General features: G+C 62.7%; 210 protein-coding genes, 4 tRNA genes and 2 riboswitches (1 of these 216 only partly in view). Of the genes, 104 read left to right on the top strand and 110 right to left on the bottom strand.

The features are described 5' to 3' along the window. Window positions 1-486, bottom strand: partial view of a MarR family winged helix-turn-helix transcriptional regulator gene (locus C6W91_RS02570; protein WP_065271965.1) — the 5' portion only. Its footprint begins 27 nt before the window's first position; the window shows 486 of its 513 coding nt (coding positions 1-486); the start codon lies at window positions 484-486; its stop codon lies beyond the left edge, outside the window. A 161-nt stretch (window positions 487-647) separates the two neighbouring features. Between C6W91_RS02570 and C6W91_RS02565 the strand changes: the two genes are divergently transcribed. Next, window positions 648-1514: a branched-chain amino acid aminotransferase gene (locus C6W91_RS02565; protein WP_274829965.1), complete on the top strand. Its 867-nt coding sequence runs from the start codon at window positions 648-650 to the stop codon at window positions 1512-1514. A gap of 101 nt (window positions 1515-1615) precedes the next feature. On the opposite strand, the gene C6W91_RS02560 is transcribed toward C6W91_RS02565, so the two are convergent. After that, window positions 1616-2044, bottom strand: a complete 429-nt coding sequence (locus C6W91_RS02560) for an organic hydroperoxide resistance protein (RefSeq protein ID WP_274839792.1) — start codon at window positions 2042-2044, stop codon at window positions 1616-1618. Window positions 2045-2157: 113 nt separating this feature from the next. Here C6W91_RS02560 and C6W91_RS02555 point away from each other — a divergent pair, with 113 nt between their 5' ends. Further along, the gene (locus tag C6W91_RS02555; protein WP_274833160.1) at window positions 2158-2589 is read left to right on the top strand and encodes a MarR family winged helix-turn-helix transcriptional regulator; all 432 of its coding nucleotides are present in this window, start codon (window positions 2158-2160) and stop codon (window positions 2587-2589) included. A gap of 139 nt (window positions 2590-2728) precedes the next feature. Next, the gene (locus C6W91_RS02550) at window positions 2729-4294 is read left to right on the top strand and encodes an alkaline phosphatase (RefSeq protein ID WP_274839793.1); all 1566 of its coding nucleotides are present in this window, start codon (window positions 2729-2731) and stop codon (window positions 4292-4294) included. A gap of 113 nt (window positions 4295-4407) precedes the next feature. On the opposite strand, the gene C6W91_RS02545 is transcribed toward C6W91_RS02550, so the two are convergent. Further along, window positions 4408-4911, bottom strand: coding sequence for a GNAT family N-acetyltransferase (locus C6W91_RS02545; protein WP_274839794.1), 504 nt, complete (start codon window positions 4909-4911; stop codon window positions 4408-4410). 91 nt (window positions 4912-5002) lie between these two features. Then, a complete protein-coding gene (locus tag C6W91_RS02540) occupies window positions 5003-5944 on the bottom strand; it encodes a DMT family transporter (RefSeq protein WP_065271959.1) in 942 nt (313 codons plus the stop codon). Between the two features lie 95 nt (window positions 5945-6039). Between C6W91_RS02540 and C6W91_RS02535 the strand changes: the two genes are divergently transcribed. Continuing rightward, window positions 6040-7542 carry a malonyl-CoA synthase gene (locus tag C6W91_RS02535; RefSeq protein ID WP_274839795.1) on the top strand — a complete coding sequence of 501 codons (1503 nt, stop codon included), beginning with the start codon at window positions 6040-6042 and terminating at the stop codon, window positions 7540-7542. A gap of 87 nt (window positions 7543-7629) precedes the next feature. Here C6W91_RS02535 and C6W91_RS02530 read toward each other — a convergent pair whose 3' ends face one another. Next, window positions 7630-8256, bottom strand: a complete 627-nt coding sequence (locus C6W91_RS02530) for a cation transporter (RefSeq protein WP_274839796.1) — start codon at window positions 8254-8256, stop codon at window positions 7630-7632. 73 nt (window positions 8257-8329) lie between these two features. On the opposite strand from C6W91_RS02530, the gene C6W91_RS02525 reads away from it, so the two are divergent. Further along, on the top strand, window positions 8330-8764 hold the full coding sequence (locus C6W91_RS02525; RefSeq protein ID WP_065271956.1) for a helix-turn-helix domain-containing protein: 435 nt from the start codon (window positions 8330-8332) through the stop codon (window positions 8762-8764). 3 nt (window positions 8765-8767) lie between these two features. Here the strand turns inward: C6W91_RS02525 and C6W91_RS02520 are convergent, their stop codons facing one another. Together C6W91_RS02520 and C6W91_RS02515 are read right to left on the bottom strand one after the other, a co-directional pair. Continuing rightward, entirely contained in the window at window positions 8768-9802 is a 1035-nt protein-coding gene (locus C6W91_RS02520) for an ACP S-malonyltransferase (RefSeq protein WP_065271955.1), read from the bottom strand. Then, the gene (locus tag C6W91_RS02515; protein ID WP_274839797.1) at window positions 9799-11988 is read right to left on the bottom strand and encodes a dehydrogenase E1 component subunit alpha/beta; all 2190 of its coding nucleotides are present in this window, start codon (window positions 11986-11988) and stop codon (window positions 9799-9801) included. Before C6W91_RS02515 ends, C6W91_RS02520 begins: the two co-directional genes overlap by 4 nt. Window positions 11989-12339: 351 nt before the next feature. Between C6W91_RS02515 and C6W91_RS02510 the strand changes: the two genes are divergently transcribed. From C6W91_RS02510 to C6W91_RS02485, 6 genes are all read left to right on the top strand, one after another. Further along, complete coding sequence (locus tag C6W91_RS02510) at window positions 12340-13356, top strand: efflux RND transporter periplasmic adaptor subunit (protein WP_082996059.1); 1017 nt, start codon at window positions 12340-12342, stop codon at window positions 13354-13356. Beyond that, window positions 13353-16625, top strand: a complete 3273-nt coding sequence (locus C6W91_RS02505) for an efflux RND transporter permease subunit (RefSeq protein WP_274839798.1) — start codon at window positions 13353-13355, stop codon at window positions 16623-16625. The genes C6W91_RS02510 and C6W91_RS02505 overlap by 4 nt, the downstream gene beginning before the upstream one ends. 169 nt (window positions 16626-16794) lie before the next feature. Then, entirely contained in the window at window positions 16795-18546 is a 1752-nt protein-coding gene (gene acsA, locus C6W91_RS02500; RefSeq protein ID WP_065271952.1) for an acetate--CoA ligase, read from the top strand. Beyond that, entirely contained in the window at window positions 18543-20546 is a 2004-nt protein-coding gene (pdhA, locus tag C6W91_RS02495; protein WP_274839799.1) for a pyruvate dehydrogenase (acetyl-transferring) E1 component subunit alpha, read from the top strand. The genes acsA and pdhA overlap by 4 nt, the downstream gene beginning before the upstream one ends. Next, a complete protein-coding gene (locus C6W91_RS02490) occupies window positions 20543-21706 on the top strand; it encodes a dihydrolipoamide acetyltransferase family protein (RefSeq protein WP_370570411.1) in 1164 nt (387 codons plus the stop codon). Before pdhA ends, C6W91_RS02490 begins: the two co-directional genes overlap by 4 nt. After that, complete coding sequence (locus C6W91_RS02485; RefSeq protein ID WP_274839801.1) at window positions 21703-21948, top strand: acyl carrier protein; 246 nt, start codon at window positions 21703-21705, stop codon at window positions 21946-21948. The genes C6W91_RS02490 and C6W91_RS02485 overlap by 4 nt, the downstream gene beginning before the upstream one ends. Here the strand turns inward: C6W91_RS02485 and C6W91_RS02480 are convergent, their stop codons facing one another. The 3 genes from C6W91_RS02480 to C6W91_RS02470 all read right to left on the bottom strand — a co-directional run bounded on the left by C6W91_RS02480 (window position 21949) and on the right by C6W91_RS02470 (window position 25925). After that, on the bottom strand, window positions 21949-22686 hold the full coding sequence (locus tag C6W91_RS02480; RefSeq protein ID WP_274839802.1) for a sulfite exporter TauE/SafE family protein: 738 nt from the start codon (window positions 22684-22686) through the stop codon (window positions 21949-21951). Continuing rightward, a complete protein-coding gene (locus tag C6W91_RS02475; protein ID WP_274839803.1) occupies window positions 22673-25417 on the bottom strand; it encodes a cation-transporting P-type ATPase in 2745 nt (914 codons plus the stop codon). Before C6W91_RS02475 ends, C6W91_RS02480 begins: the two co-directional genes overlap by 14 nt. A 70-nt stretch (window positions 25418-25487) precedes the next feature. Next, window positions 25488-25925, bottom strand: a complete 438-nt coding sequence (locus tag C6W91_RS02470; RefSeq protein ID WP_065271946.1) for a hypothetical protein — start codon at window positions 25923-25925, stop codon at window positions 25488-25490. 207 nt (window positions 25926-26132) lie between these two features. On the opposite strand from C6W91_RS02470, the gene atpD reads away from it, so the two are divergent. From atpD to C6W91_RS02430, 8 genes are read left to right on the top strand one after another with little or no spacing between them, the layout of a single operon-like run. Next, window positions 26133-27533: a F0F1 ATP synthase subunit beta gene (atpD, locus tag C6W91_RS02465; protein ID WP_065271945.1), complete on the top strand. Its 1401-nt coding sequence runs from the start codon at window positions 26133-26135 to the stop codon at window positions 27531-27533. Further along, window positions 27523-27912 carry a hypothetical protein gene (locus C6W91_RS02460; RefSeq protein ID WP_065271944.1) on the top strand — a complete coding sequence of 130 codons (390 nt, stop codon included), beginning with the start codon at window positions 27523-27525 and terminating at the stop codon, window positions 27910-27912. The genes atpD and C6W91_RS02460 overlap by 11 nt, the downstream gene beginning before the upstream one ends. Continuing rightward, window positions 27909-28202 (top strand): AtpZ/AtpI family protein, encoded by a 294-nt coding sequence (locus C6W91_RS02455; RefSeq protein ID WP_065271943.1) that lies wholly within the window; start codon window positions 27909-27911, stop codon window positions 28200-28202. Before C6W91_RS02460 ends, C6W91_RS02455 begins: the two co-directional genes overlap by 4 nt. Window positions 28203-28221: 19 nt before the next feature. Beyond that, window positions 28222-28959 carry a F0F1 ATP synthase subunit A gene (locus tag C6W91_RS02450; RefSeq protein WP_065271942.1) on the top strand — a complete coding sequence of 246 codons (738 nt, stop codon included), beginning with the start codon at window positions 28222-28224 and terminating at the stop codon, window positions 28957-28959. Between the two features lie 2 nt (window positions 28960-28961). Next, window positions 28962-29252 carry a F0F1 ATP synthase subunit C gene (locus C6W91_RS02445; protein WP_065271941.1) on the top strand — a complete coding sequence of 97 codons (291 nt, stop codon included), beginning with the start codon at window positions 28962-28964 and terminating at the stop codon, window positions 29250-29252. A gap of 4 nt (window positions 29253-29256) precedes the next feature. After that, window positions 29257-30039 carry a hypothetical protein gene (locus C6W91_RS02440; RefSeq protein ID WP_065271940.1) on the top strand — a complete coding sequence of 261 codons (783 nt, stop codon included), beginning with the start codon at window positions 29257-29259 and terminating at the stop codon, window positions 30037-30039. Next, on the top strand, window positions 30005-31645 hold the full coding sequence (locus tag C6W91_RS02435; RefSeq protein WP_370570410.1) for a F0F1 ATP synthase subunit alpha: 1641 nt from the start codon (window positions 30005-30007) through the stop codon (window positions 31643-31645). Before C6W91_RS02440 ends, C6W91_RS02435 begins: the two co-directional genes overlap by 35 nt. Further along, entirely contained in the window at window positions 31632-32513 is an 882-nt protein-coding gene (locus tag C6W91_RS02430) for a F0F1 ATP synthase subunit gamma (RefSeq protein ID WP_274839804.1), read from the top strand. The genes C6W91_RS02435 and C6W91_RS02430 overlap by 14 nt, the downstream gene beginning before the upstream one ends. 39 nt (window positions 32514-32552) lie before the next feature. Here C6W91_RS02430 and C6W91_RS02425 read toward each other — a convergent pair whose 3' ends face one another. The 11 genes from C6W91_RS02425 to C6W91_RS02375 all read right to left on the bottom strand — a co-directional run bounded on the left by C6W91_RS02425 (window position 32553) and on the right by C6W91_RS02375 (window position 44433). After that, on the bottom strand, window positions 32553-33491 hold the full coding sequence (locus C6W91_RS02425) for an acetamidase/formamidase family protein (protein ID WP_274839805.1): 939 nt from the start codon (window positions 33489-33491) through the stop codon (window positions 32553-32555). Between the two features lie 42 nt (window positions 33492-33533). Further along, window positions 33534-34274 carry a FadR/GntR family transcriptional regulator gene (locus C6W91_RS02420; protein ID WP_065273639.1) on the bottom strand — a complete coding sequence of 247 codons (741 nt, stop codon included), beginning with the start codon at window positions 34272-34274 and terminating at the stop codon, window positions 33534-33536. A 96-nt stretch (window positions 34275-34370) separates the two neighbouring features. Beyond that, entirely contained in the window at window positions 34371-35117 is a 747-nt protein-coding gene (locus C6W91_RS02415) for a DUF1028 domain-containing protein (protein WP_274835204.1), read from the bottom strand. After that, complete coding sequence (locus C6W91_RS02410; RefSeq protein WP_274839806.1) at window positions 35114-36904, bottom strand: gamma-glutamyltransferase family protein; 1791 nt, start codon at window positions 36902-36904, stop codon at window positions 35114-35116. Before C6W91_RS02410 ends, C6W91_RS02415 begins: the two co-directional genes overlap by 4 nt. Window positions 36905-36921: 17 nt before the next feature. Then, complete coding sequence (locus tag C6W91_RS02405) at window positions 36922-37803, bottom strand: ABC transporter permease (protein WP_065271934.1); 882 nt, start codon at window positions 37801-37803, stop codon at window positions 36922-36924. A gap of 1 nt (window position 37804) precedes the next feature. Next, window positions 37805-38749 (bottom strand): ABC transporter permease, encoded by a 945-nt coding sequence (locus tag C6W91_RS02400; protein ID WP_065271933.1) that lies wholly within the window; start codon window positions 38747-38749, stop codon window positions 37805-37807. Window positions 38750-38837: 88 nt separating this feature from the next. Further along, window positions 38838-40364 (bottom strand): ABC transporter substrate-binding protein, encoded by a 1527-nt coding sequence (locus tag C6W91_RS02395; protein ID WP_274829940.1) that lies wholly within the window; start codon window positions 40362-40364, stop codon window positions 38838-38840. A 66-nt stretch (window positions 40365-40430) separates the two neighbouring features. Then, a complete protein-coding gene (locus C6W91_RS02390; protein WP_274841204.1) occupies window positions 40431-41525 on the bottom strand; it encodes an ABC transporter ATP-binding protein in 1095 nt (364 codons plus the stop codon). Next, window positions 41522-42538 (bottom strand): ABC transporter ATP-binding protein, encoded by a 1017-nt coding sequence (locus C6W91_RS02385; RefSeq protein ID WP_274833134.1) that lies wholly within the window; start codon window positions 42536-42538, stop codon window positions 41522-41524. The genes C6W91_RS02390 and C6W91_RS02385 overlap by 4 nt, the downstream gene beginning before the upstream one ends. 342 nt (window positions 42539-42880) lie before the next feature. Next, a complete protein-coding gene (locus tag C6W91_RS02380) occupies window positions 42881-44077 on the bottom strand; it encodes a class I SAM-dependent methyltransferase (protein WP_274829939.1) in 1197 nt (398 codons plus the stop codon). A 280-nt stretch (window positions 44078-44357) separates the two neighbouring features. Beyond that, window positions 44358-44433: transfer RNA gene (locus C6W91_RS02375), tRNA-Lys, on the bottom strand. Between the two features lie 188 nt (window positions 44434-44621). Here C6W91_RS02375 and dapF point away from each other — a divergent pair. Both dapF and mtaB read left to right on the top strand, forming a co-directional pair. Next, complete coding sequence (gene dapF / locus C6W91_RS02370; protein ID WP_065271918.1) at window positions 44622-45464, top strand: diaminopimelate epimerase; 843 nt, start codon at window positions 44622-44624, stop codon at window positions 45462-45464. Then, on the top strand, window positions 45461-46723 hold the full coding sequence (mtaB, locus tag C6W91_RS02365; RefSeq protein WP_065271917.1) for a tRNA (N(6)-L-threonylcarbamoyladenosine(37)-C(2))-methylthiotransferase MtaB: 1263 nt from the start codon (window positions 45461-45463) through the stop codon (window positions 46721-46723). Before dapF ends, mtaB begins: the two co-directional genes overlap by 4 nt. Before the next feature lie 35 nt (window positions 46724-46758). Here mtaB and C6W91_RS02360 read toward each other — a convergent pair whose 3' ends face one another. The 5 genes from C6W91_RS02360 to C6W91_RS02340 all read right to left on the bottom strand — a co-directional run bounded on the left by C6W91_RS02360 (window position 46759) and on the right by C6W91_RS02340 (window position 50811). Next, window positions 46759-47181: a GFA family protein gene (locus C6W91_RS02360; RefSeq protein WP_082996052.1), complete on the bottom strand. Its 423-nt coding sequence runs from the start codon at window positions 47179-47181 to the stop codon at window positions 46759-46761. Between the two features lie 98 nt (window positions 47182-47279). Beyond that, window positions 47280-48071: a cytochrome c1 gene (locus C6W91_RS02355; protein WP_065271915.1), complete on the bottom strand. Its 792-nt coding sequence runs from the start codon at window positions 48069-48071 to the stop codon at window positions 47280-47282. 19 nt (window positions 48072-48090) lie between these two features. Beyond that, entirely contained in the window at window positions 48091-49422 is a 1332-nt protein-coding gene (gene petB, locus C6W91_RS02350; RefSeq protein WP_065271914.1) for a cytochrome b, read from the bottom strand. An 11-nt stretch (window positions 49423-49433) separates the two neighbouring features. Further along, window positions 49434-49994, bottom strand: a complete 561-nt coding sequence (gene petA / locus C6W91_RS02345; protein WP_065271913.1) for a ubiquinol-cytochrome c reductase iron-sulfur subunit — start codon at window positions 49992-49994, stop codon at window positions 49434-49436. A gap of 214 nt (window positions 49995-50208) precedes the next feature. Next, window positions 50209-50811: a glutathione S-transferase gene (locus tag C6W91_RS02340; RefSeq protein WP_065271912.1), complete on the bottom strand. Its 603-nt coding sequence runs from the start codon at window positions 50809-50811 to the stop codon at window positions 50209-50211. Window positions 50812-50984: 173 nt separating this feature from the next. On the opposite strand from C6W91_RS02340, the gene C6W91_RS02335 reads away from it, so the two are divergent. The 3 genes from C6W91_RS02335 (at window position 50985) to C6W91_RS02325 (ending at window position 52815) form a co-directional block, all read left to right on the top strand. Further along, window positions 50985-51404 (top strand): hypothetical protein, encoded by a 420-nt coding sequence (locus C6W91_RS02335; protein WP_065271911.1) that lies wholly within the window; start codon window positions 50985-50987, stop codon window positions 51402-51404. Window positions 51405-51550: 146 nt separating this feature from the next. Next, window positions 51551-52105 (top strand): sigma-70 family RNA polymerase sigma factor, encoded by a 555-nt coding sequence (locus C6W91_RS02330; RefSeq protein WP_065273636.1) that lies wholly within the window; start codon window positions 51551-51553, stop codon window positions 52103-52105. After that, window positions 52090-52815 (top strand): anti-sigma factor domain-containing protein, encoded by a 726-nt coding sequence (locus tag C6W91_RS02325; RefSeq protein WP_082996051.1) that lies wholly within the window; start codon window positions 52090-52092, stop codon window positions 52813-52815. The genes C6W91_RS02330 and C6W91_RS02325 overlap by 16 nt, the downstream gene beginning before the upstream one ends. A 34-nt stretch (window positions 52816-52849) precedes the next feature. Here the strand turns inward: C6W91_RS02325 and C6W91_RS02320 are convergent, their stop codons facing one another. Continuing rightward, window positions 52850-53458 (bottom strand): FMN-binding negative transcriptional regulator, encoded by a 609-nt coding sequence (locus C6W91_RS02320; protein WP_065271909.1) that lies wholly within the window; start codon window positions 53456-53458, stop codon window positions 52850-52852. Window positions 53459-53516: 58 nt separating this feature from the next. Then, window positions 53517-53775: riboswitch (FMN riboswitch) on the top strand. Between the two features lie 82 nt (window positions 53776-53857). Between C6W91_RS02320 and C6W91_RS02315 the strand changes: the two genes are divergently transcribed. Then, window positions 53858-54307 (top strand): 6,7-dimethyl-8-ribityllumazine synthase, encoded by a 450-nt coding sequence (locus C6W91_RS02315; RefSeq protein WP_065271908.1) that lies wholly within the window; start codon window positions 53858-53860, stop codon window positions 54305-54307. A 122-nt stretch (window positions 54308-54429) separates the two neighbouring features. On the opposite strand, the gene C6W91_RS02310 is transcribed toward C6W91_RS02315, so the two are convergent. The 3 genes from C6W91_RS02310 to thiB are packed head-to-tail and all read right to left on the bottom strand — an operon-like array spanning window position 54430 to window position 57618. Continuing rightward, complete coding sequence (locus C6W91_RS02310; protein WP_274840517.1) at window positions 54430-55122, bottom strand: ATP-binding cassette domain-containing protein; 693 nt, start codon at window positions 55120-55122, stop codon at window positions 54430-54432. Continuing rightward, window positions 55109-56665, bottom strand: a complete 1557-nt coding sequence (locus C6W91_RS02305) for a thiamine/thiamine pyrophosphate ABC transporter permease ThiP (protein WP_065271907.1) — start codon at window positions 56663-56665, stop codon at window positions 55109-55111. Before C6W91_RS02305 ends, C6W91_RS02310 begins: the two co-directional genes overlap by 14 nt. Then, a complete protein-coding gene (thiB, locus tag C6W91_RS02300; protein ID WP_065271906.1) occupies window positions 56641-57618 on the bottom strand; it encodes a thiamine ABC transporter substrate binding subunit in 978 nt (325 codons plus the stop codon). Before thiB ends, C6W91_RS02305 begins: the two co-directional genes overlap by 25 nt. Before the next feature lie 44 nt (window positions 57619-57662). Beyond that, a riboswitch (TPP riboswitch) is annotated at window positions 57663-57759 on the bottom strand. Window positions 57760-57939: 180 nt separating this feature from the next. Here thiB and aroC point away from each other — a divergent pair. Together aroC and C6W91_RS02290 are read left to right on the top strand one after the other, a co-directional pair. Then, window positions 57940-59043, top strand: a complete 1104-nt coding sequence (aroC, locus tag C6W91_RS02295; RefSeq protein WP_065271905.1) for a chorismate synthase — start codon at window positions 57940-57942, stop codon at window positions 59041-59043. Between the two features lie 13 nt (window positions 59044-59056). Next, window positions 59057-60001 (top strand): AEC family transporter, encoded by a 945-nt coding sequence (locus C6W91_RS02290; protein ID WP_065271904.1) that lies wholly within the window; start codon window positions 59057-59059, stop codon window positions 59999-60001. A gap of 266 nt (window positions 60002-60267) precedes the next feature. On the opposite strand, the gene C6W91_RS02285 is transcribed toward C6W91_RS02290, so the two are convergent. The 3 genes from C6W91_RS02285 to C6W91_RS02275 all read right to left on the bottom strand — a co-directional run bounded on the left by C6W91_RS02285 (window position 60268) and on the right by C6W91_RS02275 (window position 62927). Beyond that, on the bottom strand, window positions 60268-61821 hold the full coding sequence (locus C6W91_RS02285) for a DUF427 domain-containing protein (protein WP_065271903.1): 1554 nt from the start codon (window positions 61819-61821) through the stop codon (window positions 60268-60270). 139 nt (window positions 61822-61960) lie between these two features. Further along, window positions 61961-62662, bottom strand: coding sequence for a helix-turn-helix domain-containing protein (locus C6W91_RS02280; RefSeq protein WP_065271902.1), 702 nt, complete (start codon window positions 62660-62662; stop codon window positions 61961-61963). Beyond that, on the bottom strand, window positions 62634-62927 hold the full coding sequence (locus C6W91_RS02275) for a hypothetical protein (protein ID WP_274833117.1): 294 nt from the start codon (window positions 62925-62927) through the stop codon (window positions 62634-62636). Before C6W91_RS02275 ends, C6W91_RS02280 begins: the two co-directional genes overlap by 29 nt. A gap of 188 nt (window positions 62928-63115) precedes the next feature. On the opposite strand from C6W91_RS02275, the gene C6W91_RS02270 reads away from it, so the two are divergent. The 5 genes from C6W91_RS02270 to C6W91_RS02250 all read left to right on the top strand — a co-directional run bounded on the left by C6W91_RS02270 (window position 63116) and on the right by C6W91_RS02250 (window position 68929). Further along, window positions 63116-63649: a hypothetical protein gene (locus C6W91_RS02270; RefSeq protein ID WP_274839811.1), complete on the top strand. Its 534-nt coding sequence runs from the start codon at window positions 63116-63118 to the stop codon at window positions 63647-63649. A 123-nt stretch (window positions 63650-63772) separates the two neighbouring features. Beyond that, entirely contained in the window at window positions 63773-64390 is a 618-nt protein-coding gene (locus C6W91_RS02265) for a ribonuclease HII (protein WP_274839812.1), read from the top strand. A gap of 110 nt (window positions 64391-64500) precedes the next feature. Next, window positions 64501-65604 carry a site-specific DNA-methyltransferase gene (locus tag C6W91_RS02260; RefSeq protein ID WP_065271899.1) on the top strand — a complete coding sequence of 368 codons (1104 nt, stop codon included), beginning with the start codon at window positions 64501-64503 and terminating at the stop codon, window positions 65602-65604. 179 nt (window positions 65605-65783) lie between these two features. Continuing rightward, on the top strand, window positions 65784-67181 hold the full coding sequence (locus C6W91_RS02255; protein WP_370570409.1) for an adenylate/guanylate cyclase domain-containing protein: 1398 nt from the start codon (window positions 65784-65786) through the stop codon (window positions 67179-67181). 260 nt (window positions 67182-67441) lie between these two features. Further along, a complete protein-coding gene (locus C6W91_RS02250; RefSeq protein ID WP_065271897.1) occupies window positions 67442-68929 on the top strand; it encodes a globin-coupled sensor protein in 1488 nt (495 codons plus the stop codon). Window positions 68930-69095: 166 nt separating this feature from the next. On the opposite strand, the gene C6W91_RS02245 is transcribed toward C6W91_RS02250, so the two are convergent. Continuing rightward, window positions 69096-69172 (bottom strand) — tRNA-Arg (locus C6W91_RS02245). 158 nt (window positions 69173-69330) lie between these two features. Here C6W91_RS02245 and C6W91_RS02240 point away from each other — a divergent pair. Together C6W91_RS02240 and C6W91_RS02235 are read left to right on the top strand one after the other, a co-directional pair. Beyond that, the gene (locus tag C6W91_RS02240) at window positions 69331-70356 is read left to right on the top strand and encodes a LacI family DNA-binding transcriptional regulator (protein ID WP_065271896.1); all 1026 of its coding nucleotides are present in this window, start codon (window positions 69331-69333) and stop codon (window positions 70354-70356) included. Then, on the top strand, window positions 70356-71570 hold the full coding sequence (locus C6W91_RS02235; RefSeq protein ID WP_274839813.1) for a winged helix-turn-helix domain-containing protein: 1215 nt from the start codon (window positions 70356-70358) through the stop codon (window positions 71568-71570). The genes C6W91_RS02240 and C6W91_RS02235 overlap by 1 nt, the downstream gene beginning before the upstream one ends. 25 nt (window positions 71571-71595) lie before the next feature. On the opposite strand, the gene C6W91_RS02230 is transcribed toward C6W91_RS02235, so the two are convergent. The 14 genes from C6W91_RS02230 to C6W91_RS02165 all read right to left on the bottom strand — a co-directional run bounded on the left by C6W91_RS02230 (window position 71596) and on the right by C6W91_RS02165 (window position 85650). Then, a complete protein-coding gene (locus C6W91_RS02230; RefSeq protein WP_065271894.1) occupies window positions 71596-72513 on the bottom strand; it encodes a helix-turn-helix transcriptional regulator in 918 nt (305 codons plus the stop codon). A 144-nt stretch (window positions 72514-72657) separates the two neighbouring features. Further along, entirely contained in the window at window positions 72658-73116 is a 459-nt protein-coding gene (locus C6W91_RS02225; RefSeq protein ID WP_065271893.1) for a thioesterase family protein, read from the bottom strand. A gap of 19 nt (window positions 73117-73135) precedes the next feature. After that, entirely contained in the window at window positions 73136-74341 is a 1206-nt protein-coding gene (gene boxA, locus C6W91_RS02220) for a benzoyl-CoA 2,3-epoxidase subunit BoxA (RefSeq protein ID WP_065271892.1), read from the bottom strand. Beyond that, entirely contained in the window at window positions 74342-74515 is a 174-nt protein-coding gene (locus C6W91_RS02215) for a hypothetical protein (RefSeq protein WP_165832684.1), read from the bottom strand. Between the two features lie 85 nt (window positions 74516-74600). Next, window positions 74601-76052, bottom strand: coding sequence for a benzoyl-CoA 2,3-epoxidase subunit BoxB (boxB, locus tag C6W91_RS02210; protein WP_065271891.1), 1452 nt, complete (start codon window positions 76050-76052; stop codon window positions 74601-74603). A gap of 51 nt (window positions 76053-76103) precedes the next feature. Next, on the bottom strand, window positions 76104-77762 hold the full coding sequence (gene boxC / locus C6W91_RS02205; protein WP_065271890.1) for a 2,3-epoxybenzoyl-CoA dihydrolase: 1659 nt from the start codon (window positions 77760-77762) through the stop codon (window positions 76104-76106). Between the two features lie 142 nt (window positions 77763-77904). Then, entirely contained in the window at window positions 77905-78360 is a 456-nt protein-coding gene (locus tag C6W91_RS02200) for a DUF309 domain-containing protein (RefSeq protein ID WP_065271889.1), read from the bottom strand. A gap of 1 nt (window position 78361) precedes the next feature. Further along, window positions 78362-79180 (bottom strand): alpha/beta fold hydrolase, encoded by an 819-nt coding sequence (locus C6W91_RS02195; RefSeq protein WP_065273633.1) that lies wholly within the window; start codon window positions 79178-79180, stop codon window positions 78362-78364. Next, complete coding sequence (locus tag C6W91_RS02190; protein WP_065271888.1) at window positions 79180-80718, bottom strand: benzoate-CoA ligase family protein; 1539 nt, start codon at window positions 80716-80718, stop codon at window positions 79180-79182. The genes C6W91_RS02195 and C6W91_RS02190 overlap by 1 nt, the downstream gene beginning before the upstream one ends. Window positions 80719-80986: 268 nt before the next feature. Further along, the gene (locus tag C6W91_RS02185) at window positions 80987-82492 is read right to left on the bottom strand and encodes a TRAP transporter large permease (protein WP_065271887.1); all 1506 of its coding nucleotides are present in this window, start codon (window positions 82490-82492) and stop codon (window positions 80987-80989) included. Continuing rightward, window positions 82489-83070 carry a TRAP transporter small permease gene (locus tag C6W91_RS02180; protein WP_065271886.1) on the bottom strand — a complete coding sequence of 194 codons (582 nt, stop codon included), beginning with the start codon at window positions 83068-83070 and terminating at the stop codon, window positions 82489-82491. Before C6W91_RS02180 ends, C6W91_RS02185 begins: the two co-directional genes overlap by 4 nt. A 73-nt stretch (window positions 83071-83143) precedes the next feature. Then, a complete protein-coding gene (locus C6W91_RS02175; protein ID WP_065271885.1) occupies window positions 83144-84190 on the bottom strand; it encodes a TRAP transporter substrate-binding protein in 1047 nt (348 codons plus the stop codon). A gap of 516 nt (window positions 84191-84706) precedes the next feature. Then, window positions 84707-85405, bottom strand: a complete 699-nt coding sequence (locus C6W91_RS02170) for a fumarylacetoacetate hydrolase family protein (RefSeq protein WP_274839814.1) — start codon at window positions 85403-85405, stop codon at window positions 84707-84709. Window positions 85406-85563: 158 nt separating this feature from the next. Then, a tRNA-Leu gene (locus tag C6W91_RS02165) sits at window positions 85564-85650 on the bottom strand. Between the two features lie 233 nt (window positions 85651-85883). On the opposite strand from C6W91_RS02165, the gene hemN reads away from it, so the two are divergent. Further along, window positions 85884-87239 (top strand): oxygen-independent coproporphyrinogen III oxidase, encoded by a 1356-nt coding sequence (gene hemN / locus C6W91_RS02160; RefSeq protein ID WP_065273632.1) that lies wholly within the window; start codon window positions 85884-85886, stop codon window positions 87237-87239. A 45-nt stretch (window positions 87240-87284) separates the two neighbouring features. Here hemN and C6W91_RS02155 read toward each other — a convergent pair whose 3' ends face one another. Beyond that, complete coding sequence (locus C6W91_RS02155) at window positions 87285-88430, bottom strand: alkane 1-monooxygenase (protein ID WP_065271883.1); 1146 nt, start codon at window positions 88428-88430, stop codon at window positions 87285-87287. A gap of 77 nt (window positions 88431-88507) precedes the next feature. Beyond that, window positions 88508-89587: an A/G-specific adenine glycosylase gene (gene mutY / locus C6W91_RS02150; RefSeq protein WP_065271882.1), complete on the bottom strand. Its 1080-nt coding sequence runs from the start codon at window positions 89585-89587 to the stop codon at window positions 88508-88510. A gap of 84 nt (window positions 89588-89671) precedes the next feature. Here mutY and C6W91_RS02145 point away from each other — a divergent pair, with 84 nt between their 5' ends. From C6W91_RS02145 to C6W91_RS02135, 3 genes are all read left to right on the top strand, one after another. Beyond that, window positions 89672-90199 (top strand): DUF721 domain-containing protein, encoded by a 528-nt coding sequence (locus tag C6W91_RS02145; protein WP_065271881.1) that lies wholly within the window; start codon window positions 89672-89674, stop codon window positions 90197-90199. Further along, window positions 90196-90867 carry a DsbA family protein gene (locus C6W91_RS02140; protein WP_274839815.1) on the top strand — a complete coding sequence of 224 codons (672 nt, stop codon included), beginning with the start codon at window positions 90196-90198 and terminating at the stop codon, window positions 90865-90867. The genes C6W91_RS02145 and C6W91_RS02140 overlap by 4 nt, the downstream gene beginning before the upstream one ends. Before the next feature lie 169 nt (window positions 90868-91036). Further along, window positions 91037-91423, top strand: coding sequence for a hypothetical protein (locus C6W91_RS02135; RefSeq protein WP_274839816.1), 387 nt, complete (start codon window positions 91037-91039; stop codon window positions 91421-91423). A 137-nt stretch (window positions 91424-91560) separates the two neighbouring features. Here the strand turns inward: C6W91_RS02135 and lpxK are convergent, their stop codons facing one another. From lpxK to C6W91_RS02110, 5 genes are all read right to left on the bottom strand, one after another. Next, window positions 91561-92565: a tetraacyldisaccharide 4'-kinase gene (gene lpxK, locus C6W91_RS02130; protein WP_274839817.1), complete on the bottom strand. Its 1005-nt coding sequence runs from the start codon at window positions 92563-92565 to the stop codon at window positions 91561-91563. Then, the gene (locus C6W91_RS02125; RefSeq protein ID WP_274839818.1) at window positions 92552-93760 is read right to left on the bottom strand and encodes a 3-deoxy-D-manno-octulosonic acid transferase; all 1209 of its coding nucleotides are present in this window, start codon (window positions 93758-93760) and stop codon (window positions 92552-92554) included. Before C6W91_RS02125 ends, lpxK begins: the two co-directional genes overlap by 14 nt. A gap of 66 nt (window positions 93761-93826) precedes the next feature. Beyond that, a complete protein-coding gene (locus C6W91_RS02120; RefSeq protein WP_274839819.1) occupies window positions 93827-94666 on the bottom strand; it encodes a 3'(2'),5'-bisphosphate nucleotidase CysQ in 840 nt (279 codons plus the stop codon). Next, entirely contained in the window at window positions 94653-96005 is a 1353-nt protein-coding gene (locus C6W91_RS02115) for a TldD/PmbA family protein (protein WP_274839820.1), read from the bottom strand. Before C6W91_RS02115 ends, C6W91_RS02120 begins: the two co-directional genes overlap by 14 nt. A 144-nt stretch (window positions 96006-96149) precedes the next feature. Then, window positions 96150-97679 (bottom strand): DUF2125 domain-containing protein, encoded by a 1530-nt coding sequence (locus tag C6W91_RS02110; RefSeq protein WP_274829895.1) that lies wholly within the window; start codon window positions 97677-97679, stop codon window positions 96150-96152. A gap of 147 nt (window positions 97680-97826) precedes the next feature. On the opposite strand from C6W91_RS02110, the gene C6W91_RS02105 reads away from it, so the two are divergent. Beyond that, entirely contained in the window at window positions 97827-98576 is a 750-nt protein-coding gene (locus tag C6W91_RS02105) for an SDR family oxidoreductase (RefSeq protein WP_274839821.1), read from the top strand. Next, window positions 98573-99184 carry an enoyl-CoA hydratase/isomerase family protein gene (locus C6W91_RS02100; RefSeq protein WP_274838108.1) on the top strand — a complete coding sequence of 204 codons (612 nt, stop codon included), beginning with the start codon at window positions 98573-98575 and terminating at the stop codon, window positions 99182-99184. The genes C6W91_RS02105 and C6W91_RS02100 overlap by 4 nt, the downstream gene beginning before the upstream one ends. A gap of 252 nt (window positions 99185-99436) precedes the next feature. Here the strand turns inward: C6W91_RS02100 and C6W91_RS02095 are convergent, their stop codons facing one another. Further along, a complete protein-coding gene (locus tag C6W91_RS02095; RefSeq protein WP_274835240.1) occupies window positions 99437-99742 on the bottom strand; it encodes an HNH endonuclease in 306 nt (101 codons plus the stop codon). An 80-nt stretch (window positions 99743-99822) separates the two neighbouring features. Between C6W91_RS02095 and C6W91_RS02090 the strand changes: the two genes are divergently transcribed. Then, entirely contained in the window at window positions 99823-101031 is a 1209-nt protein-coding gene (locus C6W91_RS02090; RefSeq protein WP_274839822.1) for a TIGR03862 family flavoprotein, read from the top strand. On the opposite strand, the gene C6W91_RS02085 is transcribed toward C6W91_RS02090, so the two are convergent. From C6W91_RS02085 to C6W91_RS02065, 5 genes are all read right to left on the bottom strand, one after another. After that, window positions 101004-101594, bottom strand: coding sequence for a glutathione S-transferase family protein (locus tag C6W91_RS02085; RefSeq protein WP_065271870.1), 591 nt, complete (start codon window positions 101592-101594; stop codon window positions 101004-101006). The two genes, C6W91_RS02090 and C6W91_RS02085, sit on opposite strands and share 28 nt — an antisense overlap. Window positions 101595-101710: 116 nt before the next feature. Beyond that, window positions 101711-102742, bottom strand: a complete 1032-nt coding sequence (gene holA / locus C6W91_RS02080) for a DNA polymerase III subunit delta (protein WP_274839823.1) — start codon at window positions 102740-102742, stop codon at window positions 101711-101713. Continuing rightward, window positions 102739-103263: an LPS assembly lipoprotein LptE gene (gene lptE / locus C6W91_RS02075; RefSeq protein ID WP_274839824.1), complete on the bottom strand. Its 525-nt coding sequence runs from the start codon at window positions 103261-103263 to the stop codon at window positions 102739-102741. The genes holA and lptE overlap by 4 nt, the downstream gene beginning before the upstream one ends. Before the next feature lie 11 nt (window positions 103264-103274). Further along, window positions 103275-105854, bottom strand: coding sequence for a leucine--tRNA ligase (gene leuS, locus C6W91_RS02070; RefSeq protein ID WP_274839825.1), 2580 nt, complete (start codon window positions 105852-105854; stop codon window positions 103275-103277). Window positions 105855-105945: 91 nt separating this feature from the next. Beyond that, complete coding sequence (locus C6W91_RS02065; RefSeq protein WP_274833094.1) at window positions 105946-106431, bottom strand: DUF3576 domain-containing protein; 486 nt, start codon at window positions 106429-106431, stop codon at window positions 105946-105948. A 446-nt stretch (window positions 106432-106877) separates the two neighbouring features. Between C6W91_RS02065 and C6W91_RS02060 the strand changes: the two genes are divergently transcribed. Beyond that, the gene (locus tag C6W91_RS02060) at window positions 106878-107861 is read left to right on the top strand and encodes a porin (protein ID WP_065271865.1); all 984 of its coding nucleotides are present in this window, start codon (window positions 106878-106880) and stop codon (window positions 107859-107861) included. Between the two features lie 139 nt (window positions 107862-108000). Continuing rightward, complete coding sequence (locus C6W91_RS02055; protein WP_274835245.1) at window positions 108001-108660, top strand: YggS family pyridoxal phosphate-dependent enzyme; 660 nt, start codon at window positions 108001-108003, stop codon at window positions 108658-108660. On the opposite strand, the gene C6W91_RS02050 is transcribed toward C6W91_RS02055, so the two are convergent. Both C6W91_RS02050 and ribA read right to left on the bottom strand, forming a co-directional pair. Further along, a complete protein-coding gene (locus C6W91_RS02050) occupies window positions 108644-109144 on the bottom strand; it encodes a L,D-transpeptidase (protein ID WP_274835318.1) in 501 nt (166 codons plus the stop codon). The two genes, C6W91_RS02055 and C6W91_RS02050, sit on opposite strands and share 17 nt — an antisense overlap. Before the next feature lie 11 nt (window positions 109145-109155). Then, complete coding sequence (ribA, locus tag C6W91_RS02045) at window positions 109156-110244, bottom strand: GTP cyclohydrolase II (RefSeq protein WP_274839826.1); 1089 nt, start codon at window positions 110242-110244, stop codon at window positions 109156-109158. Window positions 110245-110415: 171 nt separating this feature from the next. Between ribA and C6W91_RS02040 the strand changes: the two genes are divergently transcribed. Further along, a complete protein-coding gene (locus C6W91_RS02040) occupies window positions 110416-111102 on the top strand; it encodes a response regulator transcription factor (RefSeq protein WP_065271862.1) in 687 nt (228 codons plus the stop codon). 290 nt (window positions 111103-111392) lie between these two features. Then, on the top strand, window positions 111393-112181 hold the full coding sequence (locus tag C6W91_RS02035) for an exodeoxyribonuclease III (RefSeq protein WP_274839827.1): 789 nt from the start codon (window positions 111393-111395) through the stop codon (window positions 112179-112181). A gap of 206 nt (window positions 112182-112387) precedes the next feature. Here the strand turns inward: C6W91_RS02035 and C6W91_RS02030 are convergent, their stop codons facing one another. Next, complete coding sequence (locus C6W91_RS02030; protein ID WP_274833089.1) at window positions 112388-112909, bottom strand: DUF6653 family protein; 522 nt, start codon at window positions 112907-112909, stop codon at window positions 112388-112390. 74 nt (window positions 112910-112983) lie between these two features. On the opposite strand from C6W91_RS02030, the gene C6W91_RS02025 reads away from it, so the two are divergent. From C6W91_RS02025 to C6W91_RS02015, 3 genes are read left to right on the top strand one after another with little or no spacing between them, the layout of a single operon-like run. Continuing rightward, window positions 112984-113919, top strand: coding sequence for a tetratricopeptide repeat protein (locus C6W91_RS02025; RefSeq protein ID WP_065271860.1), 936 nt, complete (start codon window positions 112984-112986; stop codon window positions 113917-113919). Between the two features lie 27 nt (window positions 113920-113946). Continuing rightward, window positions 113947-114591, top strand: a complete 645-nt coding sequence (locus tag C6W91_RS02020; RefSeq protein WP_065271859.1) for an LON peptidase substrate-binding domain-containing protein — start codon at window positions 113947-113949, stop codon at window positions 114589-114591. Continuing rightward, window positions 114588-114782: a Trm112 family protein gene (locus C6W91_RS02015; RefSeq protein WP_065271858.1), complete on the top strand. Its 195-nt coding sequence runs from the start codon at window positions 114588-114590 to the stop codon at window positions 114780-114782. The genes C6W91_RS02020 and C6W91_RS02015 overlap by 4 nt, the downstream gene beginning before the upstream one ends. Before the next feature lie 108 nt (window positions 114783-114890). Here the strand turns inward: C6W91_RS02015 and C6W91_RS02010 are convergent, their stop codons facing one another. Beyond that, window positions 114891-116117: a UbiH/UbiF/VisC/COQ6 family ubiquinone biosynthesis hydroxylase gene (locus C6W91_RS02010; RefSeq protein ID WP_065271857.1), complete on the bottom strand. Its 1227-nt coding sequence runs from the start codon at window positions 116115-116117 to the stop codon at window positions 114891-114893. Between the two features lie 137 nt (window positions 116118-116254). Between C6W91_RS02010 and C6W91_RS02005 the strand changes: the two genes are divergently transcribed. The 4 genes from C6W91_RS02005 to C6W91_RS01990 all read left to right on the top strand — a co-directional run bounded on the left by C6W91_RS02005 (window position 116255) and on the right by C6W91_RS01990 (window position 122702). Beyond that, a complete protein-coding gene (locus C6W91_RS02005) occupies window positions 116255-117586 on the top strand; it encodes an amidase (protein WP_065271856.1) in 1332 nt (443 codons plus the stop codon). 134 nt (window positions 117587-117720) lie between these two features. Further along, window positions 117721-118902, top strand: a complete 1182-nt coding sequence (locus tag C6W91_RS02000) for an aminotransferase class I/II-fold pyridoxal phosphate-dependent enzyme (protein WP_065273628.1) — start codon at window positions 117721-117723, stop codon at window positions 118900-118902. Between the two features lie 115 nt (window positions 118903-119017). Beyond that, window positions 119018-122032: a DNA translocase FtsK 4TM domain-containing protein gene (locus C6W91_RS01995; protein WP_065271855.1), complete on the top strand. Its 3015-nt coding sequence runs from the start codon at window positions 119018-119020 to the stop codon at window positions 122030-122032. Between the two features lie 79 nt (window positions 122033-122111). Continuing rightward, on the top strand, window positions 122112-122702 hold the full coding sequence (locus C6W91_RS01990; RefSeq protein WP_065271854.1) for an outer membrane lipoprotein carrier protein LolA: 591 nt from the start codon (window positions 122112-122114) through the stop codon (window positions 122700-122702). A 324-nt stretch (window positions 122703-123026) separates the two neighbouring features. Here C6W91_RS01990 and C6W91_RS01985 read toward each other — a convergent pair whose 3' ends face one another. Both C6W91_RS01985 and C6W91_RS01980 read right to left on the bottom strand, forming a co-directional pair. Further along, a complete protein-coding gene (locus C6W91_RS01985) occupies window positions 123027-123614 on the bottom strand; it encodes a lytic transglycosylase (RefSeq protein WP_065271853.1) in 588 nt (195 codons plus the stop codon). A gap of 56 nt (window positions 123615-123670) precedes the next feature. After that, window positions 123671-124558 carry an AEC family transporter gene (locus tag C6W91_RS01980; RefSeq protein WP_065271852.1) on the bottom strand — a complete coding sequence of 296 codons (888 nt, stop codon included), beginning with the start codon at window positions 124556-124558 and terminating at the stop codon, window positions 123671-123673. A gap of 85 nt (window positions 124559-124643) precedes the next feature. Here C6W91_RS01980 and hspQ point away from each other — a divergent pair, with 85 nt between their 5' ends. Then, window positions 124644-124970, top strand: coding sequence for a heat shock protein HspQ (hspQ, locus tag C6W91_RS01975; protein WP_065271851.1), 327 nt, complete (start codon window positions 124644-124646; stop codon window positions 124968-124970). Between the two features lie 63 nt (window positions 124971-125033). On the opposite strand, the gene C6W91_RS01970 is transcribed toward hspQ, so the two are convergent. The 3 genes from C6W91_RS01970 to C6W91_RS01960 form a co-directional block, all read right to left on the bottom strand. Then, on the bottom strand, window positions 125034-126611 hold the full coding sequence (locus tag C6W91_RS01970) for a gamma-glutamyltransferase family protein (RefSeq protein ID WP_065273627.1): 1578 nt from the start codon (window positions 126609-126611) through the stop codon (window positions 125034-125036). 443 nt (window positions 126612-127054) lie between these two features. Continuing rightward, window positions 127055-127492 (bottom strand): ATP-binding protein, encoded by a 438-nt coding sequence (locus tag C6W91_RS01965; RefSeq protein ID WP_065271850.1) that lies wholly within the window; start codon window positions 127490-127492, stop codon window positions 127055-127057. A gap of 36 nt (window positions 127493-127528) precedes the next feature. Beyond that, window positions 127529-127873 carry an STAS domain-containing protein gene (locus C6W91_RS01960; RefSeq protein WP_065271849.1) on the bottom strand — a complete coding sequence of 115 codons (345 nt, stop codon included), beginning with the start codon at window positions 127871-127873 and terminating at the stop codon, window positions 127529-127531. A 97-nt stretch (window positions 127874-127970) separates the two neighbouring features. Here C6W91_RS01960 and C6W91_RS01955 point away from each other — a divergent pair, with 97 nt between their 5' ends. From C6W91_RS01955 to rarD, 10 genes are all read left to right on the top strand, one after another. Further along, the gene (locus C6W91_RS01955) at window positions 127971-129143 is read left to right on the top strand and encodes an acetyl-CoA C-acyltransferase (RefSeq protein ID WP_065273626.1); all 1173 of its coding nucleotides are present in this window, start codon (window positions 127971-127973) and stop codon (window positions 129141-129143) included. A gap of 162 nt (window positions 129144-129305) precedes the next feature. Further along, the gene (locus C6W91_RS01950) at window positions 129306-130352 is read left to right on the top strand and encodes an alpha/beta hydrolase (protein ID WP_274839828.1); all 1047 of its coding nucleotides are present in this window, start codon (window positions 129306-129308) and stop codon (window positions 130350-130352) included. Between the two features lie 73 nt (window positions 130353-130425). After that, complete coding sequence (locus C6W91_RS01945) at window positions 130426-130878, top strand: GAF domain-containing protein (protein WP_274839829.1); 453 nt, start codon at window positions 130426-130428, stop codon at window positions 130876-130878. Window positions 130879-130977: 99 nt separating this feature from the next. Beyond that, a complete protein-coding gene (locus C6W91_RS01940) occupies window positions 130978-131547 on the top strand; it encodes a helix-turn-helix domain-containing protein (RefSeq protein ID WP_065271846.1) in 570 nt (189 codons plus the stop codon). A gap of 17 nt (window positions 131548-131564) precedes the next feature. After that, on the top strand, window positions 131565-132194 hold the full coding sequence (locus C6W91_RS01935) for a LysE family translocator (protein ID WP_065271844.1): 630 nt from the start codon (window positions 131565-131567) through the stop codon (window positions 132192-132194). Further along, window positions 132191-132562 (top strand): GFA family protein, encoded by a 372-nt coding sequence (locus C6W91_RS01930; RefSeq protein ID WP_274839830.1) that lies wholly within the window; start codon window positions 132191-132193, stop codon window positions 132560-132562. Before C6W91_RS01935 ends, C6W91_RS01930 begins: the two co-directional genes overlap by 4 nt. A gap of 24 nt (window positions 132563-132586) precedes the next feature. Beyond that, entirely contained in the window at window positions 132587-135034 is a 2448-nt protein-coding gene (locus tag C6W91_RS01925; RefSeq protein WP_274839831.1) for an FAD-dependent oxidoreductase, read from the top strand. 114 nt (window positions 135035-135148) lie between these two features. Next, window positions 135149-136087 carry a GlxA family transcriptional regulator gene (locus C6W91_RS01920; RefSeq protein WP_237028458.1) on the top strand — a complete coding sequence of 313 codons (939 nt, stop codon included), beginning with the start codon at window positions 135149-135151 and terminating at the stop codon, window positions 136085-136087. Window positions 136088-136192: 105 nt separating this feature from the next. Continuing rightward, on the top strand, window positions 136193-138643 hold the full coding sequence (locus tag C6W91_RS01915; protein WP_274839832.1) for an FAD-dependent oxidoreductase: 2451 nt from the start codon (window positions 136193-136195) through the stop codon (window positions 138641-138643). 154 nt (window positions 138644-138797) lie between these two features. Beyond that, window positions 138798-139715 carry an EamA family transporter RarD gene (gene rarD / locus C6W91_RS01910; RefSeq protein WP_065271839.1) on the top strand — a complete coding sequence of 306 codons (918 nt, stop codon included), beginning with the start codon at window positions 138798-138800 and terminating at the stop codon, window positions 139713-139715. Between the two features lie 12 nt (window positions 139716-139727). Here the strand turns inward: rarD and C6W91_RS01905 are convergent, their stop codons facing one another. After that, on the bottom strand, window positions 139728-140432 hold the full coding sequence (locus C6W91_RS01905; RefSeq protein WP_065271838.1) for an SGNH/GDSL hydrolase family protein: 705 nt from the start codon (window positions 140430-140432) through the stop codon (window positions 139728-139730). Between the two features lie 37 nt (window positions 140433-140469). Further along, entirely contained in the window at window positions 140470-140880 is a 411-nt protein-coding gene (locus tag C6W91_RS01900; RefSeq protein ID WP_065273625.1) for a nuclear transport factor 2 family protein, read from the bottom strand. 108 nt (window positions 140881-140988) lie between these two features. On the opposite strand from C6W91_RS01900, the gene C6W91_RS01895 reads away from it, so the two are divergent. Then, window positions 140989-141642, top strand: coding sequence for an RluA family pseudouridine synthase (locus C6W91_RS01895; protein ID WP_065271837.1), 654 nt, complete (start codon window positions 140989-140991; stop codon window positions 141640-141642). Here C6W91_RS01895 and C6W91_RS01890 read toward each other — a convergent pair whose 3' ends face one another. The 6 genes from C6W91_RS01890 to C6W91_RS01865 all read right to left on the bottom strand — a co-directional run bounded on the left by C6W91_RS01890 (window position 141643) and on the right by C6W91_RS01865 (window position 149298). Next, window positions 141643-142488 carry an alpha-1,2-fucosyltransferase gene (locus tag C6W91_RS01890; protein WP_274839833.1) on the bottom strand — a complete coding sequence of 282 codons (846 nt, stop codon included), beginning with the start codon at window positions 142486-142488 and terminating at the stop codon, window positions 141643-141645. It lies immediately after the preceding gene. A gap of 191 nt (window positions 142489-142679) precedes the next feature. After that, complete coding sequence (locus C6W91_RS01885; RefSeq protein ID WP_274839834.1) at window positions 142680-144224, bottom strand: indolepyruvate oxidoreductase subunit beta family protein; 1545 nt, start codon at window positions 144222-144224, stop codon at window positions 142680-142682. Further along, a complete protein-coding gene (locus C6W91_RS01880; RefSeq protein ID WP_274839835.1) occupies window positions 144224-146386 on the bottom strand; it encodes an indolepyruvate ferredoxin oxidoreductase subunit alpha in 2163 nt (720 codons plus the stop codon). Before C6W91_RS01880 ends, C6W91_RS01885 begins: the two co-directional genes overlap by 1 nt. A 51-nt stretch (window positions 146387-146437) precedes the next feature. Further along, window positions 146438-146944, bottom strand: a complete 507-nt coding sequence (locus tag C6W91_RS01875; RefSeq protein ID WP_065271833.1) for a MarR family winged helix-turn-helix transcriptional regulator — start codon at window positions 146942-146944, stop codon at window positions 146438-146440. Then, window positions 146941-148500, bottom strand: coding sequence for an NAD(P)/FAD-dependent oxidoreductase (locus C6W91_RS01870; RefSeq protein WP_065271832.1), 1560 nt, complete (start codon window positions 148498-148500; stop codon window positions 146941-146943). The genes C6W91_RS01875 and C6W91_RS01870 overlap by 4 nt, the downstream gene beginning before the upstream one ends. A 6-nt stretch (window positions 148501-148506) precedes the next feature. Then, window positions 148507-149298: a cyclase family protein gene (locus tag C6W91_RS01865; protein WP_065271831.1), complete on the bottom strand. Its 792-nt coding sequence runs from the start codon at window positions 149296-149298 to the stop codon at window positions 148507-148509. A gap of 119 nt (window positions 149299-149417) precedes the next feature. Between C6W91_RS01865 and C6W91_RS01860 the strand changes: the two genes are divergently transcribed. From C6W91_RS01860 to C6W91_RS01835, 6 genes are all read left to right on the top strand, one after another. After that, entirely contained in the window at window positions 149418-150989 is a 1572-nt protein-coding gene (locus C6W91_RS01860) for an NAD(P)/FAD-dependent oxidoreductase (protein ID WP_065271830.1), read from the top strand. Window positions 150990-151032: 43 nt separating this feature from the next. After that, window positions 151033-152559 (top strand): ABC transporter substrate-binding protein, encoded by a 1527-nt coding sequence (locus C6W91_RS01855; RefSeq protein ID WP_065271829.1) that lies wholly within the window; start codon window positions 151033-151035, stop codon window positions 152557-152559. Between the two features lie 89 nt (window positions 152560-152648). Next, entirely contained in the window at window positions 152649-153659 is a 1011-nt protein-coding gene (locus C6W91_RS01850; RefSeq protein WP_065271828.1) for an ABC transporter permease, read from the top strand. Continuing rightward, entirely contained in the window at window positions 153652-154500 is an 849-nt protein-coding gene (locus C6W91_RS01845; RefSeq protein WP_065271827.1) for an ABC transporter permease, read from the top strand. Before C6W91_RS01850 ends, C6W91_RS01845 begins: the two co-directional genes overlap by 8 nt. Further along, complete coding sequence (locus C6W91_RS01840; RefSeq protein ID WP_065271826.1) at window positions 154497-155369, top strand: ABC transporter ATP-binding protein; 873 nt, start codon at window positions 154497-154499, stop codon at window positions 155367-155369. The genes C6W91_RS01845 and C6W91_RS01840 overlap by 4 nt, the downstream gene beginning before the upstream one ends. Continuing rightward, window positions 155366-156169, top strand: coding sequence for an ATP-binding cassette domain-containing protein (locus C6W91_RS01835; protein WP_065271825.1), 804 nt, complete (start codon window positions 155366-155368; stop codon window positions 156167-156169). The genes C6W91_RS01840 and C6W91_RS01835 overlap by 4 nt, the downstream gene beginning before the upstream one ends. A gap of 90 nt (window positions 156170-156259) precedes the next feature. On the opposite strand, the gene C6W91_RS01830 is transcribed toward C6W91_RS01835, so the two are convergent. Continuing rightward, complete coding sequence (locus C6W91_RS01830) at window positions 156260-157699, bottom strand: aldehyde dehydrogenase family protein (protein ID WP_274829856.1); 1440 nt, start codon at window positions 157697-157699, stop codon at window positions 156260-156262. A gap of 284 nt (window positions 157700-157983) precedes the next feature. Between C6W91_RS01830 and C6W91_RS01825 the strand changes: the two genes are divergently transcribed. Further along, entirely contained in the window at window positions 157984-158637 is a 654-nt protein-coding gene (locus C6W91_RS01825; protein WP_065271823.1) for a peroxiredoxin, read from the top strand. Window positions 158638-158687: 50 nt separating this feature from the next. On the opposite strand, the gene C6W91_RS01820 is transcribed toward C6W91_RS01825, so the two are convergent. The 4 genes from C6W91_RS01820 to C6W91_RS01805 all read right to left on the bottom strand — a co-directional run bounded on the left by C6W91_RS01820 (window position 158688) and on the right by C6W91_RS01805 (window position 162823). Then, a complete protein-coding gene (locus C6W91_RS01820; protein WP_274839836.1) occupies window positions 158688-159203 on the bottom strand; it encodes an ATP-binding protein in 516 nt (171 codons plus the stop codon). Window positions 159204-159391: 188 nt separating this feature from the next. Continuing rightward, window positions 159392-160108: a glycosyltransferase family 25 protein gene (locus tag C6W91_RS01815; RefSeq protein WP_274839837.1), complete on the bottom strand. Its 717-nt coding sequence runs from the start codon at window positions 160106-160108 to the stop codon at window positions 159392-159394. A gap of 119 nt (window positions 160109-160227) precedes the next feature. Continuing rightward, a complete protein-coding gene (gene pnp / locus C6W91_RS01810; RefSeq protein WP_065271821.1) occupies window positions 160228-162369 on the bottom strand; it encodes a polyribonucleotide nucleotidyltransferase in 2142 nt (713 codons plus the stop codon). A gap of 196 nt (window positions 162370-162565) precedes the next feature. Continuing rightward, on the bottom strand, window positions 162566-162823 hold the full coding sequence (locus tag C6W91_RS01805; RefSeq protein WP_065271820.1) for a DUF6525 family protein: 258 nt from the start codon (window positions 162821-162823) through the stop codon (window positions 162566-162568). 130 nt (window positions 162824-162953) lie between these two features. On the opposite strand from C6W91_RS01805, the gene C6W91_RS01800 reads away from it, so the two are divergent. Next, window positions 162954-163838, top strand: coding sequence for an aminoglycoside phosphotransferase family protein (locus C6W91_RS01800; RefSeq protein ID WP_274839838.1), 885 nt, complete (start codon window positions 162954-162956; stop codon window positions 163836-163838). Between the two features lie 18 nt (window positions 163839-163856). On the opposite strand, the gene C6W91_RS01795 is transcribed toward C6W91_RS01800, so the two are convergent. From C6W91_RS01795 to rbfA, 8 genes are all read right to left on the bottom strand, one after another. Next, window positions 163857-164276, bottom strand: coding sequence for a GFA family protein (locus C6W91_RS01795; RefSeq protein ID WP_274839839.1), 420 nt, complete (start codon window positions 164274-164276; stop codon window positions 163857-163859). 186 nt (window positions 164277-164462) lie between these two features. Further along, a complete protein-coding gene (gene rpsO, locus C6W91_RS01790; protein ID WP_019295116.1) occupies window positions 164463-164732 on the bottom strand; it encodes a 30S ribosomal protein S15 in 270 nt (89 codons plus the stop codon). 168 nt (window positions 164733-164900) lie between these two features. Continuing rightward, the gene (locus C6W91_RS01785; RefSeq protein WP_274839840.1) at window positions 164901-166103 is read right to left on the bottom strand and encodes a GTP-binding protein; all 1203 of its coding nucleotides are present in this window, start codon (window positions 166101-166103) and stop codon (window positions 164901-164903) included. Window positions 166104-166207: 104 nt separating this feature from the next. Then, complete coding sequence (locus C6W91_RS01780) at window positions 166208-167332, bottom strand: calcium-binding protein (protein ID WP_065271815.1); 1125 nt, start codon at window positions 167330-167332, stop codon at window positions 166208-166210. A gap of 124 nt (window positions 167333-167456) precedes the next feature. Next, window positions 167457-167963: a DUF1643 domain-containing protein gene (locus C6W91_RS01775; protein WP_065271814.1), complete on the bottom strand. Its 507-nt coding sequence runs from the start codon at window positions 167961-167963 to the stop codon at window positions 167457-167459. Window positions 167964-168007: 44 nt separating this feature from the next. Beyond that, entirely contained in the window at window positions 168008-168916 is a 909-nt protein-coding gene (gene truB, locus C6W91_RS01770) for a tRNA pseudouridine(55) synthase TruB (protein ID WP_065271813.1), read from the bottom strand. A 127-nt stretch (window positions 168917-169043) separates the two neighbouring features. Further along, window positions 169044-169784, bottom strand: a complete 741-nt coding sequence (locus tag C6W91_RS01765; RefSeq protein WP_370570407.1) for a phosphodiester glycosidase family protein — start codon at window positions 169782-169784, stop codon at window positions 169044-169046. Continuing rightward, window positions 169781-170176 (bottom strand): 30S ribosome-binding factor RbfA, encoded by a 396-nt coding sequence (gene rbfA / locus C6W91_RS01760; RefSeq protein ID WP_065271812.1) that lies wholly within the window; start codon window positions 170174-170176, stop codon window positions 169781-169783. The genes C6W91_RS01765 and rbfA overlap by 4 nt, the downstream gene beginning before the upstream one ends. Window positions 170177-170281: 105 nt before the next feature. On the opposite strand from rbfA, the gene dapB reads away from it, so the two are divergent. Further along, the gene (dapB, locus tag C6W91_RS01755; RefSeq protein WP_065271811.1) at window positions 170282-171091 is read left to right on the top strand and encodes a 4-hydroxy-tetrahydrodipicolinate reductase; all 810 of its coding nucleotides are present in this window, start codon (window positions 170282-170284) and stop codon (window positions 171089-171091) included. A gap of 69 nt (window positions 171092-171160) precedes the next feature. On the opposite strand, the gene C6W91_RS01750 is transcribed toward dapB, so the two are convergent. After that, window positions 171161-171361 (bottom strand): DUF1674 domain-containing protein, encoded by a 201-nt coding sequence (locus tag C6W91_RS01750; RefSeq protein ID WP_065271810.1) that lies wholly within the window; start codon window positions 171359-171361, stop codon window positions 171161-171163. A gap of 121 nt (window positions 171362-171482) precedes the next feature. On the opposite strand from C6W91_RS01750, the gene C6W91_RS01745 reads away from it, so the two are divergent. From C6W91_RS01745 to C6W91_RS01715, 7 genes are all read left to right on the top strand, one after another. After that, a complete protein-coding gene (locus C6W91_RS01745; RefSeq protein ID WP_065271809.1) occupies window positions 171483-172757 on the top strand; it encodes an RsmB/NOP family class I SAM-dependent RNA methyltransferase in 1275 nt (424 codons plus the stop codon). A gap of 145 nt (window positions 172758-172902) precedes the next feature. Continuing rightward, entirely contained in the window at window positions 172903-174645 is a 1743-nt protein-coding gene (locus C6W91_RS01740; RefSeq protein WP_065271808.1) for a heparinase II/III family protein, read from the top strand. A 22-nt stretch (window positions 174646-174667) separates the two neighbouring features. Beyond that, window positions 174668-176257, top strand: coding sequence for a bifunctional phosphoribosylaminoimidazolecarboxamide formyltransferase/IMP cyclohydrolase (gene purH, locus C6W91_RS01735; RefSeq protein ID WP_065271807.1), 1590 nt, complete (start codon window positions 174668-174670; stop codon window positions 176255-176257). Window positions 176258-176278: 21 nt separating this feature from the next. Next, entirely contained in the window at window positions 176279-176761 is a 483-nt protein-coding gene (gene lspA, locus C6W91_RS01730; protein WP_065271806.1) for a signal peptidase II, read from the top strand. A 54-nt stretch (window positions 176762-176815) separates the two neighbouring features. Then, the gene (locus tag C6W91_RS01725; RefSeq protein ID WP_065271805.1) at window positions 176816-177337 is read left to right on the top strand and encodes a DUF3035 domain-containing protein; all 522 of its coding nucleotides are present in this window, start codon (window positions 176816-176818) and stop codon (window positions 177335-177337) included. Between the two features lie 260 nt (window positions 177338-177597). Further along, window positions 177598-178953, top strand: coding sequence for a pitrilysin family protein (locus tag C6W91_RS01720; RefSeq protein WP_065271804.1), 1356 nt, complete (start codon window positions 177598-177600; stop codon window positions 178951-178953). Between the two features lie 11 nt (window positions 178954-178964). Next, complete coding sequence (locus C6W91_RS01715; protein WP_065271803.1) at window positions 178965-180281, top strand: pitrilysin family protein; 1317 nt, start codon at window positions 178965-178967, stop codon at window positions 180279-180281. A gap of 77 nt (window positions 180282-180358) precedes the next feature. On the opposite strand, the gene C6W91_RS01710 is transcribed toward C6W91_RS01715, so the two are convergent. Together C6W91_RS01710 and deoC are read right to left on the bottom strand one after the other, a co-directional pair. After that, on the bottom strand, window positions 180359-182695 hold the full coding sequence (locus C6W91_RS01710) for an aldehyde dehydrogenase family protein (protein WP_065271802.1): 2337 nt from the start codon (window positions 182693-182695) through the stop codon (window positions 180359-180361). An 11-nt stretch (window positions 182696-182706) separates the two neighbouring features. Then, window positions 182707-183720 (bottom strand): deoxyribose-phosphate aldolase, encoded by a 1014-nt coding sequence (gene deoC / locus C6W91_RS01705; RefSeq protein ID WP_065271801.1) that lies wholly within the window; start codon window positions 183718-183720, stop codon window positions 182707-182709. 210 nt (window positions 183721-183930) lie between these two features. Between deoC and C6W91_RS01700 the strand changes: the two genes are divergently transcribed. The 8 genes from C6W91_RS01700 to C6W91_RS01665 all read left to right on the top strand — a co-directional run bounded on the left by C6W91_RS01700 (window position 183931) and on the right by C6W91_RS01665 (window position 192747). After that, window positions 183931-184908: a metal ABC transporter solute-binding protein, Zn/Mn family gene (locus C6W91_RS01700; RefSeq protein WP_370570406.1), complete on the top strand. Its 978-nt coding sequence runs from the start codon at window positions 183931-183933 to the stop codon at window positions 184906-184908. A 2-nt stretch (window positions 184909-184910) separates the two neighbouring features. Further along, on the top strand, window positions 184911-185723 hold the full coding sequence (locus C6W91_RS01695) for a metal ABC transporter ATP-binding protein (protein WP_082996046.1): 813 nt from the start codon (window positions 184911-184913) through the stop codon (window positions 185721-185723). 4 nt (window positions 185724-185727) lie between these two features. Then, window positions 185728-186936 carry a metal ABC transporter permease gene (locus C6W91_RS01690; protein WP_065271799.1) on the top strand — a complete coding sequence of 403 codons (1209 nt, stop codon included), beginning with the start codon at window positions 185728-185730 and terminating at the stop codon, window positions 186934-186936. Further along, window positions 186933-187862 (top strand): metal ABC transporter permease, encoded by a 930-nt coding sequence (locus tag C6W91_RS01685; RefSeq protein WP_065271798.1) that lies wholly within the window; start codon window positions 186933-186935, stop codon window positions 187860-187862. Before C6W91_RS01690 ends, C6W91_RS01685 begins: the two co-directional genes overlap by 4 nt. A gap of 65 nt (window positions 187863-187927) precedes the next feature. Further along, the gene (gene mutL / locus C6W91_RS01680; protein ID WP_274839841.1) at window positions 187928-189847 is read left to right on the top strand and encodes a DNA mismatch repair endonuclease MutL; all 1920 of its coding nucleotides are present in this window, start codon (window positions 187928-187930) and stop codon (window positions 189845-189847) included. Then, window positions 189847-191067 (top strand): DNA recombination protein RmuC, encoded by a 1221-nt coding sequence (locus C6W91_RS01675; protein ID WP_082996045.1) that lies wholly within the window; start codon window positions 189847-189849, stop codon window positions 191065-191067. The genes mutL and C6W91_RS01675 overlap by 1 nt, the downstream gene beginning before the upstream one ends. Then, window positions 191064-192389 carry an adenylate/guanylate cyclase domain-containing protein gene (locus C6W91_RS01670; RefSeq protein ID WP_065271796.1) on the top strand — a complete coding sequence of 442 codons (1326 nt, stop codon included), beginning with the start codon at window positions 191064-191066 and terminating at the stop codon, window positions 192387-192389. Before C6W91_RS01675 ends, C6W91_RS01670 begins: the two co-directional genes overlap by 4 nt. Before the next feature lie 34 nt (window positions 192390-192423). Then, complete coding sequence (locus C6W91_RS01665) at window positions 192424-192747, top strand: DUF3775 domain-containing protein (protein WP_065271795.1); 324 nt, start codon at window positions 192424-192426, stop codon at window positions 192745-192747. Between the two features lie 64 nt (window positions 192748-192811). Here C6W91_RS01665 and C6W91_RS01660 read toward each other — a convergent pair whose 3' ends face one another. The 5 genes from C6W91_RS01660 to C6W91_RS01640 form a co-directional block, all read right to left on the bottom strand. After that, window positions 192812-193954: a saccharopine dehydrogenase family protein gene (locus tag C6W91_RS01660; protein ID WP_065271794.1), complete on the bottom strand. Its 1143-nt coding sequence runs from the start codon at window positions 193952-193954 to the stop codon at window positions 192812-192814. A gap of 13 nt (window positions 193955-193967) precedes the next feature. After that, on the bottom strand, window positions 193968-194216 hold the full coding sequence (locus C6W91_RS01655; RefSeq protein ID WP_065271793.1) for a SemiSWEET family sugar transporter: 249 nt from the start codon (window positions 194214-194216) through the stop codon (window positions 193968-193970). Continuing rightward, window positions 194216-195268 (bottom strand): saccharopine dehydrogenase, encoded by a 1053-nt coding sequence (locus tag C6W91_RS01650; protein WP_065271792.1) that lies wholly within the window; start codon window positions 195266-195268, stop codon window positions 194216-194218. The genes C6W91_RS01655 and C6W91_RS01650 overlap by 1 nt, the downstream gene beginning before the upstream one ends. 25 nt (window positions 195269-195293) lie before the next feature. Further along, a complete protein-coding gene (locus tag C6W91_RS01645; RefSeq protein WP_065271791.1) occupies window positions 195294-195908 on the bottom strand; it encodes a glutathione S-transferase family protein in 615 nt (204 codons plus the stop codon). A 66-nt stretch (window positions 195909-195974) separates the two neighbouring features. Further along, entirely contained in the window at window positions 195975-196628 is a 654-nt protein-coding gene (locus C6W91_RS01640; RefSeq protein WP_065271790.1) for a histidine phosphatase family protein, read from the bottom strand. 244 nt (window positions 196629-196872) lie between these two features. Here C6W91_RS01640 and C6W91_RS01635 point away from each other — a divergent pair, with 244 nt between their 5' ends. Next, on the top strand, window positions 196873-198066 hold the full coding sequence (locus C6W91_RS01635; RefSeq protein WP_065273620.1) for a hydantoinase/carbamoylase family amidase: 1194 nt from the start codon (window positions 196873-196875) through the stop codon (window positions 198064-198066). Window positions 198067-198122: 56 nt separating this feature from the next. Here the strand turns inward: C6W91_RS01635 and C6W91_RS01630 are convergent, their stop codons facing one another. The 3 genes from C6W91_RS01630 to C6W91_RS01620 all read right to left on the bottom strand — a co-directional run bounded on the left by C6W91_RS01630 (window position 198123) and on the right by C6W91_RS01620 (window position 201113). Beyond that, window positions 198123-198377, bottom strand: coding sequence for a WGR domain-containing protein (locus C6W91_RS01630; protein ID WP_065271789.1), 255 nt, complete (start codon window positions 198375-198377; stop codon window positions 198123-198125). 133 nt (window positions 198378-198510) lie between these two features. Continuing rightward, window positions 198511-199215, bottom strand: a complete 705-nt coding sequence (locus C6W91_RS01625) for a response regulator transcription factor (protein WP_065271788.1) — start codon at window positions 199213-199215, stop codon at window positions 198511-198513. Then, window positions 199212-201113 carry a PAS-domain containing protein gene (locus tag C6W91_RS01620; RefSeq protein WP_065271787.1) on the bottom strand — a complete coding sequence of 634 codons (1902 nt, stop codon included), beginning with the start codon at window positions 201111-201113 and terminating at the stop codon, window positions 199212-199214. Before C6W91_RS01620 ends, C6W91_RS01625 begins: the two co-directional genes overlap by 4 nt. 294 nt (window positions 201114-201407) lie before the next feature. Between C6W91_RS01620 and C6W91_RS01615 the strand changes: the two genes are divergently transcribed. From C6W91_RS01615 to C6W91_RS01575, 9 genes are all read left to right on the top strand, one after another. Next, entirely contained in the window at window positions 201408-203381 is a 1974-nt protein-coding gene (locus tag C6W91_RS01615) for an AMP-binding protein (protein ID WP_065271786.1), read from the top strand. A gap of 52 nt (window positions 203382-203433) precedes the next feature. Further along, entirely contained in the window at window positions 203434-204243 is an 810-nt protein-coding gene (locus tag C6W91_RS01610; RefSeq protein WP_116560346.1) for an ABC transporter ATP-binding protein, read from the top strand. A 29-nt stretch (window positions 204244-204272) separates the two neighbouring features. After that, window positions 204273-205259, top strand: coding sequence for a branched-chain amino acid ABC transporter permease (locus tag C6W91_RS01605; protein ID WP_065271784.1), 987 nt, complete (start codon window positions 204273-204275; stop codon window positions 205257-205259). A 93-nt stretch (window positions 205260-205352) separates the two neighbouring features. Continuing rightward, window positions 205353-205610 (top strand): hypothetical protein, encoded by a 258-nt coding sequence (locus C6W91_RS01600; RefSeq protein ID WP_065271783.1) that lies wholly within the window; start codon window positions 205353-205355, stop codon window positions 205608-205610. Window positions 205611-205613: 3 nt separating this feature from the next. Next, complete coding sequence (locus C6W91_RS01595) at window positions 205614-206690, top strand: branched-chain amino acid ABC transporter permease (protein WP_065271782.1); 1077 nt, start codon at window positions 205614-205616, stop codon at window positions 206688-206690. A gap of 98 nt (window positions 206691-206788) precedes the next feature. Further along, entirely contained in the window at window positions 206789-208072 is a 1284-nt protein-coding gene (locus C6W91_RS01590) for an ABC transporter substrate-binding protein (protein WP_065273619.1), read from the top strand. Between the two features lie 166 nt (window positions 208073-208238). After that, entirely contained in the window at window positions 208239-209075 is an 837-nt protein-coding gene (locus C6W91_RS01585; protein WP_065271781.1) for an ABC transporter ATP-binding protein, read from the top strand. Between the two features lie 17 nt (window positions 209076-209092). Continuing rightward, window positions 209093-210310: a phenylacetate--CoA ligase family protein gene (locus tag C6W91_RS01580; RefSeq protein ID WP_065273618.1), complete on the top strand. Its 1218-nt coding sequence runs from the start codon at window positions 209093-209095 to the stop codon at window positions 210308-210310. Between the two features lie 195 nt (window positions 210311-210505). Further along, window positions 210506-212185 carry an iron ABC transporter permease gene (locus tag C6W91_RS01575; RefSeq protein ID WP_065271780.1) on the top strand — a complete coding sequence of 560 codons (1680 nt, stop codon included), beginning with the start codon at window positions 210506-210508 and terminating at the stop codon, window positions 212183-212185. Here the strand turns inward: C6W91_RS01575 and C6W91_RS01570 are convergent. The 4 genes from C6W91_RS01570 to C6W91_RS01555 form a co-directional block, all read right to left on the bottom strand. After that, window positions 212182-213078 carry a GTP-binding protein gene (locus C6W91_RS01570; RefSeq protein WP_065271779.1) on the bottom strand — a complete coding sequence of 299 codons (897 nt, stop codon included), beginning with the start codon at window positions 213076-213078 and terminating at the stop codon, window positions 212182-212184. The two genes, C6W91_RS01575 and C6W91_RS01570, sit on opposite strands and share 4 nt — an antisense overlap. A 297-nt stretch (window positions 213079-213375) precedes the next feature. Beyond that, on the bottom strand, window positions 213376-214392 hold the full coding sequence (locus C6W91_RS01565) for a Fe(3+) ABC transporter substrate-binding protein (RefSeq protein ID WP_065271778.1): 1017 nt from the start codon (window positions 214390-214392) through the stop codon (window positions 213376-213378). A 253-nt stretch (window positions 214393-214645) separates the two neighbouring features. Continuing rightward, window positions 214646-214771, bottom strand: a complete 126-nt coding sequence (ykgO, locus tag C6W91_RS01560) for a type B 50S ribosomal protein L36 (protein ID WP_008562923.1) — start codon at window positions 214769-214771, stop codon at window positions 214646-214648. A gap of 80 nt (window positions 214772-214851) precedes the next feature. Then, window positions 214852-214926, bottom strand: a tRNA-Val gene (locus tag C6W91_RS01555). Window positions 214927-215084: 158 nt separating this feature from the next. Between C6W91_RS01555 and C6W91_RS01550 the strand changes: the two genes are divergently transcribed. Continuing rightward, window positions 215085-215945 carry an N-formylglutamate amidohydrolase gene (locus C6W91_RS01550; protein ID WP_065271777.1) on the top strand — a complete coding sequence of 287 codons (861 nt, stop codon included), beginning with the start codon at window positions 215085-215087 and terminating at the stop codon, window positions 215943-215945. A gap of 31 nt (window positions 215946-215976) precedes the next feature. Here the strand turns inward: C6W91_RS01550 and C6W91_RS01545 are convergent, their stop codons facing one another. After that, window positions 215977-217269 carry a DNA polymerase IV gene (locus C6W91_RS01545; RefSeq protein ID WP_082996044.1) on the bottom strand — a complete coding sequence of 431 codons (1293 nt, stop codon included), beginning with the start codon at window positions 217267-217269 and terminating at the stop codon, window positions 215977-215979. Between the two features lie 97 nt (window positions 217270-217366). Between C6W91_RS01545 and C6W91_RS01540 the strand changes: the two genes are divergently transcribed. Beyond that, a complete protein-coding gene (locus C6W91_RS01540; protein ID WP_065271776.1) occupies window positions 217367-217774 on the top strand; it encodes an NUDIX hydrolase in 408 nt (135 codons plus the stop codon). 446 nt (window positions 217775-218220) lie between these two features. Here C6W91_RS01540 and pyrF read toward each other — a convergent pair whose 3' ends face one another. Next, window positions 218221-218934, bottom strand: a complete 714-nt coding sequence (pyrF, locus tag C6W91_RS01535; RefSeq protein ID WP_065271775.1) for an orotidine-5'-phosphate decarboxylase — start codon at window positions 218932-218934, stop codon at window positions 218221-218223. Window positions 218935-219210: 276 nt separating this feature from the next. Here pyrF and clpB point away from each other — a divergent pair, with 276 nt between their 5' ends. Continuing rightward, a complete protein-coding gene (gene clpB, locus C6W91_RS01530) occupies window positions 219211-221829 on the top strand; it encodes an ATP-dependent chaperone ClpB (protein WP_065271774.1) in 2619 nt (872 codons plus the stop codon). Window positions 221830-221911: 82 nt separating this feature from the next. Here clpB and C6W91_RS01525 read toward each other — a convergent pair whose 3' ends face one another. Beyond that, complete coding sequence (locus C6W91_RS01525) at window positions 221912-223360, bottom strand: PAS domain-containing methyl-accepting chemotaxis protein (RefSeq protein ID WP_274835308.1); 1449 nt, start codon at window positions 223358-223360, stop codon at window positions 221912-221914. A gap of 201 nt (window positions 223361-223561) precedes the next feature. Further along, the gene (locus C6W91_RS01520; RefSeq protein WP_065271772.1) at window positions 223562-224011 is read right to left on the bottom strand and encodes a DUF302 domain-containing protein; all 450 of its coding nucleotides are present in this window, start codon (window positions 224009-224011) and stop codon (window positions 223562-223564) included. A 126-nt stretch (window positions 224012-224137) separates the two neighbouring features. Between C6W91_RS01520 and C6W91_RS01515 the strand changes: the two genes are divergently transcribed. The 3 genes from C6W91_RS01515 to msrQ all read left to right on the top strand — a co-directional run bounded on the left by C6W91_RS01515 (window position 224138) and on the right by msrQ (window position 227194). Continuing rightward, window positions 224138-225628 (top strand): FMN-binding glutamate synthase family protein, encoded by a 1491-nt coding sequence (locus C6W91_RS01515; RefSeq protein ID WP_065271771.1) that lies wholly within the window; start codon window positions 224138-224140, stop codon window positions 225626-225628. Window positions 225629-225698: 70 nt separating this feature from the next. Next, entirely contained in the window at window positions 225699-226598 is a 900-nt protein-coding gene (msrP, locus tag C6W91_RS01510) for a protein-methionine-sulfoxide reductase catalytic subunit MsrP (RefSeq protein WP_065271770.1), read from the top strand. Further along, the gene (gene msrQ / locus C6W91_RS01505; protein WP_065271769.1) at window positions 226598-227194 is read left to right on the top strand and encodes a protein-methionine-sulfoxide reductase heme-binding subunit MsrQ; all 597 of its coding nucleotides are present in this window, start codon (window positions 226598-226600) and stop codon (window positions 227192-227194) included. Before msrP ends, msrQ begins: the two co-directional genes overlap by 1 nt. Window positions 227195-227364: the final 170 nt, after the last annotated feature.

The raw sequence follows: 227364 nt of genomic DNA, 5'->3' as shown, positions 1-227364 counted from the left end.
ATAGACCCGGCGCATATCCGCATCCATCATCGCTTCCAGCACCTTCTTGAAGCCCTGTACCGCCTCGGGGCCGGCTTCTTTATAGGCGCTGCGCATGCGGGCGCGCTGGGCATCGGACAGTGCCGTTTCCAGGGCCACGCCCTTTTCGGTGAGGTAAAGATGCCGTTCCCGCTTGTCGGCGGTGCCGACCCTGCTTTCGACCAGCCCGTCTTCGATCAGGGTGCGCAGTACCCGGTTCAGCGATTGCTTGGTGACGCCCAGAATGGTCAACAGGTTGTTGACCGTTGTGCCCGGCGCCCGGTTGATAAAGTGGATCGCCCGGTGATGCGCCCGGCCATAGGCCATTTCGGCGAGGATCCGGTCGGGATCTGCGGTAAAACCCCGGTAGGCAAAGAACACCGCCTCGATCCCCTGGCGGAGCTGTTCGTCCGTCAGAAACAACAGGCTTTCGCCGCCAAAACCCTGTCCTGAACGCCCTTCCGGCATGGCTGTCCCCTCCACTGCTCTCACAGGCAGTTTAAGTCAGCGTTATTGACATTCCAAGGGTGAAGATGTATCGAATCGCAGCTTTGGCGCAACAATATGTCCGCTCCGGTCATTTCGAGCGCAACTTATGAAAACATCGATGGATTTAGTGGAGGTGCGGCATGGCCGGATATGATGACCGTGACGGATTGATCTGGATGGACGGGGAGATGGTCGAATGGCGGGATGCCAAGGTGCATATCCTGACCCATGCGATGCATTATGCGTCTTCCGTTTTTGAGGGCGAGCGCGCCTATAACGGCAAGATCTTCAAGAGCCGCGAACACTCCGAGCGCCTGATCGCCTCGGCCGAGGCGCTGGACATGCCGATGCCCTATACCGTGGATCAGATCGAAGCCGCCAAGGAGGAGACCCTGAAGGCCTCGGGTCTGACCGACGCCTATGTGCGGGCGCTGGTCTGGCGCGGCGCGGGCGAAGACATGGGCGTGGCTTCGGCCAAGAACCCGGTGCGGATGGCGGTCGCCGTCTGGGGCTGGGGTGCCTATTACGGCGACGCCAAGATGCAGGGCGCCAAGCTGGACATCGCAGAGTGGAAACGCCCGAGCCCGGAAACCATCCCGGTGCACGCCAAGGCGGCCGGCCTTTACATGATCTGCACCATCTCCAAGCACAAGGCCGAGGCCAAGGGCTGCTCGGATGCGCTGTTCATGGATTACCGCGGCTACGTGGCCGAGGCGACCGGCGCCAATATCTTCTTCGTGAAGGATGGCGAAGTGCATACGCCGCTGCCCGATTGCTTCCTCAACGGTCTCACCCGTCAGACCGTGATCGGCATGCTGAAGGACCGTGGCATCACCGTGCACGAGCGCCACATCATGCCCGAGGAAATGGAAGGCTTTGAACAGTGCTGGCTAACCGGCACCGCTGCCGAGGTCACCCCGGTGGGCGAGATCGGCCCCTACACGTTCGAAGTCGGCGCGCTGACCCGCGAGATCGCCGAGGCCTATGAGGCGCTGGTGCGCAGCTGATCCGTCAGATCTGTTGGTAAGATGCAAAAGCGCGGACCGATTGGCCCGCGCTTTTTCTGTTTCAGCACCTGCGGTGCAGTGGGCGCCCGGTGGCGGGGCTGTCAGACCACCTCGGTGGTGACTTCAATATTGCCGCGGGTGGCGTTGGAATAGGGGCAGATGGCGTGGCCCGCATCGGCGATGCGTTGGGCTTCGGCCTTGTCCACACCGGGCATGGAGACCTTGAGGGTGACCGACAGGCCAAAGCCGCCTTCGGCGCGCGGGCCGATGCCAACCGCAGCATCGACAGAAACATCGTCGGGCACCCTGGCCAGGGATGTGTCCTGGGTCGTGGCGAATTTCATCGCACCGATATAGCAGGCCGCATATCCGGCGGCAAAAAGCTGTTCCGGGTTGCTGCCTTTACCGCCGCCGCCCATTTCGCGGGGCGGATCCAGATCGAAATGAACCTCGCTGCCGTGGATGCTGGCCTTGCCGTCGCGGCCGCCCGTTGCAGTGGCGCCTGCGGTGTAGATCGGGGTGATGGACATGTTGCCTCCTTTTTGAATCGTGTACGATTATATCGTGTACGATATAAATAGAGGCTACGAGCCAAAAATCAACCGCTTGCGATTAAAGCGTGCGCGACATAAATCATGAAGACATGGACCGGACCCTGAAAATTGACGATCTTCTGTGCTTCTCGCTCTATTCGGCGAACCACGCGCTGACGCGGCTGTACCGTCCCCTGCTGGCGCCCTTGGGCCTGACCTATCCGCAGTATCTGGTGCTGGTGGCCCTGTGGGAGCAGGACGAACAGAAAGTCAGCGATCTGGGCAAGCGGCTGGATCTGGAAACCAATACGCTGACGCCGCTGTTGAAGCGGATGGAAAGCACAGGCTACCTGACCCGCCGCCGCAATCCCGAGGATGAGCGCAGCCTGATCGTGTCCCTGACCGACAAGGGGCAGGCTCTGCAGGCCGAGGCGCAGGAAATTTCCACCTGCGTCATCGAGGCGATGGGCGGCGATCTGAATGAGCTGATCGAATTGCGCGACCGGGTAAACGCCCTGCGCGCGCGGCTGGACTCCGCCTGACCTGGCCAGCCCGTCCTTTCACCGCGCGGGCAGGGGGTCACAAAACGTTCGTCAAAGTTTCATTTTGAGCGCGGAAAGATTTTACATTGGCGCGGTCTGTCTGGCGCCACCTATCCAATGTAACAGACAGGGGAATCTCATGTCTTCTCATCGCTTTATGCGCCCCAGCCGCCGGGCTTTCCTGGCGGGTGGTACCGCTTTTGCTGCCTCGCTGGCGGCGCCCTCGATTTCGCGTGCTTCGGCGCGCCCGGTCTTTACGCACGGCGTTCAGTCCGGCGACGTGGACACCATGTCCGGGATGATCTGGACCCGCACCGACCGCCCCGCGCGGGTGATGATGGAAGTCTCCACCACCGAAAGCTTTGCCAATGCGCGCCAGCTGGCGCCGCTGACCGCAGGCCCCAGCAACGATTTCGCCGTCAAGCGCATGGTTGATGGCCTGCCGTCGGATCAGGATATCTTCTACCGTTTTGTGGCTGCGGATCTGAACGATCTGCAGGCGACATCGGACCCCATCGTCGGTCAGTTCCGCACCGCGCCGACCGCGCGCCGCGATGTGCGTTTTGCCTGGTCGGGCGACACCGCCGGTCAGGGCTGGGGCATCGATGACGAAGGCATGCGCACCTATGCGACCATGGCCCAGCACCGCCCCGATTTCTTCATCCACTCGGGCGATACCATCTATGCCGATGGCCCGATGCAGGACGAGGTCGAAAAGGACGGTCAGCTGATCTGGAAGAACGCCACCCTGATCGACGAAAAGCGCAAAGTCGCCGAGACCCTGGACGAATTCCGCGGCCAGTGGAAATACAACATGATGGACGAGCATGTGCGCGAAATGAACGCCCTGTGCCCGACCTTCTTCCAGTGGGACGACCACGAGGTTGTCAACAACTGGTCCGATTCCAAGGATCTGAGCGGCGACGACCGCTACACCGAGAAGAACGTGCATGTGCTGGCGGCCCGCTCGGCCAAGGCGTTCCACGAGATGACCCCGATCAGCTATACGCCTGCCGAACCCGGCCGGGTGTACCGCAAGATCGGCTACGGCCCGATGCTGGACGTCTTCTTCCTCGATCTGCGCAGCTATCGCGCGGGCAACAGCCTGGGTCTGCAGGAAAACCCCGCGGATGAGGCAACCACTCTTCTGGGCGCCGAGCAGATCGCATGGCTCAAGCGTGAGCTGGTGAAATCCACCGCCACCTGGAAAGTCATCGCCTGCGACATGCCCATCGGTCTGGTCGTGCGCGACGGTGAGCGAGTCGAGGCGATCTCGAACGGTGAAGATGGCAGCGCCAAGGGCCGCGAATTCGAAATCGCTGACCTGCTGCGCTTCATCAAGACCGCCAAGATCGACAACACCGTCTGGTTCACTGCCGATGTGCACTACACTGCGGCGCATTACTACAACCCGGACAAGGCGGCCTTCCAGGACTTCGAACCTTTCTGGGAGTTCGTCTCCGGCCCGCTCCATGCCGGCACCTTTGGTCCGAACGCGCTGGACGGCACCTTTGGCCCCGAAGTGAAGTTCGTGAAGGCCCCGACCGAGGAGCAGGGTGCCAACCTGCCGCCCTCGATGGGTCTGCAGTTCTTCGGTCTGGTGGACATCGACGGCGCCACCCAGCAGATGACCGTGCGCCTGATGGACCGCGCCGATCAGGAGTTGTGGAAGATCACCCTGGATCCCAAGGGCGCCAGCATCTGATCCATCTGCCCGTAAGGACAGAGGCAATCAAAGAACCGATGGCCCGGGGCGACGTCCCGGGCCAATTTACCAATTTCATTGTCTTGCCGTTTGACCCGCCAATGAAATGCGCCTTAGCTCTGCGGGGTGTCGAGGCGGAATTTCAGGAAACGGGTGCCATCGTAGTCGATCTCTTCCAGAAACCGCGCGCCCAGCCGGGACAGCGCGCCCAGTGATTTGCGCGAAGGCGGCAACAGGAAGGTGACATAGGGAATGCGCGCATCATGCCGCGCAAACTCCAGCAATTGCCGCGATATGCGCGGCCCAAGGCCAAAGCAGTCTGGCCGCAGAACCAGCCCGAGATCCCATTCCTCCCCTTCCTTTTCAAATCCGCCCCATCCGACATAGGCGCCATCAGCCAGAAACGCCCAATGGCCCAACTCGTCTTGCTGCCAGCGCGCCTCTTTCATCTCAACGAATTGGCGCACCATCGCGGCATCCCAGCCTTCGGTCATCAAGGGCAGATGCGTCGCCACGCGGGGATCGGACATATGCGCCAGGATCTGCGCGGGCGATACGTCGGTCAGACGCGCCAGCGTGATTGCGGGCGGGAGGAAACTGGGGGAAGTCTCGGTCAAGGCGGCGGTCCGTAGAGGGTATCGTCAATCCCCGCATAGTGGCGCCATGCAGGGCGTCCGGGCCAATCACATTGCCGTGGCTGCCTTGCCCTTATCCCCCCTTGGGATCGGTGACCGCGCGCGCCTTGCCGCGTTCCAGCCCCAAGCGGCTTTCGCGCCAGATCACCAGCCCATTGCCCGCGATTACCAGCGTCGCACCGGCCAGCATGACAAAGGTCGGCAGCTCGTCGAACCAGAAATAGCCAAGCAGGATCGCAAAGATCATCGAGACATAATCATAGGGCGCCAGCATCGAGGCAGGCGCAAACCGGTAGGAAGAAGTCACGAGGATCTGCGCAATCCCGCCAACAAGGCCAGCCCCGATCAGCATCGCCAGAACCTCTCCGCTGGGCATGACCCAGCCAAAGGGCAGCGTCAGCAGCGACAGCGCGGATGCGGTCAGCGAGAAATAGAACACGATGGCGGCGGTCGGCTCGGTCATCACCATGCGGCGCACGTGGATCTGCACGAACCCCCGCGCGATGGTTGCGCCCAGCACCAGAAGCGCGCCCAGCGTCGCCCCGTCCGACAGATCCGCGCCAGAACCAAGCCGCGGCCAAATCATGATCATCACCCCGACAAGGCCGATGGCAACGGCCGAGATCCGCACCATGCGAATGGTCTCGCCCAGAAACACGGCCGCCAGGATCAGCGTGAAGATCGGTGTCGCATAGCCGATGGCTGTCACCTCGGGCAGCGGCAAGAGGCCAAGGCCAAGGAACGTCATCCCCATCGCAGAGGTTCCCACCAACCCGCGCCAGACGTGTACCATCGGGTTCTTCGTCTTCAGCCCGTCGCGCAGATCGCCGCGCAGGGCCAGCCAGACCACGATCACCGGGATGGCAAAGAAGGAACGGAAGAACACCGCCTCACCTGTCGGAACCTCTTCTGATACCGCCTTGATCAGAGCCGAGAGCATGGTGAATAGACCGATGGCGGCGACTTTCAGCAGAATCGCCAGAATCGGTCGATGCGATGTTAAGGGTTTTGTCATGGCGGGGAACCTGCGCCCCTGCGCGGCAAAGATCAATGGCTTGATTTTCCGCCCCGCTCTGGCGCAGATACCTGCGTTGATGAAGGAGCCAGCCGATGTATGATGCCAACCACCTGATTTCCCGGCTGCGGGCCGCCTCAATTGGCCATGAGACGCGCAATTTCGCCACTTTCCCGGCACGGGCCAGCATGACATTCGGCGAATTGTTTGCCGGTGCCGAGCGCAACGCGGCAGCGCTGGTGGCGATGGGAGTTCAGCCCGGTGACCGGGTTGCGGTGCAGGTTGAAAAGACCATCGAGGCGATCCAGCTTTACCTTGGCACGGTGATGGCGGGGGGTGTCTTCCTGCCCTTGAACACCGCCTATACCACGCCTGAGGTGGCTTATTTCCTTGGCGATGCCAGCCCCCGCGTAGTGGTCTGCGATCCCGCTCGCGAGGACGACATCGCCGAAATTGCAGGTGACGCCCGCGTGGTGACGCTGGATGGCAAGGGTCTGGGCAGCCTGACCGATGCCGTCGTGGGGCGTGGCGGCTTTGATCCGGTGCCGCGCGGGCCGGATGATCTGGCGGCGATCCTCTATACCTCGGGCACCACCGGGCGCTCCAAAGGTGCGATGCTGAGCCATGAGAACCTCGCGTCGAACTCGCTGATGCTGCGCGACTACTGGCAGTTCACCGATCAGGACGTGCTGATCCACGCGCTGCCGATCTTTCACACTCACGGGCTGTTCGTGGCGACCAATGTGGCGCTGCTGGCCGGGGCGCGGCTGGTGTTCCTCAAGGGCTTCAACGCAGACGAGATATTGGAGGCGATGCCACGCGCCACGGCATTGATGGGGGTTCCGACCTTCTACACGCGCCTGCTGGCGGATCCGCGCCTGACGCGCGAACGCGCCGAGAACATGCGCCTTTTCATCTCCGGCTCGGCGCCTTTGTTGGTGGACACGCATGAGGAATGGGAGGCCCGGACCGGGCACCGTATTCTGGAACGCTATGGCATGACCGAAACCAACATGAGCACCTCGAACCCCTATGAGGGCGAACGCCGCGCAGGCACCGTGGGCTTTCCCCTGCCGGGGGTCGAGGCGCGGATCATGGCGGGGGACAAGGAAGTCCCGACGGGCGAGACCGGCGTCCTTCATGTGCGCGGGGCCAATGTGTTTCAGGGCTACTGGCAGATGCCGGAAAAGACCGCCGAGGAACTGCTTCCCGATGGCTGGTTCATCACCGGGGACATGGCCCGCATGGACGAAGACGGCTATGTCACCATCGTCGGCCGGGAAAAGGATCTGGTGATCACCGGCGGCTTCAACGTCTACCCCAAAGAGGTGGAAAGCCTGATCGATGATCTCCCCGGCGTCTTGGAAAGCGCGGTGATCGGCGTGCCGCATCCTGATTTCGGCGAGGCAGTGGTGGCCGTGGTTGTCCCCACGGGCGAAGGCACCAGTTCGGAGGCGGTGAAGGCGGCGTTGTCGGGGCAATTGGCGAAGTTCAAGCAGCCCAAAGAGGTGATCCTGCTCGACGCCCTGCCACGCAACACCATGGGCAAGGTGCAGAAAAAGGCCCTGCGCGAAGACTATGCCGAGCTGTTTGCCTGAGTTTCGCCCGGCCGATAGGTCGGGCTGCGCCTGCCTGTCCCCCGGCAGGCGCATATGCGCCTCCCCAGGCAGGCACCGCCCTAGTCCTTAGTGCTGATGCGCCAGATCTTCGCGGCGTTCCTGAATGGCCTGCACAAGGATCTGCCAGGCGGAATTCAGGAACAGCCCTGCCATGATCCCGGCCACGATCAGGTCCGGCCAGCCGGTAGCGGTGCCCCAGACCCCCAGCGCCGCGATCATCACCGCCACATTGCCGATGGCGTCGTTGCGCGAGCACAGCCAGACCGAGCGCACATTGGCATCCCCGTCCTTATAGGCCGCCAGCAGGAGGACCGAGGTCACATTGGCCGCCAAGGCCATGAACCCGATGACGCCCATCACCTCGGCCTGCGGCACACCCAGCACAAACACGTGGTAGACGGTCGACCCAAACACCCACATCCCCATCATCAGAAGGCTGATCCCCTTGGCCAGCGCCGCCAGCGCCCGGGTGCTGAGCGATGCACCGATGACGGCGAGTGAAATCCCATAGGTCAGCGCATCGCCGAGGAAATCCAGCGCGTCCGCCTTCAGCGCCTGACTGCCTGCCATCTGGCCTGCGCCCATCTCGACCGCAAACATGCCCGCGTTGATCGCGATCACGACCCAGAGACGTCGTTTATAGGCGGCCGAAACCCCGTCGAACCGCGCCTCATGCCCGCAACATCCTGCCATTGCCCTTGTCCTTTGTTCCGATTCGAGGTCAACCTAGTGGCTCTAGTCACTAGAGGTTCAAGAGGGGGCTAAAATGTTTTCCATCGGCGCGCTGTCCAAGGCAACGGGGGTCAAGGTGCCCACCATCCGATACTACGAGGAGATTGGCCTGTTGCCGCCTGCCGGGCGCAATGCGGGCAACCAGCGCCGCTATGGTCAGGACGGCCTTGAGGCGCTGGGCTTTATCAAACACGCCCGCGACCTTGGTTTTGCGCTGGAGGATATCAAGGTGCTGATGGCGCTGGACGGGGAGCTGGGCGAAGATTGCGCCGAGGCCAACCGCATCGCCCGCGCGCAGCTTGATCAGGTGCGCGCCCGCATTGCACGGTTGCAGCAACTGGCGAGCGAGTTGGAACGTATTTCCCATCTGTGTGACGGGGGCAATGGCGGTCATTGCAAGGTGCTGACGGCGCTTGGCGATCATAGCCAATGCGCCGCCGATCACGGGCCTGTTCGCAGGGCTGATTAGACCCTAACCCGTGACAATCGCGCGCTGCGCGTCATCGCCCATCGAGATCAGGGAGGGCGCCTTGGCCTGCTGTGCCTTGAAATCAGCCTTGCCACTCATACCCTGCCAGCCCGCGTGCACCAGCGATTGCGCCACCGCGCCGCCCAGCGTGGTGCCGGGGCCGGTGACGATGAAGAGATCCGGCGCAAACTCCAGCGCCCCGTTCTGCACCGCGCGGGTGAAATCATAAGGCTCCACCACCTGATGGCCGAGCGTGTAATCCCACAGCGCCTGCGTATCGGTGGCGCCGGGCCACCAGACATGACCGCGCCCGTCAATGAGCGGCACCTTGGGCTGGCTGAACATGCCTGCGGCCAGACGTTTGCGCCCCTCGGCAGCGACGGGGGCTTGAAGGGAGGTATGGAAGGCCGCGTGATTGGCCAGGCGCATGGGGAACCGCTCCTCGACCACCGGCACGGCAGCCTCAAAGGCAGACAGGCCCGCCTCGTTCCCGGCCAAGACCAGCATACCGCCCAGATCAATGGACAGTACCAGATCGTGGCCCGCGCGAGTGTTGATATCGGCCACGATCGCAAGCAGTTCCGCCTTGCGGGCGGGATCGTTCTGCCAGTCAGCGCCTGCGAAAGGATAGACCAGCTGCCCGCCGATCAATTGCTCCTGCATCAGCGTGCCCATGGTGTTGACCACGGTAAAGCCGTCCTCGGCGCTGAGCGCCCCGGCGGCGGCCAGGGCAATGTACCAGCCCATGGAATTGCCAGTGACCGCGACAACCTCGATATCCTTCGCCAGAGACTGCGCATCTGCCAGCGAAGCAGCATAGATCAGCGGCGATGCGATATCTCCGCGGGAATATTTCGAGACCGAGAACCGGGTGGCCCCGTCCAGCGTGGTGACCTCTTCCTGTCCTGCGGCGCTGCGCTGGGCGTCAAAGCCCGCAAATAGCGCCGCCTTGTCCCCGTGGTGGCGGTGCAGGTAGCCGAGTTCGGGTTTGTTGTAGGTGCCCCGCCCGGGGCAGATCAGTACGGCCTTGCGGGTCATTTTGCACCTCCGGTCAGGTCCAGCGCGGCGGCCAGAATGCTATCCTTGGACGGCAGAGTGGCCGCATAGGCGGGCCCGGTCGCGATAAAGCAATCCCCCGCCGCATGGCGGGCGAGCGCCGTGACGCCGTTTTCGGTGAACAGCGCCATCAACCCCTCGGACTGGCTGCCGGTGGTGCGGCATTCATCCACGATCAGTACGTGTTTGCAGCCCTTGGTCGCCTCCAGCAGCGCCTCCGCCGGGAGCGGCGCCAGCCAGCGCAGATCGATGATGCGGGTCTTGATGCCTTTGGCTTCCAGTTCGGCCTTGGCCTGTGTCGACAGATACCGCCCGTTGCCATAGGTCACGATGGCCAGATCGGTGCCATCGCCGTCGATGCCGACCTCTCCTAGTGCGATCCGTTGATCCGGGGCAGGGTAGCTCCGCATCCAGCCGCCGTCCTTGGTCTCATGCAGGTCGCGCATGGGATATAGTGCGATAGGCTCGACAAAGACCACGACCCGCTGCTCCTCGCGGGCAAGGCGAACTGCTTCGCGCATCATCATCGCGGCCTCGGCCCCGTCCGAGGGGCAGGCGATGACGATCCCCGGAATGTCGCGCAGCACGGCCAAGGAGTTGTCGTTGTGGAAATGCCCGCCAAAACCCTTTTGATAGCCAAGCCCGGCAATGCGCAGCACCATCGGGTTCGAGAACTGCCCGTTCGAAAAGAACGGCAGCGTCGCAGCCTCGCCGCGGATCTGATCCTCGGCGTTATGCAGATAGGCAAGGAACTGGATCTCTGGCATCGGCAGGAAGCCGTTGTGGCCCATGCCGATGGCCAGCCCAAGGATGGATTGTTCATCCAAGAGCGTGTCGATCATCCGGTCGGGGCCGAACCGCTGGTGCAGCTTCTGCGTTACGCCATAGACGCCGCCCTTGCGGCCCACGTCCTCGCCCATCATGACGATTTCGCCATGCTCCAGCATCAGATCGGTTAATGCCCAGTTGATCAGGCGGGACATCGGCTGTGGCTCGTCCATGGCGCGCATGTCGCTGCCAAAGGTCTCGGCGCGTTTTTCCGGGGGCACCCCGTTGGTGGGCGTGCAGGCCCGCGCGGGCGGGATCAGGCTGGCGGCCACATCGGCGCCGGTTTTCAGATGCGGGCGGGTGACGACCTCGGTCCGGATGCGTTCCACGCGGTCGCAGGTGTCGTTATAGATCTTCAACGCCTCCTGCGGCTCCAGCGCGCCTGCCTCGGCCAGAAGGCGCACGGAGTGCAGCAGCGGATCGTTCGCCTCATCGGCTTCAACCTCGGACTTTGCCAGATAGGTGGTGGGCACATCGGCGCCCGCATGGCCATAAAGACGCACGGTGCGCAGGTGCAGGAAGGCGGGCTTGCGCCGCGCCCGCACGTATTCGGCGGCCTCCAGCGCAGTGGCGTAGGCCTCGTAGAGATCCAGCCCGTCGGTCTTGAAATACTTGATACCGGGCCGCCCCGCCATCGAGGATTCGATCCAGCCGGTTGGCGTCTTGGTGGAAATGCCGATCCCGTTATCCTCGCAGACGAACAGAAGCGGCAGCGGGATCGACTGCACCGAGGTCCAGCCCGCCGTGTTGATCGCGCCCTGCGCGGTGGAATGGTTGGCCGAGGCATCGCCAAAGGAACACATGACGATACTGTCATCGGCCAGCAGCTGGTGTTCCGGGCGATGGCGGCGGGCCGCACCCACCGAATAGGCGGCGCCGACCGCCTTGGGCAGGTGGCTGGCGATGGTGGAGGTCTGCGGCGGGATCATCAGTGCCTTGGAGCCCAGAACCTTGTGCCGTCCGCCCGAGGTGGGATCCTCGGAAGAACAGGCAAAGGACAGCAGCATGTCCCAGGCGATGCGCTGCCCCGGCACCTGATCGGCGCGGGCAATCTGGAAGGCGGCGTCGCGGTAATGGAGGAAGGCCATGTCATCGGCGCGGAGGGCACGGGCGACGGCGGCCATGCCTTCGTGGCCGGAGGAGCCGATGGTATAGAACCCCTCACCGGCCTTCTGCATGGTGCGGCTGGTCAGATCCAGCGCCCGGCTCAGCACCTGGGCGCGGTAGACCGCGACGGCCGTTTCCGGGGCAAGCCCGCTGCGCGGTGAAGCTCCGGCTGGCAACTGTCCGGCTGCAACCCGGTCCAGAAAATTCTGATGCACGATCTGGGCGCGATCCATCTGATGTCCTCATGTCAGTGTCCGGTTGGGGTTATCCTCCAGATGGGGGCGGATTTCCAATGAGTATGCAAGCTCAATTCATGACGCAATGGAATGAGTGAGCGTGTGTCAAAGGCGATTTGGAAAGGATCAAGGTTGGGTTTCAACGGAGGAACGCCCCCGGACCGGCCCCACCAGGGCGCAATTGTCGAGGTTTCCACGATCAAAAGCTTTGTTTTTCATGCAACCTTTGGGATGGTTGGTTGAGCTAGGTCAAAGCCCGATACATTTCGCCCTGCGAATGTGTCGGCCAAAGCTTTCGGTGCGGAACCAGTCATGTTGCGCGACCCCAAGCCCTGAAGAGGAACGAATATGCGCTTTTCGCCCCGAGCCTTGCCGCTCCGAATTTCATCACTGCGTGCCTTGCTGCCGGTGATCTGCCTGCTGGCCTCAAACGGGGTCCATGCGCAGGCTTTTGATGTTGAGATGACCGAGGTCTCTGACTGGCGGCCTGTGTTCGGCAAGGTCGAAAGCGTGAAACGCGCCCTGGCCCGCGCCCGCCTGTCCGGCAACCTGTACGAGCTGAGCGCGGAGGAAGGCGACAGCGTCGCAAGCGGCGAGACCCTGGCGCGGATCGTCGATGAAAAGCTGGCGCTTGAGATCGCCGGGGTCGAGGCCGGCATCCGGGCGCTGGAGGCGCAGATCGCCCTTGCGCGGATTGATCTGACCCGCGCCTTGGAGCTGCGCGAGCGGGGGGCTTCGCCCAAGACGGCGGTGGATCAGGCGCAGACGGCGCTGAACGTGGCCGAGGAAAATCTGGCCGCCCAGCAGGCCCAGCGGGATCTGTTGCAGGCGCGTCAGGCCGAGGGGATCGTGCTGGCGCCCGAAGCGGGTCGGATCCTCAGCGTGCCGGTGGTGGATGGCATGTTCGTCAATCCCGGCGAAACCATCGCCACCATCGCCACCGAGAATTTCGTGCTGCGCACCGAATTGCCGGAACGCCACGCCCGCTATCTGGAAACCGGTGAAACCGTGCGCATTCTGGCGCGCGGCGCGCTGACCAACACCGAGGTGCAAAGCGACGGACGCGTCGCCAAGATCTACCCCGAGCTGGTGGCCGGTCAGGTCGTGGTCGATGTGGAGGCCGAGGGGCTGGGCGATTTCTTTGTCGGGGAACGGGTGCGGCTGCTGATCGCCACCGGGCAACGTCCGGCCATCGTGGTGCCCGAAGGGTATCTGCAGCAGCGCCATGGCGTCACCTTTGCCCGGCTCGACAGCGATGCCGAAGTGGTGGTGCAGCCTGGCGTGCGTGTCGATGGCGGGATCGAGGTTCTGGCGGGGCTGAAGCCCGGCGACCGGCTGACCCCCTATGAGGCGGCGCAGCAATGAGCACAACACCCAACACCGACGCGCGCACCGATGACGGGGCCGGGGAATCGCTGGGCATTGCGGGTTCCATTTCACGCGCCTTTATCAACTCACCGCTGACGCCGCTGCTGCTGATTGCGGCTCTGATTCTGGGGTTCGTGGCCCTGTTGATGCTGCCGCGCGAGGAAGAGCCGCAGATCTCGGTGCCCATGGTGGATGTCTTCATCCAGGCCAACGGGTTGGCCGCCGATGACGCGGTGGAGCTTGTCGCCAAGCCGATCGAGGCACTGCTGCAGCGCCTGCCCGGCGTCGAGCACGTCTACAGCCAGAGCTTTGACGACCGTATCATGGCCACCGCCCGGTTCGAGGTGGGCGTTCCCGAGGATGACGCAATCCTCCGCGTTCATTCCGAAATCCGAGCCAATTTCGACCAACTGCCCATCGGCATTCCGGAGCCTCTGATCATCGGGCGCGGGGTCAACGACGTCGCTATTCTGGTTCTGTCACTCGCCCCGCGCGCGGATCTGCCGCGCGATGAGGCAGAGCGGTGGGACAGGGCCAACCTGGGCGAAGTCGCCTCGCAGCTGATGTCGGAACTGTCCAAGGCCGAAGACGTGGGCCGCACCTATATCGTAGGCGACAGCCGCACGGAAATCCGGGTGGAGCCGGACACGGCGGCGCTTGCCCTTTATGGTGTCACGCTGGAGCAACTGGCCGAGAAGGTGCGCAATGCCAACCGGTCTGAGTTGTTGGGCCGGGTGCGCCAGACCGGTGCCTCCCGCGATTTGCTGAGCGGGCAGAGCCTGGTTGGCCAACCCGATCTGGGCCTTTTGCTGGTCACCACCCGTGACGGGCGCCCGGTCTACGTCAAGGACGTTGCCCGCGTCAGCATTGCGCCCGCCGATGCGGACAACCGCGCTTGGACCCTGCACCCTGGAGAGGCCACACCACGACCGGCGGTCTCGCTTGCCTTTGCCAAACGCGAAGGCGCCAATGCTGTCAACGTGGCCAAGGAACTGCTGCAGCGGCTGGAGATTGCCGAACGCGATTTCCTGCCCGATGCGCTGGAGGTTGAGGTCACCCGCAACTACGGTGAGACGGCGCAGAAGAAATCGGACGAGCTGTTCTCGCACCTTGCGGGGGCCAGCGTGTCGATCTTCCTGATGATCGTGGTCTTCATCGGCTGGCGTGAGGGGGTGGTGACGCTGATCATCATTCCCGCCACCATCCTGATGACCTTTGCCGCCTCCTACCTGATGGGGTTCACCATCAACCGGGTGTCGCTCTTCGCGCTGATCTTCTCGATCGGGATCCTGGTCGATGACGCCATCGTGGTGGTGGAAAACATTGCCCGCCATTGGCGGCTGGATCCCAATGGCGACAAGACCAAGGTCGCCCTGCGCGGGGTAGCCGAGGTGGGCAATCCGACCATCATCGCCACGCTCACCATCGTTTTTGCCTTGCTGCCGATGCTGTTTGTCTCCGGCATGATGGGCCCCTACATGAGTCCCATTCCCACCAATGCCTCGGCGGCGATGATCCTCAGCTTTTTCGTGGCGGTGATCTTTGCACCCTGGATCATGCTGCGGCTTCAGCGGCGGAAACCGGGCGCTGTTGCGGTTCATGGGGCAGAGGATGGTCACGGCGAGGATTCCCGCATGGCCCGCATCTATCGCGCCATTGCCCGGCCCTTGCTGGCCAGCCGCAGCGGCGCGGCCATTTTCCTGATCCTCGTCTTTGTGGCCACCGGGGCCTCGGTCACCCTGTTCGGCACCCAGTCGGTGGTCGTGAAACTTCTGCCCTTTGATGACAAGTCCGAAGTGCAGGTGATCGTTGATCTGCAGGAAGGCGCGACACTGGAAGACACCGAGCGCGCCCTGTTCGCTCTGTCGCAGGCGGCCGCCGAAATCCCCGAGATCGAAAGCATCCAAGCCTATGCAGGCACGGCGGCGCCGTTCAACTTCAACGGCCTCGTGCGGCATTACTTCGTGCGGCAGAACCCGGAACTGGGCGATCTGCAGATCAACTTGGCCGACTCCGAAGAGCGTGATCGCCAAAGCCATGCCATCGCGCTGGACCTGCGCGCGCGGCTGGCCGAGGTGGATCTGCCCGCAGGCACATCGGTCAAGGTGGTCGAGGTGCCGCCCGGACCGCCGGTTCTGGCGACGCTGCTGGCCGAGGTCTATGGCCCCGATCCTGAAACCCGCCGCGAGGTGGCCACCGGCCTGCGCGAGATCTTTACGGACGTGGATTTCATCGTCGATGTGGACGACAGTTTCGGTCACCCGCCCGAACGGCTGCGGATCGAGATCGATCAGGCCAGCCTTGATTTTCACGGGGTGGAGCAAAGCGCGGTCTATGACACGCTGTCGCTGCTGTTCCATGGCACCACTGTTGGTTATTCCCAGCGCGGCGGCGGGGTGCGGCCCATTCCGATCAGTCTGAAGCTGAGCGAGGAACGCCGTCAGGTCACCGAAGCGCTGCTGGCGACACCCTTGCCCGCCCGTGGTCCCGCCGGCATCGGTGAGGGCAACGTGGAACTGGGCGAGGTGGTGCGCGTTTCGGTCGAGCAGGGCTCATGGCCGGTGTTCCGCAAGAACGGGCTGGATCTGGAGATGGTCACCGCCGATCTGGCGGGCCGGTTCGAAGCGCCGATTTACGGCATGATCGCGGTGCAGGAAGAGATCGACGCCCGCGATTGGCCCGAGGGGATGAAGCCCGAGGTCACCCTTTACGGTCAGCCGATGGATGAGAGCAATCCGATCCTTTTGTGGGATGGCGAGTGGGAGGTCACCTATGTCACTTTCCGCGATATGGGCGCAGCCTTTGGTGCGGCGTTGATCGGGATCTATTTCCTGATCGTCGGCCAGTTCCGCAGCTTCAAGCTACCGCTGGTGATCATGACGCCGATCCCGCTGACGCTGATCGGGATCACCCTGGGCCACTGGGCGATGGATGCGCCCTTCACGGCGACATCGATGATCGGTTTCATCAGCCTTGCCGGGATTATCGTGCGGAACTCGATCCTGTTGGTGGATTTCATCCGCCGCGAACAGGACAACGGACGTTCGCTGCATGATGCGCTGCTGGCGGCAGGGGGCGTGCGGTTCCTGCCGATCTTCCTGACGGCGATCACGGCGATGTCGGGCGCGGCCTTTATTCTGGTCGATCCGATTTTCCAGGGGCTGGGGATTTCACTGCTGTTCGGGCTGGCGACCTCTACCGCGCTGACGCTGCTGGTCATCCCGGCGATCTACTGGGCGTTCCGCGGCGGTCGCGACACGGCATAATGCATCGGTTTGGCGGGGCTTGCCCCGCCGTGCCCCTATCGCCGGTCGTTTCCAGAAGGAGGGAAAAGCGCCGCGCTTTGATCCTGGTCATCTGCGCGGGCCATCCCGCCACCTATGATTGTCAAAGACGCGCCCCGGCGTGGCGCGGCAAGCGGAGGGGAGGATCATCATGGCGACAGCGCCGATCACAAAACCGGCCAGCGTCAGGGCCGCTGCCAATATGACCGATTACGATACCCTCTGCGCCGGGTTTTCCTGGGACGACGCGCAGGCGCTGATCGATGGGCTGTCCGATGGCAGGATGAACATCGCGCATGAAGCCGTGGACCGCCACGTGGCATCCGGCCATGGGGAGCAGCTGGCGCTGCGCTGGATTTCAAAATCAGGCTCGCAGCAGGATTTTACCTACGCCGCGCTACAGACGGAAACCAACCGCTTCGCCAATATGCTGCGTAGCCAGGGTCTGCAAAAGGGTGATCGGGTCTATGCCTTGCTGGGGCGGGTGCCGGAGCTATACATCGCCGCCCTTGGCACGCTGAAGGCAGGTTGCACCTTCTGTCCGCTGTTTTCGGCATTCGGTCCCGAGCCGATCCGCTCGCGGATGGAGATCGGCGGTGCCAATGCGCTGATCACCACCGCGCGGCTTTATAAGCGCAAGGTGAAAGCCCTGCGCCCGGATCTGCCGGATCTGCGGAAGGTCTTTGTCATTGATGAGGCGGCAGAGGATACCCTGCCGCTGACCGACCTGATGGCGGATGCCTCGGAGGAGTTCACCACCGAAGCCATGAATCCCGAGGACACAGCCCTTTTGCATTTTACCTCGGGCACCACTGGCAAGCCGAAGGGCGTCGTGCATGTGCATCAGGCGGTGGTCGCCCACAACTGGACCGGGCGCATCGCGCTGGATCTGCGGGCGGGCGATACCTATTGGTGCACCGCCGATCCGGGTTGGGTGACCGGCACGTCCTACGGGATCGTCGCGCCCCTCACCAACCGCGTTTCGATGATCGTTGACGAGGCCGAGTTTGACGTCGCTCGCTGGTATGACATTCTGGAAGGCGAGGGCGTCAACGTCTGGTACACAGCGCCAACAGCCATCCGCATGCTGATGAAGGCTGGCACCGAGGCGCTTCAGGGGCGTGATTTCCCCGCCTTGCGGTTCATGGCCAGCGTCGGCGAGCCGCTGAACCCCGAGGCGGTGATCTGGGGAAACACGGCCTTTGGTCAGCCGTTCCACGACAATTGGTGGCAGACCGAAACCGGCGGCATCATGATCGCCAATTATGCCGCGATGGATGTGAAACCCGGCTCCATGGGAAGGCCGCTGCCGGGGATCGAGGCGGGAATCGTCGAAATGGACCCGGAAGGAGACTCTCTGCGCGCCCTGACCGAGCCGCAGGCGATGGGAGAATTGGCCCTGCGTCCCGGCTGGCCGTCGATGATGCGTGGCTACCTGCATGAACAGGCGCGCTATGACAAATGCTTCCGCGATGGCTGGTACCTGACCGGTGACCTCGCGATGCGCGATGCGGACGGGTATTTCTGGTTTGTGGGCCGCGCCGATGACCTGATCAAAAGCGCAGGCCATCTGATTGGCCCGTTTGAGGTCGAAAGCGCCCTGATGGAGCACGAGGCCGTCGCCGAGGTCGGCGTTATCGGCATTCCCGATGAAACCGCGGGTGAGCTGGTGAAGGCCTATGTGGCGCTGAAACCGGGGTATGAGCCGGATGAGGATCTGCGGCTTGATCTGCTGGGGCACGCCCGCAAACGGCTGGGGCCTGCGGTCGCCCCGAAAGAGATCGCCTTTCGCAAGAACCTGCCCAAGACCCGCAGCGGCAAGATCATGCGCCGCCTTCTGAAGGCGCGCGAGCTGGGCCTGCCCGAGGGCGATATCTCAACCCTGGAAAGCGACGAGACATGAGCATCGACCATGTGAAACCCCGCCTAGACCACGCCCATGTCCGCGAGCTGCTGAAGGCGATGATCCGCATCCGCCATTTCGAGGACAAATGCGCCGAACTCTACTCCCGCGAAAAGATCCGTGGGTTCCTGCATCTCTATGATGGGGAGGAAGCGGTTGCGGCGGGCATCATCCCGTTGCTCAGCCCGCAGGACCGGGTGGTCGCCACCTACCGCGAACACGGTCATGCGCTGATGCGCGGGGTGCCCATGGGCCGCGTCCTGGCGGAAATGTACGGCAAGGCCGAAGGCTGCGCCGGGGGGCGGGGCGGCTCGATGCATATGTTCAGCCGCGATCATAATTTCTACGGCGGCAATGCCATCGTCGGCGGTGGGTTGCCGCTGGCCGCTGGCCTTGCGCTGGCCGACCGGATGCAAAGGGCCGAGGCCGTCACCGCCTGTTTCTTTGGCGAGGGCGCGGTGGCCGAAGGGGAGTTCCACGAAAGCCTGAACCTTGCCGCGCTCTGGGATCTGCCGGTTTTGTTCGTTTGTGAAAACAATGGCTATGCCATGGGCACGGCGCTGGACCGATCGGAATCCCAAACCGATATCCATGCCAAGGCCGCCAGCTATGGCATCGACAGCCACGTTGTGGATGGCATGGATATCGTCGCCGTTGAAGGCGCTGCGCGGAACGCTCTGAAGGCCATCGCCGACAACGGCAAGCCGCAATTTCTGGAATGCCGCACTTACCGTTTCCGCGCTCATTCCATGTTCGATGCCCAGCTTTACCGCCCCAAGGAGGAGGTCGCCGACTGGCGCGCCAAGGGGCCAATCGTCCGGTTCCAGACCTGGGCCGAGGAAAATCATCTGCTGCGCGCGGGCGAAGTGGATGACATCACCGCGGAGGTTGACGCCGAGATTGCCGAGGCCGTCGCCTTTGCCGAGAGTGGCACAGAGGAGCCGGTGGCGGACCTCGCCAAATATGTAATGTCGCCTGATCGGCCCGCGCCGCCCGAGGTCGCGCCGCCCGGAAAACCTGTCACCACCACCTACCGCGCCGCAGTGCGCGCGAGCATCATCGATGCCATGACCCGCGATCCCCGTGTCTTCCTGATGGGAGAGGACGTTGGCCGTTACGGTGGCTGCTATGCGGTCTCCAAGGGGCTGCTCGATCAGTTCGGTGAGGACCGCATCCGCGATACACCGCTGTCGGAATCCGGTTTTACCGGCGCCGGGATTGGCGCTGCCATTTCCGGGATGCGGCCTATTGTCGAGGTGATGACGGTCAACTTCTCGCTGCTGGCGCTGGACCAGATCCTCAACACCGCCGCCACCTTCCGCCATATGTCGAACAACCAGTTCGGGGTGCCGGTGGTGATCCGCATGGCCACCGGCGCGGGGCGGCAGCTGGCGGCGCAGCATTCGCATTCACTCGAAGGCTGGTACGCCCATATCCCCGGCCTGCGGGTGCTGGCGCCTGCCACGGTCGAGGACGCGCGTGGCATGCTTTGGACCGCGCTCAACGATCCTGACCCGGTGCTGATCTTTGAAAACGTCATGCTCTATAACCGCGAGGGGGAGCTGGCCGAAAACGCTGGTCCCGTGGATATCGACCGCGCCGTGGTCCGGCGGGCGGGCACGGATATCTCGCTGATCACCTATGGCGGATCCCTGTTCAAGACGCTGGAGGCGGCCGAGGCGCTGGCGCAGGAAGGCATCGACGCCGAGGTGATCGACCTGCGCTCGCTGCGGCCCCTGGACCGGGAGACGCTCCTGTCCTCGGTGCGCAAGACCCGCCGCGCGGTAATGGTGGATGAGGGTTGGAAGAGCGGCAGCTTGGCCGCTGAGATTGGCATGATCCTGGCCGAAGAGGCCTTTTGGGATCTGGACGCCCCCTTGGCCCGGGTGTGTAGCGCCGAGGTGCCGATCCCCTATGCGGCGCATCTGGAACAGGCGGCGATCCCGCAGGTGGCGGAGATCCTCGCCACCGCCCGCCGGGTGATGGGGGCGACCCCATGAGCGATTTCCTCATGCCCTCGCTTGGGGCGGATATGGAGGCGGGCACCCTGATGGAACAGGTGGTGGCCGTGGGCCAACCCATCACGCACGGCGATATCATCGCCGTGGTGGAAACCCAGAAAGGCGCCATCGAGATAGAGTGCTACGAGACCGGAACGGTGACGGAATGGCTGGTCGGCATCGGGGAGAGCGTGCCCGTAGGAACGCCGCTGGCACGGATCGATACCGGGGAGACAGCAGATGGGCGGACTGCTGAACCTACGCCTGTGCCAGAGTCCGAAAAGCCCAAACCCCGGGCGGTCGCAGAGCCTTCGCAACCGGCACCATCTGTTCCCACCGGTAAACGCATTGTCGCTTCTCCGGCGGCACGACGCTTGGCGGCCGAAAAGGGTGTGGACCTCAGTGCAATCTCGGTGCCATCCGGCCAGCCGATTCGCCACGCAGATGTCGCCGCCCATATCACGGCAGGCGGCAAGACTGCGCCGCAGGACACCGGCCTCAGCGCCATGCGGCAGGCGATTGCCGCCGCGATGTCGCGCTCCAAACGGGAAATTCCGCATTTCTACCTCACCCATCAGGTGGATCTGACCACGCTTGATGACTTCATCACTGAGATGAACGAAACCCGCGCGCCCGAGGACCGTGTGCTACCGCCGGTGTTCTACCTGCGCGCCATGGCGCGGGCGCTGAAGAAATACCCCGAGTTCAATGGCCATTTCGAAGGTGGCACCTTCACCCCAGCCAAGGAGGCCCATATCGGTCTTGCCATCGCGCTGCGCGGTGGCGGGCTGGTGGCGCCCGCGCTGTTCGATGTGGCCGCGCAGGAGCGCGACGGGTTGATGGCGCAGATGCGCGATCTGATCGGACGGGTGCGCGCGGGCCGCTTCAAGGCGCGCGAATTGTCGGATGCCACCATCACCCTCACCAGTCTGGGGGACCGCGGCACCGACGGGCTGTTTGGGGTGATCTACCCACCACAGGTGGCCATCGTCGGCATCGGTACGCCCGCGCTGCGCCCCTGGGTGGTGGATGGCAAGGTGGTGCCGCGCCAGATCGCAACCCTGACACTGGCCGCAGACCACCGCGTCAGCGACGGCCATCGCGGCGCGCTGTTCCTGCGCGCCATCGACCGATTTCTACAGGAGCCCGAAACCCTATGACCCGCACCGAGATAGAACAGGCCCTTGGCGAAGAGCTGACCCGGATCGCGCCGGATATCCCGCTGGACGACATCGACAGCAGCGCCGATCTGCGGGATGAGTTCGACATCGATTCAATCGATTTCCTGAACCTCGTCACCGCGCTGGGCAAACGGTTCTCTCTGGAGATGCCCGAAGCGGATTATCCCCAGATGGACAGCTTCGATCATCTGGTGGAGTATCTCTCCGCCAGGGTGTCCTGACTAAAGCAGCGCCCGGCCCAAGCCGATAACACACAGCGCCAGAAGCAGCCACAGCACGATGCGGCGAAAACGCCTGTCGTGGCTTCCATAGCGGGCAAAACAGATTGAGCCCAGCCATAGGCCGATGAACAGCAGGGGCAGGGCGGCTGCGATATGCCACAGGATCTGCCCGCCGTAGTGGCCGGAGACCGTCAGAAGCGCGCCAGCCCAGAGATCGGTGAAGAAGAAATAGGCGATCATCGTCGCCCGCATGGCCCGTGAACTGATCGCGGTTGTGGTGAAGAACAGGCCCAGCACCAGCCCGCTCATTGCAGTGGCGCCATTGACCACACCGGCAACGAAGCCGGCGAGGGACAGAACCATGGCGGTTGGAACTGTGGGCCGGATGGGCCGCAGCAGCAGCGTCAGAACCGCGCCGATGATCAAGACGTGCACGCCGATCCGCATCGCCTGATCCGGTACATGATCCAGCAGTGCCACCCCGATTGGATTGCCGATCAACCCGGCCAGCAGCAGATAGGCAAGGGCGCGGCGTTCCACATCCCTGAGCACGCTGCGCGATTGTCCCAGAGATGCGATGATCTCAAGCGCGATGGACATCGGCGCGATCTGGCTGGCAGGCAGCCAGAAGATCAGCCCTGCCATCAGGACGGTCGAAAAACCGAACCCCGAATAACCACGCAGAAAGGCCGCTGTGAAAACCACGGATCCAGCCAGAAGCAGATCAACCGCGTTCAACGTCGCGCCCCCGAAGGCTGGCCCGGCCTGACGGCTGCGTTCCCAGCTCGCGGTCATGTCCCGGTGTGAGGTTGAACAACAGTAGGATCTGCCCGGCAATCAACGGCACCAGGCTGAGCGCTGCAGCCAGACCCAATCCCGGCAGGCCGGGGTCGGGAAGATCCAGCAGCGCCGACAGCGACGGCAGCCACAACGCCAGTGCCAACAGACCAGCACACAGGGCCAGCGCTGCCCAAATGTATGGGTTCCCCGTCACGTCGTTGACCAGTTGCCGACCGCTGTCTCCCCGCACATTGAAGACATTCCACAGCTGCGCCAGGGCCAGTGTCACGAAGGCCACCGTGATCGCCTGCCCGGTCTCCAGTCGCAGCCAGTAGAGCGCCAGAGCAAACCCCAATAGCGTCGCGCCGGTAATCAGCAGGCTGAGAACACCGATCAACGCCCATTCCGGCCGTCCGGCAATGGGCTCCAAGGGGTCACGGGGCGGCCGGGACATGATCGCTCTGTCTCCTTTGCCCAGCCCCAGTGCAAAGGCCGGGAATACATCGGTTACAAGGTTCAGGAACAGGATCTGCAAGGGCAGAAGCGGTGCGGGCAGACCGGCGCCGACGGCGATGCCGACGACCAGCACCTCGCTGACGTTGCAGGACATCAGGTAGACGACGAATTTGCGGATATTGTCAAAAATCACCCGCCCCTGCCACATGGCCTCAATCAGGGTGCCGAAGGCATCGTCTTTCAGCACCACATCGGCCGCCTCGCGCGCGACCTGTGTACCGCGTTTGCCCATGGCGATGCCGATGTCTGATTTCTTCAGCGCCGGGGCATCGTTGACGCCATCGCCGGTCATGGCAACCACATGCCCGGCCTGCTGGAACAGGCGCACAAGCGTCAGTTTCGTTTCCGGCGCCACACGGGCAAAGACATCTGCCGCCAGCACCCTGTCACGTAAGGCGAAATCCGCCGTATCAGGGTCGAAATCCCGCAGGTCATCGCCTTCGATCACCGTGAGGTCGCCCAGAGTTAAACCGGCGTCCCGGGCAATTGTTGCCGCAGTATCTGCATGATCGCCGGTGATCATCGCGACCCGCACCCCGGCCGCCAGGCTGGCGCGGATCGCATCGGGCACATCAGCGCGCAGCGGATCCAGGAAACACACCAACCCCACCAGCGTCAGGCCCTGATAAGGGTCTTCGTCAGGTGTTTCGGCGTGCTTGATTGCCAGCGCCAGCAGCCGCAGCCCCTCGCGCGCGGCGGCGCTTTGCCGGGCTGCCCATTCCTGCCGCGCTGGGCCATCCAGCGGCGCCGGACCATTCGGCAGCAAGTGAGTGTCGCAGGCTTCGATCACCGCTTCGGGCGCGCCTTTGATGGCGTAGATGAACCCGCCCCGGTCCCCGTCCGCGGCGCGGTTGACGCTGGCCATCATCTTATGCTCGGGGTCAAAGGCGTGTTCGGCCACCTGGGGAAAATCTTGCTCAAGCTCCGCGCGGGTCATCGCGGCTGCTTGGGCAGCGTGCAGCAGTGCGACCTCCATTGGCTCACCGCTGGCGCTGTCTCCGGTGGCCGGATTGCCGGTTTCGGCATTGTTGCACAGAACCCCGATCCGCAGCGCCAGATCGAAGCGGTCGTCAGCCGGTGCGGCGGCATTTTTCGCGGGCCGGACCTCGGCGCCTTCGAACAGGTAGCGCACCGCCGCCATTTTGTTCTCTGTCAGTGTGCCGGTCTTATCAGTGAGGATCAGCGTCGTTGCCCCCAGAGTTTCTACCGAGGACAACCGGGTGATCAACGCATTGTGCGCCGCCATGCGCCACATGCCGCGCGCCAGACAGAGGGTGGCGACGATCGGCAGGCCTTCGGGCACCGCCGCTACCGCCAGCGCCGTACCGGTGCGGATCATGTCGATCAGCGCGTGACCGCGCAGAACGCCCGCTGCAATCATCAACGCGGCCAGAGCCAGCGTCAGCCAGACCAGCCGGTGGCCGAGCCTGTCCAGCCGCCGCTCCAGTGGCGATATCTCGGCCTCGGCGGTTTCTGTCAGGGCACTGATCTGGCCGATTTCGGTTGTCATCCCGGTGGCCACGACGATGGCCTCTCCGGCGCCGCGGGTGATTGCGGTGCCCTTGAACACCATGTTGTGACGGTCCGGGATCCCGGCCTCCGGGGCGACCGGGTCGATACTCTTGGAAACGGGCAGGGATTCCCCGGTCAGGATCGATTCATCGCTTTGCAGGTTCGAGGCCTGCAGCAGACGGAGATCGGCGGTGACGATGTCTCCGGCATCGAGGATCACGATATCTCCCGGCACCAGCGCGCGGGCATCGATCCGGCGCACTCTGCCGTCGCGGCGCACCAGCGTCCTGACCTCGGCAATGCGCAGCAATGCCTCCATCGAGCGGACCGCGCGCAATTCGGTGAAAAAACCGATGGCGCCGTTGAACAGGATCACCACCAGGATCGCCAGACCTTCTGGAATGTCACCGAAAGCAAAGGACAACCCGGCTGCCATGGCCAGCAGCCAGATGATGATGCTGCGGAACTGATGCGCCAGAAGCAGCAGCGCGCTTTGCGGCTTTTGGGCCCGCAGCTGGTTCCTGCCGTGGCGGGCGCGGCGGGCGGCAACTTCGGCGGCGTTCAGGCCGCGGGCCGGATCGCAGGCCAGCGCCGCAGCGACATCCGCTGCAGGCAGGGCGAAAGGCAAGGCGTCTGGTGCTGTGCCCGTCACCGGTGCCATATCACTCTCCGTCACGCGGTGCGGGACAACCTGGAAACTGCCCATCCGGAAATGTCAGGTGGCGGCCGGGTCACACCGGAATTGCGTGGCCGTGCTCTGCATCCTCGACCGCAGCGGAGACCGAATCCAGCGTTTCCTTGTTGGCGCTGACTTCACCGGCGGTGACATATTCTGCACTGCGGGTGCAGAAATCGACCCATTCCTGGACGTCTTCGGCCACCCGCTCGGCGGATTGCATCTGCCAGTCGTGCAGCACCTTGGCCGCCGCACCGGGATCGACCGGAGCAGTGCCGAACAGCTCTGCCGTGGCCTGCAATGCGGTGCGGGCCGCCGTGTGGCGGCGGTCGAACCAGTGTTTTGAAAATTGTTCGGCCTCTTGCAGGATCTTTTCCTGGACTTCCCAGAATTGATGCGCCTGCGGGCCCAGCAGAGGATTGGCGGAAAACAGAGCCTGCGCCGCCTGATCAAAGCCGCCGGAGGTTTTCGATTCAGATTGAGTTTTGGCCATGGGACACCTTTGGTTGTGCGTCATAAGACAAACACCGGGTGCAGCGGATCCGCTCCGCCCGGGTGCGGAAATCATAGGCAGAATAGTCTGATTCCCATGTCATTGAATTGACTCCAATCAAGGTGAATGCGCCGATGGGTCATAATATCAGCACCAAACGCCTGTTTCTGATAGGCTTGCAGCACAGGTGCAACAAAAGGATCCGACGTGTCCGACAGCGCATCCATTGGCCATATCACTGCCATCGAGGGCAGCATCGCCGATGTCCGGTTCGCGGCAGAGCTGCCCGCAATCGGCACTCGTCTGGTCACCCTGTCCGATCCCGCGATCACCATCGAGGTCGCCAGCCTGCCGGGGCGGGAGACCGCGCGCGGGCTGATCCTCAATCCCAACACGGAGCTGCGCCTTGGCATGCCGGTGCGCAACACCGGTCTGCCGCTCTCGGTGCCGGTGGGGCCTGCCCTGCTTGGACGCATGGTCAACCTGTTCGGCGATCCCATTGACGGACGCCCGCTGCCCGGTGACATGCCGCGCCGATCGATCCATGGCACGCCGGTGCCGCTGTCCCGGCGCCGGGCCGAGGGTGAGTTGTTTGAGACGGGGATCAAGGCGATTGACCTGCTCAGCCCGCTGGAACGCGGCGGCAAGGCGGGGCTGTTCGGCGGTGCAGGCGTTGGCAAAACCGTTCTGATCACCGAGATGATCCACAATATGGTCGCCGAATACGAGGGTATCAGCCTGTTCTGTGGCATCGGGGAACGCTGCCGCGAAGCCGAGGAATTGCATCGCGACATGGAGGAGGCCGGGGTGCTGGACCGCACCGTGATGGTCTTTGGCCAGATGAATGAAACCCCCGGCGTGCGGTTCCGCGTCGGCCATGCGGCCCTGACCATTGCCGAGTATTTCCGCGACGATCTGAACCGCGATGTTCTGGTGCTGATCGACAATATTTACCGTTTCGTGCAGGCCGGCTCTGAGGTTTCGGGCCTTCTGGGGCGGATCCCGTCGCGGGTGGGTTATCAGCCGACGCTGGGCACCGAGCTGGCCGATCTGGAAGAGCGGATCTGCTCCACCAGCCGGGGCAGCATGACCTCGATTCAGGCGGTCTACGTGCCGGCCGATGATTTCACCGACCCGGCGGCGACGCATACGTTTTCGCACCTGTCAGCCTCGATCACCCTGTCGCGCAAGAAGGCCTCCGAAGGGCTGTATCCCGCCATCGACCCGCTGAAATCCTTTTCCCGGATGCTGACGCCGGGGGTTGTCAGCACCCGCCACTACATGATCGCCAGCGCGGTGCGCAACACTCTGGCCGAGTACGAGGATCTCAAGGATATCATCGCCATGCTGGGGCTGGAGGAGCTTTCGGAAATGGACCGCGCCACCGTGCGCCGCGCCCGGCAGATCGAACGGTTTCTGACACAGCCGTTTTACTCCACCGAAAAGATGACCGGCATACCGGGGCGTTTCGTGCCGCTGAGTGAGACGCTGACCTCCTGTGAGCGCATCCTGAATGATGAGTTCCGCGACCATCCCGAAAGCGCTTTTTACATGATCGGAACGGTGGCGGATCTGGAGCAGAAAGAGGGGGCGGGATATGCGGCTTAAGATCCTGCTGCCCGACCGGCTGTGCCTTGATCTGGAGGTCGTGCGTATTGTGGCCGAAGGGCCGGATGGCGCATTCGGGATGTTGCCGCACCATATCGATTATGTCTCTCAGCTGGCCCCGGGCATCCTGACTTACGAGGAGACGGGCGGCCAGGTGCGCTATGCCGGGATCCATTCCGGAACCCTGGTCAAGGTCGGGGATGAGGTGCTGGTCTCCACCTCCGGCGCGGTGCTGGGCGATGATCTGCAGACGGTGCAACAGCGGGCGCAGGCCGATTTCCGCGCCGCCGAGCAAAGCGAACGGGCCGCCCGCGCAGCCTTGGCTCGGCTGGAGGCACAGATCGTGCGCCGGTTCCTGGAACTGGAGCAGGCGCTATGAACGGCGAACGGCCCGACGCAGAGGAGGCGGAAGAGATCGTCCGCAAGGCCCGTCGCAAACAGGCGGCACAAAAGCACCCGCAGCGCAGCGCGCTTTATGGGCTGGGGATGTTCGGTCTTGTCGGCTGGTCAGTTGCGGTGCCGGTGGTTCTGGGCGTCGCGCTGGGCGTCTGGATCGATGGACACGTCCAGTCGCACCGGTCCTGGACGCTGATCCTGCTTTTGGCTGGTGCGGCGCTGGGTTGTCTCAACGCCTGGTACTGGGTGCAGCGCGAAGGGGGTGATGAATGACACAGGCGGAGACACTGTGATGCAGATCAGTCCCGATCAATGGGTATTGGCCGAATGGCACGGGTTGCAGCTGACCGCCACCGTGGCGTTCACTTGGCTGGTGATGGCGCTGCTGGCCGCCGGGTCCTGGCTGGTCACCTCGCGCCTGTCGACGGGCGAAAAGGTCTCCCGCTGGCAGGTCATGCTGGAGGTCATCGTCACCGCCATCCGCGACCAGATTTCCGAGATTAGCGGCGGTGACGGCGCGCGCTATCTGCCCTTTATCGGAACCCTGTTCCTGTTCATCGCCGCCGCCAACCTGCTGTCGGTGGTGCCTGGCTATGTGCCGCCTACCGGCTCCCTCTCCACCACTGCGGCGCTGGCCATCGCGGTGCTGGTGGCAGTGCCCGCCTTTTCCATCGCTCGGCAGGGGATCGGCGGTTACCTGAAGACCTATGTGCGGCCCAGCCCCATCATGCTGCCCTTCAATCTGGTGTCAGAGGCATCGCGGACCGTTGCCCTGGCCGTGCGCCTATACGGCAATGTCATGAGCGGCACGATCATCGTCGGCATCCTGATCAGCGTGGCGCCGTTCTTCTTCCCGGTGGTCATGCAGGTTCTGGGCCTGCTGACCGGCCTGATTCAGGCGTATATCTTTGCCGTTCTGGCGATGGTCTACATCGCCTCGGGCGCCCGCAGCAGCCGATCGCCGTCGTCTGGTGTCGGCGCCTCCCCTGCCAACCAAACCGGTCACAGCCAAACACGAAAGGAACCCTGATCATGGACGCTTCCGTCTGGATCGCCATCGCCTCGATTGTCACGGCGGGGCTGACCATCACCATCGGTGCCATCGCCCCCGCGCTGGCCGAAGGCCGGGCCGCGGCGCAGGCGCTGCAGTCCCTTGCACAGCAGCCGGACGCCGCCCCGACGATCACCCGCACCCTTTTCGTCAGTCTTGCGATGATCGAATCCACCGCGATCTACTGTTTCGTGGTGGCGATGATTCTGCTGTTTGCCAACCCATTCGTGGACATCGCCGCTCTGACTGCGGCGCTCCCGGGCGGAGGATGATCCGGTGCAGATCGACTGGCTGACCGTCGCGGCGCAACTGGTGAACTTCCTCGTTCTGATCTGGTTGCTGAAACGCTTTCTTTACGGGCCTGTGACCAAGGCAATGGCCGAGCGGGAACAACGGATTGCCGAGCGGCTTGGCGATGCGCGCCGCGTGCGTGAAGAGGCTGTCACCGAAGCCGAAGCGCTGCGGGCCGAGCGGCAGGCGCTGGACAGCCATAGGGAGGCCGAGATGGCAAAGGCCCGCGCCGCAGCCGAGGCGTTGCGCCAAGAGCTGGAGGCCGATCTGCGCGAAGACATGGAGCAGAAACGTGCGGCCTGGCTGGACCATTTGCAGGAGGACCGCACTGAAATCGTGCTGGAGATGCAAAAGCGCACAGCCGCCCACGTGGGGCAGGCGCTGCGCCGTGTTCTGGCGGATTTCGCCGGGGCCGATCTGGCGGAGCAGATGGCGGCAGAGTTCGCCCGGCAATTGTCCTCGCTCGACCTTGAGGAGCGCAGGCGGCTGGAACGGGCAGCGGAAGGCATGCCGGGGGCGGCGCTGGTGGAATGCAGCATGGAGCTGCCAAGCGCGGCGCGGCGTCACCTGACCCGCGCCATCCACGACGAAATCGCAGAGGGTATCAAGGTGGATTATGCCACCGCCGGGGATGTCACCTTTGGCATCCGTCTGACGCTGGGTCATCAGGTGCTGGACTGGTCGGCGGGGCGTTATCTGGACCGGCTGGGCCTGCTGATCGAAGAAAGCCTGGATGCCGTGGCAAGCGAGGCTGCCGATGCCGCATGACGGGCAGAACGGCGGGCGCAATGACAAGCGCACAGACGGGCAGGGCATGGCGGGCCGGATTGCCGCAGGGCTGGTCGACCGGATGGACCGGATCCTTGCCGAAACCGCCCCGGTGGCCGAAATCACCGATGTTGCCCGGGTGCTTTCTGTTGGCAATGGCATTGCGCGGATCGCCGGGTTTCCCGACCTCAGGGCGGATGAGCTGGTGGTCTTTGCCGGTGGGCAGACTGGTATCGCCTCCAGCCTGGCCACCGACCGCATCGGGGTAATTGTACTGGGTGACAGCGTCGGCATCCGCCCCGGTGACAAGGTGCACCGCACACGCCGCGTCGTTGACACACCGGTTGGTGCCGCGCTGCTGGGGCGGGTTGTCGATGCGATGGGGCAGCCCATCGATGGTGCTGGATCGTTGCAGTGCCGCGACCGCGCCCCCATCGAACGTGCGGCCCCGCCCATCATGCACCGCGCCCCGGTCAGCGTGCCGCTGCAGACCGGGATCAAGGCGATCGATGCCGCCGTGCCCATCGGGCGTGGTCAGCGCGAGTTGATCGTCGGTGATCGGCAATCCGGCAAGACGGCCATCGCCGTCGATACCATTCTGAACCAGCGCGACACCGGGGTGATCTCGATCTATTGCGCCATCGGGCAGCGGGCCTCGGCGGTGGCGCGGGTGATCGATAGCCTGCGCAAGGGCGGCGCACTGGAGCGGACCATCGTCGTGGTGGCCGGCGGAGAGGACGCGCCGGGGTTGCAGTTCATCGCGCCTTATGCGGCCACTGCCATGGCTGAACATTTCATGGACGAAGGGCGTGATGTGCTGATCGTCTATGACGATCTGACCCGCCATGCCCGCGCCTATCGCGAGCTGTCGCTTCTGTTACGCCGCCCGCCCGGCCGCGAGGCCTATCCCGGTGACATTTTCTATATTCATTCGCGGCTGCTGGAACGCGCCACTCCGCTGCGCGAAGAACACGGTGGCGGTTCGCTGACTGCTCTGCCGGTGATCGAAACACAGGCGCAGAATATTTCCGCGTTTATTCCCACCAACCTCATTTCCATCACGGACGGGCAGATCTACCTGTCGCCCTCGCTGTTCGAAAAGGGCAGGCTGCCGGCCATCGACATCGGCACCTCGGTCAGCCGCGTTGGCGGCAAGGCGCAATTGCCTGCCTTTCGCGCTGTGGCGGGGGATTTAAGGCTCTATTACGCGCAATTCGAAGAGCTGGAGACCTTTGCCCGCTTTGGCACCCAGATCGATGCCGAGACACGGCAGCGGCTGGACCGGGGGCTGCGGGTACGGGAAATCCTCAAGCAGCGTGAACATCACCTGCTTGAGGTGGCGGACCAGATCGCGGCGCTGCTGGCCGCGACCGAAGGGTTGTTCGATGCCATTCCTGCTGACAGGGTCAGCGATGCGGGGCTGCATGCGGCTCGGGCCGCCCGCCGGACCTGTTCCGAGATCTGCGATGCCATCGAGGGCGGCGCGCCGCTGGACCCGGCGCAGCGGGCGGCCCTGATCACGGCGATGCAGGCGGCGCTGACCGGGTTCTATCCCGACGATCCGCATTCGCCGCGGCGCGAAGGAGTGGGTGATGCAGACGCTTGAGGCGCTTTCGGCGCGGATGCACACCACCGCCGAGATCCATTCCATCGTACGCACCATGAAAAGCCTCTCTTCGGTCAGTATCCGACAGTACGAACGCGCAGCTGCGGCTATGCTGCAGTATGAACGCACGGTGGATCTGGGGTTGCAGGCTGTGCTGCGTGATCAGTCTCTGCAGCCGCAGGTGGGGTCACCCGCAGAGGTGGCGCCGGGATCGGCGCTGATCGTCATCGGCTCTGACCGGGGGCTGTGCGGGCGGTTCAACGACAGGATCGGCGGTCGCGCGGTCGTGCGGCTCTTGGAGGAGAGCGATTGCCGCCTCTGCGTGCTGGGCCAGCGGGTGGCCGCGCATCTGGAGGCAGAGGGTCACAAGCCCGATGCGCTGTTTGCGCTGCCCGGATCGGCCGCCGGTCTGACCGCCACGGTACATGCGGTTGCGGTGGAAATCGACCGTTGGACCGAAGCGGGCGTCGGGACAGTCTCGCTTTTGTTCAACCGCCGCGCCGGGGCTTCATTGGCGGTGCCGACCGAGTGGCCGCTGCTGCCGGTGCCGCGCGGGGATCTCGATGCGCTGGCCCGCAAACCCTGGCCATCGCGCAGCCTGCCGACCTACCGCATGGCGCCGACCAAGCTGTTCTCCTGGCTGATCGGGCAGCGGATCTTTGTGCAGATCTATCGCGCACTTGCCGAATCCCTGGCCAGCGAACACGCCGCGCGTCTGGCTGCCATGCGCCGGGCAGAGGGCAATATCAGCGACCACCGCGAAGAGCTGATGGATGCCTATCGTCAGAAACGGCAGGAGGAAATCACCCGCGAGCTGCTGGATATCATTTCAGGCTTCGAGGCGGTGGATCAGGGTGATCCAGCCTGACAGTCCTGTGTCGGCGCGGCGGACTGGATACAGGCGCCGTTACGGGCGTTGCAGCTGGCTTTTCGGCATCATCATATGCACGCCTTTTTCGCGGTTCACCGTCTGGGTGATGCGCAGATCGGCGGCGAGGCTGCAGAGCATATAGGCGTCTTCCCGGCTGATCCCCAATCGCGCCTCGGTCACGGCAATCATGTCCCGCAGGGCCATTTCGGCGCAGACATCCAGATCGGCATGCATGCCCATGGTGATGTGATGCGATGGCGTTTCTGCTTGTGGGTAGTCCAGCGACAGGTCCCTGCGCAGGGTCAGGCGGAAATGCCCGCGCAGCGCCGTTTCGATGGCGGTGACGCAGACCTCGCCATCGCCCTGCGCGGCATGACCGTCGCCACAGGAAAACAGCGCGCCCGGTGCCAGAACCGGCAGGTACAGGGTGGTGCCCGCGATCAGTTCCTTGTTGTCGATATTGCCGCCATGCCGACGCGGCTCGATGGTGGAGATCCGCCCCCATTCCGTCGGCGGCGCCACCCCCATGACCCCAAAGAACGGCGCCAGCGGCAGATCGGTGCCCCAGGGCAGGCGGGCCAGTTGCCGCTCGGCGTCCAGCGGCAGGATGGTGCGCTGGCGTTTGGGAAATTCCAGCGGCAGCGTCCCGGCCAAGGGCCGGATCATGTTGTAGCCCCAGTCCTGCCGCAGCGAGATATCGAGGATATCGACTTGCAGTACATCGCCCGGCTGGGCGCCGCGCACCTCGACCGGGCCGGTCAGGATATGGCCCGGCATGCCCGGCAGACCGGCGGCGTGAATTTCCAGCAATTCTGGCGGCACGTGAAAACCATCCCCGGGCAACATGTCAGGGCCGCCCGAGACGGTGTCGATGATGACCTCTTCGCCGCTGTCGATGGACAGGGCAGGCGGATGGGCCGCGTCGAAAAAGCCCCAGTGGCAGCTCTGCACCGATGCGGGAAGGGTGGATGTCATGATGCGTCTCCTGCCGGTTCCGTTGTGATCTGTGCGCCGCTGTTACTTGCCGGTGTCAATGTCGAACAGCTCGGTCTCCCAGCTGTCGTCGCCGGGGTCCATTTCGCTCCGCAGCGCGTCAAAGCGGGTGGTCAGATGTTCGCGCATGGCTGTGCGGGCCACATCGCTGTCGCCGGTGGCAATCGCCTCGATGATGGTCACGTGCTCGCAATGCGACACTTCCAGCGACGGGCCGCTGCGGGCGCGGGCGCGGATGCGGATCCATTCCGGGTTCTCGCGGATCCGGTCAAGCAGGGCAAAGGAGGTCAGCAAGGGCCGGTTGCGGGCGCATTGGGCGATCAGCCGGTGAAAGGCGCCATCCCAAAGTTCGATCGCTTCCGGACCGTTGGATTCAAACTGCCGCTGGGCCAGACGGCGCAGGCGCATCAGCTCGTCCGGCTGCATCCGTTTGGCACACAGCGCGGCAAGCTCCGGCTCGATACACAGGCGCGCTTCCATCACCTGCAGCGCGTTGGTCTCCCCGGCGATCTTGGCGGCGAGGTCGCCGGTCGGATCGGCGGGTTGTCCGGCAAAGGTGCCCTTGCCCTGTTTGCGCCAGACCAACCCCTGTTCTTCCAGACTGTCGAGTGCCAGACGCACCGCCCTGCGGCTGACGTCGAACTGTTCGGACAGCACCCGTTCGGTGGGCAATTTGCCGTCCGCGGCGAGGCTGCCCGATTTGATCAGGGCCAGAACCTTTTGTTTGATCGGCTCGATAGACGAGCTGCGGGAGTGTGATGACATGACAGACTTTTTCTCAGACAGGGTCTGCATATTGAAGCAAAAAATGGCGCAAAGGGTAAAAACAACAGCGCCCGGGGCATACCGGGCGCTGTTTGATCAATAATCGACGGCCTGCGATTTGCTGGGGCGTCCTTCTGCGATGCGGCGGGCCTCTGCCGCGGCGATATCGGCGTCGATGCCTTCGCGGGTGGGCAGGCCAGAGAACCGCTCGGCCGTGGGCATGCCCTTGGAGAAATGCACATAGCGTTCCTGCGCGACCTCCCAGAGGCGGGCCAATTCACCCAGGGGGTCCGCGTGGTCATCGGCCCGGATGTCGAGCCAGGCATGCTCTTGTCCGCGATGGATCACCAGTCCGGCGGCCTGACGGCCCCGTTTGTCGCCACCTGCGGCCTCTCCGGCTTGCATGGCCACGATCAGACGCTCGGCAAAGGGCAGATCCGCGTTGTCCTTGTAGGCCGCCGAGGTTGCCTCGATCACCTCGGGGCCGGTCAGCATATTGCCCGCCACCGAATGATCCTCGGCCAAGAGGTGCCCGGCCCAGTCGACGCAATCGGCGCCGGTATGGGCGACAAAGCGACCTTCGGCATCCATCATATGGGCCTGGCGGATCGCCTGCCCCTGATCGCGAAGGGCGAAATCGGCGAGCACCGCCTGGGCGCTTTCACCGGCGGCCATGCGCCTGCGTCCCTCGGTGCCCCAGACCGGATTGCAGAAGGCCTGCGACGCCACGGCGACAGTCGGCCCGACAAAGGGCACCACCGCGCCGCAGGCGAAGAACCGGGAGGCGACGATCACAGCGATCGCGCCATCCTCGGGGTTCTTGGCAATCAGCGACCAGGTCATCGGCCGACCGCATAGGCCTGCATCAGGCGCGGGGTCGCCGCCGCGCGCAGCATGCCGTCCGGCTCGCGCAGGGCAGCGGTCAGGCGACCGACGGTCCAGGGATCCGCCACCACGACGTTGTGACCCCGGGCGCGCAGATCGGCGATCACCGCCTCGCCAAAGTTCGGCTCGACCATCATTTCGGCGGTGCGCACTTCGCGCGGGAAGAAGGATCCCTGGAAGTGCATGGAATGGAACAGCGGCGCATCCATGCATTGCTGCAGCTCCATGCCGAAATGCACGAAACGCAGGAACCAGATCAGCTGCCACTGGTCCTGCTGGTCACCGCCGGGGGTGCCAAAGACCATCTGCACACCGTCTTTTTCCGCATAGCTGGGGGTCAGGGTGGTGCGGGGGCGGCGGCCCGGCGCCAGCGAGGTCGGCAGACCGTCCTCCAGCCAGAACATCTGGGCGCGGGAGTTGAGCGGGAAGCCGAGGCCCGGAATGACCGGGGAGCTTTGCAGCCAGCCGCCTGAAGGGGTTGCGGCGACCATGTTGCCCCAGCGGTCGATCACGTCGAGATGCACGGTATCGCCGCGCTTTTCGGTGAGGTGCGACATGGTCGGTTCCTGCGCCGCCACCTGGCCGACGTTGAAGTCCCGCGCCGCGCGCTCGATATAGGCGTCGGCGAGATGTTCGAAGCCCGGCACCCGGCCCGGGCGCTGCTCGGTCGAGGCCTTGTCGGTGATCAGCTTGCGGCGCTCGGCGTTGTATTCCTCGCTGAGGAGGTACTCCATCGGGATCTCGGACTGGGCGGGATCGCCGTAATAGGCCTCGCGGTCGGCATAGGCGAGCTTCATCGCTTCGGTCACGGTGTGCACGAACTCGGCGCCGAAGGGATCCATCGCGCCAAGGTCAAAGCCCTTGAGGATGGCAAGGCCCTGCAGCAGCACCGGTCCCTGGCTCCAGGCGTGGGTCTTGTGCACCGTCCAGCCTTCGTATTCGTAAGACAGGGTGTCCTCATAGGTGGCACGCCAGTCCTTCAGGTCGTCGGGCGCCAGCACCGCGCTGTGTTTCTCGTCCGAGACATCCATCACATGGGCGTCTTTCAGATAGTCAAAGATCGCCTCGGCCACGAAACCTTCGCGCCATTCGGCGCGGGCGGCGTCGATCTGGGCGACACGGTCCTCACCTGCGGCTTCGCCCGCTTCGGCCAGACGTTCATAGGTGCGCGCCAGATCTGGATTCTTGAACAGGGCGTTGGGTTTCGGCGCTTCGCCACCCGGGGCCCAGACAGCAGCCGAGGTTGGCCATTCCGTTTCAAAGAATTCCTGCAGACCGGCAATGGTATTGGCGACTCGCGGCAGCACCGGATGGCCATCGCGAGCATAGCCGATCACCGGCTCCAGCACCTCGCGCAGGGACATGGTGCCGTGGTCGCGCAGCATCATCATCCAGCCGTCAAAGGCGCCGGGAACAACGGTTGCGAGCAGACCCGAGCCGGGGATCAGGGTCAGCCCCTGTTCGGTGTAGGCTTCGATGGTCGCCGCCTTGGGCGCCACGCCCTGTGCACAGACCACCTTGGTTTCGCCGGTTTCCGCCTTGTGGAAGATCGCGGGCATATCGCCGGCCGGACCGTTCAGATGTGGTTCGACCACCTGCAGGACCAGCGCGGTTGCGACGGCGGCGTCAAATGCGTTGCCGCCCTTTTCCAGAATGCTCATGCCGACGGTCGAGGCAATCCAATGGGTCGAGGTTGCGACCCCGAAGGTGCCCCGGATTTCGGGCCGTGTTGTAAAATCGGACATCTATGTCTCCGTTTGGTCTAGTGCTCGCGGGGGTCCAGCGCATCGCGCAGACCATCGCCAAGAAGGTTGAAGCCCAGCACCACGAGAAAAATCGAGATGCCCGGCCACATGGCCATCCAGGGGGCTTGATTGAGGAAATTCTTCGCTGTGTTCAGCATCGATCCCCAGCTGGGCGCGGGCGCCTGCTGGCCAAGGCCGAGGAAGGACAGAGAGGCCTCGGCGATGATCGCCGTGGCAATGGTCAGGGTTGCCTGCACCAGGATCGGCGGCAGCACGTTGGGCAGGATATAGCGGCGCAGGATCTTGGGCGTCGGCAGGCCGATGGCCAGGGCGCTGTCCACGTAGTCTTCGGAGCGCACGGTCAGCACCTGCCCGCGGGTCAGGCGGATGAAGATCGGCGTGGCCGAGATCCCGATGGCGATCATCGCATTTGTCAGCGACGGACCAAGAAAGGCCGCCAGCGCAATCGCCAGGATCAGGAAGGGTGCCGCCAGCAGGGCTTCGGTGCAGCGCGAGATCACCGCATCGGTCCAGCCGCCGAAATAGCCGGCCAGAATGCCGAGTGGCACGCCAAGGGCGAGGGCAATCCCGACCGAGACCACACCGGCCAGAAGCGAGGCCTGCGCCCCCCAGATCAGGCGGGACAGCACATCGCGGCCAATCTCATCCGTGCCCATCCAATGGGCGGCCGAGGGCGCCTTGCGCACGGCGCCCCAGTCGGTGGCGGCGGGATCAGGGATCGGCAGCACGGGGGCCAAGAGGGCAATCGCCACGAAGAAGGCCACCAGAATGCCGCCGAACAAGGCGCTGCGGTGAGAGCGGAACTTCTTCCAGACGCGGTTCTTGCCGTCGCTGATTGCATCCTGCTCGGGGGTGAAGGGGGCTGTTGCTTCGGTCATCTTATTGCCCTCTCAGCCGTGGATTGAGGATGAAATACAGCGCATCGGCCAGAAGGTTCATAAAGATAAAGCCGACCGCGGTCACCAGAACGATACCCTGCACCACCGCATAGTCGCGGTTGAACACCGCATCGACGACCATCTTCCCAAAGCCGGGAATGGTGAAGATCTGCTCGGTCAGGACGGCGCCAGCCACCAATTCGCCGAACAGCAGCGCGGTCAGGGTGACAATCGGGGTCAGCGCGTTGCGGAAGGCGTGTTTCAGGACCACTCGGCGTTCGGTCAGCCCCTTGGCACGGGCGGTGCGGACGTAATCGGCGCTGAGCACGCCCAGCATGGCCGAGCGGGTGTGCCGCATCATCGTGGCGGCAAGGGCGGTGCCCAGCACGAAGGCAGGCATCAACATGGTGCGGATCGACTGCGCGAAATCCTCGGACAGGGGCACATAGCCGGATGCGGGCAGCAGCTGCCATTTCACCGACACCAGCAGGATCAGCATGATGCCAAGCCAGAAGTTGGGGATCGACAGACCCGAAAGGGCAACCACATTGGCCAGGTAATCGGTCAGCGTACCCTTGCGGTAGGCCGACAGGATGCCCGCAGGCACGCCGATAGTCAGGGCAAAGATCATCGACATCGCCGCCAGTTGCAGCGTCACCGGCAGTTTCTGCATCATCAGCTCGGTGACCGGCTGGTTGGTACGCAGCGAAATCCCGAGGTCTCCCTGCAGGGCATTGGTGATCCATGTGAAATACTGCACGATGATGGGATCGTTCAGGCGGTATTTCTCGCGCAGCAGTTCCAGCACCTCGGGGTCGCGCTCTTCTCCGGCGAGCACCAGAAGCGGATCCCCCGGCAGCAGCTTTTGCAGGGCGAAGACAAAGATCGAGATCAGTATGATCGTGGGCACCGCAATCAGGATGCGGCGCATGAGGAACAGGAACATCGGGCAGACCTGACGGATTGGCTGCGACCCCGAGGGGCCAGAAGATCTGCGCCGCCCGCGCGCAGGGCGGGGCGGCGCAGGGTGGGTATCACTCGTTCCAGGTGACGCCTTCGAGGCGGATCATCCCGTCCGGATAGGCGGTGAAGCCTTCCAGATTGGTGTTATGCGCCCAGATCCAGGTCTGATGGTAGAGGTAGACAATCGGCGATTCCTCGACCAGCACGTCGCGTGCGGCATCATAGGACGCCTTGCGGGCCTCGGTGCTGGCGGCAACGCGGGCCGCGTTCAGCGCCTCATCCACGGCAGGGTTCGAGTATTTGCTGTCGTTGAGGCCACCGTTCGTGGTCATGAACTGGTGGATGTTGCCATCGGGATCGACCCGGCCGGACCAGCCGATCTGGCTGGCGGTGTAGTCACCGGCGGATTGATCGGCCAGCAGGGTGGCGAACTCTTTCGAGACGATCTTCACGTCGATGCCTGCTTCGGCGGCCATGGCCTGAACCACCTGCATCAGCTGCAGCGGAACGGTGGTGTTGGGGACCTGTACTTCCAGCTCCAGACCATCGGGATACCCGGCTTCGGCCAGCAGTTCCTTGGCCTTGGCCACATCGCGGCCCGGAACCGGGTAATCGGCGTCATACCAGGGCGAGGTCGGCGGATAGGGCTGGTTGCCAGCGGCAAAGGCGCCTTCAAAGACCACCTGGTTGATCGCGTTGCGGTCGATGGCATAGCTGAACGCCTGACGCAGGCGCGCGTCGTTGCCCCAGGGGTTGTCGCCCTTTTCACCGTTGTTCAGGTTGAAGGTGATGCCCTGATAGCCCAGCGAAACCGCGTCGGCGACGGCGATATTCGCATCTGCATTGGCCTGTGCCAGGTCGGTGGCGGCCAGACGCTCCAGCATGTCGATATCACCCGACTGCAGGTTGGCCAGACGCACGGTGGTGTCCGGGATCGGCAGGAAGGTCACGCTGTCAAAGGCAATCTTGTCGGCGTTCCAGTAGTCCGGGAAGCGCTTCAGGACGATTTTGTCCTGGGCGACACGCTCTTCAAAGCTGAACGGGCCGGAGCAGACCGGGTTGAGGCCGAAATCCACGCCCGCTGCGGCGGCGGCGGTGGGCGACATCATCATGCCAGCACGGTCGGCCAGCTGCGCCAGAAGCGTCGCGTCGGGGCCTTTGAGGTTCAGCTTGATCTCATACTCGCCGGTCACTTCGGTCGAGGTGATGGAGGACAGCTCGGACTTGCGGCGCGATTCATCGAGGGTTTTGGAGCGTTCGATATTCGCGGCCACGGCCTCGGCGTTGAAGGGGGTGCCATCGTGGAATACCACGCCTTCGCGCAGCTGCATGGTGACGGTCATGCCATCCTCGGACACCTGCCATGCGGTGGCCAGCTGCGGGATGATTTCCAGATCCGGGGTGATGTCGACCAGCTTGTCGCAGAGCGAGGCATAGACGATGCGGCCCACGAAGGTGCGCGACTGATCCGGGTCGAGCACGTCGGCGTCCGATTGCAGGCCGATGCGCAGATCCTTGGCGCTGGCGCCGGTGGTCATCATCCCCAATGCGGTGGCGCCGAGAAGGGCAGCCATCAGGGTGGGTTTCAAGTGTTTCATCGTCTTGGTCCTCTCTGTCGGGTCTTGCTTTTGGTTACGGTTGGTTCTGGGGGTGTTCTGATGGGATTATTCCGGCGTCAGCGGGGTGACCTTGGCGCCTTCGATGGCGGCGCGGTACAGGGCAAACCGTTCTTCGGCAGCAGCGGAATGGGGGGCCTGCTGCGGCGCACCGGCCGGAGCGTCGATCTCCTGCCAGTGGTGGCAGGCCACCTGATGTGATGCGCCCTCAACAGTCGAAAGATCCGGCACCGTGGTTTTGCAATCCGGCCGCGCAAAGGGGCAGCGGGTGTGAAACCGGCAGCCGGGCGGCGGTGCAGCGGGGCTGGGCATCTCGCCAGTCAGCGTCGTGATGCGGTCCTCGCCCTCCGCGCGGGGCGCCGGGATCGAGGCCAGCAAAGCCTGGGTGTAAGGATGGCGCGGGGCGCTGAAGACCTCTTCGGCGGTGCCCATTTCCACGATACGGCCCAGATACATGACGGCGACACGGTCGCTCATGTGGCGGATCACGCCCAGATCATGGGCAATGACGACCAGCGTTACCCCCAGTTCGCGGCTGAGATCACCCAGAAGGTTGATCACCTGCGCCTGTACCGAGACATCCAGCGCCGAGACCGGCTCGTCTCCGATGACCAGTTTCGGCCCGGTGATCAGGGCGCGGGCAATACCGATCCGCTGCCGCTGCCCGCCGGAGAATTCATGCGGATAGCGGCCCGCGTGTTCTGCGGGCAGGCCGACCTTCTGCATGATGTCGGCCACCTTGGCGTGGCGTTCGGCGGCGCTCAGCTCGGGGGCGTGGACCTCCAGCGGTTCCGCGATCAGCTTGCCCACGGTCATGCGCGGGTTGAGCGAGGAAAACGGATCCTGAAAGATGAACTGCATATCGCGGCGCAGCCGGGTCAGATCCGGTCCGGCGGCATGGCTGATATCCTTGCCGTCAAAGACGACCTCCCCCGACGTGGGCTCCAGCAGCCGCATCAGCAGCCGCGCGAGGGTGGATTTGCCGCAACCGGATTCGCCGACGATGGCAAAGGTCTCGCCGCGTTTCACCTCAAGCGAGATCCCGTCGACTGCCTGCACCACGGGGGATTTTTTCAGAAAACCGCCGCCGCCGAAATGTTTGGTCAGCGCGTCGGTGCGGAGAATCATGTCCTTGCTGCTCATGCCTGCACCGCCACATGGGTTTCCAGAGGGGCGAAATGGCAGGCGACGCTGTGATCGTCTGCAAGCGTTCGGAGATCGGGCCGCGTGCTGCAGGCGGCAGCGGCAAAGGCGCAGCGCGAGCGGAACCGGCAGCCTTCGGGCATGTTGCGGATCGCCGGAACCGAACCGGGTACCGTGGCCAGACGTTCGCCGGGGCGATCAAGGCGCGGCATCGCGCTCATCAGGCCGATGGTATAGGGATGCTGGGGATTGGCGAAAATTTCCTTGGTGGAGCCCTGTTCGACCACTTCCCCGCCGTACATGACGGCAACGCTATCGGCCACTTCGCCAACGACCCCCAGATCATGGGTGATCATGATGGTGCCCATGCCGGTGTCGCGGCGCAGATCGCAGATCAGATCAAGGATCTGCGCCTGAATGGTCACATCCAGCGCGGTGGTGGGTTCATCGGCGATCAGCAGCTGCGGATCATTGGCCAGCGCCATGGCGATCATCACCCGCTGACGCATACCACCGGACAATTGGTACGGATATTCGCCAAGCCGTTGACGTGGCGCGGGAATGCCGACCTTCTCCAGCATCTGATGGGCGCGTTCCATTGCCTCGGCCCGGGTACCACCCTGATGCTGCAGCACGGTTTCTGCGATCTGGTCACCAACCGTGAAGGACGGGTTGAGCGAGGTCATCGGTTCCTGAAAGATCATCGCGATCTGATTGCCACGTTGATCGGCGGGCAGGTTTTCCTGACGCAGATCGTAGGATTTCCCAAGGAAATCGAGATTTCCGGACAGAACTTCTGAGGATCCTTTGGGCAATAACCCCATGATCGACATTGCGGTTACGCTTTTGCCGCAACCCGATTCGCCGACGATACACAGGATTTCACCGGGGGAGACTTTCAGGCTCATACCGTTGACGGTGGCCTTCTCCTGGCCACGAAACCGCAGTGTAAAGTCTTCGAGGCGCAGAATATCCGCCGGTTCTGCATCTGTCTGAATCTGCCCTGTTGGCATATGCGGCCTCCCCGGCCTTTGGATTGGTCTGGATCATTTGTACCAATTCACTATTGGTTCAAATTGGGCAGCTGTCAACGCCCTCGATATCATCCAGGCGGACCACCGGGAAAATCTGACGAAAATTTAGGCAGGCGGGAAGGAAGGGGTGTGCCGAAGGTTCAGGCGCAGCGGGCGCGCTCAGCTTTGGCGGGTGGCAGAAAGGGTTGTTTTTCAGCGGGCAACGCACGGACGCCTCGTTGAAAAAGGGAGAGCTGAAAACGCCGGACGCAGCGGCAGGCCCGCGGCGTGATCGCGCTCACGCCGCGCCCGATGCTGGGAATACGCCTTTGGGATCTGCCGCTAGTGATTGAGAACTGTGATTTCCACGTCGCCATAGCCCAGGTCGCTGATGTGCTGGCGAATCTCGGCCTCGTAATTGGGGTTCATGATAATGATGGTCCGCACTCCCTGATCGCGCGCCGCTTCGGGCGGGAGGATCGGAGTGGCGGTTATCGGCATGAAACAGCCTTGCTTTGCAGTGTTGAGATCAATGGCGAAGTCAATCGGCGCGTCCTCTGCGCTGTTGAAAAGCAGGGAAAAGGTCACGCCCTTGGAAGCCGCACCCCAAAGCGCGATGGGCCCCACCTTGTGCCGGGTCTCAAGATAGCCTTGCCACTGAGACCTGATTTGATTGGTCTCGGATACATATCGTTTGGCTGCGGCATCGTCGATTGCCGGCAGGGTGGGGTCGGATGCCTCCTGTGACGGCATCATCCTGGCCGAGATCCACATGTACTGTTCATCATAGACGGGCACGACCTCACAGGCCAGGCCATGGCGGGCCAGAAGCGTTGCAACGGATCTTGGCGTGTAGATTGAGCAATGCTCGTAGAAGAAGTCCTGAAAGGCCAGGTTGCGCAGAATCCAATCGGCGTCCGGCGTTTCCAGGAAAAGGCTCCGCTCCGGCGTCATTGACGCTGCCAGCGCCTCGGCAAAGGCCTGAACATCGTTGATATGCTCGATCGTGTGGCGTGAGCAGATGACATTGGCCTCTGCGGGAATTTTATTGATCTGATCGGGGGTGAACATGACCCGGTGGACCACGGCGCCGTCAGGCAGGTTGTCATCGCCTGTGAACGAAGGGTCAAATCCGGTCAGCGAGGCAACACGGCCTTTTCCACGCGCGTGAAGCAGGGCCATGAAATCGCCCTCGCCACAGCCGATTTCAACATAGTGAATGGGCTGATCTTCGGGCACCGACGCGAGAATTCGGTCGGCCATGGCATCAAGGTGGGCCAGGTAATAGGGTGATGCGGTGACGTCGTTGTTGTATCCGGCATCATAGGAAATATGGGACGGGTCAAACTCATCGTTCCAGACGAAACCACAGGCAGCGCACCGCAGGATATGCAGCGCCCCGGTCGGAAATGTTCGCGCGGCATCCGGGGTTTCCAGAGCGACATTCTGAAGTGAGGGGACCTGCGGGCGGCGCTCAAGCGTCAGATTCCCAAGTGCATTCTCGCAAACCGGGCAGGAGGAAATTGAAGCCTTCGTCATTCAGATTGACCCTTCTAGTCACTTTTTGTGCCCGAATCCTGCCACAAGAGGATTAAGGAAAGCTTTGAGGTCCGCATGGCTTGTGCCTTGGGCGAAGGTTGGGGGGGGGCGGTTGTGAAGAGGGAATCACGCCGAACTTCTGCGTCTGGATTGGGCAGTTGCGGCAAGCGTGCGCAGGCGTGGTTGTCGTTCAGGGATGGTTTGCGTCCGAGAAAACCGGAGCATTCGCACCGATGTATCTATCGGTGTGTGATCAGTGATTTGAGTGTCTTGAAGAAAGTGGTGAGCCGTGCAGGATTCGAACCTGCGACCCACTGATTAAAAGTCAGTTGCTCTACCAACTGAGCTAACGGCCCACTATCTTTATGCTGTCTAAGCGAAATACTCCCGAAGGATCAAGCGCTTAATTCGCGTCGGTGTCGCTTGGCTTGGTCATCCATGCTGTCCCGATAGGCGGCGTATCTAGGGGGAGTACGGCGGGGGGTCAACCCCTTTTTTCAAGTTTATTGGCACAAGGCTGGATTCATCTTTGCGCGGGGTCTATATGCCCGCCATGAGCATGACAGAAAACATCGGTTTCCCCTTCATGAAGATGCACGGGCTGGGCAACGACTTTGTCGTTGTGGATGCGCGTGTGCAGGATATCGCGATCACGCCCGCGCTGGCGCAGGGAATCGCACACCGACAGTTCGGTGTGGGGTTCGATCAACTCGCTGTGATCTCAAACGGTGCAGGCGATGCGCATCTGACCTTCTACAATGCGGATGGCTCGACCTCGGCGGCCTGTGGCAATGCCACCCGGTGCATTGCCCGCCACCTGATGCTTGAGACCGGCAAGGATGCGCTGCACCTGACCACCGACCGCGGTGATCTGTATGCGCGCGATGCGGGCGAGGGCCTGACTTCGGTCAATATGGGCCAGCCGCAGCTGGACTGGCAGGAAATTCCGCTGGCCGAGGAGATGGACACGCTGGAGCTGCCGATCGAGGGCGGGCCGACGGCCACTGGTATGGGCAATCCCCATTGTACCTTCTTTGTCGAGGACGCCGATCTCATCCCGCTGGCGGAGTTCGGCCCGCGTTATGAGCATCATCCGCTCTATCCTGAACGTACCAACGTGCAGGTGGCCCATATTGTCGGCCCCGATCATATCCGTATGCGGGTGTGGGAGCGCGGTGTGGGCGTGACTCTGGCCTCTGGCTCCTCCTCCTGCGCCACAGCGGTTGCAGCGGCTCGCAGGGGGCTCACAGGGCGCCGGGTGCGCATTGACCTGGATGGGGGCACCCTGTGGATCGACTGGCGCGAGGATGGTGTCTGGATGACCGGCCCGACAATGCATGTCTTCAGCGGCACCCTCACCGCTGAATTTCTGGATTCGCTGCGATGACAGCGCCCAAGTTCACCACGCTTGGCTGCCGCCTCAACGCCTATGAAACCGAGGCGATGAAGGAACTGTCCCGCGCGGCGGGGCTGGAGGATGCCGTGGTGGTGAACACCTGCGCGGTGACGGCCGAGGCGGTGCGCAAGGCGCGCCAGGAAATCCGTCGCCTGCGCCGGGAAAACCCGGAGGCGCCGATCATCGTCACCGGCTGCGCCGCCCAGACCGAGCCCGAGACCTTTGCCGCGATGGAAGAGGTTACCCGCGTCATCGGCAATACCGAGAAAATGCAACCGGATACCTGGGCTGAGATCGCAAAGGGGCCTGATTTCATTGGCGAGACCGAGAAGGTTCAGGTCGATGACATCATGTCGGTTACCGAAACCGCAGGCCACCTGATCGATGGATTCGGCACCCGCTCCCGCGCCTATGTTCAGGTTCAGAACGGCTGCGATCACCGCTGCACCTTCTGCATCATCCCCTATGGCCGCGGCAATTCCCGCTCGGTCCCTGCCGGTGTGGTGGTGGATCAGATCAAGCGGCTGGTGGACAAGGGCTATAACGAGGTGGTGCTGACCGGGGTGGATCTGACCTCTTGGGGGGCGGATCTGCCTGCTGAGCCGAAACTGGGCGATCTGGTGATGCGGATCCTGAAACTGGTGCCGGATCTGCCGCGTCTGCGCATTTCATCCATCGATTCGATCGAGGTGGACGAGAACCTGATGCAGGCCATCGCCACCGAGCCGCGCCTGATGCCGCATCTGCACCTGAGCCTGCAGCATGGCGACGACATGATTCTGAAACGCATGGCCCGGCGCCATCTGCGCGACGATGCCATCCGGTTTGCTGAGGAGGCGCGCAAACTGCGCCCCGACATGACCTTTGGTGCCGATATCATTGCCGGTTTTCCGACCGAGAGTGAGGCGCATTTCGAAAACTCGCTGAAGCTGGTGACGGATTGCGATCTGACCTGGCTGCACGTCTTTCCCTACTCGAAACGGGAAGGCACGCCTGCGGCGAAAATCCCGAAGCAGGTGGATGGCAAGGTGATCAAGGAACGCGCTGCCCGTCTGCGCGCCGCAGGCGATGCGCAGGTTCAGAAACACCTTGCTGCGCAGGTAGGGCGCACGCATCGGATCCTGATGGAAAACCCCCATATGGGCCGCACAGAGCAGTTCACTGAGGTGACCTTCGAAGCGGCGCAGGATGAGGGGCAGATCGTGACTGCGGTGATCACAGGCGCCTCCAAGGGCCAGCTGACTGCCTGAATAATCGGCCCTCCCTGCGCCCCTTTGCGCGGGGATCAGTCCTTTGGCGTCCAGTCGGGTTGGCCTGCAAAGGAGAGCACGTCAGGGCCGAGTTGGTCCCAATGCGGCCGGTCGCGTGCAAATACGACGACTTCGATCTCCAGACCCTCCGCATCGTCCATCGTGCCAAGCGACAGGGTCAGGTGATCGGGGGTGCGGGTGTTCTGTCCGTAGATCGGGCATCCACAAGTGCCGCAGAACGCCTTGGTAACCTCTGAGGCCTTTGCGGACGGGTATCTGAAGGTGCTGACCTCACCGCTGATGGTGACCGCCTCTATCGGGAACATGGCGCCGACTGTGTGACCTGTCCCGCTGATCCTTCGGCATTCCTCGCAATGGCATTGCGCGACAACGCGCGGTTGCCCTGTTGCTACATAGGTGACGGCGCCGCAGAGGCATTTTCCGGTGTATCTGGTCATGGACAGACCCTAGAGGGCATGGCCGATGCTGCAACCACAAAGAAAAACCCCCGCCACTGGCGGGGGTTTTCTGTTTCTGCATCAGGGGAAGACCCGGTTTAGGAGGTCTTCTTGCCCTTGTGCGGCGCCCAGAGGCGTTTGTTGGTCAGGTACAGAAGCACCGACAGCACGGTCAGGATCAGCACGCCGACGAAACCGGCGGTCTGACGGGCCATCATTTTGGGCTCTGCGGTCCACATCAGGAAGGCCGCGACGTCCTGCGCCATGTGGTGCACGTCGTTGGCGTGACCGTCAGCGAATTCCACCTGCTCATCCGACAGCGGCGGCGCCATCGAGATCCAGCCGCCGGGGAAGGCGGTGTTGCCGTAGAAGGTGGTGCCTGCTTCTTCCTTGGTCTCACCGGTGTAACCGTCCAGCAGCGATGCGATGTATTCGGCACCGCCCATGCCTTTGAACAGCTGGTTCAGACCCGATCCGTAGGGACCGTGGAAACCGGCGCGCGCCTTGGCCATCAGGCTGAGGTCGGGGGCGCCGAGCGAGGTGTTCGCCGGGAAGTGATCAACCGGTTTTGCGGGGCGGAAATCGTCCAGCTCGGCATCGAACACTTCGAAGTTTTCAGCGGCGTAGGCGCGGACCTGATCCTCGGGCAGGCCGGGGCCGCCTTCGTCGGACAGGGTGCGCAGCGGCACGAACTTCAGACCGTGACAGGCCGAGCAGACCTCGGTGTAGATCTGCAGACCGCGTTGCAGCTGGTTCTGGTCATAGGTGCCAAAGGGGCCCTCGAAAGAGAACTGGAAGTCCTCCACGTGGCCGCTTCCGCCTGCCGCAAAACCTGCGGCAGGAATGAGCGCCAGAGCGAAGGCGGCACCGGTTGCGAGTTTCTTCAACATGGGTAGCTGTCCTTCTAGATTACTCGGCAGGAGTGGCTTCGCCGGATTTCTTGCCATAGTGGGCGTCGAAATCCTCTTCGATGGTGGCCGGCATTGCGGTTGGCTTCTCGATGACACCCAGCAGCGGCAGGATCACCAGGAAGTAGCCGAACCAGTAGGCCGATGCGATCAGCGAGAACGATGCATAGGGCTCTTCTGCGGGCATCGCACCCAGCCACATCAGGGCAAAGAAGTCGATGATCAGCAGGTAGAACCACCACTTGAACATCGGACGGTAGCGACCCGAACGCACGCGGCTGGTGTCCAGCCAGGGCGCCAGAGCCATCACCGCGATGGCACCGAACATGGCCAGCACGCCGAAGAACTTCGCATCGACGATACCGCCGGTGATGAAGGAGGCGATCTGAACCACCCAGACTTCGGAGGTGAAGGCACGCAGGATCGCGTAGAACGGCAGGAAGTACCATTCGGGAACGATGTGTGCAGGCGTCGCCAGCGGGTTGGCTTCGATGTAGTTATCGGGGTGACCCAGGTAGTTCGGCATGAAACCGACGACGGCCCAGAAGATCACCAGAACGATGGCCAGACCCAGGAAATCCTTGATCACGAAGTAGGGCCAGAACGGCAGGGTGTCTTTTTCGGCTTCTTCCTTGGAACCTTTACGGACATCAACACCGGTCGGGTTGTTGTTGCCGGTGGTGTGGAAGGCCCAGATGTGGACGATCACGAGGCCAGCAATCACGAAGGGCAGCAGGTAGTGCAGCGAGAAGAAGCGGTTCAGCGTCGCGTTGCCAACAGCGGGTCCGCCCAGCAGCCAGGTCTGGATCGGCTCACCGATGAACGGAATGGCGCCGAATAGGCCGGTGATCACGGTCGCGCCCCAGAAGGACATCTGACCCCAGGGCAGAACGTAGCCCATGAAACCGGTGCCCATCATCATCAGGAAGATCAGCATGCCGATGATCCAGGTGATTTCGCGGGGCGCCTTGTAGGAGCCGTAGAACAGGCCGCGGAAGATGTGGATGTAGACCGCGATGAAGAACAGCGAGGCGCCGTTTGCGTGCAGGTAGCGCAGCATAAAGCCGCCGTTCACGTCACGCATGATGTGCTCAACGCTGGCAAAGGCCAGATCAGCATGCGGAGTGTAATGCATCACCAGCACGATGCCGGTGGCGATTTGCAGCGCCAGGCAGAAGGCCAGAACGATGCCCCAGATCCACCACCAGTTCAGGTTCTTGGGGGTGGGGATCATGATTGTGTCGTAGATCAGACCGACGATGGGCAGGCGGCTGTGCAGCCACTTCTCTGCGCCAGTCTTCGGTTCGTAATGGTCGTGCGGAATACCGGACATGTGGCGTCTCCTTATCCCAGCTTGATGGTTGTGTCGTCGTGGAACTCGGCGACCGGTACGTGCAGGTTCTGCGGGGCGGGGCCTTTGCGGATCCGGCCTGCGGTGTCGTAGTGCGAACCGTGGCAGGGGCAGAACCAGCCGTTGAAGTCACCAGCGCCATCGCCCAGCGGCACACAGCCGAGGTGGGTACAGACACCCATCATGACCAGCCATTCGCCGGCTTCGTCCATGGTGCGGTTCTCGTCCGATGCGTCGGTGCCCGGCTTGTTCGGGTTTTCCGAGGCCGGATCGATCAGCGCGGACAGTTCAACCGCCCGGGCTTCGTCGATTTCGGCCTGGGTCCGGCGGCGGATGAACACCGGCTTACCAAGGAACATTACGGAAATCTGTGTTCCCACTTCCACGCCGCTGATGTCCACCATGATCGAGGACAGCGCCTTGACGTCAGCAGAGGGGTTCATCTGATTGACCAGGGGCCAGACTGCGGCACCTGCGGTGACTGCCCCGGCGCCGGCAGTGGCGTAGTAGAGGAAATCTCTCCGGGTTCCTTCGTTGTCTTCTGCGTGGGACACGAGGTTTTCTCCAATTCCAGCGCCCGTTTAGGGCAAACATGCGCATACACTGCAAGAAACCCGCAGTGCCTTATCGCGCGTATCTAGCGGGGAGAAGCCCTTTCGTCCAGCCGTGATATACGCGCCGTTGTGTCGCGTGGGCAGTTTCTTTTTACAGACTGTCACAAAAGCCACTGTTGTTTTGACAGGCCCATCCCCGGTCGCAGGCTGCGGTTCAGGCGGCTGGCGGCTGGGTGGCCTGCATCGAGGGACGCGATTCGAATTCCGCGAACCAGTCCGCCAGCGCCTCGTTGCCGTGGCGCCAGTTCGAGGTCGGGTGGCGGAAATCGAGATAGGCGAGGGCGCAGGCGACGGCGATCTGCCCCATGTCCAGCGGTCCTTTCAGATGCGCCATCCAGCGACTGTTGAGCGCCGAGCAGGCACCCAGCACTTTGCCTAGCTGAGCTTCGATCCAGTCTTCCCAGACCATGCCTTCGGGACGCAGACGCCGTTCATAGGTCATCAGGACCGCTGCATCCATCATGCCATCCGCGGTCGCCTCCAGCACCTTGGTATCCCAGGAACGCGCATAAAGATTGCTGCCCGCGCGATGGTCCAGATAGGCGCAGATCACCCGGCTGTCATAAAGGGTTGGCCCGCTGGCCCGGGTCAGCGCCGGGATCTTGGCCAGCGGGTTGCTGGCCTTCAGATCGTCGCTGGGGGCGATGGCCGTGGTGTGCACATCGACAATGTCCACATCCTCCAGCTGCTCGGTTTCATGCAGCAGCACCATGACTTTGCGCACAAAGGGCGAGGCGGGCGAGTGAAAGAGTTTCATGATGGACCTCCCAAGGTTTGCCGCCACCCTAGATCGCCAGCGGGACAATACAATGTGAAAAAAATCTGGGGCGCGCTGAAACTTTTTCGCGGCTGCTGCGTGATTTCGGGGTGAACCGACATTGGTTCGCCAATTCGAACGCTTGAAACACATCTCTTGGAAGGAGTTTCACAATGAAATCCGTTATTCTGTCTGCCGCTCTGGTAACCACTGCCGCCCTGTCCGCCCCGGTGCTCGCCGGTGGCCATATGAAGCCCATGGTCATGGCCGAGGATCAGTCGGTTGCAAACGGCATGGTCAGTGCCAGCCAGGTTGTGGCGCCCGCGAACGGCTGGCTGGTGGTGCACCGCACCAATGCCGACATGAAGCCGGGCCCGGTTGTGGGGCACGCGCCGCTGCGCAAAGGTGAAACCGCCGATGTCGCCGCCATCCTGACCGAAGAGGTCGCGGCAGGCGACATGCTGATGCTGATGGTCCACGGCGAGGACGGCGGCATGAAGACCGGCATGTTCGAATACACGCTTGGCGCCAAGGAAGACGGCCCGGTCAAGATGGACGGCAACCTGGTGATGACCGTCATCACCGCCAAGTAAAACAGACTTTGGCTGACCGCTGGCCAGATGCCTCCTTCTTGGTTGCAAGACTAAGAGCAGAGGCAGGGCACCCGGCGTTCTGCGCCGGGTGTTTTGACTTTCTGCACGACCTGTCTACCTAGATGGGAAATCAGGGCCGGGCAGATATGACAACACCAGCAGAGATCGAGACGATGATCGCACGAATCGCCCTGCGCGACCGGCGTGCTTTCGCAGCGCTCTATGATGCGACCAGTGCCAAGCTGTTCGGCGTCTGCCTGCGGGTGCTGAAAAACCGCGGCGAGGCCGAAGATACCCTGCAAGAGGTCTTTTTGCGGATCTGGGCCAAGGCGGATAGTTATGCGGTGACTGGGCACAGTCCGATGACCTGGCTGATCACCATCGCCCGAAACCTGTCGATTGACCGGCTGCGGTCCCGTCAGGCGCGGATGTCCGGTCAGGGCGACGGCGGCGATCTGCTGGAGCAGGTGCCGGACAGTAACCCCGGCCCCGAAGCCACTACCATTGCCCGGTCCGAGCAGGCCCGCATGAACGCCTGCATGGAGGAATTGCCGCAGGACCGTGCAGAGGCCGTGCGCGGCGCCTATCTGGAAGGAGACAATTACCAGACCCTGGCGGAACGTCACGGCGTTCCGCTGAATACGATGCGTACCTGGCTGCGTCGCAGCCTCCAGAAACTGAAAGAATGTCTGACCCGATGAGCGGCACCGATACCCCTCAGGCAGAGCCTCCCTTCGACGACGAGTTCCTCGCCGCCGAATACGTGCTGCATCTTCTGGATGCCGAGGCACGGCGCAGCTTTGAGGCGCGCCTGGCGGCGGAGCCTGCCCTGCGGGAAGAGGTTCATCGCTGGGAGGCGCATTTTGCCAGCCTTGCCGAAGAGGTACCCGAGACCGCGCCACCCGCCCGGGTGAAGGCGGCGCTGATGGCGCAGATCGACGCCGCGCCGGAAGGTCCAGAAGGCGTGCGGCGCATCTTCTCGGCCTGGCGCATGGGGCTTGGCGCGCTGGCGGCGGCGCTGGTTCTGGTGGCGGCGCTGGTGCTGGTGCCGATCCTGACGCGCCCGGATTTCTCACCGGCCTATCATGTTGATCTGGCCTCGGCCGATGGCGACCTCTTCGTGGCCGCCGGGCTCGATGCGGAGCAGAACCTGCTGCTGATCCGGCGTGATCAGGGCGCGCCGCGTCCCGGCCGGGCGCTGGAACTGTGGCTGATTGCCGATGGGGCCGAGGCGCCGGTCTCCCTTGGGGTGCTGCCGGATGAGAATGAGATTTTCGTGACCCTGCCTGCGGAGTTGGTGCAGCAGTTTGCCGGGGCGACTCTGGCGATCTCGGACGAACCAGAAGGCGGCTCGCCCACCGGTGCCCCCACCGGCGAGGTTCTGGCTGCGGCCGCCGTCGAGACCCTGTGATTGCTGCCCCGACCCGCGCGGGGCAGTCCGGGGATCAGGGGCGCATCATCCGGGCCAGATCATCCAGCTCGGCGCCAAAACCGGTGGTGATCTGATCCGCGACCGCCGTGCGGGCGGGCTCAGGCTTGTTCTGACTCAGCTTCCAGGTGCCCTCCACCGTTTCGATGCTGAGCCGCACCGGCACGATCATCCGCATCATCCGTTCCAGCGCCTCCGGTTCCATTTTGTCGCTGTGCCAGGGTGGTTTTGGCAGCAACCGCGCCTCGTAATACGCCGATTGCCGGTCCAGAAGATCCAGCAGTTCATCTTGCGGGCGCTGCTCCAGCCTGCCGGTCAGATGCACAGCCACGTAATTCCAGGTCGGCACCTGATCGGCCAGCCCGTACCAATCGGGCGAGACATAGCCATCCGGCCCGCTGACCGCCAGCCGCGCAGTCTGCGGGGATTTCAGCACCCGGGTGATCGGGTTCGACCGCACCAGATGCAGATCGGTAGAGGTGCCGTCTTCGCTTAGTAAGAACGGAACATGGCTGATCAGCGGCGCCTCTGCCGTGGAAACCGCCAGAACGCCAAAGGCGCGCGTCCGGGCAAAATCGAGATTCTGCGCGCGGTCTGCATCATGATAAATGGGATTGGGGTGCATATTGATCTCCTGACGTCGCGAACAGACTTGAAACACCGGCCCGCTGTTGGCAAGTTTCGCCTGTTCTCAGGGCGGGGCGAAATTCCCCACCGGCGGTATGCGGGGCGTGTCCCCGTCAGCCCGCGAGCGGCTTTTCGGGGCGTGAACCCACAGCCAATGAGGCGAACATCGGTTCCGGTGGCTTGGACAAGCGCGTCCACAGCCCGAAAAGTGGGAACCGGTTTTCGGATCAAGCTGTGGAGCAGTCAGGAAAGTGACAAGCAGATCTGGTGAGAGGCCAGAGCCGACGGTTATAGTCCGGATGGAAGAGAACGTGCGACAGGGACTGCCTTTTTCGGGGCGGGGCTCCTGCCGTTCGTTATCGCCTTGGGTGACGTGTCGAACCTATAGGAGATAACCATGACACACACCCGATATGCATTCATCAAGGCCAATTGGCACGCCGATATCGTCGATCGCGCGCTCGAAGGATTTCAGGAATTGATCCCGGCCGAGCAGATCGATGTTTTTGACGTGCCTGGCGCATTCGAGATGCCGCTGATGGCGCAGGAGCTGGCCAAGACCGGCCAATACGCCGCCGTGGCTTGCGCCGCGCTGGTGGTGGATGGCGGCATCTACCGGCATGATTTCGTTGCGCAGGCGGTCGTGGACGGGCTGATGCGTGCAGGAATGGACACCGGCGTGCCGGTGCTGTCCGTCTCGCTGACCCCGCATCATTTCCAGGAAACCGATCACCACATGGCGATCTACCGCGACCATTTCGTTCAGAAGGGCCGCGAGGCGGCGCAGGCTGCGCTGATGATCACCAAGACGCGGGAGCAGGCAAAGGGATTGGCGCAGGCTGCGTAAACCTTCGTATTTGTGACCAACAGCCTGCCGCTTCAGCGGCAGGCACGCGTCCGCCCGCCCCCATGGCGGGCGCGTTCCGCTCCCACCTCGGTCGGACGCTGAACTGTCCTTCTGAAAACAAACTACCCCAGATAAGCCTTCAAGGCAGGCGGCGGGTCGTCCAAAAGATCCGCCGTTGGCCGGGGCGGATGAGCCTGCCCCTCGGCCACCAGCACCACCTGATCGGCAATGCGCCGGGCGTCGCCGGGGTCATGGCTCACCATCAACAGCGTTGCGCCGCTCTCCGTTGCCAGTTCCGCCACCAGATCCAGCATCTCGGCCTTCAAGGCAGGACCCAGTGCCGCGAAGGGTTCATCCAACAGCAGGATATCCCGCCCCTGCACCAGCACCCGCGCCAGCGCGACACGGCTTTGCTGTCCGCCGGACAGGGCGGCAGGTTTGCGCGCCTCCATGCCTGAAAGGCCGACTCGCTCCAGCGCCTGCGCGACGCGGGCGTGTTCGGAATCGCTCAGTCGCAGGTTCGGCTGCAGGCCCAGCCCGACGTTCTGCGCCGCAGTCAGATGCGGAAACAGATTGCCATCCTGAAACAGCATGGCGACCGGACGCTTGCCGGGCAATTGATCGCTGATATCGCTCTCTCCCCAGAGGATCCGCCCGCCGGAGAGGGGCAGAAACCCGGCGACGGCCTCGATGAGGGTGGTCTTGCCCGCGCCGGAAGGGCCGATGACCGCAACCCGCGCGCCGGGGGGAATCGCGAAATCAGCAGTCAGGATAAAGCCGCCATTGTCGATGCGGATATGTTCAAGCTTCAGCATGCCAGCGTCCTCCCCGGTCCAGGATCCAGAAGGCCCCCATCGACAGGCACAGCAGCACCAGCGCCGCGCCCGCTGCCGCCTGCATCTGGTAGGCGCCCATCAGCCGGTAGACCTGCAAGGGCAGGGTGGCGACCTCGGGATCGGCAAAAAGGGCGATGACTCCAAGATCCCCCATCGACAGCGCCGCCGCCAGCCCGGCGGCAAATCCGATCTGCGCCCGCATACGCGGCAGGACCACCCACAGGATAAAGGGTCGCCCGGTCATATCAAGAGAGAGCGCAAGCCGCCGGTGCCGGGTGATGACATCGCGGGCCGCCGGGATCAGGATCCGCATGGCAAAGGGCAGCGCCATCACCGCATTGACCAGCGCCGTCACTGGCAGCGCCAGCGCAAAGGGGCTGGCCACAGGATAGATCAGGATGAACAGCCCGGTGCCGATCACCAGCGGAGAGGCGGCAAGTCCCAGAAGTCCGGCGATCTCCATTGGCAGCGGGCGCCCCAGCGCCGCCGCCAGCGCCATCGGCAGTGCCAGCGCCAGCAGGATCAGGGTGCTGGCGCCTGCCACCAGGATTGAGGCCCCCGCGGCCTGCCAGACCGAGGCGGGCAGCGACAGCACTCCCGGCAGCCCCGACAGTACCACCGCCAGCAGCGGCAGGAGCAGGAACAGGGCGGCAAAGAGGATCCAGAAGCCATCAAAGCCGCGCGCCATGGCGCCGCGCCCGTCCCAGCGGCGCAGCATTCGGTCAAGCCCGCTGCCGAACCCTTCGCCCACCGGGGCGCGCAGGGCGATCATGGCCGCCAGCGCGGTCAGCAGCAATTGCACCGCCGACAACAGCGCCGCGCGGCCCAGATCGAAATCGAAACTGAAGGCCTGATAGATCGCCAGTTCAATGGTGGTGGCGCGCGGGCCACCGCCCAGCGTCAGGGCCACGGCAAAGCTGGAGAGGCAAATGGCAAAGACCACCGCCAAGGCGCCGGGTACGACGCGGGCCAGCATCGGTGCCTCCAAAAGCTGCCACATGGCGCGCGCGTCTGCGTCCAGTTGCGCGGCCAGACGAAAACGTTCGGCGGGGATCTCCTGCCAGCCTTGCAGGATCAGCCGCGTCGCCAGCGGCAGGTTGAAAAAGACATGGGCCAGCACAACACCGTGCAGACCATAGATGCTGAGGGGTTCAAGTCCGAACAGTCCCAGCGCATCGCTGACCCAGCCCGCGCGGCCAAAGACTGCGAGCAGGCCAAGGATAGCGACGATCACGGGCAGGATGAAGGGTGCGCCCAAAAGGGCGATCAGCAGGTTGCGCCCGGCAAAGCGTCGCCGTGCCAGCGCGCGGGCCACAGGCACCGCAAGGGCGACGCTGAACAGGGCAGAAAGGCTCGCCTGCACCAGCGTGAACCGCACCGCCGCCCAATCGGCGGTGACCAGCCCGCGCCCGGGTTCGGCGCGCAAGGCGACCGCTGCCAGCGTGCCAAGGATCAGCGCCGCCACCAGCAGGGCGGCGCCATATCCCGCAGCCGGGCTTAGCGGCTGAGCGCGCCGCGCCATTCGTCCAGCGCCGCATCACGCACAGCCGCAGCCTGATCGGCGGGCAGCAGCAGCGATTTCTCCGGGGTGATCAGTGTCTCAAATCCCGTGGGCAGACCGTCTTCGGGTGTCACCGCCGGATACATCCAATTGGTGGTGGGGATGACGGACTGAAAGGCATCCGAGACCATGAACTGAAGGAACTGATCGGCCAGCTCGGGCTGGTCGCTCGCGGCGAGTTTACCGGCGACTTCGACCTGCATGTAGTGCCCTTCGGCGAACGACGCGGCCGCCTTGCTGGCGTCCTCTTCAGCGATCAGGTGATAGGCGGGGGAGGTGGTGTAGGAGAGCACCATGTCGGCCTCGCCCTCAAGAAACATGCCATAGGCCTCGGACCAACCCTTGGTGACGGTGACGATATTGTCGGCAAGACCTTCCCAGATCGTCGGCGCCTCACCCCCGTAAGCGGCCTTCACCCACATCAACAGGCCCAGACCGGGGGTGGAGGAGCGCGGATCCTGGATCACGATCCGGGTGTCGCTGGCGGCCAGCGATTTGAAATCGCCCGGCACATCGGCATCCGCATTGTGGACAAAGGCGAAATAGCCCCAGTCATAAGGAACAAAGGTCGCGTCTTCCCAGGCGATGGGCAGATCGAACTCGGCGCTGACGGAATGATCCGCAAACAGGCCGCTGTCCTTGGCGGCGGCGGTGAGGTTGGTATCCAGCCCCAGCACCACATCTGCATCGGAACGGTTGCCTTCCAGCTTGATCCGCGCCAGCAGCGCGGCGCCATCGCCCGCGCCGACCAGTTTCAGATCGCAGCCGCAGACCTCCTCAAAGGCCTTCTCGACCGCAGGGCCGGGGCCCCAGTCCGAGACAAAGCTGTCGTAGGTGTAAACGGTCAATTCGGGCGTCTCGGCGAATGCCGCCGATGCGCCGAGCAGTCCCGCTGCAAAAACAGAATACTTCATGGCATCCTCCTTTGCGGCGATAGGCAAGGGTGGTGCCGTTGACGGGTCTTATCCATAACCTTCCCTCCGCCGGTGTTAGCCGGTTCAGGTTCAACGGGTGTGATCTCAGCGCCCTTGTGCGACGCACCCCGAGGTGAGCGGCAACCTAGGGCCCGGGGGCGGCAAAGACAAGGAAAGAGGGCGGCGGCGCGGATGTTTCGCGCGCGAAACAGGTGACCAGCGCCTTGCCGCAGCGTGCGCGGGACAGGCAACGCGGGCGCAATTGCACTTGAGCCACGCCCGCCCCGCCGCTAAGCACGGATCGCAAAGGAGACCGCCCCCATGTCGATGAACAGCTTTGGCCATCTTTTCCGCGTCACCACCTGGGGTGAAAGCCACGGTCCCGCGCTGGGTGCCACCGTCGATGGCTGCCCGCCGAACGTGCCGCTGGAGCCGGAGATGCTGCAGCAGTGGCTGGACAAGCGCCGCCCGGGTCAGAACAAGAACATGACCCAGCGCAACGAACCGGATGCGGTGAAGATCCTGTCGGGTGTCTTTGAAGGAAAATCCACCGGCACGCCGATCCAGCTGATGATCGAGAACACCGACCAGCGCTCCAAGGATTACGGCGATATCGCCCAGACCTTCCGCCCCGGTCATGCCGACATCACCTATTACCAGAAATACGGCAACCGCGATTATCGCGGCGGCGGACGGTCCTCGGCGCGGGAAACGGCGGCGCGGGTGGCTGCGGGCGGTGTTGCCCGCGAGGCGATCAAGGCGCTGGCACCGGGGCTGGAGATCAAGGGCTATATGGTCGCCATGGGCGAGATGGGCATCGACCGGGAACGGTTCGATTGGGACGCCATCGATCAGAATGATTTCTGGATCCCCGATGCGGGCGCTGTGAAAGACTGGGAAGACTACCTGCAGGCGTTGCGCAAGGCGCATGATTCCGTTGGCGCGGTGATTGAGGTGGTGGCGCGCGGCGTGCCCGCCGGGATCGGCGCGCCGGTCTATGGCAAGCTCGATACCGATCTGGCGGCGGCGATGATGTCGATCAACGCGGTCAAGGGGGTGGAGATCGGTGAAGGCATGAATGCCGCGCGTCTGAAAGGCTCGGAAAACGCCGATGAGATCTTCATGGGCAACGATGGTCAGCCGGTCTATTCCAGCAACCATGCAGGCGGTATCCTGGGCGGGATTTCCACCGGGCAGGATGTGGTGGTGCGGTTCGCGGTAAAGCCGACCTCGTCGATCCTGACGCCGCGCCAGTCGATCCGCAAGGATGGCAGCCCGGCCGAGGTGATCACCAAGGGCCGCCATGACCCCTGTGTTGGTATCCGCGCGGTGCCGGTGGCCGAGGCGATGATGGCCTGCGTGATCCTGGATCACCTGATGCTGCACCGCGGACAGATCGGCGAGAACCAGGGGAAGATCGGCTAGGAGCCACAGAGCCATGGGCGCGATCCTGTCGATCACCTTTCCGATCTATGCGGCGCTGGGCCTTGGCTACGGGATCGTCTGGAAAGGCTGGTTCACCCCAGAGGATATGCGCCGGTTCGGGGCCTATGTGCTGAACATCGCCCTACCGGCGCTGATCTTCTCCGCCGTGGCAGCGCGCAACCCGGCCGAAGTGTTCCAGCCCGGATACGTGCTGGCCTATGGTCTGGGCGGCATTGCCACCATCGCGGTTTCCTTCGTGCTGTTCACCCTGCGCGGCGTGGATCCGCGTCGCCGGGCGCTGGGCGTGATGGGATCGACCTGTCCCAACAACGGCTTTGTCGGCTATCCGATCATGCTGTTGACCTTTCCGGATCTGGCCGGGGTGATCCTGGCGCTGAACCTGCTGGTCGAGAACCTGATCCTGATCCCCACCTGCCTGCTCTTGATGGAACTGGCGGGCAGCACGCCGGGCCAGCCGCTGTTGCCGAAACTGCGCGGTATCCTGTGGAACATGGCGAAGATGCCGATGCTGATCGCACTGGCGCTGGGGCTTGTGGTTTCGGCCTCCGGGTTTGCGCTGCCGGGGCCGTTCCTGCGTTTTGTCGATATGCTGGCGGCCTCGGCCGGGGCGCTGTCGCTGGTGGTGATCGGTGGATCGCTGGTGGGGCTGCCGATGCACGGCAACCGCAGTCTTGCGGCGCAGATCGCGGCGAGCAAGCTGCTTTTGCACCCGGCGCTGGTGGCTGGCGCGGCGGCGGTGCTGCTATGGGCGGGTCTGGTGACGATGCCGAAAGAGTTGCACAGCGCGGTGATCCTGTCGGCGGCGATGCCGATGTTCGGGATCTATACGGTGCTGGCCCAGCGGCAGGGGCTGGAGGGCGCGGCGAGCCTCGCTATGCTGACCGCCACGAGCCTCGCCTTTGTGACGCTGACCGTTCTGTTGTGGCTGCTGGTTTGAGCTAAGTCTTTGGGGCAGGCGGAATACTCCCGCGCCCGCAGGGGGTCGGCTGCGCCAGCCCCCTTTCGTGCGGCCTTGGGCCGGGCGCTGTCCTTTGGACAGCGCAAGTGTAATTGCTGAGAGGTCCATTGAGGGGCAGATCTGCCCTCAACGGACCTACACAAGGATCATACCCTCTGGCGCTGCCTCAAGGGTGAACCGCGCTGGCGCGCGGCCGCAGTGCGGCCCTTGACCCATCACCAGAGAGTGGGGACCGGAAGGGCAGGTCAGGAGGTGGGGATCGCGTAGCTGTTCACCGGGCGGGAGACATTGTGCAGTTCGACCTCGCCCAGAGGGATGGCATTGGAGGGGTCTTTCAGCACATCGGCGCTGACCACGATCTGGTGGCCTTGCGTCTTGCCATATTCACCCAGGCGGGCGGCGACGTTGGCGGCGCGTCCGATTACGGTGAAATCGAGCCGTTCCTGCGAGCCGACGTTGCCATAGGTGACCGAACCATAGGCGAGGCCGGTGGCGCATTGCAGCGCCGCCAGCCCGGTGTCGCGCGCCAGCTCCGGCAGTGCATCGACGATGGCGCGGGCCGAGGCCAGTGCCTGGCTGCGGGCGCGGTAGCTTTTCTGTGGATCGGCGGGGAAGACCGCCAGCACAGCGTCGCCGATGAATTTCAGCACCTCGCCACCGTTGTCATGCACGATTGTAGAGGCGGTTTCAAAGAAGCCATTCAGCAGCTGGATATAGGCATCGCGGCCCAGGTCCTCTTCGAGTCTGGTGGAATTGCGCAGATCGCAGAACATGATGGCGGCGTCGATCTCATCTCCGTCGCCGCGGCGGATTTCACCGCCCAGGACCCGCGCGCCGGAGCGTTTGCCGACATAGGTTTCCAGCAGCGATTGTGCGTTTTCGCGCTGCATGAAGACCTCGTAATAGCGGGCGATGACGGCGCTGCATTCAAATATCAGGCCCAGATTGGCGGTGGTGAACCCGTCGGGGTGATCGCTGGCCACGGTCATCACGTTGGTACGCCCGTCCGAGAACGGCAGCGGCATGGCGACGTAATCGGTGGCGCCTTCGCTGCGCAGGTCCTGCAGGATCGGGAAGGCATCGTCGGGCAGATCGCGGTGCAGCCGGTGGCGCACACCGCCAAGCCCCTGCGAGACATGGCGCAGGGGGCTGTTCTGATACTGCGGTTTGCTGAGGAGGTCATAGCTGGGTGCGGTGACGATGATCTCTGGGGAGCGGCGTTTCCAGACGTAGTTCTTGCCCGCGATCATCGGGTGCAGGGACCAGGCCAGCACCGACAGCCGGGCCAGTTGCACGCCCTGTTCGCGCAGCTTTTCCGCCAGCGCCTCGGTAAAGCTTTCGGGAGTGTTCAGCATTGCTGCTTCGCGCAGCAGCCAGTCGATCAGCGGGCCGGAGATATTGCCGGAATCGGGCGGGGTGAGCGTGTTCTCCCCCAGATCCAGCTGTGTTTCATCATCCTGCACGAAACCCACATGGCCGGTGATCCCGGCGGCCTCGGGCAGGGTGTTCTCGTAGATCCAGACCGCATTGTCGACGCGCTCGTCCTCAAGCTTCAGATCGTGATAACAGGCGGTGCCTTTGAACGGGCAGAAGGTTTGCAGCGCCACCCGTTCGGAGAGGGGCACCAACACATCGTCGCGCGGGAAATAGACGGTGGGCGGCAGGCGGGTTTCATACATCACCTTTGCTGCGCTGCTTTCGGCGAGAAGGACACCGTTGCGGAACACCCGCACCGGACCGCTGAGCGGTTCGACCAGAATGCCGTATCCCCGGGCGGGGGGCTTAACGTGCACATTCATCCGGGCTGTCCTTTTTAAAAACCGATCTGTGGAGTTGGTCCTATATGGGGCGGGCTCTGCCGGGTTTCCAGATGCGAAACCGGCAGATGCCGCACAGGTGATGTGCAGGTTGCGCACGATGTCGGTGCTCTGTCGCGCATTATACCATGCGGATGACATCCTTGCTAATGGCCAGGACATAGCCGCGTTTGGCGATGTTCTTGACCAGAAGCTCGCTGATCATCTGGTTGCCAAGGGTATCGCGCAGGCGTTTGATCCGGGTGGCGCCGGCGGCCTCGTCACAATCGCTGCTGTGACGGCCGGAAATCACCGCTTCGATTTCAGCGCCCGACAGGACATCATCATCCATCCGCGCCTCGGCTAGGGCCGCGAGGGTCTCCATCGCTGCCGGGGTCAGGCGGAAGCCCATGCTGTTGAGGTAGACGGTGTTTTCCTCGCGGCTGATCAGCAGCTCGTTGACCTGAATGCCGGCGCGTTCGATCTGCGCCATGCGCCGGTTCAGGAGCAGCAGCATGGTCAGCACCACCAGCGCCGCCAGCATCATCGCAGCGGCAAAGACCAGCAGCACAAAGATCACCATACGGTAGCTGGCCAGCGTATCGGCAAAGGCGGTGCCGGACTGGGCGAGAATCTCCAGCAGCTTGATCTCAGCCTGGGTGGTCAGGTCGTTTTCCACAAAGACCCGTTCGACACGGGCGTTAAAGGCGTTGGCATCGGGCAGGGTCAGCAGCAGCCAGGTCCCGGCAATCGCCAGCAGCGCCACGATGGCGACGATACCAAACGCGACCACCCGCCCGCCCGCGGCGCGCATTTCAGAAACGGAGGTAATAGGAGCCCGCATTGGCCTTCCTTTGTTGCAGGCCTTCGGGTCCAAAGACCGACAGCACGTTCAAGAGGGTCCATCCGGCAGGCGCCAGACGGGCCGTGATTTCCTTGCGGGCCGGGCCCTTCTTGCAGGGGCCGGACAGCTGGATGACGCCATAATGCAGTTTCAGCGGGTTGTCCTGCTTGGCCTTGTAATCGGCATAGCAATCGGCGGCCTGCGCCTGCGGTGCGCCCGCAGTCAGGGCCAGAGCCAGGAGGGGGATCAGGAGCATGTGTTTCATGACGCAACCCTGCGCCCGAACGCGCCGATATTCAATAACAACAGCGTCTTGGCGGGGCTGATATCCGATATCAGGGGGGCGTTATTGCCTGTCCGGCGGCAGCAAAGCCAGGGTTGGATCACCGGCTTCTGGCCACGATGAAACATTCAACGACATGCCGCCCTGCGCCCCTGATGAAAGGCTTTGATATGACCTACTCCGCTTCCACCCGCCGCTGCCCACAGGGCAAATCCCACCGCAAGTTCATTGCGTTGATTCTGTCGCTGTCGCTGGCCATCACCGGTATGTCCGCCGCGCCTGCCCGTGCCGACGAAGACGTGGCAAAGGTGCTGGCAGGGGTGGCTCTGCTTGGCATTCTGGGCGCGGCGATCAATGATGCGCGGCACCAGGAGCGTTACACTGCACCGGTGACCACGCCGCCGCATGGCCATGGGTATCCTAAGCACGGCGCGCACCCCCACCACGGTCGTCCGCATCACGGGTCGCGCCCGCTGCCGCCCCGGGTGGCGCGTTATGACCTTCCGGCGCAATGCGTGCGCTATTTCCCGCGCTACAGCCGCAGCCACACCTTGGTCGGGGAGAACTGCCTGAAGCGCCAATACCGGTACGAATCGGCGCTGCCGCAGGCCTGCCGGGTGACCTTCTGGAACGGGCATAAGCATCGCAGCGGTTACAAGCCGACCTGCCTGCAGAACCGAGGTTACCGGTTGGTGCGCCGGTGACGGGCAGGGCGGTGATATTTCCGCAACAGTGAGAGGCGATTTCAGAGGGGCACTGCCTCTCTTTTTCCTTTGGTCGGGCGTGACGGGATTGCAAAACTGCGCTGGTTTGGGTCTCTCGGATCCATGGACCAGCCAGATTACAGCCTTGAAGACGCCGCCCGCGCCCGCGGGTCCCTGATCATCGCCGGAGTGGATGAGGTGGGCCGGGGGCCATTGGCCGGACCGGTCACGGCAGCAGCCGTCATACTGACCCCTGAATGCATTCCCGAGGGGCTGAATGATTCCAAGAAACTGAGCCCGAAAAAACGCCAGGCGGTGGAGCAGGCGATCTTTGACAATGGGGTGGTTGCGATTGCCCATGCCACCGTTGAAGAGATTGATTCCCTTAATATTCTCCGCGCCTCGCATCTGGCGATGGAACGCGCCGTGGCAGCTCTGGACCCGCAGCCGGATTACCTGCTGATCGACGGGAACATGATCCCCAACGGGCTGCAGATTCCGGCTGAAGCGGTGGTCAAGGGAGACGGCAAATCACTGTCGATCGCGGCGGCCTCGATCGTGGCCAAAGAGGCCCGGGATCGGATCATGGTGGATTTAGCGCAACAGTTTCCGGGATATGGATGGGAGAAAAACGCAGGCTACCCGTCGAAACAGCACCGCATGGCGCTGGAGGAATTGGGCGTCACCCCACATCATCGGAGATCCTTCAAGCCGGTCCACAAGATATTGTATCAAGAGTGAACCGTAGACTGCTGTTCTAAAAAACAAATTGACCTCGAATCCCGGATGACTCATCCTGTGGATAACCAAAATGAGCGCAAAAATGCGCCGTGGTTATTGAGGCAGAGCAAATGAACAAAACCATGACGAAGGGCGCCGCGGCGCTCCCTCTAAACGCGATTCTTGGTGGCAATTGCATCGAGGTCATGGCCGGTCTCCCGGCAAATTCCGTCGATCTGATCTTCGCGGACCCCCCTTATAACCTGCAGCTGAAGGGCCAGCTTCATCGCCCCGACAACAGCAAGGTCGATGCTGTCGATGATCACTGGGATCAGTTCGACAGCTTCAAGGTCTATGACGATTTCACCCGCGCCTGGCTGCGCGAGGCGCGCCGGATCCTGAAGCCGAACGGCTCTATCTGGGTGATTGGCTCGTACCACAACATCTTCCGGGTCGGATCGGCGCTGCAGGACGAGGGCTACTGGATCCTGAATGATGTGATCTGGCGCAAGTCCAACCCGATGCCGAACTTCCGTGGCAAGCGCTATACCAACGCCCACGAGACGATGATCTGGGCGTCGAAGTCGGAAGGCGCAAAATACACCTTCAACTACGAAGCGCTGAAGGCCTTGAACGAAGGCATCCAGATGCGCAGCGACTGGGTGCTGCCGATCTGCACCGGGCATGAGCGTCTGAAGAACGAGAATGGCGACAAGGCGCATCCGACGCAAAAGCCGGAATCGCTGCTGCACCGCATCCTGGTCGGCTCGACCAACCCGGGTGACGTGGTGCTTGATCCCTTCTTTGGCACTGGTACCACCGGCGCCGTGGCCAAGATGCTGGGCCGCGAGTTCATCGGGATTGAACAGGAAGAGGCCTACCGCGAGGTAGCAGCAAAACGCATCAAGGCAGTGCGCAAGTTCGACCGTGAAGCCCTGCAGGTTTCGGCCAGCAAACGCGCGGAACCGCGTGTTCCCTTTGGCCAACTGGTCGAACGCGGCATGCTGCGCCCCGGCGAAGAGCTGTTCTCGATGAACCAGCGCCACAAGGCCAAGGTGCGCGCCGACGGCACGCTGGTCGGCGGCGAGGTCAAAGGCTCGATCCATCAGGTCGGCGCCGCGCTGGAAGGCGCACCGTCCTGCAATGGCTGGACCTATTGGTGCTTCCGCCGCGATGGCAAAACCGTTCCGATCGATGTTCTGCGTCAGCAGATCCGCGCGGAAATGCAGGCCTGATCTAACCGAGAAAACCAAACAACACCGCTGGTGCCTGTGCCCCGACCTTTGGTCAGGGGCGCGGGCACCTCACCTTGCCCCGCCGATCTGGCGGGGCTTTTTTGGTTCTACCTGCGGGATAGGGGGTGCGTCCCGCCGGGGTGATGCCTATGGTCGGATCGGGAACGAAGGAACGGACGATGGCGGATACGGCTCTGGGTGCGGCGCAGCAGATGCGCGCCGCTGAGACGGTCAATGCGGCGGATCCCGTGGGGGACAGCCAATACGCAGCGGCGGCGCTGGAGGCGCACAAGCGCGAGGGTCTGGAACTCGCGGTGCGGGCGCGCTGGATTGCGATGGCTGTCATCTCGGTCTTTCTGGTTGCCGTCAGCCCGACCTGGGATGTGCTTTATTACCATGGCATTCTGCTGCTGCTGTGCCTGAACGGCTGGCTGATCCAGCGCTATGGACAGGTGGGGCGTTCCCGGGTCGAGCTGTTGCTGATCTTCATGGACCTCTTGATCATGACGGTGGGCATGGTGGCGCCGAATCCCTTCAGCCCCAGTGATCTGCCGCTGGCGATGCAGTACAGGATCGACAACTTTCTCTATTTCTTTGTGATCCTGGCGGGCGGGACACTGGCGTTTTCCTGGCGCACGGTGATCGCGATCGGGGTCTGGACCTCTGCGATGTGGGCCGTTGGACTGGGCCTGGCGTGGTGGTTTGCGGACCCATTTCCAGAACTGACCGCCGCCACGCAGGCCGCTTTTGGTCCCGGCACCGAATTGGCGGCGATGATGGATCCGAACAGTTTCAACATTCCCCTGCGCATTCAGGAGATCTTTGTCTTTCTTCTGGTGGCGGTGACGCTGGGGATTTCCGCGCGCCGGTTCAGCCGGTTGCTGATGGACAACGCGGGGCTTGAACGCGAACGGGCCAACCTGTCGCGTTATTTCTCGCCCAATGTGGTGGACCAGCTGTCGCAGAACGACGATCCGTTGAAGCAGGTGCGCAGCCAGGATGTGGGCGTGTTGTTCATCGACATCGTCGGCTTTACCCGGATGAGCGCGGGGCAGGATCCCCACCGGGTGATCGAGTTGCTGCGGGCCTTTCATGCCCGGATGGAGCGCGAGGTTTTCCGTCATCGGGGGACGCTCGATAAATATCTGGGTGATGGGCTGATGGCGACCTTTGGTACCCCGATGGCTGGACCGCAGGATGCCACCGATACGCTGGCCTGCGCCATTGCGATGCAAGAGGCGCTGGCGGATTGGAATCGCGACCGGCGCCGCCGGGGAGAGCCGGAAATCTGCGCCGGTATCGGCATTCACTATGGCGAGACCGTGTTGGGGGATATCGGTGCAAACCGGCTGGAGTATGCGGTGATCGGGACTGCGGTCAACGTGGCGGCACGGCTCGAAGAAATGACCCGCAGACTGCAGGCGCAGATCGTGATGAGTGATGATTTGCGCGGGCAGGTCATGGCCGAGGGGCAGGCGCCGGAGCTTTTGAATGATTTCACCTGTCACGACGGACAGGATATCCGCGGTCTGGATCAGTCCATGCGCGTCTGGAGCGTAACCGCGACCTGTGGCTGACTCGGTCAGGCTACGCCAGCAGAGAAGAGCGTTTCAGGGCATTTTCGAACCGTTTAATGCGGACCCTTGGCGTAAGGCGGGGTGCACGCGGTATGCTGCTCTCTTTTTTAGATTTCAATAATCGAATTTATGGTGAATTAAAATCATTTCACCGCAAAGGTTTAGGTCGGTATTCTTGTAACTTTCACGCACGTCTTTAACTAGTCATCAAATGCTGCAAGGCAGAAAGATCACAAGTTTAACAAGGGTACGGGCGTCACATGTCATCCACAGATCATCAGAGTTTTTTCCAGTGGTTTTCTCTTGATACCGATAGCAAGGATCTGATCGCCCAGACCGAAAAACTGCTCGTGCCACACCTCGGCCGGGTGCTGGAGCGGTTTTATGATCGCGTGCTGGAACGCGAGGAAACCCGCCGTTTCTTTGCCGATGACAAGGTGGTTGCCCACGCTAAAGCGGCCCAGAAGGCGCATTGGCAGCGGCTGTTCTCGGGGCGGTTCGACCAGGAGTATTTTGATTCCGCTGCTCGGGTCGGCAGGGTCCACTACGAGTTGCGCCTGCCTTTCATTCAGTATCTCGGCGGTTATTCCTCGGCTGGGGCCGATATGATGGATATCCTGGTGCGCAAGCGGATGACCAGCCGGGCGGTGCTGTCAAAACAGGTACAACTGGTGAACCGGTTGATGATGGCCGATTGCGAGCGGGTGATCGCCTCGTATTTCGAGGCGCAGCATGCCGAACACAGCAAGGCACTGGACGTGCTGACCACCGGTATTTTCGAGCTGGAGAAGGGCAACCTGACCAGGCCGATCCGACAAGAAGACGGGATTCCGGCGCGGTTCGACGGGATCCGAGAATCTTACAACAATCTGCTTGGCCGCTGGTCTGGGATCATTTCCGATGCCACAACACGCGCCAATTCGGTTGCCGACAAAATCAGCTCAACCTCGGAGCTAACACGGGAAATGGCAGAGCGCGCTGAACAGCAGGCGGCCACCCTGGAAGAGGCCGTCGCCGCCGTCAGCCATGTCTCCGCTGGCACCACCGAGGCCACCCATATGGTCGAGAAGGCCAGTCGACACTCGGACTTGAACCGTAAGGATGCCGAAGAAGGCGGTCTTGTGGTGGAGAGGGCCATCGAAGCGATGGAACGTATCGAAACGTCCTCGTCGAAAATCGCCAAAATCGTAGATGTGATCGAGGATATCAGTTTTCAGACCAACCTTCTGGCGCTGAACGCCGGGGTCGAGGCGGCCCGGGCCGGAGAGGCCGGGCGCGGATTTGCCGTGGTCGCCTCCGAGGTGCGCTCGCTTGCGGCGCGGGCGTCGGATTCCGCGAACGAGATCAAGGCCCTGATTGCCGAAAGCTCGATCCACGTCAACGATGGCAGCGATCTGGTTCGCGCCACGGGGCAAAGCCTGTCCGGCATTCGTCAAGGCGTGATCGACGTCTCGCAGCTGATGTCGGAAATCTCCGGCGTAATCTCTCGTCAATCGCTCAGCCTGCAGGAAATCGACAGCAGCATGAGCGATCTGGGTCAGACCACGCTGGATAACGCCACCCGGGCGGGCGCGGTTTATGAAACCACCTCGAAGCTTGCCGAGGATTCGGGTCGACTGAAGACCAGCATGGATGGGTTCAGCACGCTTGGGCTTCATGCGGTGGGCGGAGCCGAGGGCCGGATGGACCAGGAGTTCGAAGCCTACCTAGCCAATTCAGTAGACGGCACCGAAGCCAACGCCGCCTGAAAACCGGGTGCGCGGGGCACGACCTGTCCGCCGCTGACACTGGTCGGTGGCGGTGCCTGGTCTGACAAGTTGCCAACGCGAAACGGCAGAACATGGGCAACCGAATACGGCGCTTTTCCAGTTCTGTGACCCGGACCCCAAACATGATCTTCCAATAGTTGATCACTGGCGACCCCGGCAGGATTCGAACCTGCAACCTGCCCCTTAGGAGGGGGCTGCTCTATCCAGTTGAGCCACGGGGCCGCGCGTTTCAGGCGATAGCAAATCACATCTGCCATCACAATGCTATGTGGCTGCGTGGTCGTATTTTTCAGATCCGGCAGGTCGGCGTGGTTGCCATTGTGTTGTCATCGCCGTCTGCGCTAACATCGCTCAGGAAACAATCAAAGAGGTCCACGCCCGTGACCACCGACAACAAGCGCCCGCTCACCCTTCGTGATGTCTCGGAAGCCACAGGTGTTTCGGAAATGACCGTCAGCCGGGTGCTGCGCAACCGGGGGGACGTGTCGGAAAAGACCCGTACCAAGGTCCTGACCGCGGCCAAGGAACTGGGCTATGTGCCCAACAAGATCGCCGGCGCGCTGGCGTCGAAACGGGTCAATCTGGTGGCGGTGATCATTCCTTCGTTGTCGAACATGGTCTTTCCCGAGGTGCTGACCGGGGTGAACAAAGTGCTGGAAAACACCGAGCTGCAGCCAGTCGTCGGGGTAACAGACTATCAACCGGAAAAAGAGGAAAAGGTTCTTTACGAGATGCTGTCCTGGCGGCCCTCGGGGGTGATCATTGCCGGGCTTGAACATACCGAGGCGGCGCGCGCCATGCTCAATGCCTCGGGCATTCCGGTGGTTGAGATCATGGATACCGATGGCAAGCCGGTGGATGCGATGGTCGGAATTTCGCACCGCCGCGCGGGCAGCGAGATGGCCAAGGCGATCCTCAAAGCCGGGTATCGTCACATCGGCTTCATGGGCACCAAGATGCCGCTGGACCACCGCGCCCGCAAACGCTTCGAAGGCTTTACCGAGGCGCTGGCCAAGGAAGGCGTCGAGATCGAAGACCGCGCCTTTTATTCTGGCGGCTCGGCGCTGGCCAAGGGGCGCGAGATGACGGCGGAAATGCTGGAACGCTCTCCGGATCTGGATTTCCTCTATTACTCCAATGACATGATCGGGGCTGGTGGGCTGCTGTATCTGCTGGAGCAGGGTATCGACGTGCCGGGGCAGATTGGTCTTGCGGGTTTCAACGGGGTTGAACTGTTGCAGGGTCTGCCGCGCAAGCTGGCCACCATGGATGCCTGCCGTCAGGAAATCGGGCGCAAGGCGGCGGAGATCATTGCCGCGCAGCTGGAAGATCCCGACGCCGAGATCGAACGCCACGTGACCCTCACCCCGACCATCGCCTATGGCGATACGCTGAAACGGCGCTGATGGCGCGGGCACGGCTGGGCAACCGGGCGGCGCGACGGCTGTTTCTGGACCGGCACGCGCTGCTGGAGGCGCCGAGCGGCCCGTCGAAGGGCGCTGACCTGCTGGATCTGATTTCGCGGCTGGGGTTTGTGCAGCTCGACAGTATCAACACGGTCGCGCGCGCGCATGATGTGATCCTCTATTCCCGCAGGCCCAGCTATCGCCCCGCCCATCTGAAACGGCTGTACGAGGCGGATCGGGGACTGTTCGAACACTGGACCCACGATGCCGCCGTGATCCCGATGGCCTATTACACCCATTGGCATCTTAGGTTTCAGCGCGATGCCGATCTGCTGCGCAGCCGCTGGCGCAACTGGCGGCGGGACGGATTCGAGGCGCAGTTCGCCACCGTGCTGGAACATATCCGCGATCACGGGGCGATCAGCTCATCGGATATCGGCAAGGACGAGAAGAAGGGATCGGGCGGCTGGTGGGACTGGCATCCTTCCAAGACCGCGCTGGAATACCTCTGGCGGTCCGGCGCGCTGACGGTGGTCGGGCGCGAGGGGTTTCAGAAATGCTATGACCTGACCGAGCGGGTGATCGACGAACGCCTGCACCCGGGCGTGGCACCTGTGGATGTGGCAGCGACGGTCGACTGGCTGTGCAATGGCGCGATGGATCGGTTGGGTTTTGCCACCTCGGGCGAACTCGCGGCCTTCTGGGATACCGCTTCGGCCACTGAGGCAAGGGACTGGGCAGCGGCGCAGCTGCAATCTGGCGCCCTTGAGGAGGTCGAGATCGAACAGGCCGATGGTGGCTGGCGCCGGGTGCTGGCGCGCCCGGGCATCGTGGAACAGGCCGAGGCGTTGGGTCCGGCACCGGGGCGGATGCGGGTGCTGAGCCCCTTTGACCCGGCCCTGCGGGATCGCAAGCGGGCCGAACGCCTGTTCGGCTTTCACTACCGGATCGAGGTCTTCACCCCCGCACCCAAGCGCAAATACGGTTACTACGTCTTCCCGCTGATGGAGCGGGAGCGTCTGGTGGGGCGGATCGACATGAAAGCGGATCGCGGCGCGGGGCAGCTGAATATCACCGCCGTCTGGCCCGAGCGCGGGGTCAGCTGGTCAGCGCCGCGTATCGGCAGGCTGGAGGCGGAACTGGACAGGGTGGCGCGCTTCGCCGGGCTGCAAAACGTTGCCTTCGCCGATGATTGGTTGCGCGACCCGATATGAGACAAGCTTGCGGATGCAATTCGGATCAACCGGTAAAGCCGCGCTCCTGGACCATGGTGATCAGGCTGGCCAGCGACTGATCCACGGTCTGATCCGAGGTGTCCAGTTGCGCCAGCGACCTGCCGTACAGGGCCTCGCGGCTGGTCAGGATCGAGCGGAGCTGTTCCATCGCCTCGGGGTTGCCCGCCATCGGGCGTTCATCGCCCTGCGCCCGCACCCGCGCCATATGTTCATCGGGCCGGGCCTTGATCCAGATGGTGTGAAAATGCGCCAGAACGTTGGTGTAGGTCTCCGGTTCGGCGACGATGCCGCCCGCGACGGCCAGGATCAGGCTGTCATGGGTTGCGATGATGCGGTTGATCGCCTGCGCCTCCAGTTGGCGGTAGCCTTCCTGGCCGTAAAGCGCCATCAGTTCGGACACCGGCATGCCGGACTGGCTTTCGATTTCGCTGTTGAGCTCGACAAAGGGAATACCAAGCTCCTTGCCCGCCATGCTGCCAAGGGTCGATTTGCCTGCGCCGCGCAGACCCACCAGACAGACGCGCCCGGCGCGCTGGGTTTCCGGCGTCTGCGGCGCCAAGAGGTCCAAAACCGCCTGCTGGGTGCTGCTGGTGGCGCCGCGATAAAGATCCGCCACCCGCACCGCGTCCGAGGTCCAGGGATCCTCTTCGCCGATCAGCCATTCGATGCGGTGATCCAGCGCCACGGCCACCCGTTGCAAGAGGCCGATGGAGATATTGCCCTCTCCGGCCTCTAGCTGCGCCAGATAGCGCGGCGACACACCCGAACGGTCCGATAGAACCCGGCGCGGAATGCCCTTGCGCTCGCGTGCCTTGCGGACCCGTTCCCCCACGCGTGAAATCAGGGCGGGAACGACCTGGTCGATCTCGCTTTTGTCCTGCGCGGGCCGGGTTTCGCCCCGGAAATTGGTGATCTCACTCATGCGGCGCCGATATATGAAACATAATGCACAAACTTAAGGCGCTGCCGCATCCGGTTCAAATGAAAACCGGTACGAGCGCGGCTGCGGAGTGCATTATCTTGCGGGACCCCACGTCAGTGGGGCGCGGGAGCGGGGAATGGGAACCTAGGCCGGGCGCAGCCGGGGTTCGACCACGGCGCGGTAATCCGGGGGTGCCGCCTTGGCGGTGAAATTGGTCGGATCGATAAAGACGCAGGTAAAGGTGCCTTCGAAACACAAAACACCGTCCTGCCGTGCATCCACCCGGAAGGTGATCGATTTGGTGCCGAGCTTGCAGGGCCAGACCTCGCACATCAGCCGGTGGCGTGGGGTCACCGGCGAGCGGAAATCGATGTTCATGTTCACGAAGGGCGTGCCGGTGCCGCGGTCCAGTTCCATCTGGAACCAGCCATCGCCATCCAGGTTATGTTCCCACCAGGCATCGATCGCCTCCAGCGCAAAGGCGGGCAGGCGGCCGGTATAGGCGATCTTGGCCGGATCGCAGTCGCCCCAACCGACGCGGATTTCGTGCACGAAGTTCTCCGTCCCGGCGTCCTGTCCGGCGGGGGCGATCTGGTCTGTCATCTGGGTTTTGTCCTGCGGCTCAATAGGTTTCGACGTGGTAACGTCCGTCGGTGCGCATCTTATCGCGCAGTTCGGCCCAGTTCAAACCATGGGAGCGGGCAATATCACGCAAGGCTTCTTCGACGCCTTGCTCCATTGCTTTCAGCCCGCAGATATAGATATGGCCCGCCGGGTTCTGCATCAGCGCGGCAACCCGGTCGGATTCCTCGCGCAGCCGGTCCTGCACGTATTGCTTGGGCGCGTCCTCCTGCCGGGAAAAGGCAAAGAGCTTGGTCATGAACGTATCGGGGATCTTTTTCAGCGGGCCGAAATAGGGCAGCTCACCCGGGCGGCGGGCGCCAAAGATCAGGGTCATCTTGCCGGTCTCATGCGGTGCCTCACGCAGGCGGCGCATGGTGAAGGCGCGGAAGGGGGCCGAGCCGGTGCCGGTGCAGATCATCATGATGTCAGCAGCCGGATCCGAGGGCAGCAGGAAGGTGGCGCCGAAGGGCCCTGTCACCTGTACCTCGTCGCCCGCAGCAAGGTCGCAGACATAGTTGGAGCACAGGCCCTGTTCCTCGCGTTTCACGGTCAGCGAGATGTTGTGATAGCCGGGGCGTTCGCCATCGCGCGGGCTGGACACGGAATAAAGCCGCGGCAGATGTGGTTTGCCTTCGGCGTCGGTGCCGGGGGGGATGATACCGATGCTTTGGCCTTCGAGAACCGGAAAGGGCAGGCCCGCCGGATCCAGGATGATGTGCCGTACATCGCTGTCGCTGTCCTTGTCGGTCAGCCGGTAATTGCCCTGCACCTTGACCCGGGCCGGTTTGCCGGGGGTGTACATGTTGATCACCGGCTTGCTGGCGCTCGCGGGGGCGGTCGCCTTGCCGCCCGCGCCGGCATGGGCATCGGCCAGCAGCGCAGCAACGGCATCGTCCATCGCCTCGACATCGCCTTCGGCAGCGTCGCCGCCGGAAATCTCTTCCTGCTCGGGCAGTTCCATCCATTCGAACTGCTCATCCACCGAATAGGGGGTGTTCACCACCCGCCATTCGTCGATTGAGCCGGTCGGGCAGACCGGGATGCAATCCATGCAAAAATTGCATTTCTCCGCGTCGACCACGACGTTCATGTCGTCATGCTCGATCGCCTCTTCGGGGCAAGTCATTTCGCAGGTGTAGCAGCGGATGCAGATCTCTGGATCGATCAGATGCTGTTTCAGCGGCGCGGTGGGGGCGTTGGTCATTCAGCTTCTCGGCGCTTTTTTGAGGATCGCATCGGGCACGGTCAGCGCATCGATCAGCTCGCGACACATGCCGACACAGTCGGAACAGCCCACACAGGGGCCTTTGAGGCCATTGATCTGAACCGACACACGGTTGGCATTGGGCGTTTCAGCTTGGCTGCGGGTGATGTCCATCTGGGGATCCTCCGGTCTGGCTGTTGAATTCCGGCGCCTGCCGGTCAGTGTGACAGGCGCCGGCAAAGAGAGGGTTAAACCCTGCTTATGCCATGTGCAGTTTCACGTATTCGAAATCGCCCGGCTTGTTGTCGATGCCGACCTTTGGCGGCGAAATCCAGCTGGCGTATTTGCCCGGCTCGTAGACCGGTTTCATCAGCGACTGGATAAAGGCACCGTCTTCCTTGTTGGGCAGCCAGTCCTTGACCTTGGCGTCCCACTGCTCTTGCGAGATGATGTTGCCTTCGGGGTCGCAGCGCACTGCGGAGAATACGCCGATCTGGCGGTGGAAGCCTTCGTGCGGCAGCTTCATCTCGAATTCGATGCCGTGCTTTTCGATGATCTTGTTCCAGCGGCCCACGCCACCTGCGGCGTCTTTGACGTAATCGTCGCGCAGACGCATGTTGATCGCGGTCAGGGCGGGGACCTCTTCGGCGACGATCTGACCATCCTTGACGGTGCGTACCACGTAGGTGTCGTTGGTCAGCTTGTGGTCGTCTTTCAGGCGCATTTCCATGTAACGCCCCTTGATGCCCGAGTTGAAGGCATTGGCGGCGTTGGTGGAGACTTCCTGGCCAAAGAGATCAAGTGACAGCGTGTAGTGCAGGTTCAGCTTTTTCTGGATGGTGGGCAGGTCAATGACACCCAGATCGCGGATCTTGTTGATGTCATAGGGGTCGGTGATCCCGGCCTTGTTCATCGCTTCGCAGGTGGCCTGAATGGTCCGGCCCACACCGGTTTCGCCCACGAACATGTGGTGCGCCTCTTCGGTCAGCATGAAGCGGCAGGTGCGCGACAGCGGGTCAAAGCCCGATTGTGCCAGCGATTCCAGCTGCATCTTGCCGTCGCGGTCGGTGAAATAAGTGAACATGAAGAAGGACAACCAGTCCGGTGTTTCCTCGTTAAAGGCACCCAGCATCCGCGGCGCCTCTTCGGAGCCGGAGGAGCGGATCAGCAGCTCGTTCGCTTCTTCGCGGCCATCGCGGCCAAAGTATTTCTGCAGCAGGTAGACCATCGCCCAGAGATGGCGGCCTTCCTCGACGTTGACCTGGAACAGGTTGCGCATGTCATAGAGCGACGGCGCGGTGAGGCCGAGGAACCGCTGCTGCTCGACCGAGCCCGGCTCAGTATCGCCCTGAATGACGATCAGGCGCTTCAGCATGTTGCGGTATTCGCCCGGAACCTCCTGCCAAGCAGGTTCGCCATAGTGTTCGCCCATCGGGATGGTGCGGCCTTCGACCTGCGGCGCCAGCAGCACGCCCCAGCGGTATTCCGGCATCTTCACGTAGTCGAATTTGGCCCAGCCTTTGGGGTCGACCGAAACCGCGGTGCGCAGGTAGACCATCGATTCCTGAAAGTTCTGCGGGATCAGGTCGTTCCACCAGTTGATGTAACCGGGGTGCCATTTTTCCAGCGCCTTCAGCACCTTCTTATCGCTGGACAGGCCAACGTTGTTGGGAATCTGGGTGTCATAGCTGACATTGATGAGATCAAGCATATCGTTCCTCCGTCACGCGGCGCCGCCTTGGGCTACCGCTGTATTTCCTGGTTACACGCGTTCCATGTTGTATTCGCCGCGCTGGCCGGTGCCGTAGCGCTGCAGGGCGCCATCGCTGCCCACCGCGTTGGGGCGCTGGAAGATCCAGTTCTGCCAGGCGGTCAGGCGGCCAAAGATACGGGTTTCCATCGTCTCGGGCCCGGCAAAGCGCAGGTTGGCCTCCATGCCGGTCATCGCATCGGGGCTGAAGCTGGCGCGTTCCTCAAGGAAGATGCGCACCTCGTCCTCCCAGTCGATATCGTCAAAGGCATAGGTCACAAGGCCCAGCTCTTCGGCCTGATCGGCCTCAAGCGGCTCACCGATATGATCGCGCAGCGCCTCGACCGACTCGGGGGTGCCGAGGAACCGGGTCTGAAGCCGCGTCAGGTCGTTGCCCATCGGATAGGTGCCAAAGTTCCCTTCGCTGAGCGTGATGGCGGCCAGCGGGCGATTGTCGCCTTCGAATTCTTCCAGCATCATGTAGGAGCGGTCGACGGCCCACAGCAGTTCCGCCAGCGGCCCGGCAAAGCAGGAGCCGTGTTCGACCACGGCCACCAGCGAGCGCGAGGTCATGTCGACGCGTTTCAGCAGGCGCTTCCAGTACATCAGGATTTCATTGGCCAGCCAGTGATCGCGGTTGTTCAGCAGCAGCGCTTCATGCGCCAGCAGTTTTTCGGCGTCGCCTTGGGTCTGGAACACCACGGTGCCGACTTCGCGTTCATTGAGGCGCAGGTGCAGGATGGCATCGTCCAGCTCACGCGCCAGACGCAGCAGGTAGGTCTGATCGCCTTCGGCCTGGAGCGCAGCGGTATCTGCCGGGGCATCGCCATCGGGGCCTTTCAGGGTCACGGTGGCACGGCCGCCTTTGCGGTCGATTTCGACCTCGACCAGCGTATAGGTGATCGAATCTTCGCCAAAGCTGCGGGTGATCGGACCCAGGGTGATACCGGTCAGCCCGTCTGCCTTACTGCTGGCAGCAGCAAATTCCTGGGCGCGTTGGGCAACGGTGTCGGCGAATTTCGAATTCGGTACCACCTCATCCACCAGACGCCAGTCAACGGCGCGCTGGCCTTTGACGCCTTCTTCGACCGAGCAGAAGATATCGGCCAGATCGCGGCGCACCTTGCGTTTGTCGGTGACGCGGGTCAGCCCGCCGGTGCCGGGCAGAACCGCCAGCAGCGGCACTTCGGGCAGGGCGACAGAGGAGGCGCTGTCATTGGTCAGCATGATGTAGTTGCAGGCGAGGGCCAGTTCATAGCCACCACCGGCGCAGGCGCCCTGAACGGCGGCAATGTATTTCTGACCCGAATCCGCCTCGGCGGCCTCGTAGGTGTTGCGGGTCTCGTTGGTGAATTTACAGAAGTTCACCTTGTGGGCGTGGCTGGCGCCGCCCAGCATACGGATATTGGCGCCAGCGCAGAATACCTTGTCCTTGCCCGAGCGCATGATCACCACCTTGACCTCGGGGTGTTCGAACCGCATCCGCTGCACGACGTCGGACAGCTCGATGTCGACGCCCAGATCGTAGGAATTGAGCTTCAGCTGGTAGCCGTCGAACAGCCCGCCGTCTTCGTCCACATCCATGTAGAGGTTTGCGATGGGGCCATCATACTCCACCCGCCAGTGGCGATACTTCGAAGGGTCGGTTTGAAAATCGATTGCCTGGGGCATGTCGCGCTCCTGAGTTCTGTTGTGAGTAACCTACCGCAGCTTTGCAGGCTGGCAAAGGAAAAGATGCATAATAATGCCTTCTTTCGGCATAATAATGCAGAATATTGCGGTGTGATTGCGGAATATCCGCTTTGAAAATGCATTATAGTGCACTTTTTGTGGTGTTCTCGGTCTGGCGGCGAAGGTCCAGCAGCTGCGCCCGAATCTGATCCTCCTGCAGGTCTGCGGTGATCCACAGCGCCCCTGGCAGGTCGGTCATCTGCGCGTCGGCGATATCGCAGAGCCGCTGCACCGCGCGCGGGCGCTGCATCTTCTGCTTCAGCGCTGCATTCGCGAGCTGGATCATCCCCTGCACTAGTCGTCGTTCGGCCGAGGGATCAGGCAGGGCCATCCAGACCGCTTCCCAGACCTCATGTGCTTCCCAGAAATAACCGGTCCGGAAATACTGACATCCGGCACGCCAGGCGTCTGACGCGAAAACAGCCCCAAGGGGCTGTTCCGGTCTTGCTGTCTCGCAGATCGCATCGAAGGTGCCTTCCGGATGCCGGGGCGTCTGGCCCGGGATATGGGCGTGCGGCGGATCCGGAAAACGGGCCATGTCAGGCGGTTTCGACCTCGGCGGCCTCGATCCGGGCCAGACGGCTGGTGAATTCGGCGACCGCGTCGATGACCTTTTGTGGCTGGTCCTGTTGTGGGCTGTGGCGACAATCCTCCAGCACCAGCATATCGCAGGGGCAATAGGTGCGTTCCTCGATCACCTCGACCTGGGCGAGGGTGCCGTATTGGTCCTCGCGGCCCTGAATGGCCAGAACCGGCACCCGCAGATAGTCGATCACATCTGCAACGTCCCAGTCACGGAAGCCTTCGTCGAGCCAAACATCGTTCCATCCACGGAAGGCGCCTTCGGGGTCCTTATGATATTTCGCCAGCTTCTCTTTCAGATCGCCGCTGTCATAAGCCTCTTTCGCCTTGGCGATTTCCGCAAGGCCGCCCGGTTCGGTGAAGAAATGCGGGGCCATCAGGATCAGCCCGCGCACCCGGTGATCCAGCACGCTGCCGCCGTAGATCGCCGCGATGGTGGCGCCGTCGCTGTGGCCCATCAGCACGCCATGCTCCAGACCGATGGTATCCAGCAGCCCGGGCAGCACGTCCTTTGCCTCGCGGGTCATGAAATCGAGCGGCCGGGGCAAGGTCACCGGATCGGACTGGCCATAGCCCTGGCGGGAATAGACAAAGACACCCCAACCGGTGGCCGCAGCCAGTTTTTCGGGGAAATCGCGCCACAGCGCCACGCAGCCCAGCCCTTCGTGCAGCAGCACTAGGGTTGGAGCCTGATCCGGCGCAGGCCCATGGCAGGCATATTCCAGATTGGCACCGCCTGCCGTGACCGTGCCACTTCCACCCCATTCAAACGCCATCATGCATCCTCCCGCAATTTGAAGCGCTGGATCTTGCCGGTTGCCGTCTTGGGCAGGTCGTCGGCATAGACGATCCAGCGCGGATATTTCCACTTGCCGACCTTTTCCTTCACAAACGCCTTGAGATCGGCGGTCAGTGCGTCGTTCCCGGTCCCGTCCTTCAGCACGATATGGGCCTTTGGTTTTTCCAGACCCTCCTCGTCGCGGGCGGGCACAACGGCAGCTTCCAGCACGGCGGGATGGGCGACCAGCGCCTGTTCCAGCTCAAACGGAGACAGCCAGATCCCGGAGACCTTGAACATATCATCGGTACGGCCACAGTAGATGAAACGCCCGTCCTCGCCACGTTCGTATTTGTCGCCGGTGCGGGTCCATTCGCCTTCGAAGGTACTGCGGCTCTTGCCGCGTTGGTTCCAGTACCCTTCGGCGGCCGAGGCACCGCGCACCAGAAGTTCGCCAATGCCGCCTGCGGGCACCTCCTCGTCGTTCTCGTCCACCAGCCGCAGTTCGTACCCCGGCACCGCCACGCCTGAGGTGCCATAGACCACATCGCCCGGCGCATTCGACAGGAAGATATGCAGCATCTCGGTCGATCCGACACCATCGAGGATTTCGACGCCCCATATGTCTTCCCATTTGCGGCCGACCTCTTCGGGCAGGGCCTCACCTGCGGAAATGCAGCGGCGCAGGGGCGCGTCTGGTTTCTCGGCGGTTTCCAGTGCCGCTACCGTGGCCGCATAAAGCGTCGGCACACCGCAATAGAGGGTTGGCTTTTCTGAATCGAGGATCGACAGCACCGAGTCCGGTGTCGGACGGCCATCGAACAGGATGGTGGTGGCGCCCGCCGACAGGGGGAAGGTCATGCCATTGCCCAGCCCATAGGCGAAGAACAGTTTTGCCGCCGAGAAGATCACATCGTCCTCGGCCACCTGAAGCACCTGCGCGCCATAGGTGTCGGCGGTAGCGGCCAGCGCCCCATGCACATGGCGCACGCCCTTGGGTTGCCCGGTGGAGCCAGAGGAATAGAGCCAAAAGGCGGTTTCATCGGGGCAGCAGGCCACGGCCTCCATCGGCTCTGCCCCGGCAAGGAAATCCTCGAAACTGTTGCAGCCCTCCGGCGTTTCGCCGCCGATCACCACGACGCGCTGCAGATCCGGGCAGGCAGCGACGGCGGGCTCTACCACCGGCCAGAGTTCGGCGCTGACAAACAGGATGGTGGCGCGGCTGTCTTTAAGGATGACCTCGTAAACCGAGGTGGACAGCAGGGTGTTGAGCGGCACCGGCACGACACCGGCCTTGAGCGCGCCCCAGAAGATCTGCGGGAATTCGATCTGATCCAGCACGAGCATGGCGGCGCGGGATTCGCGGGCTATGCCCGCCCGGCGCAGGGCGCCTGCCATCCGGTCCGAGCTTTCGGCCAGATCGCCATAGGTAAGCTGCCGCTGCGCGCCGGCGGCCTCCCGGAAGGCCACCTTGTCCGGGCGCTCGCTCCGGTGGCGATCCACAAAATATCCTGCCGCATTGCCGCTGGGTGTCATCCTCGCTCCTCCCTGATGTGCCGCGGAAGGCGCGGGGCGCTCCGGCGGCCTGCGCGGCCCTCCCCGGCGGCGCAGTCGTGTTCTGGGACGGATTAATGCACCGGTCGCAAAATAATGCAACATATCGCTGCAATAAACTGCACTATTTTGCACATATTTCCGCTGATGAAGGTCCGAGGCGGGCCGGTCTGGTGGCTCGCAGACAAAAAATCCCCCCGCCAGAGGTCTGACGGGGGGATCAATTGCAGGGGGTCGTCGGACCTGATGGTCAGTGCAGCAGCATCAGCGGCAGCAGCGTGATGATCGGGAAGGCGACCAGGATAATCACCCGGATGATGTCCGATGCCACAAAGAACATCACAGCCTTGTAGGTGTCGACCATGCGGGTGGTCCGGTCCATCGCGTTGATAATGAACAGGTTCATGCCCACAGGCGGAGTGATCAGGCCAACCTCGACCACGATCAGAACCAGAATGCCGAACCAGATGGCGACGTATTCCGATTCGATCCGGTTGACGCGGCCTTCGGTAACGCGGATGCCCAGTTCCTTCATCTGCTCGCGGGTCAGTTCCATGCCGTTGGCGATGGCTTCCTGTATCGAGGCTAGCATTTCAGCCCCCATGCCATCCGGCACCCCGTTGCGCAGCACCTCCATCGCTGCATCCGCCTGCATCGCGGGCAGGGACAACAGGCCGAAGTCCATCACCGAGATCACCGGGAAGAAGATCGGAATGGTCAGCAGAATCATCGACAGGCTGTCCATCAGGCACCCAAAGACTAGGTAGAAGGCCAGGATCAGCGCCAGAACCATCCATGGGCTCAGCCCCTGGCTGACGACGAAATCTGCCAGTTCCTGTGGTACCTTGGTGAGGGCGAGGAAGCCGTTGTAGAAACCGGCGCCCAGCACGATGAAGAAGATCATCGCGGTAGAGCGGGCGGTGACGATGAAGCTGTCGACCATGGTTTCACGGTTCAGGCCGCCATTCAGCCAGGCGATGAACCCGGTGCCGAATGCACCCACAGCCGCACCTTCGGTTGGGGTGAACCAACCGGCGTAGATGCCGCCCACCACAAGGCCAAAGACCAGCAGAACCGGCCAGACCTTGACCAGGTTTTCCATCCGTTCCGCCCAGGGAACCGAGGGGCGGGTGCCCGCGCTTTCGGGGAACATGCGCACATAGATCGAAATCGCGATGACATATCCAACCGCGGCGAGGATGCCGGGAATGAAGGCTGCGAGGAACAGCTTGGCGATATTCTGCTCGGTCAGGATGGCATAGATCACCAGCACCACCGAAGGCGGGATCAGGATGCCCAGGGTGCCGCCCGCCGCCAGTGTTGCGGTCGAGAAGCCACCGGCATAGCCGTATTCCTTCAGCTCGGGCAGGGCGACGCGGCCCATGGTTGCCGCCGTGGCCAGCGAGGAGCCGCAGATGGCGCCAAAGCCGGCGCAGGCCCCGATCGAGGCCATGGCGACGCCGCCTTTCTTGTGGCCAAGGAAACTGGCGGCCGCCCTGAACAGGGCCGACGACATGCCGCCCAGCGTTGCGAAATGCCCCATCAGCAGGAACATCGGCACGATAGTCAGCGAATAAGAGGAAAAGGTCGAGTAGGTCTCGCTTTTCAGTCGGCCAAAGGCAACCTGGGTTCCGTCGGTGACCAGGATCAACCCGACCAGGCCCACCAGGAACATCGAAAGCCCGATGGGAACCCGAAGGAAGATCAGGATCATCAGGATGGGGAATGAGGATATTCCGATTTCAAGAGCTGTCACTGCTCACCCTCCACACCGTCCCACAGCTCAATGCGGCCGGTCATAAATTCGGTTGTACGCACGATCGCGACATAGATCGCCACCACAGCAGCCATGCTGGAGGCGAAGAGGCTGGCGGCATAGGCCCACCAGGTAGGAAACTCGAGCAGGAACGACGTCTCGCCATTGTAGTACTTGCCGACCATGCCGGCGCCGAGCCGTTCTGTGATCAGGGCGAGAACCCCCGCGAACAGGATCGCGACCACCATGCGCAGGAACCGGTTCACCTTGACGGGAAAGGCGTTTGCCACAACGTCGACCGAGGCATGGCCCGATGTGATCTGGCACAGTGGGATAAACGCGAAGATGGCGAATGCCACGCCGGCCTCTACCAGTTCGAAGTCCCCGTTGATTGGTCCGATGTAGTTGATCAGCCAGTCTGACAGCGCAGGAGCGAGCCCTTGCATGAGGCTTCCGTGCAGCACGCCGTTCAGCAGGCGGCCGATGATCGAAAGGCAGGTCAGGATGATCAGGAGAACGAGGACCATACCGCCCAATATGGCCATCTTCCTGGCCAACCCCATCATGAGCTTTTGCATGGTGTTTACCCTTTTCTGAGTACGCAAAGGGCCGCGGCACGGGTGCGCTGCGGCCCTTTGACTATGCTACCGCTTACTTCACGTATTGCGGTGTGTATTTTTCGATCAGGTAGGTTGCTTCTTCCAGCAGGGCCTGCCCGTCGATGCCTTTTTCAGTCATGTCGGCCAGCCATTTGTTGTAGATCGGCTGAGCCAGCGCGCGCCACTCGTCGGTCTGTTCCTGGCTGAGGGTGATGACGTTGTTGCCGTTGTCCAGCGCGAATTCGCGGGCCGGGCCGTCGGAATCTGCTTGGGTGCCGCCGGCGAAGACGGAGAACTCCAGACCGGAGTTGTCGTCGATGGCCTTCTTCAGATCATCGGGCAGGCTTTCATACTTGTCCTTGTTCATCGCCAGAACGAAGGTCAGGGTATAAAGCGCCTTGCCGGTGAATTCGGTGTGGTTCTCGACCAGTTCCGGAACTTTCAGAGCGGTGGTGACTTCCCACGGGATGGTGGTGCCGTCGATCACGCCTTTGGACAGGCCTTCGGGGATCGCGGGAACCGGCATGCCGACGGGGGTTGCGCCCAGTTCGGTCAGCAGCGCGTTGACCGAGCGGGAACCGCCACGGATCTTCATGCCCTGCAGGTCGGCGGGGGTTTCAACCGGATCCGTGGTGTGGATCATACCGGGGCCGTGCACCCAGGTGCCCAGGATGTGGACGTCCTTGAACTCGGTGTCCTTCATGTGGCGTTCGAACATTTCCCAATAAGCGTGCGAGGTGGCACGCGCGTTGGTCATCATGAAGGGCAGTTCGAAGACTTCGGTCGACGGGAAGCGGCCCGGCGTGTAGCCGACCACGGTCCAGACGATGTCGGCAACGCCGTCGATGGCCTGGTCCATCAGTTCCGGCGGCTTGCCGCCCAGCTGCATGGAGGGATAGCGGTCGATCTTGATACGGCCATTCGAGGAGGCCTCAACGTTGTCGGCCCAGACATCCAGAACCAGTTTCGGCACATTTGCCTGCGCCGGCAGGAATTGGTGCAGCTTCAGCGTTACCTCCTGCGCGAAGGCGGATGTGGCGCATACTGCGGCAATGGCCGCCGCGCCTGCTGCGCCAAGAATCTTTCTGCGAGTGGTCATGTGATTCCTCCCTTTGACCCTACTTCCAAGCAACATAATGCAGGCAACTAACATTATTGCAATATATTGCCTATTTTCTTTCTGTTTTGGTCCCCTCCACACCCCTGCGGATCACAAAACAAACTTCGCTGACCTCCTGCTATTTGGTGCATTTGTAACCATCAACAGCAGATCATGCATTTTTCACTCATGAATTGGCTGGTCCCAAATCAGCGCTCAGACTCGTTTAGAAAATGTTACAAGATTTCCATATCTGAGCCGTACCGGATACATTCCAGCATTTCATTTCGTGAAGATCAATCACTGATTGGCGCAGGAGCCATGAAAAAAGACATTTCGGCGGATCGCTGCCTTGCCGCTGCGGTCGCAACCCTCCCTATCGCTGCGCAGGACTGTGGTACGCTTTGCGCACAGCCCTGTAATTGATAGGGCCAAGGCGCCGGGATCAGGAATGGACCCAGCGCACATATTCTTGACGGTTTCGAACCTTCGGGGCGGCTCTATGGCCCTTTGATCTTATTCAGCGGCGCTGAGGGTCAGTTCGACCTGGCTCAACCCGTCGATTCCGCCAGTCATCGACTGTTCGGATGTTACCGCTCCCACTCCTGCTGGGGTGCCGGTGAGGATCAGATCGCCCGGCCGCAGGTGGTAATAACCCGACAAGTGGCAGAGGATGTCCTCGACCGACCAGATCATCTCATCCAGGCTGGCATCCTGACGTATTTCACCGTCGACGCTAAGCCAGATCCGCTTGCCCGCTGGGCCGTCCCAGTCAGCGCTGCGGGTCAGGGGGGCGAAAACCGTGCCTTGCTCCAGATCCTTGCCCAGATCCCAGGGGCGCCGTTTGTCCTTTGCCTGCCCCTGCAGATCCCGGCGCGTCATGTCCAGCGCGCTGCCATAGCCATAAACCGCTGTGCGGGCCTCTTCCGGCGTGGCGCGGAACAGCGGCGCGCCGATGGCCACGGCCAGCTCCATCTCGTGGTGGAAATCAGAGGTGCCAAGCGGGTAGGGCACGGTAGCGCCGGTCAGAATCGCATTGGCTGCGGATTTGGTGAAGTAAAAGGGCGCTTCGCGGTCGACCTCATTGCCCATCTCGGCAGCATGTGCGGCGTAGTTGCGCCCGACGCAGAAGATACGCCCGATGGGATAGGTGCGGTCCTCTCCCAGAACCGGGATCGTAGCGGTTTCGGGCAGGGTAAACAGGGTATCGGTCATCTCGGGCGCTCCTGATGGTCACGGGCTGGGCTGTGGTATCGTGATGGATGCCTAGCACAGGAAAACCCGTCTCGCAGCCCCGCACGGACCGATCACGGACAGCGACAGATCAGAGGCGCTCGGGGCCAAGATACTACAACAATTTCAGGAGAATGATATGGTGCCCAGAAGAGGACTCGAACCTCCACGTCCATACGGACACTAGCACCTGAAGCTAGCGCGTCTACCAATTCCGCCATCTGGGCACGGGTTGGTGAGGGGCCGTATAAGCAGAGTCGCGCGGGGCGTCAAACTCAAAATGCGCCCAATGTCACAAATTTTTTGTGCGGGGATGGCTGCTGCCGATGTCCCGCGAATTCAGGCGGTTGATGGGGCCTTTCTGGCTGGACCGTTGCAATAGCCGACCGGGTGGGTGATTTTTCCCGTGCAATTTGATCCTGCGCAAAGTCAGCGCGCGCCTGAGCGGCAAAAAGGCGGTATGACACAGATTGACCGCCTTGCCGCCCTTGGCCTGTTCGACAGCCGGGTGCCCCGCTACACCTCCTACCCGACCGCTCCGGTCTTTTCTTCCGCCGTGGGTGCGGCGGAACAGGTCGGGCATCTTGATGCGCTTGATCCGGCGGTTCCGGTTTCGGTGTATCTGCATATCCCGTTCTGCGAGCGGCTGTGCTGGTTCTGCGCTTGCCGGACCCAGGGCACCCGTCGGCCCGAGCCGGTGGAAAGCTATGTCGAAACGCTGGAGGCCGAGCTGAAGCTGGTCGCGCCGCATCTGCCCGCGGGGCTGCAGATGGGGCGGTTGCACTGGGGCGGTGGCACGCCGACCATCCTGCCGCCAGCGCTGATCCACAGGCTGGCCCAGGCGGTCAAGGCGGTCTTCCCGCCGACGCCGGACTGGGAGTTCTCGGTCGAGATCGACCCGACGCTGGTGGACCGGGACAAGATCGCGGCGTTGGCCGAAGAAGGCATGAACCGGGCCAGTATCGGTATTCAGGATTTCAATCCCGAGGTGCAGGCCGCCATTGGCCGGGAACAGCCCTATGAGGTGACGCGCGCCTGTGTCGAGGATCTGCGGGAGGCGGGGATCACCTCGCTCAATGCCGATCTGGTCTACGGCCTGCCATATCAGGACGCCGCGCGACTGAAGGATACGGTTGAAAAGGTGCTGAGCCTTGCACCGGACCGGATCGCGCTGTTCGGCTATGCCCATGTGCCCTGGATGGCCAAACGTCAGGAGCTGATCGACGAATCCGCCCTGCCGGGAGACGCCGAACGCTATGATCTGGCCTGCGCGGCTGCGGATCAGTTCCGCGCCGCTGGTTATGAAACGATTGGTATCGACCATTTTGCTCTGCCCGAGGACGGTTTGGCCAAGGCGGCCAAAAGCGGCCACCTGCGGCGCAATTTCCAAGGCTATACCGATGACCGGTGCCCGACGCTGATCGGGTTGGGTGCCTCTTCGATTTCGCGTTTTGCCGGGGGATATGTGCAGAACGCCGCTGCGACCCCTGCCTATGTGGAGCGGATCGAAAAGGGGCAGCTCGCCGGGGCGCGGGGCCATGAGATGAGCGAAGAGGACCACCTGCGTGGTCGCGCCATCGAGATGATCATGTGTGATTTCCGTCTCGACCGCGCGGCGCTGGAGCGAGAATTCGGTGATCTGTCGCGCAGTATCGATCCCGATCTGGTCGCCGTTCAGGCCCGGTTCGGGGACCTAGTGACACTTGATGGCAAGGCGCTGGAGATCCGCCCCGAAGGACGCGCCCTGACCCGGCTGATCGCCAGCCATTTCGATGCGCATAAACCCGAAGGCGCCCGCTACAGCCGCGCCTCCTGAGCCGCGTGCACCGGGATTTTTGTGGCCCCGGCGACAGCAGCCTCGTTAGCGGGGCATCGGGTTGCGCGCCTTGTTGTAGGCCGTCCAGTCGGTGATTTCCGGATAATACATCTGGCGCCAGTGGCGTACGCGCGGGTTCATCACCCGGCGCCAAAGGGGCGGGATCATCGCCGCCACCGTCATCACCGGATAGCCATAGGGCAGTTGCGGCGCGTCTGCCTCGGTATAGTTCTGGAGCAGCGGGAAGCGCCGGTCGGGTTTATAGTGGTGATCGGAATGGCGTTGCAGATTGATCAGCAGCCAGTTTGACGCCTTATGCGCAGCGTTCCAGGAATGGCAGGGGCGCACCGGTTCGTATTTGCCGCCTCCCAGATGTTTGCGGGTCAGCCCGTAGTGTTCGACGTAATTGACGAGCTCCAGCTGCCAGATGGCGACGCCCGCCTGCACCAAAAACAGCACCAATCCGCCAAACCCGCCCAGCAGAACCGCCAGCACCAGCATGGCCGCCTGTAGCGCCCAGTAGCGGAAGAACGGATTGGCCGGATCGCTCCAGGGGCGGTCTTTTTTGGCCAGTTTTTCCTTTTCGGCGCGAAAAGCGGATTGCCAGCATTGCCGCAGCACCCGGGGATAAAAGCGGTGGAAACCTTCGTTGTAGCGCGCCGTGACAGGATCGCGCGGCGTGCCGACATAGCGGTGATGCACCAGCAGGTGTTCGGAGCGGAAATGCGAGTAGAGCACCATCGCCAGCAGGATATCGGCCAGCCAGCGTTCCGCCCTGCTGCGCTGGTGCATCAGCTCGTGACTGTAGTTGATGCCCACGGTGCCGCTGACCACGCCCATGCCAAAGAAGATGCCGAATTTTTCCAGCCCGTTCAGCGTTTCACTGCCCGCCACGTAGAAGATCAGGCCAAACAGCGTCAGGAACTGGATCGGCACCCAGGCGATGGTCAGCATGCTGTACCAGCGCAGATCCTCCTCGGGCGTCATCGGGTCGGCATTGTCGAGGTTGAGGCCGAAAACCCCGTCGAGCACGGCAAAGAGATACCATGTCACCAGCGGCGTCAGCAGTACCCACCAGCCACCCATGATAGCGGAAAACCACAACAGCGGCACCAGCAGGAAGGACAGCCAGAACGGCAGGGCCGATTGCCAGCGGCTCAGGGTTTCCGGGGCGATCTTGGCGGCGATCATCGTGAGCACTCCCAAAGTATGGCGCGATGGGAAAACCCTATGCCGGGTCCGGCCCAAACCCAAGAGGTCGAATGGCCTCAGTCGCCGCCGGTCTGCCCGCCACGCCACAGGTCAAAGGCCTTGCGCATCGCCGTCGGCAGGTCCGAGGGGCGGAACGCGTGTCGGGTGATGATCTCCTGTTGCTCGGCGGGTGCAAACCCCTCAGGCAGCTCTGCCACCATCACCCGCAGGATCAGGTGGAAATGGGTGAAGGTATGGCGCACCTCGGCGCCGAGATCCTGCCAATCCGCGTCAAACGGCGGCGCAGGCTGGGGCGACTCGCCCCATTCCGGGCCGGGCCAGCCCAGCATCCCGCCCAAAAGCCCCTTGTCCGGTCGCCGCTCCAGCAGCCAGTCCCCGGCGCTGCTGCGCGCCAGATAGACGATGCCGTGACGGGTGGGTTTGGCTTTCTTCGGTGTCTTCTTTGGCAATTCAGGCGCGGTGCCTGCGATTCGCGCAGCGCAGGGCTCCCGCCAGGGGCAGATGCCGCAGGCGGGCGATTTCGGGGTGCAGATGGTGGCGCCCAGATCCATCACCGCCTGTGCATAGCAGCCGGGACGGACCTCAGGGGTCAGCTCGGCGGCGCGGTCCTTCAGCAGCGGTTTTGATCCCGGCAGCGGCTCGTGAATATCATGCAGCCGCGCCATCACCCGCTCCACATTGCCATCCAGAACGGTTTCGGGGCGGTCGAATGCGATCGAGGCGATGGCCGCCGCCGTATAGGGGCCGATCCCCGGCAGTTTCAGCAGCGCCTCATAGCTGTCGGGAAAGGTGCCATCCAGCTCCTGCGCCACCACCCGGGCGCATTTCAGCAGGTTGCGGGCGCGGGCGTAGTAGCCAAGGCCCGCCCATTCCGCCATTACGTCGGCATCCTCGGCCGCGGCAAGGTCCTCGACCCGGGGCCAGCGGGCGGTGAAGCGCTGAAAATAGTCGGTCACGGCGGCCACGGTGGTCTGCTGCAACATCACCTCGCTCAGCCAGACACGATAGGGGTCGGGCCGCACCCCGGCGGCGCGGTCTGCCGGGCCGGTGCGCCAGGGCATGTCCCGCGCCTGCCGGTCGTACCAGTCCAGGATATCGCGGCTGAGCCCGCCTGGATCCGCATTCAGATCACGCATAGTTTACTCCCGGTTCCTGCCTTTTTCTGGCCCCTGCAAACGGACCCTTTACAATAGGGCGGTCAGTCACGCAAAACCACAGTTATGGCATTCAGGCGCAGCAGCACACGCGGGTTCGCACGGACTTCCAAGCTTTTGAACGACCAGATCCGCAAGGCTGGCGAAAGTCGGGGCTTTGCGGTGTCGCGCCTTTTGACCCATTGGGAAGAGATCGTCGGGGCCGATCTGGCGGCAATGGCCCGGCCGGTCAAGGTTGGCTATGGCCGCAGTTCTTTCGGAGCAACGCTGACGGTGCTGACCACCGGGGCCAATGCGCCGATGCTTGAGATGCAGAAGGAACGGCTGCGCGAAAAGGTGAACGCGGTCTATGGCTACAATGCGATTTCCAAGGTGCTGATCACCCAGACCGCGCCGATCGGGTTTTCCGACGGTCAGGTCTCGTTCAAATACGCACCCAAGGAAAACACCCCGCTGCGGCCTGATCCACAGGCCGTATCCGAGGCCGCCGCGGCGGCCGAAGGGGTGGGAAACGAAGAGTTGCGCGCCGCGCTGGAACGGCTGGGGCGCAACGTTCTGACAAAACAGAAAACAATTCGAAAGGGGTATGAATGACCCGTCTTATGTCTGGTGTCTTTGCCGTGGTGGCTGTCGCTGCCGGCGCCTATGCCATCTCTGGGCTGAGTGGCCAAAACCGGCTGCCCGAAAACCCGCTGATCGGGGCCGCCTATGCCCAGGACGCGGAGGTCGATACCTCGACCATCACCGAAATGGTGCAGGGCGCCGAGGACGCACCGGTGACCCTGATCGAATACGCTTCTTACACCTGCCCGCATTGTGCCAACTTCCACACGGGCCCCTACAAGAAGCTGAAAGAGGAATATATCGACACCGGCAAGGTGAAGTTCATCTACCGCGAGGTCTACTTTGACCGCTATGGTCTCTGGGCTTCGATGATCGCGCGCTGCGCCGGTCCCGAGAAATTCTTTGGCATGACCGATCTGATCTTCAAGGAGCAGTCCGACTGGGCCCGTGCCGGTGGCGCCACCGAGATCGTCGATGCGCTGCGCAAGATCGGTCGCCTCGCCGGGCTAGAGAACGATCAGCTGGAAGCCTGCCTGCAGGATGGCACCAAGGCGCAGACTCTGGTGACCTGGTATCAGGAAAACGCCGAAGAGCATAACGTGACCGCGACGCCGTCCTTCGTGCTGAACGGCAAGAAGATCGAGAACCAGTCCTATGACTCCTTCAAGGCGCTGATCGACGCCGAACTGGAAGGCTGATCCCCCTTCCGGATCCACGCAAACAGAAAACCCGGTCCAATGTGGCCGGGTTTTTCATTGGTCATATCAGAAGATCACGTTGATCCGCTGTGAGCCCATATTGACTTGCGCTGCAAGGTTCACGAAGGTCCTCTCAAACAACTTTAAATCTCCTTTCGAGCATTACAGCATGTCGATTCCCGGTATCCCATTCCTGATCGGTATATTCGGTTTCTGCTATCTTATTTTGGCGCTGCAGGTGAATAGCAGCTTCCCACCCTTCTATGAAAAGGGGGACATTGAGAAGGAGATGAAGCTTGATCTGCCTTACATGATGGCTGTCTTTGTACTCTTAGTCGCTTCGGCTCTCCTCCCCTATCTATTTGTTTTGTTCGGCCTAGTATCTGGGTGGTTTGGGGTCCGGATTAGGCAACGTGTCCAAAAAAGAACTCGGGGCCCACTGCCATGGCTGCTCAACCCTCTAACGATCGGCGTGATAAACCGTTGGCCGATGCTTTTGTTCGATGCTTGGACCATTGGGCTTGCCGCTCTGATGGTTATCGTGATGACCTTTTGACGGCCGTCATCTTCTTGGTCTGTTTCGCAACAGCCGTGGAGCGCCGATGCCGTCATTGGCGCAACCGCAGCGAATGCTCCCTTCTGTCCGCACATATGACCAACACGATTTTCTGACATGGCCTATTCTTTTCGTGGCTAGGGCGGTGGCGGTGCCGCCCGCTTCAGAAGATCAATCAGCGGGTCTGCCGCCGCAATCTCTAGCCGCACCGGCAGGGTGATCACCTTGTGGCGGAAACTGGCGGGCAGGCGCACAGCGTCCTTTTCGGTGGTGACCAGCTGCGCGTTCAGCGCCTTTGCATCGGATTCGAGCCGGGTCAGAAGCGCCGTTGGCAGGCTCTGGTGATCGTCCAGCGCCTCGGCTCGGGCCAGATCGGCGCCAAGAGTGCGCAATGTATCAAAGAACTTCTGCGGATAACCGATGCCGGCAAAGGCCAGAACCCGGGTGCCCTGCCAGGGCATGCCGGTTTGCAAAGGCGCCAGATGGGCCGAGACATGCGGCAGGTCCCTCAGTGTCGGGCCCCAGAGGCGGGCGAACTTCTCCTGCGCCGCAGGAGCGCCGATGGACAAGACGGCATCGGCGCGCGCCAGACCTTCGGCCACCGGTTCGCGCAGCGGCCCGGCGGGCAGGCAGCGACCATTGCCGAAGCCCCGTGCCGCATCCACCACCACCAGCGACAGATCCTTGGCTAGGCTTGGGTTCTGAAACCCGTCGTCCAGCAGGATCACCGTCGCCCCGGCAGCCGCAGCGGCGCGTGCTCCGGCGGCGCGGTCGCGGGCCACCCAGACATTGGCAAAGGCGGCCAGCAACAGCGGCTCATCCCCGGTTTGCGAGGCTTTGTGGCGGGCGGGAATGACCTCTTCGGGGCCGGTCAGCGTGCCGCCGTAACCACGGCTGACCACATGCGGGTCGTGCCCCATGGCGCGCAGGGTCTCGATCAGCCAGATCACCGTCGGCGTCTTACCAGTGCCGCCAGCATTGAGGTTGCCGACGCAGATTACCGGCACGCCGACCTTTTCGGGCGTGCCATTGGCCAGCCGCGAGCGGGTCACCGCGCCATATAGACGGCCCAGCGGCGCCAGCAGGATGGCGCGCAGATCAAAGGCGCCGGGCGCCTTGTTCCAGAACTCAGGAGGCCGCATTGCGCTCCTCCCTCAGATCGAGCAGATCCTGCACCCGGTCGATCAGCTGATCAGTCATCGCTGCGCCCTCTGTGACGGCTTCCCAGCCTGCCAATGCCATTTCCGCCGCCATATCGGGGGCCGACAGGTGCAGCACCATTTCGGCCAGCTCCTGGGGTGTGTAGATGCATTCGGCTGCACCGCAATTCGCCAGCTGGGCATAGATCTCCTGATGCCGCACGGTGCCGGGACCGTGCAGAATGGCCGAGCCGAGCGCGGCGGCGTCCAGCGGCGAATGCCCCTCGCGGCCCCGGTGCAGGCTGCCCGCCATCAGGCAGACAGGAGCCAGCCGGTACCAGAGGCCCAGGTCGTCCTTGTCCGCCAGCAGAACCTGCGTGTAGTCGTCCGGTTCATCCCCGGCGTCCCAATCGGCATATTGCAGCCCGCTGTCCTTCAGGGCGGCGCGACATTCATTGAGGCCACCATAGCTGTCCGGTGACAGCACAAGGATCAGCCGGTGCAACAGCCGCAGAGCGATCCTGTGTGCCTCCAGAACCATCGGCAATTCGTCCGGGCGCACATGCGCCGCCAGCCAGACGGGACGGCTGCCAAGAACCCTTTGCAACTCGGTCAGTTCCTCGTCGTTGCAGCCGGGCGGCGAGGTGGAGATCCGCAAGCGCCCCGCCATCTGCAGTTTGGCCGACGAAAGCCCGGTGCGCTGCAACTGGTTCTGAACCTCGGCATCGGGGGTCAGGATGGCGGAGAAACTGTCCAGCATGCGGCGGCGCTGATCGGGCAGCCAGCGACTGGTGCGGCTCGGAAGTTCCTTTTCCGTCAGGTCGACCAGCAGCGCGTCGATGCGTTGTTCGCGCATGTGCCGCAGCAGCACTCGGCGCAGCCGACCGCCGGACCAGATGCAGAAATCCGGGCGCCAGAGGTTTAGGAAGGCGCGCACATCCGTCGGGCTGTCAGGGGGCAGGTGGCCCGCGGCGATATCGCAGCCTTCGGCCTCGGGCGGGGGCGCCATGTCCGGCTCCCATGTGGCCAGAATCGACAGATCCGGCCGCGCCGTCTTAAGCCGGTTTCCGACATCGCAGAGGGCCATGTAGCGTTCGGTGCTGGTCGCATGCACCCACAGAACTTCCCCCTCCGGGCGCGGAGGCAGGTCAGTGCTGGGAACCGTCCTTGATACGGGGCGGGAGCTGCGGCTGGGCATATGGGGCGTCCAAAAATTCATCTGCGTGTCGCGGGCAACCGGTGTGGTCGGACCGTAACGTCCGGATCAGCTTGCAATGCCGGGGCCGTCGGGGTCCAGCGCCTCGATCAGCTCCTTATGCAGGGCCGGAGGTCCGGCCACCACCCCATTGAGCAATGGCACAGGATTGTTGAACCTCAGGTCGTGGCCCAGACGGTCGGTCGCCTGCCCGCCAGCCTCGCGCAGGATCAGATCGCCGGCGGCGATGTCCCATTCCCAACTGCGGCGCAGGGTTAGCATGGCCCCGGCGCGTCCGTCTGCGACCTTGGCCATGCGATAGGCCAGCGACGGGCGATAGCTACGGGTGAAACCGGGGGCATTGCGGGTGCGCCAATGTTCGGCGGCGAGGTTGGGCCGCGCGGTCAGCACCTCGGCCAGCGCCAGATCGGTCAGCGAGGAGGCGCGGATCGGGGTGCCATTCCGGGCAGCTCCCTGTCCCTGCGCCGCGGTGTACATCAGACCGCGCTGCGGCAGGTAGATCACCGCAGCGGTGACCCGGCCCGCGGTGGCAATGGCAAGAGAATGCGCCCAGGTGCGCGAGCCTTCGGCAAAGGCGCGGGTGCCGTCTATGGGGTCGATGATGAAGACGCTGTCGCGGCTTAACCGGTCGGCGCTGTCCTCGGTTTCTTCGGATAGCCAGCCATAGTCCGGCCGCGCCTCGGGCAGCATCTCTTCCAGCAGCGCATTCACCGCCAGATCTGCCTCGGTCACCGGCCCCTGACCGCCAGGCTTGTCCCAGCGCCGCGCCGTTGGTCCGCTATAGCGGCTGGCGATTTCGCCCGCAGCCTCGGCGGCGCCGATCAGCAGTTCGAGGTCCGTAAGGCCCTTTGCCTGCTCTTCTGTCTGGGCGTCGTCAATTGCCGGCAAGCGTCATCCCCTCGACCAGCAGCGATGGTACGACGCGGGACAGGTAGCTCCGCGCGTCATTGGCAGGCACGATCCGCATCAGCATGTCGCGCAGATTGCCCGCGATGGTGCATTCGTTCACAGGATAGGCGATTTCACCGTTTTCGACCCAGAACCCTGAGGCGCCGCGCGAGTAATCGCCGGTGTTGGGATTGATGGTTGAGCCGATCAGCGAGGTGACCAGCAGCCCGGTCCCCATGCCCGCAATTAGATCGGCGCGGCTTTGATCGCCTTGGGTCAGCGCCACGTTCCAGTTCGACGGCGACGGCACTGATCCGATGCCACGGGCGGCGTTTGCGGTGCTTTCCATCCCCAGTTTGCGGGCCGAGGCCAGATCCAGCGTCCAGCCGGTCAGGGTGCCGTCCTCGACGATGGCGCGGCGGCGGGTGGCCAGACCTTCGCCGTCAAAGGGACGCGATCCCGCAATGCGGGGGCGGTGGGGATCCTCGATCACCGACAGATGCGTGGGCAGCACCTGCTGTCCCAGACTGTCCTGCAGCCAGGAGGAGCCGCGTGCGATGGCAGCGCCATTCACCGCCGACAGAAGATGACCGATCAGCGATGCGGAAATCCGTTCGTCGAACAGCACCGGATAGGTGCCGGTCTTGGGCCTGCGTGCGTTCATCCGCGCCACGGTGCGTTCCCCGGCGGTGCGACCGATCTCTTCGGCGCTGCGCAGGTCGCTTTGATAGGTGCGGGAATCGCCGTCGTAATCACGCTCCATCCCGGTGCCGGTGCCGGTGCCCGCGATGCCGGTGCAGGAAATCGACCGGCCGGTGCGGGTGTAGCCGCCGGAAAACCCGTTCGAGGTCGCCAGATAGACCGAGCTGCGGCCATAGCCCGCGCCTGCGGATTGCACCTGGCTGATCCCGTCGATGTCCTGACAGGCGGCTTCGGCGGCCAGCGCATCCTCTTGCAGGGCGGCCGGGGCCGGATCGGCGGCGGGGTCGTTCAGATCCAGCGCCGCAAGATCCCAGTCCTGCGCCAACTGATCCGGTGCGGCAAGGCCGGTATAGGGGTCCTCGGGCGCCTCTCGGGCCATGGCCACGGCGCGTTCGGCCATGGCGGCAATGGTTTCGGGGCGACTGTCGGAGGAGGAGACCAGCGCCTGACGCTGGCCCAGGAAGACGCGCAATCCCAGATCGGTGCCTTCGGAGCGTTCGGCATGCTCCAACCGGCCCTCGCGCACCTCGATGCTGAGGGAATTGCCTGCAGCGGCCATGGCATCGGCAGCATCCGCGCCTGCCTTGCGGGCGGCATCGATCAGGGCATGGCAAAGCGTCTCGGGGGTCTGGGTCATGGGCGTCTCGGGCCATCCTGTTGCTGCGGGTCGCCATAGAGCTAGCCAGAGGAACCCCCTGCTGCAAGGGCGCAGGGACAATTGCCGCAAGAAAAAGGGACCGCGCAAAGGCGGTCCCGTAAAGCGTTTTTGCTGTGGGTCAGCTTATTTGATGCGCTGGCCGTTGGCGAGGATCTTGCCGTCTTCGGAAATCTCGATCTTCGAGTTCAGCGTGTCTTCGCCTTCGCCGGGAACAGCCAGCATGCCCATCATCATCCGGGCGCCCATGGCGTCATCATCGCTCATCAGGCCCATTTCGATCAGCTTGTCCATCAGGGTGTTGGCGCCGGTCAGCGACAGGTTCGCTTCGCCCGATGGGGCTGGCATGCCGTCAAAGCTGGTCAGATCATCGTTGTTGAAGGCGAAATCACCGGTACCGGTCAGCTTGGCACCCGCTGCCGAGACCAGCAGCTCCTGGATGGTGACCGCGTTCAGCTCACCCGGTGCGACCTCGCCATCCTCGACCTTTTCCATGGCTTCGGCATCGAAGACGTCGAACAACACCTTGCCCTTGCCGGTGAGGCTCAGCACGACGCTGGCCGGATCATGCGGCAGGGCTCCGGCCGGATCGACCATGCCCCAGAGCATTTCCGGAACCGCAAAGTCGCGCAGCGCCACGCCAAGCGCGAAGTCCTGTTCTTCCTCGGACTTGGCAAGGGGAATGGTGATGTTGAAACCGGCCTCGGCCATGCTGAGCGCCAGCGGGAAGGGAATGTCCGATCCGGTGACGTTGAAGGCCATGTCCTTTTGCGTGACGTCATAGGTCAGTTTGCTTGCGTCCATCGCAACGCCAAAGTTGCCGCCGCCAGAGGTGCTGTCAAAGGTCAGGCTGTCGCTGCCATCCTGAAAGGCAAAGGCAGAGGTGCCGCTCGTGTAGGAGAAATCGGTATCAAGACCAAAACCGGCGGCCAGCAGCGCGGAGAAATCACCGCTCTTGTCCAGATCGGCCGGAACCGTGCTGGTGCCATGCGCCTGAAGCTGCTGCATCGCGCCGTTAAAGGAGGCGAAATCCTCGCTGTCCGGATCCTTGAAACCAAGATCATAGCTTAGCGCTGAAGCGGTCCAGGTCTGATCGTAGCTGCGCACCCCGGCCAGCGACATGGTGGTTTTTGTCACCATGTCGGACAGGGAGACGGTGCCCCGGATCGCATCCTGGGGGATGTCCTCGCCAGTGGCTTCCAGCCCGTCCAGCGTCATCGTCATCTCGCTGGTGGCATAGTCATAGGTCATGTTCTCGGAATCACCCGAGACCGTCACCGGCGTGCCGTCGTGGGTGATGATCAGATTTACCGTCAGCTTGTCATCATCTTCGCTGGCGCGCACGGTCAGCGGAAATTCCTTGGGCACCAGAATGCTGACGGTTCCGTCGCTATTCTCGGTGAATTTGATCTCGGGCATGCTGAGCCCGGCGGTCACGTCTTCTTCGTCGGGGATCGGCATCATCATCGACAGATCGGACACCGTCAGCGTGTCGCCCGACATGCTTTCGGTGGCGGTCACCTCGTAACCGGTACCGGTCATGTAGGATTTCCAGTCGGACCAGACGTCCTTGGCGCTGAGATCGGCCAGCGCCCCCTGGGCGGAAACAGTCAGAAGAAGAGCGGCGCCACAGCTGCGCGCGAGAAAAATGGACATGGGTGAAACCTTTCGTAGCAAGCGTTGGATACCATGGTCCGTCGCGGCGCCACCGGCGTCAAGGGGCCTGGGGCTGGACCGTTCCCCCTAGGGAGTTTACCACAGAGGGGAACCACTGTCGCGATACAGGTATTGGAGAGAAATCATATGGATATGCAGGGCAAGACGGTCGTCATCACAGGGGCCAGCCGCGGTATCGGAGCCGATGCAGCAAGGGTTTTCGCCGCCGCGGGGGCCAACCTGGCGCTGCTGGCGCGCAGCACCGATGCGCTGAGCGAACTGGTCGGAGAGCTCGGCGGAAATGCGCTCGCCTTTGCCTGTGATGTGGCGGAACCAAGCGCGGTTGCGGCGGCGCTGGAAAAAGCACACGAGCATTTCGGCAGCCTTGATGTGCTGATCAACAACGCCGGGGTGATCGAACCGATCGCGCGTCTGGAAGAGGCCGATCCGGCGGCCTGGGGCAAGCTGATCGATATCAACATCAAGGGTGTGTTCAACGGCATCCGCGCGGCGCTGCCGCTGATGAAACCCGCCGGGGGCGGCACCATCATCACGGTGAGTTCCGGCGCTGCGCATAACCCGCTGGAGGCCTGGAGCGCCTATTGCACCTCAAAAGCTGGGGCTGCGATGCTGACCCGCGCCCTGCACCTAGAGGAAGGCGGCAACGGCATCCGCGCCATGGGCCTGTCGCCGGGCACCGTCGCGACCCAGATGCAGCGCGAGATCAAGGCCAGCGGCATCAACCCGGTGAGCGAGCTCGATTGGGAAGATCACATTCCCGCAGAATGGCCCGCCAAGGCGCTGTTGTGGATGTGCGGCAGCGATGCCGATGATTTCCTCGGCCAGGAGATTTCCCTGCGCGAAGACGCGATCCGCCGCCGGGTGGGCCTGATATGATCAACCTAGAGATTTCGAATGAGGGCCTCTGGGTGGTGACGATCAATCGCCCGGACAAGGCGAACTCGCTGACGGGTGAGATGTTGACGGAACTAGCCGAGATCGCTGAACGCGCGGGCGAGGCGCGAGGCTTTATCCTGACCGGCACCGGCAAGGTGTTCAGCGCCGGCGCCGATCTGGAGGCGGCGCGCGCGGGGCTTGCGACGTCGCCCCTGTGGGAGCGTCTGTCGGGCGCCATCGCGGCGCTGCCCTGCCTGACCATCGCGGCGCTGAACGGCACGCTGGCCGGGGGCGCCAACGGCATGGTGCTGGCCTGTGATATCCGTCTGGCGGTGCCTTCGGCAAAATTCTTCTATCCGGTGATGAAGCTTGGCTACCTGCCGCAGCCTTCGGACCCGGCGCGCATGGTGGCGCTGATCGGCCCGGCGCGCACCAAGATGATCCTGGCCGCTGGTCAGAAGATCGAGGCCGAAGAGGCCTGCGCTTGGGGGCTGGTGGACCGGATCGTGGAACCGGGTGCCCTGATGGACAGCGCCCGCGCCCTGCTGAGCGATGCGCTGGCGGCCAAGCCGGAGATTGCACGCGGTATTCTGGAGATGTGCCGCTAAGAGGGGCAGGGGCGGCTCCCGCCCGTCCTTGGGGCATTGATATGCCCCGCGTCCCGTTGGGCGTAGCGCCGCGCTGTCGCGCGGCGTTTTCTTTTCGCTGAGAGGCCCTGTTGAGGGCAGAAACTGCCTCAACAGGGCCATATCGAGTGTAGAGGCACCGTCACCGCCTCAAGGCGCATTGCCCCTGCTGCGCAGGGTGGCCTGCGGCCAGCCTTGACCCGCTGTCGGTGCCAGAGCAGAGCCGGGGCCGCATCAACGCTTGCGTCGCTTACCCGGTACGCGGGAGGAAAAGCCAGGTGGGCGTTTGCGGACCCAGGCGATGAAGCGGGCGAGGCGCGGATGGCTGCGCAGCGCGTCGATGGTGGCATAGTCGCGGGCCAGCTCGGCCTCGGTCAGGGCTGCGTGGATTTCGCGGTGGCAGATATGGTGTAGCAGCACGGTGGGGCCGCCCTTGCCACCTTTGAGTTTCGGGATCAGGTGGTGCAGGCTTTGCGGAACGTCCGCGGGGATGGGGCGGTTGCAGAGGGGACATATGGGTGTCGGGTTCGGCTCTGGCATCCTGACCTCTCGTCTTTGCGGCTGGACTGCATTAGATGCGGCGCAGATGGATGCGGGCAAGGGGCGGAAGGCGGAGTTTCATGGCGGGGCAATCGGAACAGTGGGATGCGGTGGTCATCGGCGGTGGGCCTGCGGGGTTGATGGCGGCTGAGCAACTGGCGCGTGCCGGGCATCGCGTGCTGGTGGCCGAGGCAAAACCGTCACTGGCGCGCAAGCTGCTGATGGCGGGCAAATCCGGTCTGAACCTCACCAAGGACGAACCCTTTGACGATCTGATCACGCAATATGGCGGGGCGCAGGACTGGCTGGCGCCGATGCTGCGGGACTTTGACGCCGAGGCGGTGCAGGACTGGGCGCGCGGGCTGGGGCGGGATCTGTTTACCGGCTCCACCGGACGGGTATTTCCCAGGGAAATGAAAGCTTCGCCACTGCTGCGGGCCTGGCTGGCGCGGCTGGAGGAGTTGGGCGTTGCGCGCCGCACCCGCTGGCGCTGGACTGGCTGGGACGGGAACTGCCTGAGTTTTGAGACGCCCGAAGGGGTGGTGCGGCTGCGCGCGGGGGCAACGGTTCTGGCGCTGGGCGGTGCAAGCTGGGCGCGGCTCGGCTCGGACGGGGCCTGGGCGGATTTGCTGGCGGCGCGGGGTGTGGCGTTGGCGCCCTTCAAGCCTGCCAATGCCGGGCTAGTGGTGGATTGGTCGGATCACATGGCGGCGCATTTCGGCGTTCCGCTGAAAGGGATTGCGCTGCGCGCGGGGGCGCTGTCTTCGCGCGGGGAGGCGGTGATCTCTGCTCGCGGTTTGGAAGGGGGCGGAATCTACGCCATTTGCGCGGCGGTGCGGGAGGGCGCGGATCTGACGCTGGACCTGCTGCCGAATCTGACCGTGGAAGAGGTGACGCGCAGACTGACTCGCCCGCGTGGCAAGGCGAGCCTTGCCAATCATCTGCGCAAGGCACTGAAACTGACGCCTGCGCAGATCGCGCTGATGCAGGAATTTGCCCGACCGCTGCCGCAGGATTCCGCAGAGCTTGCGGCGCGGATCAAGTCTCTGCCGGTGCGTCACCAAGGTCTGCGCCCGATGGATGAGGCGATTTCGACCGCCGGGGGCGTCTGCCACGAGGCGCTGGATGCGGGGCTGATGCTGAAAGAAATCCCCGGCACCTTTTGCGCCGGAGAGATGCTGGATTGGGAGGCGCCCACGGGGGGCTACCTTCTGACGGCCTGTCTTGCCACCGGGCGCTGGGCCGGACGTGGCGCGGTCGATTACTTGGCCAGCGCTGCGGTGCGCTGAAAGGCGTCGCGGCTGCGCACGGTCTTGGAATAGTCGAGCAGGGCACGGCTTTCGACCGGGAACTTGGCGCCATAGGCCCAGTTCAGGCAATGCACGCAGATGATATCGGCGATGGTGAACGCGTCCCCCATCAGGTAGGGGCCGGTCAGGCGCGCTTCGAGCCGGGCGATGTTGCGCTCGAACTCCCAGCGCAGGCTGTCCTTGATTTCGGGCACGCGCTGCTCTTCGGGCAGGGCAAAGCTGTGGCGGGCGGCGGTCCAGAGCACGGCGTCGATTTCATCCAGGATCTGATGGGTGACGGCATCCTGTTTGGCGCGGGCCATGGTCCCTGCGGGCGCGGTGAGCGCGCCGTGCTTGTCCGCCAGATAGGTGATGATGGCGGTGGAATCGGTGATCACCTCGCCATCTTCGACTAGGGCCGGAACCTTGCCCGAGGGGTTCACGGCGACGATATCCGGGCTGTGCGGGGCGGCAGTATTCAGATCATAAGGCTGGCCCAGTTCTTCGAGCGTCCAGATCACGCGGAAGGCGCGGGTCATCGGTTTGCCGATCACGGTGTACATAGGTTTCTCTCCCTCAGGTTTTGCTGCGCATCAGATGCGCGCAGCTGTCTTTGCGTCAAGGCTGAAGCCTGCCTGCACCCGTCGCTGGCCGCAGAACGTTGCGGCCTTTTGGGCCCTTACTGGCGGGCGCGGCTGAGCATCGCCAGCCGAATCAAAGCGCGCTCCATCAAGGCAAGTGCCGGGGCGGTCTGCCCGGCTGAGCGCAGCTGCAGGTCGGTGTCGGTCAGAATGGTCAGCGCGGTCTGCAGCTTGGCGGCGCCCCAGCCCTGCGCCTGCCGCAGCATCCGGTCGCGGCGCTTGCCATAAAGCGGCGGGCGCAGGCGGCCGATGCCCTGCGCCGGACCACCGGGATCGGCGGCCACGGTGTAAAGCGTGCGGAAATGGCGGGTCGCCCCGATGCAGAGCGTCACCGCATTGGTGCCCTGCGCCTGAAGGCGGCGCAGCAGCGGGCCGATCTCGGCGCTGCGCCCCTCGGCCACCACGTTCAGCACATCGTCAAGTGCGGCTTCGGTGGATTGCGGCGCGACGGCGTCGATATCCTCAAGGCTTAGGGGGCTGCTGTCCTGGTATTTGTAGAGCGCCAGTTTTTCGATCATGCGGGAGAAATCGCCGGGGCCGATGTCATTGGCGATATCGGTCAGCGCCGACATGCTGTCGCCAGGCACATCTCGGATCTGCGCTTCGGAGAGGATCCGCTCGATCTCAGCTCGCGAGGGCGGATCGTCATAGATGCCGGTGGCATAGGCATTGCGATGCGATTCGAAACCCTTGCGCAGTTTCGATGTGGCTTTCAGCTGTCCGGCGGTGACGACGATCTGGGCATCGCCTGGTTGCCAGTCCTCCAGCGCCGCGAGAATCGCAGGGGCGGCGCTGTCGTTGGCCTCTTCGACAAAGACCGCGCGCGGGCCGGGAAAAAAGCCGACCGCCTTGACCGCGTCCAGAAGCTGTGCCGGATCCTTGCGCAATTCGGAGCCGGGCATCCGGGTCAGGCGCATTTCTTCCTCAGCGGCGGCGCCCAGCAGGGCCGCCAGCATCTGTTGCCGTTTCAGCGCCACCCGCATGGCATCGGCGCCATATATCAAAAGGCCCGTCTTGTCCGGATCGGGCTTTTTGAAATAGCCCTCGGCGTCGCGCGGGGAGAGCTTCATTCCGCAGTAGGCGCCGCAGCGGCCAGATCCGCAGTGGTCAGCACCCGGGCGGTGATCTGGTCAGCCAGAATCTGCATCAGCCGCGCATTGGCATCGCGTTCCCCAGCCAGGGTTTCCACCGTTGATCCGGTGGCGGAATAGCCGGTAAAGGCATCTTCGCTGCCGCTGGCCACGATGACGCCGTCGGACAGGCGGAACAGGCTGTAGCTGGCAACGCCGACGATGGAATAGCGGGTGGTTTCATTGCCCGCGGTGATCGCCTGACCTTCGCTGCGGGTGCGCAGCGACAGGTCCAGCCGGTAATCGCCGCCAGAGGCGCGGCCAAGCCGTTCCTCCAGATTGCGGACCAGCAGGTAGGCGTTCACTTCGCTGTCGGTCTTGATCTCCTCAGGGGACTGAATGGCGATCTTGCCATAAAGCGCCGCGCCGGTGCCCCCCGGCGCATAGACCGGGGTGAAACCGCAGGCCGACAGTCCAAGGACCACGGCTAGCGGCAAGATTCGACAGTTAAGCAGTGCCATTCACAGTCCGCCTACTTGATAATCACGTTGACGATCCGATTCGGAACATAGATCAACTTTTTCCACTCTGTTGCGTCAACCGATACCATAGCAGATTGAACAGCGTTGTTTGCCGAGACAATACTCTCAATCTCTGCTTGGGTTGCGTTGAGGGGAACGACCTCCTCAGACCTTCTTTTACCGTTGATCTGGATCGGCAGGGTGACGCTGTCTTCGACCAGCATCGATTCGTCGGCAGCAGGCCAGTTGGCCGTGGCGACCAGACCTTCGCCGCCCTGCGCTTCCCAGACGGCCTCGGCCAGGTGCGGGGTCATTGGCGACATCAGCTGCGCCAGCGCCATAATCGCCTGTTTCTGCGCCGCCGCGCCCGCCTTGGATTTGGCCAGCGTGTTGGTAAAGGCGTAAAGTTTGGCAATCGCCGCGTTGAAGCCGAAGGATTCGACACCCAGGGTCACGTCGCGGATCGCTTTGTGCATCTCGCGCAAAAGGTCCTCGTCGCCGCTGCCGGATGCATTCGGGTCCATCTCGGCGATCTTTACCGACAGGTTCCAGACCCGGTTCAGGTGCTTGTAAGCGGCCTCAGCCCCGGCTGCGGTCCATTCCACGTCGCGCTCCGGCGGGCTGTCGGACAGCACGAACCAGCGCGCGGTATCGGCGCCAAAGGCCGAGATGATGTGCAGCGGGTCGACCACGTTGTTCTTGGATTTCGACATCTTGGCCGAGGGAATCACCTCAACCTCGGCGCCGGTCTCCTTGAGGAAGGCCTTGCCATCGCGCAGCTCGACTTCTTCAGGGTAGTGATAGACCGGGCGGCCATTGTCGCCTTTGGTCTGGTAGATCGCATGGGTGACCATGCCCTGGGTAAACAGCGCGTCGAACGGTTCTTTCGATTTCTCCGGCAGGTGGCCGCAGATGTGCATCGCGCGGGCGAAGAAGCGCGAATACAGCAGGTGCAGAATCGCGTGTTCGATGCCGCCGATATACTGGTCGACGTTCATCCAGTAATCGGCCTCTTCCATCACCGTGGGCGTTTCGGCGCGCGGCGCGGTGAAGCGGGCGAAATACCAGGACGAATCGACGAAGGTATCCATTGTGTCGGTTTCGCGCTGGGCAGGCTTACCGCATTTCGGGCAGGCACAGTCGCGCCAGCTGGGGTGGCGGTCCAGCGGGTTGCCGGGAACCGAGAAATCGATGGCCTTGCCGTCTTCGTCATAGGGCAGGGCGATGGGCAGGTTTTCTTTCTTTTCCGGCACCACGCCGCAGGCATCGCAATGGACCACGGGAATCGGGCAACCCCAATAGCGCTGGCGGCTGAGACCCCAGTCGCGCAGGCGGAATTTTGTGACGCCTTCGCCCCAGCCTTCGGATTCGGCCTTGTCGATGGTGGCGTTGATCGCCTCTTCACCTGTGGCCACGTCCAGCCCTGCGAAGTGATTGATCCATTTCACCTTTTCTGTCTTCGGCGGCACAAATGCCTCGTTTTCGACCGGCTTGGGATCGTCCAGCGCCAGGAAGGTGTCGGTGACCGGCAGATCGTATTTGCGGCAGAAATCGAGGTCGCGCTGATCATGCGCCGGGCAAGCAAAGATCGCGCCGGTGCCGTAATCCATCAGGATGAAGTTGGCGATCCAGACCGGCAGTTCCCATTCCGGGTTCAGCGGATGTTTTACCCGGATGCCGGTGTCGCGGCCCAGTTTCGGCGCGGTCTCAATCGCCTCGGCGGTGGTGCCGCCCTTGCGGCATTCGGCCAGGAATTCAGCGAGTTCGGGGCTTTCGGCCTCAAGCTGTTTGGCAATTGGGTGGTCCGGGGAAATCCCCACGAAGGAGGCACCCATCAGCGTGTCGGGGCGGGTGGTATAAACCTCGATCGGCTCACCACCGTCGGCGCGTTCAAAGGAGAACTGCAGGCCGCGCGATTTGCCGATCCAGTTTTCCTGCATCAGGCGCACCTTGGCGGGCCAGTTGTCCAGACCATCAAGGGCGTCCAGCAGTTCCTCGGAATAGTCGGAGATCTTGAAGAACCACTGGGTCAGCTCGCGCCGTTCCACCAGCGCACCAGAGCGCCAGCCGCGGCCGTTTTCAACCTGTTCATTGGCCAGAACAGTCATGTCGACTGGGTCCCAGTTCACCACGGCGTTCTTGCGGTAAACGAGATCCTTTTCCAGGAAATCCAAGAACAGCGCCTGCTGCTGGCCGTAATATTCCTCGTCACAGGTGGCGAACATCCGCGACCAGTCCAGCGACAGGCCCAGCGGCTGCATCTGTTCGACCATGGTGTCGATATTGGCGTAGGTCCAGTCCTTGGGGTGCCCGCCCGATGCCATGGCGGCGTTTTCTGCAGGCATGCCAAAGGCATCGAACCCCATCGGGTGCAGTACGTTGTGGCCGGTTGCAATTTTGTAGCGCGCGATCACGTCGCCCATGGTGTAATTGCGCACATGCCCCATGTGGAGCTTCCCCGACGGATAGGGGAACATCTCCAGCACGTAGTACTTCGGCTTGTCTGCCGTCCGTTTGGCCTGGAAGATTCCGGCCTTTTCCCAGGCCTCCTGCCATTTTGCTTCGATCTCAGAGGCAGAGTAACGCGACATGGATGCGGTCCTTTAGAATGAAAACGCCGGGCGATGGGGCCCGGCGCTGGTGATACTGATGTTTTCTGCGGCTTTCCAGAGGGCAGAGGGGTCAGAACTTTTTGTCTGCGATGCGCAGCTGGCGCGCACGGGACAGAATCGCATCTTCGACGGCGCGGGTTGTCGAGGCGCTGACCGGCCCCCCCTTGGAATGAAGCGAGACATTGAGCGAACGCGCGTCCAGCGCCGGGTCCTTGATATGGACAGTGGCGCGATAGGAGCGTCCGCCGCCGGGCGGGGTGCCGTAGCCGGTGATGATGACGCCGGTGAAGGGATCAACGCTTTGCACCGGCAGGAAGCTCAGCACATCAATGCTGGCGTTCCACAGGTAGCGGTTGACCTGAACCTTCTGGTCGGGCTTGCCGCCAAAAACATCCCAGATCGAGGATTTATCGCTCTTTGCGGCGTCTACGTCGTTGTTGAATTCCTGCGCAACGCTGGTGTTGGCCGGACGATCTTTGCCGCGCCCGCCGCAGGCGGCAACGCTCAGGCACAATGCGCCGATCAAGGTCGCCTGAAATATCTTATGCAGTTTCATAGCCGCTCCCGGAGCCTTTGACTTGAGGCAGTCCTATCGCATGGGCAGCAAGCTGAGCAAGGGCTTTAGCATCCGGGTGGGATGCATCGAATCGGATCCTGGGCAGCCTGATGAGGTCCTTGCAGGAGATTATGCGGCGGCTGTGCTGGGCGGCAGAGGTTAAGGTATCAACGGAAGACAGAGAGATGGCGTTGCAGCGCTTGGTCACAGTCTCGCTGCGGTCTGCCGGTGATTAAAGTATATTGTCTCTATGGCTTAGCCGCGCGGGAGCGGCAAAATCGGGGCGGCATTTACTACTGTGGCAAAGCTGCACCAGCACAGGCCACAATGATCGGCGGCCAATGGGCGGCTCTTGCCAAACCGGGGCCGAAAGAGCGAAACCCCTTGTCATACCCACGCCGGATTCCCCGGTTTGGGCATGTGAATTGAAAACCGAGGGAAAAACTATGAAAAAGGTTCTCTTCGCGACCACCGCGCTGATCGCAACCGCGGGCATGGCTGCTGCTGAAGTCAGCATGTCCGGTTACGGCCGTTTCGGTCTGGACTACAACTCCGCAAACGAGCGCGTTGTTGGCCGTTCCAAAACCAACATCACCAGCCGTCTGCGCCTGCAGTTCGACATGACCGCCGAAACCGACGCTGGCGTTGCATTCAACGCTCGCTACCGCGCACAGGCTGAAAGCCGTGACGGCGTTGCCGGCACCGGCGCATTCAACGGCGCACGTTTTGGCGTGTCGTACAACGGCGTGACCGTGAACGTTGGCAACATCATCGGCGCGGTTGAAAACGCACCCGGTCTGTACGCAACCGGCACCCGTTCGGCTGGTACCGGCATCGACGGCATGGGCTTCCACCAGATTGCCATCAAAACCAACGGCGGCACCGTGTTCAACTGGGACGCGTACTCCTCCGCTGGCGCTGGCTCCAACGGCATCGAAGTTCTGTACTCCGCAGGCGGCTTCACCGGTCACGTGTCCTACTCGCAGCGTAACGGCGGCACCGTTGCCGGTTCCGCAGGCGGCGAAGACCGCACCGGCGTGATGGCGACTTACTCCTTCGGCGACTACTATGTCACCGCAGCGATGCAGTCCTCCTCCGTTCCGCTGAACGACATCACCTTTGCTGCTGCTGGCGGTAACTTCGGTGCATTCGGCGCGAAACTGGCCTACGGTTCCACCGACCAGGTCGACAGCTTCACCCTGGAAGGCAACATGGACATCGGCGCAGCGTCGAACGTTCTGGTCTGGGTGAACTCCGCAGACGCACCGGGCTCCGTGTCCACCGTTAAAGGTGACGGCGGCGTTGACGGCACCTCCTTCGGCATCAACTACCAGTACGACCTGGGTGGCGGCGCCACCGTGGTTGCCGGTTACGTTGACGAAGCCGACGACGACAACCAGTTCCAAGCTGGTGTGTACTTCAGCTTCTAAGCTGAACCACGCTTAGCGTGAAATTGGGGGCGGGCCTGCTTGCAGGCTCGCCCTTTTCTTTTGCCTCTTAACATTTGCCGGCAAACAGTGTTTCTCTGCGCCGAGACCGAACCGCACTTTTATCGCTCGGAGGCCGACCATGTCCCTGGAAGAGATCAAGACCCGCATCGCAAAGGCAGAAGAGGCCGCAGGCCGTGCGCCGGGCTCGGTTCATCTGATCGCGGTGTCCAAGGTGCAGCCGAACGAGCGGGTCGAAGCGGTGCTGGAAGAAGGTCACCGTTGTTTTGGCGAAAACCGCGTGCAGGAGGCAGCCGGGAAATGGCCGGGCTTCGCTGAACGGTTCGACGGGATCGATCTGCATCTGATCGGCCCGTTGCAAAGCAACAAGGCCCGTCAGGCGATGGAGCTTTTTGACAGCATCCATTCGGTTGACCGTCCCAAGCTGGCCAAGGCCATCGCCCGGCTGGCGCAGGAGCTGGGCCATTGCCCGGATCTGTTCATTCAGGTCAACACCGGCGAGGAAGAGCAGAAGGCCGGTATTCTTCCAGCCGATGCAGATGCCTTCATCTCCGAATGCCGGGCGCTGGATCTGCCCATCAAGGGGCTGATGTGCATTCCCCCGGTGGACGAGGAACCGGCGCTGCATTTCGCGCTACTGGCCAAGATCGCCGCGCGTAACGGGCTGGACGGCCTGTCGATGGGCATGAGCAGCGATTTCGAGACTGCCATCGCGCTTGGCGCTACCCATGTGCGGGTCGGCTCGGCGATTTTTGGCGAGCGGGTCAAGCCGACGGAATAATTACCCGGCTGCCGGGACGGAGCCGCTGCGCGATCCAGCGGAGATCACTGCGGCTGAAGGCAAGGCAGCCTTCGGTCGGATAACCGGGCCTCCTCCACTGGTGGATAAAGATGGCCGACCCGCGCCCCTTGACCGCGTTGGGCCAGTTCCAGTCAGTGTTCAGCACCAGATCATATAAGGGATCGGCGCGGCGCAGGCGCTCGTGGCTGAAACCGTGCGGCGCGCGGACCATCAGGTTGTAATCGGGGTCCCTCACATCGTCCGACCACAGATCCCCCGGCCCGATCGGCACCGCCCAATCCGTGGGGGGCAGCATGCGGTCCGGACGGTAGAGCATCCCGGCGATGCGATGTACGCCCACGGGCGTGGCGCCGTCGCCTTCGCGCTTGCGCTGGGTCAGCCCGCCCTTGCCGATGGCACAGGGCAGGAGGCGCCCCATGAAGCGCAGACCGCGCGGGGTCAGAACCAGATCCCGGGGCGACAGCGCGGGGGGCATCACAAGAGATGCCCGGATTTCGCCGCCTTGGTCGCGAGATAACCCGCGTTATGGGCGTTTTCGCCGACCTTCAGCGGCACCCGTTCAGCCACCGCGATGCCGGTCTTTTCCATCATGGCAATCTTGTTGGGGTTGTTGGTCATCAGCCGGACGGAGCTGAATCCCATCTCTTTCAGAATCGCAGCGCCAAGGCGGAAATCGCGCTCGTCATCCTCGAACCCCAGCCGGTGGTTTGCCTCGACGGTGTCAAAGCCCTGGTCCTGCAGGCTGTAGGCGCGCATCTTGTTAGCCAGGCCAATGCCGCGGCCTTCCTGGTTGAGGTAAAGCAGCACGCCTGCGCCTTCTTCTCCCATCTGCGCCAGTGCCCCGCGCAGCTGCGGTCCGCAGTCGCATTTCAGCGAGCCCAGAACATCCCCTGTGAAACAGGCCGAATGCAGCCGCGCCAGCACGGGTTTGCTGCGGTCGGGGCGGCCGATTTCGACCGCATAATGTTCCTCGGCGCCGTCTTCGGGGCGGAAGATGTGTAACCGGCCCGCCTCGGCAGCGACCATCGGCAGGCGGGCGGCGGCCACCGGATGCAGGGGTGAGCTTTGGCTGAGCAGCGGTTCGGCAGCAGCCAGGGCGATTCGGGTCAACCCGTGCTCGGATGCGAATTGGGGGGCCGTGTTGACGGGCACCAGTAGCGCCGCGGGCAGCAGCCGCGCTGATTTCACCAGGGCAATCGCCAGACGGTGCAGATCGGCGGATCCGTCGCGCAGGCTGGTAAGCGGGCCTTTCATCGGCGTATTGAGATCATCGGCGGGATCGGCCAGCGCCTGTATCCACTGCAAGGAGGCCTGAGCGGGGACTTGGATGCGCGCGAGATCCTCATCATAGGCGCGCGCCTTCAGGGTTTCGGCGCGCCGGGCGGTCAGCGCCAGCGACACCGGGCCAAGGGCCAGAAGCTCCGTCAGCCGCTCGGGCGTCAGGCTTTCGACGGCAATCGCCAGCGCCGCGCTGTCGCCACCCTCCAGCACCACGGGCAGGCCCATGCGCAAATCGACCCGTGCGCGGGCCAGCAATTCAATCATGGTGGGCATCAGGCTCATGCGACCATCCGGAAGTTCGTGACATTATAACAGCCCTTACCTAGGCCCAAATGCAACGGAAGTGAAACAATTCCTGCCTGACGGACACGAGGGCGTGAAACTTCTGCAGCATACCTTGTCGTTGGGGGATGCTGACCGCATCTGTCTGCACACGAACTGGAGGACACCGCCATGGCGCAACTGAAGAAGATTTTGCTGGTAGACGATGACGACGATCTGCGCGAGGCGCTGAGCGAGCAGCTGATCATGACCGAGGACTTTGATGTCTTCGAAGCTGAGAACGGTCAGGCCGCCATGGAGCGGGCCAAGGAAGCGCTCTATGATCTGGTGATCCTCGACGTGGGGCTGCCCGATACAGATGGTCGCGAGCTTTGCCGCCTGCTGCGCAAACAGGGCGTCAAGGCACCGATCCTGATGCTCACCGGCCATGACAGCGACGCCGATACCATTCTCGGCCTTGACGCGGGCGCCAATGACTATGTGACCAAGCCGTTCAAATTCCCGGTGCTGCTGGCTCGGATCCGCGCCCAGCTGCGCACCCATGAACAGTCCGAAGACGCCGTCTTTGCGTTGGGTCCCTATACCTTCAAACCGGCGATGAAGCTGATGGAGACAGAGGACAACCGCAAGATCCGCCTGACCGAGAAGGAAACCAACATCCTGAAGTTCCTCTACCGGTCGAACGACGGTGTGGTGGCGCGCGATGTGCTGCTGCACGAGGTCTGGGGTTATAATGCCGGCGTGACCACTCATACGCTGGAAACCCATATCTATCGTCTGCGCCAGAAGATCGAACCCGATCCCTCCAATGCCCGTATTCTGGTAACGGAATCCGGTGGCTACCGCCTGTCGACCTGACCGGATTGTGACAGTTCGGGGCTTGAAACCTGCGGGGAAAAGCTGTTGACGCAGATCAAAGATCTGTCTGTCAGTCATCTTTACCCTGATCCCATCCCGCGCATATCCGGGTCATGATATGCACCTCCCTGTTGGACTGGGCCGGGCCTTGTGCCCGGCCTTTTTTTGTCTGCGGACTTCCGAGAGTGATGGGGGAAGCCAGGGAAATAGGCTCTGGTATCCGGTGGGCCGGGAGGGCAAGAATGGCGCCGAGCCGCTGCCATGACCCGCTGTTACGAAAGAGACGCGCAATGCCCTTTACCCTTGCCACCTGGAACATCAACTCTGTCCGCCTGCGCGAGCCGATCGTGCTGAAGCTGCTGCAGGAAGAGGCGCCCGATGTCCTGTGCCTGCAAGAGTGCAAGAGCCCGGTCGACAAGATCCCGATGGAGGGCTTTGCCGCGCTTGGCTATACCCACATGATCGCGCGAGGGCAGAAGGGGTACAACGGCGTCGCCATCCTGTCGCGGATGCCCATCACCGAGGTCGTCAGCATGGATTTTGCCGATTTGGGCCATGCCCGCCATATTGCAGGTCAGCTGGACAATGGCGTCACCATCCACAACTTTTACGTCCCGGCCGGCGGCGACAAACCCGACCGCGAGATCAATGAGAAATTCGGTCAGAAGCTCGACTACCTCACTGGCATGCGGGACTGGTTCCACGGCGAAAAGCCGCGGAAATCCATTCTGGTCGGCGACCTCAACATCGCCCCGCGCGAAGACGATGTCTGGGACCACAAGAAACTGCTGAAGATCGTCAGCCACACCCCGGTCGAGGTCGAACACCTCGCCGAGACGCAGGATGCAGGCGACTGGGTCGATATCACCCGGCAGGATATCCCCGATGGGCGCCTCTATAGTTGGTGGTCCTACCGGGCAAAGGACTGGGATGCAGCGGATAAGGGGCGGCGTCTGGATCATGTCTGGGCGACGGGCGACATTTCCAGCGCAGGTCACTCTAGCCGCGTTCTGCGGGACGCCCGTGGTTGGGAAAAACCCAGCGATCACGCACCGGTCTTTGCCACCTTCGACCTTTAGGCGCAGGGCGGGGGCGCTCCCGCCTGCTTTGGAGCAATCGTTGATTGCCCCGCCGCAGTTGGGCCGGGCGCCGTGCTGACGCACGGCGCGGTGCCGTGTTCAGACGTTACCGTCGTGGAGAAACAGCAGCGCGGTAACGTGCTGCCCGGCCCAAGGCCGCATGAAGGCGCCCCATGGGGCGTCTGCGGGCGCGGGAGGGCATGCCATCAGTGCAGCCATTTTGCATATTCCGGGCGTTGCGCTTGCATGTCCTGATATAGCCAGACCATCCTGTCAAAGAACCAGAGTTTTCCGCCGACCATCAGGCTGAGACCGAACAGTGTCAGACCTGGGTCCAGCTGCCACACCCCATAAACCCACGGAACAACGCCCAGCCCGGAGACCAGGGTCAGGATCCTGGCCCATTGCGCGTGATGCGGTGGGATCGGCACCTTGGCACGGTTCAGAAAGACCCGTTCGCCGAAGGTGCCCCGCGCTGCCCAGCTGTCGGTTGTGGCTGGCGGGCCAAAGGCGCGCGGGTTCCACCATGTCCAGATCAGTACCAGAGCAACCGGCGCCAAAGCGCCCCACCCGAGCCAGAGATGAGACCAGACCGCGAGGGTCATAAGCGGGAGAATCGACACCCGGCTATAAACGCTCAGCGGGTTTGCGTGACGGGCCCAGGCCGCGTCGTCCATAGCCATCAGGCGCTCGGACAGGGCAAAGATGTCGATGCGCGGAACCGGCACGCGGCAACTCCTCTCTTGGTTTCTTGGCCTTGGGATTCCATATAGGGGGCAAGTTCCAAACGGAGAACAAGAGCATGATGGATATTCTCGGAGGCGCAGGCGCGCCCACGCCCGCAGGTGATCTGATCAAGGACGTCACAGAAGCGACCTTTATGCAGGACGTGGTTGAGGCCTCGATGCAGGCGCCGGTGATCGTCGATTTCTGGGCGCCCTGGTGTGGCCCTTGCAAGACATTGGGTCCGGCGCTGGAGGCGGCTGTCACGCGCGCCAATGGCGCGGTCACCATGGCCAAGATCGATGTGGACCAGAACCAGCGTCTGGCGCAGGCGCTGGCGCAGCAGGGGCTGCCGCTGCAATCAATCCCCACAGTGGTGGCCTTTGTGCAGGGCCGCCCGATCGACATGTTCCAGGGCGCGCTGCCGCCAAGCGAGATCGACGCCTTCCTGAAAAAGGTGATTGAGGCCGCAGGCGGGGAAGCAGGCGGTGGCCTTGGTGAGGCGCTGGAGGCGGCTGAGGAAATGCTCGCCGAAGGCGCAGCGGCCGATGCGGCGCAGACCTTTGCCGCGGTTCTGGGCGAGGATGACAAGAACGCCGCCGCCTATGGTGGTCTGGCGCGGGCGCATATCGCGATGGAAGATCTGGATCAGGCCGAGGCAATTCTGAACGGCGCGCCTGCCGAGATTTCCGACGCGGCCGAGATAGAAGCGGCTCGGGCCCAGATCGAGCTGGCCCGTCAGGCGCAGAATGCCGGTCCGGTAGCCGATCTGCGCGCCAAGGTCGAAGCCGACCCGGCCGACCACGCAGCGCGTTTCGATCTGGCGCAGGCTCTGCATGCGGCTGGTGATGCCGAGGCGGCGGTGTCCGAACTTCTGGAGCTGTTCCGCCGTGATCGCGAATGGAACGACGGCGCGGCCAAGGCGCAGCTCTTCACCATCTTCGAGGCGTTGCCTGCCAACGATCCGGTTGTTCTGAACGGGCGCCGCAAGCTGAGCTCGATGATATTTGCCTAAAGGCACCTGCGCGCTAAACTGAAGGCTATGTTTAAGCCTGCAGATCTGCCTGACACGATTCCCGTGTTTCCCTTGCCCGGGGCGCTATTGCTGCCCCGGTCAAAGCTGCCCCTTCATATCTTCGAACCGCGTTATCTTCAGATGCTGGAAGACACGCTGAAGACGCGCACGCGGCTGATCGGCATGGTACAGCCCTGTCCGCTGCGCAGCGGTGATGCCGAGGGGCTGCATGCCATCGGCTGTGCCGGGCGCATATCGCAATTTTCCGAAACCGATGACGGGCGCTATCTGATCACCCTCTCCGGGATATCCCGGTTCCGGGTGGTGCAAGAATGCGATGGCTTCACGCCCTACCGCCGCTGCGAGGTGAACTGGAGCGGCTTTGAGGGTGATCTGGGCCGGAGCGAACCGGATTGCGGGTTCGAACGGGGGGACCTGCTGGAGCTGTTGGAACGCTTTTTCGCGGCACGCGGCCTGTCGACGGATTGGGAATCGTTGCAGGAGGCCGATGACGAGCTGTTGATCAATTCCCTGTCGATGCTGCTGGATTTCGACCCCGAGGACAAACAGGCCTTGCTAGAGGCGCCCTGCCTTGCCACAAGGCGCGAAACCCTTGTCACCCTGATCGAATTCGCTTTGCGAAGCGGTTCAAGTGAGGACCCCCTGCAATGAGTGAAGAACACACCGCCGCGCCCGCCTTTGACCGTCGCATGCTGGAGGCGCTGGTCTGCCCGGTGACCAATGCAGTTCTGGAATACGACGCCGCGGCGCAGGAGCTGATTTCCAAACCTGCCAATCTGGCCTTCCCGATCCGCAATGGGATCCCGGTGATGCTGGTGGACGAGGCCCGCCCGCTGGAGTGAGGCGAAGCTTGGATACTCCCGCGTCCGGCCTGTCCTTTGGCTTTGCCAAAACAAAGGCGCGGCCTAAGGTCCGGCGCCGCACTAACGCGCGGCGCGGTTGCGTCCTGATCAGATGGGTTTGCCCTGCAACAGTCGCGGCAGATCGCCGGTCAGCCCGGCGGCTTCGCGCATGAAGCCGCGGCGCAGGCCCGGGACGGCGCCTGCCAGACCCATGCCGATATCGCGACCAAGCCGCAGCAGCGGGTTGTCGTTCGAGAACAGCTTGTTGAAGGTATCCGTCGCCAGCGCCAGCGTTGCGGTGTCAAAGCGGCGCCACTGCTGATAGCGGTCCAGCACCAGCGATGATCCGATATCCTCGCCGCGCCGGGTGGCCTCGGTCAGCACCTCGGCCAGGGCGCCGACATCGCGCAGCCCGGCGTTGAGACCCTGGCCAGCAATTGGATGCATGCCGTGGGCCGCATCGCCGATCAGCGCCATACGGTCCCCGATAAAACTGTTGGCGAGCGTCAGGTTCAGCGGATAGGTAAAGCGCTTACCCGCAAGAGAAATCTCACCCAGGAAATCGCCAAACCGGGGTTTCAGTGCGGCGATGTAATCGGCGTCGTTCAGGCCCTGAATGGCTTCAGCGGTCTCTGTCTTTTCACTCCAGACGATGGAGGAGCGGTTGCCGGGCAGGGGCAGGATGGCCAGCGGCCCCGCTGGCATGAAGAACTGATGCGCGATGCCGTGGTGGGGTTTTTCATGGTCGATGGCGCAGACCAGCGCGGTCTGGCCGTAGTCCCAGCCGGTGCGTTTGATCCCGGCGCGGGCGGCGGTGCCGCTTTTTCGTCCGTCCGAGCCGACCAGCATGCGACCGCGCAGCTCGGCGCCATCATCCAGCGTCAGGGTGACGCCGCTCTGATCCGGTGCCTGCGCCACCACGCGGCGGCCATTCACCGTGGTGATCCGGGGCGCGTCCTCCATCGCCTGCTGAAAGGCGCGGCGCAGAAAGCGATCCTCGACCATATAGCCCATCGGCCCGTCTTCGATCTCGGTATGGTCGAAATGGATGAAGAACGGCGCGGGCCCCTCTCCGGCGTGTCCGTCGGAGGCCTTGATCTCCAGCATCGGCTGCGCATTGTCCGCGACGTGTTGCCAAACGCCGATCCGGTCGAGCAGACGTTTGGAGGCCAGCGCCAGCGCATAGCCGCGCCCGTCGAAGCCTTCGTCCTTCAGGGCGACCTTGGGCAGCGCATCGATGACGGTGACGCTGTGGCCGGTCTGGGCCAGCGCCAGGGCCAGGGCAGGGCCGTTCAGCCCGCCGCCGACAATCAGGATATCGGAGCTGTTCTTCATGCCCTGCAATATGCGCCTTGCATTCGGAATGTCCATCGCATTGTCCGGTCTTGCGAGTGCGCGGGATTGTCCCTCAGCGCTGCTGCCGTTACCGTCCCCGGCAAAACATATGGAACACGCGACGGGAGACTTTGCGGATGCAGGACTGGCTGAAGATGACGGCTGCGGATCTGGGGCGCGGCATTGGGGCAGGGGAGATCGATCCTGTTGCGCTGACCAAATGCTATCTGGAGGCCATTGACGCGCATCCGCTGCGCGACCGGATCTATACCGAGGTCACGCATGAGCGCGCCCTGGCCGAAGCGGAAGCCGCGGCCGAGCGGGCGCGGATGGATTTGCGGCGCTCGCCGCTGGATGGGGTGCCGATCAGCTGGAAAGACCTGTTCGACAGTGCCGGAACCGGTACCGAGGCGGGATCGGACCTGCTCAAAGGCCGGGTGCCGGATCAGGACGCACGGGTTCTGGCCAATGCCACCGCCATGGGCACCGTCTGCCTGGGCAAAACCCACATGAGCGAGCTTGCCTTCTCCGGGCTGGGACTGAACCCGGTTAAGGAAACCCCGCCCTGCGTCAATGATGAAGGCGCGGCGCCGGGGGGATCGTCCTCTGGTGCGGCGGCTTCGGTCGCCTTTGGTCTGGCGGCCTGCGGCATCGGTTCGGACACCGGCGGTTCGGTGCGCATCCCTTCGGCCTGGAACAATCTTGTGGGGCTTAAGACCACGGCAGGTCGGATCAGCCTAGAGGGCGTGGTGCCTCTGTGCCTGAAGTTCGACACTGTCGGTCCGCTGGCGCGTTCGGTCGAAGATGCGGGCCTGATGCTGGGGCTGCTGGAGGGCACCAAGGGGCCGGACCTGCGCAACCCACCGTCGCTGCAGGGGCGCCGCTTTGCCGATCTGCGCACCGTGGCGCGCGATGATCTGGAGCCTGAAGTCGCCGCTGCCCATGTGGAGTGTCTGGGCAAGCTGAAGGCGGCCGGCGCAGAGATCGTACCGCTGGAGGTGCCGGAGCTGCAGGACGCCATGGACCTGAGCGGAATTCTTTATACCACAGAGGCTTATGGTCTGTGGAAGGATGTGATCGAGGCGAGCCCGGATCTGATGTTTGCCGAAATCCTGGAGCGGTTCCGCGCTGGCGGTCAGCACAGTGGTCCCGATTATGTGGCGGCCTGGGCCAAGCTGGAACAATGCAGGATGGTCTGGGATCAGGCGGTGGCGGGCTTTGACGCGGTTCTAACGCCCTCCTGCCCGATTCTGCCGCCGAACATGGCACAACTGCAAAGCGATCATGACTATTACGTCCGGGCCAATCTTCTGACCCTGCGCAATACCCGGATCGGCAACCTGATGGGGCTTTGCGCGCTGTCCTTGCCCACGAGTAAACCCAGCTGCGGCTTGCAGCTATTGGGGCAACCGGATTGCGAAGAGGCACTGTTGCGGATCGGGGCCAGCGTCGAGGCGGCGCTGTGTTGATCTGACGGCTATCGCACGTTGTTGCAAAAGCACAACTGGACCGTGGGTGCCCTATGCGGCTGGACGCAGGCGCCCACGCTCTGTACCTTATCTGCAAACGGGGCGCTAATGATCCCGAAACTGAGGCAATTGTGATGAACTTCCCAGAGCGGTTTTCGAACCTGCCGCCCTATGCGTTTCCGCGTCTGCGGGCGCTGCTAGACCACCATACGCCCGGCGGGGATGTGGTGCATATGACCATTGGTGAGCCGAAACACACCTTTCCCGCCTGGGTCACGGATGTGATCGCGGAGAATGCGGCCGGGTTTAACAACTACCCGCCAAACGAAGGCTCCGAGGAACTGCGCGGCGCAATGTCTGACTGGATCGCGCGCCGCTATGGCGTGAAGATGGATGCGGACCGGCAGGTAATGGCGCTGAACGGCACCCGCGAAGGGCTCTACAATGCGGCGATGGCCCTGTGCCCGGAAACCAAGAACGGCGCCCGCCCTGCGGTGCTGATCCCGAATCCGTTTTATCAGGTCTACATGGTGGCGACGATTTCCGTCGGGGCCGAGCCGGTGTTTGTGCCTGCCACAGCCGAAACCGGCCATCTGCCCGATTACGCCAGCCTGCCCACCGAGGTGCTGGACCGCACAGCGGTGGCCTATATCTGCTCGCCTGCCAACCCGCAGGGCGCAGTGGCCACGCGCGAATACTGGGCCGATCTGATCCGGCTGGCGGAAAAGCATGACTTCCGCATTTTCGCCGACGAATGCTACTCCGAAATCTACCGCGACGCTGCGCCCGTAGGCGCGCTGACCGTAGCGCAGGAACTGGGCGCCGATCCCGAACGTGTGGTGTTGTTCAACTCCCTGTCGAAACGTTCGAACCTGCCCGGGCTGCGTGCTGGTCTGATCGCGGGCGGCCCCGAATGCATTGCCCGCCTCAAACAGCTGCGCGCCTATAGCGGCGCACCGATGCCCGGCCCGTTGCAGGCTGCGGCAGCGCGTGTCTGGGCCGATGAGGCGCACGTAGAGGAAAACCGTGCGCTCTATCAGGAGAAATACCAGATCGCCGATCAGGTGTTTGACGGTCTGGATGGCTACATGTCCCCCGAAGCCGGGTTCTTCCTGTGGCTACCGGTCAAGGACGGCGGCGAGGCGGCAGCGCTGAAGCTGTGGCAGGAAACCGGCGTGCGGGTGCTGCCAGGCGCCTATCTGGCGCAAGGCGCGCCGGGGCAGAACCCGGGCGAAGGATATATCCGCGTGGCGCTGGTCGCCCCGGCGGAGGCAACACAGACGGCGCTGACCACCCTGCGCAGCTGCCTGTACTGATACGACTGCCACGCGGCCCCGGCTGGGGGCGCGCGGCCAAAATCAATAGACCACCGGATGCCAGGATCCCGCGGCACAAGCGGGGCAGGCGCCAAAAAATGGAACCGAGGTAGGCATGGCATTTCAAACCCGCAGCCGCGATCCGTTGCTTGACAGCAACATGCAGGCAGCCATCGAAAAGCGCGGTAAGGAACTGATCGGGATCGCCCTTCTGGGGCTGGGCCTGATGGCCGCCGCGATGATCGGCTCTTATACGCCGGATGATCCCAACTGGATGGTCTCCACCGATGCGCCGGTTCAGAACTGGATGGGCCGGATGGGGGCTTCTGTGGCGGCGCCGCTGTTCATGGTTGTCGGTTGGGGCGGCGTGGCCCTCGCGGTGACGCTGCTCGCCTGGGGTGTTCGCTTCCTGCTGCATCAGGGCGCCGAGCGGGTCATCGGGCGGATCGTCTTTGCACCGGTTCTGATCGCCGTGGGCTCGGTCTATGCAGCGACGCTGGTGCCGGGCGCAGAATGGCGCGCCACTCATAGTTTTGGCCTTGGGGGTCTGTTTGGCGATACCGTGATGGGGGCGCTCCTGACGCTGGTGCCGATCAGTTCGCATTTCGCGGTCAAGCTGATGTCGCTGCTGATGGCCATTGGCATGCTGGCGCTTGGCACGTTTGTCTGCGGCTTTTCGCGTGCGGAACTGCAGCGGGCCGGACGGTTCCTGCTGGTCGGTCTTATCCTGGCCTATGGCACGCTTGCCAGCCTTCTGGGCCGTGGCGCCTCCAGCGGTGTCCAGGCGGCGCTGTCCTATCGTGAAAAACGCGCTGCCGCCGCAGAACAGGCAAGGGCCGCCGAAGATGATACGGCCTGGTTCGGACAGGAGGAGGAAGAGCCTCAGATGTTCGAAACCGATGTGACTGCGCCTCCGCCGATCGAGGTCGCAGCGCCTGCCGCACCGACAAAAACCGGATTGTTCTCTCGGGTGCCCAATCTGATCCGCCGCGCTGATCCCGATTTGGCTAATGCGCCGATGCCGCAGCCCGAGTTGGTCGAGAGCGCACCGCAGATCAGTGATGAGGATCTGCCGGGTGATGACCGGATTTCGCAGAAGATCGCAAATGCCGTGCGTGTGCGTCGCGCTGCTGGGCAGCCGCCGGAACCCGATCCGAACCTGCCCCTGACCAAGGGGCGCGGTCGCCGCCCTGAGCCGCTGGTCTTCAATCCCGATCCCGCGCCCCATGCGGGGCTGCCGCCCGAACCACCACTGACCGCAGCGCATGCCCCTGCTGCTCCGGCAGAATTCAGTGCCGAGGCGCCTGCCGCCCCCGGGCTGTCGCAGGTTCCGCCCGCGCCGACCGTTGGGGCGCCTGCAGCAGACACCGGATATGGCGCCGATCTGGAGCCCGATCGGGTCCCAGCCGAGGAGTTGCCGACCCACGCGCCTGCTGAAGCCGCTGAGCCCGCGATCACGGCTCGCGCAGAGCAACCCGCCGAGGGCCTGACCATCCCGGTGGCAGAGCCGCGCAAGGTGGTTGTGGAGCAGCCCCAGCGCCGCGCGCCGGAGCCATCGACCCGCGCCAAGGCGGAAGCCCAGCCGCGGCTGGCCTTTGAAGAGAACGATTCCAGTGATTTCGACCTGCCGCCGCTGTCGCTGTTGGCCAATCCTGCCGCGGTCGAGCGTCATCATCTGAGCGATGAGGCGCTGGAAGAGAACGCGCGGATGCTGGAATCGGTGCTCGATGACTATGGCGTCAAGGGTGAGATCGTCTCGGTCCGTCCCGGCCCCGTCGTCACCATGTACGAACTGGAACCAGCGCCGGGCCTGAAGGCCAGCCGGGTGATCGGTCTGGCGGATGATATCGCCCGCTCCATGTCAGCCCTGTCGGCGCGTGTTTCGACCGTGCCGGGCCGCTCGGTGATCGGCATCGAACTGCCCAATGAAAAACGGGAAATGGTCAGCTTCCGCGAAATCCTGTCGAGCCGCGATTATGGCGATGGCACCCAGAACCTGCCGCTGGCGCTGGGCAAGGATATCGGTGGCGACGCCATGGTGGCGGACCTTTCGAAGATGCCGCACCTATTGATCGCGGGTACCACCGGATCCGGTAAATCGGTGGCGATCAACACCATGATCCTGTCACTGCTGTACAAGCTGACACCGGATGAATGCCGCCTGATCATGATCGACCCCAAGATGTTGGAACTCTCTGTCTATGATGGCATCCCGCATCTTCTGTCGCCTGTTGTGACCGATCCGAAAAAGGCGGTCGTCGCCCTGAAATGGGTCGTGGGCGAGATGGAAGACCGCTATCGCAAGATGTCCAAGATGGGCGTGCGCAATATCGCAGGCTACAATGGTCGCGTGAAAGAGGCGCTTGCCAAGGGTGAGATGTTCTCCCGCACAGTGCAGACCGGGTTTGACGATGACACCGGCGAGCCAGTGTTCGAGACCGAAGAGTTCGCACCCGAGGCACTGCCCTATATCGTTGTGATCGTCGACGAGATGGCCGACCTGATGATGGTGGCTGGCAAGGAAATCGAAGCCTGCATTCAGCGTCTGGCGCAGATGGCGAGGGCTTCGGGCATTCACCTGATCATGGCCACTCAGCGTCCCTCGGTCGATGTGATCACCGGTACCATCAAGGCGAACTTCCCCACCCGGATTTCCTTCCAGGTGACCGGCAAGATCGATAGCCGCACCATCCTTGGCGAAATGGGCGCCGAGCAGCTGCTGGGGATGGGTGATATGCTCTATATGGCGGGCGGCGCCAAGATCACCCGCTGCCACGGTCCCTTCGTGTCGGATGAAGAGGTCGAGGAAGTCGTCACCCATCTGAAGCAATTCGGCCCGCCTGCCTATGTGGGCACGGTTCTGGATGGCCCGGATGACGAGAAGGCCGACGACATCGACGCGGTTCTGGGGCTGTCCACCGGCGGCAATACCACGGGCGAGGATGCGCTGTATGACTCCGCCGTGCAGATCGTGATCAAGGACCGCAAGTGCTCTACCTCTTACATCCAGCGCAAACTGGCGATTGGCTATAACAAGGCCGCGCGTCTGGTTGAGCAGATGGAGGACGAAGGGCTGGTGTCTCCGGCGAACCATGTCGGCAAACGGGAAATCCTAGTCCCCGAACAGTAGATCGGCGGATGGGTGCGCAGGGTCTCCCGCAGCGGCGGGTGGCTCTTCCTTTTCCACAGTCAGGGCTTATCTAAGGGTCATGAAACAGATTGCACTTGTCGCGGCGCTGATCCTGTGTGCCCCTGCTGCCTGGGCGGCAGAGAAGCTGAGCCTGTCGGAACTGTCGGCTTACCTGAACGCCATGACCACGGCCGAAGCCAGTTTTACCCAGATCAACGATGATGGCACGCTGTCCACTGGCAAGCTGTATATCCATCGGCCGGGCCGGATGCGGTTCGAATATGATGGCGAAAATGGCGCCACGGTGGTGGCCGGGGCCGGGTCGGTGGTGATCCACGATCCGAAATCGAACCAGCCGCCGGAGACTTATCCGCTGAAGCGTACGCCGCTGTCGATCATCCTGGCCAAAACTGTGGATCTGGGACAGGCCGATATGGTTGTGGGCCATCAGTTCGACGGAACGACAACGATCCTTCAGGCGCAGGACCCGGAGAACCCCGAATACGGCGGGCTGGAGCTGATGTTCACCGATGACCCGGTCGAATTGCGCAAATGGGTTGTGCATGACAGCGCCGGGGGCCGCACGACGGTGGTTCTGGGCGCTCTGGAAACCGGGGGCAAGCTATCCTCCTTCCTCTTCACCACGGGCGCAGGCAGCGGATCCCGCTGACTACTGTAGAGTCTGACCTCGGCAGCCGGTAGGCCGTCAATCATACAGCTGAATGCTCCCGCCCCCGCAGGTGCCCGGGCTTTGCCCGAACCCCTTGGCGGTGTTGGGCCGGGCGCCACGCCAAGGCGTGGCGCGCTCGGTGATATCTGAACATTCCGTGGAACACTGGCGCCCGTGGCGCGGGTCGCACCGCCGTCAGGCGGTGCCGGGCCCAACGGGGGAGGGCCTTCGCAGAAGGGTTCGAGACTGGCGGGAGTGCCCCCTAAGCGTTTCCCTGGGGCAGCCCGGACGGGAACCAATTCGTTGTGGCACGTGCCCGGAGGGTCAGCGGAACTTACGGCAGGTGGCCAGTTGCGCCTGATACATCAAGGAGCGAGATTCCACCTTGCTCGCCACCCGCATCAGCCAGGATTTCGCACGGTAGCTGCCGCGGGCATAGCCGCTGTGCCCTTCGTGATAGGCAAGATACTGATTGCGGGCATCATAAAGCGCGATGCCGTTCTTTTCGCGGCTCTTGTTCATGTACCAGCCCATGAAATCCGCGGCATCCTTGATCCGGTCGCGCTTGGCCCGACGGCGTCCTGTGTCGCGCCGGTAATCGTCCCAGGTGCCGTCCAGGGCTTGGCTGTAGCCATAGGCGCTGGACTGGCGGCCCATCGGGATGACGCCCAGAAGATAGTTGTGCGGCGTGCGGGCATCGCCGTCAAAACGGCTCTCGTGATAGATTGTGGCCATCTGCACGTGCACTGGAACACCCCAGCGCCGTTCGGTCGCGCGGAAGGCTTTCAGGTATTCAGGCCGCTGTTTGATAATGCTGCAGGCATTATCAAGATTGCGCGGCGGGGACTTGTACCCACCCCCACAGGAGGCAACCGCCAACAGGAGGATCAGGGCGACGATGATTCTGCTCATTGCCTCTGCCTTTTTTATTTTGGCGGCAGTCTAGCGAATTGCGCCTGTGGATGAAATCACAATTCCAGAAGCAGGGACAGCAGGAGAGGCAGAGCTGCAACGGACATCAGCGTGGAAACCACCACCATGCCAGCAACCGCCTGCGCATCGGCTTCGAATTTTTCGGCCAGCAGGTAAGAAGTCACCGCCACGGGCGTTGCCAGCTGCAGCACCAGAACGCCGAATGCCGTGTAATCGAGCCCGAATGCCAGCCCCAGCCCCCAGCCGATGGCCGCGCTGAGCGTGACCTTGATCAGCGACAGTAACACGGCAAGCCCGGTCTTGCCCGGTGTCAGCCGCGCTACCGCAACGCCAAGGGTGATCAGCATCAGTGGAATTGCCATTTGCCCGATCAGATCCAGCGCATTGGTCAGGAATTGCGGCGTCTGCCAGCCCTGCCACAGAAAGAGTGCCCCCAGAAGCGTGGCCCAGACCATCGGTTCACGCAGCGCCTTGCCGCCGCCGCCTTCACCGGCGACCAGATAGATGCCAAAGGTGAAGGACAGCACTGCAGAAACCGCGAGCATCGCTACCGCATAGCCAAGGCCCGCCTCGCCAAAGGCAAAGAGCGACAGCGGAATGCCAAGGTTGCCGGTATTGCCGAAAATGAAGGGCGCCAGATAGCTGCGCCGCTCCAGCTGCATCACGCGCACCAGTGCTGCGCCTGCCAATGCCAGCAGCGCATGCCCGGCAAGGGCAGCCAGCACGAACCAGCCGATCGCGGCCTTGTCCAGCTCGGTTTTCATCAGCGCCGTGAAGATCAGGCAGGGCACCGCCAGCGTCATGGCCAGACGGGTAACAAATTGAATCCGATACTCAAATCCAAGCCGCACCCAAGCGAACCCGACCCCGGCAAGCAGGAAGACGGGGGCCACGATTTCAAGCACTGTCAGAGCAAGGTTCACAGTCTGTTTCCTCGAAAATTTGCCTCAAGAGTTGGACATCTGCCGCGCATCCGCGTTAGTAACAAAAGACGGGGGCAGCAAGACCATGTTGAGAACGCGCGCAAAATATAACCTGGGCCAGGTCGTCCGCCACCGGAAGCATCCCTTCCGCGGGGTGGTGTTTGACGTCGATCCAGCCTTTGCAAATACCGAGGAATGGTACGAATCCATTCCCGAAGAAAGCAGGCCGGTGAAGGATCAACCCTTCTATCATCTGCTGGCCGAAAACGATCAGACCTATTACGTGGCCTATGTGTCCGAGCAGAATCTGGTTGCGGACTATTCCGGTGAACCGATCAGCCATCCGGATCTGTCGGAAATGTTCGGCAAATTCGACGGCGCGGCCTATTCCCTGCAATACCAGCTGAACTGATCGCCGGATCGCGTCCGGTGCCCCGCTGCGCCTTTGCTGCAGCGAAGCACCGGTGATGCCCGATCAGTAGCCGAGCGCGCAGCCATCCTTGCGCGGATCGCTGGCGCCTTCCAGCAGATCGCCATCGTGGATGCGAATGCCCTGCGAGCCGCCAATCGCGGTTTCGGGGATCTCCACCTTGTGGCCCATCTCGGTCAGCTCCTGACGCACCTTGTCGGAATAGCCACGCTCGACCTTCATGACACCTGCGTCCGAGAAGCTACGCGGTGCGTCCATGGCGGCCTGCGGCTCCATGCCGAAATCGGTAAGGTTTGAGACGAAACGCGCGTGGCCATTGGGCTGATAGGCACCGCCCATCACACCGAAAGGCATCGTCACACGCCCGTTCTGGCGCAGCATTCCGGGGATGATCGTATGCATCGGCCGTTTGCCTCCGCCCAATTCGTTGGCGTGGCCTTCTTCCAGGGTGAAACCGGCGCCCCGGTTCTGCAGCAGGATGCCGAATTTGTCCGAGGCGATGCCCGAGCCAAAGCCGTGGAAGATCGAGTAGATCAGCGACACGGCCATGCGGTCCTTGTCGACCACGGTGATATAGATCGTATCCTTGTGCACGGCCTCGCTCAGCGGGGCGGCGGCGGCCATGGCGCGTTTCGGATCGATCAGTGCGGCCAGTTTGGCCGCGGTTTCGGGCGCCAGCATGTGGTCCAGCCGGGTGGTGTGATCGGCATCGGCGATGAAGCGGTTGCGGGCATCATAGGCCAGCTTGGCGGCTTCGGCCTCGATATGGGCGCGTTCGGCGCCAAAGGGGTCCATGCCCGCGATGTCGAAATGTTTCAGGATATTCAGCATCAGGATGGCGGTCGCACCCTGACCGTTCGGCGGATGCTCGACCAGATCGGTGCCTTTGTAATCGCCGGAAACCGGCGTCACCGACATGCAGGCGGTAGCGGCGAAATCATCAACCGTGTGCACGCCGCCAAGCGCGTTGAGCGCGGCAACCATGTCTTCGGCGATTTCACCGGTGTAAAAGGCATCGCGACCGTCCTTGGCGATCCGGCGCAGAACTTCGGCCTGGCCCGGGGCGCGGAAGATCTGCCCAACGGTCGGGACCTTGCCCCCGATAAGATAGCTGTCGCGGGCCGCGCCCTGCAGGGTGTCCGCGTCATTGGCCCAGTCAAAGGCAACACGCGGCGCTACCGGAACGCCGGTTTCGGCATAGTGGATTGCGGGGGACAGGATCGCATCAAGGCCCAGTTTGCCTTCGGTCTGCGACAGGTGGCAAAAGGCGTCGATGGCGCCCGGCACGGTAACCGCATGCGGGCTGCGCAGCGGCACGGCGCTCAGCCCTTCGGCGCGCAGATCTGCGGCATTGGCGGCGGCAGGTGCCCGGCCGGACCCGTTCAGCGCGTGAATTTCATCGCTGCCAGGACGGGTATAAAGCACAAAGCAATCGCCGCCGATCCCGGTCATCTGCGGCTCGCAAATGCCGAGCAGAACCGCCCCAGCGATGGCCGCATCCATGGCGTTGCCGCCGCGTTTCAGAATGTCGATGGCGGCACCGGCCGCAAGGGGGTGCGATGTGGCGCAGATACCGTTCTGTGCAAAGACCGCAGAGCGTCCGGGTTGTTGAAAATCGCGCATATGCCTCTCCCTCTTGACTAGCAGCGAAACACTAGTGGCTTCGCCGCCGAAGGCAATGCGAAAGGCATCCATGCTTGTCGCGTCTTCGGCGCATCAAAAGACGGCCATTGCCGGTAGCGGTGCAAAACCGGGGCTGAGATTTCCATGCATGCAGTGGAAGGGGAGAGGATGTTCCCCGGCGCAACATGCACGATGGGGGCAGTGGAACGTAGCGCCAGGGACAGCTATCAAAAGCTTATGATGTAACAGAAAGCACACTTTACAGGCGATTTAGGGGTAAATATGTGGCGCAATTGCGGCGAAGTCCGGAGCCACCCCTTCGGCGCACTCGGCGTGCTATTGGCAGGACGCTTTAGAAAATACGGGTTTGGAGCAATAAAAGCTCTGCCGCTGGTACAGCGACAGGTCGGTACCAGATCAAAACAGGGGGCAGGTAACGGGGGTCAGGCCCGGGTCACCTGAATTTCGAAACACAAGGACAGCTGGTTGTTGCCGGCGCTGCGTTCATAGTGGATGTCGCTTGTCAGCTCCCGGATCAGAAACCAGCCAAAGCCACCTTCGGGGAGATCTTCCGGCGCCACATCCAGATTTGCAGGCTTGCCTTCGGGCAGTTCGCCTTCGGGGAAGGGGGCTCCGGCATCGGTGATATTGATCCACAGACGCTCAGGTTCCAGGGAACAGCGGATCCGCACGTCTCCCGGGGTCTTGCCCGCATAAGCGTGCTCGACCACATTGTTCACGGCTTCGGCCAGCGCGATCTGGACTTCATCGACCCGCAACTCGGGGATGCCCAGTCCGCGCAGCCGTTTCACAACCTGCGTAATGCCGGACCGGGCATCAAGCTCTGTTGCCGTGAACGAGCAGGCAAAGGTTTCAACCATTCGTTTCTCGCTTTGCGCGGAGGATCATATACGGAATCACGTGCCGACTTTGGGTTCAGACATCGCTTCGGTCAGCGAGCCATATAGATCGAAAATCGTGTCCATCCGGGTGAGGCGGAAAACCTTTTCCACCATCGGGGTCGGGCCAGCCAGATCAAGGCGGCGACCGCTGCCAAGCTGTTTCATGGCTGCGACAATGGCGCCAAGACCGCTGGAATCGATGAACTGGACCTCGGACAGGTCCAGGATCACGCGGTCGGGTCCGCTTTCGGTGGCAGAGCGCATGTCTTCCTTGAACCGAATCGCGATGGCCGCGTCGATCCGCTCCGCATTCACTGTGACGATCTGCGCACCGTCCGTTACCGTACTGGATAAGCTCATGTTTGTTCCCCGAGGGTCTCTCTGTACTTCACACTGACTCTAGACCTCAAACCTTAGCATTCTGTATGGATAATTTCGACGATTGGAGGAAAATTTCATGAAACACGTTGTAATTGCCGGAGCGGCGCGCACCCCCATGGGTGGGTTCCAGGGCGTTTTCGATGGCGTGACTGCTGCCGAACTGGGTGGCGCCGCGATCAAGGCAGCGCTCGCCGGGGCCGGAACCGACACCGTCGATGAGGTTCTGATGGGCTGCGTTCTGCCCGCGGGGCAGGGGCAGGCGCCCGCGCGGCAAGCTGGTTTTGCAGGCGGTCTGGGCGAAGAGGTCCCGGCCACGACGCTCAACAAGATGTGCGGATCGGGCATGAAGGCGGCGATGATTGCCTTTGATCAGATCGCTCTTGGTCACACCGACACGATGATCGCGGGCGGTATGGAGAGCATGAGCAATGCGCCCTATCTGTTGCCCAAGATGCGCGGGGGTGCGCGGATCGGTCACGGGCAGGTCATCGACCACATGTTCCTCGATGGTCTGGAGGATGCCTATGACAAGGGGCGCCTGATGGGCACCTTCGCCGAGGATTGCGCCGAGAAGTTCCAGTTCACCCGCGAAGCGCAGGATCAATACGCGCTGGCCTCGTTGTCGAACGCGCTCGACGCCGAACGCACCGGTGCTTTTGCGGATGAGATCACCTCGGTCACGCTGCACACCCGCAGTGGTGAACAGGTCATTACCACCGATGAGCAACCCCAGTCGGCCCGCCCGGAAAAGATTCCGAACCTGAAACCGGCCTTCCGCAAGGATGGCACTGTGACCGCAGCGAATGCCTCGTCGATTTCGGACGGGGCGGCGGCGCTGGTGCTGGCCTCGGAAGAGGCGGCAGAAGCAAAGGGTCTGACGGTGCGGGCGCGGATCATGGGCCACGCCAGCCACGCGCAGGCACCAGGATGGTTCACCACCGCACCGGTTCCGGCGGCCCAGAAACTGCTGAAACAGATCGGCTGGTCGGTCGAGGATGTGGATCTGTGGGAAGTGAACGAGGCTTTTGCGGTCGTGCCCATGGCCTTCATGCACGAGCTGGGCATTTCCCGCGACAAGGTGAATGTGAACGGCGGCGCCTGCGCGCTGGGTCACCCGATCGGTGCCTCCGGTGCGCGGATCATGGTGACGCTGCTGAATGCGCTGGAAAAACGCGGGCTGAAACGCGGTGTTGCGGCGATCTGCATCGGTGGCGGCGAAGGCACCGCCATCGCTATCGAACGGGTCTAATCGCGGATCAGTGAGTGAAGGGCAGAGGGGGCGACCTCTCTGCCCTTTTATGTGCCTGCAGCCTGCCGTGGCTTGCGCGGTTGCCCTCTCCTCCGCAGAGTAGCCCTGTCTCCGCCGTGAATTCTGGCGGGGTGCAGGTGATTTCAGTGCGGGGGATTTCCAATGAAGAAAGTGAAGTTGATCTGGGCCTTGCTGCGGGTGCTGCTGCCCGAGAGCGCGGTGCGCCTGCTTTATGGTGGGGCCTTGCCCGTGGTCGATGGGCGGCAGGCCGATCCCAAGGCGCAGGCGGTTGCGGATCTGGTTGGTCTGGTGCGCGATCCCGCAGCCCAGCCGACGGTCCAGGAAAGCCGGGTGCAACTGGCCGGTTTTGTGGAAAAATTCGATGCCCCCTGCCGGGAACCGGTTACGCGAAACGATATGACCCTGCCGGGCGGTGATGGTCCCCGGCCTGCGCGTGTCTATGTCCCCGGCGGATGCGACGGGGCGCAGAGCTTTCCGACGCTGATCTACCTGCATGGTGGTGGCTGGATACAGGGCAGTATCGACACCCATGATGCGCTCTGTGCGAAACTGGCGGCGCGGGCCGGGGTGCGGGTGGTTTCAGTCAGCTACCGTTTGGCACCGGAACATCCCTTTCCGGCGGCGGCGCAGGATGTGCTGGCCGCCTATCTGGCCTTGCTGGAGCGGGCCGTGGATCTTGGCATCGATCCGGCGCGCATTGCTGTCGGGGGCGACAGCGCGGGGGCGAATCTGACGGCCAGCCTGATGCACAGCCTGTCGGAGGCGGGCAAACCTTTGCCCCGGGCGCAGCTCTTGATCTATCCGGCTGTGGATGCGCGGCTCACCTCGGCCTCGGTGCAGGCCTTGCAGGATCACCCGCTGCTGTCGTTGCCGCGGATGCAGTGGTACATGGATCAGTATATTCCCCAAGGTCAGGACCGTCTGGCGCCCGAGATATCGCCGCTGATGTCGACACATCTGGCCGGGCAGCCGCAGGGATTCGTGCTGGTGGCGGGGCATGATCCCCTGTGGGACGATGGCCTGTCCTATGCGGCAGCGCTGGAGCAGGCAGGCGTTCCCGTCACGGTGAAGCAGTATCCGGGGCAGATCCACGGCTTCCTGAACCTGACCAAGGTGATCCCGCAGGCGGATGAAGCCATATCCGATGCTGCAGGCTGGCTGCGGGGCGCGCTGAACACCGCCGCGTGAAGGGGGCCTTGCGTCGGCTGCGCCCGCGCGGGATACAGCAGCACCAGAACAGACCGACCCGGGAGCCGACCAGATGAGCCTCGATTACACCACTTTGGCAAAGACCATCGCCGCCCTGACCGAGGGCGAAACCGATGAGGTCGCCCTGATGGCCACCGTCGCCTGCGAGGTGCATCACAGCGATGACCGGTTCGACTGGACCGGGTTTTATCGCGTGGTGGCGCCCGAGCTGCTGAAAATCGGCCCCTATCAGGGCGGCCACGGCTGTCTGCAGATCCCGTTCTCGCGCGGCGTTTGCGGCGCGGCGGCGCGCAGCGGACAAGTGCAACTGGTGCCGGATGTCGAGGCCTTCCCCGGCCATATCGCCTGTGCTTCCTCCACCCGGTCTGAACTGGTGCTGCCTGTCTGGAACAAGGCGGGCGAGGTAATCGGCGTCTTTGACATCGACAGCGACCAGCCCGATGCCTTCACCCAGGAAGATGCGGATCAGCTGGGCGCCATCCTCAAACAGGTCTTTGCCGCCTGACAGGCTTTCTGCGGTTTCCGTGAAAAAATACTTTGAAATTTCACGCGATGTGAGTCAGCGTGAAAAAGAGATGTATTTTTTCACGAAGCGGAACCGGCATTGAGTGATCTATCCCCGCAGACAGCGACCCTTGGCGCGGATATCCGCGCCCTGCGCAAGGCGCGCGGGCTGACGCTGTCCGATATCGCGGCGCGGCTGAACCGGTCGGTGGGCTGGCTCAGCCAGGTTGAGCGGGACCTGTCCGAACCGTCGATTTCCGACCTGCGCCAGATCGCGCAATGTCTGGGCGTGCCCATGTCCATGCTGTTTGCCCATTCCAACGTGCCCGCGGACGAACAGGGCTATGTGGTGCGCGCAGGTGCCCGCCGCCCGATGGGATCGGGCGAAGAAGGCCTGATCGAGGAACTGCTGTCACCTGACCTGACCGATGATTTCGAGATGGTGCATTCTACCTTTGCACCGCAGTCCCGCATGCAAACCCCGGCCAACCGCCCCACACAAGAGGTTGGCTACATGATCTCGGGGCAGCTGGATCTGGTGATCGGCGGGCATGCCTTTACCGTCGGTCCCGGCGACAGTTTCCGCATTCGTCACGAACCCTATCAATGGGCCAACCCCTATGACGCGCCCGCCGTGGCGGTCTGGGTCATTGCCCCGCCTGTTTATTAAACCATGAGATATGACCGATGAGTTTTGAAGCCTGGACCCTGTTTGCCCTGTTCTGGGTGGTCTTTGTCACCACGCCCGGCCCCAATGCAGTGAATTGCATTTCGAACGGGATGACGCTGGGCCTGCCCAAGGCGATGCTGGGGGTGCTGGCGATCCTGACGCAGGCCAGCGCCTTTCTGATCCTGTCGGCGCTGGGGGTGACGGCGCTGATCGCGGCCTCGCCCACCGGGTTCTTCGTGGCCAAGGTAATCGGGGCGGGCTTTCTTATCTTTCTTGGCGTGCGTGGTTGGATCAACGCAACGCGCCCTACGCCCGCAGTGGAACGCCCGGCACGCCATGTTTACCTGCACGCGCTGGCGGTCGCCACGATCAACCCCAAAAGCGTTGCCGGATACCTTGCCGCCTTTTCCCAGTTCGTGCAGCCCGGTGTGCCGATCTGGGAGCAGATGTCGGTGATCATGCCCACGGCACTGGTGCTGACGACGCTCAGCTATACGGGGTTCACCCTATTGGGTGTGTTGATGGGCAAGGCGGCGCTGAAGGCGGTGTTCAACGTCTGGATCCGCCGCCTGCTGGCGGTCTGCTTCATCGTCTATGGCGTGCTACTGGGGGCCAGCAGCACACCGCAGTTGGAGGGCGTGCAATGATCCGAGGAGCCTGCCTGTGCGGTGATATCCGCTTTGAAACCGCCGCTGCGCCGCAAGGGCCGTCGATGTGCCATTGCAGCCAGTGCCGCAAGCAATCGGGCGGTGTCTGGGCTTCGGCCTATGTGCCGGAAGCCGAGTTGATCCTTCACGGCCCGGTCAGCTGGTACGCGGCCAGCACGGGGGCCGAACGGGGATTTTGCGCGCGCTGCGGCTCCTTTCTGTTCTGGAAGGCCCACGACGAGGACACGATCAGCTTTGCCCTTGGCGCGGTCGAGGACCCCAGCGGGCTGAAGATCGAAAAGCACATCTTTTGCGCCAGCAAGGGCGATTACTACGAGATCGCCGACGGGCTGCCGCAGAAACCATAACACCCGCAGCAACAGGGAGCGGATATGTCTGATTTTCCATCAAAGGCCCGCGTGGTCATCATTGGCGGCGGCGTTGTCGGCTGCTCGTCCCTGTATCATCTGGCCAAACGCGGCTGGAGCGATTGCGTGCTGCTGGAAAAGAATGAGCTGACCGCGGGATCGACCTGGCACGCGGCAGGCAATGTGCCGACCTTTTCGATCTCCTGGTCGATCATGAACATGCAGCGCTACTCGACCGAGCTGTACGCACGTCTGGGCGATGAGGTCGATTATCCAATGAACTATCACCAGACCGGATCAATCCGTCTGGCGCACACCAAGGAACGCATGCAGGAGTTCGAGCGTGCTGCCGCCATGGGCCGCTATCAAGGCATGGGCATGGAGATCCTGACCCCGGAAGAGGCCAAGGCGCGCTATCCCTTCCTTGAAACGCATGATCTGGCGGGAGCTCTGTATGATCCCAATGACGGTGACATCGACCCGGCGCAGGTGACGCAGGCCCTGGCCAAGGGCGCGCGCGACATGGGGGCGAAGATCCTGCGGTTCTGCCCCGCGACCGGCGTTACGCAAACAGACGACGGCTGGATCGTTCACACCGACAAGGGCGATATCGCCTGCGATTACGTGGTCAACGCCGCCGGATATTACGCGCAGCGGGTGGGGGAATGGTTCAAACCCTACGGCGGGCGCACCGTGCCGATGATGGTGATGAGCCACCAGTACCTCCTGTCCGAGGAAATCCCCGAGATCGAGGCCCATACCAAGGAGACCGGTAAGAAGCTGCCGCTCCTGCGCGATGTGGATGTCTCCTACTACCTGCGGCAGGAAAAACATGGTTTCAACCTTGGGCCCTATGAGCCGAACTGCCGCGCCCATTGGGATACCGACGCCGACCCCATGCCCGAGGATTTCTCCTTTCAGCTGTGGAACGACGATTTGGACCGGATCGAGGAAATCGTCACCGACGCCATGGAGCGGGTGCCTGCGCTGGCGACCTCGGGCGTGTCCCGCGTAATCAACGGGCCGATCCCCTATGCGCCCGACGGGCTGCCGCTGCTTGGCCCCATGCCGGGCGTCAAGAACGCCTTCGAGGCCTGCGTCTTTACCTTTGGCATCGCGCAGGGCGGCGGCGCGGGCAAGGTGCTGGCGGAATGGATTGTCGATGGGCAGACCGAATGGGACATGTGGTCCTGCGATCCGCGCCGCTACACCGATTACACCGACCATCAGTACTGCGTCGACAAGGGAATGGAGGTCTACGGTCACGAATACGCCATGCACTTCCCGCGCCACGAATGGCCTGCCGGACGGGACCGGAAACTGTCGCCGGTTCATGAGCGGGTCAAGGCGCTGGGCGGTCAGATGGGCGCCTATAACGGCTGGGAACGGGCCAACTGGTTCGCGAAAGACGGCGATGACACCTCCGAGGAAGCCACCCGGACCTGGGGCCGTTCCGGTCCCTGGGAGGCGCGCATCCGCGAGGAATGCGAGGCGGTGCGCGACCATTGTGGTGTGCTCGATCTGCCAGGATTTTCCCGGTTCGAGGTCAAGGGACCCGGCGCGCGCGACTGGCTGCTCGGCAAGATCACCGGCGGCTTGCCCGGTGAGGGGCGTATGGGGCTGGCCTATTTCACCGATCCCCGAGGCCGTATCCTGACCGAGATGAGCGTGATGTGGCATGGCGAGGATCACTACATGCTGATCACCGCCGCCACGGCGCAATGGCACGATTACGATGTTCTGGCACATGACCTGCCGGAATGGATCACCCTCAGCGACAGGACGAAAGATTTCTCGACTCTGATCGTCACCGGCCCTGCCGCGCGCGAGATCTTCACCACCATCGGAACCGAGGCGGATCTGTCGCTGCCGTGGCTTTCAGTGCAGACCGCGCGGGTTTCCGGGCGCGACTGCGGGTTGGCGCGCGTGTCCTTTGCCGGGGAGCTGGGCTGGGAAATCCACGCCGCGCCAGAGGATATTCCCGCGCTTTATGACGCGGTTCTGGCGGCAGGCGCGAAACCCTTTGGCATGTACGCGCTGAATTCCCTGCGGATCGAGAAGGGGTATCGCGCGTGGAAGGGCGACCTATCCACTGACTATTCGGCCATCGAAGGGGGCCTCGACCGGTTCGTTCGACTGAACAAGCCGCATGATTTCCCCGGCAAGGCGGCGCTGGCGGCAGAGGCGCAGGATGGCCCGGCCAAACGGTTTGTCACTCTGATTGTCGAGGCGGGTGAGGCGGACGCGCCCTATATGTCCTGCATCTGGAAGGATGGCGAGATCGTGGGCGAGACCACCTCGGGCGATTGGGGATACCGCGTCGGCGCCTCTGTCGCGCTGGGCATGGTGCGCAATGATCTAGCCACGCCCGGCACCGAGTTGGAGGTGGAGATCTACGGACAAATGCACCGGGCCGTGGTCCAGAAGGATGAACCGCTCTGGGATCCGGAAAACGCGCGCCTGCGGGCCTAACGTCCTGTTTGAATGAGGGTACACGGAGTGGATCAGAAGGGTTCGGATCTGAAAGAGGCCTCGCAAGGCTGGCATTTCGACATTCTGGTCTGCGATGGGTTCGTGCTGACGGAAATGGCCGCAGTCACCGACACGCTGCGCATTGCCAACCGGGTGCTGGCGCGCCCTCTGTTCGACTGGACGGTGCGCTCTGCCTCTGGCGGGCAGATCACCTGCCGGTCGGGGTTGAGTGTCGAAACCCAGTGTTTCGCCGCAAAGCCAGAGGCCGATTTTGCCTTTGTCCTTGGCAATTCCGATCCGGCGCATCCGGGCCTGTCGCTGGGCCGGGTGGTCCAGAGCTACACCAGCCGCGGCGCGCAGGTCTATCTGCTGGCCGAAGCCGCCGCCCGCCATATCCGCAGCCAGTCCGGCGGGGCGGGGGCGCACACCACCCATTGGGAGAACTCGGACCTGCTGCGTGAACAGCTTGGGCTGGATCTTGGTGCCCATGCGCTGGCCCGTCAGGACGGTCCGGTGGTGACCTGCGCCGGGATGGGCGCCACCACCGATGTGGTTCTGGCCCTGGTCGGGCAGCTGACCTCGGCGGCGGCGCAGGTCACGGTGGCCAATATCCTGCTGCACGACCACATCCGCGATTTCGCCTCGCTGCAACCCTTTGCGGGTCATGCGCCGACCACATCGGGCGACCGGGATCTGGACGATTGCATCCGCCTGATGCAGACCAATATCGAGGAGCCGATGCCGATCCGCAGTATCGTCACCGAACTGGGCCTGTCCAACCGCTCGTTGGAGCGCAAGTTCCGGACGTTTTTCGGAACCACGCCCAACGGGTTCTATCGGGAAATGCGGCTCAGCAAGGCGAACAACCTGCTGCTGAACACCACGCTCAGCGTGCGTGAGATTGGCCTTGCCTGCGGGTTTCCCAACGGGTTTTCCTCGCTCTACAAATCCGTTTTCGGGATCACCCCCTTTGCCCTGCGCAAACAGCGCCGCACCCGCCCGGAGTCTGAAACCGCCCACAGTGCGCATTCTGGGGCGCCAAGGCCGGTTTGAAAAAACGGGCCGGGGATAAGACGTTCCCGCGTTTGACGTTTTTGATGCATTTTCTGACGTAAGTCTGTGCCACTCTGATCCGTAAATCGGTTCGGAGAGCATGAGATGAGCGATCTTCCAAAGTCGGCCCGCGTGGTCATCATCGGCGGCGGCGTGGTGGGCTGTTCGGTGGCCTATCACCTGACGAAACTCGGCTGGCAGGATGTGGTCCTGCTGGAGCGCAAACAGCTGACCTCTGGCACCACATGGCATGCGGCCGGGCTGATCGGGCAGCTGCGGGCATCCTCCAACATGACGAAGCTGGCGCGCTATTCCGCCGATCTGTACCTTGGGCTGGAGGAAGAAACCGGCGTTGCCACCGGTATGCGGCAGGTGGGGTCAATCTCGGTCGCGCTGACCGATGAACGGCTGGAGGAGCTGTACCGAAATGCCGCCATGGCGCGGGCTTTTGGCGTGCCGGTCGAGGAGCTCTCCCCGGCAGAAGTGAAAGCGCGCTACGACCATATCAACCTCGATGGCGTCACCGGTGGTGTCTGGCTGCCGACCGACGGTCAGGCGGATCCGGGGAATATCGCGCTCGCCCTGGCCAAGGGTGCCCGCCAGCGCGGTGCGCTGGTCAAGGAGAGGATCAAGGTCACCGGCATTGCCCGCGAAGGACGGCGGGTGACGGGAGTGGACTGGGTGTCCGATTCAGGCTCTGATACGGGGCATATCGCCTGTGACATGGTGGTGAACTGCGCTGGCATGTGGGGGCATGAAGTGGGCCGCATGGCGGGCGTCAACGTGCCGCTGCACGCCTGCGAGCATTTCTACATCGTCTCGGAACCGATCCAAGGGCTCAGCCAGATGCCGGTGCTGCGGGTGCCGGATGAATGCGCTTATTACAAGGAAGATGCGGGCAAGATCATGCTGGGCGCCTTTGAACCCAAGGCGAAACCCTGGGGGATGAAGGGCATTCCCGACAGTTTCGAATTCGACCAGCTGCCCGAGGATTTCGATCACTTCGAGCCCATCCTGGAGGCCGCCTGCAACCGGATGCCGATGCTGACCGATGCCGGGATTCATACCTTCTTCAACGGGCCCGAAAGCTTTACGCCCGACGATGCCTATCACCTGGGACTGGCGCCCGAGATGGACAACGTCTGGGTCGCTGCGGGGTTCAATTCGATCGGGATCCAGTCGGCGGGCGGTGCGGGCATGGCGCTGGCGCAATGGATGCAGGATGGAGAGAAGCCCTTTGATCTGGGCGATGTGGATATCACCCGCATGCATCCCTTTCAGGGCAACAAACACTACCTGTTCGAACGCTCCAAGGAAACGCTGGGCCTGCTTTATGCGGATCACTTCCCCTATCGGCAAAAGGCAACCGCGCGCGGGGTGCGGCGCTCTCCTTTCCATCACCAACTGACTGAGGCGGGCGCTGTCTTTGGCGAACTGGCGGGCTGGGAGCGCGCCAACTGGTTTGCCGAGGCGGGGCAGGAACGGGAATACCGCTATAGCTGGAAGCGGCAGAACTGGTTCCAGAACTCCGCCGCTGAACACCGTGCGGTGCGCGAAAACGTTGGCATGTACGATATGTCCTCCTTCGGGAAAATCCGTGTGGAAGGACCGGATGCGGAAAGCTTCCTGAACCATATCTGCGGCGCGAACATGTCTGCCCCTGTGGGCAAGATCGTCTATACCCAGTTCCTGAACAGCCGCGGTGGAATCGAGGCGGATGTGACAGTCACACGCCTGTCAGAGACTGTATACTTGGTTGTGACGCCTGCCCTGACCCGGCTGGCGGATGAGACCCGCATGCGGCGGCTGGTCGGGGATTACCGCGTGACCATTACCGATGTGACCGCGGGGGAGGGCGTCCTGGCGGTCATGGGGCCACGCTCGCGCGAGTTGCTGCAGAAGGTCTCTCCCAATGATTTCAGCAACGCGGTGAACCCTTTTGGCACCGCGCAGGAGATCGAGATCGGCATGGGGCTGGCCCGTGCGCATCGGGTCTCTTACGTCGGCGAACTCGGCTGGGAGCTCTATGTTTCGTCCGATATGGCAGGGCACGTTTTCGAGGTGCTGCAGGATGCCGGGCGGGACATGGATCTGAAGCTCTGCGGCATGCATATGATGGACAGCTGCCGGATCGAGAAGGGCTTTCGCCACTTCGGCCATGACATCACCTGCGAGGATCACGTGATCGACGCGGGGCTGGGATTCGCAGTGGATCTGAACAAACCTGATTTCATCGGCAAGGCGGCCGTTGCCGCGCGCAAGGAGAGCGGCCCAAAGGCCCGGATGCTGCAATTCCGCCTGACTGACCCTGAACCGCTGCTTTATCACAACGAACCCCTGCTGCGCGATGGAGAGATCGTCGGCTATCTCTCTTCGGGTGCCTATGGTCATACGTTGGGTGCTGCCATCGGCATGGGCTATGTGCCGTGTGAAGGGGAAAGCGCTGCCGAGGTTCTGGCCTCGTCCTACGAGATCGACGTGATGGGCATCCGGGTGCAGGCAGAGGCTTCGCTGAAACCGATGTATGACCCGAAATCGGAGCGGGTGAAGGTCTGAATCAGGCTTTAATACGGGCTAATTTGTCATACTTCGGTCTGACGAGCCATGCAGGCGATGGTGCGGCGTGATCTGTTTCGTGATCAATTCCTTTGCGTTTTGGGCATTCCCTTCGCCTGCAAAGCTGCCATAAAGGCCGCGTAGGAGAGCTGCCATGACCACCCATACGCGCGAGAACGTCGACACCCCTCAGGGGCTGGCCTTTGCCATTACGGCCTATCTGCTGTGGGGGTTCCTGCCGCTCTACATGAAGGCGGTGTCGCACATTCCGGCGGCCGAGGTGGTGGCCCATCGGGTGATCTGGTCGGTGCCTTTGGCAGGGGCGCTGCTGATCGTTCTGCGCCGCACCGGCGATCTGCGCGCGGCCCTGCGCAGCCCGCGCACCCTGCTGATGGCCTGCATCACGGCGGTGCTGATTTCGGTGAACTGGGGCATCTATGTCTGGTCCATCGCCACGGATCACGCGCTGGATGCAGCACTTGGATATTACATAAACCCCTTGTTTAGTGTCGCATTGGGCGCCCTTTTGTTGGGGGAGCGGCCGAGTCGCACTCAGATGCTGGCGATCGCCTTGGCGGCGGCCGCGGTTGTGGTTCTGACCGTGGAAACCGGAAGCCTGCCCTGGGCTGCTGTCGGTCTGACGTTCAGCTGGGGCTTTTACGCCTTCTTCAAGAAATGGTTGCCGGTCGGCCCCAATCAGGGGTTCCTTCTGGAGGTGCTGATCCTGTCGGTGCCCGCGCTGGCCTATCTGTCCTATCTGACCGCGACAGGCACAGGCAGCTTTGGCATCAGCTGGGGGCAAAGCCTTCTGCTGATGGGGTGCGGCGTGGTGACGGCGGTGCCGCTGATCATCTATGCCAATGGTGCCAAGCTGCTGCGGCTATCGACCATCGGTATCCTGCAATATATCGCGCCGACGCTGATCTTTCTGGTCGCCGTCTTTGTCTTTGGTGAGGAGTTCGGCCACGCCCGCATGATCGCCTTCCCGATGATCTGGGCGGCGCTGGTGATCTATTCCATTCCCCTGATCCGTCAGATGCGGCGCAAGCCGAAGGTGCAGAAGCTTACCTAACTCAGGCTCTGATCAAGGGTTTTCGATCTCTTTCGCCAGCCGGTCCGCCCAAAGCGCATAGGCGCGCGGATTTGGGTGATAGCCATCCTCGGCGGCCAGCGCCGGGTCACTGGGCAATTCAAACGGAAGATGGTGAAACCCGTCGATCTGCCCGGAGAGGTCTGCAAGCCTGCAATCCAACCGCCGTGCCTGACACCCCAGCGCCCAGGCAAGCGGCTGCGGCAGGGCGGGGAAATACTCCATCTGTGGCACCCCACAGACGAGGATTCTTTGCACACCAAAGCGATCCGTTAGAAGCCGTGCCAGATCGCGTTGCTGCCGTTCAAATTGCCCTTGTGGAACGGCTCCGGTCACATCGTTCACTCCCAGCGCCAGTACGGCTACGTCAAAGGGCTGCGCGGGCAGGGCCATCAGCCGCTGCAACGTATCTGCCGTACGATGCCCGGTGGTGGCCTCAAGGCGCCAGTGAACCTGCCACCGGGGCGCCAGCCGCTGCACCAGTTGCCCGGTAAGCGCCTGCTCCTGATGCGCAGCGCCCACACCGGCGGCGGAACTGTCCCCGGCAATCAGCAGCCGTAGCGGCGCACCGGAACCCGCAGTTCCCTGTCGCGCTCCCTCCGGCTCAGGCAGCCGCAAGGCCCGGCGCCGGAGGTGCAGCCCCTGCGCAATCAACAGCGGGAGCAGCGGCAGGCGCAGGATCTGGTCGGCTGCGATCATGGGTTATCTGCCAATATGTGGCTCTAACATGAGGGAATCAGCTGAGTGCCTCACGGAATTTCAGGAAGCGCGCATCGGTCTGCACCCGTGCATTCATCGCATCGCGCAGGGCGCCGACGGATTTATAGGGGCGCATGACCACCTCGAAGACCTCGATCAGCCCGTCATCACCCAGAGTGATCAGATCCACGCCCACGGCGTCGAACTCGCCGATCTTGCACTGGAATTCCAGCGCCCAGTCGTTGCCCTCTCCCATGATCCTGCGATAGCGGAAGTCCGAGAACACTTGCCCCACATGACCCAGCACCGCCGCCACCGGCGCGCGGCCGGTCCAGGTTTTCCAATAGGTGGGGGGCAGGAATTTCACGTCCTCGGACAGCAGCTCTGCGATCAGCGCCTCATCGCCCTTGGCGACGACCTCCTGCATGCGGGTGATGGTTGGATGCATGGTTTCTCTCCCTTTGTTGATGCGATCCTGCCCTTGCGGCGGCGGGCCGGGCAAGACGGACGTGGCGGGAACTTGCTCCGGCGGCAGCAAGGCAGTAGGCAGGCGGCCATGACGGTATCGAGCGATTACACCCCGCCGCAGGACCCGCTGGAGATCCTGCATCATGATGCGCAGATCCTTGCGGTAAACAAACCGGCGGGATTGCTGAGCGTGCCGGGCCGGGGTGAACATCTCGCCGATTGCCTGTTGTCGCGGGTGCAGCTTGCCTTTCCCGAGGCGCTGCTGGTGCATCGGCTGGACCGCGATACCTCGGGGGTGATGGTCTTTGCGCTGACGCCCCATGCGCAGCGGCACCTGTCGATGCAGTTCGAGAAACGCAGCACGCGCAAGGTCTACGTGGCCCGCGTCACCGGGCGGCTGGAGCCAAAGGCGGGCACGGTGGATCTGCCGCTGATCGTCGACTGGCCGAACCGTCCGCGCCAGATGGTCTGCCATGAGACGGGTAAACCTGCGGTGACCGACTGGCGGGTGATGAAATACGGCGAAGGGGAGACCCGAGTGCGGCTGACGCCCAAGACGGGCCGGTCGCACCAGTTGCGGGTGCATATGCTGTCGCTGGGGCACGCCATTCTGGGCGATCCGCTGTATGCTGAAGGCGCGGCGCGGGATTTCCCCCGCATGATGCTGCATTCCGAAGAGCTGCGGATCAAACACCCCGATAGCGAACAGTCGATGAAGTTCCGGGCCAAGGCGCCCTTTTGATCAGGCGTCGATCCGGTGCCAGCTGTCTGGCAGGATATCGGGGTTGGAGAGCTTCGGATCTCCGAACCACTGCGCCGGGCCGGTGACGCGTTTCTCCGGGTTCTGGTTCAGCCAGGCCGCCCACCAGGAAAATGAACTGTTGGCGATGATATTGTGCTGGCACAGGGTCATCAGCCGCATGTCCTCGAAATCGGTGTCTGGGCCGTTGAAATCCACCACCACCTTTTCGCAGGGCAAGGGCAGGTTTTCCTTGGCCCAGTCCGGATCGTCGGAGAAGACAAATACGGTTGGCGTACCCTCCAGCCCCTCCAGAACGCGGGCGAGGGCGGCTTCGTAATAGGCTTGATCGCAAAGCACATGGGCGGCAAGCGCCACGTAATCACCGCGCCGCACGTGCAGTGAGATGGCATTGCTACCTTGGATACGGGCGGCCATGTCGGCGTTCTGCGTGTTGGTGAACTCCGGGAAGCTGAAATCGGCCCGGATGCGGTCGGCGATCGCGGCAAAGTATTTCTCGCTTTGCCAGTAGCCATGCAGGTAGCTGCCATCGCCCCAGGTCGCGAAACCGGGATTGTAGCCAAGGCCGCGTTCGCGCCGGAAAGTTGGAGTGGAGCCAAAGGCGCGCCACAGGGCATAGCGCAGCGGTGCCTCCTGTTTCAGGGGCGGCAATGGAGCCGGTTCGGTCAGGTCCAGATCAAAGACCCGGGTCAACACGCCTTCGCCGCGCCGCACCGCTTCGCGGCTATCGAGAGCGACAGCCACGCCAAGGCGCTCGGCCAGCGCGCGGGCGGCGGCGTATTGAAACATCTGATTGCCAAGGCGGCCGTGCAGGCGGGCGGTGATCATCGCGGCTGTCTGTCCTTGCAAAGGGGAGGATCCGATACCCCTGCATATCGGTGCCGCAGCCACATTGGAAGGTCGATAGGGACAGGATGATCCGATCTGGGTCCGGCGATGGGGCGTCCTCCCGCCCGTCGTTCGCCTTTTTGGTGAAAGGCTGCCTCCCGTTGGGCGCGGGAGGTTCTGTCTTTAAGGGGTCAGATAAAGCTGCGGATGGTCTTTAGCGCGCCGTCCAAGGCTTCACCTTTTTCGTCCTGCAGCGCCGCTTCGCGAAGGCGGGCGACCCATTCGGGACCGTCGTCGCGGGTTTCGACCAGTCGCGCGCCGTCCAGAACCCGGTCGAATTTCGACAGGCCCCGTGTGTGGGTGTCGGAATAGCCCTTGATCAGGCGCCGACAGCGCAGCACTTCCACCGCCATGTCATAGCTGCTGGGCAGATAGCCGATCGCGCGGTTCAACCAGTCGTCCAGATGCGCCTGTTCCAGCGCGTGGCGGCGGCTCTTGCGGCGCCAGCCGCGCAGGCCGCCCATCACATAAAGCAGGGCAAAGCCACGGAAGCGGTCGGTGCGGATGCGGCGGCCCTTGTTGAACAGCCGGTCGAGACGTTTCATCCAGACCGGGCTGGCCTCGATCCGGGCGCCAAGCCCCGCGGGCAGCAGACCGGCGATCTCTTCGGCGCGCGGGTGTAGATAATCGGTCAGGGTCATCAGCTTGTCAGCACTGCCAACCTGATCCTCGATCCGGTCGAACCGGCTGGCGCGGGTTTTCAGATCCGCCACCCGGATCACATCGTCATAGGCCATGGCATTGGCGATGTATTTCGCTGCCTCGCGCGACAGGACATACCCCCGGTCAGCGCTGTCGCGGCCCAGGATGCCTTCGAGCCGGTCCAGATATTCGGCGCCATAGGCGATGTCCTGAAAATCCACCACCTTGCGCAGGCCCGGCAGCGCCAGTTCCTGCACCGCAGCTGGCAGTGCGTTGATCCGGTCCAGCAGCGCGCCATAGGCCCGCAGCTTTCCGGCGGATCCCGCCGGTTTCGGCGCTTCGGCGGGGGTGGAGGCGGCTGCAGCCGGGGCCTCTTTCCCGCCCTGGGCCAGATCATATCCGGCGGCAAAGGCACGCAGGCTGGCCTCGACGCCCTTACCTCCCGCGCGGATCGCCTCTTCAAAGGCAGCACGTTTGAACGGCAGGGCGCCGGATCCGGCCAGTGCACCGAACAGCGACGCGGAGATCACTGAGCCGACACCGACAGCGGCCTGCTCCATATCGGCCATGACCAGCTGCCGCGCGGCGGTTTCGGCGGCGGCGCGCACTTCGGCGGCATCGGCCATGCCGTCACCCGGCACCATTTTCTCAGAGACTGCCAGCGCCCGGTGGGTCGATGCGATCAGAGTGGTACGATCCGGGGTGACAAAGCCGCGCATGATGGCGCGCCCGGCTTCCATCATTTCGGCGGCGATCATCACGTCGATGTCGCCCTGCGCCGGTGCGAGGGAGAAGACAGGCGTTGGCACCGATGCAGGCGCCATTTCGATGTAATAGATGGTGGCGCCGGTACGCTGCGCCACGCCCGCGACGCTGGTCGCCTGCGCAGAATAGCCTTCGGCGCGGGCCAGGGATTCGATCCAGTTGGTCAGGACGCCGCCGCCCTGTCCGCCCACAGCAAGGATCGCGACCTTGATCACGCCGTCCAGATGGGTGGCGCCTCCGCCAGATGCGATTGGCAGTTCGATGGACATCACGCGGCTCCTTCGCTCAGGTCGGTGGAAAAGGTCAGGCGTCGCGCTGCGCGGCGGTTCTGCAGCCAGGAGATCATCCGGTTGCGCAATCCTGCGGTCCAGCGTTCAAAACCGGTCGGGTTGTGCACCACGCGGGCCTCGTAGAAGGACGGGCAGAGGATCGCAGCATCAGCGACCTCGCCGCAGTTGCCGCAGCCGACGCAGGTCTGGTCGATATGGGCGACAGGATCGTCGCGCAGCGGGTCGTCCAGTTTCTTCAGCGACAGTGAGGGGCAGCCGGACAGGCGGATACAGGCGTGATCGCCGGTGCAGATATCCTCATCAACGCCAAAGCGGGGCACCTCGACGCGGGTTCCGTCCTTGATCGCGGCATTGCGCTGGGGTTTCTCCCGGCGCTGCCGGTTCAGCATGCATTCCGAGGAGGCCACGATCACCTTGGGCCCGTCGTAATCGGTGGTCAGCGCCTCGCGGATGGTGGCGCGCATCTGGGTGACATCATAGGTGCGGTCGATCTGCCGGATCCATTTGACGCCCGCGCCCTCCAGCGCCTTGGTGATCGGGTTGTTGGTCGCCTTGCTGGGGTTCTTGGCGCGGCTGGATGGGATGTCCTGCCCGCCGGTCGCTGCGGAATAGTAGTTGTCGACGATGATCGCGACGCTGTCCGATTTATTGAACACCATGTTGCCGATCGAAGAGCTGAGGCCGTTGTGCCAGAAGCCCCCGTCGCCCAGGATCGAGATCGCGCGTTTCTCGCCTCCGCCGTCAAAGGCCGCGTTGGAGGCCGGGCCAAGGCCATAGCCCATGGTCTGCCCGCCGATTTCGAAGGGCGGCAAGGCGGCAAACAGGTGACAGCCGATATCGGCCGAGATCTGATGCTTGCCCAGCTCCTGCTCCACCAGTTTCATCGAGGCAAAGATGGGGCGCTCGGGGCAGCCGGTGCAGAACCCCGGCGGGCGGATCGGCACGGTCTGGCTGAGGTCGGGAATTTCGGGCGCCGGTTCGTTCGGGGCCAAAATCTGCCCGGGCAACAGATGCGCGGCATAGGTGCGCAGGAAGTCGTCGATGCCGTCCTTCATCACCTGGCCGGTATATTCGCCTGCCTTGGGGAAGGTGCCCTTGCCTTCAAGCTTGGTGCTGCTGCCTGCCTTGTAAAGCATGGCGCCAAGCTGCTGTTCGATGAACTCGGGCTGGCCTTCCTCGATCATCAGGACGGCGTCCTTGTCCTCGCAGAAATCCAGAAGGTCGCTTTGCACCAGCGGGTAGGTCACGTTCATCACGTAAAGCGGCACGTCGGTGTTGCCCGACAGATCCGCAAGGCCAAGGCGTTGCAGGGCGCGGATGACGCTGTTGTACATGCCGCCCAGGCAGATCAACCCGACCTTGCCTTCCTTCGGGCCAAAGCGTTCGTTCAGGCCATTGTCGAGGATGTACTTCTCGGCAGCGGGCCAGCGGTTGTCGATCTTGTCGTGTTCATGCTGATAGGACATCGGCGGCAGCACAACGCGGGAGAAATCCCGCTGCGGGTTGGCCAGCGCATCGCGCACGGTCAGATCGGGGCGCTGGTTTTCGCGGCATTCAAAGGTGCCAGTCACGTGGCAGGATCGGATCCGCACCATCAGCATCACCGGCGTGTTCGACGCTTCGGACAGGCCAAAGCCATCGCCCACAGATTTCACGATCGAAGGCAGGTTGGGGCGTGGGTCCAAGAGCCAGAACTGCGATTTCATCGCAAAGGCATAAGACCGCTCCTGCATGATCGAGGAGCCTTCGCCGTAATCCTCACCCACCACCACAAGAGCGCCGCCGGTGACGCCCGAAGAGGCGAGGTTGGCCAGCGCATCCGAGGCCACGTTGACCCCGACCGATCCCTTGAAGGTGACCGCGCCGCGGATGGGATAATGGACCGAGGCTGCAAGCATCGCCGCCGCTGCCGCTTCGGAGGCGTTTGCCTCGTAGCGCACGCCAAGTTCGCCGAGCAGGTCCTCGGCATCGGCCAGCACGTCCATCAGGTGCGAGATCGGCGCGCCCTGATAACCGCCGACATAGCCGACTCCGTTTTCCAGCAAGGCCTTTGTGATGGCCAGAATGCCTTCGCCGGTAAAGCTGGTCCCGGCACCTTTGCGCAGGTGCTCTACTTCTGCCTTGAACGACCTTTCGGCCATTGGCGCCTCCTTGGATATCGTTCTGGGGGACCGTCGTGGAAGACGGTCGGGTTAAATCTGGTGTACGCGCACGTTGCGCAGGATGGTTTGCAGGGTGGTCACGAACTGACGCTGCTCTTCGGCGCTGATGCCGGTGAACATCTGGGCATAGGCTTCGGCGATATGCGGCCAGAGCTTTTCCTGCGTCTCTCGGCCCTTGGGGGCCATGAAGATCCGGGTGGCGCGGCTGTCGTCGGGGTCGGGACGGCGGATGATCAGCTCGTCCTGTTCCAGCTTGTCCAGCGACCGGCTGAGCGTGGATTGTTCGACCACCGCATAGACGGCGAGTTCACGGATCAGCAGCCCGTCGAGCACCGACAGTACGGCGAGGGCGCGCATCTTAGCCGTGTTGAGGCCGAGCGCCGCCATCTCTTCGCGCAAGGACGCGTTGTAGCGGCCCATGATGCGGTTCATCAGGTAGGGGGGGAAGTTTTCCAGCCCGATTTCGCCCAGACGGGGCAGCGGTGTGTCCGCCTCCGGTTGGTCTGCCGTGGCCGTGGTGGTGTCGTCCGTGCTCATGCGCCCATCCTTTTTGCAAGGTTGTAGCCGGACCCTCCGCCCAGACCAGGTCCGGGGTGGGTCGCGGCCCCAATCAGATGCAGGTCCTTCACTGCGGTGGCGTTATTGACCGATTGCGGGAAGGGGCGCCAGACAAAGAACTGGTCCAGCGTGCAGGATCCGCCATAGGGATCGCCGCCCACCAGGTTCATGTTCAGATCCTGAAGATCGGCAGGGGAATAGGCGCGGCGGGCCAGTTTGATCTTGTCGAAATCCTTGATGTTACGGGACAGGATCGCCTCGATCCGGTCGGCAAAGGCTTCGCGGGTCGGTTCATCCCACTCGGGTCCGCTGTCGATCTCTTTTGCGGCGTCGCCTTTGATAACGCGGGGGGCGTCGGGGATCTGCAGCCACAGGATCGCCTTTCCATCCGGGCAGCGGGTGGGGTCCATGCGGTGGGGCTGGCCCACGCAGATCGTGGGCGTTTCCGGCAGCATGCCGCGTTCGGCCTCGTTGGCGGATTTCGAAACGCTGTCGACCCCGTCTGCGAGGTGGACAAGCGCGACATCTTCCAGCCCCTCGCTCAGCCATTCCGGAACGGCATCCAGCGCATAGTGCAGCTGGAAATTGCCGCGCCCGTGGCGGTAGTTCTTCGCGGCCTCCGGCGCGGTTTCCTGCGGCAGCAGGCGGCCATAGAGTTGCGACGGCGTGACCGAAGCGATGACCGAGGCGCCGCGGATGACCTCTCCGTCGGCGGTTTCGATGCCGGTGGCGCGGCCGTTTTCGGTAAGGATACGCGTCACATCGGTGCCGGTACGGATCTCGCCGCCATTGGCGGTGATCAGCCGTTCAAAGGCTTCGGCGGCAGCCCCGGCGCCACCTTTGACCACCGGCGCCCCGGCGGCCTCTAGCGCAAAGGCGATGACGCGGCCCATCTGGCCGGAATAAGTGCTTTCGGGGGTGAGGCCGCAATGCAGCACCCAAGGCGCCCAAAGCGCCTGAAGGTCTTCGGAGCCATAAGAGCTTTCCAGCCAGCCGCGCGCCGGTTGCAGCGCTGCGCCGACCCAGGATTTGAGACCGTTGAGGCCCCGTTTCCACGCCTGTTTTGCCAGCAGTTTGGCGGTGCCAGCAGACCAGAGCGGTCCGCCCAGCAGCGCAAAGAGGAAGTCGGCGTCGGCTTCGATGCCGCCCACGTCGCGGCCATGTTGCGCCCCGTCGCCGGGGCTGAGCGCGTCAAAGGCAGCGATATTGGCGGCGCGGTCCATGGTCAGTACGGTGGCGCGGCCATCGGGGCGCAGGACCGCCGTGGGGCGGTCCGTGTGACAGAACTCAAGCCCATGTTTCGCCAGATCGCCCGCCAGTTCTGCATAGGCAGGCGAGGTGAGAAACAGGACGAAGGTCGCCGCCATCACATCATGGGAATACCCGGGCAGCGTGATCTCATCGGTGCGCAGGCAGCCTCCGATGCGGTCCGAGCGTTCGAGCATCAGAACCGGTTTGCCCTTGCGGGACAACAGCGCGGCGGCGACCAGTGAATTGATCCCGGTGCCGATGATGATGTGAGGGGCGGCGGCCATCTGCTCTTATCCCTTGGGGACCAGCGCCAGCGCGCGGATCGGGCTGCCGGTGCCGCGCTGGATCTTCAGCGGTGCGGCAATCAGGATGGCGCCCTTTGCGGGCAGCTTGTCCAGATTGGCCAGCGAGGCCAGACCAAAGCGGTTGTTGGCGTGCAGCAGGTTATGCGCCGGGAAGGGCGGGGTCATGCCACCGGCCATGCCTGCGTCGGTGCCGATGCACTGGCTGCCCCAGCCGACGATGCCCTTGTCGACCAGATACTGGATCACCTCGGCGGTCGGTCCGGGGGTGTGCGGACCGGTTTCATCGGCGTTGAGGAACTTGGCCTCGTCGTCGGCGTATTGATCCCAGTCGCTGCGCAGGACGACCCATTCACCGGCCTTGATCTCGCCGTGCTCGGCCTCCCAGGCCTTCACGTGGTCGATGGTCAGCAGGAAGTCGGAATCTTCGCCGCACTCCTTGGAGAAGTCGAGCACGTTCACCGGCGCGATCAGGCGCTGCACGTCCAGCGTGTCGGTGTAGCCTTCTTCGAAATCCTTGCCGGTAATCCAGTGATGCGGCGCATCAAAGTGGGTGCCGGTGTGTTCGCCCAGCTTCATCCAGTTCCAGGCAAAGAAGGGGCCGTCTTCGTCGTATTCGCTGATCTTGTGGATTTCGACCTTGGGTGTGTTTTTCGCGAAATCTTCCGGCAGCTGCAGGATCGGAGTGTTCGGCCCCAGAACCCCGGTGCAGTCCACCACTTCGATTTCCCCGGTCAAAAGCTTGGCGCCAAGCCCGTCCAATGCGGTTGTTGCGGTCATTATCGCCTCCCGTGTTGTGCGCGGTCTGAAGGTGCCGCTTTTTGCGATGACAAATCCATGCTAGACATAATTACATGCATTTGCAAATATCAATATGTAAAGGATAAAGGAATCTGCCCATGTCAGCGGCGCCGGACGCAGTTATTATCGGAAGCGGTCACAACTCTTTGGCCTGTGCTGCGCATCTGGCGGCAAAGGGCTGGAGTGTGGCCGTATACGAGCGCGCCGAAACGCCCGGCGGGGCAGTAAAAACCGGGGAATATACGCTTCCGGGCTTTCGCCATGACTGGGCCGCGATGAATCTGTCGCTCTTTGCAGGGTCCGCCTTTCATCAGAAATATGCCGAGGAACTGGCCGGGCACGGGCTTGGTTTTGCTCCTGCGGCGGATTGTTTTGCCTCGGTTTTTCCGGATCAGACCTGGTTGGGTATCGGCAATGATGCGGCGGCCAATGTGGCGCGAATCGCAGCTGAAAATGCGGCTGATGCAAAAGCCTGGGAGGCGTTGAGCGCCGCGTTTCCAGAGCGTGCTGAAACTTTGTTCGCTTTGCTGGGCAGTCCGATCAATAAACGTGCATTTGCATCTTTAGGCTGGAAGTCTTGGCGCAAGATGGGCGCTGCCGGGCTGATGGATCTGGGGCAGTTTCTGGCCTCTTCGCCGCGCAGCTGGCTGGAAGAGACATTCGAATCGTCAAAGGTCCGTGCCCTTCTGGCGGCCTGGGGCATGCATCTGGATTTTGCCCCGGACATCGCGGGCGGTGCGCTGTTTCCTTACCTAGAAGGACAGGTGAACCAGGCGTTTGGCATGGTACTGGGGCAGGGCGGCGCCGATGGCATCATCAAGGCCATGATCGCCATGATCGAGGCGCGTGGCGGATCGGTAACCTGCGGCGCCGAAGTGTCGCGGATTCTGCACGCGGGCGGACGGGCCACGGGAATCGAGTTGTCGGACGGGACACAGGTGCAGGCAAAACGGGCGGTCATCGCTAATGTCGCCCCTGCCGCGATGCTGCGGCTGACCGGCGGCACACCCGACAAACGGTATGATCGCGGGATGGAGAAATTCGCCCATGCGCCGGGGACCATGATGATCCATCTGGCGATGGAGGATCTGCCGGACTGGGCGGCGGGGGATGGTCTGAAACGCTTTGCCTATGTGCATATGGCGCCCGAGCTTGACCAGATGGCGCGCACCTATGCGCAGGCCAAGGCGGGGCTGTTGCCGGATGAGCCGGTGATCGTCTGCGGTCAGCCCACCGTCATCGACCCCAGTCGCGCGCCCGAGGGCAAACATGTTCTGTGGTTGCAGGTGCGCATGGTGCCCGGTCAGATCAAGGGCGATGCCGCCGGACAGATCACCGCCACCGACTGGACAGAGGCAGCGCAGCCAATGGCAGAGCGCGCGCTCGATATCCTTGAAACCTATGCGCCCGGTACAAGGGCAAAGATCCTTGGCCAGCATATCGTGACGCCCACCATGCTGGAGGCCGATAACCCCAACCTTGTGGGCGGGGATCAGGTCTGTGGCAGTCACCAGCTCAACCAGCATTTCATGTTCCGGCCCCTGCGCGGGTTTGCGGATGGCTCCACCCCGATCCGTGATCTTTATCACACCGGGGCGGCTGTCTGGCCCGGAGCGGGAACCGGAGCCGGGGCGGGATACCTCCTCGGGCAAAAACTGGCCGGCACCTAATCACAACAACATGTCGGCCTTCCAACCAACAGGGAAAAGCAAAATGAAATTGACAAGACGCACTTTACTTCAGAGCACCGCCGCCAGCGTGGCGCTTGCCGGGGCCAGCCTGCCAAGCTTTGCCGCCGGGATCGAAGAGCTGGTGATTGCCTATAACGTGAACCTGCCCAGCTGGGATCCGACCGTCGGTCCCTCGGCGGTGAACCCCACCATTCAGGGCATCTACCAATCGGTGTTCGATCTGTTCATCCCGCAGAACCCGGATCTGTCCTTTGGTTCCGGGATCATCAGCGATTATGGCTGGAACGATGACAAGACAAAGGTCTGGATGGATGTGCGCGAAGGCGTCACCTGGCACAATGGCGATCCCCTGACACCCGAAGACGTGGTCTGGTCGCTGGAACGTGCGGGCAACCCCGAGACCGGCAACCCGATCCAGTTCATCTGGGGCAAGATCGGCAATTTCTCCATCGAGGGGAACCGCGTCACCGCTGACGTGCTGGCCTATGAGCCGACGATCTTCAAATGGATGAGCTTCCTGACCGGCTATATCCTGCCCAAGAAATACTACGAGGAAGTCGGGGCAGATGGCTTTGAGGCCGCGCCTGTGGGCACCGGTCCCTATATGGTCGAAAAGTTCGAGCGCAACGCATTCGTGCGCCTGAAGGCGAACGAGAACTACTGGGGCGGCGCGCCCGAATTCAAATCCGTCACCATCAAGTTCGTGACCGATGCCGCCAGCCGCGTGGCCGAGGTGGAATCGGGCAACGCCCATGTGACGCTGGAAATGCCCTATGAGGAATTCGACCGCCTGAAGGAAAAATCGGGCATCATGGGCACTGCCGCACCGGTGTCGGATATCGGCATGATCTTCATCAACGATATCGAAGTGATGACCGATCCCAACGTGCGCATGGCCATGGCCCATGCGATCGACAAACAGCTGATCATCGACCGGCTGCTGTCCGGCTATGGCGTGGCGATCGACACGCTGCAGACGCCCGATTACGTGGGCTATGACGAGACGATCAAGGTCGCCTATGATCCGGAGAAGTCCAAGGAGCTGCTGGCGGCCTCTGGCTATGGTCCCGACAATCCGGTAAAATTCACCATCCAGACCACCCGTGGCTTTAAGCCGAAGGATTACGAGATCATCCAGGCCATCGTCGGTCTGTGGCGCCGGGTCGGTATCGAGGCCGAGATCGAAGTCTACGAGATTGCCAAACACTACGAGCTGCGCGCGGCCGACACATTGGCGCCTGCGGCCTTCTACAACTGGGGCAACTCGATTGGTGATCCCACCACCTCGACCGGCTTTGCCATGTTCGGCCCCTCGCCGCATTCGGTCTGGGACGGTGAGGAGCTGATGCAGAAGATCCTGCCGCTCTGGGGTGAATCGGACGAGGACAAGCGGATCGCGGGCTGGAAGGACGTGGACCGTTTCATCGCCGAGAACGCGCTGGTGATCCCGCTGCTGCAATATGTTCAGCCGATCCTGCACAGCGATCAGGTGAAGGTGGTGCCGCATGCCTCGGGCGCGCTGTTGCCGCATCTGATGACACGGGCCTGATCCCTCTCTCCCTTGGTTGCGGGGCATCGGTCTGATTGTGCCGGTGCCCCGCGGCCCTTTTTCACGACCTCACAGAACGAAGGTAGACAATGCAGATCCTGCGCAGAATGATCGCGCGGCTGGCGGCCACTATGGTGACGCTGGTCGGGGTGGCGATCATCGTCTTTGTGGTTATCCGCGTGGTGCCGGGCAATCCGATTGCCATGATGCTGCCGCCGGGGGCCACCGATGCGGATATCCAGCGGCTTCAGGCGCTTTACGGGTTCGACAAATCGATCCCCGAACAATTCCTGATCTGGGCCTCTGGCGTGCTTCAGGGGGATTTCGGAACCTCGATTTCCCTGCGCCAGCCGGTGTCCGAACTGGTGCTGGGCCGTCTGCCCGCCACGTTGGAACTATCAGTAATGGCGTTGGTAATCGCGGTGATGCTGGGCGGCACCATGGCGTTGACCGCGACGCTTTACCGGGGCACGCGCGTCGAAGGTGCGATCGATGTGGCCGGGGGCATGGCCCTGTCGGTGCCCGACTTCCTGTGGGGGCTGGTGCTGATCCTGCTCTTTGGCGTGCTTTGGCCGCTGTTTCATATCTCGGGCCGGGTGTCGCCCTCGCTGGGGTTCGAGTTCCAGTCGAATTTCTATCTCTGGGAAAGCTTCATCCGCCTGCGGTTCGATGTCTGGGCCGATATCGTCGCCCATATGTTCATGCCCGCGCTGGCGCTGGCGATCCCGCTGGCGGCGATCATCTCGCAGCTGCTGAAACAGTCGCTGAAGGAAACCATGCATCTGGATTACGTGACCCTGGCGCGCACCAAGGGCTACGCCGAGACCAGCATCATCACCCGCGAGGCGCTGCCCAATGCGATCCTGCCGACGCTGACCTTGGTCGGGGTGCAGTTCACCTTCCTGATTGGCGGCACGGTCATTGTGGAGCGGCTGTTTTCTTATGAGGGGCTGGGCAACATGGCCATTGATGCGGTGATCAACCGCGATCTGCCACTGATCCAGGGGATCGTGATCCTGTTCGCCCTGATTTTCACCGTGGTCAATTTGGTCGTCGACATGACCTATGCCGCCCTGAACCCGAGGCTCCGTCATGCGTGATACCCGAGCACACACCCGCAAACCGGGCCTGCGCCTGTGGCTGTCCGGGGGCTGGATCAGCCTTCTAGTTCTGGCCGCGCTGTTGGCGCCCTGGATCAGCCCGCATGATCCGCTGGCGCAGGACCTGTTCGCCGGACGGATGCCGCCCTTCTGGGAGACGGGCGCCGATCCCAATTACTGGCTGGGCACCGATTCCCTGGGCCGCGATGTCCTCAGCCGCATTCTGCATGGCGCCCGGCTGGCGCTGAGCGTGGCGCTGATCGCCGGGGTGCTGACCTGTCTGATTGGGGCCACGCTGGGCCTGATCGCTGGCTATTACGGCGGCTGGGCCGATCTGGTGATTTCCCGCCTCGTGGATATCTGGATGGCCTTCCCGCCGGTCCTTTTTGCGATCCTGCTGATCGCGGTTCTGGGCACTGGCATGACTTCGATCATCATCGCCATCGTGGTGATTGACTGGACCCGTTTTGCCCGGGTGATCCGGGCCGAAGCAATGAGCCAGGGCAAGATGGATTACGTCGCCTCGGCACAGGTTGTGGGGCGCACCCGGTTCGGTACCGCGCTGACGGAAATCCTGCCCAACGTGCTGCCCACCATCGTGGCGCTGCTGACGCTGGAGATGGGCATTGCAATCATCGTCGAGGCGATCCTCAGCTTTGTGAACCTGTCGATCTCCACCGATGCGCCGACCTGGGGCGGGATGATCGCCGAGGGGCGCACCTCGGTCCATCAGGCCTGGTGGGTGCTGGTGTTCCCGCTGGTCGCCCTGTTTTTCACCGTTCTCAGCTTCTCGCAGCTTGGCGAGGGTCTGAAGGACCATTTCGATCCGGTGCTGCGATGAGCTTTCTGTCCATTCAAGACCTGACCGTGCGCCTCAGGGGCAATGTGCCGATCTTGCGGCGTGTGTCGCTCAATGTGGCGGCGGGTGAATCCCGCGCCCTTGTCGGCGAAAGCGGCGCAGGCAAATCCATGATCGGCAAATCGGTGCTGGGCACCCTGCCGCAGGCGCTGGGAATCACCGGCGGGCAGATCATCCTGGAAGGCGAGGATCTGGGCCAGCTGTCACCGCGCGCGCGCCGCCAGAGGATTGGCGCCAAGGTCGCCCTGATCCCACAGGATCCGCTGACCGCGCTCAACCCTTCGCGCCGGGTGGGGCCGCAGATCACCAACCGGCTGGTGGATATCCTTGGCTGGTCGCGCAAGGCCGCCGAGGCCCGGGCGCTGGAGCTGCTGGAAGAGGTCCATATCCCCGATCCCGCCCGCGTCATGCGCGCCTACCCGCACGAGCTGTCGGGGGGAATGCGCCAGCGGATCCTCATTGCCTCCGCCTTTGCGGCAGAGCCGAAGCTGATCATCGCGGATGAGCCGACGACCGCGCTGGATGTCACCGTGCAGAAGCAGATCCTGCGGCTGATCTCGGACATGCAGCAACGCCATGGTACCGCGCTGTTGTTCGTGACCCATGATCTGGGCGTGGTCTCCAAGGTCTGCCAGACCATGACCGTGCTCTACTCCGGCAAGGTGGTCGAGGACACCAAGGTGCGCGACTTCTTCGCGAGCCCCGGGCATCCCTATTCGGCGGCCCTGTTGGCAGCGACGCCGAAATACACCGATCCGGACGGCAGTCTGACCCCGGTCCCCGACGCGGTGATCCGCGCGGTGGAGGAAGAGGTTGCGGCCTTTGACCGACAAATGGAGGGCTCGGCATGAGTGATGTGATCTATGATGTGAAGGATCTGCGGCTCAGCTTTCCGGACATGTCGCGCAAACCAATCCTTGGTCCTGCGCCGCGGATCGAGATCCTCAAGGGGCTGACCTTCCAGATCCCCAAGGGTGAGGTTTTGGGCATCGTTGGCGGCTCTGGGTCCGGTAAATCCACATTGGGGCGGGCGCTGATCCGGTTGATTGAACCGGACAGTGGTCAAATTTCGTTTGAGGGGACAGACATCACCCATATGTCAGAGGAGGCCCTGCGCCCCCTGCGGCGGCGGTTCCAGATGATCTTTCAGGATCCCCTGTCCTCGCTTAACCCGCGCCGCCGGGTGGGGGGGATCATCGCCGGTCCCTTGCGCCTGCATGGGCTTGAGGGGATCGACGCCCGCGTAAATGAGGCGCTGGATATGGTGGGCCTGCCACGCAGCTTTGCCAGCCGCTATCCGCATGAATTGTCCGGTGGGCAGCGTCAGCGCGTCGGTATCGCCCGCGCCATCGCCCTGCGCCCCGATTTCATCCTCGCGGATGAGATCGTCTCGGGGCTGGATGTCTCCAGTCAGGCGCAGGTGCTGAACCTGCTCGAAGAATTGGTGCGCGAGCTGGGCCTGACGCTGGCCTTCATCAGCCACGACCTGTCGGTGATCCGCCGCCTGTGCAGCCGCATTCTGGTGCTCTATCAGGGCGAAATCGTTGAAAACGCCGCGACGGCGGACCTGTTCGCTGCGCCGACTGCGCCCTACACGCAAGAGCTCCTGTCTGCGATCCCGCTGCCCGATCCCGACCAAGTTTGGGCGTAACGGGGAGCTGCAAGACCCCGTGCACCACGCGGGCAAAAGAAAAGCCGCTCCGGATAGGAGCGGCTTTTGCTATTTCAAAGAGGCTGAAAATCAGTCGGTGGACCAGCCGCCGACGGCCTTGATTTCCAGGAAATCCTCGATCCCGAAGATACCGCCTTCACGGCCGTTGCCGGACTGCTTCATGCCACCGAAGGGCGCACCGGGGGACCGGGACTGGCCGTTCATTTCCACCATGCCGGACCGTAGCACGCGGGCCATACGGTTGGCCTTGGCGCCGTCCTGGGTCTGCACATAGTTGGTCAGACCATAGGGCGTGTCGTTGGCGATCTCGACGGCTTCTTCCTCGGTCTCAAACGGGATGATCGACAGGACCGGTCCAAAGATTTCTTCACGGGCGATGGTCATCTGGTTGTTCACATCGGCAAAGACGGTCGGTTTGACGTAAAAGCCCTTGTTGAAGCCTTCAGGGCGACCGGTGCCACCGGCGACAAGGCGCGCGCCTTCGTCGATGCCCTTCTGGATCAGGTCCTGAATCTTGTTCCACTGGGTTTCATTGACCACGGGGCCGATGTGGCGACCTTCCTCGGACGCCGGGCCGACGGTGACCTTGGCGGCAACTTCGGCAGCGGTGGCCACGGCCTGATCGTAGATGCCTTTCTGAACCAGCATCCGCGAGGGCGCGTTGCAGCTTTGGCCGGTGTTGTTCATCATGTGCAGCACGCCACGCTTGACCGCTTTTTCGTCGGCATCGTCAAAGATCACGTTGGCGCCTTTGCCGCCCAGTTCCAGATGCACCTTCTTCAGGGTGTCGGCGGCCGCCTTGGAGATCGCGGTGCCCGCGCGGGTCGAGCCGGTGAAGGACACCATGTCCACATCCGGGTGCGCCGACAGCTGCGAGCCGACGCCGACGCCATCGCCGTTCACCAGGTTGAAGACACCGGCGGGGAAACCTGCCTCGTCCATCAGCTCGGCAAAGATCATCGCATCCAGCGGGCTTTCCTCGGAAGGCTTCAGAACCATGGTGCAGCCCGCGATGGCCGCGGCGCCCACCTTGAGGGTGATCTGGTTCATCGGCCAGTTCCAGGGCGTGATCAGGGCAGCAACACCGACGGCTTCGTAGATGATGCGGTCGTTCTGGAAGCGGTCGCTCAGGGGGCGTTCAAATTCAAACGCCTTGGCCGCGCGCACAAAGTTCTTCAGGTGGAAGATGCCGGCGCCAACCTGCTGGGTGCGGGACATCTCGATCGGGGCGCCCATCTCGGTGGACATCGCCTGCGCCAGATCTTCGCCGCGGGCCTGGTAGACCTCAATCAGCTTTTCCACCAGCGCGATCCGCTCTTCTACCGGGGTCGCCATCCAGCCGGGCAGGGCGGCCTTGGCAGCGGCAACGGCGGCATTGGTATCGGCTTCGGATCCCAGGGAAATCACTGCACAGGGTTCTTCGGTGGAAGGATCGATGACATTGTGATCCTTGGCTGCCGCAGGAGCAACCCATTGGCCATTGATGTAAAAGTCGCGTTTCTCGATCATGTCCAGATCTCCCAAATCAGACGTTTCGCCAGTTTGTACCGGCGCTTTCGCGCGCCACTGTGTCACTGCCTTGACCCTTGGGCAAGACCACATTCACATAATTTGATCAAATTATGTGAGGCGGATTTTCGCGGATAAACCCAGGGTTTTCCGTTTTGTCGCAGGTGATTGGCACTTTTGTGCTGGTCTTGACGCCGCAGGGGTTTAACCTGCGCTGCGATTGATTACCTTGCGTAGCAAGATACGTATTGAAAGCTGAATGTGAACGCAGAGAGGAGACCGTCATGGGTTTGCGCATCAACGATGTGGTTCCGAATTTCACCGCCGAGACCGATCAGGGCACCATCACCTTCCACGACTGGATCGGGGACAGCTGGGCGATCCTGTTTTCCCACCCCAAGGATTTCACCCCGGTCTGCACCACTGAATTTGGTGCCGTGGCGCAGCTGTCCGAGGAGTGGGCCAAGCGCAACACCAAGGTGATCGGCGTGTCCGTTGACGGTGTCGAGGACCACAAGAAATGGAAGGGCGACATTGAAAGCTATGCCAAAACTCCGGCAGGCTTCCCGATCATCGCGGACGAAGGGCTCGCCGTGTCCAAGGCCTTTGACATGCTGCCCGCCGAAGCCTACCTGCCCGATGGCCGCACTCCGGCCGACAGCGCCACAGTGCGCTCGGTCTTCATCATCGGCCCGGACAAGCAGTTGAAACTGTCGATGACCTACCCGATGTCGGTGGGCCGCAACTTTGCCGAGATCCTGCGCGCGCTGGACGGTCTGCAGATGACCACCGGCCACGGCGTTGCCACCCCTGCCGACTGGGTGCCGGGTCAGGATGTGATCATCCCGCCGACCGTGTCGAACGAAGACGCCAAGGCCAAGTTCGGTGAGTTCGAAACCATCTTCCCCTACCTGCGCAAGACCAAAGCGCCGGAATAAGTCGGAAGACCATTTTGAAGTTCAGCAAGGGGGCCGTTTTGGCCCCTTTGTCATTTCGTCGGCTGTGCCTTTTCGGGTGTGGTGTGAAGCACGATATTGAACCTCTCCTGCGGCGTGGGCAGGACAAAGTGTTTCGAGAACCGGTGAAACTGTTCTTCGGTTGCCGAGAATGGATGATCGCCACTGGCATTTCGCGCACGCAGCCGGGCGAGGCAGACTTCTTCCGGGACATCCAGCACATGCAGTTGATGGTTTGCACTAGTCCTGTCGAGAATGCCGCGCATCCAGGCGCGTTGCTGGATCGTATTTGCGGCGAAATCCAGCACCACGGAAACCCCTGCGTTGAGCAGGTCGATGACATGAGGCGCCACGGTCTCGCGTAGCCGCCCGGTGCAACGCAGGTAATCGGCCCCGGTTTCTATCTCGCCGAGGAAGAGAGTGTTCAGCCATTGGTCCTCGGCAATGCGTACGGCCTTGTCTTCGCGCGTCAGGTGATCGGCGAGAGTGGATTTGCCAGAGGCGATCTTGCCGCACAGCATGTGCAGCGTCGGAAGTGTTTGAGACATTTCAGAAACCCTTGAAGGCGCGCGCAGGTTCTATGTGGCGCGCATATGTTGTTCAGCGTTCGGCCACCCGGCCCGACTGTCAGGCCGGGACGGTAATTCGCGCGCAGCGCGGCAGGGGGAATGTCTGAACAAGGGGTGTCATGCTGTGTCTCATCGCACAGTCCCGGGCGCGGGTCCAGTCTGCGGGCCTATCCGGCCGTCTGCGGGCGGGCGGCGACCTGGGCCCGATAGAGCGTGCGCTTGAATTCACGCGCAAGCTTGCTGCCCTGTTTCTTTTTCTGGATGGTCGATCCGCCCAGTGCCTCGGTCAGCTCGCTGACGCCATTGGGCAGGATGGTATGAATGGTCTGGCCGTGGATCCAGTGCATCTGCAGGAAGGTATCGACAGGCCGGTCGATGGCGGTGCTGGCGGCCAGAAGGTTCGCCGCCGCGTTGCGCCCCACCACCTGCGCGACGGTCTGAAGGCCGATGACGCGGGGCAGGAACAGCTTGCTGTCGCCCGCTTGGTCGATGATGGCGGCGGGGCTTTCGCGCCGTTTGGCGGGCAGGCGGATGAAGCTGTCCGCATCCGCGTGGGCCTCGACTAGCGACAGGGCCGTCTGCCATGCCTCCGGATCGACCGAGAGATCATCCTCGACGATCAAAGCATACTCCCAGCCCGCATCCACGATCCGCTGCCAGCAGCTACGGTGTGACAGGAAGCAGCCGACCTCTCCTGGTGACAGGGGAAAGGGGTAGCGCGGATCATGCACATCGCCGTGACGCGTCGGATGCACATGGTGACTCACCGCAGTCCGGCCATTCACCGCTTCGGCCACCTCGGCATTCGGCAGTGTATAAAGCAGATGTTCGACATTTGCGCCGCGTTTGCTGTTGCCGGACATGTGGATGATCAGGGTGTGCATGGTCAGATCCATATCGGGGAACGCGCTGAGGGGGAAGGCCGCAGTTCCTTGAACGGCGCTGACAGAAAAGGCCCCGCCGTTGCCAGCGGGGCCTTTCTTGTTCGAAGCGAGGCTGCGGATCAGTCCGCGGCTTCTTCTTTCTTTTCAGGCGCGGCGGGCTCGCCGGTTTCCTGATCGACGACTTTCATCGACAGGCGCACCTTGCCGCGGTCGTCAAAGCCCAGCAGCTTGACCCAGACTTCCTGACCTTCCTTCAGAACGTCCGAAGGATGGTTCAGGCGACGGTTCTCGATCTGGCTGACGTGCACCAGGCCGTCGCGCTTGCCGAAGAAGTTCACAAAGGCGCCGAAATCGACGATCTTCACGACCTTGCCTTTGTAGATGGCGCCTTCTTCCGGCTCTGCCACGATCGCGTGGATCATGTCATAGGCCTTCTGGATCGCGTCACCGTTGGAGGAAGCGATCTTGATCACGCCGTCGTCGTTGATGTCGACCTTGGCACCAGAGGTTTCCACGATTTCGCGGATGACCTTGCCGCCCGAACCGATCACTTCACGGATCTTGTCGGTCGGGATGTTCATGGTCTCGATGCGCGGCGCGTGGACGGAGAACGCGTTGGTTTCCGACAGGGCCTTGGACATCTCACCAAGGATGTGCATCCGGCCGTCCTTGGCCTGGGCCAGGGCTTTTTCCATGATCTCAGGCGTGATGCCTGCGACCTTGATGTCCATCTGCAGCGAGGTGATGCCGTTCTCGGTACCCGCAACCTTGAAGTCCATGTCGCCCAAGTGGTCTTCGTCACCCAGGATGTCGGACAGGATTGCGTAGGAGCCGTCGTCTTCGAGGATCAGGCCCATGGCCACACCGGCAACCGGTGCTTTCAGCGGAACGCCTGCGTCCATCATCGACAGCGAGCCACCGCAGACCGACGCCATCGAGGAGGAGCCGTTCGATTCGGTGATCTCGGACACCACGCGGATGGTGTAGGGGAAGTCGGTTGCCGCGGGCAGAACCGCCTGCAGCGCGCGCCATGCCAGCTTGCCGTGACCGATTTCGCGGCGGCCGGGGCCACCCACGCGGCCAACTTCGCCAACCGAGTAGGGCGGGAAGTTGTAGTGCAGCAGGAAGTTGGATTTGAAGTTGCCGTGCAGGGCGTCGATGAACTGTTCGTCATCGCCGGTGCCCAGCGTGGTCACGACCAGACCCTGGGTTTCACCACGGGTGAACAGGGCAGAACCGTGGGTCCGCGGCAGCAGGCCGGTTTCCGAAACGATGTCGCGGATCTCGTCGGTCTTGCGGCCGTCGATACGCTTGCCGGTTTTGACAACGTCACCGCGCAGAATGCCGGCTTCCAGTTTCTTCAGAGCAGAACCGAGGTTGGAATCTTCCAGCTGCTCTTCGCTCAGCGCTTCCTTGATGGCTTCGCGTGCGGCGGCAACAGCGGCGGTGCGCTCCTGCTTGTCCGAGATCGCAAAGGCGGCGCGCATCTGCTCTTCGCCAGCGGCTTTGACCGCTTCATACAGCTCGGAGTAATCCGGTGCGGCAAAGTCGAACGGCTCTTTGGCGGCTTCTTCGGCCAGCGAGATGATCAGGTCCAGAACCGGCTGGATCTGCTCGTGGGCAAAGTTCACGGCGCCCAGCATTTCTGCTTCGGACAGCTCGTAAGCTTCGGATTCCACCATCATCACGGCGTTCTTGGTGCCGGCAACAACCAGGTCCAGGCGCTGATCGGGGTTCAAGCGCAGGTCCTGCATGTCGTCCACGGTCGGGTTCAGGACGTATTCGCCGTCCTCGAAACCAACGCGGCAACCGGCGATCGGGCCCATGAAGGGGGCGCCGGAAATGGTCAGCGCAGCGGAGGCAGCGATCATTGCGACGATGTCAGGGTCATTGACCAGATCGTGGGACAGCACGGTGCACATCACCAGAACTTCGTTCTTGAAGCCGGGGACGAACAGCGGGCGGATCGGACGGTCGATCAGACGGGCGGTCAGGGTTTCCTTCTCGGTGGGGCGGGCCTCACGCTTGAAGAAGCCGCCGGGCACTTTACCCGCGGCGTAGTATTTTTCCTGGTAGTGCACGGTCAGGGGAAAGAAGTCCTGGCCGGGCTTTTGCTGGCGGGCAAAGGTGACGTTTGCCATAACCGAGGTTTCGCCGAGGGTGGCAATCACAGAGCCATCTGCCTGGCGGGCAACCTTGCCGGTTTCCAGTGTGAGCGTTTCCTCGCCCCACTGCATTGATTTCTTCGTAACGTTGAACATGTCAGCATCCTAAGTGGGAGCACTCCCAGGCGTATCCCGGGTCTCCCGTTGTCATGGCGGCCCCATTGCCGCCGGCCCCCTCCATCTTTCTTTCGAGCGCCGGGGCCATGGCGCAACGTCTCAGATGTCCGGCCCATACATCACTTTGGCCCGGAATGAAAGAAAAACAGCTCGTGGAGACCTACAGGAAGGAGGTTCACGCCTCTGCGGCGCGTTTCAGCATTGCGGCCTCAACAGCGGCAAGGCGTGCAATGGCCTGCCGGTCGGTTCCGCCATCCTGTTTCACCTTCATCCAGATGCTGCGGCAAGAGCGCGGCGACCACGGCAGGGCAGCCTCTTGCATCCAGGCCCGCAGGCTGGGCGGCAAGCGGTCATACTCCGTCATCGCATTTCCGGTACGTTTGCGGATGGGCAGGCCGGTGGCGCCCAGATTGCGGCGTCGCGGGTGTGGCATAGGTGTCCTTCGAAATGCTGCTATAGTATGTAATAACATATCAAATTGAAGCGGCAAGCTGCCGGTACTTCGGGACCCGGATCGCGCCCTTTCCTTGCCGGTGGGGCCATCGGGCGGTTAGCTTCGCCTGATGAGCAAAGACACGGATGACATTGCAATCAGCGACGCGATGGTCGGCGATATCCTTGCGACCGAGGTGCCGCAATGGGCTGGCCTTCCGCGGAGGCGCATCGAATCGTCTGGGACGGACAATTGCATGCTCCGTATCGGGGAGCAGATGGTTTTAAGGGTTCCGCGCCGGTGGTCGGCGACTCAGTATCTGGCCAAGGAGTTGGACTGGCTGCCGCGCCTACAGGGTCTGCCGCTTGCGGTTCCGGTGCTGCGGTACCGGGGCTGTCTGCAGGATGATCTGCCCTTTGGCATCTTCGACTGGATGGCAGGCAGGATCGCAACCCCCGCAAAGATCGCAGACCCGGTTGCGGCGGCGCAGAGCCTTGCCGAGTTCCTGATGGCGCTGCACCTAAGGGATACGGAGGGCGCACCCGTTGCGGGGGAGGCCAACAACCGGCGTGGCGTCGCACTGCAGGAACTGACCTACGTGGTGCATCCGGCCATCGACCTCCTCAAAGATGAGATTGACGCATCGCGCGCACGTTGCCTGTGGGACGCGGCCTGCGATGCCGGGTTTCAGGACCGACCCGTCTGGCTGCACGGGGATCTGAAGGCGGACAATCTGATTGCCCGGAATGGTGTCTTGCGGGGGGTGATTGACTGGGGCCTGTCGGCGGTTGGCGATCCCGCTGTCGATTATGCGGCGGCCTGGACCTGGGTGGACCCTGCCGCCCGCACCGCGTTTCGCGACCGGCTGGAACTGGAGGGCAGGACGTGGGTACGGGCTAGCGGCTGGGCGCTCTATTGTGCGGTCATTGCCCTCAGTTTCTACCGCGGTGGCAGGAATGAGGCGCTGTGCCGACAATCACGGCTGACCCTGTCCCGGCTGGATCTACTGCGCTAGGTGAATGGAGGGGATCGGTTAGCCGGGAAGCCCATCGATGGTTTCCGCAGTCTCAATCGCATCGGTCCAGGCCGCGCGGCTGGCGTAGCAGATGCGGGCCGTGGGCCGGATAGGGATCTCACTGTCCAGTGCACCTGCGGGCACGACCAGCAGGGCGCCATCCATCTGAAGCGTCGGCAGCGCTGATCCGCAGTCGGTGCAAAAGCTTTTGACGTGCTGTGTTTCAGGCAACTGGAAACTCTTGACCCTGTCCCGCCCGGTTAGCCATTCAATCTCTGCCTGGGTGGAAAACAGATTGGCCGCATGCGCGGACCCGCTGTCCTTGCGGCAGCGCGCGCAGTGGCACAGGAAGAAGCTTTCGAACGCGCCGTGGATGTGAAACCGGACAGCACCGCACAGACAACTTCCCGAGCAGCTTCCCGAGGTCAGGTGTTCCATATCTCTGCTCTTTCATTGTCTGAGCTGGGAAAGCGCGCTTCACACGCAGTAAAACCCTACATCATGTGTCGGTAGCCCGTAAACGAGGGCTGGTGGTGGGCCAACCACATCCCATCCGGTTCCCGCCAATAAAAAACGCCCGCTCCTTTCGGAACGGGCGCATGCATCGAAATGCAAATATCGCGCTTAGCGGCGGATGCCCAGGCGCTTGATCAGGTCCTGGTAACGGGCCTCATCCTTGCCTTTGGTGTAGTCCAGCAGCTTACGACGCTGAGCAACCATCTTCAGCAGACCACGACGACCGTGGTTGTCTTTCTTGTGGGTCTTGAAGTGCTCGGTCAGGGTGTTGATGCGCGAGGTCAGAATGGCAACCTGGACTTCGGGCGAACCGGTGTCGCCTTCCTTGGTTGCGAATTCTTTCATCAGGCGTGCTTTTTCTTCAGCAGTAATCGACATCGGGGTCTCCTTTGAAAAGGTTAGAGAAATGGCGCAGGCCGGGATGTCGTCCAGCACAGGCCCATGGAGAAGTCCGCCGCGATTCCACGGCAGATGCGGGCGTATAGGCGGTTTTGCGGCAAAAAGCAAAGGGGATGTCGCCGCCTCCCGGTTTTCCGCCCTTGACGCTCAGGCCCGGCGCCAGCGCGGGAAGGGGTCGGGCAGATCCGCCAGCCCCGCCAGTGCGTCCGCATCGGGAACCGTCATCAAGCAGGTCTCCAGCTGCGCCTTCAGGCGCGGCCAGTCGATCCCGCTGCCGATGAACACCAGTTCCTGCCTGCGATCACCGAAGGGTTCCTGCCAATGCACCTGCAGGTATTCCTGCGCCTGGGCATGAGTGGGCCTGCGTTCTTCGGGAACTGTGGCCCACCATGTCCCCAGCGGGGCAACGCTGGACAGGGCACCGGCAAGCGAGAATTCCGCCACCCAATCGGGGCGGGTGGCAATCCAGAAATGCCCCTTGGCGCGGATCACGCCGGGCAGATCCCCATTCAGAACGCGGTGGATCGCCACAGGATCAAAGGGCGCGCGGGCGCGAAAGACGAAGGACTGGATATCATATTCATCGCTTTCGGGCGTGTGATCGGCAAAACCATAGAGTTCCTTGGCCCACATCGGGTGCTCATGCGCGGTTTCAAAATCGAACAGGTGGGTGTCGAGAATGTCTTCAGGAGCGACCTCGCTGCGATCGACTTCGATAATGCGGGCATCGGCGTTGAGGCTGCGGATGATCTTGCGCGCGGCATCGGTGCGGGCTGGGCCTGCGTCGGACACCTTGTTGAGGATCACCACATCGGCGAATTCCATCTGATCCGTCAGCAGGTGGACAAGGCTGCGGGTATCCGCTTCTCCCATCGTCTCACCCCGGTCGCCAAGCTGATCGTGGCTGGAGAAGTCATCCGGCAGGTTCACCGCATCGACCACGGTCACCATAGTATCCAGCCGCGCGACATCGGACAGGCTGACGCCAGCCTCATCGCGGAAATCAAAGGTCGTCGCCACCGGCAGCGGTTCGGATATGCCGGTGGATTCGATCAGCAGGTAATCGAACCGGCCTGTTTCCGCGAGACGGCGCACCTCGGTCAGAAGATCGTCGCGCAGGGTGCAGCAGATGCAGCCGTTGGACAGTTCCACGAGGGTTTCTTCGGTCTTGCTCAGCTCGGGCGTATTGGCGCGGACCAGATCGGCGTCGATGTTCACCTCTGACATATCGTTGACAATCACGGCGACGCGGCGCCCGTCGCGGTTGTTCAGCACCCGGTTCAGCAAGGTGGTTTTGCCCGCACCGAGAAATCCGGACAGCACTGTGACGGGAAGGCGAGAATCCTGCATGGTTTACTCCAAATGTTATGTTATGACATAACAATCACGAGAGAAGCAAAGGCGCAACCCTGCAAGCCGTCTATCCGTGCCGGTTCAGGCCGCAATCGGATCGGTCAGCTGGGCAGCAGGTCGGCGAAGGTCGGATCGTTCACATCGACCAGTCGAATGTCCGAGGCCGATAGCGGCGCGGCACCACTCACGCGCAAGGCCTCGGTGCCGTTCACGCGGATTACCTGCTCGTCCGGGGCATCGGGATCTTGTTCCACGGTGATCTCCGGCTCCGATTCGCTGCCGGGGGACCAGAGAACCATGAGTTGGTCCTCTTCGGGATCATAATCGACCAGTTCGACAGGGGGCTGGTCGCCATCCGGGGCTCCGCCGATATCTCCGGCCATGATCAGATCGGCGCCGCTGCCCGCAGTGACGATATCCCCGGCTCCGGCAACCAATGTGTCATCGCCATCGCCCCCGTTCAGGAAATCGCTGGTGTCATCGTCATCGGCGCCCCAGACCAGATCGTTGCCCCGGCCACCGAACAGCGTGTCGTTCTGGGTGCCACCGCTCAGCGTGTCATTGCCATCGTTACCATGCAGCGCGTCGCTGCCTTCGCCGCCGCTCAGCACGTCGTGACCCTGGCCACCGTGGGCCACATCCTCGGCGCCGCCGCCGGTCAGGGTGTCATTGCCGAAGTGACCATACAGCGTGTCATCGCCATCCTCGCCAGCAATGTGATCGTCGCCGTCTTCACCATGCAGCAGATCACGTCCCCAGCCACCCGCAAGCGTGTCATCGCCGTCGCCACCGTGCAGGACGTCATGGCCGCCGTCGCCAGACAGGGAATCGTCGCCTTCGTTGCCGTCCAGCTGATCATCGCCATCGCCACCGAACAGAATATCGGCCCAATCGCTGCCGGTCAGCAGTTCGGGTTCATCGGTACCGGACAGGTTGAGCCCATCCGTGGCGCTGTCGGTGCCGTCACCGGTTTCGCCATCGGTGGTCGTCCCGGTGTCGCCGCTGCCACTGGCAGAGCCGTCATCTGTAGCGGTGCTGTCCGGGTCGTCGGGGTTCAGAAATTCGGAAGGCGGCACGATGACGGCTCCGGTGTCCTCACCGGAGCCTTCGCCCGCTGCCTCATCCGAGTCGTCGGTGTCGTTCAGATCGTCGTCACCGCCGCTGAAATCCACAAACATGGCCCCGCCAACAGCCACAAGACCAAAAAGGCCGGCCAACCAGAGCATCGGCCCCACTCCTTACGCAACAAATTTCTATCCCTGAGTATACTCTCGCACAATTAAGGATTTGCCTCAAAACAAACCGGGAACATCGGTTAACGAAATAATACCGGGGTCGGCGCCTTTGGGATCATGCCCAGGGTTGCGGCTGCTGGCTGTAGGCGATGTAAAGCGGGTGTTTCGGATGGCCGTGTTTGCTGAGGCCAAGGTGAAACAGAGGCTGTCCGGTCGCCCTTAACGCATTCTCAATGCGGGGACCTTGATCGCGGTGGGCGCCATGGGTGCCCCAGGCGCAGATGATCTGATCGGCCCACTCTGCGCCGGACAGGATCGCGGCCTCATTCTCCGGCCCCTCGGGATCCTTGGCGGCGCGCATCACCCGCGGGTCAGTGGCGCGGATGGCAAAGATATTGGTGGCCCGGAAGCCGCCAAACCCCAACGTGCGCGCTCGTCTTTCGCAGCGTTCGATGGTCGGATCGTTCTGCACCTCGGTCGCAGTCGAAGGGTTCAGCATCACGAACATCACCTTTTGCCCATCCGGATCCCAGATCCGGGTCAGGCTGTAGCGATAGGTCTCGCAATCCGAATAGACGGCGGTGGAGGGTGCATCGCCCTTGGTATGGCTGCGGGTGATCATGGGGCAGGGATGCCACGCTGCCCCCAGAGGGGCAAGCGCGGGCGTTACTGGTTGAAGACGCGGCTCGGGTGCAGCTCACCCGCCTTGTAGATGCCGACGGCGACGGCCTTTCCGTCAATCGAGGCCCAGGCCTCGTCGCCGTACTCCACATCCGAGGCCAGCACCATGCCCGGGTTGCCGTTGCGTAGGCGTGTGGCACCTTCGGGCGTGCATTTCAGCTCGGGGAGGTCAGCCAGACCTTCCTCCAGCGGGCGCAGATGGGTGTCGAGTTCCGGCGTGCGCTGCATCCGTTCGATCTCTTCCAGCGACAGCCCATCGGCAGCATCGAAGGGTCCGGACCAGATGCGGCGCAACTCCTTCACATGGCCATGACAGCCAAGCGCGGCGCCCAGATCGCGCGCGATGGAGCGTACATAGCCCCCCTTACCGCAGGTCATTTCCAGCACCACATGATCGGGATCGGGGCGGTCCACCAGCACCAGTTCCTCGACCCACAGGGGGCGGGCGGCGATCTCGAAATCCTCGTCGCCATCGCGGGCAAGTTTATAGGCACGCTGCCCGTCGATCTTCACAGCCGAGAATTTCGGCGGCACCTGCATGATCTCACCGATGAATTGACCCAGCGCGGCCTTGATTTCCTCGTCGGAAGGGCGCGCGTCGCTTGTCGCGATCACCTCGCCCTCGGCATCGTCGGTATTGGTCGCCTGTCCCAGCCGCACGGTAAAGGTATAGGCCTTCAGCGCGTCGGTGATATAGGGAACCGTCTTGGTTGCCTCACCCAGGGCCACGGCCAGAACACCCGTCGCCTCGGGGTCGAGCGTGCCCGCATGGCCGGCCTTCTTGGCCTCAAGCGCCCAGCGCACCTTGTTCACGACAGCGGTCGAGGTCAGCCCTGCGGGCTTGTCCACCACCAGCCAGCCGGAAATATCGCGCCCCTTGCGTTTGCGTGCCATGCCTGTTCCTCGATGATGCTGAAAGAGGCGCGCGGGGTAGCGCAGCCAGAACAGCCTGTCAATTGTGCCGGGTCTGTTGTGGCGCCATTTCTATGCCCCGTCTATGCTCAGGCGGGCTGCACGGCGGCTATTCGACGACGCCCACCACCGGCCCCATCGAGAAACCGGCATCCGACCGGCCCATCTGGGGCGCGTGCAGGCGCGAAATATTGCCGTCAAAGTACAGCGCATTTGGCAGCTTCAGGTAGTCGCGGAATAGGCTGCCGAATTGGTGAAACGTCACCGCATTGCGCGAGATGACAAAGACCGCGCGCTGCCCGTCTGCCGAGGTGCCGACACCGTTGCGCACGTAGTAGGAGGTCGAATCCGGCAGGAAGCGCGGGTGCAGCTCCCCGTCGATCACCAGCATCGGCCCCGACTGGGTGGCATCGCGGCAGCTGGCGCCGCTGTCGCGAAATTTCAGCGTTTCGATCACATCGGCGCGGGTCTCATTGATGCAGAAGACACCATTGGGTAGCAGGCCGAAATTGCCGGGGCCCGCATTGGGGACAAGCCGCATTTCCTGCTGGCCATCCTCGACATAGAGGCCCACCGGAGAGCGGTCGGCGTGATACATTCCGGCGTTGGTGGCAAAGGAGAGGGATTTGCCCTCTTTGCCGAGGTCGGCATCGATGGCGGCAAAATGGCCGTAGGGTTTCCCCTCTGCGTTCCGCAGGAACAGCCGCAACTCTTCCTTGCCCGCGTCGACTTCGCAGATTGTGTAGCGGCTGCCATCGTAAGAGGTGTCACGGCATTCGACGGCTGCGGCGACAGAGGCCGACAACCCCAGGCAAAAGGCGGCAAGCGCAACTGCCGCCCGCAGGATCAATCGTCGATATCGCGGCGCACCGCGTCCTGGTTCAACATCCGGCGGGTGTCATCCATCTGATCAAAGGTCTGATCCAGCTGGAACCGCAGATCCGGGGCGTATTTGAGGCCGAGCTTCTTGCCCGCCATGCGGCGCAGCTCACCCTTGTTGCGGGCCAGCAGCTTCAGCACCTCGTCCTGCCCCTTGCCACCGAGCGGCAGCACATAGGCGGTGGCGATCTTCAGGTCGGGTGAAATGCGCACCTCGCCCACCGTGATCGACATGCGGTTGAGTTCGGGGTCATGCACATCACCGCGCGCCAGCACCTCGGACAGGGTGCGGCGGATCAGTTCGCCGACGCGCAGCTGACGTTGAGAGGGGCCGGGGCCATCGTGGAATTTGTTCTTTGCCATATCTTCGATCTATGCCGAAAGCTGCCCTTTGCCAAGACGTGCGCAAGACGGTAGGACAAAACCAGCAAAAGAACGAAGCGCCAGCCAGCGAAAAGGATCGGGCCAATGACTCATAAACCGGGGATCGTGATTACCGGAGCATCCGGGCGTATGGGGCAGATGCTGATCAAGACGGTTCTGGACAGCGACAAGGCGACCCTTGTGGGCGCGGTGGAGCGCGGCGGCCACGACTGGGTCGGCCGCGACGTGGGTGAGGCGATGGGCGGCGTACCTTTGGGTGTCACCGTCACCGATGACGCGCTTGAGGCTTTTTCCAAGGCGCAGGCGGTGATCGATTTCACCGCGCCTGAGGCCACGTTGGAATTTGCGGCCCTCGCTGCACAGGCCCGCGCCGTGCATGTGATCGGCACCACCGGCATGACGGATGAACAGATCGCCCAGCTGGCGCCCGCCGCGCGTCACGCGGTGATCGTACGTGCGGGCAATATGTCCCTGGGCGTGAACCTTCTAGTGCAGCTGACCAAGAAGGTCGCCGCTGCGCTGGATGAGGATTTCGATATCGAGGTGATCGAGGCGCACCATCACCACAAGGTCGACGCGCCTTCCGGCACTGCGCTGATGCTGGGCGAAGCCGCCGCCGAAGGGCGCGGTGTGAAACTCGCGGATGTCTCGGACCGGGGCCGCGACGGTATTACCGGTGCGCGTAAACGCGGTGATATCGGCTTCACCGCGATTCGCGGTGGTGACATCGTCGGGGAGCATGACGTGCTGTTCGCCGGTGCCGGAGAACGCATCGTGTTGCGCCACATGGCCACCGACCGCGCCCTGTTCGCCCGTGGCGCGCTGAAGGCGGCGCTGTGGGGGCAGGACAAATCCCCCGGTGAATACGACATGATCGACGTGCTGGGACTTTAAGCCGTCACCTTTTGGCTGTCATGGTGCCGCCCCCAACCTGAACAAGGGGCGGTGAAGGAACGCTGCCGATTAGAAATCGATGGCGATGCCTTTCTTTTCCCAGTCGCCATAGCGGGCGGGGTCGGGGCCGTCGCGTCCGCCAAGCTCGGTCGGGGGTGGTGCCTTGGCAGCTTCGGCCTTGCGGCGCTCTTCGGCTTCGGCCAGGGCGCGTTTGGCTGCGGGGGGCAGGTCTTTTTCTGCGGGGCCTTCCGGCGTGGTCTCGTCGCTCATCGCGGGTTCCTTTATGCTTGGGCCATGATATACGCCCCTGTCCGGCGGGAACAAGCCGCCGAGACGCAAAGCCCTTCTGATCCCATGCTGGCTCTACGCCGCCATAGAAAGCCGAGACCCGATGTCCGACAAAGCCCCCGATGCGCTGCAGGCCCGCAGAACCACGATCTATCTTCTGGATCAGGTGCTGGGCGAAGGGCGGCTTCTGGCTGAATGTTTTGCGGCGGGCGCCCTTGAAAAGCTGCAACCGCAGGATCGCGCCCGCACCCAGCGGCTGGCTCTGGAAGTGCTGCGCAGCCTAGAGCGCGCTGACCGGATCCTGCAGAAACACCTGAAAAAGAAACCGCCGCTCACGGTGATGAACGCGCTGCGCCTTGGCACGGTCGAGCTGTGCTCGGGTGGCGCGGCGCATGGCGTGGTCAATGCCATGGTGACCATCGTGTCGAAACACCGCCGCCATGGTCAGTTGAAGGGCATGGTCAACGCAGTGCTGCGCAAGGTTGCCGATCATGGGCCTGCGGAATGGGCCAAGCTGCGCATCCCCCGCCTGCCGAACTGGCTGCGCAAGCCGCTGGTGCAGGCCTGGGGCGCTGAGGCGGTGCTGGGCATGGAGGCTGCGCATTTTGCAGGCGCGCCGCTGGATATCACCGCCAAACCCGGTGCGGACCTGTCGGTGCTGGGCGGGGAACTCCTGCCCACCGGATCGCGGCGCCTGTCCGATGCCGGTCAGGTTTCGGCCTTGCCGGGGTATGAGGCCGGGGACTGGTGGGTGCAGGATGCAGCCGCAGCGCTGCCCGCGCAGATGCTGGATGTGCAGCCCGGCGAACGGGTGTTGGATCTTTGTGCCGCACCGGGCGGCAAGACCATGCAGATGGCAGCAGACGGGGCGCAGGTGACCGCCGTCGATGCCTCTGCCGGACGGATGGAGCGCCTACGCGAAAACCTTGCCCGCACCGGGCTGAGTGCGGATCTGATTGTGGGTGATGCACTGGAGCAGACCGGGCAATTCGATGCGGTGCTGCTGGATGCACCCTGTTCGGCCACCGGAACGATCCGGCGCCACCCGGATCTGCCCCATGCCAAGGATGGCAGCGAATTCGGCGGGCTCATTGAATTGCAGGCGCAGATGCTGGCCCATGCCTGGGATCTGGTCAAACCCGGCGGGCGCATGGTGTTCTGCACCTGCTCCCTGTTGCCGGATGAGGGCGAATGCCAGGTCGAAGAGGCGCTTGAGATGTTTCCGGACATGACAGCCGACCGTGAGTGTTTTGACGGTCTGGGCACAGATCCGGCCTGGATCACCGAGGAAGGCGGCTTGCGCCTGCGTCCGGATTACTGGGCGGAACGGGGCAGCATGGATGGGTTTTACATGGCGCTCTTGCGCAAGGCGGGCTGACCTTTCTCCCAGCGAAACGTGCTTTGATTTTGCCCGGCGGGGCAATTCCGCCGGTGCCGCCGGAGGGTGTCGCATTCGTCGGTGACTTGAACCCTTCCCCGGGTTATGCTGCGCCCAAAACGCCAACGGCGTGAGGCAGAAGAGCATGTCCAGATACGATAGAATGGCGGGGCGCAGCACCCGCCTGCTGAACCGGTTATATGCCTGGCGGGCGCGCAAGCAGCCTGCGGCGACGGGATTCGTATCGCAGCCTGAACCCCGCACCATTGGCAGCTTTGCCCGCGGTCGGCAGCTGGTGGCGGGGAACCTGCTGCTGGCGGGGTATCTGGTCGAGTCGACAACCACCGGGCTTTGGGAAGTGACGGCGCCGGACGCCGCCTTTGACGCCGAGCGGCACGGTTTTGCCTGGCTCGACGATCTGGCGGCGGTCGGCGATATCAAGGCCCGCGTCAAGGCGCAGAACTGGGTCTGGGGCTGGATCAAGGCGCATGGGCGCGGCTCGGGGCCCGGCTGGTCGCCGGATCTGACGGGACGGCGCGTGATTCGATGGATCAACCATGCGATTTTCCTGCTGAACGGCAAGGAACGTGCGGAATCTGAGGCCTTTTACCGCTCACTATCGCAACAGACATGGTTCCTGGCCCATCGCTGGCAGGGTGCAACCCCGGGCCTGCCACGGTTCGAGGCGCTGGCGGGGCTGATCTATGCGGGGCTTGCCCTTCAGGGGCAGGAGGCGCTGGCTGATCCCGCCATCCGTGCCCTGAGCGCAGAATGCGACCGGCAGATCGACGCGCAGGGCGGATTGCCGACCCGCAATCCCGAAGAACTGCTGGAGGTCTTTACCCTGCTGACCTGGACTGCCGCCGCCTTGCACGAAGCCGGGCGCAGCGTGCCAGCGGCGCAGACCGCGGCCATTGAACGGATTGCGCCAACGCTGCGCACCCTGCGCCACAGCGATGGCGGGCTGGCACGGTTCCACGGTGGCGGCCGGGGGCTGGAAGGCTGGTTGGATCATGCGCTGGCGGCCAGCCACGTATCGGCGCGCCCGGTCGAAGGGTTGGCGATGGGCTATGCCCGCTTGTCGGCACGCCGGACCTCGGTGGTGATTGACGCGGCCTTGCCACCGCAGGGGCGGGCCTCGGCTAACGGTCATGCCTCCACCCTTGCCTTTGAACTGACCTCGGGGCGGCGGCCTTTGATCGTCAATTGCGGCTCGGGCGAGACCTTTGGTCTGGAATGGCGCCGCGCCGGGCGGGCCACACCATCGCATTCGACCCTGTGCCTGGAGGGCCATTCCAGCGCCCGGCTGGCACCGCCCAGTCGCGGCACCGGTCAGGAAGAACTGGTTGGCGGCCCCACCGACGTGCAGATTCAGCTGGAGCAGCTCAGCGATGGCAGCCGGTTTCAGGGCGGACACGACGGATACGCGCGCGAATTCGGTCTGACCCACGCCCGCACGCTGGATCTGGGCTTTGACGGGCGCGCGCTAGCGGGCGAGGACATGCTGGTAGCGCTGGATGAGGCGGCCGAGCGGCGCTGTTCAAAGGCGCTAGACAGCCATGGAGAACGCGGGATCGGCTTTGATATCCGCCTGCATCTGCACCCGGAAGTGGATGCAACCCTTGACTTGGGCGGCGCGGCAGTATCCATGGCGCTCAAGAGCGGCGAAATCTGGGTTTTCCGCCATGACGGCACCTGCGAATTGAAGCTGGAGCCGGGCGTTTACCTGGAAAAGACCCGCTTGAAGCCGCGTGCGTCAAAACAGATCGTTCTATCTGGCCGGGTCATCGACTATGCAACCCGCGTCCGGTGGACGCTCAGCAAGGCACAGGAAACTGCCGAAGCCGTGCGCGACCTGAACCGGGACGACCCCGAGATTTTTGACTGAGCCTGCAAAGGACCGCCCTGCCATGACCGATCTTCACCCCGTACGCCGTGCGCTGCTTTCCGTATCCGACAAGTCCGGTCTGATTGACCTTGGCAAATCGCTGGCCGAGCGTGGCGTCGAGCTGCTGTCCACCGGCGGCACCGCCAAGGCGCTGCGCGATGCGGGGCTGGACGTCAAGGACGTCTCTGACGTCACCGGTTTCCCGGAAATGATGGACGGTCGCGTGAAGACCCTGCACCCGATGGTGCATGGCGGGTTGCTGGCGCTGCGTGACAACGACGCCCATGTGGCGGCGATGAACGAACACGGCATTGGCGCCATCGATCTTCTGGTGGTGAACCTCTACCCGTTCGAGGCGGCACTGGCCCGTGGTGCGGATTACGATGAGATGATCGAGAATATCGACATCGGTGGTCCGGCGATGATCCGCGCGGCCTCCAAGAACCACCTGTTCGTCAACGTGGTGACCGACGTCGAAGACTATGACGCCCTGCTGGCCGAGCTGGACGCGAACGACGGTCAGACCTCTTATGTTTTCCGCCAGCGTCTGGCGCAGATCGCCTATGCCCGCACCGCAGCCTATGACGCGGCTGTTTCCAACTGGATGGCAGGCGCGCTGGAGCTGGAAGCACCGCGCCGCCGCGCCTTTGCCGGTGAGTTGAAGCAGACTCTGCGCTATGGCGAAAACAGCCACCAGAAAGCGGCCTTCTACACCGATGGCTCGAACCGTCCGGGTGTTGCCACCGCCGTGCAGCTGCAGGGCAAGGAGCTGTCCTACAACAACATCAACGACACCGATGCGGCCTATGAGCTGGTGGCCGAGTTCGATCCGGCTGAAACCGCTGCCGTTGCCATCATCAAGCACGCCAACCCCTGCGGTGTGGCGCGTGGAGCTACCCTGGCCGAGGCTTACCAGAAGGCATTCGATTGCGACCGCACCTCTGCCTTTGGTGGCATTGTGGCGCTGAACCAGCCGCTGGACGCCGAAACCGCCGCCAAGATCACCGAGATCTTCACCGAGGTGGTAATCGCGCCGGGTGCCTCGGATGAGGCGAAAGAGATCTTTGCCGCCAAGAAGAATCTGCGCCTCTTGCTGACAGACGCGCTGCCCGATCCGCGCAAGGCGATCACCGCCTACAAGCAGGTCTCTGGCGGTGTTCTGGTGCAGGACAAGGACGTGGGATACATCGGCATGGACGATCTGAAGGTCGTCACCGAAAAGGCCCCGACGGATGAGCAAATGCAGGACCTGCTGTTCGCCTGGAAGGTGGCCAAGCACGTGAAATCCAACGCCATCGTTTATGTCAAAGGCAGCGCCACCGTGGGTGTCGGCGCCGGCCAGATGAGCCGCCTGGACAGCGCCAATGTGGCCGCCGCCAAGGCGCAGCGCATGGCGGATGAACTGGGTCTGGACGCAAGCCTGGCCAAAGGTTCTGCCGTGGCCTCCGATGCCTTCTTCCCCTTCCCCGACGGTCTCCTGGAGGCTGCGGCTGCTGGCGCCACCTGCGTGATCCAGCCGGGCGGTTCGATGCGGGACGATGAGGTGATCAAGGCGGCCAATGAGGCTGGGCTTGCCATGGTCTTTACCGGCATGCGCCACTTCCGTCACTGATCAGCGGGAACCAAGCGGAAAATGGCAGTGCGTATGATGTTCTGGGGCGCGTTCTGGGCCTTTCTTCTGGATCAGGCCAGCAAATATCTGGTGATTCACTGGATGGGCCTGTCCCAGCGCCAGAGCATCGACGTGCTGCCGCCGCTGTTGAATTTCCGCTATGGCGAGAACACCGGCATTAACTTTGGCCTGTTCGATGGCGGCGAGGATACGGCGCGCTGGGTGTTGATCGGCCTCTCGCTGCTGATCTGTGCCGTGCTGGCCATCTGGATTCGCCGCTCGCATCGCCGCGCGCGCTGGATGGCGTTGGCGGCGGGGCTGGTGATCGGCGGCGCGCTGGGCAATGTCGCGGATCGGCTGCTCTATGGCTATGTGCTGGATTTCCTCAACATGTCCTGCTGCGGAATTAACAATCCCTTCGTGTTCAATATCGCCGATGTGTTCATCTTTGCCGGTGCCATCGGGCTGATCCTGTTCGACCGGAGCGCAAAAAAGCCCGCGTGACCTCGGGTGCAATATGCGTTAAAAGCGCAGGGAAACTGGCAGGAGTAACTGGGAATGCGGATCCCTTTCGGCATGATTGTTCTGGTAGGCGCGGTGGCCGTCGCGGGCTGCTCGCAAAAAGGTCTGCGTGATATTCGCAAGACTGGGACCGGGCCGGATGAATTCCTTGTGCTACCGAACAAGCCGCTGAACGAGCCCGCAGATTACAGCAGTCTGCCGGAACCAACACCGGGCGCAGGCAATATCGCTGATCCGACCCCTCAAGCCGATGCGGTCGCGGCGCTGGGCGGCAAGCCCTCTGCGCTGGTGCCTGGACAGGGTGTATCCTCCTCGGATCTGGCGCTGGTCAGCGCCTCCAGCCGCTATGGCGTGTCGCCAACGGTGCGTCAGGAACTGGCCGAGGAAGACGCCAAGTTCCTGAAGAAAAAGCGTATCACCGGGCGGATCCGCCTGTTCCCTGTCGACCGCTATGAGCAGATCTACGCCAAGCAGACGCTGGACCCGTTCGAGACAACCGAACAGTTCCGCCGCGCGGGTGTGGCAACCCCTTCTGCGCCGCCGCCAAGCGGAGAGTGAGCCGCGCCTCTGCTGCGCAGCTTGACCGGATGGCCGTCCGCCGGGCGGGTTAGCACGTTCACAATTTTGACAATTCGCTATCGTGACAGGGCGCCTTGTCTCCCTGCGACCTTGGCTTAGGTTGCGGTTCGTCAAGACATCCCCAATATGGGTAGGACTATGCCGGGTGCGCTGGTGGCTGTCTTTGCACAGCCCGATAGGCCCCGGATGTGACGGACAGAGGCAGCATGTCTTTGGAGAAATCTATTGGAGGACGCCGCATGATCCGACGGATCGCACTGGCCGCCATCGCTGTAACAGCCGTTCTTGCCGCGCCGCTGCGCGCTGCAGAACCGGCTGAGGACATGGTGACGGCCTTTACCCTTGAAAATGGCATGGACGTGGTGGTGATCGAGGATCACCGCGCGCCAGTGGTTCAGCATATGGTCTGGTACCGCGCCGGATCCGCGGATGAGCCGCCGGGTCAGTCCGGGGTCGCGCATTTTCTGGAGCACCTTCTGTTTAAGGGCACCGACAAGCTGGAGCCGGGAGAGCTCTCGGCGACGGTGGCAGCCAATGGCGGCCGGGATAATGCCTTCACCAGCTATGACTACACCGCCTATTTTCAGCGCATTGCAGCGGACCGGCTTGAACTGATGATGCAGATGGAAAGCGACCGTATGGTCAATCTGCGCCTCAGCGAGGAGGAGATCGTCACCGAGCGTGAGGTGATCCTGGAAGAGCGCAACCAGCGCACCGACAGCGATCCGCGGTCCCTGTTCCGCGAACAGCTGAGTGCGGCACAGTATCTGAACCACCGTTATGGTCAGCCGGTGATCGGCTGGCGCCATGAAATGGAGACGCTGGACCGGGAGGACGCGCTGTCCTTTTATGGAACCTATTATGCGCCCAACAATGCCATTCTGGTGGTTTCGGGCGATGTGGAACCCGAAGAGGTCCGACAGCTGGCCGAAAAATACTACGGTGTGATTCCGGCGAACCCCGACCTGCCGGAACGGTTCCGCAGCCAGGAGCCACCGCAGACGGCAGAGCGGCGCATGGTCTATCGCGATCCACGCGTGGCACAGCCCTATGTGCAGCGCTCTTATCTGGCGCCGGAACGCAACAGCGGCGCGCAGGAAAAGGCGGCGGCACTTTATCTGCTGGCTGAACTGCTGGGGGGCGGCAATACCTCCTATCTGGCCAATGCGCTGCAATTCGATCAGCAGCTGGCGGTCTATACCGGTGCCTTCTATTCGGGGGTGTCGCTGGACAAGACCAGTTTTTCTTTCCTGGTTGTCCCGGCCGAGGGCGTCGGGATGCAGGAGGCTGAGGATGCGCTTGACGCAACCTTTGCACGCTTCCTTGAAGAGGGTGTCGACCCCGATCAGCTGGAGCGGATCAAGCTGCAACTGCGCGCGGCGGAAATCTATGCGCGCGACAATGTGGATGGGATCGCCAATCGTTATGGTCAGGCGCTGACCTCCGGGTTGACGGTGGAGGACGTGCAGGAGTGGCCCCATATCCTGCAATCGGTCACCGCGGATGAAATCATCGCCGTCGCCCGTGAAGTGCTGCAGCCCGAGGCGTCGGTCACTGGCTGGATGGTGCGCGCAGATGAGGAGGTCACCCAATGACGGGATTTGCCATGATACGTGCCGGGCTGGTCGCCTGTTTTGCCCTTCTGATCTCTGTGCTGCCGGTCAGCGCCGAGATCCGCATCAAGGAAGTCACCTCGCCCGGGGGCATTACTGCCTGGCTGGTCGAGGATCATACGATTCCCTTCACCGCGCTTGAGCTGCGGTTTCGCGGTGGCACTTCGCTGGATGCCCCGGGCAAGCGTGGCGCCATCAACCTGATGACGGGCCTTCTGGAAGAAGGCTCCGGCGAGATGCCGGCGCAGGACTATGCCCGTGCGGTCGAAAGCCTTGCGGCCAGTTTCTCTTATGACGCGGATAAGGAGGCGGTGTCGGTCTCTGCCCGCTTCCTGACTGAGAACCGGGACGAGGCCATCGACTTGCTACACCAGACCCTGGTGGCGCCACGGTTTGATCAGGACGCTCTGGACCGGGTGCGGGCGCAGGTTCTGTCCGGTCTGCGGTCGGACGCTGAGAACCCCAATGACATCGCCGGGCGTGCCTTTTCCAAGATGGCCTTTGGCGATCACCCCTATGGTTCGGACGGCTCGGGCACCATCGACACCGTGTCCACCCTGACGCGGCAGGACATGTTCGATGCACATGATGCGGTCTTTGCCCGCGACAGGCTGTTTGTCAGCGCCGTGGGGGATATCGACGAGGCCGCGCTGGGCGCCTTGCTCGACACGCTTCTGGGCGATCTGCCAGAGACTGGCGCACCGCAGCCGGGTCCGGCAGAGGTCACGATCGAGGGCGGAACCACCGTGATCGACTATGACACGCCGCAATCCGTTGCGCTGTTCGGGCATGTGGGGATCGACCGGGAAGATCCGCGGTTCTTTGCGGCCTATATCATGAACCAGATCCTGGGCGGCGGTTCCTTCGAAAGCCGCCTGATGACCGAAGTGCGCGAAAAGCGCGGCCTGACCTACGGGGTCTATTCCTATCTCCTGCCGCGTGATCTGGGCTCTGTGTACATGGGCTCGCTCGCCTCGGCCAATTCCAAGATGGCCGAAGCGGTTGCGGTGATCCGCGAAGAATGGAGCCGTCTGGCAAGGGAAGGCGTTACCGAGAAGGAATTGCAGGATGCCAAGACCTATCTGACCGGGGCCTATCCGTTGCGTTTTGATGGCAACGGTCGCATTGCCTCGATCCTGGTGGGGATGCAGCTGGACGGCATGCCGATCGACTACGTGCGCACCCGCAATGACAAGATCAACGCGGTCACTCTGGAAGAGATCAACCGTGTCGCCTCGGAAGTGCTGCAACCGGACAATCTGCATTTCGTGGTTGTGGGGCGGCCGGATGGAATGAAAACCGGCGGCTGAGCCTTGCACTGTCGCTGAAATGACAACGGGCCGGAGAGAGATCTCCGGCCCGTTTTGTTTCGGCATGCTTTCCGGCGTTATTCGCCGTAAGGCACCCAGATATTCTTGATCTCTGTCGCCGCCTCCAGGAACCGGCGGCTGTGGTCCGTGTCCCAATCCAGCGCCGTGCCATTGTTGACCCATGTGCGTTTGAGATTGCTGGCGGATGCCTTTTCGATCTCTGCCGACAGATCGGTGGAGGAAAAGCTCCAGACCGCATCGACGTTCATATGCGATGCCAGCGGCCCTGCCAGATCGACATGACTACCGGTCAGGATATTGACCACACCTGCGGGCACATCCGAGGTGTCCAGCACCTGATAGAAATCAGTTGCCGCCAGCGGGAAGGGCTCGGAGGCGGTCAGCACCACCCGGTTGCCCATGGCGATGGCGGGCGCCATCACCGAGACCAGACCCAGAAGCGGCGCCTCGTCCGCGCAGAGGGCGCCGATCACGCCAACGGGTTCCTTCATCGCCAGCGCCACGCCGCGGATCGGTACGCCATGCACCTGACCGTCGTATTTATCGGCCCAGGCGGCTGCGGTGAACAGGCGCTGGATCGAGGCTTCGACCTCCTTGGCGCCGCTGCGCCGCCCGGTCATGTGGTCAATGCGGTGGGCGAATTCCTCGGCGCGGGCAGAGAGGTTCTCTCCGATATAATAGAGGATCTGCGCCCGCAGGTGGCCGGTGGTCTTGGACCAGCCCTTGGCCCCGGCGGCGGCCTCGACCGCGTTGCGTACATCCTTGCGGCTGCCAAGGCCGACATAGCCAAGGATGGCGCCGGACCTGTCATGCACCGCGCGGGAGTATCCGCTGTCGGGGCGGGCCTGCTTACCGCCGATATACATCTTGGCGGTGCGGTCGATGGGATCGGCGCCGCTGCCCTGACCGGTGAAGCCTTTGACCTGCGCCAGCGCCTTGGATTTGGCGTGTGGCTTGGTATAGGCCGACAGCCCTTCCCAGCCCCCTTCGCGGCCAAAGCCGCTTTCGCGCACGCCGCCAAACCCGGCGGCGGCATCGAACATATTGGTGCCATTCACCCAGACCACGCCGCAGGCCAGTTTCGGCGCGATATCAAGCGCGAGGTTGACGTTCTCGCTCCAGACACTTGCGGCAAGCCCGTAACGGGTGTTGTTCGCCAGCTCGACCGCCTCGGCCGGGATGCGGAAGGTGCAGGAGACCAGCACAGGGCCAAAGATTTCGTCCTGCATCAGTCGGTCGGCGGGGGTTAGCCCTTCGATCAGGGTTGGACGGAAGAAACAGCCTTCCTCGGGTATGTCGACCTGGGCCTGATAGGTTGCGCCTGCGTCATTCGCGGCGACCAGATCGGTGATCGTTTTCAGCTGCATCGGGTCCACCACGGCGCCCACGTCGATGCATTTGTCCAGCGGATCGCCAAGGCGCAGCTTGTCCATGCGGGCGCGCAGTTTGGCGTGGAACCTCTCCGCGATGCTCTCCTGCACCAACAGGCGGGAACCGGCGCAGCAGACCTGCCCCTGGTTGAACCAGATCGCATCCACCAGCCCTTCGACAGCTGAGTCGATGTCGGCATCATCGAAAACGATGTAGGGCGACTTGCCCCCCAGTTCGAGCGTCAGCGCCTTGCCGCTGCCTGCGGTGGCTTCGCGGATGCGGCGGCCCACGGCGGTGGAGCCGGTAAAGGCGATCTTGTCCACGTCGGCAGCCACGACCATCTCGCCCACGGCGCCGTCGCCGGTAACGATGTTCACAACGCCCTTCGGCAGCCCCGCCTGACGGCAGATGTCTGCAAACAGCAGCGCGGTGAGAGAGGTATATTCCGCCGGTTTCAACACCACCGTGTTGCCCATGGCGATGGCAGGCGCCACTTTCCACGCCAGCATCAACAGCGGGAAGTTCCACGGGATGATCTGACCGCAGACCCCAAGGGCGGCGCGGTCCGGCAGTTCGCTTTCCATCAATTGGGCCATGCCCGCGTGATAGTAGAAATGCCGCTGCGCCAGCGGGATATCGATGTCCCGGCTTTCGCGGATCGGTTTGCCGTTGTCCATGGTTTCAAGCACGGCAAACAGGCGGCTGTGTTTTTGGAGCAGGCGCGCGATGGCATAAAGGTATCTGGCGCGACCCGGCCCGCCCAGTTTTTCCCACTTGGGCTGGGCGCTGCGCGCGGCGGCGACGGCGGTGTCCACGTCGGCCTGCGTTGCCTGGGTCAGGGTCGCAAGCACCTCTCCGGTGGCGGGGTTCTGGCTGTTGAAGCCATCGCCTGGCGCGGTGAAGGTGCCATTGATGAAATGGCCGAACCGGTCGCCCTGATCGACAAGCCAGGCGAGTGCCTCGGCGGCGCTTTCGGGAGCGGGGCCATAACTCATGGTGTCAAAGATCTCTTTCACGGTCATTTCAGCACTCCTCAGCCCATCGCGTGGCGGTAGCCCGCGGAATAGGCGCCGGTGACATGGTGTTCGAGCTGGCGTTCGATATCTCCCAGCAGGGAAGAGGCGCCAAAGCGGAACAGGTCGGGCTGCAGCCAGCGGTCGCCCAACTCCTCCTTGATCAGCGATAGGTAGACCAGCGCATCCTTGGCCTTGGAAATACCGCCAGCGGGTTTATAGCCAACGCGGTAGCCGGTGCGTTCGTGATAGTCGCGGATGGCGCGGATCATCACAAGGCTGACGGGCAGGGTGGCATTGACGCTTTCCTTGCCGGTAGAGGTCTTGATGAAATCGGCGCCCGCCATCATGCAGATCATCGAGGCGCGCGCCACGTTGCGCAAGGATCCCAGCTCTCCGGTGGCAAGGATCGCCTTCACATGGGCATCGCCGCAAGCGGCGCGGAAGGCTTTCATCTCATCATAAAGCGCCTGCCAGTTGCCACTCAGAACGTGGCGGCGCGAGATCACGATGTCGATCTCATGGGCGCCCGCCTTGACGCTTTCCTCAATCTCGGCAACGCGCAGATGGAAGGGCGACAGCCCAGCCGGAAACCCGGTGGAGACCGCTGCGACCGGAATGCTGGTGCCCTTGAGCGCGGCAACCGCCGGGGCGATCATGTCGTGGTAGACGCAAACGGCGCCGGTGGTGATATCCGGGGTGCCAAGCGCCTGTAGAATGTCCGCGCGCACTGGCTGGCGCGCCTTGGCGCACAGGCGGCGCACCCGCCCCGCGGTATCATCGCCGGAAAGCGTGGTCAGGTCGATGCAGGTGATGGCCTTCAGCAGCCAGGCGGCCTGATACTCTTTCTTGACGCTACGGCGTCCGGGCAGCGTCGCACAACGCCGCTCAATCGCCGAAGTATTGGCCTGCAGGCCAAGCGCCCAGTCCAGATCCAGCTCCATGCCGGGATTGCGCGGCTCACCGACCTGCGGCAGCTGCGCGTCGCCCGCGGCATTGGCCCGAGTGCTTTGCGCGGAGATGTGGCTTTCCATTGCGGGGATCCTCACCAAAGTTCTGCGCGAAAGTCGCACGGGTGCGGCATCTTGGCAAGCAAGCCGCCTGCTTTCCGTGCAGTAAATTGACCATTTGGAAAAACCGGCTTCCTTTGTTGAGAATAATTCGCATTTACATTGACAGTTTTGAGAATCGTTCTCATATTGCCTTCAACACCGGCCTGAAAACCGGCATGAAGGAGAACGAGGATGAGAGTTTCGCTCAATGGCCTGATGCGGCTTGCGCTATTGCTGGTACTGCCGCTGACACTGGCCTTTGCGGCGGGTCGCGCCGTGGCCGAGGCACCGCTGAAAATCGTAGCCACCACGGGCATGATCGCGGATGCCGCGCGCCAGGTCGGCGGTGATGCGGTTGAGGTGCGCGCCCTGATGGGGCCGGGGGTCGATCCCCACGCCTACCGGCAGACGCGGTCGGATATCGTGGCGATGACCCGGGCGGATCTGGTGCTGTATCACGGTCTCTACCTTGAGGCGCAGATGGAAAGCTTCCTGCACGATCTGTCCCGCAAGCGGACTGTGGTCGCGGTGGCCGAAGGTCTGCCAAAGGATCTCTTGCGGGCCCATGACGATTACGAGAACAAGTTCGATCCGCATGTCTGGATGACGCCGAACCTGTGGAAACGGGTGGTGATGGATATCGCCGCGGTGCTGAGCGAAGCCCGCCCGGCCGAGGCCCAAACCTTTGCGGCCAATGCTCAGGCACATCTGGCGGATCTGGACCGGTTGATCGCCTACGCGAGCAAAACGCTGGAAACCGTGCCGGAAAACAACCGGGTGCTGGTCACCGCACATGATGCCTTTGGCTATTTTGGCCGCGATTTCGGCTTCGAGGTGCTGGGCATTCAAGGCATCTCGACCCAATCCGAAGCGGGTCTGAATCGGATCGGTGAACTGGTCGATCTGCTGGTTGAGCGCAAAATCTCGGCGGTCTTTGTCGAAAGTTCGGTGTCGGACCGTTCCATGCGCGCCCTGATCGAAGGTGCGGCGGCGCAGGGCCACGAGGTGCAGATCGGGGGCGAGCTGTTCTCGGACGCGATGGGCGCCGATGGCAGCTATGAGGGCACCTATCTGGGTATGCTGGACCACAACGTGACCACCATCGCCGGGGCGCTGGGCGCAGATGTGCCAGAGCGCGGCATGGACGGCAAACTGTCGGCGGGGCTTTGATCATGACACAGACGGTTGAACTTGTGCGCGACGCCGGAGGGGACATCGCATCGACTTCCCCGGAAAACAGCCCGCTGGCCATTCGCGGCCTCACCGTTACCTACGGAGAGAAACCCGCTGTCTTCAGTGTCGACATGACGGTCGAGCCGGGCAAGATGACGGCCATCATCGGACCCAACGGGGCGGGTAAATCGACCCTTTTGAAATCCGCACTTGGGATCGTGCCGCCGGTGTCCGGCCGGGTGCAGGTCTTTGGCCGCCCATTGGAGGCAATGCGCGCCCGCATCGCCTATGTGCCGCAGCGCGCCAGCATCGACTGGGACTTCCCGACCCGTGTTATCGACGTAGTGATGATGGGGCTCTATCGTGAACTTGGCCTCTTGGGCCGGATCCGGGGTCATCACCGGACCGTGGCGCGCGATTGTCTGGATCGGGTCGGCATGGGCGATTTCGCCGACCGCCAGATCGGCCAGCTTTCGGGCGGCCAGCAGCAGCGGGTGTTCCTGGCCCGCGCACTGGCGCAGGATGCGGACCTGTACCTGCTGGATGAACCCTTTGCCGGGGTCGATGCGGCGACAGAAAAGGCCATCATCACCGTCCTGAAATCCCTGCGCGCGGCAGGTAAGACGGTTGTGGTGGTGCACCACGATCTGGCCACCGTCGCGGAATATTTCGACAATGTCTTCCTGATCAATACGCGTAAGGTCGCCGAAGGTCCGGTCGCCGAGGCCTTTACCGCGGAAACCCTGCAGGCCGCCTATGGCGGGCGCCTCGCGACGGCGCAGATCGATCAGCTGGCGGCGGCAAAGGTCTGATCCCATGTTGATGGACGCGCTTTTCCTGCAATTGGGCTATAACGCCACGCTGGTCTCCCTTGGGGCGGCCCTTTTGGGCGGCGCAGCGGGTATCACTGGCACCTTCCTGTTCCTGCGCAAACGGGCGCTGGTCAGCGATGCGGTCAGCCATGCAACCCTGCCCGGTGTTGCCATTGCCTTTTTGGTGATGGTGTTCCTGGGCGGTGACGGGCGCAACCTGGCCGGGCTGCTGCTCGGGTCTGCCCTGTCGGCGGCGCTGGGCCTCTGGTGCATGAACTGGCTGACCCGCAACACCCGTCTGGCCGAGGATGCTGCCATCGGCGCAGTCCTGTCTGTATTCTTCGGGTTGGGGATCGTGCTGTTGACGGTGATCCAGACGCTGGGCGTGGGACGGCAGGCGGGGCTTGAGGGCTTCCTTCTGGGATCGACCGCCGGCATGCTGTTCAGCGATGCGATGATCATCGCCGCAGGCAGTGCAGCGGCCCTGCTGGTGATCCTCCTGACGCGGCGACCGATGATGATGGTGGCCTTTGACCCCGAATATGCCGCTGCGCGCGGCCTGCCGGTGCACCGCATCGACCTTTTGATGATGGGACTGGTCATGGCGGTGACCGTGGTGGGGCTAAAGATCGTCGGCCTGATCCTGATCGTCGCCCTGCTGATCATCCCCGCCGTCACCGCCCGTTTCTGGACTGAGCGTTCGGATCGTGTCGTGGTCTATGCGGGGCTGGCAGGCGGTGCCTCTGCCTATGTCGGCGCAGCGATTTCCGCCTCGGCGCCCAACCTGCCGACCGGGCCGATCATCGTGCTGGTCAGTTTTGTGCTCTTTGCCCTGTCTCTGCTTTTCGCCCCCGGGCGCGGCGTGTTGGCGGCGGTGCTGCGCCACCAGCGGTTCCAGCGCCGGGTGCATCTGCGGCAGGGATTGCTGGCGCTGGCGCAGGGGCAACCGATCTACGAACCGCTGACCCTGCGGCTGTTGCGCCGCGCTGGATTGGTGCGCGCCGACGGAGTGGCCACCGACAAGGGACGCGCCCGCGCCGCCAAGGCCTTGCGCGACGAAAAACGCTGGGAACTGGTGCGCAGCGATCTGGCGCATGAGGCCGCCGCTGCGCTCTATGACGGGCTGCGCGAGATCGAGACCGTGCTGACCCGCGATCAGATCAGCGAAATCGACCGCCGCATCGGCGGCCCGCAGGAGGTTCCCGCAGGATGATGGGCTCTGAATTCGTTCCCCTTTCGCTGACGCCGCTGCTGATCGGTACATTTGCCGCCGTGGCCTGCGCGCTGCCGGGCAATTTCCTGCTGCTGCGCCGACAGGCCCTGATCGGGGATGCCATCAGCCATGTGGTGTTGCCGGGCATCGTGGTGGCCTTCCTGCTGACCGGAGCGATTGCGGCCGGGCCGATGCTGCTGGGCGCGGCGGGTGCAGCCGTCACCGCCGTCATCCTGATCGAGGCGGTGCGCCGTCTGGGCCGGATTGAGCCGGGCGCGGCCATGGGGGTGATCTTTACCACCATGTTTGCCGCCGGTGTGCTGCTGCTGGAACAGACCGATACCTCCACCGTGCATCTGGACGTGGAACATGCGCTTTATGGCAACCTCGAAAGTCTGATCTGGCTGGATGCTACCGGCTGGTCCTCTCTCTGGGATGCCGAGGCGCTGCGCTATCTGCCGCCGGAGCTGCCCCGCATGGGGCTGACACTGCTGGGCGTGGTGGCCTTCATCGCGCTGTTCTGGCGGGCGTTGAAAATCTCGACCTTCGATGAAGGGTTTGCCCGTACACTGGGGATCCGTACCAATCTGCTGGGGCTGGCGCTGGTGATCACTGCTGCAGTGGCGGCGGTCGCGGCCTTTGATGCGGTGGGGTCGATCATCGTCATCGCCATGTTTATCTGCCCGCCCGCCGCGGCACGGATGATGACCAACCGGCTGGAGGCGCAGATCGGCTGGAGCGTCGTTTTTGCGGTGCTGTCGGCGGTGCTTGGCTATGTTCTGGCGGGCTATGGGCCGCTGTGGCTGGGCGGTACGGATGCGGTCAGCGCGGCGGGCATGATCGCTGCCGTCTCGGGCATGATCCTGGCGGTGACGGCCCGGTTCGGCCCTTGTCGCCGTCGCGCGGGGGCGCCTGCCGGAGGGTAATCCGCCGCTGCCTCGCGCGCTTTGCGGGTGGCAGAATCGAAGGGCTCCATGCTAAATTTTGCGGTATGAGCAGCCCAGACCCCCAAATCCGCGACAATTCCCGCCCCGTTATCCGGCAGCTGGAGGACAGCGCCATCAACCGGATCGCGGCGGGTGAGGTGATTGAACGCCCCGCTTCGGCCGTGAAGGAATTGGTGGAGAACGCCATCGACGCAGGCGCCACGCGGATCACGGTGGAGATTGCCGATGGCGGCAAGACCCTGATCCGGGTCACCGATGATGGCTGCGGCATGACGCCCGAGGATCTGCCGCTGGCCCTGTCGCGTCACGCGACCTCGAAGATCGACGGATCGGACCTGCTCAACATCCATACCTTCGGCTTCCGGGGCGAGGCGCTGCCCAGCCTGGGCGCCGTGGGACGCCTAACCATCACCAGCCGCGCCGCAGGCAATGATGCGGCGCAGATCCGCGTTGCAGGCGGCGGCATGGAGCCGGTGAAACCCGCCGCCCTGCGCGCGGGTACAGTGGTCGAGCTGCGCGATCTGTTCTACGCCACCCCGGCGCGGCTGAAATTCATGCGCACAGACCGGGCCGAGGCGCAGGCGATCGGCGATGTGATCAAGCGCCTCGCCATGGCCGAACCCTCTGTTGGCTTCACCCTGCGGGATGTATCCGGCGGCGGCGAGGGGCGCGTCACCTTCCGCGCCGATCCCCTGTCTGGCGATCTGTTCGATGCGCTGCACGGGCGGCTTAGCTCGGTGCTGGGGCGGGAGTTTGCCGAAAACGCGCTGAAGATCGACGCCACCCGCGAAGGTTTGCGGCTTTATGGCTACGCGGCGCTGCCGACTTATTCCCGCGGCGCGGCGGTGGCGCAGTTCCTCTTTGTGAACACGCGTCCGGTGAAGGACAAGATGCTGACCGGCGCCCTGCGTGCGGCCTATTTCGATTTCCTCAGCCGGGACCGCCATCCGGTGGCGGCGCTGTTCATCGATTGCGATCCGACCCTGGTCGATGTGAACGTGCATCCCGCCAAATCTGAGGTCCGCTTCCGCGATCCCGGGCTTGCCCGAGGGCTGATCGTCTCGGCTCTGCGGCACGCACTGGCCGAGGCTGGGCATCGCGCCTCCACCACCGTGGCCGGGGCGACGCTGGGCGCCATGCGCCCCGAACAGGCCACCCCGCAGTCGGCGCCATATGTCTACCAGATGGACCGCCCGTCGATGGGCGCCCGCACGGCCGCCTATAGCGCGCAGCGACCGGATTACGTGCCGGTGCCGCCCTATCAGCCCTCTCCGCCGCCGCAGAGCCAAGGCTTTGCCGAGATGCGCAGCGCCTTCAGCGGGCAGACCATCGAAGAGCCCGTGCAGCCCGCAGAACCGGGCATGCAGGAGGCGCAGGCCGAGGCCCTGCCATTGGGCGCAGCGCGCGGCCAGGTGCATGAAAACTACATCATCGCCCAGACTTCCGATGGCATGGTGATCGTCGATCAGCACGCCGCGCACGAGCGGCTGGTCTATGAAAAGCTGAAGCGTCAGATGGGTGAAAACGGTGTCGCGGCGCAGGCGCTGCTGATCCCGGAAATCGTCGAACTCTCCGACAATGACTGCGCCCGCTTGCTGGCGGTGGCGGATGAGCTGGGTAAATTCGGTCTTGGCATCGAGGCCTTTGGTGGCAACGCCGTGGCGGTGCGGGAAACCCCTGCAATCCTCGGAGAGGTCAACGCCGAGGCCATGGTGAAGGACATCCTGGACGAGCTGGACGATCAGGGCGAAAGCCAGCTGGTTCAGGCAAGGCTGGAGGCGATCCTGAGCCGGGTGGCCTGCCATGGTTCGATCCGATCCGGGCGGCGGATGCGCGGCGAAGAGATGAATGCCCTGCTGCGAGAAATGGAGGCAACGCCCCATTCCGGCCAGTGCAACCATGGCCGCCCCACCTATGTGGAGCTGAAACTGGCCGATATCGAACGTCTGTTCGGACGCACGTGATGGACAGCGTGGAGGAGGCCTTGGCAGCCATGGATCAGGTCGGGCCGCTGGCCCTGATGGCGGGCGGCTTTGCGGCGCTGCTGATCCTGTTGCTGTTCCTCTCCATGCGCGCCTCGGCCCGCGCGGCCTCGGCGGTGGCGCCGATTGCGCAGCAGATGGAGTATCTGGGACAGTCCGTGCAGCAGCTGCGCGGCGGTTTGCAGCATGTGTCGGATATGCAGGCCAACGCGCAGGTGCAGATGGTGCAGACGGTGGAGGCACGGCTGACGGATGTGCAGCAGCATATGAACGATAGGCTGGCCGACAATGCCCTGCGTCAGGCCCGCGCCATGGCCGAGATGCAGGAACGCATGCAGGAAAGCCTGCACGGCAGCGCCAAACGCACGGTGACCTCTCTGACGCAGTTGCAGGAGCGGCTGGCGACCATCGACAAGGCGCAGGACAATATCACCAAACTGTCGGGCGATGTGCTGAGCCTTCAGGATATCCTGTCGAACAAGCAGACCCGGGGCGCCTTTGGTGAGATCCAGCTGAACGACATCGTCTCAAAGGCACTGCCTGCGGATGCCTATACGCTGCAGGCGACGCTCAGCAACGGCAAGCGTGCCGATTGTCTGGTGCATCTGCCGAATCCGCCGGGGCCGATCGTGATCGACAGCAAATTCCCGCTCGAACCCTATGAGGCGCTGCGCCGGGCCGAAACCCAGGACGAGCTGGCCTATGCGGCGCGGCAGATGAAAACGGCCTTGCGGGCGCATATCCGGGCGATATCCGAGAAGTACATCATTGAGGGCGAAACCGCCGATGGTGCGATCCTGTTCCTGCCTTCCGAAGCGGTCTATGCCGAGCTGCACGCCAATTTCACCGGCGTGGTGCGCGAAGGGTTTGCGGCGAAGGTCTGGATCGTCTCGCCCACCACCTGCATGGCGACGCTGAACACCATGCGCGCGATCCTAAAGGACGCTCGCATGCGCGAACAGGCGGGGGCCATCCGCAGTGAGCTGGGCCTCTTGCACCGCGATGTGGAACGGCTGGGAGAGCGCGTCGTCAATCTGGATCGGCATTTTGCGCAAGCGGCCAAGGACGTCGCCGAGATCAAGATCAGCGCTGATAAGGCCGGGCGCCGGGCGCAGCGACTCGACAACTTCGACTTTGAAGAGATCGACCAGGGGGCGGATCCAACCGGGACCGTGGTCCCGCTGGAGCATCCAGAGAGATGAGGGGCAGCGCAGCGGACCGGGAGTTGTGGCGACAGGCTGAGGTGGAGGCCGAGCGCGTCGTCTCAGTTCTGCGGATCGGGGTGTCGCTGGGGCTGTTGCTGATCTTCTTTCTCACCGTCTGGGACAATGTTGAAACGGTGGAAAGCTACCTGCGTCGGCAATGGCTCTTTGCACTGGCAACCATGTTTTCCTACCTGCTGCTGGGACTGTTCACCCTATGGCGCGCGCGCCGGGGGATGTTTCGCGGCTGGATGATCTGGACCGGCGTGACCTTGGACTGCGCCTTCCTTCTGGTGAATGCCTGGGTGGGGCTTGAGAATACATCCCTGCCGGGGGGCGTGACCTTCCTGCTGCCACCGATCTGGCTGGTACCGGGGGTGCTGGCCTTTGCGGTTCTCCGGTTCAATCCGTATCTGCAAGCTTATACGGTGCTTCTGATCGTGACGGGCCTGTCCCTGATGGTCTTCTGGCAGCCCGAACAGGTGCCGGTGCAGGCAGCGGAGCGGGCACTGTTCCTATTGTCCTTGCCCCCTAATATCATCCGCATTTCCATGATTGCCTTGGCCGGCATTGTTCTTGTCGTGGCCGCCTACCGGATGCGTGGGCTTTTGCACCGCTCGATCACCGAGGCGCAGGCGCGCACCAATCTGACCCGCTACCTGCCCGCCCAGTTGGCCGGTCGCCTCGCGGGCGGCGGGCTGGAGGAGTTACGACAGGGGCAGCGGCAGCAAATGGCGGTCCTGTTCATCGACATCCGCAGGTTCACCAGCTGGTCCGAGGGGCGCGATCCGCAGGAGGTCAGCGCCTATATCACCGAATTCCGCCGCCGGGTGCAGCGGGCTGCGGCGTGCAGCAACGGCTTGATCGACAAATACATCGGCGATGCCGCGATGATCCTGTTCGAAGGTGAGGAAGGGGCGCAGCGAGCGCTCGATTGCGCCGGGGCGCTGGATGAAGAACTGCAGCGCTGGACGGCCTTGCGTCTGGAGGCGGGGGAAGGGCCTGTCGAGGCGGGGATCGGCCTGCACTGGGGCGAGGTCTTTTCCGGGGTGGTCGGCAATGCCGAGCGTTTGGAATACAGCGTCTTTGGCGATACAGTGAATATCGCGGCGCGGCTGGAGCAGCTCACACGGCAGGCAGATGCCCGGATCATAGCCTCTGCCGCCCTGTTTGACGCCGCCGGAGCAAAGCCCGCGCGCGACGGCTGGATTGCCCTGCCACCGGTGCATCTGCGCGGGCGCAGCAGCGGGCTCGACATCTTCGGATGGGGACAAGGCGGCTTTGCCCCAGATCAAAGACCCGGAGGGGACACTGCTGTCTGATACCGGGAGAACCGCGAACAGCAGGAGACGAACAATGTTGGAGATTTCCGCCCGCAAGGTCGCCCAGGTGGCGATGATGGCCCGGGAACTGGACCGGGCCGAAGGGGAGCTGCGCGCCTTTATCGACCGGATGAGCGTCGATGAGCAGGCCGAACTGACCGCGATCATGTGGATCGGTCGCGGCAGTTTCGAGGCGGAAGAGCTGTCAGAGGCGCTTGCGACGGCTCGCAGCGAAGCCACCACCCCGACCGCCGATTACCTTATCGGAACGCCGCATCTGGCCGACAATATTGAGGCCGGGCTGGAGGCCATCGGTGTGGATGTCGGTGATATCGAAGACGATGTGATCGGTCGCTGAAGGGCGCCTCACAAAAAAAAAGACCCGCCTGAGCGGGTCTTTTGTGTTGGCAGAGCTGTTTGGTTCAGCCTGCGTGGTCGATGATTTCCAGATGCTGGGCCAGCTTGCCGATCTCGCCCATCCATTTTTCGATCAGCTTGGGATCGCTGGGGGCGGCGTGAACGCCGGCCGGGATCTGGCGGTTCATCACGGCCTCGATGGCAAAGCTGACCGGATAGGACACAAGGCGCGCCATGGCGGTGCTGCGCTCGTCGCCCCAGGCATCCATCACATAGGTCTTGTGCCAAACGACCTTGCCGTCCTTTTCCGCCTTCAGGCTGACGCAGAGCACGACCCGGTCCGCTTCACCTTCGTCATAGGCGTTTTCGTCCCAGAACTGGTCGGACATCTCTTTCAGGCGGGCATCGCCTGCTTCGCCTTCCAGGGTCTCGACTTCCTTGAAGACATCGGCCCAGGCCTCGGACCAGCCGTTGAGGCGCAGGGTGCCGCGCACGAATTCCTTCACCGGCCAGGCCTCTTCGAACTCGTATTGCGCCATGAAGGGCAGCGAGTCGCGGTTCGGGTAGACCTCAAAGCTTTCAGGCGTGGGCAGCGGCGCGTCATAGCTGCTGATCGCATCCCATGGCCGGTCCACGCGCAGCTCGGAATAATCCCGCACCGACCGCGAGGGTGAACGCAGCGCCTTCAGCACGCCGAGCGGTGACCAGCTGAATTTATAGCGGAATGGGTTCGGGGTCTTCGGAATGCCACCGCAGTAAGAGATAAAGCTGATGTGGTTCTCGGCATCATAGGCGTCCGATGCCTTGTAATCCTGCACAAGCGCGTGGGCCATCAGGTGGTCGATGCCGGGATCAAGGCCGACCTCGTTCACCAGGGCCACGCCTGCTTCGCGCGCCTTGTCATCCAGCGCGCGCATTTCCGGCGCAATGTAGGAGGAGGACACGAAATGGGCGCCTTTGGAGATCGCCAGTTCGGCCAGCTCCACGTGCCAGTCGCCAGGCAGCATTGAGACGACAACGTCCTCCGGGCTCAGCATCTGGGCCAGGTTGGCGATGGAAAAGGCGTGAATGTTGGTGGTCAGATCGCCCACCGCTTCGCGCGCCTTTTCGGGGGTGCGGTTCCACACCGCAACGTCATGGCCCGCCTCCAGAAGGCGGCGCAGGCCGGGGATGGCCGACAGGCCGGTTCCGCACCAGTGGATGGTCATGAGTGGTACTCCCTTATTTGTATTTCAGTTTGGCCAGAACGATGCTGATCACGATCAGCAAGGCACAGAAGTTGGCCAGGATCAAAGGCATGTCGCCCACCATAAGCCCGTAGATGAGCCAGAGCGAGACGGTGAGAAGAAACATCAGGTTGGCCGCCAGCGACAGGCCCGAGGTGTCCCGCGTGCTCCAGGCGCGCCAAGCCTGGGGGATCCAGCAGATCGTGCCCATCGTGCCGGCCAGATATCCGATGTACAGTTCCATCAGTTGCCCATGTTTTCGTCAAAGGTTGCTTTGGCCCGGCCCCAGACACCGCTGCCGAGATCGCCCAGCGTCAGAAGCGAGGGCAAAAGCTGCTCGGCGTAATCGACCGAGCTTTCGGCGGGCAGCATTGAGGGCAGGTTGTCGATGGCCATCACGTCTAGAACCGGATCCTTGGCCACGCGCAGGGCAGGGGCATCCCAGGTGGTGGCGCGGTCATAGACCGGCACCGGGTTGTAATCGCTGTCCGGATCGCAGGCGACATCGCCGATGGCGGTCAGCTTGCGCGGCTCTGTCAGGGCAGATTGCGGTACAAACACAGGCGTGCCGGGGCGCGCAAAGATGCAGTTGAGGAACAGATCGTGCTCCAGGATTTCCGGGAAGGGACCGCCATTGGCGGTTTCCGCCATGTCCCATTTGGTAACGATGACGCCCATGGTCTCCAGCAGATCCGCCGCGCCAGTGCCAACACGCCCGAGGGCTCCAATCACGATGGCGGTGGGGCGGGGGGCTTTCAGCGCGAACAGCTCGGAGGACAGATCGGCAATCAGCGAATCCTTGTCCTTGAAGACACCAACCGGGCCACAGATTTCGCCGCGCTGCTGAGCGGCCCAGCATTTCAGCGTCACCGCCGCGCCTGCATAGCCGGCCCAATAGCCAAAGGCCGCAACCCTTCGGCCGCTTTCGTCCACCAGATATTCCAGGTCATAAAGCGTGCCGCCACCCTGGCGGAACCGCTCCAGCAACGCCTTGCCCGAGTGCTGACCCTTGAAGGCATGGCCGAACATGATGTGCCTGTGCGGCAGCGGCGTGCCGTCCTCGGGAAGTTCTTTCAGGCCAAAGATGATCGCCTCTGCCGGGGCTGTGGGCCAGCTGTTTTCGGCGGCGATATCGCAGCCTGCATCCACATAGCCCTGCAAGGGGATCGCCCGGACCGAGCTCTTCTCGACCGTGACCTTGATGCCTGCATCGATCAGCGCCTTGGCGCCTTCGGGGGTCAGCCCGACCCGTTCTTCATTCGGGCGCTGCTCGGCCCGTACCCAGAGATGAGTCATTCTCTTGTCGTCCTTCACTCAAATATCAAAGCATGCCCTTGGCGCGGACTGCGCGCACCGAGGGGCGCTGATCCATGGTGGCCATGAAATCCCGGATCTTGGGATAATCCGCAACCGAAACCCCGTCCCCTTCGAGCCAGCTGCACACCACAAACAGATAGCAATCGGCGATACTGATCTCATCACCCAGCACAAAGGGCCCTTTAAGGCCGTTTTCGCTGATGTAGGCGGCAGAGGCGGCCATGGTTTCTGGCACTTTCGCTGTCATGTCCTCAAACGAGGATTGCTGACTGGCCCAACGGCTGCCGCGCATCTTGTGGGCGTGGTTCACGTGCATGGTCGAGGCAAGGTAGTACATCACCTCGCGCATGCGGGCCTTCAGAACCGGGTCTTCGGGGCGCAGGCCTGCGTCGGGAGCAAGATCGGCGATATAGTCCAGCAGAGCGCCGGTTTCGGTCAGGATGCCGCCCTCGACCGCCAGCGCGGGCACACGGCCCTTGGGATTGATCTGCCCATAGGCGGGTTTTGTCTGCTCGGCGCTGGCAAAATCCACATTGACCGCCTCATAGGTGATACCGGCTTCCTCAAGCGCGATGGCCACTGCAATCGAGATCGTGCCGGGAGCATAATAAAGTTGCATCTGTTTCTTCCTTCAATCCTGTCGCGGGCGGTCTGCCCCATGGTCAAATCGTGGTCAAACCTGCGGTCAAAGATGGGTCTGCGCAAAATGGCGGTCGGGTGTTTCCAGATGGGGTACCGCGTTGAACAGTACCGGCGACCAGTGCCCGCCAATGGGGAACAGACGGTGCATCGAGGTATTCATGATCGCGAGCGCCATCCGGGCCATGCCGGTGATTTCGAGCATCATCGCCTGACGCATCGCCATGGAGATCAGCCCGCCCGAGGTCACCACCAATGCCGGACCTTCTCCCGCCGCGATTTCGGACAGGGCCGCTTGGGTGCGAGTTTCAAAATCGCTCCAGCTTTCGGGGGCATCATCGATTTCACCTTCTGCCCAGGCGGCCAGCACCTGCGGCAGGTGGGCAATGAAGCCTTCGCGTTCCTGCGGGATGGCCAGCCCGTGCTGTTTCTCCATCGCCTGGGCGAGGGTGAAATACTCCATCTCGTTGAGACGGGGATCCTGCACCACCTCTTCGGTATATCCCATGCCCGCAGCGGTTTCGATGTGCCGGGTCAGGGTGCCGCAATAGATACGGGGATGGCTGGCGCCGCTGGCGCGCAGATGCTCACCCAGCCAGGCCGCCTGCTGATGGCCCAGATCGCTGAGCCGGTCATAGCTGTGCTCGTCGCGGGCCTCGGTGTTTGCCTGCCCGTGGCGGATCAGCGTGATATGAGACATCGCTTCCGTTCCTCTGATCTTTGGCCTGACTCTTAGGTGAGCAGCCCGCGACATGGAAGGAAGGTTTCAGGGATGGCGCGAAATTTACCGGGTGCCGATTTGGCACGCGTGAAAAAATGCAGGAAAGACGTTCCGGAAAAAGGTTAACAAAATGTGGACATAACGCAAATGATGGAAGATGTAGGTTAACACCCGTTGGAACTGACGGGCCGTACACAAGACCGTGACCAAGGGAGAACCCGGAATGAAGATCAACCCCCAGAGATTCTTGGCGGATCTCCATACGCTGCGCTCGTTCGGGGCCTCCGGGGTCGGGAAAGGTGTGGTTCGTCCGGCCTATACCGCGGTGGACATCGCCGCGCGCCGCTGGCTGGCGAGCCGCATGCAGGAAGCGGGGCTTGAGGTTCGGTTTGACCGGCTTGGCAATCTTTTTGGCATTGCCGGGGAGAAATCCTTGCTGATCGGTTCGCACAGCGACAGCCAGCCCGAAGGCGGGTGGCTGGATGGTGCGCTGGGCGTCATTGCCGGCTTGGAAATTGCCCGCGCCAGCAAAGAGGCCGGAGGGCCGCCGATTTCCGTTGTCAGCTTTCAGGATGAAGAGGGGCGTTTCGGTGTTCTGACCGGATCGGACGTCTGGACCGGGCGGCTGTCGATGGCGGATGCGGATCAGCAGACCGATAACGAGGGGCAGACGCTGCGGGCCGCGCGGCAGCGGATGAAAGAAGGGACGGAAAAACCCGTGCCGACGGATCTGTTCACCGGCTTTCTGGAAATGCATATCGAACAGGGGCCTACCCTGGACACCACCGGTGAAAAGATCGGTGTTGTCACCAATATCGTTGGAATCCGGGATATGCGGATCACCTTTACCGGTCGTCAGAACCATGCGGGCACGACGCCGATGCATCTGCGGCAGGATGCCTTTCAGGCGCTTTCGGCCTTCAACACCCGCCTGAATGAACGGTTTGCCGAGATCGTCACCCCGGCAACCGTCTGGACCCTTGGCCATGTTGCACTGCATCCCAATGCGTCTTCGGTGGTGCCGGGCAGGGTGACCTTCTCCATGCAGTGGCGTGATGCGGAGGCCGCGCGTCTGTTGGAGATGGAACAGATCATCCGTCAGACCTGTGACGAGATCGCAGCGGAACGCGACGTGGAGGTGGAGATGGGACCGGTGATGGGCATCGAACCCGTTGCCATGGATGACCGCATTCAGGCGGCCCTGCGCGCGGCGGCCGAAGATCTGGCGCCGCAGCAATGGCGTGACATGCCGTCGGGGGCGCTGCACGATGCCGCTAATGTGGCGCGGGTCATGCCAACCGGGATGCTCTTTGTGCCGTCAATCGGCGGCATCAGCCACGCCTTTGACGAGGACACGGACGAAGCCGATCTGACGCTGGGGCTGGAAGTTTTGGCCCAGGCGGCCGCGGCCCTGTGAACAGAAATTAAGTGCAGAAACCGGCGGCCTGCGGGTCGCCGGAGTGTGCTGCGTGATCAGTCGGCGGTGGCCTGCGATGCCAGTCCGTCGCGGTTATAGCCGCGTTTGATCATGCGGTTGCGGTGGCTGTCGGCGGCAACCGACGCCTCGCGCAGGTTGCCATAGATGTTGATCACGCTTTGCCCATCGCGCCCTGCGACCCCCCATTCCCGAAGGACGGAAACCTCTGAGAACAGGTTCATCGCCAGTTCGATCCGGTAAAACCGGGAGGGCCGGGATGATGTTTCACGATAGAGAAGACAGGTAGCCATGAGGCGATTCTAATCGCGGTGATTCGGGTCGGCAAGAGAAAGGATGGTGAACCCGCACGGGCCGGGATCACTTTTGCACCGCTGGTTTGTTCCGGTCATCCTGCCGCTTGATGCCGACAGCCGATGACCAGCCTCAGAGCCAGTTCACATCGCCGAGGAAAATATAGCCCGCGCCGTAGATGGTCTTGATCAGGCGGGGGTTCTTGGGATCTTCGCGCAATTTGGTGCGCAGGCGTGACACACGCACATCCATGGCCCGGTCGAAACTGTCCCCGGCAGCCCCGCCCAGTGCCTCCTGCATCTGGGCGCGGGAGATCAGCCGCTTGGGACTGTCCAGAAACAGCCGCAGCACTTCGCCCTCGGCATGGGAAAAGGGCGTTTCGCCGCCGGTTTCATCCTCCAGAACATAGCGGTCGAAATGGGCCGTCCAGCCAGAGAACTGCGCCGAATTCCCGCTTTGCACCTGGGCACGCGGGCCGCCGCGCAGACGGGCGCGGATACGGGCGACGACTTCGGTGGGATCAAAGGGTTTGGTGATGTAATCATCAGCGCCCAGCTCCAACCCGGTCACCCGGTCCTGCACCTGCGCGCGACCGGAAATGATGATCACCGCCGCGCCCTGCTCCAGCGCCAGCCTGTGCACAAGTGTCAGCCCATCGGTGTCGGGCAGCGACAGGTCAACGAGGCAGACATCTGGCGTCACCCGTTTCAAGGAAGCTTCGAATTCGCGCGCCCGGGAAAAACTTTGGGTGCGGAAACCAGCCTCTTCCAGGGTCTCGGTCAGGATCCGGCGGATTTCGGGTTCATCGTCCAGAATGGTGACAAGAGGCGCGGTCATGAAGGGGTCTCCGGTGTGATCAGCGCCGACAGCTGCTGCGTGGTAAAGGGTTTTTGCAGAACAGGCCCGCGTTTCAAAGCCTCCCGATGCATGGCATCGCCCGGGGGCAGCGACGTCATCAGGATGCAGGGCAGGGAGGATCCGGCCAGCCGGTCGACCAGATCGATCCCGGTGGCCTCACCTTCCAGCCGGATGTCGGACAGCACCAGCGCCATGTCCGGAATGTCAGCGGTCAGGGCCGAGGCTTCGTCTACGCTGGTGGCCTCGATCACGGAATAGCCAAGGTCGATCAGCATGTCGCGAAAGGTGGCGCGCAGGCTTTCGCTGTCTTCGACGAGCAGTGCGATCCCGCCCGAGGCATCCGGCGCCAGCCGGTAGGGCAGGCGCAGGGTAACGCTGGCGCCCGAGACCGTATTGGCGATGCGCATGTCGCCGCCTGTAGATTTCGCCATGTCATAAACGGTCGGCAGACCCAGGCCCGAGCCTTCGCTGCCCTTGGTGGTGAAAAACGGGTTCAGCGCCTGTTTCAGCGCCTCGGGGGAAAAGCCGGGACCAGTGTCGCTGACGCTGATTTCCAGCCAGGTTTCTCCGACCGCATGGACGCTGACGGTGATCTGCCCGGTGGTGCCGCAGGCGTCGCGGGCGTTGAAAATAAGGTTCAGCAGCGCGTCCTGCAATTTGCCCGCATCCAGCAGCAGCATCACGTCGGGCGTATTGTCGAGAATGCTGAGGCCGATGCCCTGCGGCAGCGAGGGCGAGGCGAGGATCTTCAGCTCATTGAGCAGCACATGCATGTCGGTGGCCTGCGGGCGCAGGGTGCGCTGGCCTGTCATTTCCCCGATGCGGTTCAGAAGCCGCCCACCCCGCCGTGCCGCTGAAAGGGTGCCCTGGATTAGCTCATCCGCTTCGGGGGGCAGATCCATCTTGGCCAGTTTGCCCTGCATGCCGAGGATGATGGTCAGAAGGTTCGAAAAGTCATGCGCAAGGCCGGAGGTCATCTGCGCCGCCATTTCGCGGCGGCGGGCCTGTTGCAGGGCGACGCGGGCCTGGGTTTCTTCGGTCACATCCATCGACAGGATAAAGACGCCGCCGCTGTTGTCCGGGGTAAAGGCGACGCGGATGCGGCGGCTGCCGTGTTCCTCGGTAAACTCAAAGACCGGGCTGCCACCTTTGTAGGCGGCCATCAGGTGCGGTTCGATCCGGGCAAAGGCGGATGGCCCCAGCGCATCCGAGATATGCATCCCCAGAATGTCCGAGGGACGGCCCGGAAAGACCGAGCTGAGCCGCCGGTTGGTAAAGGAATAATAGCCTTCGCCATCCACGTGGGCGATATGGGCCGGCATCATTTCCGTCGTCAGACGGGTGCGGGCTTCGATCTCGGTGAGCTGGCGTTTGGCCTCTTCCAAGGCGCTGTTGGTGGCGGCCAGTTCGCGGTTTGCTGCCGACAGTTCTTCGGTATGGGCGATCAGACGGTCCGACATTTCCTCGGACCGGGCCCGCAGCAACAGTTCGACCCGTTTTGTCCGGGTGATATCGGTATAGACCGACACCCAGCCCCCCTGCGAAAGTGGTGCCCCCTCGATCGAGATCACCTGCCCGTTGGCGCGGGTGCGTTCCAGATAATGTGGAACAAAGGCAAGCGCTTGTTCGACGCGGGAGTCGACAAATTCGTCGATATCCTCGATTGGGCCGTATTCGCCGCTTTCGGCGATATACCGGATGGTTTCGTCAAAGCGCGCGCCGGGGGTTACCAGCCTGTCCGGTAGGGCGAACATCTCCTTGAACCGACGATTACAGACTGCCAGCCGCAGATCGCTATCGTAGATCGACAGCGCCTGAGCGATCAGGTTGAGCCCGGCGGTCGTCATAGCGGCGCGTTGTTTGTCTGACTGTTTCATATGTTCTCCCGCGCTATGGCTACCACTGTGCGGCGGCGCGGCAAAGAGGTGGTCTGCTGCGGCGTGAGGGCGCGTGGCGCATTTTGCCGGTCTCGGTGTCGCGGTAAATCTGCGGTGGTTGAGGGGATGTGAAACAGGCCGGAACACAATCCTGTGATCCTGTTACAATTCGTAAGAATTGGGAAAACATCAGGAAAAAGTTGACGCACTACCATCAGACAGGTCCTAATCGGGATCAGAATCGCGGAACAGCGATCATCCGGCCAGGGGAGGCCGGAAAGGGAGGAGATAAAATTGGCTCAGACGCAGTCGGGCGCCGCAGGACTATTGTCTCTGCCGGCGCTGCTTGAACGTAACGCCACGGAATTCGCTAATCAGCCGGCTTACCGGGAAAAGGAATTCGGAATCTGGCAGTGCTGGACCTGGGTGGAAATCGCCAAGGAGATCGAAGCACTGGCGCTTGGCCTGATCAACCTAGGCATCAAGGAAGGCGATTTCATCGCCATCATTGGGCGCAACCGCCCCTACCTTTACTGGTCGATGGTTGCGGCGCAGTCCGTCGGCGCCATTCCGGTGCCGGTCTACAACGACTCTGCCGCCGAGGAACTGGCCTATGTGCTGGATCATTGCGGCGCCCGCTATGTGATCGCCGAAGACCAGGAACAGGTCGACAAGGTGATCGAGATTCAGGAGCAGCTGCACCAGCTGGAGCATGTGATCTATCTGGATCCGCGCGGCATGCGGAAATACGACCACCATGCCTTGCACCAGTACAGCCACGTGCAGGAGCAGGGCCGCGCCGCCTATGACGAATGGATCCCGGATCTGAAGGCGCGCAAGGCCAAGCTGACCTACGACAGCACCTGTGTGATGCTTTATACTTCGGGGACGACGGGCAAGCCAAAAGGCGTTGTCCTGTCCAACCGCAACGTGATCGAAAGCGCCAAGAACTCGGCTGATTTCGATAAGCTGACCCGCAACGAGAACATCCTTTCCTACCTGCCGATGGCCTGGGTTGGGGACTTCATCTTCTCGATCGGTCAGGCCTACTGGTGCGGCTTCTGCGTGAACTGCCCGGAAAGCCAGGACACCATGATGACGGACCTGCGGGAAATCGGTCCGACTTATTTCTTTGCTCCGCCGCGCGTCTTCGAAGGTCAGCTGACCAGCGTCATGATCCGGATGGAAGATGCAGGTCCGCTGAAGCGCAAGATGTTCCACCACTTCCTGGCCCACGCCAAGAAGGTCGGCGGCGACATCCTGGACGGCAGGCCCGTGGGGCTGATGGACCGGCTGAAGTACAAGCTGGGTGACATTCTGGTCTACGGTCCGCTGAAAGATACCCTTGGCTATGGCCGCATCCGTGTCGGATACACCGCCGGTGAAGCCATCGGCCCGGAAATCTTCGATTTCTATCGCTCGCTGGGGATCAACCTCAAACAGCTTTATGGTCAGACCGAGGCCACCGTTTTCATCACCGTGCAGCCCGATGGCGAAGTGCGGGCCGATACGGTTGGCGTTCCGGCGCCGGATGTGGAGATCCGCATTGACGACAATGGCGAGATCTTCTACCGCTCGCCCGGCGTTTTCGTGGAGTATTACAAGAACGCGGAATCCACCGCTTCGACCAAGGATCCTGAAGGCTGGGTCGCGACTGGCGATGCGGGCTTTATCGAAAACGATACGGGCCACCTGCGCATCATCGACCGGGCCAAGGATGTTGGCAAAATGGCCAGCGGTGCAATGTTTGCTCCGAAATATGTCGAGAACAAACTGAAGTTCTACCCCGACATCCTTGAGGCCGTGCTCTTTGGTAATGGCAAGGATCGTTGCGTGGCTTTCATCAACATCGACCTGACTGCCGTAGGCAACTGGGCCGAGCGCAACAACATTGCCTATGCCTCTTATCAGGAACTGGCCGGCCACCCGAAGGTTCTGGAGAGCATCCGGGAGCATGTAGAAGAGGTGAACAAATCCGTTGCCGCCGACGAAATGCTGTCTGGCTGTCAGGTGCATCGCTTTGTCGTGCTGCACAAGGAGTTGGACGCGGATGACGGTGAGATGACCCGTACCCGCAAGGTGCGCCGCCGCATCGTCGAGGACAAGTTCGCCGACATCATCACCGCGCTTTATGACGGCTCGGATCAGGTCTCGACCACCACCGAAGTTACCTATGAGGACGGCCGCAAGGGCGCGATCAGCGCCACGCTGAGCATCGTCGATGCCAAGGTGGTTCCGGTGACACCGCAGCAGGTGGCCGCAGAATGATCCGCGCGACAAAGACAGGCAGCCAGAAAAAGGGGCTGGGCACGTGAAAGACATGGAAGAAGGATACGTCACCGAAGACGGCCGCAAGATTGGCGGCGTGGTGATGGAAATGAAGAACATCACCCTGCGGTTCGGCGGTGTGGTGGCGATCAAGGACATCTCGTTCGACATCCGTCAGGGTGAGATCCGCGCGATCATCGGCCCCAACGGTGCGGGCAAGTCCTCGATGCTGAACGTGATCTCGGGGTTCTACGTCCCGCAGGAAGGTCAGGTTCTCTATCAGGGCAAGCCACGTCCGCAGATGCGCCCCTACGAGGTGGCGCGTCAGGGTATCGCCCGGACATTCCAGAACATCGCGCTTTTCGAAGGGATGAGTGTTCTGGACAACGTGATGACCGGACGGCTCAACTACATGAAGACCGGCCTGCTGAGCCAGGCGCTGTGGAAGGGCAAGGCCGAGAAGGAAGAGACCGAGAACCGCGAAGCGGTGGAGAAGGTCATCGACTTTCTGGAAATCCAGCACATCCGCAAGACCCCGGTGGCGCGTCTGCCCTATGGTCTGAAGAAACGGGTGGAGCTGGCCCGCGCCCTTGCGGCCGAGCCGAGCCTGCTGCTGCTGGATGAACCGATGGCTGGCATGAACGTCGAGGAAAAAGAGGACATGTCCCGCTTTATTCTTGATGTGAATGACGAATTCGGCACCACGATCGCCCTTATCGAACACGACATGGGCGTGGTGATGGATCTGTCCGACCGAGTGGTCGTTATGGATTACGGCAAGAAGATCGGCGATGGCACGCCGGACGAAGTCCGCAACAACCAGGATGTGATCGACGCCTACCTTGGCGTTGCGCATGACTGACCATCAGACCGGCTTGAGGGAGGCGAAACATGCCTGAACAACTGATTTTTGCGATGGAAGTCACGCTCAACGGCCTGATGGCCGGCGTGCTCTATGCGCTTGTCGCGCTCGGATTTGTCCTGATCTACAAGGCATCCGGCATCTTTAACTACGCCCAGGGCGTCATGGCGCTGTTCGCGGCGATGACCCTGGTGGGGATCATGAATGGTCAGGTGCCCTTTGCGCATCTGATCAACGCGGTCTTCGGCGGCCATATCACCCATTTCGGGTGGACGATTCCGTCCTTCCTAGCGGTGATCCTGACCGTGGCGGTCATGGTATTGCTGGCCTGGCTGGTGCAGGTTCTGGTGATGAAACATCTGGTCGGGCAGGAGCCGATCATCCTGTTCATGGCCACCATCGGTCTGGCCTACTTCCTGGAAGGCGTGGCTGACCTGATGTGGGGCTCCGAGATCAAGACGCTGGATGTGGGCATCCCGCAGGGCATCAACCTGTGGATTGATGAGACCACCTACAACATCTTTGGCTACGGCTTCTTCATCGACAACCTTGATATCGTGGCGACCGTGGTGGCGGCGCTTCTGGTGACCGGTCTTGTGATTTTTGCCCAATACACCAAGCAGGGCCGCGCAATGCGCGCCGTGGCGGATGATCACCAGGCGGCGCTGTCTGTGGGTATCTCGCTGAACTTCATCTGGGTTCTGGTCTGGTCGGTTGCCGGGTTCGTGGCGCTGGTCGCAGGTATCATGTGGGGCACCAAGTCGGGCGTGCAGTTCTCGCTGTCGCTGATCGCGCTGAAGGCGCTGCCGGTTCTGATGCTGGGCGGTTTCACCTCGATCCCGGGCGCCATCGTCGGCGGCCTGATCATCGGTGTAGGTGAGAAACTGTTTGAATTTGCTATCGGCCCGATGGTCGGCGGCGCGACTGAAAACTGGTTCGCATACGTTCTGGCGCTGCTGTTCCTGGTGTTCCGTCCGCAAGGCCTCTTTGGGGAGAAGATCATCGAAAGGGTCTGACGCAGCCCACTGACATCAAGGCCGGTTCCATTCGGGGAGGGATGGGGCCGCGCCGCAAGAGACTGAACGCAACATAAGAGGGAGGAAAGACGCATGAGAAAGCTCATTGCCATCGTCAATGTGATCGCCTGGTCTGGATTTTGGGCCTTTGGCTATCTGGCGCTGACCTCCGGAGATTTTTCCGACACCCAGGTCGTCATCTCCGCTCTTCTGGCTGCTGTCGGTCTTTTCACAGGGATCCTCGCCTATCTGCGACTGGCCCGCCTGGCCGAGGCCAGCGGATACGCGAAGAAGACAAATCAACTGGACGCAGCGGCCCGCAACCGCGCGCAGGAAAAAGGGAGCATCTGAAGCATGTTCTACCGTGAAGCCGGGGACTTTAAGGTCTCTTACCAGGATGACAGCCAGACGTTTCCGATCAAATTTGATCGCTATCGTTACTACGCGGTGCTGGCCGTGGCCTTTCTGGTCATCCCCTTTGTCATCAACGACTACTGGGCGAATGCCATCCTGCTGCCGTTCCTGATCTATTCGATCGCGGCCATCGGCCTTAACATTCTGGTCGGATATTGCGGTCAGGTCAGCCTCGGGACCGGCGGTTTCATGGCTGTGGGTGCCTATGCGGTCTACAAGTTCATGACAGCCTTCCCCGAAGTCAGCATGTTCGTGCATGTTCTTTTGGCGGGCGGTGTGACCGCGCTGGTCTGTGTGGCCTTTGGCCTGCCGTCCTTGCGCATCAAGGGCTTTTACCTGGCGGTGGCCACGCTGGCGGCGCAGTTCTTCCTGGTCTGGCTGTTTAACCGTGTGCCGTGGTTCTACAACTACTCAGCCTCGGGCCAGATCAACGCGCCTGAGCGTGATGTCTTTGGCATCGTGATCACCGGTCCCAACGCACCGGCGTGGGCGACCTATTTCTTCTGTCTGATCTTCCTGACGTTCTGCGCCATCGTCGCCCGTAACCTGACGCGCGGCACAACTGGCCGGACCTGGATGGCGATCCGCGACATGGACATTGCTGCCGAGATCATCGGGGTGAACCCGCTGAAGGCGAAACTGACAGCCTTTGCCGTCTCCGGCTTCCTGATCGGTATCTCCGGGGCGCTGTTCTTCTCGGTCTACCTTGGCGCGGTTGAGGTCGGCGAGGCCTTTGGCATCAACAAGTCGTTCCTGGTGCTGTTCATGGTGATCATCGGCGGTCTGGGCTCGATCTTCGGCTCCTTCGCGGGCGCGGCCTTCCTGGTGCTGCTGCCGGTGGTGCTGAAGGTTCTGGGCGTCGACGTGATGGGCTGGCCGACTGATATCGTGGCGCATTTCCAGCTGGTGATCGTGGGGGGGCTGATCGTGTTCTTCCTGATCGCAGAACCGCACGGGCTGGCGCAGCTGTGGCGCGTTGCCAAAGAAAAACTGAGACTCTGGCCCTTCCCGCACTGACGCGGGGACGGCAGACCATCGCGGGGACAACAGCAAGAGCCAACTCACGGGCCCCGCATCAAAAAAATCGGATGAGACCAATGGGAGGAATGAACCCGATGAAACTTAAACTGACCACTCTGGCGCTGGGCGCGCTGATGGCCGCAGGGCCAGCCATGGCGGATCTCGTATTCCCGTCGCTGAGCTACCGCACCGGCCCCTACGCCGCAGGTGGCATCCCCTTCGCGGATGGCTATGCCGACTATTTCACCTTGGTGAATGAGCGTGACGGCGGCATCGGCGGCGTCAAGGCGAAGGTGATCGAATGCGAGACCGGCTATAACACCGAAAAAGGTGTGGAATGCTACGAATCCACCAAGGGCGAAGGCGCGCTGGTGTATCAGCCGCTGTCCACCGGTATCACCTACCAGCTGATCCCCAAAACCGCTGCTGACGGCATCCCGCTCCACACTATGGGCTATGGCCGGACCTCGGCTGCCAACGGCAAGGTCTTTGGCAACGTGTTCAACTACCCGGCAAACTACTGGGATGGCGCCTCGGGTATCATCACCTACCTGCTGGACGAAAACGGTGGCGACATCAAAGGCAAGAAGATCGCCCTGCTGTACCACAACTCCGCCTACGGCAAGGAACCGATCCGCACCCTGGAAGAGCTGTCCAAAAAGCATGGTTTCGAACTGTCGACCCTGCCCGTTGACCACCCCGGTCAGGAGCAGAAGTCCCAGTGGCTGCAGATCCGCCGTGACCGTCCCGACTATGTCGTTATGTGGGGCTGGGGCGTGATGAACCAGGTTGCCATTCAGGAAGCCGCAAACGTCCGTTATCCGATGGAAAACTTCATCGGCGTTTGGTGGTCCGGTGCCGAGCATGACGTCCTGTCCGCCGGTGCGAAGGCCAATGGCTACAAGGCTGTGACCTTCCACAACGTTGGCCGCGACTTCCCGGTGTTTGATGACATGCAGAAATATGTTGTCGACAAGGGCCTGGCTGCCGGTGCAGGCGATCAGATCGGTAATGTGCTTTATAACCGTGGCATGTACGCGGCGATGCTGGCTGTCGAAGCGGCCAAGACCGCCCAGGAAATGCACGGCACCAAGGACATCACCCCGGCGATGATGCGCGATGGCATGGAAGCCCTGGAAATGCCCGAAGCCCGTATGTCGGCGCTTGGCATGCCCTACTTCGGTCCGTCCTTCAACGTTTCCTGTGAAAACCACGGTGGCCCCGGCCTCGTCGGCATGACCCAGTGGAACGCAGAGACCAAGACCTGGAGCCTGATCTCGGACTTCCAGAAGACCGACACCGCTGTAATCCAGCCGCTGATCGAAGCTGACTCCGCTTCCTATGCGGCGGAAAACAACATCGAACCGCGCTGCAACTGATAGTGCTGGTGGTCCCGCCTTTTGGGGCGGGACCTGACTCACAACCGGTGTGGCGGCCAGCCGCCACACCACCTCCGAAGAGACACCGATCCGGGCGCCTGCGAATGAATACGGCTCGCCCCGGACCAGGCCGCAACAGGCCGTGACCGCATGAGGACAAACTTTGATGCTCGACGCAGCAAACACCACCGATGTGCAGGCCGAAACCCTGCTTGAGGTCAACAATATCGAGGTGATCTACAACCACGTGATCCTCGTGCTGAAAGGCGTCAGCCTGAAGGTTCCAAAAGGCGGTATCACCGCGCTGCTGGGCGGCAATGGCGCCGGCAAGACAACGACACTGAAGGCGGTTTCGAACCTGCTGCATTCCGAACGCGGTGAAGTGACCAAAGGGTCGATCAAATACCGCGGCGAGGTGATGCACGATCAGGATCCCGCCGAAGTGGTCCGCAAGGGCGTCATCCAGGTGATGGAAGGCCGCCATTGTTTCGAACACCTCACCGTTGAGGAAAACCTGATGACCGGCGCCTATACACGCGCCGATGGCAAGGGCGATATCCAGCGCGATCTGGAGATGGTCTACAGCTATTTCCCGCGCCTGAAGGAACGCCGCAAATCCCAGGCTGGCTATACCTCCGGGGGTGAGCAGCAGATGGTGGCCATGGGCCGCGCCCTGATGAGCCGCCCGGAAACCATCCTGCTGGACGAACCTTCGATGGGTCTGGCGCCGCAGCTGGTGGAGCAGATTTTCGGCATCGTGAAATCGATCAACGAAAACGAAGGCGTGACCTTCCTGCTGGCCGAACAGAACACCAACGTTGCCCTGCGCTTTGCGCATTATGGCTACATCCTGGAATCCGGCCGCGTGGTGATGGATGGACCTGCCGCCGAACTGCGCGAAAACCCGGACGTGAAGGAATTCTATCTCGGCATGTCGGATGAGGGGCGCAAGAGCTTCCGCGATGTGCGGTCCTACCGCCGCCGCAAACGGTGGCTGAGCTGATGCGGGGTGATGAGGACATGAGTTTTTTTGACATTCTTGAAACCCGCTCGGCGGATGAACGTGCCGCGGATATCGCCAAGGCGCTGCCGGAGCAGATCGCCCGCGCCAAAACCGCGCCGGGATATGGATCGGCGCTGGCCGATGTGGATCCTGCGGCGATCACCTCGGCTGCGGATCTGGCCGCGCTTCCGGTGCTACGCAAATCCGAACTGAGCCGCGCCCAGGCCGAGAATGCCCCCTTTGGTGGCTTCACGGTGAAACCGGCGCATGGGTTCGCGCATATCTTCCAGTCGCCGGGTCCGATTTATGAACCGGGCGGCAGCGAACATGACTGGTGGCGCATGGGTCGCTTCCTGCACGCGGCAGGCATTGGCGCTGGCGATGTGGTGCAAAACTGTTTCGGCTACCACCTGACTCCGGCTGGCATGATCTTTGAAAGCGGCGCCCGCGCCGTTGGCGCCGCGGTTCTGCCCGCAGGCACTGGTCAGACGGAATTGCAGGTCACAGCCGCCCGCGATGTGGGGGCGACCGCCTATGCGGGCACTCCGGATTTCCTCAAGGTGATCCTGGACAAGGCCGATGCCATGGGCGTGAAGCTGGGCTATACCAAGGCGGCGGTCGGGGGCGGCGCGCTGTTCCCCTCGCTGCGTCAGGAATACGCCGACCGGGGCATCACCTGCCTGCAAAGCTATGCAACGGCTGATCTCGGCAACATCGCCTACGAGAGCGCCGCGATGGAAGGCATGATCGTCGATGAGCGTGTTATCGTCGAGATCGTCACGCCGGGCACAGGCACGCCGGTTGCGCCGGGCGAGGTGGGCGAGGTCGTGGTGACCACGCTCAACCCTGATTACCCGCTGATCCGTTTTGCCACTGGCGATCTGTCGGCGGTTCTGCCGGGACAGTCCCCTTGCGGCCGTACCAACATGCGGATCAAGGGCTGGATGGGCCGCGCGGATCAGACCACCAAGATCAAGGGCATGTTCGTGCGCCCTGAACAGGTGGCAGCGCTGGTCGACAAGCATGATGAGATCGTCAAGGCGCGCGTCATTGCCACCCGTGACGGCGAAATGGACGCGATGACTGTTCAGATCGAAGCCACCGGCGGCGATGAGGTTGGGTTTGGGAAATCGGTGATCGAAGTGCTGAAGCTGAAAGGCAAGATCGAAGTGGTTGCCCCCGGTGCCCTGCCCAAGGACGGCCTGGTGATCGAGGATCAGCGCAGCTACGACTGAGCCGCAGCCTTACACAGACATGGAGAGCCGGGCCCCGTAAGGACGCCCGGCTTTTTTCTATCCGAAACCGGGGCCGGGCGTATTCGCCGCAGGGCAGGGTGCTTGCCAGTTTCCTGCTGGAGTTTCCGACAAAAATGATCGAAATAGAGGGGTGTTCCGACCCGCAGTGGGATTCACCAAAGCGATGAGCAACCGATGACTGAAGCCAGCCACACTCCAGACTACGCCCCAAAGGGAAGCCGCCTTGGGCGCAAGGCCGGGACACGCGTCTTTGCCGTGCTGGGCTGGGTCGTGGCGCTGGCTTGCGTCCTACCGATGCTGGCCGTGGCGCTGGCGGGGATGGTCGGCGGCACGGATACCATCGCGCATCTGGCCGGGACGGTGCTGCCACGCTACCTGATCACGACGGTGGTGCTAGTGGTTCTGGTCTCACTTGGAACCCTGTTGCTGGGCGTCGGGGCGGCCTGGCTTGTCACCATGACCCGTTTTCCTGGCGTGCGCCTGTTTGAGGTCGCGCTGGTCCTGCCGCTGGCCTTCCCGGCTTATGTGCTGGCCTATGCCTATACCTTTGTTCTGGATCACCCCGGCATCGTGCAGACCACCCTGCGACAGGTGACGGGCTGGGGTCCGCGCGATTACTGGTTCCCGGAGATCCGCTCTCCGGGTGGGGCGGCGGTGATGCTGATCTTCGTCCTTTATCCCTATGTCTACCTCTTGGCGCGGGCGGCATTCTTGCAGCAAAGCGCTGGCGCCTTCCTGGCGGCACGGGCACTGGGGAAAAGTGCCTGGGAGGCCTTCTGGCGTGTCAGCCTGCCGATGGCGCGGCCGGCGATTGCCTCGGGCGTGCTGTTGGCGGTGATGGAGACCATCGCCGATTTCGGCACCGTGTCCTATTTCGGGGTGCAGACCTTTGCTACAGGGATCTACACCAGCTGGTTCTCGCTCGCGGATCGCGCCGGGGCGGCGCAGCTGGCGCTCTGCCTTCTCAGCTTTGCGCTGATGCTGGCGGTAGTGGAACGCTCCACCCGCGGCAAGGCGCGCTATCATCAGGCGGGCAAGCATCACGCTGAAATGCCGCCTGCTGACCTCACCGGTTTGCGCGCCGTTGCGGCCTGGGTTCTGTGTGCGATTCCGGTGGTGCTGGGCTTTGTGCTGCCGGTGGTGATCCTGTGCAATATGGGGCTGCAATCCGAGCAGGACCTGTTCAGCCGCCGCTATATCGGGTTCATCCAGAACTCTCTGCTTCTAGCCTCGACTGCTGCGGTGATCACCGTGCTGGCGGCGGTCATCCTTGGCTTTTATCAGCGACTGCGCCCGGGGCGCAGTTCTGCACTCGCGGCCTATATGTCACGGCTGGGCTATGCGGTGCCGGGCGGGGTGATCGCGGTGGGGCTGATGGTACCTTTCGCGGCCTTTGACAACGCTCTCGATGCCTGGATGCGGGCGACCTTTGATATTCGTACCGGCTTGCTGATCACCGGATCCATCTGGCTCTTGGTGGCCGCCTATATGGTGCGGTTCCTCGCGGCGGCTCTTGGTGCCTATGAGAGCGGCCAGTCCACCGTACACGCCAATATGGATGCGGCTGCCCGGTCGCTGGGACAAAGCCCGCTGGGCATGCTGCGCCGGGTGCATCTGCCGATCCTGACGCCGAGCCTGCTGACCGCGCTGCTGATTGTTTTCGTGGATGTGATGAAGGAACTGCCCGCAACGCTGATCATGCGGCCATTCAATTACGATACGCTGGCGGTGCAGGCCTACCGGCTGGCCTCGGACGAGCGGTTGGAGGGCGCTGCGGTGCCGTCTCTGGTCATCATGGCGGTTGGGTTACTGCCGGTGATCCTGATCTGCCGACAGGTTGGGCGCCGCCGTTAGGCGTGCCCACCTGCCTGGCTCTGAGCGTCAGGCTGGCCCGTCCACCAGGCCTCGATTTGTTCGGGGGAAATCCGCCCGGCAGGCCCAAGCCCAATCAGAAGGGTTTCGTCGGCATCGCAGTGACGGGCTTCGACGTGGCGGCCGACGATATGCAGCTCATAGGCACCGCCAGTGGTCAGCACGTAGCCTTTCATGCGGTAAAGACCGTCGGGGCGGCTGGCCAGTTTGTCGCCCAATGCGCGGCGATCCAGAACATCGCGGCTTTGATGTTGCCAAGTGGCATAGGCGGGATGCGCGGCCACGGAGCGGCCTTTGGGCAGGGGCACGACGTCAAACAGGAGATCAGAAACTGGCGCACCATCCAGAACCGTCGGGGTGCGCGCGCCCGCGGCCTTCAATTGGTCTGCCAGATCCGCATCGATTGCTTCGCATTTGGAGACCAGAACCAGGTCAGCGGCGCGGATTTGCTGCAGCACCTGGGGGGCAATCTCTTCATCCTGCAGAAGGGTATCGGCATTGAGCCCATCCACCACGGTGACAATGCCGGCATAGCTAAAGCCGCTTTCGCCCATGACGGTATTTGCGATGGCGACTGGATCGGAGATACCGCTGGCCTCGATCACCAGATGGCCGGGCTGTTCCGGCCGATCCAGGATTTGCCGCAGCGTCAGCGCCAGATCCGTTCCCATGGTGCAGCAGATGCAACCATTGCTCAGGGCGATGGTGCCGTTTTCCGTATCGCGGATCAGATCGGCGTCGATGTTTATGGCGCCGAAATCGTTGACGATGACGGTCAGGTCCAGCCCGTGCGACTCGGCGAGGATGCGATTGATGAGGCTGGTTTTACCTGCGCCGAGGTAACCGCTGATAATCGTGACAGGCACCCTTTTCACAGCATGGTTCCTTGTCGTGCGATATCCCGGAAACCCTGCATGTGCCTTTAACCCCTCACTTGAAAATTCCGCAAATCTATAGGCGGCAGTAGGGTGCAGGTCCAGAAATTCAGCAACAAAGTTGCCGGATTGCAGGCGTAAAGGCGCTAAAGGATCATTTTGGGAGCGGGCAATGGCCGATTCTGAAAATCCGGGTCTTGAGTTGAGACATTCTGACCATCTGCGACTCTCAAAAAGGACAAAAAGGCGCGAGGGGGCCTCGCGCCTTTTTTAAAATTCGAATCATCCTGAGGTGGATTATTTCCAGCCTACCGCATCAAAGATCTTCTGTGCTTCGGGGATGTTCTTGGCCACGTCGGACAGGTTGATGTCGTCGGGTTTGAAATGGCCAAGGGCAGCGATGCTGGGGGCGAGGCCCACGCCCGGCACGGCCGGGTATTCGTCATTGCCTGCCGAGAAATACTGCTGCGCCTGATCCGAGGCGAGATACTCGAGGAACTTGATCGCGTTATCGCGGTTCGGGGCATGTGCAGCAACGCCGCCACCGGACAGGTTCATATGCGCGCCCTGTTCGTTTTGCGCCGGGAAGATCCAGCCGATCATGTCACGCGAATCGGAGAGGCCTTTGACGTCTTTGCGGATCGAGCGGGCAAAGTAATAGCTGTTCGCAACGGAGATCTCGCATTCACCCGAGACGATGCCGCGCAGCTGGTCGGTGTCACCGCCCTGCGGATCACGCGCCATGTTGGCAACCACGCCTTCGGCCCAGGATTTGGCAACATCGCTGCCCTGGTGGGTGATGATCGAGGCCAGCAGGGTCTGGTTGTAGGTGTTGGTCGAGGAGCGGATACAGACCAGCCCCTTGTACGCCGGATCGGCCAGATCAAGGTAGGTCTGCGGCGGGTTGGCCACGTCAGCCTTGTCGTAGAAGATGATCCGGGCGCGCTGGGAAAAGCCGAACCACTGGTTGTCTGCGTCCTGCAGGTAACCGGGCACGCGCGCCTCCAGCACGTCGCTGTCGATGGATTGCAGCACGCCTGCATCCTTGGCGCGGGCCAGACGCGAGGTGTCGACGGTCAGCAGGATATCGGCAGGGGAATTCTCGCCCTCGGCCTGCATGCGGGCAATCAGCTCATCCGCCTTGCCTTCGATCCGGTTGATGCGGATGCCGGTTGCCTCTTCGAAGTCCGAATATAGGCGTTCATCGGTGTCGTAATGGCGCGAGGAATAGAGGTTTACCTCTCCCTCGGCGGCGGCCGAGGTCGCAATGGTGGCGGCCAGAGCGCCTGCCAGTATCGTGGTCGCTTTCAACATGGTTACTCCCATCAAGCTTCGGTATGTCTTTCCGACTGATTTAGTCGATTATAGGATTCCGAAGCGGATGAAAACAAAAACTGACAATTTTACTTGGAGAAAATTCACGGGCTGGCTGCGGGCCAGTGGGCAAGGTCGTATCGGCTCGTTTCGGTAAGCGCCGCCGCTAAAACGCAAAAAAACCGCATCCGAAGATGCGGTTTTCAAAATACGCTGTGACTGTCGTGCAGTCCCAGATCCGGTCTGGTGGATCTTAGCCCTGACGCGCTTTGAAGCGGCGCTGGGTCTTGTTGATCACGTAGACGCGGCCCTTGCGACGCACAACGCGGCAGTCACGGTGCCGGTTCTTGAGCGAGCGGAGCGAGTTCTTGACCTTCATGGTCCTTCTCCTGTTCTGCGGCGCGAACCAGCGCCTGGGTTAGCGGGTGTTCCGACCCGTGGGCCAAAACAATGAATTCATGGTGGGCGATACAAGGTTCGAACTTGTGACCCCTTCGATGTCAACGAAGTGCTCTACCGCTGAGCTAATCGCCCATGAAACCCTTGCAACATCCTGCCCCAGAAACAAACGGGGCGCGGGATGCCGCGCCGGTGAAGGGGTCTATAATAAGAGTCGCGGAGGGGTGCAAGAGCTTTTGACCCCAGAAATTTCCAGTCTATGCTGTTTTTAGATCTAAGGGGCCGGAGCCGGGATGTCCGACGCAGCATTTTCTGTCATGTCGCCGCAAAATCTGCGGTCAGCAATCGTTTTTGCATCGCCTCATAGCGGCGCCGATTACCCGCCGCAGTTCCTTGAGCAATCGATTCTCGACCCGCATCGGATCCGCAGTTCCGAAGATGCCTTTGTCGACAGGCTTTTTGCTGCAGCGCCGGAATATGGCGCGCCGCTGCTGAGGGCGGTAAAGCCGCGCGCCTATCTGGATCTGAACCGTTCTCCGGAAGAACTGGACCCGGCGCTGATCGAAGGGGTGATGCGACGCGGGCAGAATCCCCGCGTGGCTTCGGGGCTGGGGGTGATTCCCCGGGTCGTTGCCGGCGGGCAGGCGATCTATCGGGGCAAACTGCCCCTGACCGAGGCCCGCAGTCGCATCGACAGCTACTGGCGCCCCTATCACCGGGCGTTGCAGGGATTGCTGGATCAGGCCCATGTCGGGTTTGGCCATGCGATTCTGATCGATTGTCACTCGATGCCGCACGAGGCGCTGGAAACCATGCCCACCCGGTCGGGGCAGATGCCGGACGTGGTACTGGGGGATCGGTTTGGGGCTGCGGCGGCGGGTGAGATCGTTGATCGTGTCGAAGCCGCCTTTACCAGTGTCGGTTTGCGGGTGGCCCGCAACGCGCCCTTTGCCGGCGCCTATATTACGCAGGCCTACGGCCGCCCGTCGCGCAATCAGCACGCGATCCAGGTGGAAATCGACCGCTCTCTTTATATGGATGAGGCCACGATCCGGCCCAATGGCAATTTCGCCATCCTTCAGGACGCTTTGCGCGGTGTCATCGCAGCAATGACAGATTCGGTGCAGGAACAGCCTCCGCTTGCCGCCGAGTAAGAGCCCGCTGCGGGTCTGGGCAGGAGCGATCCTAACGCAAGGCGCGCCCTTTCAGGATGGCGCCATCTCCAAACCGTTTGCGGATGGCATCGCTGGCCCGTTCGGCCCCGGCACGCTTGCTGGCCTGCGGGTCCAGAAGGTCGCCGGTCACATCGGCCTGATCGGCGGGCACCAGATCGGAAATGCCGCAGCCAAGCAGGCGATAAGGCCCCTGATCGCCCACCTGATCCAACAGGGCGCGTGCTGTGCGATAGATCGTATCGGCCATCTGGGTGGGGCTGCGCAGGGCGATGCGGCGGGTCAGGGCCGAATGATTGGCCCGTTTCAGTTTCAGCGTCACCACGCGCCCGGCCTTTTCCTTGGCCTTGGCCCGGTCCGAGACCTGTGTCGCTAGCCGCCACAGATGGCCGTCCAGAACCTCGGTATTGGCTGAATCCTCAAAAAACGTTGTTTCCTTGGAGATCGATTTCACTGGCGCATTGGCAGAAACGCGGCGCCGGTCCTCGCCCCGGGCCAGATGCCACAGTCGATCCCCCATCGAGCCGAAGCGGGCGTGCAGATCTTGCCGGTCCCAGCGCAGAAGATCAGCAAAAGTGCGAATCCCCGCCTTGTCCAGCGAAGCCTGCGCCGCAGGACCAATGCCCCAGATCAGCCGCACCGGTTTGTCGTGCAGGAAATCTGCGGTCTCGGATTTACCGATCACCGAAAATCCGCGCGGCTTGTCCAGATCTGAGGCAACCTTGGCCAGGAATTTGTTGTGGCTGAGGCCGATCGAGCCGGTGATTCCCAGCTCGTCCTTCATGCGTTTGACCAACCGCGCCAGCATCACGGCGGGCGGCGCCCCGTGCAGTTTTTCGGTGCCGGACAGATCCATGAAGGCTTCGTCCAGTGACAGCGGTTCCACATCCGGCGTCAACTCGTTCATCATTTCGCGTACGGCGCGGCTCACCTCGGCATAGACCTGCATCCGGGGCTTGATTACCACTGCATCGGGGCAAAGCTTCAGCGCCTGAAACATCGGCATCGCGGATTTGACGCCGCGGATACGCGCCACATAACAGGCGGTGGAGACCACCCCGCGCCGCCCACCGCCGATGATCACCGGCTTGTCGGCCAGCGCCGGGTCATCGCGTTTCTCAACGCTGGCATAGAAGGCATCGCAATCCATATGGGCGATGGTCAGCGAAAACAGCTCGTCATGCACCTTGACGCGCGGACTGCCGCAGGCCGGGCAACGCAGTGGGCGCCGCTGCGGCGGTGCGATCTGGCGCAGGCAGTCCCGGCACAGGGCGGAAGACTGCGAAGATGTGGATGAGGCGGGCATGGCAGGCGGGTAGGGGGCTTCGTTGAAACGGTGCAGGATGAGTTTACTCCGGCCCGGCAATATTGTCTTTAGGCCATCGCGGGGCCATGTTCATGTCATGACATTTTCAGGTGCAAAACTGGCCTTGTTTCTGGGCCAGAAAATCGTGGTCATCCTGCGCGATGACAAGCCCGACATTCCCTATCCCGGTCATTGGGATCTGCCCGGCGGCGGACGGGAGCAGGAGGAAAGCCCCGAGGTTTGCGCGCTGAGAGAAACCGAGGAAGAGATCGGGCTGCAACTGGCCCCGTCTGATCTGGTCTGGTCGCGCCGCTACAGTCGGCCACGCGGATATGTCTGGTTCTTTGTCTCCCATCAGCCTGCGGGATTGGTGTCGGACATCCGCTTGGGTTCGGAAGGGCAGCGGTGGGCTCTGATGGATCCGCGGGAGTATTGCGAACATCCCCTTGCTGTGCCGCATTTCGCCGAACAGCTCTCGGGCTATCTGAGCGAGGCCAGAGCTTAGCGTCGGGCGCTGTGGAGGTTTTTCAAGAAAAATCCCCCGCGCGAAACGGCGGGGGCAGGTGACGAACCTCAGGAAGAAGAGTTCGTCTGGGGAGTGTTGAGACCAGAATCGCCGATCCGACTCCCTGACGCAAATTTTGCACTTCCCCGAAATGGATGCTCTGCCACAGCCTGTGCTTTTCCGGGCACAGCTGTGTGGCGGCTCTGGGGAGGTCAGTTTTGGTATTCTAGTTAAATATTATGAGGTTGACGTAGGGTTAGGTCGGTTTTCAGGAAATTTCGGCGGGAAATATTTTGCCGACCATGTCGTGCAAATTCTGCCTGAAAATTGGGCAAACCGCAGTGGTAAGGTTTGCCGGATGGGCGCGGCGGCCAAGACGGACGCACTGACCGCCACCCCTGATACGGTTATTGGGACTGCGTTCAGCCGCAATGCGGCTCGCTGGACTACAGGCTGCGCAGCTCGGTCAGAATGTCTTCGGCGGCCTTGCGCGGGTCTGCTGCCTTCCAGATCGGGCGACCGACAACGATGTGATCGGCGCCATCGGCAATGGCGCTGGCCGGGGTGGCAACGCGTTTCTGGTCTCCCAGATCCGCACCGGCCGGGCGCACGCCGGGGGTGACGATCAGCTTGCCCGCTGCCTCGGGCAGGGCGCGGATCAGGGCGGCTTCCTGCGGGCTGGCGATCACCCCGTCGGCTCCGGCGGCAAAGGCATTTCCTGCACGCTCCTGCACCAGATCGCGGATCTCTCCGGGTTTGATCAGCGCCCCATCAAGGTCATCGCGATCCAACGAGGTCAGGATGGTGACGGCGAGGATCTTCATGTCCTTGCCTGCCGCGCCTTCCTTGGCCGCGCGCACCACATAGGGGTCGCCATGCACTGTCAGGAAATCCAGATCGAACTGCGCCAGCCCGCGCACGGCGTTTTCCACCGTGGCGCCGATGTCGAACAGTTTCATATCGAGGAAGATCCGCTTGCCCAGCTCCTGCTTCATCTCATTCGCCAGCGCCAGCCCGCCGCCGGTCAGCATGCCAAGACCGATCTTGTAAAAGGACACCGCATCGCCAAGCCGCTCGGCCAGTTTCAATCCTTCGATTGCGTTGGGAACGTCCATGGCAACGATCAGGCGGTCGTCGGCAATCGGGGTAGTGGCAGACATGGCGGGTCTCCGGTTTTGTGAAAACGTGACAGGGGATGCGGAATTGCGCTTTCCTAATCCGCACGGGGCGGTTGGGAAAGCCTAAAAAACAAGGCATTTGGCGCAGCGCCTGCCCATGAGAATTTGATTGAGGTCAGAGATTTTGCATCTCTTTGCGGTCAATATGCTCTTGAAGAGGGGGCGAGACCTCCCAAATTGGAGTGTGAGGCCCGGACCGGGGCGTGCCGCAAAGCGGGCGCTGCCATATTGATCGGGCGCTTGTAAAAGGAGAGAGAGATGGACTTGACCAAGTTCACTGAGCGTGCACGCGGTTTCGTGCAGGCGGCGCAGACAATTGCACTGCGCGAAGAGCACCAGCGCATGGTACCCGAGCACCTTTTGAAAGCTTTGATGGATGACGATCAGGGGCTTGCTGCCAACCTGATCACCCGCGCGGGCGGCGATGCCACCCAGGTTGCCGGATCTGCGGATGCGGCTGTTGCCAAGTTGCCCAAGGTCAGCGGCGACGGCAGCCAGATGTATCTGGATCAGCAGACCGCCAAGGTGCTGGATGAAGCCGCCAAGATTGCCGACAAGGCAGGCGACAGTTTTGTCCCGGTCGAGCGTGTCCTGATGGCTCTTTGCATGGTGAAATCCAAGGCCAAGGACGCGCTGGAGGCAGGCAATGTTTCTGCCCAGAAGCTGAACGAGGCGATCAATGACATTCGCAAGGGCCGCACCGCCGACAGCGCCACGGCCGAAGAAGGCTATGACGCGCTGAAGAAATACGCCCGCGACCTGACCGAAGCCGCCCGCGAGGGCAAGATCGACCCGATCATTGGCCGGGACGAGGAAATCCGCCGCGCCATGCAGGTGCTGAGCCGCCGCACCAAGAACAACCCGGTGCTGATCGGTGAGCCGGGCGTCGGTAAGACCGCCATCGCCGAGGGCATGGCGCTGCGCATCGTCAATGGCGATGTGCCTGAGAGCCTGCGCGACAAGCAGCTTCTGGCGCTGGACATGGGGGCGCTGATCGCCGGTGCGAAGTACCGCGGTGAGTTCGAAGAACGCCTTAAGGCGGTCCTGACCGAAGTGACCGAAGCCGCCGGTGAGATCATCCTGTTCATCGACGAGATGCACACCCTAGTGGGGGCGGGCAAATCCGATGGTGCCATGGATGCGGCCAACCTGATCAAGCCTGCGCTTGCACGGGGTGAGCTGCACTGCATCGGCGCAACCACGCTGGATGAATACCGCAAGTACGTCGAAAAAGACGCAGCCCTTGCCCGCCGGTTCCAGCCGGTGATGGTGTCCGAGCCGACGGTGGAGGATACGATCTCGATCCTGCGCGGCATCAAGGAAAAATACGAGCTGCACCACGGTGTGCGCATCGCCGATGCGGCGCTGGTGGCGGCGGCGACCCTGTCGAATCGTTATATCACCGACCGTTTCCTGCCGGACAAGGCCATCGACCTGATGGACGAAGCCGCCAGCCGTCTGCGCATGCAGGTGGACAGCAAGCCCGAAGAGCTGGACGCGCTTGACCGCCAGATCCTGCAGATGCAGATCGAGGAAGAGGCGCTGAAGCTGGAAGACGATGCCGCCTCGCGTGATCGTTTGGAGACGCTGCAGAAAGAGCTGTCGGACCTGCAGGAGCAATCTGCAGAGATGACCGCCCAGTGGCAGGCCGAACGTGACAAGCTGGCCGGCGCCCGTGATCTGAAAGAGCAGCTCGACAAGGCGCGCGCCGAACTGGATATCGCTAAGCGTGAAGGCAACCTCGCCCGTGCGGGTGAACTGTCCTATGGCGTCATTCCGGGGCTGGAAAAACAGCTGGCTGAGGCTGAGGAGAAGGAACAGCAGGGTCTGATGGTCGAAGAGGCCGTCCGCCCCGAGCAGATCGCCGGTGTTGTCGAACGCTGGACCGGGATCCCGACCTCCAAGATGCTGGAAGGCGAGCGTGAGAAGCTGTTGCGGATGGAAGACGACCTGCATGCTCGCGTGATTGGTCAGAACTCTGCCGTGACGGCGGTGGCCAATGCGGTGCGCCGGGCACGTGCGGGGCTCAACGATGAGAACCGTCCACTTGGCAGCTTCCTGTTCCTCGGGCCGACCGGTGTCGGTAAGACCGAACTGACCAAGGCCGTGGCTGAGTTCCTCTTTGATGACGACAACGCGATGGTGCGCATCGATATGTCCGAGTTCATGGAGAAACACGCGGTGGCGCGTCTGATCGGTGCTCCTCCAGGCTATGTCGGCTACGAGGAAGGCGGCGTGCTGACCGAAGCCGTGCGGCGGCGTCCTTATCAGGTGGTTCTGTTCGACGAGGTCGAAAAGGCGCATCCGGATGTGTTCAACGTGCTCTTGCAGGTGCTGGATGACGGCATGCTGACCGATGGTCAGGGTCGCACCGTGGACTTCAAGCAGACGCTGATCATTCTGACGTCGAACCTTGGTGCGCAGGCGCTGAGCCAGCTGCCCGAAGGCGCTGATGCCTCGGATGCCAAGCGCGACGTGATGGATGCGGTGCGGGCGCATTTCCGCCCCGAATTCCTGAACCGTCTGGACGAGACGATCATCTTTGATCGTCTGGCCCGCGCCGATATGGACGGCATCGTCAAGATCCAGCTCAAGCGGCTTGAGAAGCGTCTGGCCGATCGCAAGATCACCCTGCAACTGGATGAAGGTGCGCAGACCTGGCTGGCCGACGAAGGCTATGATCCGGTGTTCGGTGCCCGCCCGCTGAAGCGCGTGATCCAGCGTGCCTTGCAGAACCCGCTGGCCGAATTGCTGCTGGCTGGCGATATTCGTGACGGGGACACCGTACCGGTTTCTGCCGGGGCGGATGGTCTGATCATCGGCGACCGGATCGGAACCACCGACCGGCCCAAGCCGGACGATGCCGTGGTGCACTAAGCACCCGCTCGATCCTTGCGGATGAAACGCAGAGGGCCCGCCAGAGATGGCGGGCCTTTTCTATAATTGTGGCAGGGGCTGTTCAGAAGTCTTCCCAGGTCTCCACATTCCCCGGTGTGGCTGACTGCGCTGTCGCGTTGACTGTAGCCGCCGAAGGTGTTGCGACCGTGGCCTGTGCGCGCTGGGCGGCATTGAAGCGCACCACGTTCGCGCGGCTCTCAGTCCCGGCGCCGTTGCCGGTTCTGAACTGAGCCACTTGTTGTGACAGGTTTTTAGCGTTGTTGGCCATGATCTGGCTGGCGCCGGAGGCGTCTTCGACCATTGCGGCATTGCTTTGGGTGACTTCGTCCAGCTGTCCCATGCCCATGTTGATTTCGGACAGGGTCGCGGATTGCTCCTGCGTTCCCCGTGCGATGTCGCTGACGTGGCCGGAAATCGTGCTGACGCTTTGGATGATCGATTTCAGCTCCCCGCCGGCGCGGCCGACCAGATCGACGCCCGTGACCACATGGCCCGAGCTTTCGGTGATCAGCAGCTTGATCTCTCCGGCGGCATCGGTCGACCGTTTCGCCAGCGCCCGCACCTCGGAGGCAACCACGGCAAAGCCACGGCCTGCTTCCCCCGCCCGGGCGGCTTCGACCCCGGCGTTGAGCGCCAGCAGGCTGGTCTGGAAGGAAATGTCGTCGATGACGGTCAGAATGGTTGAGATCTTTTCCGAGGAGGCGCGGATCTGATCCATCGCATCAATGGCTTCCTGCACGACGGTGCTGCTGCCCTCGGCGGTGGTCTGCGCCTCTGTCACGATTCGCTCCACATCCTGCGCGCCCTGCGCAGCGGATTTGACGGTTGTGGTCAGCTCTTCAATGGCGGCTGCGGTCTGTTCCAGGGTTGCCGCCTGGGTTTCAGTGCGCTGTGACAGTTCTGCCGAAGACTGGCTGATGCCAGTCGCCGCGTGTTCTACAGTTTCCGACACGGATTTGACCGCCGAGATGACCGTTTCCAGCTGGGTGACCGCCGCGTTGAAATTTCCGGCCACGGCGCCAAGGTCAGGAATGTCAGAGACTGGAATGCGGTGATCCAGCGCGCCGTCGCGCAGTGCGACCAGCCCGTGCGAAATATCCTGGATCGCCTTGCGGCGGTAGGTGATGTCGGTGCCCAGCTTGATGATCTTGCGCACCTGTCCCGCCGCGTCCAGAACCGGCGCAAAGGTCGCCTGGATCCAGACTTCGGTGCCTGATTTGGACCGCATGGGGAACTGGTCGGTGAAATGCTGCCCCTGTTCAAGCGCCTGCCACAACTCCCGGAACTGAGGGCCACTGGCATAGTCTGCGGAGACAAGCATTCTGTGGGCCTTACCGGTGATTTCCTGTTCGGTATAGCCGAGGGAAGAGAGAAAATTCTCGTTTGCGCGCAGGATCGTTCCGTCGGGTGTGAATTCGATGACTGCTTGTGTCTTCTCTATGGCTGCCAATGTACCCAGCAAATCGTCTTGTTCTTGTGTGCGTTCTGCAGACTTGAATTTGAAAAACATTGGACCTCTTCTTCAGCAATGCATTTCCCGGCAGGCGGGATGAAGAAGAGATATTTTCGCGGTATTAATTTAGCATGAAATTTAGTGACTTATCGAGGGCCGCCCACAGCAGCGTCCCGCCCGGAACCGGTGATCCCGGTCCCGGGCAATCTCTGTGCTGACCGCACACACACATATATATGTGTGCGACGGGGCCGCGCCTTATTCCTCGATCGCTTCGCGGGCGATGCCGTCCAGCAGTTCCTGAATCACCTGCATCTCGCCCTCGGGGAAGGCACGGAAGCCGATGGTGATCTCTTCCTCGCCGGGGATCTGGGCGACGAAGATGTCATAGGGGCAGAACATGATGTTCATCGGGTCGGCTTCCATCACCTGCCGCGACAGCTGCGCGGAGCAGAAGGAATAGACGTCAGCCTTTTCGAACAGAACGACGTCAGAGCCGACATCGGCGCGGGTGCGTTCCAGCATATCGCCCACGTGGCTGATGTGATCGACCACCAGACCGCGGTCGGTGATGGCGCTTTCCAGGCCAAAGGTCACGTCGTCAAAGGACAGCGTGGTTTTGTAGCTGACCATGCCTTCGGCCTGGGCGCTGGCGCCGAGGGACAGGGCGGTGGCCGTGGCGGCAACGGTGGCTGCGAAAAAATTCATGATATATCTCCCTTTTGTGAGCAAAGCTCGCTTGCCCGCCCCGGCGTTCCCCCTCAGTCTGGGGCAGGGCAGGCGGTGTCTGGGCCGCGCGTCTTACTGAATATATAGGTACATAGGAGTTTTTGCATGGGTATTGCGGCGAATGCCATAGAATTCCTGGCGCTTGCATTTGTTTTTGCGCTGGGGGCGGTCGGGCTGCTGTTGCTGGTCCTGTTTCTTGTGGACAGGCTTCAGACCGAGGATGCGATCCGGCGCAACTACCCTGTCATCGGACGCTTCCGGCATCTGTTCAGCACGCTAGGCGAATTCTTCCGTCAGTATTTCTTTGCCATGGATCGCGAAGAACTGCCGTTCAACCGGGCGCAGCGCGACTGGGTGAGCCGCGCCAGTGAGGGCAAGGGAAACACGGTCGCCTTCGGTTCAACCCGCAATACTTCGGTGCCGGGCACGGCGATCTTCGTCAACGCACCTTTCCCGCCCCTTGATGACCAATACGCCAGTTCCGAACCCATGGTGATCGGGGCAGGGGCACGGGTGCCCTATCTGGCGCCCTCCTTTTACAACATTTCCGGGATGAGCTACGGCGCCCTGTCACGCCCCGCTGTCCGGGCGCTCAGCCGCGGCGCGCGTGAGGCGGGCGTCTGGATGAACACCGGTGAAGGCGGGCTCAGCCCGTTTCACCTTGAGGGCGGCTGCGACATTGTTTTCCAGATCGGCACCGCGAAATACGGCGTGCGCGATGAACACGGCAACCTGAGTGACGAAAAGCTGTGCAAGGTGGCCGAACATCCGAACGTGCGGATGTTCGAGCTGAAGCTGTCGCAAGGGGCCAAACCGGGTAAGGGCGGCATCCTGCCTGCGGCCAAGGTCAACGCCGAGATTGCCGAGATCCGCGGCATCCCCGAAGGCAAGGCGAGTATATCTCCCAACCGCCACCCCGAGATCGGAACGTTCGATGACCTTCTCGACATGATTTCTCATGTGCGCGAGGTCACGGGCAAACCGGTCGGGATCAAAACGGTGGTCGGCTCCGAAGCGGTGATGCGGGAAATGTTCATGAACATCGCCTCGCGCCCGGAGGATGCGCCGGACTTCATCACCATCGATGGCGGCGAAGGTGGCACCGGCGCAGCCCCCATGCCGCTGATCGATCTGGTCGGCATGTCGGTGCGCGAGGCGCTGCCGATGGTCTGTAACCTGCGCGATGAATACGGGATGAAGGAGCGCATCCGCCTGATCGCCAGTGGTAAGCTGGTCAATCCGGGCGATGTGGCCTGGGCATTGGCCGCAGGGGCCGATTTCGTGACCTCGGCGCGCGGCTTCATGTTTTCCCTTGGCTGCATTCAGGCGCTCAAATGCAACAAGAACACCTGCCCCACCGGTATCACCACCCATGATCCGCGCCTGCAAAAGGGCCTGGTGGTCGAGGATAAGGACAAGCGCGTGGCCCGGTTTGCCCGCGAGGTGATCCACGAGGTCGAAACCATCGCCCATTCCGTGGGGGTGGCCGAGCCGCGTCAGCTGCGGCGGCGCCACGTGCGCATCGTACAGGGGGATGGCACCTCCCGTCCGATGAACGAGATCATGCCAGGTTACAGTGCTATCGCGGAGTCGTGACAGGATATGTTTTGGTCCGTGGCCTCTCCCGCGCTAGCTCTGGTAACGAACATGGAAAAAGGAGCCCGCAATGGCACGTCGCTGGACCAATACCCTGACCGAGGCTGATATCACCCCCGAAGCGGCCTTCTGGAACCGCCGCCAGATCATGGCGGGCATGGCCGGGCTTGGGCTGAGCACGCTGGCGGGCGGCGCCAAGGCCGAGACGCTGGAGCCCAACAGCTGGGACGATGTGACCAGCTATTGCAACTTCTACGAATTCGGCACTGGCAAGGGCGATCCCGCAGCCTATGCCGGACAGATGACGACCGAACCCTGGAGCGTCCGGATCGATGGCATGGTTGACCGGCCCGGCGCCTATGACTTTCAGCAGATCCTCAGTGAGATGACGATCGAGGAACGCATCTACCGCTTCCGCTGTGTCGAGGCCTGGTCGATGGTGGTGCCCTGGAACGGATTCGAACTGGCGGATCTTCTGAATATGGCGGGTGTGCAGGAAGGGGCGAAATACGTGGCCTTCGAAACGCTCTATCGCCCCTCGGAAATGCCGGGCACCGCCTATCGGGTTCTGGACTGGCCCTACCGTGAGGGCCTGCGCCTTGATGAGGCGATGCATCCGCTGACCCTGATGGCCACCGGCATCTTCGGCAAACCGCTGCCAAACCAGAACGGCGCCCCCCTGCGTCTGGTGGTGCCATGGAAATACGGTTTCAAGTCGATCAAATCGGTGGTGCGCATCACCGTGACGGATCAGGAACCGCCCACCAGCTGGAACATGGCCAATGCCCGCGAATACGGATTCTACAGTAACGTGAACCCAAAGGTGGATCACCCCCGCTGGAGCCAGGCCACCGAACGGCGTATCGGCGGTGGTCTTTTTGCAGGCCGGGAGCCGACACTGATGTTCAATGGCTATGAAAAAGAGGTCGCCTCTCTTTACGAGGGGATGGATCTGGCCAAACACTTCTGATGGATGGCCTGAACCAGCTGCTGCGCCGTGTTCCGGTTTGGAGTGTCTATCTGCTGGGCCTCCTGCCGGTGCCGGGGCTGTTCTTTCTGGGGCTCACCGGCGGCCTTGGTGTCGAGCCGGTCAAGGCGCTGGAGCACGAATATGGCGAACTGGCGCTGAAGTTGCTGGTGGCGGTGCTGGCGGTGACCCCCTTGCGCCGTTACGCCGGGCTGAACCTGATGCGGTTCCGCCGGGCGCTGGGGGTCCTCTCCTTTATATATGTGCTGTGCCACCTTTTGGTGTGGCTGCTGCTGGATGTGCAGATCCCATCCCAGATTCTCGCTGATATCCTGAAACGTCCCTATATCACCATCGGCATGGCGGCCTTTGTGCTACTCCTGCCGCTCGCGGTGACATCGAACAATGCCTCTCTGCGCCGACTCGGTCCGCGCTGGCGCATTCTGCATCGCCTGACCTATCCGGCCATTGCCCTTGGGGCGCTGCACTATGTGATGCTGGTCAAAGGGTTTCAGATCGAACCGCTGGCCTATCTGGCCGTGATTCTTACACTTCTGGCCCTGCGCCTGCCCGCAATCCGCAGAAAAGCCACCACCTGATCGTGCCTCAGGCCCATCAAATCGCTTAAAACATGGGCGCATGAAGGTTTTTTGAAAAAACCGCCCGGAATCGAAAATTTCTGCTTGCGCCTTCCGGCCCTTAGGACTAGAACCCCCTTCACCGGCGGCGCTGAGGCGCTACGGGGCGCGGCGGAGACGCTGCTGACGGA

The sequence above is a fragment of the Phaeobacter sp. SYSU ZJ3003 genome, assembly GCF_041300735.1.
GTDB classification, from domain to species: Bacteria; Pseudomonadota; Alphaproteobacteria; order Rhodobacterales; family Rhodobacteraceae; genus Phycobacter; species Phycobacter gallaeciensis_A.
The sequence above is the reverse complement of the archived record's forward strand: the minus strand, read 5'-3'. Positions and strand labels throughout refer to the sequence as shown.

Bases quoted from the DNA above. Each gene is read 5' to 3' on its own strand.
- C6W91_RS02565 (WP_274829965.1), top strand. From the start codon at position 648: ATGGCCGGATATGATGACCGTGACGGATTGATCTGGATGGACGGGGAG.
- C6W91_RS02560 (WP_274839792.1), bottom strand. From the start codon at position 2,044: ATGTCCATCACCCCGATCTACACCGCAGGCGCCACTGCAACGGGCGGC.
- C6W91_RS02555 (WP_274833160.1), top strand. From the start codon at position 2,158: ATGGACCGGACCCTGAAAATTGACGATCTTCTGTGCTTCTCGCTCTAT.
- C6W91_RS02550 (WP_274839793.1), top strand. From the start codon at position 2,729: ATGTCTTCTCATCGCTTTATGCGCCCCAGCCGCCGGGCTTTCCTGGCG.
- C6W91_RS02540 (WP_065271959.1), bottom strand. From the start codon at position 5,944: ATGACAAAACCCTTAACATCGCATCGACCGATTCTGGCGATTCTGCTG.
- C6W91_RS02535 (WP_274839795.1), top strand. From the start codon at position 6,040: ATGTATGATGCCAACCACCTGATTTCCCGGCTGCGGGCCGCCTCAATT.
- C6W91_RS02530 (WP_274839796.1), bottom strand. From the start codon at position 8,256: ATGGCAGGATGTTGCGGGCATGAGGCGCGGTTCGACGGGGTTTCGGCC.
- C6W91_RS02525 (WP_065271956.1), top strand. From the start codon at position 8,330: ATGTTTTCCATCGGCGCGCTGTCCAAGGCAACGGGGGTCAAGGTGCCC.
- C6W91_RS02520 (WP_065271955.1), bottom strand. From the start codon at position 9,802: ATGACCCGCAAGGCCGTACTGATCTGCCCCGGGCGGGGCACCTACAAC.
- C6W91_RS02515 (WP_274839797.1), bottom strand. From the start codon at position 11,988: ATGGATCGCGCCCAGATCGTGCATCAGAATTTTCTGGACCGGGTTGCA.
- C6W91_RS02510 (WP_082996059.1), top strand. From the start codon at position 12,340: ATGCGCTTTTCGCCCCGAGCCTTGCCGCTCCGAATTTCATCACTGCGT.
- C6W91_RS02505 (WP_274839798.1), top strand. From the start codon at position 13,353: ATGAGCACAACACCCAACACCGACGCGCGCACCGATGACGGGGCCGGG.
- acsA (WP_065271952.1), top strand. From the start codon at position 16,795: ATGGCGACAGCGCCGATCACAAAACCGGCCAGCGTCAGGGCCGCTGCC.
- pdhA (WP_274839799.1), top strand. From the start codon at position 18,543: ATGAGCATCGACCATGTGAAACCCCGCCTAGACCACGCCCATGTCCGC.
- C6W91_RS02490 (WP_370570411.1), top strand. From the start codon at position 20,543: ATGAGCGATTTCCTCATGCCCTCGCTTGGGGCGGATATGGAGGCGGGC.
- C6W91_RS02485 (WP_274839801.1), top strand. From the start codon at position 21,703: ATGACCCGCACCGAGATAGAACAGGCCCTTGGCGAAGAGCTGACCCGG.
- C6W91_RS02475 (WP_274839803.1), bottom strand. From the start codon at position 25,417: ATGGCACCGGTGACGGGCACAGCACCAGACGCCTTGCCTTTCGCCCTG.
- C6W91_RS02470 (WP_065271946.1), bottom strand. From the start codon at position 25,925: ATGGCCAAAACTCAATCTGAATCGAAAACCTCCGGCGGCTTTGATCAG.
- C6W91_RS02460 (WP_065271944.1), top strand. From the start codon at position 27,523: ATGCGGCTTAAGATCCTGCTGCCCGACCGGCTGTGCCTTGATCTGGAG.
- C6W91_RS02455 (WP_065271943.1), top strand. From the start codon at position 27,909: ATGAACGGCGAACGGCCCGACGCAGAGGAGGCGGAAGAGATCGTCCGC.
- C6W91_RS02450 (WP_065271942.1), top strand. From the start codon at position 28,222: ATGCAGATCAGTCCCGATCAATGGGTATTGGCCGAATGGCACGGGTTG.
- C6W91_RS02445 (WP_065271941.1), top strand. From the start codon at position 28,962: ATGGACGCTTCCGTCTGGATCGCCATCGCCTCGATTGTCACGGCGGGG.
- C6W91_RS02435 (WP_370570410.1), top strand. From the start codon at position 30,005: ATGCCGTGGCAAGCGAGGCTGCCGATGCCGCATGACGGGCAGAACGGC.
- C6W91_RS02430 (WP_274839804.1), top strand. From the start codon at position 31,632: ATGCAGACGCTTGAGGCGCTTTCGGCGCGGATGCACACCACCGCCGAG.
- C6W91_RS02425 (WP_274839805.1), bottom strand. From the start codon at position 33,491: ATGACATCCACCCTTCCCGCATCGGTGCAGAGCTGCCACTGGGGCTTT.
- C6W91_RS02420 (WP_065273639.1), bottom strand. From the start codon at position 34,274: ATGTCATCACACTCCCGCAGCTCGTCTATCGAGCCGATCAAACAAAAG.
- C6W91_RS02415 (WP_274835204.1), bottom strand. From the start codon at position 35,117: ATGACCTGGTCGCTGATTGCCAAGAACCCCGAGGATGGCGCGATCGCT.
- C6W91_RS02410 (WP_274839806.1), bottom strand. From the start codon at position 36,904: ATGTCCGATTTTACAACACGGCCCGAAATCCGGGGCACCTTCGGGGTC.
- C6W91_RS02405 (WP_065271934.1), bottom strand. From the start codon at position 37,803: ATGACCGAAGCAACAGCCCCCTTCACCCCCGAGCAGGATGCAATCAGC.
- C6W91_RS02400 (WP_065271933.1), bottom strand. From the start codon at position 38,749: ATGTTCCTGTTCCTCATGCGCCGCATCCTGATTGCGGTGCCCACGATC.
- C6W91_RS02395 (WP_274829940.1), bottom strand. From the start codon at position 40,364: ATGAAACACTTGAAACCCACCCTGATGGCTGCCCTTCTCGGCGCCACC.
- C6W91_RS02390 (WP_274841204.1), bottom strand. From the start codon at position 41,525: ATGAGCAGCAAGGACATGATTCTCCGCACCGACGCGCTGACCAAACAT.
- C6W91_RS02385 (WP_274833134.1), bottom strand. From the start codon at position 42,538: ATGCCAACAGGGCAGATTCAGACAGATGCAGAACCGGCGGATATTCTG.
- C6W91_RS02380 (WP_274829939.1), bottom strand. From the start codon at position 44,077: ATGACGAAGGCTTCAATTTCCTCCTGCCCGGTTTGCGAGAATGCACTT.
- dapF (WP_065271918.1), top strand. From the start codon at position 44,622: ATGCCCGCCATGAGCATGACAGAAAACATCGGTTTCCCCTTCATGAAG.
- mtaB (WP_065271917.1), top strand. From the start codon at position 45,461: ATGACAGCGCCCAAGTTCACCACGCTTGGCTGCCGCCTCAACGCCTAT.
- C6W91_RS02360 (WP_082996052.1), bottom strand. From the start codon at position 47,181: ATGACCAGATACACCGGAAAATGCCTCTGCGGCGCCGTCACCTATGTA.
- C6W91_RS02355 (WP_065271915.1), bottom strand. From the start codon at position 48,071: ATGTTGAAGAAACTCGCAACCGGTGCCGCCTTCGCTCTGGCGCTCATT.
- petB (WP_065271914.1), bottom strand. From the start codon at position 49,422: ATGTCCGGTATTCCGCACGACCATTACGAACCGAAGACTGGCGCAGAG.
- C6W91_RS02340 (WP_065271912.1), bottom strand. From the start codon at position 50,811: ATGAAACTCTTTCACTCGCCCGCCTCGCCCTTTGTGCGCAAAGTCATG.
- C6W91_RS02335 (WP_065271911.1), top strand. From the start codon at position 50,985: ATGAAATCCGTTATTCTGTCTGCCGCTCTGGTAACCACTGCCGCCCTG.
- C6W91_RS02330 (WP_065273636.1), top strand. From the start codon at position 51,551: ATGACAACACCAGCAGAGATCGAGACGATGATCGCACGAATCGCCCTG.
- C6W91_RS02325 (WP_082996051.1), top strand. From the start codon at position 52,090: ATGTCTGACCCGATGAGCGGCACCGATACCCCTCAGGCAGAGCCTCCC.
- C6W91_RS02320 (WP_065271909.1), bottom strand. From the start codon at position 53,458: ATGCACCCCAATCCCATTTATCATGATGCAGACCGCGCGCAGAATCTC.
- C6W91_RS02315 (WP_065271908.1), top strand. From the start codon at position 53,858: ATGACACACACCCGATATGCATTCATCAAGGCCAATTGGCACGCCGAT.
- C6W91_RS02310 (WP_274840517.1), bottom strand. From the start codon at position 55,122: ATGCTGAAGCTTGAACATATCCGCATCGACAATGGCGGCTTTATCCTG.
- C6W91_RS02305 (WP_065271907.1), bottom strand. From the start codon at position 56,665: ATGGCGCGGCGCGCTCAGCCGCTAAGCCCGGCTGCGGGATATGGCGCC.
- thiB (WP_065271906.1), bottom strand. From the start codon at position 57,618: ATGAAGTATTCTGTTTTTGCAGCGGGACTGCTCGGCGCATCGGCGGCA.
- aroC (WP_065271905.1), top strand. From the start codon at position 57,940: ATGTCGATGAACAGCTTTGGCCATCTTTTCCGCGTCACCACCTGGGGT.
- C6W91_RS02290 (WP_065271904.1), top strand. From the start codon at position 59,057: ATGGGCGCGATCCTGTCGATCACCTTTCCGATCTATGCGGCGCTGGGC.
- C6W91_RS02285 (WP_065271903.1), bottom strand. From the start codon at position 61,821: ATGAATGTGCACGTTAAGCCCCCCGCCCGGGGATACGGCATTCTGGTC.
- C6W91_RS02280 (WP_065271902.1), bottom strand. From the start codon at position 62,662: ATGCGGGCTCCTATTACCTCCGTTTCTGAAATGCGCGCCGCGGGCGGG.
- C6W91_RS02275 (WP_274833117.1), bottom strand. From the start codon at position 62,927: ATGAAACACATGCTCCTGATCCCCCTCCTGGCTCTGGCCCTGACTGCG.
- C6W91_RS02270 (WP_274839811.1), top strand. From the start codon at position 63,116: ATGACCTACTCCGCTTCCACCCGCCGCTGCCCACAGGGCAAATCCCAC.
- C6W91_RS02265 (WP_274839812.1), top strand. From the start codon at position 63,773: ATGGACCAGCCAGATTACAGCCTTGAAGACGCCGCCCGCGCCCGCGGG.
- C6W91_RS02260 (WP_065271899.1), top strand. From the start codon at position 64,501: ATGAACAAAACCATGACGAAGGGCGCCGCGGCGCTCCCTCTAAACGCG.
- C6W91_RS02255 (WP_370570409.1), top strand. From the start codon at position 65,784: ATGGCGGATACGGCTCTGGGTGCGGCGCAGCAGATGCGCGCCGCTGAG.
- C6W91_RS02250 (WP_065271897.1), top strand. From the start codon at position 67,442: ATGTCATCCACAGATCATCAGAGTTTTTTCCAGTGGTTTTCTCTTGAT.
- C6W91_RS02235 (WP_274839813.1), top strand. From the start codon at position 70,356: ATGGCGCGGGCACGGCTGGGCAACCGGGCGGCGCGACGGCTGTTTCTG.
- C6W91_RS02230 (WP_065271894.1), bottom strand. From the start codon at position 72,513: ATGAGTGAGATCACCAATTTCCGGGGCGAAACCCGGCCCGCGCAGGAC.
- C6W91_RS02225 (WP_065271893.1), bottom strand. From the start codon at position 73,116: ATGACAGACCAGATCGCCCCCGCCGGACAGGACGCCGGGACGGAGAAC.
- boxA (WP_065271892.1), bottom strand. From the start codon at position 74,341: ATGACCAACGCCCCCACCGCGCCGCTGAAACAGCATCTGATCGATCCA.
- C6W91_RS02215 (WP_165832684.1), bottom strand. From the start codon at position 74,515: ATGGACATCACCCGCAGCCAAGCTGAAACGCCCAATGCCAACCGTGTG.
- boxB (WP_065271891.1), bottom strand. From the start codon at position 76,052: ATGCTTGATCTCATCAATGTCAGCTATGACACCCAGATTCCCAACAAC.
- boxC (WP_065271890.1), bottom strand. From the start codon at position 77,762: ATGCCCCAGGCAATCGATTTTCAAACCGACCCTTCGAAGTATCGCCAC.
- C6W91_RS02200 (WP_065271889.1), bottom strand. From the start codon at position 78,360: ATGGCCCGTTTTCCGGATCCGCCGCACGCCCATATCCCGGGCCAGACG.
- C6W91_RS02195 (WP_065273633.1), bottom strand. From the start codon at position 79,180: ATGGCGTTTGAATGGGGTGGAAGTGGCACGGTCACGGCAGGCGGTGCC.
- C6W91_RS02190 (WP_065271888.1), bottom strand. From the start codon at position 80,718: ATGACACCCAGCGGCAATGCGGCAGGATATTTTGTGGATCGCCACCGG.
- C6W91_RS02180 (WP_065271886.1), bottom strand. From the start codon at position 83,070: ATGCAAAAGCTCATGATGGGGTTGGCCAGGAAGATGGCCATATTGGGC.
- C6W91_RS02175 (WP_065271885.1), bottom strand. From the start codon at position 84,190: ATGACCACTCGCAGAAAGATTCTTGGCGCAGCAGGCGCGGCGGCCATT.
- C6W91_RS02170 (WP_274839814.1), bottom strand. From the start codon at position 85,405: ATGACCGATACCCTGTTTACCCTGCCCGAAACCGCTACGATCCCGGTT.
- hemN (WP_065273632.1), top strand. From the start codon at position 85,884: ATGACACAGATTGACCGCCTTGCCGCCCTTGGCCTGTTCGACAGCCGG.
- C6W91_RS02155 (WP_065271883.1), bottom strand. From the start codon at position 88,430: ATGATCGCCGCCAAGATCGCCCCGGAAACCCTGAGCCGCTGGCAATCG.
- mutY (WP_065271882.1), bottom strand. From the start codon at position 89,587: ATGCGTGATCTGAATGCGGATCCAGGCGGGCTCAGCCGCGATATCCTG.
- C6W91_RS02145 (WP_065271881.1), top strand. From the start codon at position 89,672: ATGGCATTCAGGCGCAGCAGCACACGCGGGTTCGCACGGACTTCCAAG.
- C6W91_RS02140 (WP_274839815.1), top strand. From the start codon at position 90,196: ATGACCCGTCTTATGTCTGGTGTCTTTGCCGTGGTGGCTGTCGCTGCC.
- C6W91_RS02135 (WP_274839816.1), top strand. From the start codon at position 91,037: ATGTCGATTCCCGGTATCCCATTCCTGATCGGTATATTCGGTTTCTGC.
- lpxK (WP_274839817.1), bottom strand. From the start codon at position 92,565: ATGCGGCCTCCTGAGTTCTGGAACAAGGCGCCCGGCGCCTTTGATCTG.
- C6W91_RS02125 (WP_274839818.1), bottom strand. From the start codon at position 93,760: ATGCCCAGCCGCAGCTCCCGCCCCGTATCAAGGACGGTTCCCAGCACT.
- C6W91_RS02115 (WP_274839820.1), bottom strand. From the start codon at position 96,005: ATGACCCAGACCCCCGAGACGCTTTGCCATGCCCTGATCGATGCCGCC.
- C6W91_RS02110 (WP_274829895.1), bottom strand. From the start codon at position 97,679: ATGTCCATTTTTCTCGCGCGCAGCTGTGGCGCCGCTCTTCTTCTGACT.
- C6W91_RS02105 (WP_274839821.1), top strand. From the start codon at position 97,827: ATGGATATGCAGGGCAAGACGGTCGTCATCACAGGGGCCAGCCGCGGT.
- C6W91_RS02100 (WP_274838108.1), top strand. From the start codon at position 98,573: ATGATCAACCTAGAGATTTCGAATGAGGGCCTCTGGGTGGTGACGATC.
- C6W91_RS02095 (WP_274835240.1), bottom strand. From the start codon at position 99,742: ATGCCAGAGCCGAACCCGACACCCATATGTCCCCTCTGCAACCGCCCC.
- C6W91_RS02090 (WP_274839822.1), top strand. From the start codon at position 99,823: ATGGCGGGGCAATCGGAACAGTGGGATGCGGTGGTCATCGGCGGTGGG.
- C6W91_RS02085 (WP_065271870.1), bottom strand. From the start codon at position 101,594: ATGTACACCGTGATCGGCAAACCGATGACCCGCGCCTTCCGCGTGATC.
- holA (WP_274839823.1), bottom strand. From the start codon at position 102,742: ATGAAGCTCTCCCCGCGCGACGCCGAGGGCTATTTCAAAAAGCCCGAT.
- lptE (WP_274839824.1), bottom strand. From the start codon at position 103,263: ATGGCACTGCTTAACTGTCGAATCTTGCCGCTAGCCGTGGTCCTTGGA.
- leuS (WP_274839825.1), bottom strand. From the start codon at position 105,854: ATGTCGCGTTACTCTGCCTCTGAGATCGAAGCAAAATGGCAGGAGGCC.
- C6W91_RS02065 (WP_274833094.1), bottom strand. From the start codon at position 106,431: ATGAAACTGCATAAGATATTTCAGGCGACCTTGATCGGCGCATTGTGC.
- C6W91_RS02060 (WP_065271865.1), top strand. From the start codon at position 106,878: ATGAAAAAGGTTCTCTTCGCGACCACCGCGCTGATCGCAACCGCGGGC.
- C6W91_RS02055 (WP_274835245.1), top strand. From the start codon at position 108,001: ATGTCCCTGGAAGAGATCAAGACCCGCATCGCAAAGGCAGAAGAGGCC.
- ribA (WP_274839826.1), bottom strand. From the start codon at position 110,244: ATGAGCCTGATGCCCACCATGATTGAATTGCTGGCCCGCGCACGGGTC.
- C6W91_RS02040 (WP_065271862.1), top strand. From the start codon at position 110,416: ATGGCGCAACTGAAGAAGATTTTGCTGGTAGACGATGACGACGATCTG.
- C6W91_RS02035 (WP_274839827.1), top strand. From the start codon at position 111,393: ATGCCCTTTACCCTTGCCACCTGGAACATCAACTCTGTCCGCCTGCGC.
- C6W91_RS02025 (WP_065271860.1), top strand. From the start codon at position 112,984: ATGATGGATATTCTCGGAGGCGCAGGCGCGCCCACGCCCGCAGGTGAT.
- C6W91_RS02020 (WP_065271859.1), top strand. From the start codon at position 113,947: ATGTTTAAGCCTGCAGATCTGCCTGACACGATTCCCGTGTTTCCCTTG.
- C6W91_RS02015 (WP_065271858.1), top strand. From the start codon at position 114,588: ATGAGTGAAGAACACACCGCCGCGCCCGCCTTTGACCGTCGCATGCTG.
- C6W91_RS02010 (WP_065271857.1), bottom strand. From the start codon at position 116,117: ATGAAGAACAGCTCCGATATCCTGATTGTCGGCGGCGGGCTGAACGGC.
- C6W91_RS02005 (WP_065271856.1), top strand. From the start codon at position 116,255: ATGCAGGACTGGCTGAAGATGACGGCTGCGGATCTGGGGCGCGGCATT.
- C6W91_RS02000 (WP_065273628.1), top strand. From the start codon at position 117,721: ATGAACTTCCCAGAGCGGTTTTCGAACCTGCCGCCCTATGCGTTTCCG.
- C6W91_RS01995 (WP_065271855.1), top strand. From the start codon at position 119,018: ATGGCATTTCAAACCCGCAGCCGCGATCCGTTGCTTGACAGCAACATG.
- C6W91_RS01990 (WP_065271854.1), top strand. From the start codon at position 122,112: ATGAAACAGATTGCACTTGTCGCGGCGCTGATCCTGTGTGCCCCTGCT.
- C6W91_RS01985 (WP_065271853.1), bottom strand. From the start codon at position 123,614: ATGAGCAGAATCATCGTCGCCCTGATCCTCCTGTTGGCGGTTGCCTCC.
- hspQ (WP_065271851.1), top strand. From the start codon at position 124,644: ATGTTGAGAACGCGCGCAAAATATAACCTGGGCCAGGTCGTCCGCCAC.
- C6W91_RS01970 (WP_065273627.1), bottom strand. From the start codon at position 126,611: ATGCGCGATTTTCAACAACCCGGACGCTCTGCGGTCTTTGCACAGAAC.
- C6W91_RS01965 (WP_065271850.1), bottom strand. From the start codon at position 127,492: ATGGTTGAAACCTTTGCCTGCTCGTTCACGGCAACAGAGCTTGATGCC.
- C6W91_RS01960 (WP_065271849.1), bottom strand. From the start codon at position 127,873: ATGAGCTTATCCAGTACGGTAACGGACGGTGCGCAGATCGTCACAGTG.
- C6W91_RS01955 (WP_065273626.1), top strand. From the start codon at position 127,971: ATGAAACACGTTGTAATTGCCGGAGCGGCGCGCACCCCCATGGGTGGG.
- C6W91_RS01950 (WP_274839828.1), top strand. From the start codon at position 129,306: ATGAAGAAAGTGAAGTTGATCTGGGCCTTGCTGCGGGTGCTGCTGCCC.
- C6W91_RS01945 (WP_274839829.1), top strand. From the start codon at position 130,426: ATGAGCCTCGATTACACCACTTTGGCAAAGACCATCGCCGCCCTGACC.
- C6W91_RS01935 (WP_065271844.1), top strand. From the start codon at position 131,565: ATGAGTTTTGAAGCCTGGACCCTGTTTGCCCTGTTCTGGGTGGTCTTT.
- C6W91_RS01930 (WP_274839830.1), top strand. From the start codon at position 132,191: ATGATCCGAGGAGCCTGCCTGTGCGGTGATATCCGCTTTGAAACCGCC.
- C6W91_RS01925 (WP_274839831.1), top strand. From the start codon at position 132,587: ATGTCTGATTTTCCATCAAAGGCCCGCGTGGTCATCATTGGCGGCGGC.
- C6W91_RS01920 (WP_237028458.1), top strand. From the start codon at position 135,149: ATGGCCGCAGTCACCGACACGCTGCGCATTGCCAACCGGGTGCTGGCG.
- C6W91_RS01915 (WP_274839832.1), top strand. From the start codon at position 136,193: ATGAGCGATCTTCCAAAGTCGGCCCGCGTGGTCATCATCGGCGGCGGC.
- rarD (WP_065271839.1), top strand. From the start codon at position 138,798: ATGACCACCCATACGCGCGAGAACGTCGACACCCCTCAGGGGCTGGCC.
- C6W91_RS01905 (WP_065271838.1), bottom strand. From the start codon at position 140,432: ATGATCGCAGCCGACCAGATCCTGCGCCTGCCGCTGCTCCCGCTGTTG.
- C6W91_RS01900 (WP_065273625.1), bottom strand. From the start codon at position 140,880: ATGCATCCAACCATCACCCGCATGCAGGAGGTCGTCGCCAAGGGCGAT.
- C6W91_RS01895 (WP_065271837.1), top strand. From the start codon at position 140,989: ATGACGGTATCGAGCGATTACACCCCGCCGCAGGACCCGCTGGAGATC.
- C6W91_RS01890 (WP_274839833.1), bottom strand. From the start codon at position 142,488: ATGATCACCGCCCGCCTGCACGGCCGCCTTGGCAATCAGATGTTTCAA.
- C6W91_RS01885 (WP_274839834.1), bottom strand. From the start codon at position 144,224: ATGTCCATCGAACTGCCAATCGCATCTGGCGGAGGCGCCACCCATCTG.
- C6W91_RS01880 (WP_274839835.1), bottom strand. From the start codon at position 146,386: ATGGCCGAAAGGTCGTTCAAGGCAGAAGTAGAGCACCTGCGCAAAGGT.
- C6W91_RS01875 (WP_065271833.1), bottom strand. From the start codon at position 146,944: ATGAGCACGGACGACACCACCACGGCCACGGCAGACCAACCGGAGGCG.
- C6W91_RS01870 (WP_065271832.1), bottom strand. From the start codon at position 148,500: ATGGCCGCCGCCCCTCACATCATCATCGGCACCGGGATCAATTCACTG.
- C6W91_RS01865 (WP_065271831.1), bottom strand. From the start codon at position 149,298: ATGACCGCAACAACCGCATTGGACGGGCTTGGCGCCAAGCTTTTGACC.
- C6W91_RS01860 (WP_065271830.1), top strand. From the start codon at position 149,418: ATGTCAGCGGCGCCGGACGCAGTTATTATCGGAAGCGGTCACAACTCT.
- C6W91_RS01855 (WP_065271829.1), top strand. From the start codon at position 151,033: ATGAAATTGACAAGACGCACTTTACTTCAGAGCACCGCCGCCAGCGTG.
- C6W91_RS01850 (WP_065271828.1), top strand. From the start codon at position 152,649: ATGCAGATCCTGCGCAGAATGATCGCGCGGCTGGCGGCCACTATGGTG.
- C6W91_RS01845 (WP_065271827.1), top strand. From the start codon at position 153,652: ATGCGTGATACCCGAGCACACACCCGCAAACCGGGCCTGCGCCTGTGG.
- C6W91_RS01840 (WP_065271826.1), top strand. From the start codon at position 154,497: ATGAGCTTTCTGTCCATTCAAGACCTGACCGTGCGCCTCAGGGGCAAT.
- C6W91_RS01835 (WP_065271825.1), top strand. From the start codon at position 155,366: ATGAGTGATGTGATCTATGATGTGAAGGATCTGCGGCTCAGCTTTCCG.
- C6W91_RS01830 (WP_274829856.1), bottom strand. From the start codon at position 157,699: ATGATCGAGAAACGCGACTTTTACATCAATGGCCAATGGGTTGCTCCT.
- C6W91_RS01825 (WP_065271823.1), top strand. From the start codon at position 157,984: ATGGGTTTGCGCATCAACGATGTGGTTCCGAATTTCACCGCCGAGACC.
- C6W91_RS01820 (WP_274839836.1), bottom strand. From the start codon at position 159,203: ATGTCTCAAACACTTCCGACGCTGCACATGCTGTGCGGCAAGATCGCC.
- C6W91_RS01815 (WP_274839837.1), bottom strand. From the start codon at position 160,108: ATGCACACCCTGATCATCCACATGTCCGGCAACAGCAAACGCGGCGCA.
- pnp (WP_065271821.1), bottom strand. From the start codon at position 162,369: ATGTTCAACGTTACGAAGAAATCAATGCAGTGGGGCGAGGAAACGCTC.
- C6W91_RS01805 (WP_065271820.1), bottom strand. From the start codon at position 162,823: ATGCCACACCCGCGACGCCGCAATCTGGGCGCCACCGGCCTGCCCATC.
- C6W91_RS01800 (WP_274839838.1), top strand. From the start codon at position 162,954: ATGAGCAAAGACACGGATGACATTGCAATCAGCGACGCGATGGTCGGC.
- C6W91_RS01795 (WP_274839839.1), bottom strand. From the start codon at position 164,276: ATGGAACACCTGACCTCGGGAAGCTGCTCGGGAAGTTGTCTGTGCGGT.
- rpsO (WP_019295116.1), bottom strand. From the start codon at position 164,732: ATGTCGATTACTGCTGAAGAAAAAGCACGCCTGATGAAAGAATTCGCA.
- C6W91_RS01785 (WP_274839840.1), bottom strand. From the start codon at position 166,103: ATGCAGGATTCTCGCCTTCCCGTCACAGTGCTGTCCGGATTTCTCGGT.
- C6W91_RS01780 (WP_065271815.1), bottom strand. From the start codon at position 167,332: ATGCTCTGGTTGGCCGGCCTTTTTGGTCTTGTGGCTGTTGGCGGGGCC.
- C6W91_RS01775 (WP_065271814.1), bottom strand. From the start codon at position 167,963: ATGATCACCCGCAGCCATACCAAGGGCGATGCACCCTCCACCGCCGTC.
- truB (WP_065271813.1), bottom strand. From the start codon at position 168,916: ATGGCACGCAAACGCAAGGGGCGCGATATTTCCGGCTGGCTGGTGGTG.
- rbfA (WP_065271812.1), bottom strand. From the start codon at position 170,176: ATGGCAAAGAACAAATTCCACGATGGCCCCGGCCCCTCTCAACGTCAG.
- dapB (WP_065271811.1), top strand. From the start codon at position 170,282: ATGACTCATAAACCGGGGATCGTGATTACCGGAGCATCCGGGCGTATG.
- C6W91_RS01750 (WP_065271810.1), bottom strand. From the start codon at position 171,361: ATGAGCGACGAGACCACGCCGGAAGGCCCCGCAGAAAAAGACCTGCCC.
- C6W91_RS01745 (WP_065271809.1), top strand. From the start codon at position 171,483: ATGTCCGACAAAGCCCCCGATGCGCTGCAGGCCCGCAGAACCACGATC.
- C6W91_RS01740 (WP_065271808.1), top strand. From the start codon at position 172,903: ATGTCCAGATACGATAGAATGGCGGGGCGCAGCACCCGCCTGCTGAAC.
- purH (WP_065271807.1), top strand. From the start codon at position 174,668: ATGACCGATCTTCACCCCGTACGCCGTGCGCTGCTTTCCGTATCCGAC.
- lspA (WP_065271806.1), top strand. From the start codon at position 176,279: ATGGCAGTGCGTATGATGTTCTGGGGCGCGTTCTGGGCCTTTCTTCTG.
- C6W91_RS01725 (WP_065271805.1), top strand. From the start codon at position 176,816: ATGCGGATCCCTTTCGGCATGATTGTTCTGGTAGGCGCGGTGGCCGTC.
- C6W91_RS01720 (WP_065271804.1), top strand. From the start codon at position 177,598: ATGATCCGACGGATCGCACTGGCCGCCATCGCTGTAACAGCCGTTCTT.
- C6W91_RS01715 (WP_065271803.1), top strand. From the start codon at position 178,965: ATGATACGTGCCGGGCTGGTCGCCTGTTTTGCCCTTCTGATCTCTGTG.
- C6W91_RS01710 (WP_065271802.1), bottom strand. From the start codon at position 182,695: ATGACCGTGAAAGAGATCTTTGACACCATGAGTTATGGCCCCGCTCCC.
- deoC (WP_065271801.1), bottom strand. From the start codon at position 183,720: ATGGAAAGCCACATCTCCGCGCAAAGCACTCGGGCCAATGCCGCGGGC.
- C6W91_RS01700 (WP_370570406.1), top strand. From the start codon at position 183,931: ATGAGAGTTTCGCTCAATGGCCTGATGCGGCTTGCGCTATTGCTGGTA.
- C6W91_RS01695 (WP_082996046.1), top strand. From the start codon at position 184,911: ATGACACAGACGGTTGAACTTGTGCGCGACGCCGGAGGGGACATCGCA.
- C6W91_RS01690 (WP_065271799.1), top strand. From the start codon at position 185,728: ATGTTGATGGACGCGCTTTTCCTGCAATTGGGCTATAACGCCACGCTG.
- C6W91_RS01685 (WP_065271798.1), top strand. From the start codon at position 186,933: ATGATGGGCTCTGAATTCGTTCCCCTTTCGCTGACGCCGCTGCTGATC.
- mutL (WP_274839841.1), top strand. From the start codon at position 187,928: ATGAGCAGCCCAGACCCCCAAATCCGCGACAATTCCCGCCCCGTTATC.
- C6W91_RS01675 (WP_082996045.1), top strand. From the start codon at position 189,847: ATGGACAGCGTGGAGGAGGCCTTGGCAGCCATGGATCAGGTCGGGCCG.
- C6W91_RS01670 (WP_065271796.1), top strand. From the start codon at position 191,064: ATGAGGGGCAGCGCAGCGGACCGGGAGTTGTGGCGACAGGCTGAGGTG.
- C6W91_RS01665 (WP_065271795.1), top strand. From the start codon at position 192,424: ATGTTGGAGATTTCCGCCCGCAAGGTCGCCCAGGTGGCGATGATGGCC.
- C6W91_RS01660 (WP_065271794.1), bottom strand. From the start codon at position 193,954: ATGACCATCCACTGGTGCGGAACCGGCCTGTCGGCCATCCCCGGCCTG.
- C6W91_RS01655 (WP_065271793.1), bottom strand. From the start codon at position 194,216: ATGGAACTGTACATCGGATATCTGGCCGGCACGATGGGCACGATCTGC.
- C6W91_RS01650 (WP_065271792.1), bottom strand. From the start codon at position 195,268: ATGACTCATCTCTGGGTACGGGCCGAGCAGCGCCCGAATGAAGAACGG.
- C6W91_RS01645 (WP_065271791.1), bottom strand. From the start codon at position 195,908: ATGCAACTTTATTATGCTCCCGGCACGATCTCGATTGCAGTGGCCATC.
- C6W91_RS01640 (WP_065271790.1), bottom strand. From the start codon at position 196,628: ATGTCTCATATCACGCTGATCCGCCACGGGCAGGCAAACACCGAGGCC.
- C6W91_RS01635 (WP_065273620.1), top strand. From the start codon at position 196,873: ATGAAGATCAACCCCCAGAGATTCTTGGCGGATCTCCATACGCTGCGC.
- C6W91_RS01630 (WP_065271789.1), bottom strand. From the start codon at position 198,377: ATGGCTACCTGTCTTCTCTATCGTGAAACATCATCCCGGCCCTCCCGG.
- C6W91_RS01625 (WP_065271788.1), bottom strand. From the start codon at position 199,215: ATGACCGCGCCTCTTGTCACCATTCTGGACGATGAACCCGAAATCCGC.
- C6W91_RS01620 (WP_065271787.1), bottom strand. From the start codon at position 201,113: ATGAAACAGTCAGACAAACAACGCGCCGCTATGACGACCGCCGGGCTC.
- C6W91_RS01610 (WP_116560346.1), top strand. From the start codon at position 203,434: ATGGAAGAAGGATACGTCACCGAAGACGGCCGCAAGATTGGCGGCGTG.
- C6W91_RS01605 (WP_065271784.1), top strand. From the start codon at position 204,273: ATGCCTGAACAACTGATTTTTGCGATGGAAGTCACGCTCAACGGCCTG.
- C6W91_RS01600 (WP_065271783.1), top strand. From the start codon at position 205,353: ATGAGAAAGCTCATTGCCATCGTCAATGTGATCGCCTGGTCTGGATTT.
- C6W91_RS01595 (WP_065271782.1), top strand. From the start codon at position 205,614: ATGTTCTACCGTGAAGCCGGGGACTTTAAGGTCTCTTACCAGGATGAC.
- C6W91_RS01590 (WP_065273619.1), top strand. From the start codon at position 206,789: ATGAAACTTAAACTGACCACTCTGGCGCTGGGCGCGCTGATGGCCGCA.
- C6W91_RS01585 (WP_065271781.1), top strand. From the start codon at position 208,239: ATGCTCGACGCAGCAAACACCACCGATGTGCAGGCCGAAACCCTGCTT.
- C6W91_RS01580 (WP_065273618.1), top strand. From the start codon at position 209,093: ATGAGTTTTTTTGACATTCTTGAAACCCGCTCGGCGGATGAACGTGCC.
- C6W91_RS01575 (WP_065271780.1), top strand. From the start codon at position 210,506: ATGACTGAAGCCAGCCACACTCCAGACTACGCCCCAAAGGGAAGCCGC.
- C6W91_RS01565 (WP_065271778.1), bottom strand. From the start codon at position 214,392: ATGTTGAAAGCGACCACGATACTGGCAGGCGCTCTGGCCGCCACCATT.
- ykgO (WP_008562923.1), bottom strand. From the start codon at position 214,771: ATGAAGGTCAAGAACTCGCTCCGCTCGCTCAAGAACCGGCACCGTGAC.
- C6W91_RS01550 (WP_065271777.1), top strand. From the start codon at position 215,085: ATGTCCGACGCAGCATTTTCTGTCATGTCGCCGCAAAATCTGCGGTCA.
- C6W91_RS01545 (WP_082996044.1), bottom strand. From the start codon at position 217,269: ATGCCCGCCTCATCCACATCTTCGCAGTCTTCCGCCCTGTGCCGGGAC.
- C6W91_RS01540 (WP_065271776.1), top strand. From the start codon at position 217,367: ATGACATTTTCAGGTGCAAAACTGGCCTTGTTTCTGGGCCAGAAAATC.
- pyrF (WP_065271775.1), bottom strand. From the start codon at position 218,934: ATGTCTGCCACTACCCCGATTGCCGACGACCGCCTGATCGTTGCCATG.
- clpB (WP_065271774.1), top strand. From the start codon at position 219,211: ATGGACTTGACCAAGTTCACTGAGCGTGCACGCGGTTTCGTGCAGGCG.
- C6W91_RS01525 (WP_274835308.1), bottom strand. From the start codon at position 223,360: ATGTTTTTCAAATTCAAGTCTGCAGAACGCACACAAGAACAAGACGAT.
- C6W91_RS01520 (WP_065271772.1), bottom strand. From the start codon at position 224,011: ATGAATTTTTTCGCAGCCACCGTTGCCGCCACGGCCACCGCCCTGTCC.
- C6W91_RS01515 (WP_065271771.1), top strand. From the start codon at position 224,138: ATGGGTATTGCGGCGAATGCCATAGAATTCCTGGCGCTTGCATTTGTT.
- msrP (WP_065271770.1), top strand. From the start codon at position 225,699: ATGGCACGTCGCTGGACCAATACCCTGACCGAGGCTGATATCACCCCC.
- msrQ (WP_065271769.1), top strand. From the start codon at position 226,598: ATGGATGGCCTGAACCAGCTGCTGCGCCGTGTTCCGGTTTGGAGTGTC.